The sequence below is a fragment of the Sideroxydans sp. genome (assembly GCF_054604835.1).
The window spans coordinates 170,403-359,429 of sequence record NZ_JBTSFG010000003.1; the positions used below are offsets into that span (position 1 = coordinate 170,403).

The 189,027-nt window shown below is 59.2% G+C and carries 205 protein-coding genes and 3 tRNA genes (1 of these 208 cut by a window edge); 56 read left to right on the forward strand and 152 right to left on the reverse strand.

What is annotated here, in order from left to right:
* The 4 genes in view from fliO to fliR are tightly spaced (at most 23 nt apart) and all read left to right on the forward strand, a layout consistent with a single transcriptional unit that may run on beyond the window.
* Window positions 1-244: the 3' portion of a flagellar biosynthetic protein FliO gene (gene fliO / locus ACYCZ5_RS06440; protein ID WP_461543969.1), read on the forward strand. The gene continues 206 nt to the left of window position 1, outside the view; the window shows 244 of its 450 coding nt (coding positions 207-450); the start codon falls outside the window, past its left edge; it ends in the stop codon at window positions 242-244.
* Complete coding sequence (gene fliP / locus ACYCZ5_RS06445; RefSeq protein ID WP_461543970.1) at window positions 237-1,001, forward strand: flagellar type III secretion system pore protein FliP; 765 nt, start codon at window positions 237-239, stop codon at window positions 999-1,001. Before fliO ends, fliP begins: the two co-directional genes overlap by 8 nt.
* Before the next feature lie 23 nt (window positions 1,002-1,024).
* Entirely contained in the window at window positions 1,025-1,294 is a 270-nt protein-coding gene (gene fliQ, locus ACYCZ5_RS06450; RefSeq protein ID WP_461543971.1) for a flagellar biosynthesis protein FliQ, read from the forward strand.
* Between the two features lie 4 nt (window positions 1,295-1,298).
* A complete protein-coding gene (gene fliR / locus ACYCZ5_RS06455) occupies window positions 1,299-2,105 on the forward strand; it encodes a flagellar biosynthetic protein FliR (RefSeq protein ID WP_461543972.1) in 807 nt (268 codons plus the stop codon).
* 60 nt (window positions 2,106-2,165) lie between these two features.
* Here fliR and flgL read toward each other — a convergent pair whose 3' ends face one another.
* The 11 genes from flgL to flgB form a co-directional block, all read right to left on the reverse strand.
* Window positions 2,166-3,371, reverse strand: coding sequence for a flagellar hook-associated protein FlgL (gene flgL, locus ACYCZ5_RS06460; RefSeq protein ID WP_461543973.1), 1,206 nt, complete (start codon window positions 3,369-3,371; stop codon window positions 2,166-2,168).
* A 5-nt stretch (window positions 3,372-3,376) separates the two neighbouring features.
* Entirely contained in the window at window positions 3,377-5,308 is a 1,932-nt protein-coding gene (gene flgK, locus ACYCZ5_RS06465) for a flagellar hook-associated protein FlgK (protein ID WP_461543974.1), read from the reverse strand.
* 53 nt (window positions 5,309-5,361) lie between these two features.
* Entirely contained in the window at window positions 5,362-6,168 is an 807-nt protein-coding gene (flgJ, locus tag ACYCZ5_RS06470) for a flagellar assembly peptidoglycan hydrolase FlgJ (RefSeq protein ID WP_461543975.1), read from the reverse strand.
* Between the two features lie 9 nt (window positions 6,169-6,177).
* Window positions 6,178-7,284 (reverse strand): flagellar basal body P-ring protein FlgI, encoded by a 1,107-nt coding sequence (locus ACYCZ5_RS06475; RefSeq protein WP_461543976.1) that lies wholly within the window; start codon window positions 7,282-7,284, stop codon window positions 6,178-6,180.
* A gap of 9 nt (window positions 7,285-7,293) precedes the next feature.
* Entirely contained in the window at window positions 7,294-7,938 is a 645-nt protein-coding gene (locus tag ACYCZ5_RS06480) for a flagellar basal body L-ring protein FlgH (RefSeq protein ID WP_461543977.1), read from the reverse strand.
* Between the two features lie 11 nt (window positions 7,939-7,949).
* Window positions 7,950-8,732: a flagellar basal-body rod protein FlgG gene (flgG, locus tag ACYCZ5_RS06485; RefSeq protein ID WP_461543978.1), complete on the reverse strand. Its 783-nt coding sequence runs from the start codon at window positions 8,730-8,732 to the stop codon at window positions 7,950-7,952.
* A 152-nt stretch (window positions 8,733-8,884) separates the two neighbouring features.
* On the reverse strand, window positions 8,885-9,628 hold the full coding sequence (flgF, locus tag ACYCZ5_RS06490) for a flagellar basal-body rod protein FlgF (protein WP_461543979.1): 744 nt from the start codon (window positions 9,626-9,628) through the stop codon (window positions 8,885-8,887).
* Between the two features lie 39 nt (window positions 9,629-9,667).
* The gene (gene flgE, locus ACYCZ5_RS06495; RefSeq protein WP_461543980.1) at window positions 9,668-11,107 is read right to left on the reverse strand and encodes a flagellar hook protein FlgE; all 1,440 of its coding nucleotides are present in this window, start codon (window positions 11,105-11,107) and stop codon (window positions 9,668-9,670) included.
* A 12-nt stretch (window positions 11,108-11,119) separates the two neighbouring features.
* A complete protein-coding gene (locus tag ACYCZ5_RS06500; RefSeq protein ID WP_461543981.1) occupies window positions 11,120-11,782 on the reverse strand; it encodes a flagellar hook assembly protein FlgD in 663 nt (220 codons plus the stop codon).
* Between the two features lie 11 nt (window positions 11,783-11,793).
* Complete coding sequence (gene flgC, locus ACYCZ5_RS06505; RefSeq protein WP_461543982.1) at window positions 11,794-12,198, reverse strand: flagellar basal body rod protein FlgC; 405 nt, start codon at window positions 12,196-12,198, stop codon at window positions 11,794-11,796.
* Window positions 12,199-12,209: 11 nt separating this feature from the next.
* Complete coding sequence (gene flgB, locus ACYCZ5_RS06510; protein WP_461544167.1) at window positions 12,210-12,617, reverse strand: flagellar basal body rod protein FlgB; 408 nt, start codon at window positions 12,615-12,617, stop codon at window positions 12,210-12,212.
* A gap of 142 nt (window positions 12,618-12,759) precedes the next feature.
* Between flgB and flgA the strand changes: the two genes are divergently transcribed.
* The 3 genes from flgA to ACYCZ5_RS06525 all read left to right on the forward strand — a co-directional run bounded on the left by flgA (window position 12,760) and on the right by ACYCZ5_RS06525 (window position 14,403).
* A complete protein-coding gene (flgA, locus tag ACYCZ5_RS06515) occupies window positions 12,760-13,449 on the forward strand; it encodes a flagellar basal body P-ring formation chaperone FlgA (RefSeq protein ID WP_461543983.1) in 690 nt (229 codons plus the stop codon).
* 193 nt (window positions 13,450-13,642) lie between these two features.
* On the forward strand, window positions 13,643-13,954 hold the full coding sequence (gene flgM, locus ACYCZ5_RS06520; RefSeq protein ID WP_461543984.1) for a flagellar biosynthesis anti-sigma factor FlgM: 312 nt from the start codon (window positions 13,643-13,645) through the stop codon (window positions 13,952-13,954).
* Entirely contained in the window at window positions 13,951-14,403 is a 453-nt protein-coding gene (locus ACYCZ5_RS06525) for a flagella synthesis protein FlgN (RefSeq protein WP_461543985.1), read from the forward strand. The genes flgM and ACYCZ5_RS06525 overlap by 4 nt, the downstream gene beginning before the upstream one ends.
* A 4-nt stretch (window positions 14,404-14,407) precedes the next feature.
* Here ACYCZ5_RS06525 and ACYCZ5_RS06530 read toward each other — a convergent pair whose 3' ends face one another.
* The 23 genes from ACYCZ5_RS06530 to tpiA form a co-directional block, all read right to left on the reverse strand.
* Window positions 14,408-14,749, reverse strand: a complete 342-nt coding sequence (locus ACYCZ5_RS06530) for a nucleotide pyrophosphohydrolase (protein ID WP_461543986.1) — start codon at window positions 14,747-14,749, stop codon at window positions 14,408-14,410.
* Between the two features lie 26 nt (window positions 14,750-14,775).
* Entirely contained in the window at window positions 14,776-15,588 is an 813-nt protein-coding gene (locus ACYCZ5_RS06535) for a M90 family metallopeptidase (RefSeq protein WP_461543987.1), read from the reverse strand.
* 13 nt (window positions 15,589-15,601) lie between these two features.
* Window positions 15,602-17,203 carry an adenylate/guanylate cyclase domain-containing protein gene (locus tag ACYCZ5_RS06540; RefSeq protein WP_461543988.1) on the reverse strand — a complete coding sequence of 534 codons (1,602 nt, stop codon included), beginning with the start codon at window positions 17,201-17,203 and terminating at the stop codon, window positions 15,602-15,604.
* A gap of 1 nt (window position 17,204) precedes the next feature.
* Entirely contained in the window at window positions 17,205-18,056 is an 852-nt protein-coding gene (locus ACYCZ5_RS06545; RefSeq protein WP_461543989.1) for an HDOD domain-containing protein, read from the reverse strand.
* 153 nt (window positions 18,057-18,209) lie between these two features.
* Window positions 18,210-19,412: an ammonium transporter gene (locus tag ACYCZ5_RS06550; protein ID WP_461543990.1), complete on the reverse strand. Its 1,203-nt coding sequence runs from the start codon at window positions 19,410-19,412 to the stop codon at window positions 18,210-18,212.
* Window positions 19,413-19,567: 155 nt separating this feature from the next.
* On the reverse strand, window positions 19,568-20,119 hold the full coding sequence (locus ACYCZ5_RS06555; protein ID WP_461543991.1) for an NUDIX domain-containing protein: 552 nt from the start codon (window positions 20,117-20,119) through the stop codon (window positions 19,568-19,570).
* 97 nt (window positions 20,120-20,216) lie between these two features.
* Complete coding sequence (nuoN, locus tag ACYCZ5_RS06560) at window positions 20,217-21,668, reverse strand: NADH-quinone oxidoreductase subunit NuoN (RefSeq protein WP_461543992.1); 1,452 nt, start codon at window positions 21,666-21,668, stop codon at window positions 20,217-20,219.
* Window positions 21,669-21,677: 9 nt separating this feature from the next.
* Window positions 21,678-23,159: an NADH-quinone oxidoreductase subunit M gene (locus ACYCZ5_RS06565; protein ID WP_461543993.1), complete on the reverse strand. Its 1,482-nt coding sequence runs from the start codon at window positions 23,157-23,159 to the stop codon at window positions 21,678-21,680.
* Between the two features lie 35 nt (window positions 23,160-23,194).
* A complete protein-coding gene (gene nuoL / locus ACYCZ5_RS06570) occupies window positions 23,195-25,195 on the reverse strand; it encodes an NADH-quinone oxidoreductase subunit L (protein ID WP_461544168.1) in 2,001 nt (666 codons plus the stop codon).
* A gap of 2 nt (window positions 25,196-25,197) precedes the next feature.
* Complete coding sequence (gene nuoK, locus ACYCZ5_RS06575) at window positions 25,198-25,509, reverse strand: NADH-quinone oxidoreductase subunit NuoK (protein ID WP_461543994.1); 312 nt, start codon at window positions 25,507-25,509, stop codon at window positions 25,198-25,200.
* A gap of 14 nt (window positions 25,510-25,523) precedes the next feature.
* Window positions 25,524-26,159, reverse strand: coding sequence for an NADH-quinone oxidoreductase subunit J (locus tag ACYCZ5_RS06580; protein ID WP_461543995.1), 636 nt, complete (start codon window positions 26,157-26,159; stop codon window positions 25,524-25,526).
* Between the two features lie 12 nt (window positions 26,160-26,171).
* On the reverse strand, window positions 26,172-26,660 hold the full coding sequence (gene nuoI / locus ACYCZ5_RS06585) for an NADH-quinone oxidoreductase subunit NuoI (RefSeq protein ID WP_461543996.1): 489 nt from the start codon (window positions 26,658-26,660) through the stop codon (window positions 26,172-26,174).
* Between the two features lie 17 nt (window positions 26,661-26,677).
* Window positions 26,678-27,745 carry an NADH-quinone oxidoreductase subunit NuoH gene (nuoH, locus tag ACYCZ5_RS06590; RefSeq protein WP_461543997.1) on the reverse strand — a complete coding sequence of 356 codons (1,068 nt, stop codon included), beginning with the start codon at window positions 27,743-27,745 and terminating at the stop codon, window positions 26,678-26,680.
* On the reverse strand, window positions 27,742-30,021 hold the full coding sequence (gene nuoG, locus ACYCZ5_RS06595) for an NADH-quinone oxidoreductase subunit NuoG (RefSeq protein ID WP_461543998.1): 2,280 nt from the start codon (window positions 30,019-30,021) through the stop codon (window positions 27,742-27,744). The genes nuoH and nuoG overlap by 4 nt, the downstream gene beginning before the upstream one ends.
* A gap of 22 nt (window positions 30,022-30,043) precedes the next feature.
* Entirely contained in the window at window positions 30,044-31,306 is a 1,263-nt protein-coding gene (gene nuoF, locus ACYCZ5_RS06600; RefSeq protein WP_461543999.1) for an NADH-quinone oxidoreductase subunit NuoF, read from the reverse strand.
* Entirely contained in the window at window positions 31,303-31,788 is a 486-nt protein-coding gene (gene nuoE, locus ACYCZ5_RS06605; protein WP_461544000.1) for an NADH-quinone oxidoreductase subunit NuoE, read from the reverse strand. Before nuoE ends, nuoF begins: the two co-directional genes overlap by 4 nt.
* Window positions 31,788-33,041, reverse strand: coding sequence for an NADH-quinone oxidoreductase subunit D (locus tag ACYCZ5_RS06610; protein ID WP_461544001.1), 1,254 nt, complete (start codon window positions 33,039-33,041; stop codon window positions 31,788-31,790). The genes nuoE and ACYCZ5_RS06610 overlap by 1 nt, the downstream gene beginning before the upstream one ends.
* 16 nt (window positions 33,042-33,057) lie before the next feature.
* The gene (locus ACYCZ5_RS06615) at window positions 33,058-33,687 is read right to left on the reverse strand and encodes an NADH-quinone oxidoreductase subunit C (RefSeq protein WP_461544002.1); all 630 of its coding nucleotides are present in this window, start codon (window positions 33,685-33,687) and stop codon (window positions 33,058-33,060) included.
* 1 nt (window position 33,688) lies between these two features.
* The gene (locus ACYCZ5_RS06620) at window positions 33,689-34,171 is read right to left on the reverse strand and encodes a NuoB/complex I 20 kDa subunit family protein (protein ID WP_459719877.1); all 483 of its coding nucleotides are present in this window, start codon (window positions 34,169-34,171) and stop codon (window positions 33,689-33,691) included.
* A 141-nt stretch (window positions 34,172-34,312) separates the two neighbouring features.
* On the reverse strand, window positions 34,313-34,669 hold the full coding sequence (locus ACYCZ5_RS06625) for an NADH-quinone oxidoreductase subunit A (protein WP_461544003.1): 357 nt from the start codon (window positions 34,667-34,669) through the stop codon (window positions 34,313-34,315).
* A gap of 111 nt (window positions 34,670-34,780) precedes the next feature.
* A tRNA-Leu gene (locus tag ACYCZ5_RS06630) sits at window positions 34,781-34,867 on the reverse strand.
* 15 nt (window positions 34,868-34,882) lie between these two features.
* On the reverse strand, window positions 34,883-35,221 hold the full coding sequence (gene secG, locus ACYCZ5_RS06635; RefSeq protein ID WP_461544004.1) for a preprotein translocase subunit SecG: 339 nt from the start codon (window positions 35,219-35,221) through the stop codon (window positions 34,883-34,885).
* Window positions 35,222-35,241: 20 nt separating this feature from the next.
* Window positions 35,242-35,997, reverse strand: a complete 756-nt coding sequence (tpiA, locus tag ACYCZ5_RS06640; RefSeq protein WP_461544005.1) for a triose-phosphate isomerase — start codon at window positions 35,995-35,997, stop codon at window positions 35,242-35,244.
* Between the two features lie 213 nt (window positions 35,998-36,210).
* On the opposite strand from tpiA, the gene pstS reads away from it, so the two are divergent.
* From pstS to pstB, 4 genes are all read left to right on the forward strand, one after another.
* Window positions 36,211-37,257: a phosphate ABC transporter substrate-binding protein PstS gene (pstS, locus tag ACYCZ5_RS06645; RefSeq protein WP_461544006.1), complete on the forward strand. Its 1,047-nt coding sequence runs from the start codon at window positions 36,211-36,213 to the stop codon at window positions 37,255-37,257.
* A gap of 88 nt (window positions 37,258-37,345) precedes the next feature.
* Window positions 37,346-38,311: a phosphate ABC transporter permease subunit PstC gene (gene pstC, locus ACYCZ5_RS06650; RefSeq protein ID WP_461544007.1), complete on the forward strand. Its 966-nt coding sequence runs from the start codon at window positions 37,346-37,348 to the stop codon at window positions 38,309-38,311.
* A gap of 5 nt (window positions 38,312-38,316) precedes the next feature.
* Entirely contained in the window at window positions 38,317-39,162 is an 846-nt protein-coding gene (gene pstA, locus ACYCZ5_RS06655) for a phosphate ABC transporter permease PstA (protein WP_461544008.1), read from the forward strand.
* Between the two features lie 18 nt (window positions 39,163-39,180).
* Window positions 39,181-39,954, forward strand: coding sequence for a phosphate ABC transporter ATP-binding protein PstB (pstB, locus tag ACYCZ5_RS06660; RefSeq protein WP_461544009.1), 774 nt, complete (start codon window positions 39,181-39,183; stop codon window positions 39,952-39,954).
* Between the two features lie 72 nt (window positions 39,955-40,026).
* On the opposite strand, the gene glmM is transcribed toward pstB, so the two are convergent.
* Genes glmM through rlmE form a run of 4 tightly spaced genes read right to left on the reverse strand, consistent with a single transcriptional unit; the run spans window position 40,027 to window position 44,841 of the window.
* Window positions 40,027-41,379: a phosphoglucosamine mutase gene (gene glmM, locus ACYCZ5_RS06665; protein ID WP_461544010.1), complete on the reverse strand. Its 1,353-nt coding sequence runs from the start codon at window positions 41,377-41,379 to the stop codon at window positions 40,027-40,029.
* On the reverse strand, window positions 41,372-42,205 hold the full coding sequence (folP, locus tag ACYCZ5_RS06670) for a dihydropteroate synthase (protein ID WP_461544011.1): 834 nt from the start codon (window positions 42,203-42,205) through the stop codon (window positions 41,372-41,374). The genes glmM and folP overlap by 8 nt, the downstream gene beginning before the upstream one ends.
* A gap of 59 nt (window positions 42,206-42,264) precedes the next feature.
* Window positions 42,265-44,163 (reverse strand): ATP-dependent zinc metalloprotease FtsH, encoded by a 1,899-nt coding sequence (gene ftsH, locus ACYCZ5_RS06675; RefSeq protein ID WP_461544012.1) that lies wholly within the window; start codon window positions 44,161-44,163, stop codon window positions 42,265-42,267.
* Between the two features lie 57 nt (window positions 44,164-44,220).
* Window positions 44,221-44,841 carry a 23S rRNA (uridine(2552)-2'-O)-methyltransferase RlmE gene (gene rlmE / locus ACYCZ5_RS06680; protein WP_461544013.1) on the reverse strand — a complete coding sequence of 207 codons (621 nt, stop codon included), beginning with the start codon at window positions 44,839-44,841 and terminating at the stop codon, window positions 44,221-44,223.
* Window positions 44,842-44,980: 139 nt separating this feature from the next.
* On the opposite strand from rlmE, the gene ACYCZ5_RS06685 reads away from it, so the two are divergent.
* Entirely contained in the window at window positions 44,981-45,325 is a 345-nt protein-coding gene (locus ACYCZ5_RS06685) for a YhbY family RNA-binding protein (RefSeq protein ID WP_461544014.1), read from the forward strand.
* Here the strand turns inward: ACYCZ5_RS06685 and greA are convergent.
* From greA to carA, 3 genes are read right to left on the reverse strand one after another with little or no spacing between them, the layout of a single operon-like run.
* Window positions 45,322-45,798: a transcription elongation factor GreA gene (greA, locus tag ACYCZ5_RS06690; RefSeq protein WP_461544015.1), complete on the reverse strand. Its 477-nt coding sequence runs from the start codon at window positions 45,796-45,798 to the stop codon at window positions 45,322-45,324. The genes ACYCZ5_RS06685 and greA overlap by 4 nt on opposite strands.
* A gap of 11 nt (window positions 45,799-45,809) precedes the next feature.
* Window positions 45,810-49,028, reverse strand: coding sequence for a carbamoyl-phosphate synthase large subunit (carB, locus tag ACYCZ5_RS06695; protein ID WP_461544016.1), 3,219 nt, complete (start codon window positions 49,026-49,028; stop codon window positions 45,810-45,812).
* Window positions 49,029-50,153: a glutamine-hydrolyzing carbamoyl-phosphate synthase small subunit gene (gene carA / locus ACYCZ5_RS06700; RefSeq protein WP_461544017.1), complete on the reverse strand. Its 1,125-nt coding sequence runs from the start codon at window positions 50,151-50,153 to the stop codon at window positions 49,029-49,031.
* Window positions 50,154-50,352: 199 nt separating this feature from the next.
* Here carA and ACYCZ5_RS06705 point away from each other — a divergent pair, with 199 nt between their 5' ends.
* Window positions 50,353-50,886, forward strand: a complete 534-nt coding sequence (locus ACYCZ5_RS06705; RefSeq protein ID WP_461544018.1) for a manganese efflux pump MntP — start codon at window positions 50,353-50,355, stop codon at window positions 50,884-50,886.
* 140 nt (window positions 50,887-51,026) lie between these two features.
* On the opposite strand, the gene ACYCZ5_RS06710 is transcribed toward ACYCZ5_RS06705, so the two are convergent.
* From ACYCZ5_RS06710 to ACYCZ5_RS06730, 5 genes are all read right to left on the reverse strand, one after another.
* Window positions 51,027-51,536 carry a hypothetical protein gene (locus ACYCZ5_RS06710; protein ID WP_461544019.1) on the reverse strand — a complete coding sequence of 170 codons (510 nt, stop codon included), beginning with the start codon at window positions 51,534-51,536 and terminating at the stop codon, window positions 51,027-51,029.
* A 38-nt stretch (window positions 51,537-51,574) separates the two neighbouring features.
* The gene (dapB, locus tag ACYCZ5_RS06715) at window positions 51,575-52,360 is read right to left on the reverse strand and encodes a 4-hydroxy-tetrahydrodipicolinate reductase (protein ID WP_461544020.1); all 786 of its coding nucleotides are present in this window, start codon (window positions 52,358-52,360) and stop codon (window positions 51,575-51,577) included.
* Entirely contained in the window at window positions 52,350-52,721 is a 372-nt protein-coding gene (locus ACYCZ5_RS06720; RefSeq protein WP_461544021.1) for an outer membrane protein assembly factor BamE, read from the reverse strand. Before ACYCZ5_RS06720 ends, dapB begins: the two co-directional genes overlap by 11 nt.
* A gap of 83 nt (window positions 52,722-52,804) precedes the next feature.
* Entirely contained in the window at window positions 52,805-54,466 is a 1,662-nt protein-coding gene (gene recN, locus ACYCZ5_RS06725; RefSeq protein WP_461544022.1) for a DNA repair protein RecN, read from the reverse strand.
* 10 nt (window positions 54,467-54,476) lie between these two features.
* Complete coding sequence (locus tag ACYCZ5_RS06730) at window positions 54,477-55,349, reverse strand: NAD kinase (protein ID WP_461544023.1); 873 nt, start codon at window positions 55,347-55,349, stop codon at window positions 54,477-54,479.
* A gap of 74 nt (window positions 55,350-55,423) precedes the next feature.
* Here ACYCZ5_RS06730 and hrcA point away from each other — a divergent pair, with 74 nt between their 5' ends.
* Together hrcA and hemH are read left to right on the forward strand one after the other, a co-directional pair.
* A complete protein-coding gene (hrcA, locus tag ACYCZ5_RS06735) occupies window positions 55,424-56,443 on the forward strand; it encodes a heat-inducible transcriptional repressor HrcA (RefSeq protein WP_461544024.1) in 1,020 nt (339 codons plus the stop codon).
* Window positions 56,444-56,450: 7 nt separating this feature from the next.
* Window positions 56,451-57,539 (forward strand): ferrochelatase, encoded by a 1,089-nt coding sequence (hemH, locus tag ACYCZ5_RS06740; RefSeq protein WP_461544025.1) that lies wholly within the window; start codon window positions 56,451-56,453, stop codon window positions 57,537-57,539.
* A 6-nt stretch (window positions 57,540-57,545) separates the two neighbouring features.
* Here hemH and ACYCZ5_RS06745 read toward each other — a convergent pair whose 3' ends face one another.
* The 4 genes from ACYCZ5_RS06745 to orn form a co-directional block, all read right to left on the reverse strand.
* Complete coding sequence (locus tag ACYCZ5_RS06745) at window positions 57,546-58,271, reverse strand: flagellar brake protein (RefSeq protein ID WP_461544026.1); 726 nt, start codon at window positions 58,269-58,271, stop codon at window positions 57,546-57,548.
* 41 nt (window positions 58,272-58,312) lie between these two features.
* Complete coding sequence (locus ACYCZ5_RS06750) at window positions 58,313-59,386, reverse strand: glycosyltransferase family protein (protein ID WP_461544027.1); 1,074 nt, start codon at window positions 59,384-59,386, stop codon at window positions 58,313-58,315.
* Entirely contained in the window at window positions 59,383-61,089 is a 1,707-nt protein-coding gene (locus ACYCZ5_RS06755; protein WP_461544028.1) for a diguanylate cyclase domain-containing protein, read from the reverse strand. The genes ACYCZ5_RS06750 and ACYCZ5_RS06755 overlap by 4 nt, the downstream gene beginning before the upstream one ends.
* 91 nt (window positions 61,090-61,180) lie before the next feature.
* The gene (gene orn, locus ACYCZ5_RS06760; RefSeq protein WP_461544029.1) at window positions 61,181-61,726 is read right to left on the reverse strand and encodes an oligoribonuclease; all 546 of its coding nucleotides are present in this window, start codon (window positions 61,724-61,726) and stop codon (window positions 61,181-61,183) included.
* Window positions 61,727-61,788: 62 nt separating this feature from the next.
* On the opposite strand from orn, the gene ACYCZ5_RS06765 reads away from it, so the two are divergent.
* From ACYCZ5_RS06765 to rsgA, 4 genes are read left to right on the forward strand one after another with little or no spacing between them, the layout of a single operon-like run.
* Entirely contained in the window at window positions 61,789-63,045 is a 1,257-nt protein-coding gene (locus ACYCZ5_RS06765) for a M48 family metallopeptidase (RefSeq protein WP_461544030.1), read from the forward strand.
* The gene (locus tag ACYCZ5_RS06770) at window positions 63,042-63,347 is read left to right on the forward strand and encodes a c-type cytochrome (protein ID WP_461544031.1); all 306 of its coding nucleotides are present in this window, start codon (window positions 63,042-63,044) and stop codon (window positions 63,345-63,347) included. The genes ACYCZ5_RS06765 and ACYCZ5_RS06770 overlap by 4 nt, the downstream gene beginning before the upstream one ends.
* Before the next feature lie 8 nt (window positions 63,348-63,355).
* Window positions 63,356-63,688, forward strand: coding sequence for a 4a-hydroxytetrahydrobiopterin dehydratase (locus ACYCZ5_RS06775; protein WP_461544032.1), 333 nt, complete (start codon window positions 63,356-63,358; stop codon window positions 63,686-63,688).
* Window positions 63,685-64,548, forward strand: a complete 864-nt coding sequence (gene rsgA / locus ACYCZ5_RS06780; RefSeq protein WP_461544033.1) for a ribosome small subunit-dependent GTPase A — start codon at window positions 63,685-63,687, stop codon at window positions 64,546-64,548. The genes ACYCZ5_RS06775 and rsgA overlap by 4 nt, the downstream gene beginning before the upstream one ends.
* A 167-nt stretch (window positions 64,549-64,715) precedes the next feature.
* On the opposite strand, the gene ACYCZ5_RS06785 is transcribed toward rsgA, so the two are convergent.
* From ACYCZ5_RS06785 to ACYCZ5_RS06795, 3 genes are all read right to left on the reverse strand, one after another.
* The gene (locus tag ACYCZ5_RS06785) at window positions 64,716-67,244 is read right to left on the reverse strand and encodes a S8 family peptidase (RefSeq protein ID WP_461544034.1); all 2,529 of its coding nucleotides are present in this window, start codon (window positions 67,242-67,244) and stop codon (window positions 64,716-64,718) included.
* Between the two features lie 16 nt (window positions 67,245-67,260).
* Window positions 67,261-68,262 carry an AAA family ATPase gene (locus ACYCZ5_RS06790; RefSeq protein ID WP_461544035.1) on the reverse strand — a complete coding sequence of 334 codons (1,002 nt, stop codon included), beginning with the start codon at window positions 68,260-68,262 and terminating at the stop codon, window positions 67,261-67,263.
* Window positions 68,263-68,529: 267 nt separating this feature from the next.
* On the reverse strand, window positions 68,530-69,867 hold the full coding sequence (locus ACYCZ5_RS06795; RefSeq protein WP_461544036.1) for a sigma-54 interaction domain-containing protein: 1,338 nt from the start codon (window positions 69,865-69,867) through the stop codon (window positions 68,530-68,532).
* A 287-nt stretch (window positions 69,868-70,154) separates the two neighbouring features.
* Here ACYCZ5_RS06795 and ACYCZ5_RS06800 point away from each other — a divergent pair, with 287 nt between their 5' ends.
* The 5 genes from ACYCZ5_RS06800 to ACYCZ5_RS06820 are packed head-to-tail and all read left to right on the forward strand — an operon-like array spanning window position 70,155 to window position 74,672.
* Window positions 70,155-70,409 (forward strand): YfhL family 4Fe-4S dicluster ferredoxin, encoded by a 255-nt coding sequence (locus ACYCZ5_RS06800; RefSeq protein WP_461544037.1) that lies wholly within the window; start codon window positions 70,155-70,157, stop codon window positions 70,407-70,409.
* The gene (gene ccoG, locus ACYCZ5_RS06805; RefSeq protein ID WP_461544038.1) at window positions 70,406-71,836 is read left to right on the forward strand and encodes a cytochrome c oxidase accessory protein CcoG; all 1,431 of its coding nucleotides are present in this window, start codon (window positions 70,406-70,408) and stop codon (window positions 71,834-71,836) included. Before ACYCZ5_RS06800 ends, ccoG begins: the two co-directional genes overlap by 4 nt.
* A 50-nt stretch (window positions 71,837-71,886) precedes the next feature.
* Window positions 71,887-72,432 carry a DUF302 domain-containing protein gene (locus ACYCZ5_RS06810; protein ID WP_461544039.1) on the forward strand — a complete coding sequence of 182 codons (546 nt, stop codon included), beginning with the start codon at window positions 71,887-71,889 and terminating at the stop codon, window positions 72,430-72,432.
* Window position 72,433: 1 nt separating this feature from the next.
* Window positions 72,434-74,062 carry a tetrathionate reductase family octaheme c-type cytochrome gene (locus ACYCZ5_RS06815; protein WP_461544040.1) on the forward strand — a complete coding sequence of 543 codons (1,629 nt, stop codon included), beginning with the start codon at window positions 72,434-72,436 and terminating at the stop codon, window positions 74,060-74,062.
* Between the two features lie 4 nt (window positions 74,063-74,066).
* Window positions 74,067-74,672, forward strand: coding sequence for a cytochrome b/b6 domain-containing protein (locus tag ACYCZ5_RS06820; protein ID WP_461544041.1), 606 nt, complete (start codon window positions 74,067-74,069; stop codon window positions 74,670-74,672).
* Between the two features lie 58 nt (window positions 74,673-74,730).
* Here the strand turns inward: ACYCZ5_RS06820 and ACYCZ5_RS06825 are convergent, their stop codons facing one another.
* The 9 genes from ACYCZ5_RS06825 to ACYCZ5_RS06865 form a co-directional block, all read right to left on the reverse strand.
* The gene (locus tag ACYCZ5_RS06825; RefSeq protein ID WP_461544042.1) at window positions 74,731-75,600 is read right to left on the reverse strand and encodes a TlpA family protein disulfide reductase; all 870 of its coding nucleotides are present in this window, start codon (window positions 75,598-75,600) and stop codon (window positions 74,731-74,733) included.
* A gap of 63 nt (window positions 75,601-75,663) precedes the next feature.
* Window positions 75,664-76,593: a CobD/CbiB family protein gene (locus ACYCZ5_RS06830; RefSeq protein ID WP_461544043.1), complete on the reverse strand. Its 930-nt coding sequence runs from the start codon at window positions 76,591-76,593 to the stop codon at window positions 75,664-75,666.
* 138 nt (window positions 76,594-76,731) lie between these two features.
* Window positions 76,732-77,985 carry a sulfate adenylyltransferase subunit CysN gene (gene cysN, locus ACYCZ5_RS06835; RefSeq protein WP_461544044.1) on the reverse strand — a complete coding sequence of 418 codons (1,254 nt, stop codon included), beginning with the start codon at window positions 77,983-77,985 and terminating at the stop codon, window positions 76,732-76,734.
* A gap of 1 nt (window position 77,986) precedes the next feature.
* Window positions 77,987-78,892 (reverse strand): sulfate adenylyltransferase subunit CysD, encoded by a 906-nt coding sequence (cysD, locus tag ACYCZ5_RS06840; protein WP_461544045.1) that lies wholly within the window; start codon window positions 78,890-78,892, stop codon window positions 77,987-77,989.
* A 40-nt stretch (window positions 78,893-78,932) separates the two neighbouring features.
* Complete coding sequence (locus tag ACYCZ5_RS06845) at window positions 78,933-79,736, reverse strand: phosphoadenylyl-sulfate reductase (RefSeq protein ID WP_461544046.1); 804 nt, start codon at window positions 79,734-79,736, stop codon at window positions 78,933-78,935.
* Window positions 79,736-80,248, reverse strand: coding sequence for a DUF934 domain-containing protein (locus ACYCZ5_RS06850; protein WP_461544047.1), 513 nt, complete (start codon window positions 80,246-80,248; stop codon window positions 79,736-79,738). Before ACYCZ5_RS06850 ends, ACYCZ5_RS06845 begins: the two co-directional genes overlap by 1 nt.
* Window positions 80,249-81,994 (reverse strand): nitrite/sulfite reductase, encoded by a 1,746-nt coding sequence (locus ACYCZ5_RS06855; RefSeq protein ID WP_461544048.1) that lies wholly within the window; start codon window positions 81,992-81,994, stop codon window positions 80,249-80,251.
* Entirely contained in the window at window positions 81,994-82,224 is a 231-nt protein-coding gene (locus tag ACYCZ5_RS06860) for a hypothetical protein (RefSeq protein ID WP_461544049.1), read from the reverse strand. The genes ACYCZ5_RS06855 and ACYCZ5_RS06860 overlap by 1 nt, the downstream gene beginning before the upstream one ends.
* A 19-nt stretch (window positions 82,225-82,243) precedes the next feature.
* A complete protein-coding gene (locus ACYCZ5_RS06865) occupies window positions 82,244-83,026 on the reverse strand; it encodes a sulfite exporter TauE/SafE family protein (protein WP_461544050.1) in 783 nt (260 codons plus the stop codon).
* Between the two features lie 111 nt (window positions 83,027-83,137).
* Between ACYCZ5_RS06865 and cysB the strand changes: the two genes are divergently transcribed.
* Window positions 83,138-84,064, forward strand: a complete 927-nt coding sequence (gene cysB / locus ACYCZ5_RS06870; RefSeq protein WP_461544051.1) for an HTH-type transcriptional regulator CysB — start codon at window positions 83,138-83,140, stop codon at window positions 84,062-84,064.
* A 104-nt stretch (window positions 84,065-84,168) separates the two neighbouring features.
* Here the strand turns inward: cysB and trhA are convergent, their stop codons facing one another.
* From trhA to ACYCZ5_RS06890, 4 genes are read right to left on the reverse strand one after another with little or no spacing between them, the layout of a single operon-like run.
* Window positions 84,169-84,789: a PAQR family membrane homeostasis protein TrhA gene (trhA, locus tag ACYCZ5_RS06875; RefSeq protein ID WP_461544052.1), complete on the reverse strand. Its 621-nt coding sequence runs from the start codon at window positions 84,787-84,789 to the stop codon at window positions 84,169-84,171.
* A gap of 24 nt (window positions 84,790-84,813) precedes the next feature.
* A complete protein-coding gene (locus ACYCZ5_RS06880; RefSeq protein ID WP_461544053.1) occupies window positions 84,814-85,176 on the reverse strand; it encodes a thioredoxin family protein in 363 nt (120 codons plus the stop codon).
* 21 nt (window positions 85,177-85,197) lie between these two features.
* Entirely contained in the window at window positions 85,198-86,742 is a 1,545-nt protein-coding gene (gene murJ, locus ACYCZ5_RS06885) for a murein biosynthesis integral membrane protein MurJ (RefSeq protein ID WP_461544054.1), read from the reverse strand.
* A gap of 3 nt (window positions 86,743-86,745) precedes the next feature.
* Window positions 86,746-87,153: a DUF3579 domain-containing protein gene (locus ACYCZ5_RS06890; protein WP_461544055.1), complete on the reverse strand. Its 408-nt coding sequence runs from the start codon at window positions 87,151-87,153 to the stop codon at window positions 86,746-86,748.
* Window positions 87,154-87,282: 129 nt separating this feature from the next.
* Here ACYCZ5_RS06890 and rpsT point away from each other — a divergent pair, with 129 nt between their 5' ends.
* The 17 genes from rpsT to proB all read left to right on the forward strand — a co-directional run bounded on the left by rpsT (window position 87,283) and on the right by proB (window position 99,614).
* Window positions 87,283-87,546 carry a 30S ribosomal protein S20 gene (gene rpsT, locus ACYCZ5_RS06895; protein ID WP_461544056.1) on the forward strand — a complete coding sequence of 88 codons (264 nt, stop codon included), beginning with the start codon at window positions 87,283-87,285 and terminating at the stop codon, window positions 87,544-87,546.
* Between the two features lie 104 nt (window positions 87,547-87,650).
* Complete coding sequence (locus ACYCZ5_RS06900) at window positions 87,651-88,826, forward strand: acetylornithine/succinylornithine family transaminase (protein ID WP_461544057.1); 1,176 nt, start codon at window positions 87,651-87,653, stop codon at window positions 88,824-88,826.
* 2 nt (window positions 88,827-88,828) lie between these two features.
* Window positions 88,829-89,752, forward strand: a complete 924-nt coding sequence (argF, locus tag ACYCZ5_RS06905) for an ornithine carbamoyltransferase (protein ID WP_461544058.1) — start codon at window positions 88,829-88,831, stop codon at window positions 89,750-89,752.
* A gap of 9 nt (window positions 89,753-89,761) precedes the next feature.
* Window positions 89,762-90,184, forward strand: coding sequence for a thioesterase family protein (locus ACYCZ5_RS06910; RefSeq protein ID WP_461544059.1), 423 nt, complete (start codon window positions 89,762-89,764; stop codon window positions 90,182-90,184).
* Between the two features lie 29 nt (window positions 90,185-90,213).
* Window positions 90,214-91,440, forward strand: coding sequence for an argininosuccinate synthase (locus tag ACYCZ5_RS06915; RefSeq protein ID WP_461544060.1), 1,227 nt, complete (start codon window positions 90,214-90,216; stop codon window positions 91,438-91,440).
* Window positions 91,441-91,460: 20 nt separating this feature from the next.
* Window positions 91,461-91,949, forward strand: a complete 489-nt coding sequence (locus ACYCZ5_RS06920; protein ID WP_461544061.1) for a macro domain-containing protein — start codon at window positions 91,461-91,463, stop codon at window positions 91,947-91,949.
* Window positions 91,950-91,974: 25 nt separating this feature from the next.
* Window positions 91,975-92,295 carry a pyrimidine/purine nucleoside phosphorylase gene (ppnP, locus tag ACYCZ5_RS06925; RefSeq protein WP_461544062.1) on the forward strand — a complete coding sequence of 107 codons (321 nt, stop codon included), beginning with the start codon at window positions 91,975-91,977 and terminating at the stop codon, window positions 92,293-92,295.
* Between the two features lie 80 nt (window positions 92,296-92,375).
* Window positions 92,376-92,864: a YajQ family cyclic di-GMP-binding protein gene (locus ACYCZ5_RS06930; RefSeq protein WP_461544063.1), complete on the forward strand. Its 489-nt coding sequence runs from the start codon at window positions 92,376-92,378 to the stop codon at window positions 92,862-92,864.
* 5 nt (window positions 92,865-92,869) lie between these two features.
* Window positions 92,870-93,286, forward strand: a complete 417-nt coding sequence (locus tag ACYCZ5_RS06935; protein ID WP_461544064.1) for a hypothetical protein — start codon at window positions 92,870-92,872, stop codon at window positions 93,284-93,286.
* Window positions 93,287-93,348: 62 nt separating this feature from the next.
* Window positions 93,349-93,891, forward strand: coding sequence for a DJ-1 family glyoxalase III (locus ACYCZ5_RS06940; protein WP_461544065.1), 543 nt, complete (start codon window positions 93,349-93,351; stop codon window positions 93,889-93,891).
* Window positions 93,891-94,670 carry a class I SAM-dependent methyltransferase gene (locus tag ACYCZ5_RS06945; protein WP_461544066.1) on the forward strand — a complete coding sequence of 260 codons (780 nt, stop codon included), beginning with the start codon at window positions 93,891-93,893 and terminating at the stop codon, window positions 94,668-94,670. The genes ACYCZ5_RS06940 and ACYCZ5_RS06945 overlap by 1 nt, the downstream gene beginning before the upstream one ends.
* 149 nt (window positions 94,671-94,819) lie before the next feature.
* Complete coding sequence (trxA, locus tag ACYCZ5_RS06950; protein ID WP_459719672.1) at window positions 94,820-95,146, forward strand: thioredoxin TrxA; 327 nt, start codon at window positions 94,820-94,822, stop codon at window positions 95,144-95,146.
* 161 nt (window positions 95,147-95,307) lie between these two features.
* Entirely contained in the window at window positions 95,308-96,564 is a 1,257-nt protein-coding gene (gene rho / locus ACYCZ5_RS06955; protein ID WP_461544067.1) for a transcription termination factor Rho, read from the forward strand.
* 183 nt (window positions 96,565-96,747) lie between these two features.
* Window positions 96,748-97,059, forward strand: coding sequence for a 50S ribosomal protein L21 (gene rplU, locus ACYCZ5_RS06960; protein WP_461544068.1), 312 nt, complete (start codon window positions 96,748-96,750; stop codon window positions 97,057-97,059).
* Window positions 97,060-97,074: 15 nt separating this feature from the next.
* Window positions 97,075-97,332 (forward strand): 50S ribosomal protein L27, encoded by a 258-nt coding sequence (gene rpmA / locus ACYCZ5_RS06965; RefSeq protein ID WP_461544069.1) that lies wholly within the window; start codon window positions 97,075-97,077, stop codon window positions 97,330-97,332.
* 90 nt (window positions 97,333-97,422) lie between these two features.
* Complete coding sequence (gene obgE / locus ACYCZ5_RS06970) at window positions 97,423-98,499, forward strand: GTPase ObgE (protein ID WP_461544070.1); 1,077 nt, start codon at window positions 97,423-97,425, stop codon at window positions 98,497-98,499.
* A complete protein-coding gene (proB, locus tag ACYCZ5_RS06975; RefSeq protein WP_461544071.1) occupies window positions 98,496-99,614 on the forward strand; it encodes a glutamate 5-kinase in 1,119 nt (372 codons plus the stop codon). The genes obgE and proB overlap by 4 nt, the downstream gene beginning before the upstream one ends.
* A 106-nt stretch (window positions 99,615-99,720) precedes the next feature.
* Here proB and ACYCZ5_RS06980 read toward each other — a convergent pair whose 3' ends face one another.
* The 23 genes from ACYCZ5_RS06980 to ACYCZ5_RS07090 form a co-directional block, all read right to left on the reverse strand.
* Window positions 99,721-100,608 (reverse strand): cation diffusion facilitator family transporter, encoded by an 888-nt coding sequence (locus tag ACYCZ5_RS06980; protein ID WP_461544072.1) that lies wholly within the window; start codon window positions 100,606-100,608, stop codon window positions 99,721-99,723.
* A gap of 29 nt (window positions 100,609-100,637) precedes the next feature.
* On the reverse strand, window positions 100,638-100,871 hold the full coding sequence (locus ACYCZ5_RS06985; RefSeq protein ID WP_461544073.1) for a thioredoxin family protein: 234 nt from the start codon (window positions 100,869-100,871) through the stop codon (window positions 100,638-100,640).
* 27 nt (window positions 100,872-100,898) lie between these two features.
* On the reverse strand, window positions 100,899-101,204 hold the full coding sequence (locus ACYCZ5_RS06990) for a hypothetical protein (protein WP_461544074.1): 306 nt from the start codon (window positions 101,202-101,204) through the stop codon (window positions 100,899-100,901).
* A 17-nt stretch (window positions 101,205-101,221) separates the two neighbouring features.
* A complete protein-coding gene (locus tag ACYCZ5_RS06995; RefSeq protein ID WP_461544075.1) occupies window positions 101,222-102,181 on the reverse strand; it encodes a permease in 960 nt (319 codons plus the stop codon).
* A gap of 1 nt (window position 102,182) precedes the next feature.
* On the reverse strand, window positions 102,183-103,211 hold the full coding sequence (arsB, locus tag ACYCZ5_RS07000; RefSeq protein ID WP_461544076.1) for an ACR3 family arsenite efflux transporter: 1,029 nt from the start codon (window positions 103,209-103,211) through the stop codon (window positions 102,183-102,185).
* A gap of 4 nt (window positions 103,212-103,215) precedes the next feature.
* Window positions 103,216-103,713, reverse strand: a complete 498-nt coding sequence (locus tag ACYCZ5_RS07005; RefSeq protein ID WP_461544077.1) for an arsenate reductase ArsC — start codon at window positions 103,711-103,713, stop codon at window positions 103,216-103,218.
* 17 nt (window positions 103,714-103,730) lie between these two features.
* The gene (locus ACYCZ5_RS07010) at window positions 103,731-104,045 is read right to left on the reverse strand and encodes an ArsR/SmtB family transcription factor (protein ID WP_461544169.1); all 315 of its coding nucleotides are present in this window, start codon (window positions 104,043-104,045) and stop codon (window positions 103,731-103,733) included.
* Between the two features lie 86 nt (window positions 104,046-104,131).
* On the reverse strand, window positions 104,132-107,950 hold the full coding sequence (locus ACYCZ5_RS07015) for a translocation/assembly module TamB domain-containing protein (RefSeq protein ID WP_461544078.1): 3,819 nt from the start codon (window positions 107,948-107,950) through the stop codon (window positions 104,132-104,134).
* Window positions 107,950-109,665, reverse strand: coding sequence for an autotransporter assembly complex protein TamA (locus tag ACYCZ5_RS07020; protein ID WP_461544079.1), 1,716 nt, complete (start codon window positions 109,663-109,665; stop codon window positions 107,950-107,952). The genes ACYCZ5_RS07015 and ACYCZ5_RS07020 overlap by 1 nt, the downstream gene beginning before the upstream one ends.
* Before the next feature lie 53 nt (window positions 109,666-109,718).
* Window positions 109,719-111,128, reverse strand: a complete 1,410-nt coding sequence (gene nhaD / locus ACYCZ5_RS07025) for a sodium:proton antiporter NhaD (RefSeq protein WP_461544080.1) — start codon at window positions 111,126-111,128, stop codon at window positions 109,719-109,721.
* Window positions 111,129-111,365: 237 nt separating this feature from the next.
* Window positions 111,366-112,220: a D-alanyl-D-alanine endopeptidase gene (gene pbpG, locus ACYCZ5_RS07030; protein ID WP_461544081.1), complete on the reverse strand. Its 855-nt coding sequence runs from the start codon at window positions 112,218-112,220 to the stop codon at window positions 111,366-111,368.
* 210 nt (window positions 112,221-112,430) lie between these two features.
* A complete protein-coding gene (locus tag ACYCZ5_RS07035; protein ID WP_461544082.1) occupies window positions 112,431-114,227 on the reverse strand; it encodes an ABCB family ABC transporter ATP-binding protein/permease in 1,797 nt (598 codons plus the stop codon).
* Window positions 114,228-114,286: 59 nt separating this feature from the next.
* Window positions 114,287-116,335 (reverse strand): EAL domain-containing protein, encoded by a 2,049-nt coding sequence (locus ACYCZ5_RS07040; RefSeq protein WP_461544083.1) that lies wholly within the window; start codon window positions 116,333-116,335, stop codon window positions 114,287-114,289.
* A 104-nt stretch (window positions 116,336-116,439) separates the two neighbouring features.
* Entirely contained in the window at window positions 116,440-117,597 is a 1,158-nt protein-coding gene (clsB, locus tag ACYCZ5_RS07045) for a cardiolipin synthase ClsB (protein ID WP_461544084.1), read from the reverse strand.
* Window positions 117,594-118,328 (reverse strand): endonuclease/exonuclease/phosphatase family protein, encoded by a 735-nt coding sequence (locus tag ACYCZ5_RS07050; RefSeq protein WP_461544085.1) that lies wholly within the window; start codon window positions 118,326-118,328, stop codon window positions 117,594-117,596. The genes clsB and ACYCZ5_RS07050 overlap by 4 nt, the downstream gene beginning before the upstream one ends.
* A 103-nt stretch (window positions 118,329-118,431) precedes the next feature.
* A complete protein-coding gene (gene nadA / locus ACYCZ5_RS07055) occupies window positions 118,432-119,529 on the reverse strand; it encodes a quinolinate synthase NadA (protein WP_461544086.1) in 1,098 nt (365 codons plus the stop codon).
* Entirely contained in the window at window positions 119,522-119,971 is a 450-nt protein-coding gene (gene nudB / locus ACYCZ5_RS07060) for a dihydroneopterin triphosphate diphosphatase (RefSeq protein WP_461544087.1), read from the reverse strand. Before nudB ends, nadA begins: the two co-directional genes overlap by 8 nt.
* Window positions 119,971-120,372, reverse strand: a complete 402-nt coding sequence (locus tag ACYCZ5_RS07065) for a barstar family protein (protein ID WP_461544088.1) — start codon at window positions 120,370-120,372, stop codon at window positions 119,971-119,973. The genes nudB and ACYCZ5_RS07065 overlap by 1 nt, the downstream gene beginning before the upstream one ends.
* 2 nt (window positions 120,373-120,374) lie before the next feature.
* Window positions 120,375-120,743 carry a guanyl-specific ribonuclease gene (locus ACYCZ5_RS07070; RefSeq protein ID WP_461544089.1) on the reverse strand — a complete coding sequence of 123 codons (369 nt, stop codon included), beginning with the start codon at window positions 120,741-120,743 and terminating at the stop codon, window positions 120,375-120,377.
* A 3-nt stretch (window positions 120,744-120,746) separates the two neighbouring features.
* Window positions 120,747-122,546 carry an aspartate--tRNA ligase gene (gene aspS / locus ACYCZ5_RS07075; RefSeq protein ID WP_461544090.1) on the reverse strand — a complete coding sequence of 600 codons (1,800 nt, stop codon included), beginning with the start codon at window positions 122,544-122,546 and terminating at the stop codon, window positions 120,747-120,749.
* Between the two features lie 35 nt (window positions 122,547-122,581).
* Window positions 122,582-123,199 (reverse strand): DUF502 domain-containing protein, encoded by a 618-nt coding sequence (locus tag ACYCZ5_RS07080; RefSeq protein WP_461544091.1) that lies wholly within the window; start codon window positions 123,197-123,199, stop codon window positions 122,582-122,584.
* A complete protein-coding gene (locus ACYCZ5_RS07085) occupies window positions 123,200-123,442 on the reverse strand; it encodes an FmdB family zinc ribbon protein (protein ID WP_461544092.1) in 243 nt (80 codons plus the stop codon).
* A 30-nt stretch (window positions 123,443-123,472) separates the two neighbouring features.
* On the reverse strand, window positions 123,473-124,024 hold the full coding sequence (locus tag ACYCZ5_RS07090; RefSeq protein ID WP_461544093.1) for an rRNA large subunit pseudouridine synthase E: 552 nt from the start codon (window positions 124,022-124,024) through the stop codon (window positions 123,473-123,475).
* A 30-nt stretch (window positions 124,025-124,054) separates the two neighbouring features.
* Between ACYCZ5_RS07090 and ACYCZ5_RS07095 the strand changes: the two genes are divergently transcribed.
* On the forward strand, window positions 124,055-126,277 hold the full coding sequence (locus ACYCZ5_RS07095; RefSeq protein ID WP_461544094.1) for an NADP-dependent isocitrate dehydrogenase: 2,223 nt from the start codon (window positions 124,055-124,057) through the stop codon (window positions 126,275-126,277).
* A gap of 75 nt (window positions 126,278-126,352) precedes the next feature.
* On the opposite strand, the gene ACYCZ5_RS07100 is transcribed toward ACYCZ5_RS07095, so the two are convergent.
* On the reverse strand, window positions 126,353-126,556 hold the full coding sequence (locus tag ACYCZ5_RS07100) for a cold-shock protein (protein ID WP_237248268.1): 204 nt from the start codon (window positions 126,554-126,556) through the stop codon (window positions 126,353-126,355).
* Between the two features lie 229 nt (window positions 126,557-126,785).
* Between ACYCZ5_RS07100 and clpS the strand changes: the two genes are divergently transcribed.
* The 3 genes from clpS to gluQRS are packed head-to-tail and all read left to right on the forward strand — an operon-like array spanning window position 126,786 to window position 130,272.
* Window positions 126,786-127,088: an ATP-dependent Clp protease adapter ClpS gene (gene clpS / locus ACYCZ5_RS07105; RefSeq protein ID WP_461544095.1), complete on the forward strand. Its 303-nt coding sequence runs from the start codon at window positions 126,786-126,788 to the stop codon at window positions 127,086-127,088.
* A complete protein-coding gene (gene clpA, locus ACYCZ5_RS07110) occupies window positions 127,089-129,350 on the forward strand; it encodes an ATP-dependent Clp protease ATP-binding subunit ClpA (RefSeq protein ID WP_461544096.1) in 2,262 nt (753 codons plus the stop codon).
* Entirely contained in the window at window positions 129,301-130,272 is a 972-nt protein-coding gene (gene gluQRS / locus ACYCZ5_RS07115) for a tRNA glutamyl-Q(34) synthetase GluQRS (protein ID WP_461544097.1), read from the forward strand. The genes clpA and gluQRS overlap by 50 nt, the downstream gene beginning before the upstream one ends.
* On the opposite strand, the gene ACYCZ5_RS07120 is transcribed toward gluQRS, so the two are convergent.
* From ACYCZ5_RS07120 to queA, 6 genes are all read right to left on the reverse strand, one after another.
* Window positions 130,210-130,860, reverse strand: a complete 651-nt coding sequence (locus tag ACYCZ5_RS07120) for a DedA family protein (protein WP_461544098.1) — start codon at window positions 130,858-130,860, stop codon at window positions 130,210-130,212. The two genes, gluQRS and ACYCZ5_RS07120, sit on opposite strands and share 63 nt — an antisense overlap.
* 3 nt (window positions 130,861-130,863) lie before the next feature.
* Window positions 130,864-131,793 carry a protein translocase subunit SecF gene (gene secF, locus ACYCZ5_RS07125; RefSeq protein WP_461544099.1) on the reverse strand — a complete coding sequence of 310 codons (930 nt, stop codon included), beginning with the start codon at window positions 131,791-131,793 and terminating at the stop codon, window positions 130,864-130,866.
* Between the two features lie 10 nt (window positions 131,794-131,803).
* Window positions 131,804-133,615, reverse strand: a complete 1,812-nt coding sequence (gene secD / locus ACYCZ5_RS07130) for a protein translocase subunit SecD (protein ID WP_461544100.1) — start codon at window positions 133,613-133,615, stop codon at window positions 131,804-131,806.
* Between the two features lie 23 nt (window positions 133,616-133,638).
* Window positions 133,639-133,980 carry a preprotein translocase subunit YajC gene (gene yajC / locus ACYCZ5_RS07135; RefSeq protein WP_461544101.1) on the reverse strand — a complete coding sequence of 114 codons (342 nt, stop codon included), beginning with the start codon at window positions 133,978-133,980 and terminating at the stop codon, window positions 133,639-133,641.
* A gap of 71 nt (window positions 133,981-134,051) precedes the next feature.
* Entirely contained in the window at window positions 134,052-135,170 is a 1,119-nt protein-coding gene (tgt, locus tag ACYCZ5_RS07140; protein WP_461544102.1) for a tRNA guanosine(34) transglycosylase Tgt, read from the reverse strand.
* Window positions 135,167-136,189: a tRNA preQ1(34) S-adenosylmethionine ribosyltransferase-isomerase QueA gene (gene queA, locus ACYCZ5_RS07145; RefSeq protein WP_461544103.1), complete on the reverse strand. Its 1,023-nt coding sequence runs from the start codon at window positions 136,187-136,189 to the stop codon at window positions 135,167-135,169. Before queA ends, tgt begins: the two co-directional genes overlap by 4 nt.
* A 112-nt stretch (window positions 136,190-136,301) precedes the next feature.
* On the opposite strand from queA, the gene ACYCZ5_RS07150 reads away from it, so the two are divergent.
* From ACYCZ5_RS07150 to purB, 4 genes are all read left to right on the forward strand, one after another.
* A tRNA-Leu gene (locus tag ACYCZ5_RS07150) sits at window positions 136,302-136,386 on the forward strand.
* A 51-nt stretch (window positions 136,387-136,437) separates the two neighbouring features.
* On the forward strand, window positions 136,438-136,884 hold the full coding sequence (locus tag ACYCZ5_RS07155; protein WP_461544104.1) for an NUDIX hydrolase: 447 nt from the start codon (window positions 136,438-136,440) through the stop codon (window positions 136,882-136,884).
* Window positions 136,877-137,983 (forward strand): tRNA 2-thiouridine(34) synthase MnmA, encoded by a 1,107-nt coding sequence (gene mnmA / locus ACYCZ5_RS07160; RefSeq protein WP_461544105.1) that lies wholly within the window; start codon window positions 136,877-136,879, stop codon window positions 137,981-137,983. Before ACYCZ5_RS07155 ends, mnmA begins: the two co-directional genes overlap by 8 nt.
* A gap of 31 nt (window positions 137,984-138,014) precedes the next feature.
* Window positions 138,015-139,385, forward strand: a complete 1,371-nt coding sequence (purB, locus tag ACYCZ5_RS07165) for an adenylosuccinate lyase (RefSeq protein ID WP_461544106.1) — start codon at window positions 138,015-138,017, stop codon at window positions 139,383-139,385.
* A gap of 71 nt (window positions 139,386-139,456) precedes the next feature.
* Here purB and panD read toward each other — a convergent pair whose 3' ends face one another.
* The 10 genes from panD to ACYCZ5_RS07215 form a co-directional block, all read right to left on the reverse strand.
* Window positions 139,457-139,840 (reverse strand): aspartate 1-decarboxylase, encoded by a 384-nt coding sequence (gene panD, locus ACYCZ5_RS07170; RefSeq protein ID WP_461544107.1) that lies wholly within the window; start codon window positions 139,838-139,840, stop codon window positions 139,457-139,459.
* Between the two features lie 58 nt (window positions 139,841-139,898).
* Window positions 139,899-140,726 (reverse strand): pantoate--beta-alanine ligase, encoded by an 828-nt coding sequence (panC, locus tag ACYCZ5_RS07175; protein WP_461544108.1) that lies wholly within the window; start codon window positions 140,724-140,726, stop codon window positions 139,899-139,901.
* Window positions 140,726-141,517, reverse strand: coding sequence for a 3-methyl-2-oxobutanoate hydroxymethyltransferase (panB, locus tag ACYCZ5_RS07180; protein WP_461544170.1), 792 nt, complete (start codon window positions 141,515-141,517; stop codon window positions 140,726-140,728). Before panB ends, panC begins: the two co-directional genes overlap by 1 nt.
* On the reverse strand, window positions 141,517-142,158 hold the full coding sequence (locus ACYCZ5_RS07185; RefSeq protein WP_461544109.1) for a deoxynucleoside kinase: 642 nt from the start codon (window positions 142,156-142,158) through the stop codon (window positions 141,517-141,519). Before ACYCZ5_RS07185 ends, panB begins: the two co-directional genes overlap by 1 nt.
* Window positions 142,145-142,639, reverse strand: a complete 495-nt coding sequence (gene folK / locus ACYCZ5_RS07190; protein ID WP_461544110.1) for a 2-amino-4-hydroxy-6-hydroxymethyldihydropteridine diphosphokinase — start codon at window positions 142,637-142,639, stop codon at window positions 142,145-142,147. Before folK ends, ACYCZ5_RS07185 begins: the two co-directional genes overlap by 14 nt.
* The gene (gene pcnB / locus ACYCZ5_RS07195; RefSeq protein ID WP_461544111.1) at window positions 142,639-143,985 is read right to left on the reverse strand and encodes a polynucleotide adenylyltransferase PcnB; all 1,347 of its coding nucleotides are present in this window, start codon (window positions 143,983-143,985) and stop codon (window positions 142,639-142,641) included. Before pcnB ends, folK begins: the two co-directional genes overlap by 1 nt.
* A gap of 76 nt (window positions 143,986-144,061) precedes the next feature.
* On the reverse strand, window positions 144,062-144,724 hold the full coding sequence (locus ACYCZ5_RS07200) for a histidinol-phosphatase (protein WP_461544112.1): 663 nt from the start codon (window positions 144,722-144,724) through the stop codon (window positions 144,062-144,064).
* A gap of 64 nt (window positions 144,725-144,788) precedes the next feature.
* Window positions 144,789-145,469, reverse strand: a complete 681-nt coding sequence (locus ACYCZ5_RS07205) for a hypothetical protein (RefSeq protein ID WP_461544113.1) — start codon at window positions 145,467-145,469, stop codon at window positions 144,789-144,791.
* A gap of 90 nt (window positions 145,470-145,559) precedes the next feature.
* Window positions 145,560-146,210 carry a DnaA regulatory inactivator Hda gene (gene hda, locus ACYCZ5_RS07210; protein WP_461544114.1) on the reverse strand — a complete coding sequence of 217 codons (651 nt, stop codon included), beginning with the start codon at window positions 146,208-146,210 and terminating at the stop codon, window positions 145,560-145,562.
* Complete coding sequence (locus tag ACYCZ5_RS07215; protein ID WP_461544115.1) at window positions 146,207-147,268, reverse strand: AI-2E family transporter; 1,062 nt, start codon at window positions 147,266-147,268, stop codon at window positions 146,207-146,209. The genes hda and ACYCZ5_RS07215 overlap by 4 nt, the downstream gene beginning before the upstream one ends.
* A 63-nt stretch (window positions 147,269-147,331) precedes the next feature.
* Between ACYCZ5_RS07215 and purM the strand changes: the two genes are divergently transcribed.
* The 5 genes from purM to ACYCZ5_RS07240 are packed head-to-tail and all read left to right on the forward strand — an operon-like array spanning window position 147,332 to window position 152,160.
* Complete coding sequence (purM, locus tag ACYCZ5_RS07220; protein WP_461544116.1) at window positions 147,332-148,372, forward strand: phosphoribosylformylglycinamidine cyclo-ligase; 1,041 nt, start codon at window positions 147,332-147,334, stop codon at window positions 148,370-148,372.
* Window positions 148,373-149,020: a phosphoribosylglycinamide formyltransferase gene (gene purN / locus ACYCZ5_RS07225; protein WP_461544117.1), complete on the forward strand. Its 648-nt coding sequence runs from the start codon at window positions 148,373-148,375 to the stop codon at window positions 149,018-149,020.
* Between the two features lies 1 nt (window position 149,021).
* A complete protein-coding gene (locus tag ACYCZ5_RS07230; RefSeq protein ID WP_461544118.1) occupies window positions 149,022-149,723 on the forward strand; it encodes a DUF3108 domain-containing protein in 702 nt (233 codons plus the stop codon).
* Window positions 149,720-150,838, forward strand: coding sequence for a DUF3108 domain-containing protein (locus ACYCZ5_RS07235; protein ID WP_461544119.1), 1,119 nt, complete (start codon window positions 149,720-149,722; stop codon window positions 150,836-150,838). Before ACYCZ5_RS07230 ends, ACYCZ5_RS07235 begins: the two co-directional genes overlap by 4 nt.
* A gap of 8 nt (window positions 150,839-150,846) precedes the next feature.
* Window positions 150,847-152,160: an RsmB/NOP family class I SAM-dependent RNA methyltransferase gene (locus tag ACYCZ5_RS07240; RefSeq protein WP_461544120.1), complete on the forward strand. Its 1,314-nt coding sequence runs from the start codon at window positions 150,847-150,849 to the stop codon at window positions 152,158-152,160.
* 49 nt (window positions 152,161-152,209) lie between these two features.
* Here ACYCZ5_RS07240 and ACYCZ5_RS07245 read toward each other — a convergent pair whose 3' ends face one another.
* From ACYCZ5_RS07245 to ACYCZ5_RS07260, 4 genes are read right to left on the reverse strand one after another with little or no spacing between them, the layout of a single operon-like run.
* Window positions 152,210-153,286: a calcium:cation antiporter gene (locus ACYCZ5_RS07245; protein ID WP_461544121.1), complete on the reverse strand. Its 1,077-nt coding sequence runs from the start codon at window positions 153,284-153,286 to the stop codon at window positions 152,210-152,212.
* A 10-nt stretch (window positions 153,287-153,296) separates the two neighbouring features.
* Window positions 153,297-153,863 carry a transcription elongation factor GreB gene (gene greB, locus ACYCZ5_RS07250; protein WP_461544122.1) on the reverse strand — a complete coding sequence of 189 codons (567 nt, stop codon included), beginning with the start codon at window positions 153,861-153,863 and terminating at the stop codon, window positions 153,297-153,299.
* 33 nt (window positions 153,864-153,896) lie between these two features.
* Window positions 153,897-154,364, reverse strand: a complete 468-nt coding sequence (locus ACYCZ5_RS07255) for a single-stranded DNA-binding protein (protein WP_461544123.1) — start codon at window positions 154,362-154,364, stop codon at window positions 153,897-153,899.
* A 1-nt stretch (window position 154,365) separates the two neighbouring features.
* Entirely contained in the window at window positions 154,366-155,721 is a 1,356-nt protein-coding gene (locus ACYCZ5_RS07260; protein WP_461544124.1) for an MFS transporter, read from the reverse strand.
* A 201-nt stretch (window positions 155,722-155,922) separates the two neighbouring features.
* Between ACYCZ5_RS07260 and uvrA the strand changes: the two genes are divergently transcribed.
* Window positions 155,923-158,742: an excinuclease ABC subunit UvrA gene (gene uvrA, locus ACYCZ5_RS07265; RefSeq protein WP_461544125.1), complete on the forward strand. Its 2,820-nt coding sequence runs from the start codon at window positions 155,923-155,925 to the stop codon at window positions 158,740-158,742.
* Window positions 158,743-158,829: 87 nt separating this feature from the next.
* Here the strand turns inward: uvrA and rplQ are convergent, their stop codons facing one another.
* The 42 genes from rplQ to ACYCZ5_RS07475 form a co-directional block, all read right to left on the reverse strand.
* Entirely contained in the window at window positions 158,830-159,222 is a 393-nt protein-coding gene (gene rplQ, locus ACYCZ5_RS07270) for a 50S ribosomal protein L17 (protein WP_461544126.1), read from the reverse strand.
* 45 nt (window positions 159,223-159,267) lie between these two features.
* A complete protein-coding gene (locus ACYCZ5_RS07275; protein WP_461544127.1) occupies window positions 159,268-160,242 on the reverse strand; it encodes a DNA-directed RNA polymerase subunit alpha in 975 nt (324 codons plus the stop codon).
* Between the two features lie 17 nt (window positions 160,243-160,259).
* Window positions 160,260-160,889 carry a 30S ribosomal protein S4 gene (gene rpsD, locus ACYCZ5_RS07280; protein ID WP_461544128.1) on the reverse strand — a complete coding sequence of 210 codons (630 nt, stop codon included), beginning with the start codon at window positions 160,887-160,889 and terminating at the stop codon, window positions 160,260-160,262.
* A gap of 12 nt (window positions 160,890-160,901) precedes the next feature.
* Complete coding sequence (gene rpsK / locus ACYCZ5_RS07285; protein ID WP_461544129.1) at window positions 160,902-161,291, reverse strand: 30S ribosomal protein S11; 390 nt, start codon at window positions 161,289-161,291, stop codon at window positions 160,902-160,904.
* Between the two features lie 20 nt (window positions 161,292-161,311).
* Window positions 161,312-161,677 carry a 30S ribosomal protein S13 gene (gene rpsM / locus ACYCZ5_RS07290; RefSeq protein WP_461544130.1) on the reverse strand — a complete coding sequence of 122 codons (366 nt, stop codon included), beginning with the start codon at window positions 161,675-161,677 and terminating at the stop codon, window positions 161,312-161,314.
* Between the two features lie 59 nt (window positions 161,678-161,736).
* Entirely contained in the window at window positions 161,737-161,853 is a 117-nt protein-coding gene (rpmJ, locus tag ACYCZ5_RS07295; protein ID WP_459719462.1) for a 50S ribosomal protein L36, read from the reverse strand.
* A 76-nt stretch (window positions 161,854-161,929) separates the two neighbouring features.
* A complete protein-coding gene (gene secY, locus ACYCZ5_RS07300) occupies window positions 161,930-163,225 on the reverse strand; it encodes a preprotein translocase subunit SecY (RefSeq protein ID WP_461544131.1) in 1,296 nt (431 codons plus the stop codon).
* Between the two features lie 9 nt (window positions 163,226-163,234).
* Complete coding sequence (gene rplO, locus ACYCZ5_RS07305; RefSeq protein ID WP_461544132.1) at window positions 163,235-163,669, reverse strand: 50S ribosomal protein L15; 435 nt, start codon at window positions 163,667-163,669, stop codon at window positions 163,235-163,237.
* Window positions 163,670-163,855 (reverse strand): uL30 family ribosomal protein, encoded by a 186-nt coding sequence (gene rpmD, locus ACYCZ5_RS07310; protein ID WP_459719454.1) that lies wholly within the window; start codon window positions 163,853-163,855, stop codon window positions 163,670-163,672.
* A 2-nt stretch (window positions 163,856-163,857) separates the two neighbouring features.
* Window positions 163,858-164,379 carry a 30S ribosomal protein S5 gene (rpsE, locus tag ACYCZ5_RS07315; RefSeq protein WP_461544133.1) on the reverse strand — a complete coding sequence of 174 codons (522 nt, stop codon included), beginning with the start codon at window positions 164,377-164,379 and terminating at the stop codon, window positions 163,858-163,860.
* Between the two features lie 14 nt (window positions 164,380-164,393).
* Window positions 164,394-164,747, reverse strand: a complete 354-nt coding sequence (gene rplR, locus ACYCZ5_RS07320) for a 50S ribosomal protein L18 (RefSeq protein WP_461544171.1) — start codon at window positions 164,745-164,747, stop codon at window positions 164,394-164,396.
* 14 nt (window positions 164,748-164,761) lie between these two features.
* Window positions 164,762-165,295, reverse strand: a complete 534-nt coding sequence (gene rplF, locus ACYCZ5_RS07325) for a 50S ribosomal protein L6 (RefSeq protein ID WP_461544134.1) — start codon at window positions 165,293-165,295, stop codon at window positions 164,762-164,764.
* 9 nt (window positions 165,296-165,304) lie between these two features.
* A complete protein-coding gene (rpsH, locus tag ACYCZ5_RS07330; protein ID WP_461544135.1) occupies window positions 165,305-165,700 on the reverse strand; it encodes a 30S ribosomal protein S8 in 396 nt (131 codons plus the stop codon).
* A gap of 10 nt (window positions 165,701-165,710) precedes the next feature.
* Window positions 165,711-166,016, reverse strand: a complete 306-nt coding sequence (gene rpsN / locus ACYCZ5_RS07335) for a 30S ribosomal protein S14 (protein WP_461544136.1) — start codon at window positions 166,014-166,016, stop codon at window positions 165,711-165,713.
* A 7-nt stretch (window positions 166,017-166,023) separates the two neighbouring features.
* Complete coding sequence (rplE, locus tag ACYCZ5_RS07340) at window positions 166,024-166,563, reverse strand: 50S ribosomal protein L5 (protein WP_461544137.1); 540 nt, start codon at window positions 166,561-166,563, stop codon at window positions 166,024-166,026.
* An 11-nt stretch (window positions 166,564-166,574) separates the two neighbouring features.
* Window positions 166,575-166,886, reverse strand: a complete 312-nt coding sequence (rplX, locus tag ACYCZ5_RS07345) for a 50S ribosomal protein L24 (RefSeq protein WP_461544138.1) — start codon at window positions 166,884-166,886, stop codon at window positions 166,575-166,577.
* A gap of 20 nt (window positions 166,887-166,906) precedes the next feature.
* Window positions 166,907-167,275 (reverse strand): 50S ribosomal protein L14, encoded by a 369-nt coding sequence (gene rplN, locus ACYCZ5_RS07350; protein ID WP_461544139.1) that lies wholly within the window; start codon window positions 167,273-167,275, stop codon window positions 166,907-166,909.
* Window positions 167,276-167,428: 153 nt separating this feature from the next.
* On the reverse strand, window positions 167,429-167,674 hold the full coding sequence (gene rpsQ / locus ACYCZ5_RS07355) for a 30S ribosomal protein S17 (RefSeq protein WP_461544140.1): 246 nt from the start codon (window positions 167,672-167,674) through the stop codon (window positions 167,429-167,431).
* The gene (gene rpmC / locus ACYCZ5_RS07360; protein WP_461544141.1) at window positions 167,671-167,865 is read right to left on the reverse strand and encodes a 50S ribosomal protein L29; all 195 of its coding nucleotides are present in this window, start codon (window positions 167,863-167,865) and stop codon (window positions 167,671-167,673) included. The genes rpsQ and rpmC overlap by 4 nt, the downstream gene beginning before the upstream one ends.
* A 2-nt stretch (window positions 167,866-167,867) precedes the next feature.
* Window positions 167,868-168,284: a 50S ribosomal protein L16 gene (gene rplP, locus ACYCZ5_RS07365; RefSeq protein ID WP_461544142.1), complete on the reverse strand. Its 417-nt coding sequence runs from the start codon at window positions 168,282-168,284 to the stop codon at window positions 167,868-167,870.
* Window positions 168,268-168,981 (reverse strand): 30S ribosomal protein S3, encoded by a 714-nt coding sequence (gene rpsC / locus ACYCZ5_RS07370; RefSeq protein WP_461544143.1) that lies wholly within the window; start codon window positions 168,979-168,981, stop codon window positions 168,268-168,270. Before rpsC ends, rplP begins: the two co-directional genes overlap by 17 nt.
* Window positions 168,982-168,983: 2 nt before the next feature.
* Complete coding sequence (gene rplV, locus ACYCZ5_RS07375) at window positions 168,984-169,313, reverse strand: large ribosomal subunit protein uL22 (protein ID WP_459719411.1); 330 nt, start codon at window positions 169,311-169,313, stop codon at window positions 168,984-168,986.
* A gap of 9 nt (window positions 169,314-169,322) precedes the next feature.
* Window positions 169,323-169,598: a 30S ribosomal protein S19 gene (gene rpsS / locus ACYCZ5_RS07380; RefSeq protein WP_461544144.1), complete on the reverse strand. Its 276-nt coding sequence runs from the start codon at window positions 169,596-169,598 to the stop codon at window positions 169,323-169,325.
* 13 nt (window positions 169,599-169,611) lie between these two features.
* On the reverse strand, window positions 169,612-170,439 hold the full coding sequence (rplB, locus tag ACYCZ5_RS07385; RefSeq protein WP_461544145.1) for a 50S ribosomal protein L2: 828 nt from the start codon (window positions 170,437-170,439) through the stop codon (window positions 169,612-169,614).
* Between the two features lie 3 nt (window positions 170,440-170,442).
* Window positions 170,443-170,757, reverse strand: a complete 315-nt coding sequence (rplW, locus tag ACYCZ5_RS07390) for a 50S ribosomal protein L23 (RefSeq protein WP_461544146.1) — start codon at window positions 170,755-170,757, stop codon at window positions 170,443-170,445.
* Entirely contained in the window at window positions 170,754-171,380 is a 627-nt protein-coding gene (gene rplD / locus ACYCZ5_RS07395; RefSeq protein WP_461544147.1) for a 50S ribosomal protein L4, read from the reverse strand. Before rplD ends, rplW begins: the two co-directional genes overlap by 4 nt.
* Window positions 171,380-172,024 carry a 50S ribosomal protein L3 gene (gene rplC / locus ACYCZ5_RS07400; RefSeq protein ID WP_461544148.1) on the reverse strand — a complete coding sequence of 215 codons (645 nt, stop codon included), beginning with the start codon at window positions 172,022-172,024 and terminating at the stop codon, window positions 171,380-171,382. The genes rplD and rplC overlap by 1 nt, the downstream gene beginning before the upstream one ends.
* 79 nt (window positions 172,025-172,103) lie before the next feature.
* The gene (rpsJ, locus tag ACYCZ5_RS07405; protein ID WP_407899302.1) at window positions 172,104-172,415 is read right to left on the reverse strand and encodes a 30S ribosomal protein S10; all 312 of its coding nucleotides are present in this window, start codon (window positions 172,413-172,415) and stop codon (window positions 172,104-172,106) included.
* 163 nt (window positions 172,416-172,578) lie between these two features.
* Window positions 172,579-173,769, reverse strand: a complete 1,191-nt coding sequence (gene tuf, locus ACYCZ5_RS07410) for an elongation factor Tu (RefSeq protein WP_461544149.1) — start codon at window positions 173,767-173,769, stop codon at window positions 172,579-172,581.
* Window positions 173,770-173,791: 22 nt separating this feature from the next.
* On the reverse strand, window positions 173,792-175,885 hold the full coding sequence (gene fusA, locus ACYCZ5_RS07415) for an elongation factor G (RefSeq protein ID WP_461544150.1): 2,094 nt from the start codon (window positions 175,883-175,885) through the stop codon (window positions 173,792-173,794).
* A 27-nt stretch (window positions 175,886-175,912) separates the two neighbouring features.
* A complete protein-coding gene (gene rpsG, locus ACYCZ5_RS07420) occupies window positions 175,913-176,383 on the reverse strand; it encodes a 30S ribosomal protein S7 (RefSeq protein ID WP_461544151.1) in 471 nt (156 codons plus the stop codon).
* A 26-nt stretch (window positions 176,384-176,409) separates the two neighbouring features.
* On the reverse strand, window positions 176,410-176,787 hold the full coding sequence (gene rpsL, locus ACYCZ5_RS07425; protein ID WP_459724399.1) for a 30S ribosomal protein S12: 378 nt from the start codon (window positions 176,785-176,787) through the stop codon (window positions 176,410-176,412).
* Between the two features lie 154 nt (window positions 176,788-176,941).
* Window positions 176,942-181,159, reverse strand: coding sequence for a DNA-directed RNA polymerase subunit beta' (gene rpoC / locus ACYCZ5_RS07430; RefSeq protein WP_461544152.1), 4,218 nt, complete (start codon window positions 181,157-181,159; stop codon window positions 176,942-176,944).
* A 33-nt stretch (window positions 181,160-181,192) separates the two neighbouring features.
* Window positions 181,193-185,263: a DNA-directed RNA polymerase subunit beta gene (gene rpoB, locus ACYCZ5_RS07435; RefSeq protein ID WP_461544153.1), complete on the reverse strand. Its 4,071-nt coding sequence runs from the start codon at window positions 185,261-185,263 to the stop codon at window positions 181,193-181,195.
* A gap of 231 nt (window positions 185,264-185,494) precedes the next feature.
* Window positions 185,495-185,872 carry a 50S ribosomal protein L7/L12 gene (gene rplL / locus ACYCZ5_RS07440; protein WP_461544154.1) on the reverse strand — a complete coding sequence of 126 codons (378 nt, stop codon included), beginning with the start codon at window positions 185,870-185,872 and terminating at the stop codon, window positions 185,495-185,497.
* 31 nt (window positions 185,873-185,903) lie between these two features.
* On the reverse strand, window positions 185,904-186,401 hold the full coding sequence (gene rplJ / locus ACYCZ5_RS07445; protein ID WP_461544155.1) for a 50S ribosomal protein L10: 498 nt from the start codon (window positions 186,399-186,401) through the stop codon (window positions 185,904-185,906).
* A 240-nt stretch (window positions 186,402-186,641) separates the two neighbouring features.
* A complete protein-coding gene (rplA, locus tag ACYCZ5_RS07450) occupies window positions 186,642-187,337 on the reverse strand; it encodes a 50S ribosomal protein L1 (protein WP_461544156.1) in 696 nt (231 codons plus the stop codon).
* Window positions 187,338-187,339: 2 nt separating this feature from the next.
* Window positions 187,340-187,774 (reverse strand): 50S ribosomal protein L11, encoded by a 435-nt coding sequence (rplK, locus tag ACYCZ5_RS07455; RefSeq protein WP_461544157.1) that lies wholly within the window; start codon window positions 187,772-187,774, stop codon window positions 187,340-187,342.
* Between the two features lie 88 nt (window positions 187,775-187,862).
* Entirely contained in the window at window positions 187,863-188,396 is a 534-nt protein-coding gene (nusG, locus tag ACYCZ5_RS07460) for a transcription termination/antitermination protein NusG (protein WP_461544158.1), read from the reverse strand.
* The gene (secE, locus tag ACYCZ5_RS07465; protein ID WP_461544159.1) at window positions 188,396-188,743 is read right to left on the reverse strand and encodes a preprotein translocase subunit SecE; all 348 of its coding nucleotides are present in this window, start codon (window positions 188,741-188,743) and stop codon (window positions 188,396-188,398) included. Before secE ends, nusG begins: the two co-directional genes overlap by 1 nt.
* A gap of 24 nt (window positions 188,744-188,767) precedes the next feature.
* Window positions 188,768-188,843: transfer RNA gene (locus ACYCZ5_RS07470), tRNA-Trp, on the reverse strand.
* A gap of 60 nt (window positions 188,844-188,903) precedes the next feature.
* Window positions 188,904-189,027 (reverse strand): EF-Tu C-terminal domain-related protein (locus ACYCZ5_RS07475; RefSeq protein WP_461544172.1); only part of this gene is annotated, 124 nt, incomplete at its 5' end.

The window sequence follows — 189,027 nt, forward strand, 5'->3', positions numbered from 1 at the left end:
GAGTCAGAGCGGCCTCAATGCGCTCAAGGTGGTGAGCGGTATCGCGGTCGGTCAGCGCGAACGCATCGTACTGGTCGAGGTGAACGATACCTGGCTGGTGGTCGGTGTCGCCCCCGGCCAAGTCAGCGCGCTGCACACCATGCCCAAGGGCAGCATCCCCGCAGGGGCTTCGACGAACGGTGCCGTGCCCGAAAGATCGTTCCAGAGTTGGCTCAAGCAGCACATGGAGAAGCGCAATGGCTAGCCGCTTGTCCCCGCTCGGGGCTTCCATTTTCCTGCTGCTCGCACTGAGCCTGGGCATGCCGGTCGCGCATGCGGCCGATGCGGGCATGCTGGCGATCACCAGCACGCCCGCAGCCGGCGGGGGACAGACCTACACATTGAGTTTGCAGACGCTGATCCTGATCACGTCGCTCACTTTTCTGCCGGCCATCCTGCTGATGATGACCGCGTTCACCCGCATCGTCATCGTGCTGGCCATGTTGCGCTCCGCCATCGGTACGCCGTCGTCTCCGCCGACCCAGGTCTTGATCGGCCTGTCACTGTTCCTCACTTTCTTCGTGATGTCGCCGGTGCTGGAAAAGATCTATAACGAGGCCTATCTACCCTACAGCCAGAACAAGATGAATCTGGAAACCGCCTACGAAAAAGGCAGCGCGCCGCTCAAGGAATTCATGCTGCGCCAGACACGCGAAGCCGATCTGGCCTTGTTCGTGCGCATTTCCAACAGCGAAGAACTGGAGAGCCCGGAGAACATCCCGCTGAAGATACTGGTGCCGGCCTATGTCACCAGCGAATTGAAGACCGCGTTCCAGATCGGCTTCATGATCTTCATCCCCTTCCTGATCATCGATATGGTGGTCGCGAGCGTGCTGATGTCGATGGGTATGATGATGCTGTCCCCCGCCACCATCTCGCTGCCGTTCAAGATCATGTTGTTCGTATTGGCCGACGGCTGGAACCTGCTGATCGGTTCGCTGGTACAAAGTTTCTATACCTAACTCAAGAATACAGGAGGCGTCTCATGACCCCCGAAAGCGTAATGACCATAGGCCAACAGGCCATCGAATTGACCCTGATATTGTCGGCCCCCATGTTGCTGACGGCATTGGCCATCGGTCTCGCTGTCAGCATCTTTCAGGCTGCGACGCAGATCAACGAGATGACCCTGTCGTTCATCCCCAAGGTGTTCGGCATCTTTGCCGCCCTGCTGCTCGCCGGCCACTGGATGGTCAACCTGATGCTGGAATACATCACGCGACTGTATGGCAGCATCCCCTACATCATAGGTTGACCGTGTGATCAGCTTCACCAGCGCCCAACTCACCGCCTGGATCGCCATGCTGATCTATCCCATGGCGCGGGTGCTGGCGCTGATCGCCAGTGCGCCGGTGATTGGTAACCGTCAGGTGCCGATACGGATCAAGATCGGTCTGGCGGCGATCTTCACCGTCGTCATCGCCCCCACGCTGGACTTGCAGGACCTGCCCGACCCCGCATCGGCCGAGGGCATCCTGATCCTGCTGCAGCAGATGGTCGCCGGACTGATGATGGGCTTCTCGATCCGGCTGATCTTCGCCGCCATCGAGATGGCCGGTGATATCGCCGGCATGCAGATGGGGTTGGGTTTCGCTAACTTCTTCGATCCGCAGAACTCCACTATCCGCCCTGTACTGGCGCAGTTCCTCGGCATCATCGTGGCACTGACCTTCATCTCCATGGATCTGCATCTGTACATGCTGGCCGCGTTGGGCGACAGTTTCCAGTCCTTTCCTATCGCCAACACGATACCGTCGGCCGGTGCGTTCCGCACGGCGGCCGAATGGGGTGGCAGCATCTTCGCCTATGCGTTGCAATTCTCGCTGCCGCTCATCGCGGCACTGCTGATCACCAACCTGGCACTCGGCGTCCTCACGCGCACCGCACCGCAGCTGAACATCTTCGCCGTCGGCTTCCCCATCACCATAGGCGTCGGCTTCATCGTGCTGGCGCTGTTGCTGCCGTTCCTTGCACCTTTGCTGGAATACATATTCCACCAGGCACTCGATACCGTTGCCCGCATCATGCTGCAACTCAGCGGACGCCCCGCTCCCGCCCCGCTCTGACCGCACAAAATAAAACGGCACACAGATCGCTCTGTGTGCCGCAATGAAGAGAAGGTGGGCTTAACGCAGGTAATCGAACAGCGACAGCTGCGAAACGCGGGCAAACGATTGTTGCGATGCCTGCAATGCCATCTGCTGCTTGTTCAGGTCGGTCACTGCCTGGATATAGTCCGTGTCCTGTATCTTCGACAGCGTGTTCTTGTATTGCAATCCCAGTGTTTCACCGGTGGCCTGCAGAGAATCTATCTCGCGCAGGCGGCCGCCTATGGTGGCCCGTGAGGACAGCACACTGTTCAATGCCTGGTCCAGCGAAGCCAATACCTGTTGCAGCTCTTGATTGAACTGGGCGGCAGCGAAGGCATCGCCGGGTGCCGGGGGGGCATCTGCCAGCGCGATGAAGGCATCCAGCGTATCGAACACGTTCTGATTGGCGCTGGGTTTCACATCGAAGGTGTCGCCCGATGCAGGCGCGCCGCTGATCTCGAACTGGATACCGTCGAAGGTAATCGCCTGTCCGCTGACATAGGCATTGCCGGTCGAAACCGGCGCAGCCGTAGTCAGGTTCTGCACATCGAAGGTCGTTGCACTGGTGAAGGTCACCCGATAGTTGTTGCCGTTGAACGGTGCGGTCAACGCCTGCCCCTGATCGATGATGCCGGTACCGGTGTTAGCCGTACCGGCCGATGTCTGGAACGAACCATTACCGTTACGGACACGCATGAAGATATCGGAACCGGCTTCGGTCGCGGCCATCTGGCGCGAGGCGCTCACCTGGATCTGGCGTTGCACATCATCGCCCTGATAGATCGTGCCCGCTGCCGTCGTCACAAAAGGTTTGACCTTGCCTTGGCCACCGGAGAACAAATAGTTGCCGACGCCGTCGGTGCTGTTCGCCAGACCCAACAGTTCCTGCATGCGTCCGCGCAAGGTGGTTGCGATGCCTTTCATACTGGTGGCATTGGTCATCACACCGCCCGCTTCAACGCCCAGGCCCTTCAGCTCCTGCAAGGCCGACGTGACGCCGGAAAGCACCCCTTCCGCCAGCGAGAGTGTGTTGGCAGCTGCCGTGCGGTTACTTGCAAATTGTGTGTTGGAGGCATCCGACTGATTCAGTTCGATGGCACGCGCCGCCGCTGCCGGATCGTCCGCCGGCGACAGCATGCGTTGACCAGTAGCGATCTGCAAATTGGTCCGGGCCAGATTGCTCTGCATCTGCTGCATGGCTGTCACGCCTTCACTATACAGTGTGCTGGTACTGATACGCATGATGATTAACCTCCCAGTTGCAGCAACGAATCGAACATGGATTGCGAGATCGCCATGGCCTTCGCCGCCGCCTGATATGCCTGCTGGTATTTGAGCAGATTGGCAGCCTCTTCGTCCAGATTGACCCCGGAAACGGACTGCTGCGATTTGGTCACTTGGGCCAGCATGGTGGCCTGCGCCTTGCTGGTGACTTCCAGCTCGCGCGTCTGTGTACCGACCTGCGATACCAGCTGGCTATATGCCCCCTGATAGCTGGTTGTACCGTTCACCAAGGTGTTGGTCGTTTGCAGTTGCGCCAGTTTCAGCATGTTACTGCCGTCAGTGGACGCGTTGGTGTTGGTCTTGACTGTGAATGTATCCCCAGCGACGGGCGTGCCGGTTATCTTAGTAGTCCAACCGTTGATGGTGATGTCCGCGCCACTGGTAAAGGCCTGCGCACCCGCCGGTGCACCGGTGCCACTCACCGTGTAGCTGGTTGCACTGGTAAAAGTGATGGTGATCGGCTGCTGCAGGTTGGCATTCAGCGGTAAGGTGCCCGCCAGCGACGGTTGTGCAATCGCAGCATTTCCCAGATTGGTGATGGGCGCATTGCTGCGGATCGGGTTGGCGGCAGCGATCTTGGCCGGGTCGGTGACCAACAGACCAAAATCACGCGCACCCGCGACCGTGGGACGGATCACATAGGAATCGCCAGCAACGTCCGCTACCGCACCCGGCGTCAGCTGCAGCGTGATGCCGGTGCCGGCCACGGTCTGCGCAGTCGCCAATGCGGCCGGTGTGAAAGACTGGACCGCGGCATTGGTGGTGCGGTTGAACAGGGTGTAAGCCGTGCCGTCGAACTGCAGCAGGTAATCGTCCGTGGTCAGCTTGCCTGGATCGACGATGGTCGAAGCCACGGTCGAATTGCCCACATTGGTGGTCGCGGCCGCGACCTGCGGCGTCGCGATATTGAAAAATTTTCCGCCCAAGGCACCAGCAAAATCCTGCCCCTGCTGGTGCTGGGTATTGAAGGTGTCGGCGATGCCGATGGCGATACGACCCAATGCGTTACGGGCAGGATCCAGAATGGTGTCGCGGAAGGTCAGATAGCCGCCCAGATTGCCGCCTTGCAGCGCGTCTTGCGGGATGCGGCTGACTGTGCCCTTATTGCTAACATAAGCCAATTCCAGCGTACTTGGGTCGGTTGCCGAGTTGGTGACCTGCACCGAGGAGACTTGGGTGCCGATCACCAAGGATTGGCCGTTGCCGATGAACACATCCATCGAACCGTCCACCTGCTTCACGCTGGTGACACCGATCTCCTGGCTCAGTTGCGACACCAGATAGTCGCGCTGGTCGAGCAAGTCATTGGGTAACTGTGACGGCCCGCCCTGCGCCTGTGCCTTGACGATGTTGTCGTTCAGGGCGGCGATCTGCTTGGCGTAGCTGTTGATGAGGTTGGAGCTGTTGATCATTTGCCCGTTCAGGCTGTCACGGATCTCAACCATGCGGCTGTTCAGCGTCTGCATGCGATTGTTCAGGGATTGCGCGCTGCCGATCATGGTCTGCCGCGCAGCCAGCGATTCGGGCGAATTGGCGACCGTATTGGCCGATGCGAAGAAGTCCTGCAAGGCAGTGTTCAAACCGCCGTTGGTGTCTCCCAGCAGGTTGCTCACCTGCACAGACAGATCGTACTGGGTAGACAGGTTGCTGGAGCGCATCTGAGCTGCATTCACCTGCGCACCGAGGAAGTCACTGTACTGGCGCGTGATGCCCAACACGTCTGCTCCGGAGCCAAAATAACCCTGCCCCAGATTCTGCGATATCTGGGTGCCCTGAATGACCTCCTGGCGTGAATAGCCCGGGGTGTTCGCATTGGCGATGTTATGCGTGGTCACGCTGATGCCCGCTTGGGCCACTTTCAGCGCACTGACACCGATGTTATAGACTGAAGCCATGTGATTCTCCTGACGATCCTTCGCCTAGTTTATCGGCAGGTCGCCAAAATACTTTAGGCCTTTGTGCTGATACTGCCGATCACCCCTGCCAGCTTGTCGGCATAGCGGGGATCGGTGGCATAGCCGGCTTTCTGCAGCGACTGGGCGAAGTCTACCGCATTCGTCTGTCCCAATGCACCCGCATAGCGCGGATTCTCGCTCAACAAGCGGGCATAGTCCTGAAAGGAATCCGCATAAGAATCATAGGCCCGGAAGCGTGCCACCTGCTTGCTGGCGACGCCGTCCTGATATTCGGTGGTGGTCACTTCAGCCACTTTTCCTTGCCAGCCACTACCGGCCTTGATGCCGAACAGGTTATGGCTGCTGCTGCCGTCGGCGTTCCTGATCTCGCGCTTGCCCCAGCCGCTTTCCAGCGCCGCCTGCCCCATGATGAAATCAGCCGGCACACCCGTTTTGCGGCTGGCGCGTTCGGCATGCGGCTGCATACGCTCGATGAAACCTTGCTGCGTCATGGGTTGATAGGCTGAAGTCACGGCAGACGGGGCGGGGGCGGCAGGTTGCTGGCCGCTCAACTGGCGCACCATCACATCGGCCAATCCCACACCGCGTTTGGACATCTCCTGCGCCAACTGCTGGTCCAGCATGCCGGTGAACAGCTTGGTCTGCTCGCTATCCATCATGCCGTCCTGCGGTGTCGCGTCGCGCATGCTCTTCATCATCATATTGAGAAACACCATCTCGAACTGCTGCGCGACCTTCTGCAGCGCCTGATCCGGCGCCTGTTTCGCCTGATAGCGCAGGCGGTCCAGCGCCTGGCTGTCCGCTGCGAGTCCGTTCAAACTGTCCGGTGAGAGCGCCATCGCCGTTCCCTAGATGATCTCGAGTTCCGCGCGCAAGGCACCGGCCGCCTTCATCGCCTGCAGGATGGCCAGCATGTCTTGCGGTGTGGCACCGATGGAATTCAGTGCCTTGACCACATCACCCAGCGCCACGCCGCGTTTCAGATGCAGCATATTGCCCGAGGACGCCTCGATCTTGATGTCCGCATTGCTGACCGCTGCGGTATCCCCGCCAGCCAGCGCGTTGGGCTGGCTCACGGCGTTGTCGGTGCTGATGACCACGGTCAGATTACCGTGCGCCACCGCGCATTCGCTCAGAGTGACCTGCTGATTCATCACCACCGAACCGGTGCGGGCGTTGACAATCACCTTGGCGCTACCGGCCGCCGCATCGACCGAGAGATTCTCCAGACGCGACAAGAACTGCACGCGCTCGAAACCCGGCGGGGCCGAGACCTGCACCGTGCGGGCATCCAGCGCATTGGCGATCAAGAAATCTGGCGAAACATCGCGATTGATGGTGTCGGCCATGCGTGCTGCGGTGGTGAAATCCGCCGTATTCAGTTGCAGATAGATGTAATCACCCTGCCCCAGCGCAGTCGGCACCTCGCGCTCCACCGTGGCACCGCTCGGAATGCGTCCCACGCTCAAATGATTGATCACGGTCTTGCTGCCACCCGCCGCCGCACCGGCGCCGCTCACCAGCAGACTGCCCTGCGCCATCGCATACACCTGACCGTTGGCACCTTTCAACGGCGTCATCAGCAAGGTGCCGCCGCGCAGGCTCTTGGCGTTACCGATGGACGAGACCGTGACATCGATGGTCTGGCCGGGACGCGAGAAAGCGGGCAGCGAAGCCGTCACAGTCACCGCTGCCACGTTCTTCAATTGCAGGCTGGTGCCGGGCGGCAAGGTCACGCCCATCTGCGCCAGCATGGTGATCGTGCTCTGCACGGTGAAAGGTGTCTGCGTGGTCTGGTCGCCGCTACCGTCCAGACCGACCACGAGACCGTAGCCGAGCAACTGGTTCTCACGCACACCCTGCACGCTGGCCAGATCCTTGATGCGCTCTGCCAAAGCTGCACTGGAGAATGCGGCCAGCATCACCAGAAGGATAGATACGATAAATCGTTTCATGACATTCTCCTAGAACGGCAGCACGGTAGTGAAGATGCGCGCAAACATACTGGTCACCGCCGCGCCATCCAGATTGGTCGCGCCCTTGTATTCCAGATGCACGTCGGCCACTTTGGTCGACAACACAGTGTTGCTGCCGCTGATATCGTCCGGATTGACTACACCGTAGAAGCGCACGTACTCGTCGGAATAACGGATGCTGACTTGCTTCTCGCCCGCCACACGCAGATTGCCGTTCGGTAACACTTCGGTCACGGTCGCAGTCAAAGTGCCGGTGAAGGTATTGGAACCCGATGCATCGTTCTTGATGCCGGTCTTGACACTGCTACTGCCGGACAAACCGCCGGTGATGGCCGGTGAGGTCACGGACAGACTGCCGGTATTCTCCTGCGTGACACCGGATTTGCCGGTGGCAGCCGTGGTCTCGGCGATACTGATGGTGACGACATCGCCGACACGACGGGCACGGCGATCCTCGAACAGCGGACGGTCATTCACACCGGCCTGAAAGATGGAACCATTGGCAGGCGGCGGCGCAGTACGCGCCATAGTCGGCGAGGCCGTCAACGGCTCGCGGATATTGGTACTGGGCACACAGCCGACCAGCAGCCAGCCGGCTGCCAGGACGCTGATCACACCACTCAAATTACGCATGATGCACCTCGTTAGATCTGTGACAGTTTTTGCAGCATCTGGTCGGACGTGGTGATGGCTTTGGAATTGATCTCATAGGCGCGCTGCGTCTGGATCATATTCACCAACTCTTCCACCACGTTGACGTTGGAGGTCTCGACATAGCCCTGACTCAGGGTGCCGGTGCCGTTGGTGCCCGGCACATTGGTGCTGGGCGTGCCGCTGGAAGCGGTCTCCAGATACAGGTTCTGCCCCATGCTTTCCAATCCGGCCGGATTAACGAAGGTCGCCAACTGGATACTGCCGATCTGCACCGGCGCACTCGAGCCGGCCTGCGTGACGCTGACCACGCCATCCTGTCCGATGGTGATAGAAGTCGCATTGGCGGGTATGGTCAAAGCCGGCTGCACCACAAAGCCGTTGGCAGTGACCAGTTGCCCCTGGCCGTCCGACTGCAGCGAACCGTCGCGTGTATAACCCGTCGTGCCGTCCGGCATCAATACCTGCAAGAAGCCCGCGCCCTGGATCGCCATATCCAGCTGGTTGCCGGTCTGCTGCAGATTGCCCTGGGTATGGATGCGTTCTGCCGCGATGGGGCGAACGCCGGTACCGATCTGCAGACCCGAGGGGATCTGCGTCTGCTGCGACGACTGCGCACCGGGCTGGCGCATGTTCTGGTACAGCAAGTCTTCGAACACGGCACGTGAGCGCTTGAAACCGGACGTATTGATGTTAGCTAGGTTGTTGGAGATGACGTCCATCTGGGTCTGCTGTGCTTCCAGACCGGTCTTAGATATCCACAATGAGCGAATCATGATGCGTGTCCTTTCGGTGTACTGTGCTTGCTTGCCACATTACCCCGCTGCCGACAAATGTATGCGGCGAACACATGGAGAAAACCGCGCTTATTCCCGATTTAACAGCTCGCGCGGACTATGGCCCGGCATCGGGAGATTCAAGGAGAAGATCAGCCGTTGAGCGTGAGAACGGCACTGGCTTTCTTGGCGTTCTCGTCGGCACTTTGCAGCAGCTTCATCTGCGTATCGAATTGCCGCGCCAGTGTGATCATGTTGACCATGGCTTCCACGGTATTGACGTTGCTGCCTTCCAGGCTGCCGCCGACCACGGTGACACCGGCATCAGCTTCGGCCGGGTTGCCGTCGCGTGTACGGAACAGGCCATCATCACCGCGCACCATCTGATCTTCCGGCGGATTGGTGAGTTTGAGACGTCCCACCGCGATCACGCCGTTCTTCTGGTTGGTGGTCGGCACGGTAGAGATGGTGCCGTCCTTGGCGATGGTGACTTGGGTATCGGGCGGGATGGAGAGCGGTCCGGCATCGCCCAGCACCGTCAGTCCAGTGCGAGTCTGCAACACGCCGTTGGGCGACATCTGAAAACTGCCATTGCGCGTGTAAGCCTCGTTGCCGTTGGCATCCTGCACCGCGATCCAGCCCTTGCCGTCCAACGCCACATCCAGTGCGCGCCCGGTCTGCTGCATCACGCCCGGGGTGAAGTCGGTGCCTGCTGTGGAATCGACCACGAAGACACGCGTCGGCAGACCTTCACCCTGCAAAGGCACACTGCGGAACGCATCGATGCTGGCGCGAAAGCCCGGCGTGTTGACGTTGGCCAGATTGTTCGACACCGTCGCCTGCTGATGCAGGATGTGGGTCGCCCCGGTCCCAGCGGTATAGATCAGTCTGTCCATATCATTCTCCCTCTAATACCTGGTTCCTAGATTCCGGCCTTAACGCAGGTTCACCAGCGTCTGCAGCACCTGATCCTGCGTCTTGATGGTCTGCGCATTGGCCTGATACACGCGTTGTGCGGTGATCATATTCACCAGTTCCGCGGTCAGGTCCACGTTGGAATCCTCCACCGCCGACGATTGCAACACCCCCAGACTGCTGGAACCCGGTGTGCCGACCAGCGGACCGCCGGAGGATGCCGTCTCCGCCCAGGCGTTGTTGCCCAGCGGCTGCAGTCCCTGCGGACTGGTGAAATTGGCGAGCACCACCTGAGCCAGTGCACGCGACTGACCGTTGGTATAACGACCGAGGATGGTGCCGTCTGAACTGGTGGAGAAGCCGCTCAGGCGGCCTGAGGCGAAGCCGTCCTGAGTCAGGGTGTTGACCCCGAAATTGCCCCCGAATTGCGATGTGCCTGCGAAATTGAATTTGATGGTCTGGCTGCCCGCGCTGGCCGGATTCACGACGCTCAACGTAGCTGCTGCACTGGTGGCGGTAGCAGCGGCAGATAGCGTGAACGTGTTCGCATCAACAATATTCGCGATCGTCGCCCCTGCCGGGATGCCCGGCCCACTGACTGCCGCGCCCACCAGCAAGCCCGTAGTGCTGGGGCCGGTCACAGTCGTACTGCCGTTGGTGACACCTGCCCCCACCAAGGAGATGGGCGCAGGTACCGGATCAAAGCTCGCTGAAGTCACCGGCAAGGTGGGCGAAGTCAGCGCACCGCTGGTATTGAAGACCATCGAGGTAAGCGCCGTACCGGCTGCCGGTACCTGATTACCATCCACGGTCAAATAGGCACTCCAGTTGTTGGCTGCAGTCTTGGCGAAGAACATGGAAGCCACATGACTGGAACCCTGGCTGTCGTAGACCGTCAGCGAAGTCGAACTGTTATAGGTCTGCGGGTTGTTCGGATCGAACGGCGTGATGGTCGGCAACGCCATACGTGAATCCAGATTGAGGCCGACGGCGATGTTGGCGGTCGAATTCGGCGTCAAGTCGGCAGCGACAATCTGGATTGGTACTGGCTGGGCTGCGGTGATGATGCCGTTGTTCGCCAGATAACCCGATACCTGATGGCCTTGGCTATTCACGATGTAACCGTTCTTGTCGAGCTGAAACTGGCCGTTGCGCGTATAGGAGATCGAGCCATTCTGGTCCACCATGCGAAAGAAACCCTGGCCGCTGATGGCCGTATCCATGCTGTTGGAGGTGTTGGTGATATTGCCTTGGGTGAACTGCTGCGCCACGTTGGCGATCTTCACGCCGGTACCCACTTGCACCGCGCCCGATCCGGCCAGCGATGTCGCGTAAAGGTCGGCGAACTGCGCCTGCGATTGTTTGAAGCCGATGGTGTTGGCGTTCGCCACGTTGTTGCCGATCGTATCCAGATGCTTGGCAGATGCGTTCAGGCCACTCAATCCTTGTTGAAAACTCATGACGTCCTCCCTTTACAAGATTTTTCTGATGGTATGCAGGCCGACTTCGCCCTGATCACCGATATTGACTGTGACACCGCTGCTCGACTGCGCCACGCTGTTGACCAGACCATAGGACAGCGTGGTGACGTCGCTCTTCTTGCCGCTCAGTTCCGAAACGGCCGTGAAGGTATATTTCCCATCCGCCGCCGTGCTACCGGTATCGGTCATGCCGTCCCAACTGAAATCGACGACGCCGGACTCTTGTGCGCCCAGATGAAGGGTGCGCACCATCGCGCCGGCAGCATTGGTGATCTGCACCGTGACTTTGTCTGCCGGTTGCGCCAGCTCGACACCGCCATAGGCGTTCCCGTTGGCCAGGTCCATGCCGTCGCCGTCGGTGAGCGCCACATGGCCGATCATGGAAACGGCTTGCAGGGACTGGCTGGCCAGCATGCTGCTACTGAGCGCCTGCACGGTCGAATTCAACTTGTCGATGCCGGTCACCGTGGAAAGCTGCGCCATCTGCGAAGTGACCTGCGCGTTATCCATAGGATTGAGCGGATCCTGGTTCTTCATCTGCGTGACCAGCAGTTTGAGGAAACGATCCTGCGTCGCGCCGATGTCGGTGGACGACGCGGCGAGCGAAGAAGTGGCTGAGATTCCCGACGTGCTGCTGTTTACTGAGTCAACCATGATCTATCTCCTTATTGGCCGATGGTGAGCGTCTTCATCAGCATCGACTTGGACGTGTTCAATACATCTACATTGTTCTGGTAGGACCGCGAAGCCGAGATCATGTTCACCATCTCGTCAACGGGATTCACATTGGGCATCTCCACATAGCCTTCGGCATTGGCCATCGGGTGCTTAGGATCATATTGCATGCGCATCGGCGCATTGTCTTCCACCACGGCCGACACCTTGACCCCGGCACCGACCTGTCCCGCCTGCTGCGCGGTCTCGAACACCACCTGTTTCGCCCTGTATGCCTTGCCGTCCGGGCCGGTGGTGCTGTCCGCGTTGGCCAGGTTGCTGGCCACCACGTTGAGCCGCTGCGCTTGTGCCGACATGGCGGAACCGGCGATATTGAACACATTGAACAATGACATGATCAGTCCTCCTAGTTCTGTAATGCGGCCAGCACGTCCTTGGCCTTGCCGCTGACGAAGCGCACGCTCGCCTCATAGCGCATCGCGTTGTCGGCGAACTGCGCGCGTTCCACATCCATATCCACTGTGTTGCCGTCCGCACTCGGCTGTACCGGCACGCGATACTGCACCGGCGCACCCATCACCGTCTCACCCGTGTCGTCGCCGGACAGATGCTTGGCGGCGGTCGCCTCCAGTTGCAGCGTGGCGCTCGTGCCGCCCAGCGCCCCTTTCAGCGCGCTGGAGAAATCGATGTCCCTCGCCTTGTAGTTCGGCGTATCCGCATTGGCGATGTTGGACGCGATCAGTTCCTGCCGCGCGGCGCGCAGGTTCAGCGCCACTTGATGGAACTGGAACATTTCGTCTATTCTGCCGCCCATGGTGAGCACCCTGCCTTTCCTGACTACTTTTGTGATGGCTAGCATACTAGTACCGGGGTTTTCCATCCAATCGAACGATTAAGGGTAAAAACCCGTTCTATTTCCCCCCTTCGGCCTCCCCCCAAAAGATGACAATGCAGCCATGAACAAACGGCTGGCATCTCTATTCTTACTGATCAGTTACCTGTGGGGCGGCGCGGCGCTGGCTGCGCCGCAGCAGAGCCATGCCGCCATCCGTGCCGCCGCCCTCGCCTACGCGCAGGCGCAAAGCCGTGATCTGCCGGGCGAAGTCCGTATAGAAGTCACGGCTATCGACCGCCGCCTCAAGCTTGAGCCCTGCGACAAGCTGCAAGCCTTTCTGCCCGCCGGCGCAAAACTGATCGGCAAGACCAGTATCGGAGTGCGGTGCACGACCCAGCCCGGCTGGCGCGTGTTCCTGCAAACCGACATCAAAGTCACGGCAGATCTGCTGGTCGCCAGCCGGCCGTTGGCGCAAGGCACAGTGTTGAGTGCTGCCGACCTCAGTCCGCAACGCGGCGAACTGGGCCGTCCCGGCCTCATCACCGCCCCGGAACAAGCCATCGGCAAGACCCTCAAGTTCGCCATCGGTGCCGGCCAACTGCTGCGGCAGGATATGCTGCGCGCACCGTTGCTCATCCGCCAGGGGCAGTCCGTCACCCTGCGCGCGCACGGCAACGGTTTTGTGGTCAGTCAGCAAGGTATCGCTCTGAACGATACCGAGGAAGGAGAGATGGTGCGCATCCGCACCGCCACATCCCAGGTCATCACGGCCAGGACGGTGGCCGAAGGCATGGCTGAAGTGCGACCATGACACAGTGGGGCGGAGCCCTCCGGTGCTGGAGTGGTCGCATTGCACCTCCTCCCGCAAACGGCTGGTTCCGCCAGTAACGTGTCGGAGGTGCGCCCCTGAACCGACTGAAAAATATATTTCGGAAAAATGCTAAAGTTTTTGCATTCGGCACCGATACAACAGACAATCGAACCAGAATAGTTGGAGTCCTACCATGAAGATCGACAACACCAAACCTGTCACCGGCAATCTGGGCGAAGCCACTGCCCGCACGCCTGCCGCAAAAAATGGCAGCCACAGCCCAGCCCCCGCAGGCGATCAGGGCACCAGCGTGCATCTGGGCACCTCTACCGCCCAGTTGCGCAGTCTGGAAAGCAGCGTCGCCAGCGCGCAGGTGGTAGATGCGCAGAAAGTCGCCGAGATCAAACAAGCCATCAGCGAAGGCCGCTTCCAGGTCAACGCCGGTGCGGTCGCCGACGGCCTGCTCAAGACCGTGAACGACCTTATCAGCGCGAGCCAGCGTTGAACGCAGCCGAGATAAAGACCCGATTGACCGCAGAGCGCACCGCGCTGCAGGCCTTTATCGGCCTGCTCGAACGTGAGCAACAGATCCTGCTCTCCCCCGACACCGAACCCCTGCTCGACCTCGCCAACGAAAAGACCCGCGCCGCCGAAGCGCTCACGGCACTCGTCAAGGATCGCGCGCAATATATAGCCGCCGGGCCGGGCAAGGTCGAAGCATGGCTGCGCAGCAATGCCGCCGTCGCAGTCGACGTGTGGAAAGACATCCAGAAGATGGGCACGCAAGCGCAACAGATGAACAAGACCAACGGCGAACTGATACAAGTGCGTATGCGCTACAACCAGCAGGCCGTGCAAGCCCTGCTCGGCGCGTCCGAACAGACCGCCGGACTTTACGACACAAAAGGCAAGACCAACATGCCCGGCACCGGGCGCACGCTGGGCAGCGGCTAACAGGCTAAAGCTCGTTGTACTTCTTCGCACTGCCTTTTGCTTTATGCGCGGGATACTTCTCCGCGTTCTTCGCGATCTTCTCCAGCACCACCTGCTTCACATCCAGCTTGTAATGTTCCGCCAGTAGCAAGGCATAGGCCAGCACATCGGCAAGTTCCTCGCGCACGCGCGACCCGTCCGCTTCTCCATGCGCCTTCCACAGATAACATTCCTGTAGTTCGCCCGCCTCGATGGAGAGAGCGGCCGCCAGGTCTTTTGGGTTATGGAACTGCGCCCAGTCGCGCTCGTCGCGGAAGTGGATGAGTGCCTCGGTGATCTCGGCGATGTCGCCCTTGTGTTCGCTCATATTGCGATCCTGTCGAATAGAAAGATTCAGGTACCGATGATACCGCCCGCCTGCCTCAGGCGCGCCAGCGTATCCTGCCGGTAGAACTGCACCAGTTGCCCATACACTGCCGGATATTCCGCTTGCAGCACATGCGGTGCTTCGAAGAAATACTCGGACAGCACCGCGAAACATTCCGCCGGCCCCTCCGTCGCATACGGATCGATCTGCGTCACTTCGCCGCCGTCCACGCGGCGACACAGATTATCGTAAGCCGCCAGCCACACCTCCGCCCACGCAGCCGGGTCCATCCCCGCATGCAGCGGCGGCCTGCCATTCGCCTCGCCGTTGCGCATGTCCAGTTTGTGCGCGAACTCGTGGATCACCACGTTGAAGCCCTCGCCACGACCCGACCCCTGCACATCCTGCCAGGAAAGCACCAGCGGCCCGCCCGCCATCGCCTCCCCGCTACGCGCATGGCGCACATGATGCACCACGCCCGTCTCATCCATCTGCTCGCCGTCGTACACGAACTCGCCCGGGTAGACCACCACTTCGACCCAGCCTGCGTACCAGCCCTCCTCCAGATCCAACACCGGCAGCACGGCGAACGCCGCGATGGTCGTCGCCATCGCGGCATCCATCTCCAGCCCGCCCGCGCCCGAGAACGCCTTGTCTGCCAACAGCCCCTGCGCCAGTCCGTACAAGCGCAGACGCGCCGCTTCATCCAGCCCATCGAACACCGGCAAGGCCATCGCCACCCGCCACGCTGCCTCGTCCAGCGCATACGCACCGCGTCCGCTGTCGAACAGGCTGGCCAGCAGGTCGAGCGGATTCAAACTCGTTCCGGTGTCACGCATCGCAGCTCACCGCTCATTTCGACTTGATCTCGGTCGCCGCGACATGACATACCGGCAAGCCCTGACGCTTGCCTTTGACATGAATGGTGAACAGGTCGCCGAATGCGAACTCCGGGTGGCGCGCCACATCGACCGCATCCATCAAAGTCTGGCTGATCAGGATGGCACCGGGATTGCAATTCTTTTCGATGCGCGACGCGGTGTTAACCACATCACCTATCGCCGTCCAATCCAATCTTTCCGCCGTCCCCACATTGCCGATGACGACCTCGCCCCAATGTATGCCGATGCGCAGACTGAGTGCATCCTGCCCGGCGCGTGAGCGCAGACCGTTGATATCGGCAGCATGCTTTTGCATATCGATAGCGGCGGCGATGGCATCCGCCGGATCCATGAAGATGGCCATCACGCTATCGCCCATGAACTTGTCGATATAGCCGCGATTCCGCCGCACCGAGCCGGACACGCGGCGCAAGATGGTGTTGAGTGTGTTGATGATGGATTCGCTGCTGGCGTTGCTTTCCACGAAGGAGGTAAAGCCCACGATGTCGCAGAACAGCACGGCAATCTCGCACTCCTCGTTGATCAGCTTCGACTTGCCCAACTGCACCGCTTCGCGCGCCTTCTCCTCCACCATCTGCGGCACATAGTTGCGCGTGATGTTGTGTATGCGCGCCTCGCTCAGGATGGAGCCTTCACCCAGATGGGTGGTGCCTTCGTCCAGCGACACGATCTGCCACAGCGAGTGGATGGTCGCATCCGCATCACGATAGCCGCTCACATTGAACAGCGCCGTCACGCCCTCCTCCCCGTGCAGATAGACGCGCGTACGGTAGTTCTCGAACACACCGCCCTCGCCGGTCAGCGCCAAGCCCCATATCACATCGTTATAGAAGTTGAACGGAATGGACGTACACAGGTCGGCGATGGCCGCAGCCTCGGCAGGCAGGCGCATGCTGTCCAGCATGGCGCGCGACACGGCGATGACTTCGCCCGCACTGGAGAAACGGATGAGGCCGTAGCCCAGCTTGTTGCAGATGTGCTGCATGCTACCTTGGCTGGCGGCGTCATCCAGCAGCACGCCGCTGCGTGCTGAGGCCGGATCGGGGGATGCCTGCTCCAGCGCATAGATGCAGGCAGTCGAACCTTGCACCGGCTGGGCCTGTTGCCAGCGCAAGCCCAGCGCATCGACCAGCCCCTGTGTGCCGCACTGCGAGACATCCCACGCCACGGGCACGGCGATAGACAGGATGTAGCCGCCCTGTTGCGGGAAACCGATCTGCACGTGCTGGCCGTTGTCTTTGCAGTATTGCGCGATGTTCTGCGATCCGTGCTCTCCCACCTCGGCATTGAACAATGCTTCCAGGTCTGCGGCATTGCTGCCGGTCACCATGCCGAACTCATCCTCGGCCAAACGCCTGAAAGCCTCGAAGTGCATCGCACGCACGGCCATATCTACCGCGTCATGCAGCAGCAACATGACGGGGATAGCCAGACGCGCCAGACCCAGTCTAGCTAGCGAAGGCTCAAGCTGTGCCTTCAGGCCCGGCCAGATGCCGTGCTCCAGAGAAGTCACCGAGATATTGCGGGTGGTTTGTGCGGATGTTTCAGTCATGCTAGATATTCATGCACAGCCGGTAGATCTCGGACTCTCTCAATTCGGCGATGAACTCGTCCTGCAGCAGACTATCGCATAGCGCATCGTCCAGACCGAATGCCTGCAGTCTCGCCCTTCTGACTTCGGGCGCCTCTATCTCTCTGGCACCGATGCCCGCCGACTTGAGCAATGCATTGGCCGCTATCAGGCTGGTCGATATGGCGTCGGCCCCTTCTGCATGCGACAGCTCGGCACCCATATAGGCATTGAACCGATCCGGCAAACGCCATTCCTTGACCGCCTCCGCGCCCACCTGGAAATGATCGAAGCCGAAGAATCTCTGCTCGGCCTGAGCACTGCTGCAGTTGTTCTCGAACATATACTCGAACACCCGCTGATACATGTCCGGATGTTGCGTGAACATCAGCACCTTGCCGATGTCATGCATCAGACCCGCGATGAAAGCCTCATCGCCATTTTTGTTGTCTCCCAGACTCTGACAGATACGCTGGCTGGCGATCGCGGTCAGCAACGAGTGCTGCCAGATGTGCAAACGGAAAGCCTCATGCCGGGTCTCGGAGAACAAGGAGCGGCTGAATGCCAGCAAGGCGAGCGAACGCAGCACGCTGTAGCCCAGCAGGCTGATCGCCAGCGGAATAGTGCCCACCTTGTTGCCGCGACTGTACAGCGGCGAATTGACGACTCTGAGCACCAGCGACGCCACACCCTGATCGGCGCCGATCAGGTCGTCCAGTCGCTGGAAATATTCGCTGGATTCAATATCGAGATTGATGATGTCGGAGATGACACCCGCCTGCACCGGCACACTCTTGAAGTCGATCTTGCCTCGAATCATATTCAGAAATGACACATCCAGGGTTGTTCGGACCGGGCCATTCTACCGAGTTGCGCCAAGAAGGTTAGCGGATGTGTGGCGCCTGCGTGTCCACCGCGCCGCACCAAGTGAAAACGGCACCCCAAGCGGGGTGCCGTTCATGTGAGCTTGCCACGACATACTGCGCGATCACCAACCCGATTCACGCTCCGGTGTTGCGCTGATCTTGTGGATGGATAGGTCGGCACCGTTGAACTCTTCTTCCTTGTCGAGGCGGATGCCCACCAGTTTCTTGATGACGCCATAGACCACGATGCCTCCGGCCAACGCGATGCCGATGCCCATCAGCGTGCCGATCAGTTGCGACATGAAGCTGACACCGCCCAAGCCGCCCAGCGCTTTCATTCCGAAGATGCCGGCGGCGATGCCGCCCCATGCGCCGCACAGGCCGTGCAGCGGCCACACGCCGAGCACATCGTCGATCTTCCAGCGGTTCTGCGTGAGGGTGAACATGATGACGAACAACGCGCCGGCCACGCCGCCGACGATGAGCGCGCCCATCGGGTGCATGAGGTCGGAGCCGGCACACACGGCGACCAGTCCGGCCAGCGGGCCGTTATGCACGAAGCCGGGGTCGTTCTTGCCCAGCCACAGCGCGGTGAGCGTGCCGCCGACCATGGCCATCAGCGAGTTGACCGCGACCAGGCCGCTGATGCCGGTGATGGTCTGTGCGCTCATCACGTTGAAGCCGAACCAGCCCACGGTGAGGATCCATGCGCCCAGTGCCAGGAAGGGGATGCTGGAAGGCGGGTGTGCAGAGATACGGCCTTCCTTGGTGTAACGACCGTGGCGTGCGCCGAGCAACAACACAGCAGCCAAGCCTATCCAGCCACCGACGGCATGCACCACCACGGAACCGGCGAAGTCGTGGAAGCCGGCACCGAAGCTGGCCTTCAGCCAATCCTGCACACCATAGGCACCGTTCCAGGCTATACCTTCAAAGAAGGGATAGACAAAACCGACCAGCAGGAAGGTGGCAGCCAGTTGTGGGTTGAAACGCGCGCGCTCGGCGATACCGCCGGAGACGATGGCGGGAATGGCGGCGGCAAAGGTCATCAGGAAGAAGAACTTGACCAAATCGTAGCCGTTGCGTTGCGCCAGTTCTTCCGCGCCAACAAAAAAACTCACGCCATAGGCGATGCCGTAGCCGATGAAGAAATAGGCGATGGTGGAGACGGCGAGATCGCTCAATATCTTCACCAGCGCGTTCACCTGGTTCTTCTTGCGTACCGTGCCGAGTTCCAGAAAGGCGAAACCCGCGTGCATCGCGAGCACCATGATGGCACCGAGCAGGATGAAAAGTGCATCACTACTGACCTTGAGTTCTTCCATGACATTCTCCGAAAAAGTGCGAAACGCGGTTACGCATGCAAGCACTGTGCCAGCTCACACAGCAACTGATTCATAAGTGTTTTTTATTAAATGCAACCCTAAACAAAGGATTACACACACCAATACAGTGCGCACCGCACCAAATCGATGCCTTATTACGGTGCGCACCAGCCCTCGTTTAGCACTTTTTCCAGCCAGAACAGGCCAACGATGGTTTTGCTGTCGGTGATCTTTCCCGCCCGTATCCATTCCATGGCTTCTTCCAGCGACAACTCGAACACTTCCAGAAACTCACCCTCATCCAATTTGCTGCCCTGATGGGTCAGTCCGCGCGCGATGAAGTATTCCATGCGTTCGTCGGAGTAGCCGATGCAGGGCGCGGCGGTAGTGAGGTGCGTCCACTCGCTGGCGACATAGCCGGTCTCTTCCAGCAGTTCGCGCTGCGCGGTGACGAGAATGTCTTCGCCCGCGTCGATCTTGCCCGCAGGCAATTCGATGAAATCGCAATGCCAGGGATAGCGGTGCTGCCGTTCCATCAACAGCTTGCCGTTGTCGAGTATGGCCAGCATGGCGACCGCGCCGGGATGGGTGAGATATTCGCGCGTGCTGGTGCTGCCGTCCGGCAGTTGCACATCGTCCTTCAACACCGTTAGGAATCCGCCTTCATACATCACACGGCTGTCGAGTTTCTTTTCGGTCAGGTCCATGCCTAGTCTCTCTTTCGATACGGGATAGCATCCCTAAAATGAAAACTCCCGCCGTGGCGGGAGTTTTCGTCGATCCGTTCGTCGATCCGTTCGCCGATCAGGGCAGCAGCAAGGACTGCTGCACCGAAGCCGCGCAGATCGCCATCAGCGTATTGGGCATGATGCCGAGCATCAGCACCGCCAGACCGTTGATGGAGACGAGCAGCGTGCTGTCCGGCTGCATGTAGAGCTTCTCGTGGCTTTCCGGTGCGTCGAAGTACATCAGCTTGACGACGCGCAGGTAATAGAAGGCACCGATCAGCGAGAAGATCACCGCCGCGATGACCAGCGTCAGATGACCCGCTTGCAGCGCCGCGTTCAGCACCGAGAACTTGGCGTAGAAGCCGACGGTCGGCGGTACACCCGCCATGGAGAACATCAGCAGCAGCATCATGAACGCGAGCCACGGGCTGCGCTGGTTGAGGCCCTTGAAGTCGTTCAGGTTGTCGGCCTCGAAACCCTCGCGCGACAGCAGCATGATCATGCCGAAGCCGCCCAGCGTCATCAGCACATAGATCACCGCATAGAACATGGCGGAACTGTAGCCGTCCAGCGTGCCGCTCAACACCCCCAGCAACAGGAAGCCCATGTGCGCGATGGTCGAATAGGCGAACATGCGCTTGATGTTGGTCTGCGCGATGGCGGTGATGTTACCAACACCCATCGACAACACGGCCAGCACAGCCAGCATGCCGGCCCAGTGGATCATCATCGGTTGCAGTGCCTCAACCAGGATACGCATCACAAAAGCGAAGGCGGCCAGTTTGGGCGCGGTACCGATGAACATGGTCATCGCGGTCGGCGCACCGTGGTACACGTCGGGCACCCACATGTGGAACGGCACGGCACCCAGCTTGAAAGCGAGGCCGGCGACCAGGAAGGCCAGACCGAACACCAGCAGCATGTCGTTGCCCTGCCCCGCCTTGATCACATTGGAAATGGTCTGAATATCCAGCGAACCGGTGCCGCCGTAGATCATGGACATGCCGTACAGCAGGAAGCCGGAAGCCATCGCGCCGAGGATGAAATATTTCATCGCGGACTCGCTCGCCACGGCGGAGTCGCGCTGCAAAGCGACCAGCGCATACATGCTCAGCGCCAGCACTTCCAGACCGATGTACAGCGTGACGAAGTTACTGGCCGAGATCATCACCAGCATACCCAGCGTGGAGGTCAGCGTCAGCGACAGGAGCTCACCGGTGAACAGACCGCGCACGATCAGGTAGCTGCGCGAATAGACCAGCATCATGGACACCGACAGATAGGTCAGCAGCTTGAGCACGTCGGACATCAGGTCGTCCACGAACATGCCGGTGAACAGGTGGGCGACGCCGGTGGTGTGCGTGGCGACCGTGATCAGCGAACAACCGAGCAGCGTCACCTGGGTCAGCAGATAGGTGACGGTACGTGTCTGGCTGGGCAGCAGCGAGTCGACGATCATGATGACGCAGATCATGCACAGCAGGAAGATCTCGGCGTAGGCAGGAAACAATGTGGAGATGTAACTCATAACTTCCTCTTAGATTTTGGAGCGTGCCATGTGCACCAGCAGATCGTTCACCGAAGCGTGCATGATCTCGGACAAGGGCAGCGGGTACAGACCCATCACCAGTACTGTGATCGCCAGCACTGCCATGAGCAGAATCTCGCGCGCACCGATGTCATGCAGATGGCGCACATGGTCGTTGGCGACCGCGCCGAACACCACGCGCTTGTACATCCACAGCGTGTAGGCGGCACCGAACACCAGCGTGGTGGCGGCCGCGAAGCCGTACCAGAAGTTGACCTTCACCGCGCCGAGGATGACCATGAACTCACCGACGAAACCGGAAGTGCCCGGCAGGCCGCTGTTGGCCATGGCGAACAGCATGAAGAAGGCGGCGAACACCGGCATGGTGTTGGCCACGCCGCCGTAATCCACGATCTGGCGCGAGTGCACGCGGTCGTACATCACGCCGATACACAGGAACAATGCGCCGGACACGAAACCGTGCGAGATCATTTGCAGCAACGCGCCTTCCATACCGTAGGCGTTGAAGATGAACAGGCCGAGGGTGACGAAGCCCATGTGCGAGATGGACGAGTAAGCCACCAGCTTCTTCATGTCGGACTGCGCCAAAGCGACCAGACCGATATACACCACCGCGATCAGCGACAGCGTGACCATCAGCCATGCCAGCTCATGGCTGGCGTCCGGCGCGATCGGCATGGAGAAGCGGATGAAACCGTAAGCCCCCACCTTCAGCATGATCGCGGCCAGCACCACGGAACCGCCGGTGGGCGCTTCCACGTGCGCATCCGGCAACCAGGTATGCAAGGGAAACATCGGCACCTTCACGGCGAAGGCCATGAAGAAGGCGATGAAGATCAGGATCTGCGCGGTCATGCCCAGCGGCAGTTGATGGTAGTCGAGTATCTCGAAACTGCCGGACTGGAAGTACAGATACAGCAGCGCCACCAGCATCAACAACGATCCAAGCAGGGTGTAGAGGAAGAACTTGATCGCCGCATACACGCGGTTGGGACCGCCCCACACACCGATGATGAGGAACATCGGAATCAGCATCGCTTCCCAGAACACATAGAACAGCACGGCGTCCAGCGCGGCAAACACACCGTTGATCAGTCCGGACATGATGAGGAAGCAGGCCATGTATTGCGCCACGCGTTTCTCGATCACCTTCCAGCCGGCGATCACCACGATCACGGTGAAGAAGGCGTTGAGCAGGATCAGCAGCATGGAGATGCCGTCCACACCGAGGTGGTAATGGATATTGAACTGGGTGATCCAGTTCTTCATCTCGACGAACTGCATGGCGCTGGTCATGCGGTCGAAACCGGTATACAGCGGGATGGTCACCAGCAAACCAAGCACGGCACCGACCAGCGCGATGATGCGCGCCAGCGATGCATTGCGGTCGTTGCCCGTGGCCAGCACCAGTACGCCGAAGACGATGGGCAACCAGATGACGACGCTTAACAGTGGGTATCCGAAAATCATGCTTGTTCCTTCTGTTCTTCTCTAGTGTTGCCTTATTAGAACCAGGTGCGCACGGTCAGCAACAGCGACACACCGAGGATCATCCAAAACGCGTAGTGATAGACGTAGCCGGTCTGGAATCCGCGCAGCACGCCGGAGAACATCCCCACCATCTTCGCGGAACCGTTGACGAAGAAGCCGTCGATCAGCTTCACATCACCGAACTTCCACAACGCGCGGCTCGCACCGCGTACCCCGCCGGCGAAGAACCAGTCGTTGAAACGATCGAAGTAGTATTTCTCGTCCAGCAAGGTATAGATGAAGCTGAACCGCTTCTGAATGGCGGCCGGGATGGCCGGGTTCTTCATGTAGAAGTACCACGCGCTCGCGACACCGGCCACGGCCAGCCAGAGCGGCAAGGTGGTCAGAGCATGCAGCGTCATGGCGAATGCGCCGTGGAACTCTTCGCGCAACTCATGCATGGCCGGGTGATGCTCGGCGATGAACACCGCGTCGCCGAAGTAGCCGCCGAACAGCATCGGCTCGATGGCGATGTAGCCGATCAGCACCGACGGAATAGCCAGCAGGATCAGCGGCAAGGTCACCACCCACGAAGTCTCGTGCGGCTTCTGTCCCGGCGCCAGTCCGTGATGGTGCGCGTCGTGTCCGTGGTCATCATGGCCGTGCGCTTCCTTGCCGAAGCGCTCCTCGCCGTGGAACACGAGGAAGTACATACGGAAGGAATAGAAAGCGGTGACGAATACGCCCGCGACTACGGCGAAGTAGGCGAAGTCCGAACCCGGCAGGTTGGAAAGTCCGACCGCTTCGATGATGCTGTCCTTGGAATAGAAGCCGGAGAAGAACGGCGTGCCGATCAGCGCCAGCGAACCGATCAGCGAGGTGATCCAAGTTATCGGCATGTACTTCTTCAGGCCGCCCATGTTGCGGATGTCCTGATCGTGGTGCATGGCGATGATCACGCTACCTGCGGCAAGGAACAACAGCGCTTTGAAGAAGGCGTGCGTCATCAGGTGGAACACCGCCACCGAGTAAGCCGAGGCACCCAGTGCCACCGTCATGTAGCCGAGCTGCGACAACGTGGAATACGCCACCACGCGCTTGATGTCGTTCTGGATGATGCCGAGGAAGCCCATGAACAGCGCGGTGATCGCGCCGATGATCATCACAAACGACAGTGCGGTGTCGGACAGTTCGAACAGCGGCGACATGCGCGCCACCATGAAGATACCGGCGGTCACCATGGTCGCGGCGTGGATCAGCGCGGAGATCGGCGTCGGGCCTTCCATCGAATCCGGCAGCCACACATGCAACGGGAACTGCGCGGACTTGCCCATCGCGCCGATGAACAGCAGGATGCAGATGGCGGTCAGCAGGTTCCATGTCACGCCGGGGATGGGCGCGATATCGTTGGCATAGTTCTGCGCATTGGCGAACACGGCGGCGTAGTCCAGCGTGCCGAACACCATCAGCACCAGCGCGATGCCGAGCAGGAAGCCGAAGTCTCCAACGCGGTTGACCAGAAAGGCTTTCAGGTTGGCGTAGATCGCGGTCGGCTTGGTGTACCAGAAACCGATCAGCAGATAGGACACCAGACCCACGGCCTCCCAGCCGAAGAACAGTTGCATGAAGTTGTTGGCCATCACCAGCATCAGCATGGAGAAGGTGAACAGCGAGATGTAACTGAAAAAGCGCTGGTAACCCGGATCTTCCGCCATGTAACCGATGGTGTAGATATGCACCATCAGCGATACGAAGGTCACCACCAGCATCATCATCACGGTCAGTTTGTCGATCAGGAAACCGACCTGAAAGCTGGTGTCGCCCGAGGTCAGCCAGGTGTAGACCGGGCCGTTGAATGTGTTGCCCGCCATCACGTCCTGGAAGATTGCGACCGAGGCCGCGAAGGAGACGCCGACCAGCGCGATGGTGATGCGATGCGACCAGGTGCGTCCCAGCACTTTGCCGAACAGGCCCGCCGCGATCGCGCCGACCAGCGGCGCAAGGGGAACGATCAGATACAGAGTGTGCATGTCCATCATCAACCTTTCAGGGTGCCGAGATCATCCACATCGATGGTGCGCAGATTGCGGAACAGCACCACCAGGATGGCCAGACCGATAGCCGCTTCGGCAGCCGCCACGGTGAGGATGAAGAACACGAAGATCTGTCCGTGTATGTCGTTCAGATAATGCGAGAACGCCACGAAGTTGGTGTTCACCGCCAGCAGCATCAGCTCGATGGCCATCAGCAGCACGATCAGATTCTTGCGGTTGAGGAAGATGCCCACGATGCTGATGGCGAACAGCACCGCACCCAGCACCAGAAAATGTGAAAGACCCAGACTCGTCATGACTACTCCCTCGCTTAATCGGCCGTGTGGGCTTCAGCTGCCCCGTTGACTTCGTTCTTTTTGGTGGCGGGCATGGAGATGATGCGCACGCGATCGTTACGTTTGACATTGACCTGCCAGCTCACATCCTGACGCTTGGAATCGCGGCGGCGGCGGAAGGTCAGCGCGATGGCCGCGACCATGGCCACCAGCAGCAGCACCGCAGCCAGTTCGAACGGATAGACATAATCGGTGTAGATCAGGCGCCCCAGTTCCTTGGTATTGCTGTAATCGGCAGCATGTTTGACGGCGGTCATACCGGCGGAGGCCGCCTTGTCGCCCAGCACCCACACCATCTGCACCACGATCAGTGTGGCGAGCAGCGCGCCGGCGGGCAGCCATTGCAGGAAGTCTTTGCGCAGCTTCTCGATGTTGATGTCCAGCATCATCACCACGAACAGGAACAGCACCATCACCGCACCGACATAGACCAGCACCAGCGCGATGGCGAGGAACTCGGCTTCCAGCAGCAGCCAGATGCCGGAGCTGCTGACGAAAGCCAGCACCAGAAACAGCACGGAGTGCAACGGGTTGCGTGCAGTGATCACGCGCAACGCCGAGAACACGACCGAAGCGGCGAAGAAGTAGAACAGTATGGTTTCGAAATTCATGATTTCTTTCCCTTAGCGATATTTCGCGTCGGCTGCGCGATCCTGAGCGATCTGCGCTTCGTTCGCGTCACCCACGGCCAGCAGCATATCCTTGGTGTAGTACAGATCGCCGCGGTTCTCACCGTGGTATTCGAAGATGCGCGTCTCGACGATGGCGTCGACCGGGCAGGACTCTTCGCAGAAACCGCAGAAGATGCACTTGGTCAGGTCGATGTCGTATTGCGTGGTGCGGCGCGAACCGTCCTCGCGTTCAGCCACTTCGATCTTGATGGCCAATGCCGGGCAGACCGCTTCGCACAGTTTGCATGCGATGCAGCGCTCTTCGCCGTTCGGATAGCGGCGTTGTGCATGCAGGCCGCGGAAGCGCGAACCCTGTGGCGTCTTCTCTTCCGGATATTCGACGGTGATGTGACGCGCAAAGAAATACTTGCCGGTCACCGACAGCCCCTGGAACAGTTCCAGCAGCAGGAAACGCTTGAAGAAATTGATGAGGTTTTTCATATGCTATCCCTTGTCTCTCACCATACCCACAACGACGTCTGCATCCAGGCGGCGACGACCACCACCCAGATCAGTGTCAGCGGGATGAACACTTTCCAGCCGAGACGCATCAACTGGTCATAGCGATAACGCGGGAAGGTCGCCCGCAACCACAGGAACAGGAACAGGAAGATGGACATCTTGCCCAGCATCCAGATCAGTCCCGGCACCTGGTCGGTGAATTCACCCAGCGCGCCCCAACCGTGGAAGGGGTTCAGATAGCCGCCGAGGAAGAACACCGTGGTCAGCGCCGCGATCAGGATCATGTTGGCGTATTCGGCCAGGAAGAACAGCGCGAAGCCCATGCCCGAATATTCGGTGTGGAAGCCGGCCACGATGGCGGACTCGTCTTCGGCCAGGTCGAACGGCGCGCGGTTGGTCTCCGCCACACCGGCGAGGAAGTAGACGATGAACATCGGGAACAGCGGCACCCAGTACCAGCCGAACAGACCGTAGTTACTTTGCTGTCCCTGCACGATCTCGCCCATGTTCATGCTTTGCGCCGCGAGCAGCACGCACACCAGCGCAAAGCCCATCGCTAGCTCGTAGGAAACGATCTGCGCGGCGGAGCGCAAGGCACCGAGGAAGGCGTATTTGGAATTGGAAGCCCAGCCCGCGATGATGATGCCGTACACGCCGAGCGAGGTCATCGCCAGCAGATAGAGCAGACCGGCGTTCACATTGGCCAATGTGCCCCCTTCGAAGAACGGGATCACTGCCCAAGCTGCCAGCGCTGGAGCGAGCGCCATCACCGGTGCGGCCAGGAACAGGAACTTGTTCGCGCCGGACGGGATGATGAATTCCTTCGTCAGCAACTTGATGCCGTCGGCGACGGGTTGCAACAAACCCCAATAACCCACACGGTTCGGGCCGGGACGCACTTGCATGAAGCCCAGCACCTTACGTTCCGCCAAGGTGTAGTAGGCCACACCGCCCATGATCGGCAGGATGATGGCAAGGATCTTGGCCACGGTCCACACCGGCAGCCACGCTGCGCCGAGCAGGCCTTCGCCCATCTGATGTACGGTTTGCAGCAGTTCTATCATGCTCGCTCCACTGTGATCGTTCCAAACATCGCACCCAGCGTCGCAGTCATCGGGTGACCGGCGGCCACGCGCACCACGCCCTCGGGCAAGCCATCATCAGCCGCGACTTCGAGCAGCGCACTGCCCTGCCCTTGCGCGACCTTCACCTGCGCACCGGCGGCCACGCCGAGCTTGCTCAACTCTTTGCTGTGCAGCCAGACCTTCGGTTGCGCGGCATCGCTCGTTGCCTGCAGGGACATGGCACGGCGTACGATGGCGTCGGTCGCGTAGATCGGCACATCTGCCACGCGCTGCAGACCGATTACGGCGGTAGGCTTGGATTCGATAGCGCTGACTGCATTGTTCAGCTTGGCCGCGACATCCACACCCTGCAGCGCTTCGTCACGCACAGCTTGCGAAGTCTCGTAATCGAAACCGTCGACCTTGAGCAGATTGCCCAGCACGCGTAATACCTTCCAGGCCGGACGTGCTTCGCCCAAGGGCTTCACCGCACCGTTGAAACTCTGCACACGACCTTCGCTGCTGATGAAGGTACCGGAAGTCTCGGAGTACGGCGCGATAGGCAACAGCACATCGGCGTATTCCGTCGCGCCGTGTCTGTAGGCCGACATCGCGATCACCAGATCGGCAGCCTGCATCGCGGCGATGGCCTGCTGCGCATCGGCGCAATCCAGTTCCGGTTCGACGTTGAGCAACACATAAGCTTTGCGCGGTGTAGCCAGCATGGCAGCGGCGTTCAGGCCGTTACTTGCCGGAATCGCATTCACCAGATAGCCGCCGACGCTGTTGGCAGACTCGCCGATGAAGCCGAACTTGCCCTGCGTGGCGGCTGCGATCTGCTGTGCCAATGCCTGCAGTTGTGCCGCCTGCGGATGTTGCTGCGCGAAGTTGCCGAGCAATACGGCCACACGCTCGCCACCTGCCAGACTGCCGGCGATACCGTCGGTCTGCTTGGCAGCCACGCCCAGGGCGACCTTACTCAAGGCCTCGACCAGCCCACCCGGCGCGACGATGGACTTGTTGGCAATCTTCATCAGCAGATCGTCATCGGCGGAATGGATCACGTTGAGTTGTGCACCGCGCTTCACCGCCTGACGGATACGCGCCGCGAGCAGCGGATGGTCCTTACGCAGGAAACTGCCGACGATGAGGATGCGGTCCGCCCTACCGATGTCGCTCACGGACATGCCCAGCCAGGGCGCGCCCTGCTGTTTGCCGTCGGCGGAGAAATCACTCTGACGCAGACGGAAGTCGACGTTGTCGCTGCCGATGCCGCGCAGCAGTTTCTGCAGCAGGTACATCTCTTCCAAGGTCGAATTACCGGTGGCCAGCGCACCGATCTGCTCGGCACCCGCACCACCCGCGATCTGACGCAGACCATTGGCGCAGAATTCCAGCGCGGCTTGCCAGTCCACTTCCTGCCATTGACCGCCCTGCTTGATCATCGGTTTGGTCAGACGTTGATCGCTGTTCAATCCTTCATAGGCGAAACGGTCGCGGTCAGACAGCCAGCATTCGTTGATGTCGTCGTTCTCGATGGGCAGCACGCGCAACACGCGGTTGTCCTTGGTGTGCACGGCAAGGCCGGAACCCAGACTGTCATGCGCGCTCACCGAACGGCGGCGCGACAACTCCCAGCTGCGTGCCTTGTAACGGAACGGCTTGCTGGTCAATGCGCCCACCGGACACAGATCGATCATGTTGCCGGACAGCTCGGAATCTACGGTGCCTGAGACGAAAGACATGATCTCGGCGTGTTCGCCGCGGAAAGCCTGACCCAGTTCCATCTGCCCGGCGATCTCCTGGCCGAAACGCACGCAGCGCGTGCAGTTGATGCAGCGGCTCATCTCTTCCGCCGACACCAGCGGACCGATGTCCTTGCTCAACACCATGCGCTTCTCTTCGTGATAGCGCGAATGACCATTGCCGTAGCCGACCGACATGTCCTGCAGCATGCACTCGCCGCCCTGGTCGCAGATCGGGCAATCCAGCGGGTGGTTGATGAGCAGGAACTCCATCACCCCCTTCTGGGCTTTGACCGCCTGTTCGGAATGCGTGAACACCTTCATGCCTTCGCTCACCGGCGTGGCGCAGGCGGGCAAGGGTTTCGGCGCCTTCTCCACCTGCACCAGACACATGCGGCAGTTGGCGGCGATGGATAGTTTCTTGTGATAGCAGAAGTGCGGAATGGCGATGCCGGCCTGATGGGCGGCTTCGATCACGGTGGAACCGTTTTCCGTCTGGATCTTCTTACCGTCGATTTCGATATTGATCATTGCTCACCTATTCCATTCAGCTTCACACGAGACAACGCTTGTGCTCGATGTGATATTCGAATTCCTTGCGGTAGTGCTTGAGCATGCCCTGCACCGGCCAAGCTGCTGCATCACCCAGCGCGCAAATGGTGCGGCCGGCGATGTTGTCGCAGAGTTCAAGCAACAGATCCAGGTCTTCCGGCTTGCCCTCGCCCTTTTCGATGCGATGCACGATGCGGTACAGCCAGCCCGTGCCTTCACGGCAAGGTGTGCACTGACCGCAGGACTCTTCAAAATAGAAGTAGGACAGACGCTCCAGCGCACGCACCATGCAGGTCGTGTCGTCCATCACGATCACCGCACCGGAGCCCAGATAGGAACCGGCCTTCTGCAGCGAGTCGTAGTCCATGTTGACGTCCATCATGATGTCGCCAGGCAGCACCGGCATGGAGGAACCGCCGGGGATGACCGCTTTCAGCTTGTGACCGTGACGCACACCGCCAGCCATTGCCAGCAGATCGCGGAACGGCGTGCCCATCGGCACCTCGAAGTTACCCGGATTGTTCACATGACCGGACACCGAGAACAGTTTGATACCGCCGCTGTTAGGCACGCCCAGATCGGCGAACTTCTTGCCGCCGTTGGCGATGATGTATGGAATGCTGGCGAAGGTCTCGGTGTTGTTGATGGTGGTCGGCTTGCCGTACAGACCGAAGCTGGCCGGGAACGGCGGCTTGAAGCGCGGCTGGCCCTTCTTGCCTTCGATGGATTCCAGCAAAGCGGTCTCTTCGCCGCACACGTAGGCGCCGTAGCCCATGTGGTTATGCAGGTCGAACTCGAAATCGGTGCCGAGAATGCCTTTACCCAGATAGCCCGCCTTGCGCGCATCCTCGCAAGCCTGCTCCATCGCTACGTAGGCTTCGAAGATCTCGCCATGCACATAGTTATAACCGGCTTTCACGCCCATCGCATACGCGGCGATGGCCATGCCTTCGATCAGCATGTGCGGGTTGTAGCGCAGGATGTCCCAGTCCTTGCAGGTGCCGGGCTCGCCTTCGTCCGAATTGCAGACGATGTATTTGTCGCCCTCGTAGTTCTTGGGCATGAAGCTCCACTTGAGGCCGGTGGGGAAGCCCGCACCGCCGCGTCCGCGCAGATTGGATGCCTTCACCTCGGAGATGATCAGGTCGGGCGACATCTTCTCGGTCAGTACCTTGCGCAGCGCCTGATATCCGCCTGCCTTCAAATAGTTGTCGAGATTCGCCAGGCCGTCCGCGGCAGTGGCGAGGATGATGGGCTTGCTCATGCCTTGCCTCCTTCCAGATCGGCCAGGATGCCGTCGATCTTTGCCGGCGTCAGCTTGCCGCACATCTTCTTGTTGTTCACGTTCAGCAGGGGCGCATCGACACAGGCACCCATACATTCGCCTTCGCGCAAGCCGAACTTTCCGTCCGGCGTGACTTCGTTCATCTTGATGCCGAGCTTCTGCTCCAGATAGGCCACCGTATCGCCCGCACCGCACAGCGTGCACGACAGGTTGGTGCACACGGTCAGCGTGTGCTTGCCCATCGGCTTGAGGTTGTACATGTGATAGAAGGTCGCCACTTCGTAGACTGCCATCTGCGGCATACCCAGATAGACGGCAACGTCGGCCATGTCTTCCGGGGCGATCCAGCCCTTCTCGTCCTGCACGAAACGCAAGGCGGCCATCACGGCGGACTGGCGCTGATCGGCGGGGTATTTGGTCAGCTCTTTGTCGATGAGCGTCGTGATCTGTTGCGACAACATCAGCGGTCTACCTCCCCGAAAACAATATCCTGCGTACCGATGATGGCCACCACGTCGGCGATCATGTGGCCGCGTGTCATCTCATCCAGACTGGACAGGTGTGTGAAGCCCGGCGCGCGGATCTTCATGCGATATGGCTTGTTGGCACCGTCCGATGCCAGATAGATGCCGAACTCACCCTTGGGATGCTCGACTGCCGAATACACCTCGCCGGCCGGAACATGCATACCTTCCGTGAAGAACTTGAAGTGGTGGATCAGTTCTTCCATGTTCTGTTTCATCGCTTCGCGCTTGGGAGGTGCGTATTTCAGATCGTCGGCCATGACCGGGCCGGGGTTCTTGCGCAGCCAGTCGATACACTGACGAATGATGCGCAAGGACTGGCGCATCTCTTCCACGCGCACCAGATAACGGTCGTAGCAATCGCCCTCGACACCCACCGGGATGTCGAAGTCCATCTTGTCATACACCTCGTAAGGCTGCTTCTTGCGCAGGTCCCAGGCGATACCCGAGCCACGCAGCATCGGGCCGGTGAAACCCAGCGCCATGGCGCGCTCCGGTGTGACGACGCCGATACCGACGGTACGCTGTTTCCAGATACGGTTGTCGGTGAGCAGCGTCTCGAACTCGTCGATGTGCTTGGGGAAACGAACGGTGAAGTCTTCGATGAAGTCGAGCAGCGAACCCTGACGGTTCTCGTTCATGCGCTTCACATCGGCCGCGTTGTGGATCTTGCTCTCTTTATAGTGAGGCATGACTTCCGGCAGGTCGCGATACACACCGCCCGGACGATAGTAAGCAGCGTGCAGACGCGCACCGGCCACTGCCTCGTAGGCGTCCACCAGATCTTCACGGTCGCGGAACGCGTAGAAGAACATGGTCATCGCGCCGAGGTCGATACCCACCGCGCCCAGCCAAAGCAGGTGGTTCAGGATGCGGGTGATCTCGTCGTACATGACGCGGATGTATTGCGCGCGGATCGGCACTTCGATGCCGGCCAGTTTCTCCACCGCCATCACATAAGCGTGTTCGTTGCACATCGGCGACACGTAATCCAGACGGTCCATGTAGGGCATGGCCTGCAGGAAGGTCTTGTGCTCGGCCAGCTTCTCGGTGCCGCGATGCAGCAGACCGATGTGCGGGTCGGCACGCTCGACCACTTCGCCGTCCAGCTCCAGCACCAGACGCAAAACGCCGTGGGCTGCCGGGTGTTGCGGCCCGAAGTTCAGGGTGTAATTTTTTATCTCAGCCATTACCGTCTCTCTGCCTTTAGTTTCGACCGTACTGCTCTTCGCGCATGGTGCGCGGCGTGATCTCGCGCGGCTCTATCGACACCGGCTCATACACCACACGGCGCTGATCGGCGTCATAGCGCATCTCCACGGTACCGGAGAGCGGGAAGTCCTTGCGGAACGGATTACCGACAAAGCCATAGTCGGTGAGGATACGGCGCAGATCGGGATGGCCCTTGAAGATGATGCCGTACAGGTCGAACGCTTCGCGCTCGTACCAGTTCGCCACCGGCCACACGCCGATCACGGAATCCATCATCGGCATCGCATCGTCCTCGGCGAACACGCGCACGCGCAATCTGATGTTGTGGGTGATGGAAAGCAGATGGTAGATCGAGGCGAATCGCGGACCATCGTGCGGCTGGTCGGCCAGATAGCGGCCGTCCTCGCACGTCTCACTGCCCCAGGTGGAGTAATCGATGCCGCACAGGTCGATTAGCTCCTCGAAACGCAGGTCGGCATCGTCGCGCAGACGTGTGAACACGCCGATCATGTCGGCGGCCTTGATCACCAGCGTCAACTCGCCCAAGCGCTCCTGCAGACTCACCACTTTTGAACCGAAAGCTTCGGTCAGATTGGATTTCAATATATTGAGGTCGGTAGCCATATCAGCCTCGCGCGATGGTGTTGGTGCGCTTGATCTTGTTCTGCAACTGGATCACGCCGTACAGCAGCGCTTCAGCCGTCGGCGGACAGCCGGGAACATAGATATCGACGGGAACGATGCGGTCACAACCGCGCACCACGGAATAGGAATAGTGATAGTAGCCGCCGCCGTTGGCACATGAGCCCATGGAGATCACCCAGCGCGGCTCGGCCATCTGGTCGTATACCTTGCGCAGCGCGGGGGCCATCTTGTTGCACAGCGTGCCCGCCACGATCATCACGTCGGACTGGCGCGGGCTGGGACGGAAAGCACCGGCCCCGAAACGGTCCAGGTCATAACGCGGCAATGCGGCGTGCATCATCTCCACGGCACAACATGCCAGACCGAAGGTCATCGGCCACAGGGAACCGGTACGCGCGTAATTGATGATGGTATCGGCGGTGGTGGTGATCACGCCTTTTTCCAGAATTCCTTCAATGCCCATATGCTCCCCTCTTCATCGTGCACGACAACGCCATCCGGCGGTCGCGCATTCATGTATTAGTACTTTCGCTGGCGTGCCGCAGTCCTGCTCACTCGCTTGAATCTGCGGCATGCGTGGAAGATCACATCCACGACAGAGCCCCTACTCCCACTCCAGCGCGCCCTTCATCCATTCGTAAACGAAGCCAACTACAAGAATGGCCAGAAAGACCATCATGGAAACAAAACCGAAGGTACCGATCTCCTTCAGAACGATCGCCCAGGGAAACAGGAACGCGATCTCGAGATCGAACAGGATGAATAGGATGGCGACAAGATAGAAGCGCACATCGAATTTCATGCGCGCGTCTTCGAATGCTTCGAAACCGCATTCGTATGGAGACAGTTTTTTTTCGTCAGGACGGTTCGGGCCGACAATGATGCCGAGAACCAGGGGTGCGATACCCATTACCAAAGCGATGCCGATAAATAACAGTACCGGAAAATAATTTTCCAACATGCTTGAGTCTCCTCCCTCTGTGAACCCGCAATATAGCGGAGTGCAAAGCAATGCTCTAGTTTTATATTTCGGCCTTTCGCTGAATCAGCCTGGCTCTTCTTTTATATTGTCTGGTGCGGGGCATGGGACTCGAACCCACACGTCCTTTCGGACACAGCCACCTCAAGGCTGCGCGTCTACCAATTCCGCCAACTCCGCATTACTACTTGAAAATTATCGCGGGATTTCCTTCGCCTTGGAATCAGGCGCGCCAGCCGCTGCCGGCGCATCCACTTGCAGTGTATTCACATCCACACGATCCATCACGCCGGTTTGCTTCTCAGGCTGCGCATACATGGCAGTCAGCGTCAGGCTGGTGATGAAAAAGACGGTCGCGGCCACTGCCGTGCTGCGGCTCAGAAAGTTGGCAGAGCCGCTGGAGCCGAACAGGCCACCCGCCGAGCCGGTGCCGAAAGCGGCTCCCATATCGGCGCCTTTGCCGTGCTGGATCAGCACCAGACCGACCAACACCACCGCAGTTACCACATGTACCACCCAAACCAATGTTTCCACAATCGACTCCAGCTTCTAGATTATTGTTGCGCAGCGCTACAGATCGCCACGAATTCTTCCGCCACCAATGACGCGCCACCGATCAGACCGCCGTCGATATCCGGCATACCCATCAATTCTGCCGCATTGCCCGGCTTCATGCTGCCGCCATACAGGATACGCAGCCCTTGTGCCACTTCCGCATCCAGTTGCGCCACGCGCTGACGGATGAAGGCATGCACCGCTTGTGCCTGCTCCGGTGTCGCGGTCTTGCCTGTGCCGATCGCCCAGACCGGCTCGTAGGCGATGACGGCCTTCGCCAATGCCTGCGCACCGACATGATTCAGTATCACTTCCAGCTGACGTCCCACCACCTGCTCGGTCACGCCGCTCTCGCGCTCATCCAGTGTCTCGCCGACGCAGAAGATCGGCGTCAGGCCGAACTTGATCGCCGTATCAAACTTGGCAGCCGCGATGTCATTACTCTCATGGAACAGGGCGCGACGCTCGCTGTGGCCGATGATGACGTAACGACATCCGAAATCCACCAGCATGCCCGGCGCCACCGCACCGGTGAATGCACCTTTTTCATGCTGACTCAGATTCTGCGCCCCCCAAGCCACATTGCTGCCTTGCAGCATGGACTGGGCCTGGGCCATATACGGGTAAGGCACGCACACACCATAATCTGCGGCACCCAGTGCTTTCACACCCGCCAACACGCCCTCCAGCAAGGCCTTGTTGCTTGCCAGATCGCCGTGCATCTTCCAGTTTCCAACCACTAATTTGCGTCGCATCAGACTATTCTTCCGACGTTTTAAGGTCGGCGATAGTAACGGCGAAACGAACTTCGGTCAATCAGCGCAACTTGACCTCAACCAAGCCCCAAATCTTCCTTTGCTCATGCCAGCCAGAATGGCTTGTGTAATAATCGTGTAACAATTCGCACATAGGATGCATCCCGCTGACAAAAGTCGAGCACAACGATCAATCCTTCGGAGAATCTTGAAATGAGCAAACTGAATCGAATCTTGAGCGGGCTCGGCCTGTCCTTGACCCTGCTGGGTGCCACCGTAGCCCATGCCGGCAACATCACCGGCGCCGGCGCCACTTTCCCCTACCCCGTTTACGCCAAGTGGGCTGAAGCCTACAAGAACAATACCGGCGTGGGCATGAACTATCAATCCATCGGTTCCGGCGGCGGCATCAAGCAGATCAAAGCCAAGACCGTGGACTTTGGCGCTACCGACGCCCCGATGAACGCCAACGAACTGGGCATGCTGGGCCTGACACAATTCCCGACCGTGATCGGCGGTGTCGTCCCGGTCATCAACGTTGAAGGCGTATCCCCCGGCCAACTGAAGCTGTCCAGCAACACCCTGGTCGACATCTTCATGGGCAAGATCACCAAGTGGAACGACCCCAAGATCGCCGCCGACAACAAAGGCCTGAACCTGCCAGAACAAGCCATCACCGTGGTACACCGCGCTGACGGTTCCGGCACCACCCACATCTTCACCTCCTATCTGGCTGCAGTCAGCACAGCATGGATGCGCGAAGTCGGCGCCAACAAGGCCGTGAAGTGGCCGGTGGGTACGGGCGGCAAGGGTAACGAGGGTGTTGCTTCCTATGTTCAGCGCATCAAGGGCGCCATCGGCTACGTTGAATATGCTTACGCACTGCAGAACAATATGTCCTACGCGCAACTGAAGAACCGTGACGGCAACTTCGTCTCTCCGACTGCCGAAAGCTTCAAGGCCGCCGCCGGCAATGCCAAGTGGAAAGCTTCGGAAGGCTTCGCGGAGATCCTGGTGAATCAACCGGGCGCAGACAGCTGGCCTATCGCCGGCGCGACATTCATTCTGATTTACAAGAATCAGGACAATGCCGCCACTGCTGCTGAAGTGCTGAAGTTCTTCGACTGGGCTTACAGCCAGGGCGACAAGATGGCTGCCGATCTGCACTACGTGCCGCTGCCAGCCAATGTCACCGCTATGATCCGCAAGTCCTGGAAAGACCAGATCACCGACGGCCACGGCAAGGCGATCTGGAAGTAAGCAAAGCCTGAGTGCGCCGAACAGCGCGCTCAAGTTATAATTCGGGGGGCGCTATGCCCCCCAATTTCACTCAAGAACTATTACACAAATGAAATCGACGCTCTTGCACCAAGCCCGGCTCAAGCAACAGATATGGCTGGACATGTTGTTCCGTGGCCTGACCCGGCTATCGGCTTTCGGGGTGCTGGCGCTCTTGCTCGCGATCATTGCCTCGCTGGTGATCGGCAGCATGCCTGCCATAGAGGCGTTCGGTTTTCACTTTCTCGTCAATGATGAATGGAATCCGGTCACCGATGAATACGGTGCACTGGTCCCCATCGTAGGCACATTGGTTACCTCCGGTATCGCCCTGCTGATCGCCATTCCGGTCAGCTTCGGTATCGCCATATTCCTGACCGAGCTGTCGCCGCGCGTGTTGCGCCGGCCGCTCGGCATCGCCGTTGAATTGCTGGCGGGCATTCCCAGCATCATCTACGGCATGTGGGGCCTGTTCGTGTTCGCGCCATTGTTCGCCGATCACTTCGAGCCCTGGATCAACGACCACATCGGCACCCTGCCGATGCTCGGACCGTTCTTCGCCGGCCCGCCGATGGGCATCGGCATCCTGACCGCCGGCATCATCCTCGCCATCATGGTGATCCCCTTCATCGCATCGGTCATGCGCGACGTATTCGAAGTCGTGCCGCCCATGCTGAAGGAATCCGCCTACGGCGTCGGTGCCACGACCTGGGAAGTGGTGATGAAGATCGTGCTGCCCTTCACGCGCATCGGCGTGGTCGGCGGCATCATGCTCGGGCTGGGACGCGCCCTGGGCGAGACCATGGCCGTCACTTTCGTCATCGGCAATGCGCATGAACTGAGCAAATCGCTATTGATGCCAGGCAACAGCATCTCCTCGGCTCTGGCCAACGAGTTCACCGAAGCGGTCGGCGAGCTGTATACCTCGGCGCTGATCGAGCTGGGCCTGATCCTTTTCTTCATCACTTTCGTCGTCCTGTCACTCGCGCGCCTGATGCTGCACAAGCTGGGCAAAGGCGAGGGCCAGACCACCTGAACGCCATGCTGACACTCTATACCCGCCGTCGCATCATCAACGTCACCGGCCTGCTGGTCTCCATGCTGGCCATGGCCTTCGGCCTATTCTGGCTGTGCTGGATCCTGATCACCTTGCTCAGCCACGGCCTGACCGCGCTCACCCCCGCCGTCTTCTCGCAGATGACGCCGCCCCCCGGCAGTACCGGCGGTCTGCTGAACGCGATCGCCGGCACGCTGATGATGAGCCTGCTCGGCACGCTGATAGGCACGCCCATCGGCATCCTCGCCGGCACTTATCTGGCCGAATTCGGCCAGCGTGGCTGGCTGGCGCCGATCACCCGCTTCATCAATGACATCCTGCTGTCCGCGCCTTCCATCGTGATCGGCCTGTTCGTGTACGAGGTGTATGTCATCCGCGTCGGTCACTTCTCCGGCTGGGCGGGCGCTTTGGCACTTGCCATCATCGTCATCCCTATCGTGATCCGCACCACCGAGAACATGCTGCGCCTGATCCCCAACACCCTGCGCGAGGCCGCCTCCGCACTGGGTGCGCCGCAATGGAAGATCGTCAGCTTCGTCACCCTGCGCGCGGCACGCGCAGGCATCATCACCGGCGTGATGCTGGCCATCGCCCGCATCAGCGGCGAGACCGCCCCGCTGCTGTTCACCGCGCTTAACAACCAGTTCTGGAGCGCTGACATGAACAGCCCGCTGGCCAACTTGCCGGTGGTGATCTTCCAGTTCGCCATGAGCCCCTACGAAGACTGGCAGCATCTCGCATGGGCCGGCGCACTGCTGATCACCATCAGCGTACTCACGCTCAACATCCTGGCGCGCATCCTGTTCCGCCAAAGTGCAACCACACATTGATATCGGGAATCACTACTCATGAACGCTGAAACAGTCAACACGCCCAAGGTCACCGTACGCGACCTCAACTTCTTCTACGGCAACTACCGCGCACTCAAGGACATCAACCTCGACATCGCGGAAAAGATGGTGACCGCCTTCATCGGGCCGTCCGGCTGCGGCAAATCGACGCTGTTGCGCACGTTCAACCGCATGTACCAGCTCTACCCGAAACAGAAGGCCACCGGCCAGATCATGCTGGACGGCAGCAACGTGCTCGACCCCAAGCAGGACCTCAACATGCTGCGCGCCAAGGTCGGCATGGTGTTCCAGAAGCCGACACCGTTCCCGATGTCCATCTATGACAACATCGCCTTCGGCGTAAAACTGTACGAGAACCTGAGCCGCAACGAGATGGATGATCGTGTCGAATGGGCCTTGAAGAAAGCCGCACTGTGGGGCGAGGTCAGCGACAAACTGAAACAGAGCGGAACCAGCCTGTCCGGCGGCCAACAGCAACGCCTGTGCATTGCCCGCGCCATCGCGGTCAAACCGCAAGTGCTGTTGCTGGACGAACCAACCTCCGCGCTCGACCCGATCTCCACCGCGCACATCGAAAAACTGATCGATGAGCTAAAGAAGGATTTCACCATCGTCATCGTGACGCACAACATGCAACAGGCTGCACGCATCTCGGATTTCACCGCCTATATGTACCTGGGCGACCTGATCGAGTTCGGAGACACCAGTACGGTGTTTACCAATCCAAAACGGAAAGAAACTGAGGATTACATCACCGGTCGCTTCGGCTAGCCATCCCGAACGCACCAACAAGAACGCCGAGCGATGCTCGGCGTTCTTCATTTCAGACCGACAAGTACAAGACTAGGCTGCGGCAGCTTTGACCGCCTCCGCGATTTTCTCCGCGCACAGCTTCACCTTCACCCCGTCCTCGCCCTCCACCATCACGCGCAGCAATGGCTCGGTACCCGACGGACGCAGCAACACGCGCCCCTTGCCGTCCAGCATGATCTCGGCCGTCTCCACAGCATGTTTCACCTTGGCATGGTTCGAGAGGTCTTCTTTCTTGGCCATCTTCACATTGATCAACACTTGCGGATACATGTGCAGGTCACCTGCCGCTTCAGCCAGCGTCTGCTTCTTCATGCGCAAGGCATGCAACACCTGCAGGGCGGAGACGATGCCGTCCCCGGTGCTGTGCTTGTCCAGACAGATGATGTGTCCGGAGTTCTCTCCGCCCAGCTGCCAGCCCTGCTGCTGCAGCATCTCCATCACATAGCGGTCGCCCACCTTGGCGCGCATGAACGGGATACCCAGATGCTGCATGGCATGCTCGAAGGCGAGATTGGTCATCAGGGTGCCGACCACGCCGCCCTTCATCGTGCCTTCGGCATGATGCTGCCTAGCGATGACATACAGCAGCTGATCCCCGTCGTATAACTTGCCCGATGCATCGACCATAACCAGCCGGTCGCCGTCGCCGTCCAGCGCGATGCCGATATCCGCCTTGTGTTCGACCACGGCCTTCTGCAGGTTCTGCGGTTTGGTCGCGCCATAACCATCATTGATGTTCAAGCCGTTAGGCTCCGCACCGATCGCGATGACTTCCGCCCCCAGTTCGTGGAACACGTGGCGCGCAATGTGATAGGTCGCACCATGCGCGCAATCCACCACGATCCTCATGCCGCGCAGGTCCATCTCGTTGGGGAAGGTGCTCTTGCAGAATTCGATGTAGCGTCCGACCGCATCGTCGAGGCGCTTGGCTTTGCCCAATGCGTCCGACGCATTGGTCTGCATCGGTTCGTCCAGTGCCGCTTCGATGGCATGTTCGACTTCGTCGGGCAGCTTGGTGCCGTTGCCGGAGAAGAACTTGATGCCGTTATCTTCAAAAGGATTGTGCGAAGCCGAGATGACCACCCCCGCCTGCAAGCGCAGCGCGCGCGTCAGATAGGCCACGGCGGGGGTCGGCACAGGACCGGCCAGATACACATCGATACCCGCCGCGATCAAACCGGCTTCCAGCGCGGATTCCAGCATATAGCCGGAGATGCGCGTGTCCTTGCCGATCAGCACCGCCGGACGTTCACCGCGCGAGTGCTCCGCCTTGGCCAGCACCTTGCCGGCCGCATAACCCAGATGCATCACGAACTGCGGTGTGATGGGATGCTCGCCCACTTTGCCGCGCACACCATCAGTTCCGAAATATTTTCTACTCATATCGATCCCCGTTCACTGCATTCAATATCTTCAAGGCATCCACCGTCTCGCGCACATCGTGCACGCGCACGATGGCCGCCCCGCGTTGCACCGCCAGCACCGCCGCCGCCACGCTGGCAGCCAGACGTTCCCCGACCTCGCGTCCGGTGATCGCACCCAGCATGGATTTGCGCGACAGGCCAGCCAGCACCGGCATACCAAGCTTTGTAAATGCTTCCAATTCGCGCAGCAGGGCGAGATTATGCGCCAGCGACTTGCCGAAACCAAAACCGGGATCGATGACGATACGATCCCGGCCGACCCCCGCCGCCGCCACGGCGGCTATCCGCTGCCGCATAAAGTCTGCGACTTCAAGGACGACATCGTCATAGCTCGGGTGCTGTTGCATCGACTGCGGGGTACCCTGCTTGTGCATCAAGCAGACTGCCGCATCGCTCGCCGCCACAGCCTGTATCGCCCCCTCCGCCTGCAAGGCATTCACGTCATTGACCATCGTTGCGCCCGCCTTGATCGCTGCACGCATCACGGCCGGCTTCCAGGTATCGATGGAGATCGGCACCGCGATGCCGCGCAACCCCTCGATGACCGGCAACACCCGATCCAGCTCCTCCTGTTCGCCCACCTCGGCAGCGCCGGGGCGTGTGGATTCACCGCCGATATCAAGCATATCGGCGCCGTCTTCTATCAGTTGCCGCGCATGATCGATGGCATTGGAGAATGATACATAGCGGCCGCCGTCAGAAAATGAATCCGGCGTGACATTGACGATGCCCATCACTTTCGGACAGGACAGGTCGAGTTTGAATGCGCCGCAAAGAAGTTGCATCGGGATATTCGGAAGGAAAAGAAAGAGAGGCTAGTCGACTAGCCTCTCTGAACACTGTTTCAGGTCTCTTGCGCCGGTTCGCCGGTTGCCGGCGCTGTCGGCTTCTCGTCCGCGGGCGGTTCAACGGGTGGCGTCACCGTGGCGGGCTTGGGCGGACGCGGCGGATTGCCGGCCATGATGTCGTTGATCTGATCCGCGTCGATGGTCTCCCATTCCAGCAAGGCCTTGGCCATCGCCTCCATCTTGTCGCGATTCTCCTCGATCAGTTTGCGCGCCAGCGCATATTGCTCGTCGAGGATACGGCGTATCTCGGCATCGACCTTCTGCATGCTGGCCTCGGAGATGTTCTTGTGTGTGGTCACCGAACGGCCGAGGAACACCTCTCCCTCGTTCTCGCCGTACACCATGGTGCCCAGCGCATCGGACATGCCCCACTGCGTCACCATCTTGCGCGCCATGTCGGTGGCGCGCTCGAAATCGTTGGAAGCGCCGGTCGTCATCTGGTTCATGAATATCTCTTCCGCGATGCGCCCGCCGAACAACACGGCGATAGTGGACAGGATGCGTATCTTGTCCATGCTGTAACGGTCTTCGGATGGCAACTGCATGGTCAGACCCAACGCACGGCCGCGCGGGATGATGGTGACCTTGTGTACCGGATCGGTCTTGGGCATCAACTTGGCGACCAGTGCATGGCCGGACTCGTGATAGGCCGTGTTGCGACGCTCTTCTTCCGGCATCACCATGGACTTGCGTTCCGCGCCCATGAATATCTTGTCCTTGGCTGCTTCGAAATCGTCCATCTCGACGAAACGCTTGCCACGGCGCGCCGCGAACAGTGCCGCCTCGTTCACCAGATTGGCCAGGTCGGCACCGGACATGCCCGGTGTACCGCGCGCCAGGATGTCTGCCTTCACGTCTTCCGCGCACGGCACTTTGCGCATGTGCACTTTCAGGATCTGCTCGCGACCGCGGATGTCCGGCAACGGCACCACCACTTGGCGGTCGAAACGACCGGGGCGCAACAAGGCCGCATCCAGCACGTCGGGGCGGTTGGTCGCGGCGATCACGATCACACCCGACGCCCCCTCGAAACCGTCCATCTCCACCAGCAGCGCATTCAGCGTCTGCTCGCGCTCATCGTTGCCGCCGCCCAAGCCCGCACCGCGCTGACGACCGACAGCGTCGATCTCGTCGATGAAGATGATGCAGGGCGACTGTTTCTTGGCCTGCTCGAACATATCGCGCACACGCGCCGCACCGACACCGACGAACATCTCGACGAAATCGGAACCGGAGATGGAGAAGAACGGCACCTTGGCTTCGCCCGCGATGGCTTTGGCCAACAGCGTCTTGCCGGTACCGGGACTACCCACCATCAGCACGCCGCGCGGGATGCGCCCGCCCAGGTTCTGGAATTTGCCCGGATCGCGCAGGAAATCCACCAGTTCCGAAACCTCTTCCTTGGCCTCATCGCAACCGGCCACATCAGCGAAGGTCACGCGCTCCTTGGAATCATCCAGCATGCGTGCCTTGCTCTTGCCGAACGAGAACGCGCCGCCGCCCTTGCCGCCCTGCATCTGGCGCATGAAGAACACCCACACGCCGATCAGCAGCAGCATGGGGAACCATGAGATGAACACCTGAGTGAAGAACCCTTGCTCCTCGTCCGGTTTGGCTTCCACTTTCACGCCATACTTCAGCAGGTCGGAAACCAGCCAGATGTCGCTGGGGGCAAAACTGGTGATGCGTTTACCGTCGGGCGTGACCGCTTTAAGCGTGCGACCTTCGATGGTGACTTTCTCGATCTGGCCCGAACGGACAGCCTCAAGGAACTGTGAATAATCCAGTTGCACCTGCGCCGTCTGCATCTGGCGCGCGTTGAACTGGTTGAAGACGGTCATCAGCACCATGGCGACGACCATCCAGATCCCTATACTTTTGAACAGATTATTCACACTTGCTCCTCAGATATGAGCGAAAAACGAAAGCGCATTAGACTACGGAAGTACCGATTACTCAAGCTTTCCCAAGCCCACCAAATACTGTTCGTTGCTGCGGTCACGAGATGCCTTGGGCTTGCGCGCGACCACTTTGGTGAAGTGGGTACGCATTGATTTCATATATTCCTCGAACCCGGCACCCTGAAACACCTTGGCCACGAACGAACCGCCGGGGGCGAGATGGGTGACAGCGAAATCGAGCGCCAGTTCCGCCAGATACATGGCGCGCGCCTGATCAGCCATCACTACACCGCTGATATTGGGGGCCATATCCGAGATTACAAGGCCGATAGGCCGGCCGCCCAATCTTTCTTCCAATTGCGCCAACACACTTTCCTCGCGGAAATCGCCCTGTATGAACTCGACGCGCGGCAAAGGCGATAGCGGCAAAAGGTCCAGCGCGATGATGCGGCCGTGTTCGCCCATCTTCTTCGCCACCACTTGGCACCAGCTGCCCGGCGCTGCCCCCAGGTCCACCACCACCATGCCCGGCTTGATCAGATTGTCGCGCTCGTCCAGTTCCAGCAGCTTGTAAGCGGCGCGCGCGCGATAGCCGTCCTTCTGCGCCATTTGCACATAGGGATCGTTCACATGCTCGCGCATCCATTGTTTGCTGGATTTTGATGCTTTCATAGATTCTGGCCTGATAAGAGGGTCATAAGCGGATCAGCGCACAACGAACACCCGACAACTGGTTGATACCATAGGAATCCGTAATTTCTGCGGACATGCCTCCGTTTTGCTAGAATGCGCGCCCTATCTGGAGCAACACATGTTAAATCTCTCTGTATCCCAGCGCCTCGCCCTCAAAGGCCGCGCCCATGCCCTTAACCCAGTCGTGATGATCGGCAATGCCGGTTTGACGCCAGCCGTGCTGGACGAGATCGAGCGCAGCCTGAAAAGCCACGATCTGCTGAAGATCAAGGTGATGAGCGACGATCGTGAAGCCCGCGAAGCGATGCTGCAAGAGATCTGCACCACTTTGAAGGCCGGACCGGTGCAGCATATCGGCAAGACGCTGGTGGTCTATCGACCACTGGAGACGCCCATCGCCAAGCCCCCCAAGCGCCGCAAGGGCAAGCCGCTCACCAAGAAGCAGCTCGCCAGCCGCAGTTAAAGATACTGTACTTCAACGACTTCGTATTCACGCACCCCGCCCGGGGCCTGCACTTCAGCGATATCACCTTCCACCTTGCCGATCAGCGCACGCGCGATCGGTGAGCTGATGGATATCTTGCGGTGTTTGATGTCCGCTTCGTCCTCACCCACGATCTGGTAAGTCACCACGTCGCCGTTGCTGACGTCTTCCATCACCACGGTGGTGCCGAACACCACGCGACCATCGGTACTCAAGGTCTTGGGGTCGATGACCTGCGCGCTGCCCAGCTTGAACTCCAGCTCGACGATGCGGCCTTCAACGAAGGATTGACGCTCCTTGGCGGCCTCGTATTCCGCGTTCTCGGACAAGTCGCCCTGCGCACGCGCTTCGGAGATAGCATTGATCACCGAAGGACGTTCCACTGTCTTCAAACGGTGCAACTCTTGACGCAATAGCTCGGCGCCGACGACAGTCAATGGGACTTTGCTCATAAAACTCTTCCTTAGTTGAAACGACGATGCAAAGACTGCACGTCGTAGACCTGCAACTCGGCAAGATGCTGCATACCGATACAAGCAGCGCGGGCGCCAGCCAGCGTAGTGTAGTAAGTGACACGGCCTTGCAACGCCGCATGACGGATGGAATAGGAATCGCGCATCACCGACGGGCGACTGTCCACCGTATTGATGATCAGACTGATCTCGCCATTCTTGATCATGTCGAGGATGTGCGGGCGACCTTCCGCGACCTTGTTCACGATAGCGACTTCTACACCTGCCGCAGCGATGGCCGCAGCCGTGCCGCGTGTCGCCACGACCGTAAAGCCCAGCCCGACCAACGACCGAGCAACTTCAACCGCGCCCGCCTTGTCTTCCTCGCGCACGCTGACGAACACCCGACCGCTCTTGGGCAACTTCACACTGGCGGCGAGTTGCGATTTGACGAAGGCCTCCGCGAAGGTATCGCCCACGCCCATCACCTCGCCGGTGGATTTCATCTCCGGCCCGAGGATCACATCCACGCCGGGGAACTTGATGAACGGGAACACCGCTTCCTTCACCGAAAAATACGGCGGGATGACCTCCTTGGTGACGCCCTGCTGCGCCAGCGACTGGCCGGCCATGCAACGCGCCGCCACCTTGGCCAGCGGCACACCGGTCGCCTTGGATACATACGGCACGGTACGCGATGCGCGCGGGTTCACTTCCAGCACATACACGGTCTCGCCCTGGATGGCGAACTGCACGTTCATCAGGCCGACCACGTTCAATTCCTTCGCCATCGCCACGGTCTGGCGGCGCAGCTCGTCCTGCATCGCAACGGACAGCGAATACGGTGGCAGCGAACAGGCAGAGTCGCCCGAGTGCACGCCCGCCTGCTCGATGTGTTCCATGATGCCGCCGATGATGACCTGCTTGCCGTCGGACACCGCATCCACATCCACCTCGATCGCGTCATTGAGGAAGCGGTCGAGCAGGATGGGCATGCGCTCCGGCCAGGTCTTGCCCAGCTCTTCGGCATCGCGCATGTAACGCTCCAGATCGTTCTGCGCATGGATGATCTCCATACCGCGACCGCCCAGCACGTTGGAAGGACGCATCACCAGCGGGTAGCCGATCTCGGTCGCCCCGGCGACCGCATCGGCCACATTGCTCGCAGTACGGTTCGGTGGCTGTTTCAAATCGAGCTTGCGCAACATGGCCTGGAAACGTGCACGGTCTTCCGCGCAGTCGATCATGTCCACCGAAGTGCCGATGATGGGCACGCCGTTCTTGGCCAGACCGTGCGCCAGCTTCAGCGGCGTCTGCCCGCCGTACTGCACGATCACACCGACCGGCTTTTCAACAGCAACCACTTCCAACACGTCTTCAAGCGTCAGCGGCTCGAAGTACAAACGATCCGAAGTGTCGTAGTCGGTGGAGACGGTCTCAGGATTGCAGTTGACCATGATGGTCTCGTAACCGTCCTCGCGCATCGCCAGCGCGGCATGCACGCAGCAATAGTCGAACTCGATACCTTGACCGATGCGGTTCGGTCCGCCGCCCAGCACCATGATCTTCTTGTTGTTGGTCGGCTGCGATTCGCACTCTTCCTCATAGGTCGAGTACATGTAAGCGGTATTGGTGGAGAACTCGGCAGCGCAGGTATCTACGCGCTTGAACACCGGACGCACGTTCAAGGCATGGCGATAGGCGCGCACCGATTCGTCGTCGATACCCAGCAGGGATGCCATGCGCGCATCCGCGAAACCGCTGCGCTTCAAAGTGCGCAATTGATCCGCGCTGATGCTTTCCAGCGTGCGGCCTGTCAGCTCGCGTTCCTGACGGATGATGTCTTCGATCTGCACCAGGAACCACGGGTCGATCTTGCTGACGTTGAACACCTCTTCCACGCTCATGCCGAGACGGAAGGCATCGCCCACCGCCCAGATGCGGTCCGGACCGGGATTTCCGAGTTCGGCGCAGATCGCGTCACGGTCGTCGTACTTGCTGTCCAGTCCATGCACGCCCACTTCCAGACCGCGCAGCGCTTTCTGGAACGATTCCTGGAAAGTGCGGCCGATGGCCATCACCTCGCCCACCGATTTCATCTGCGTGGTCAGGCGGTCGTTGGCTTGCGGGAATTTCTCGAAAGCGAAACGCGGGATCTTGGTCACCACGTAGTCGATGGTCGGCTCGAACGAGGCCGGGGTCGCGCCGCCGGTGATGTCGTTCTTCAACTCGTCCAATGTGTAGCCGACAGCCAGCTTGGCCGCGACCTTGGCGATGGGGAAGCCGGTGGCCTTGGAAGCCAGCGCCGAGGAACGCGACACGCGCGGGTTCATCTCGATCACCACCATGCGCCCGTCTTGCGGGTTGATGGAGAACTGCACGTTGGAGCCGCCGGTCTCCACACCGATCTCGCGCAGCACAGCCAGCGAGGCATCGCGCAGGATCTGGTATTCCTTGTCGGTCAGTGTCTGCGCCGGTGCGACGGTAATGGAGTCGCCGGTATGCACGCCCATCGGATCCAGATTCTCGATGGAGCAGATGATGATGCAGTTGTCGTTGCGGTCGCGCACGACTTCCATCTCGTATTCTTTCCAACCGAGCAGCGATTCTTCGATCAGCAGCTCTTTGGTCGGCGACGCTTCCAGACCACGCTCGCAGATCTCCATGAACTCTTCGCGGTTGTAAGCGATACCGCCGCCGCTGCCGCCCATGGTGAACGACGGGCGGATGATGGTCGGGAAACCCATCACCTGTTGCACTTGCAGCGCCTCTTCCATGCTGTGCGCGATAGCGGAACGGGCCGAGGCCAACCCGATGCGTGTCATCGCCTGCTTGAACTTCTCGCGGTCTTCCGCCATGTCGATGGCTTCGCGCGACGCACCGATCATCTCGACGTTGTACTTCTCCAGCACGCCGTGCTTGGCCAGATCGAGCGCGCAGTTCAGCGCGGTCTGTCCACCCATGGTCGGCAGGATCGCATCCGGCTTTTCCTTGGCGATGATCTTTTCCACCATCTGCCAGGTGATCGGCTCGATGTAGGTGGCGTCGGCCATGTTCGGATCGGTCATGATGGTGGCCGGATTCGAGTTCACCAGGATGACGCGGTAGCCTTCTTCGCGCAGCGCCTTGCAGGCCTGTGCACCGGAATAGTCGAACTCGCACGCCTGCCCGATGACGATGGGGCCTGCGCCGATGATCAGGATAGATTTGATGTCAGTACGCTTAGCCATTTACTTCCCACCCATCATCGCAACGAAGCGATCGAACAATACGTCTACGTCATGCGGCCCGGGACTCGCCTCGGGGTGACCCTGGAAACAGAACGCCGGCTTGTCGGCCAACTCGAAACCTTGCAGCGTGCCGTCGAATAGCGAGATGTGCGTGACGCGCGCGTTCGCCGGCAGCGTAGTCGCATCCACAGCGAAGCCGTGGTTCTGGCTGGTGATCATCACGCGTTTGGTTGCCGTGTCCTGCACCGGATGGTTAGCGCCGCGATGGCCGAACTTCATCTTCACGGTTTTTGCGCCGCAGGCCAGACCCATGATCTGGTGACCCAGACAGATGCCGTACATCGGCATACCGACTTCAAGAAATCTCTTCGCGGCGGCGATGGCGTAATCGCAAGGCTCCGGATCGCCGGGGCCATTGGACAGGAACACGCCATCCGGCTTCATCTTCAATACTTCTTCAGCGCTCGTCTTCGCCGGCACCACGGTGATCCTGCAGCCGCGCGCCGCCAGCATGCGCAGGATGTTGCGCTTCACGCCGAAGTCGTAAGCCACCACGTGGAATTTGGATTCGGTCGCATCGCTGTAGCCTTCACCCAGTTTCCACTCGCGCTGCGTCCATTCGTAAGGCTTGTCGCAAGTCACCACTTGCGCCAGATCCATACCGGCCAGACCGGCGAAACCCTTGGCCGCTTTCAGCGCCGCGTCGACGTCGTCGCCCGAGGCGATACAACCGTTCTGCGCGCCCTTGCTGCGCAGGATGCGCGTCAGCTTGCGCGTGTCGATACCGGCGATAGCGACCACATTGTTGGCTTTGAGATATTCCGGCAGCGATTGCGTCGCGCGGAAATTGCTCACTGTCATGGACAAGTCGCGGATGATGAGACCGCTGGCGAACACCCGGCTCGACTCCACGTCTTCCGGATTGCAACCGACGTTGCCGATATGCGGATAAGTCAGGGTGACGATCTGGCTGCAATAGGAAGGATCGGTGAGGATCTCCTGATAGCCGGTCATCGAAGTGTTGAACACCACCTCGCCGACGCTGCTGCCATCTGCCCCGATAGAAATGCCGCGAAATACCGTTCCATCGGCTAGGACTAGGATGGCTGGTTTCGTCTGCGACACGTGTAACTCCTTGATTGGCTGGCGTTCAGCACGCCCGAGCTGGATTGCGGGCGTACCTATAAAGAAGCGGGACGAACCCTATGTTCATCCCGCTCATTTGCGGGGCGCATTATAGCCGAAGAGCGATGCCGTATCAAATTCAGCCTGCTTCCCCCCTATAATCCGCCGCCTTTACCACCGCACACCGGAGCCTCGCATCATGCTGGAAGTCATCATCCTCGCCATCGCCCTCAGCATGGACGCCTTCGCCGTCTCCATCGGCCTCGGCTCCAAGGGCAATACCAAAGGACTGGGATTGAAAGCCGGACTCTATTTCGGCACGTTTCAGGCACTCATGCCCTTCATCGGCTATCTGGGCGGCAAAGGCGTACTAGGCTGGGTGGAGGATTACGCACACTGGATCGCCTTCGGCCTGCTGGCGCTGATTGGCGGCAAGATGATCTACGAAAGCCTGCACGAAGGCATAGAAGAAGACATCGCCACCCTCACCCACCGCATGATGCTGCTGCTCGCCATCGCCACCAGCATCGACGCCATGGCCGCCGGATTCAGCCTGACACTGCTGGAGGTGAATGCCTACTTAGCCTGCGCCATCATCGGCGTGACGACTTTTGCATTAAGTTGGATCGGGGTGCGTATCGGCGAGAAAAGCGGTACTTGGCTGGAGAGCAAGGCGGAGATGTTTGGTGGGGTGGTGTTGATCTTGATCGGGGTGAAGATGTTGGTGATGTAATTGCCGTAGGGCGCAATAACCAACGGGCATTGCGCCGCATGGAATCAAAATCAAAACCGTCGGGGGTTGCCCGACGGTTTTGAATTGGATTGATGGGTATCACGGCGCTCTCGCTCCCGAAGGAGCAACACATCCTGCGCTTACTTACCTTGCTTCTCCCTAATATCAGAGATGGCCTTTTTTTGAATCCATTCTCGAGATACACCTTTGCCAACTACAAAGTCCTCCAATTCTTTGGCAATGAGCTTTTGTAGCTGCGTAGCCTCATTCACGAACTTATGAAGTCGATCAATCAGCTCATTTCTGCGGGTATTAATATATAAATCATCAGCATTCTGATTCATTGACCTGTGCACAAGCCAATCGCGCTCATCTTTAAACTTTTCAAGCGCAACCAACAGCTCTGCGCTCAATACTTCCTTTTCCTTGGCAATACGTATCGACGTACCAAGAGTGTTTCGTCTGTGCTTAGCAAGAATTGCTTCCCCAGCCTCAGGAGCCACTGAACCAGGCTCCTTAATTTCAACCTTTAAAGTAATGAAAGTATTAAGAGCGTTCTCTACATGCTGGAGATGCCATATTCCTGCCCCAATCCCCATGAAGAAGACTTGCAACTCATCTTCGTTGATAAGGCGACGTTCTTGATTCATCGTTATCTATTCAAACGCCTAGACATCAGAGGCACTTCCTACTTCAACCCCAGCACATCCTGCATGTCATACATCCCCGCCTGATTAGCCTTCAGGAACCGCGCCGCGCGCAGCGCGCCGATCGCGAACGTCGCACGACTGCTGGCCTTATGCGTGATCTCGATACGTTCGCCTGTACCCGCAAAAAGCACGGTGTGGTCGCCGACGATGTCGCCGCCGCGCACGGTGGCGAAGCCGATGGTTGAGGGATCACGTTCGCCGGTGACGCCTTCGCGTCCGTACACGGCGCATTTTTCCAGATCACGACCCAGTGTGCGGGCGACGACTTCGCCCATGCCGAGTGCAGTACCGGAGGGAGCGTCTACTTTATGGCGATGGTGCGCTTCGATGATCTCGATGTCGTAGCCTTCGCTGAGCACGCGCGAGGCGGTTTCCAGCAGTTTGAACACAAGGTTCACGCCCACGCTCATGTTCGGTGCGAACACGATGCCGATGTCTTGCGCAGCGGCACCGAGCGCGGCTTTCTGCTGCGCGTTGAGGCCGGTGGTGCCGATGACCATGCCGACACCGAGTTTGCGGCAGATCTCCAGATGCTGCATGGTGCCTTCGGGGCGGGTGAAATCGATCAAAGCATCCGCGCCTTGCAGTGCAGTCTCGATGTCGTCGGTGATCTTGATGCCAGCGGCAACGGTGTTGCCGATGAAGGTGCTGCCGGTGTGTTCCAGCGCGGCGTGCAGTTGCAGGTCGTCGGCTTGCGCCACACAGTCCAGCAACACTTTACCCATGCGTCCGCCGCTGCCGGCGATGGCGACTTTAATCTTCATTCTTAATCTCCTGAATGGGAACGGCAGACGGCAACAGCGGCGTGGCGTCGTCGATGCGTGTCAGCACGCCGTTCTCGAAATACAGCGTCAGACGCTGGTCCGCTTCCACCTTGCCCTGTTTCTCCAGACGATACAGATAATCCCAGCGGCCGGCATGGTAGGTGTCGGCGATCAGCGGTGCGCCGAGCACAGCTTTCACCTGCGCTTCGCTCATGCCGAGCTTGATGCGCGCGCGCATGTCCTGCGTGATGAGGTTGCCCTGACGGATCTCGATTTTGTGCGGCGTGAAGGTCGGCAGGTAGTTGGAGAAGTTGCTGCACGATGCGAGCAACAATGAGATCGGGATCAGGACGATGCGCATGGATGTGGTTCGGGTCGGGTACTTGAGAACAGGCGGCATGATACCGCAAGTCACGCCCTCCCCCCAGCCCCGACAGGAACCGGTTATGCAGCCGCGCCCAGCATCTCGGCGGCGTGCTTGCGTGTGGTGTCGGTGATGGTCGCGCCGCCCAGCATGCGCGCGATCTCGTCGATGCGCCGCGGTGCATCCAGCACCTGGATGCTGCTCAAGGTCTTGCCGCCGTGCGCTTCCTTGCTCACTTGCCACTGGTGGTCTGCCTGCGCCGCCACTTGCGGCAGATGGGTGACGCACAGCACCTGATGACGCTGGCCGAGTTTTTTTAGCAGACTACCGACGATCTCGGCCACGCGTCCGCCGATGCCGCTGTCCACTTCGTCGAAGATCAGCGTGGGCACACTGGCGGCACGGCTGGCCGCTACCTGGATGGCGAGACTGATGCGCGACAGTTCGCCGCCGGAAGCGACTTTGGCCAGACTGCGCAAGGGCGAGCCGGGGTTGGCAGACACTTGCAGTTCCACGCTTTCCAGACCGTGCGCGTTGCCTTCCGCCAGCGGCAACAAAGCCACAGCAAACTGCCCGCCCTGCATCGCCAGCGTCTGCATGGCGGCGGTGATCTCGTCGGACAGGGCTTGCGCCGCTTTGCCGCGCGCGGCACTCAATTTCTTAGCAGCCGCCAAATAACTCTGCTGCGCGGCTTCGTCCTGTTTGGCGAGCACGTCCAGATCGGCGCTACCGCCCAGTTCTTCCAAACGTTGCGCGAACTCTTGCAGTTTCTGCGGCAGTTGCTCGGGCTTCACGCGATATTTGCGCGCGGCTTCCATCACATCCGCGATGCGCTGTTCCTGCTGGCGCATGCGTTCGGGATCGGCATCCAGTCGTTCCTGATAATGGCGCAGCGCATACACCGCTTCCTGCAATTCGTTCTGTGCGCTCTCCAGCATGGTGAGCGTGTCCTGCAGACCGGCGTCGAACTCCAGCCCGGCGCGCATGCGCGATGTCAGCGCATTGAGTTGCGCGAGGCAAGCGGTATCCGATTCGCTCAGCACATCGACACCGAACTGCGCGGTCTCGATCAGACTCGCGGCATGCGACAGGCGCGCATGCTCGGCCTGCAATTCATACCACTCCGTTTCGCCGAAGTTCAATGTCTCCAGTTCGTTCTGCTGGAACGCGAGCAGCTCACGTTCGGCGGCGACGGACTCAGCATTCTGTTCCAGTTGCACACGGCGGCGGTGGATGGCCTGCCATGCTTTCCATGCGGCGGCGACAGCGTCGGCCTGTTCGGTCAAGCCGGCCTGACTGTCCAGCAGCTCGCGCTGCGCGTCGGCGCGCAACAGCGACTGGTGCGCATGCTGGCCGTGGATGTCGAGCAGCATCGCGCCGGCTTCGCGCATCTGCTGCTGGGTGGCGCTGCCGCCGTTGATGAAGCCGCGCGAACGACCGCCCGCATCCAGTGTGCGTCGCAGCAGACATATCCCGTCGTCGCCTTCCAGTTCCTGTTCGCGCAGCCAGGCTTGCAGTTGCGGCAAGTCGGCGATATCGAATTCGGCGCTGATGTCTGCCTTGTCGCAACCGGCCCGCACCATTGCGCTGTCGGCGCGCTCGCCCAGCGCCAGCGACAATGCGTCGATGAGGATGGACTTGCCCGCGCCGGTCTCGCCGGTGAGCGCGGTGAAGCCGGATGAGAAGTCGAGTTCGAGCGTGTCGACGATGACGAAGTCGCGGATGATCAGGTGTTTCAGCATGTTCTTTTTATTAGAGTGTCTGCGTCCAAAGCAACTTCTCGCGCAGCGTGTGATAGTAGCTGTGGCCTTCGGGGTGCAGCAGCAGCACCGGCTGGTGATAGCGCGACACTATTACCTTGTCGTGCAGCTGCAGATCGACATGCGAATGGCTGTCGTAACGCACATGGATGTCGCCGTTGCGGTGCATCAACAGTTCCATCACGGAAGAGCCTTTCACCACCAGCGGGCGGTTGCTCAGCGAGTGCGGACACACCGGCACCAGTTCCAGCACGTCCAGCGAAGGATGCAGGATGGGTCCGCCGGACGACAACGCGTAGGCGGTGGAGCCCGTGGGGGTGGAGATGATCAGACCGTCGGCGCGCTGGTTGTACAGATACTCGCCGTCGATGCGCACTTCGAATTCGACCATGCTGCTGACGTTGCTGCGGTGCACCACCACCTCATTGAAGGCCAGCCCGTGGAATACCTCGCGCTTGTCGCGCACCACGGCGGCCTGCAACAGCAGCCGCTCCTCGGAGACGTATTTCCCCTTCAGCATGGCCGACAGGGTCTTTTTCATCGTCTCCAGAGACAGATCGGTGAGGAAGCCGATGCGCCCCTGATTGACGCCGATCAGCGGGATGTGATGCGGCGCCAGCGTGCGGGCGATATTGAGCAGGGTGCCGTCGCCGCCCAGCACCACCGCCAGATCGATCTCCAGCCCCATCTCCTCCAAAGGCAGCGACCGGAACGGCGAATCCTTGGCGTTCTCTGCCGTCAGACTGTCGATTACCACCTCATAGCCCTGTGCGGCGAGGAATTCCGCCAGCGAAAGGACAGGCACGACGATCTCCGGTGTCTTGTATTTGCCGATGATCGCGATGGTTTTGAAGGGGGTGCTCATGGGGCGCGATTAAACCACATCGGTGATGACATGAACATGCGCCCTCCCGCATGCCCCCTGCTAGAATGACCGCCATGCTCAACGATCGCGCACAGATACTGCTGAAGACCCTGGTGGAACGCTATGTAAGTGACGGCCAACCCGTGGGTTCGCGCGCTTTGCAGCAGTTCTCCGGGCTGGAAGTCAGCCCGGCCACCATCCGCAATGTGATGGCCGATCTGGAATCCATCGGACTGGTCGCCAGCCCGCACACTTCGGCCGGACGCATCCCCACCGAGCTCGGCTATCGCATGTTCATCGACCGGCTAATGGTGGTGCAGCCGCTGTCCGAGTCGCGCGTGCTGCAACTGGAAAGCCAGTTGCAGCCGAACAACCCGTCGCGCCTGCTGGCGCAGGCCTCCAATCTGCTGTCCGAGCTGACCCACTTCGCGGGCGTGGTCGCCACGCCCAAGCGCAGCGCGATCAAAGTGCGCCAGATTGAATTCCTGCGCCTGTCCGAGAAGCGCGTACTGCTGATCATCGTGATGCCGGACGGCGAGGTGGAGAACCGTGTGCTGGTGACGCCCAAGGATTACAGCCAGTCGCAGCTGACCGAGGCGGGCAACTTCCTCAGCCAGCATTACGCCGACCTGGCGTTCGGCGACATCCACCAGCGCATGCAAAGCGAGCTGCGCCAACTGCAGCACGACATGACCGCGCTGATGAGCGCGGCGATGGCGGCCAGCGACGAAGCCGTGGCGCGCAAGAGCGAGGATTACGTGATCAGCGGCGAACGCAAGCTGCTGCACGTGAACGACCTCTCCACCAACATGGAACAGTTGCGCAAACTGTTCAACGTGTTCGAACAGAAGACCGAGCTGCTGCATCTGCTGGATGCAGGACGGCACGCGCAGGGCGTGCACATCTTCGTCGGCAACGAATCCGGATTGGCGGGGCTGGACGAATGCAGCGTGGTCAGCGCCCCCTACACGGCAGACGGCCAGATCGTCGGCACGCTGGCCGTGGTCGGCCCGAAGCGCATGAACTACGAACGCGTGGTGCCCATCGTGGACATCACCGCCAAGCTATTGAGCAACGCGCTCTCACAACATTGAGATCGACATGAGTTATCAGACAGAACCCCGCTTTGAACATGGCACGCCCGAAAAGACCGGCATCCTGCTGATCAACCTCGGCACGCCCGATGCGCCGACCGCGCAGGCCGTGCGCCCTTACCTCAAGGAATTCCTCGGCGATCCGCGCGTGGTGGAGATCCCGCGCCTGATCTGGTGGCTGATCCTGAACGGCATCATCCTCAATGTGCGCCCGAAGAAGTCCGCCGCCAAGTACGCCTCCATCTGGCTCAAGGAAGGTTCGCCGCTGCGCGTGTACACCGAGAAGCAAGCCGTATTGCTGCAAGGCTATCTGAGTCAGCGCACCCAGGCCCCGTTCGCGGTCGAGTACGCCATGCGCTATGGCCAACCGTCCATCCCGGCGGCGCTGCGCAAGCTGAAAGCACAGAACTGCCAACGCATCCTGGTCGTGCCCATGTATCCTCAATACGCGGCCAGCACCACGGCCACGGCAACCGACATCGTGTTCCGCGAATTGCAGCAGATGCGCAACACACCTGCCATCCGCACCATCAAGCATTTCCACGACGATGCGGGTTACATCAATGCACTCGCCGCCAGCATCAACGAATACTGGATGAAGAACGGGCGGCCCGAGAAGTTACTGATGAGTTTCCACGGCCTGCCCAAATACACGCTGGAGAAAGGCGACCCGTATCACTGCGAGTGCCTGAAGACCGGACGCCTGCTAGCCGAGGCACTCGGCCTCGGGAAAGAGCAATACGCTGTCACTTTCCAGTCGCGTTTCGGCAAAGCCGAATGGATACAACCCTACACCAGCGCCACACTCAAACAATGGGGCGCAGAAAAGCTCAAACGCGTGGATGTGGTGTGTCCCGGTTTCGTGGCGGATTGTCTGGAGACGCTGGAAGAGATCGCCATGGAAGGCAAAGAAGAGTTCCAGCATGCGGGCGGCGGTGACTATCACTACATCCCCTGCCTCAATGCACGCGACGACTGGATGCATGCACTGACCGATCTGGTGATGGACAATCTGCAAGGCTGGCTGATCACGCCGGATGCGGCAGAGCTGGAACGCTCTCGGACAATCGCCCAAGCAAAGGGCGCGTCCCGCTAAGACACGTCAGACCGGGGTGATTCGCTCCGCTTCGAGCTGGATCATGTAGCGCTGGATCACATTGCTCACGCCGCGGCTCAAGCCGACGAATTCCATGCCGATGCGATGGATCTGCTCGCCGCTCTTGGTCGAAGTCGACTGCCAGATGCCGCACACGCGCAGGCTCATGGGCACCCGTCCGATCTCGGGAAAATCGATACTGCAACCTTCCAGTGTCGCCCCCTGCACAAAGATGTCATTGGCTGGGCCGCGATAGGTGACGCCGATACCGCCCGCGCTCATATCGACCAGCGCAACCTCCAGTATCTCGTCCTCTCCCGTCGGTATCCGGCACATCAGCGCATTACTGCCCTGCGGCGTGTACAGGCGAAAATATTCGCGGCGCTGGATGCGCTCGATCACGGACGGCACATGCAATGAGAAAGCCAAGCCGTCCCTGGCGGTGACCAGTTGCAGATGAGTGGAATGCCAGCGCACCTTGATCTCGGACTGCGTCTCGAACGACACCAGCTTGCTATCGGTGATCCGCTGGTTGACCGCGTCGTCCGAGCTCACATCGATACACACGAACTTGCGGTCACCGCTGACATACAGCACGGTGGTCACCAGTGCGTCACCTTCGTGCGTCGTCAGGTTGAGCAATACTCGGTGTTTGGCCAGTTCGTTCAGAACGTGCACGATCTCCACATGATTGTGGATGGCGAACTGCGGATTTATCTCGTGGTGCGTCATGAAGCGGATTCGGTGCGTGGATTTATATTTAGTGATCTGGCTCAGGGCAGCATTTTACACAGAGTCTCGACGACCTCTAGCGCCCCGTTGTTTTGGGGTGATGCCGGTCGCGAACCGGCCCATATCGCCTCCAGCGTGTCGCCCATCATGCCAACCCGCAATCGGCCGGCATCGACCTCGATCGCGACACCATTCCGCTGCAGCCAATCCACCAGCCAGGGCGCTTCGGGCCAATCGCCACGCGGCACATACATGACCGGCACGCCAGCACAGGCCGCTTCGGCAAAAGTGCCATAACCCGGCTTGGTCAATATCGCATCGCAAGAAGCCAGTACATCCCGAAAATCCAAATCCAGCGATTCAATAGACGATACATCATCGCGTTGCACACCCCATGACTCGGGAACCAGCCAGCGCACGCCAGGGATACCCGGCCAGCTTTCCATAGCCAAACGATATGAGATGCCGCCCATCGCCACTAGCACCAGCTTGTCTCGTGCGGATGCCCCGCAGCGCTCGCGTACCAGATGGCGATGCGGTTCGCCGACTTGGGCAACGCAGGACAGCTCGCGCGTGTTGCGCAGATCGCTCATCGGCATGGCCGGACTGAGTTTCAGGAAAACTTCGGCACTGTTGTATGCAGCCAGCATCTGCGCATGGATGGCCGCTGCCTCGTCATCTTTCTGTGCATAGTGCCTGTAGATGTCGGCCCAGTTGAGACAACACATCGCCACGGCAGGGATGTCCGCGACCTTGGCGGCGGCTAGTGAAAGGTAGGGCACATTCGCCAGCAACAGATCGGGCTGCAGCGCGCGCATCTCCTCCGCTGCCGTCTCCACCTTTTGCGCCCAATCGGCATGATAGTCGCGATAGGCCGCCAGACTGCGCGGCACATCCACGCGGACGGCATCGAACATTGCCATGCCGAAATCCAGCGCGATGTGATGGTGCTCGAACGGAACGTGGATGCGTTGCTTGAGGTATTCAATGGGGGCGTGCGAACGCACGGTGATGCGCAGTTCTGGCCGACGTTGCGCCAACAGGTTCAGCACCGGCGCCGTCTGGGCGATGTGGCCGTAACCGTGGGCGGAGATATCGACCAGCAAGTGCCTCAATTGTCTTCGTGCTCGTAAAGCTTGAAGTTGTTGCGGCCGCTCTCCTTAGCCAGATACATCGCTCGGTCGGCGCACTTGATCAGCGACTGTTCGTCGTCCGCGTCGTCCGGGTACATGGCCGCACCGATGCTAAAACTGACCGTGCGCGACACGTCGCCGAGCAGATGCGGCCGCGACATCGTATCCATGATCTTGTCCGCGATACGGGTCAGCTCGATGTTCGAGTCGATCTCTTCGATCAGGATGAGGAACTCGTCGCCGCCCTGGCGGCAGATGGTGTCCGAAGCGCGCACGCTCTCACGCAGCCGTTCCGCCACAGACTGCAGCAACTGGTCTCCCGCCAGATGGCCGAGCGTGTCGTTGACCTCCTTGAACTTGTCCAGATCGAGGAACATCAGGCCGACCTTGTATTTGTTGCGATCCGCCAGCAGCAAAGCGCGGCGCAGGCGGTCACCGAACAACGCGCGGTTGGGTAGTTTGGTCAGGGAATCGTAGTGCGCCAGGAACTCGATGCGTTGTTCGGCCTCCTTGCGTTTGGTGATGTCGGAGAAGGACGAGATGAAGTTGATGACCTCGCCCTTGGGGTTCTTCACCGCCGCGATGGACAGCCACTCCGGATAGATCTCGCCGTTCTTGCGCCGGTTCCATATCTCCCCCGACCACTTGCCTGCGATCTCTATCGTCCCCCACATCAGCGCATAGAACTCATGCGTCTGCTTTCCGGAACTGAGTATCTTTGGGTTTTTGCCCAGTACTTCCGCTGCCGAATATTGGGTGATGTGCTCAAAAGCAGGATTGACCGTCAGGATGTTGCGCTTTTCATCGGTGATGAGGATCGCCTCGCCGCTGTTCTCGAACATCTTGGCGAACAGTTGCAACCGGTCTGTTGCCTGTTCCAGATTCTGAACCAGCAGATTGAAGCTCTTCGCCATCTCACCGATGTCGGGATTGGTCGCATCGACCTCGGCGCGGCGCGACAGATCCATGTCACGCTGGATCTCGGCCATCGCCTGCTGCAGCTTCTTCACCGGGCGAGTGATGTTGCGCACGATCACATGGCGCACGAACAGGGTGATCAGCACCAGCAACAACAATTGCACCGCCAGGTGGCCGATCCACAACCTGTCCTTGATATCCTCCAAACGGTGCTGTGCGGCCGACAGATCGATCACCACGCTGGCCGCGCCGTTCACTCCGCCCTGCCGCGTGTGGTGACAGGAAAGGCAGTTGGTGCCACGGAAATTCTCGCTGGCAATAAAGGGCATCACCACGCGCATCAGCGGCCGCCCGTCGTCGCCCTGTATGCGCCGAAACAACAGTTCGCCGGTCGCCAGCACCTGACGGTCCATCTCGTCACGCGGCTGCTCTTCCGGCAGGCCGGGGCCGTATTGTTCGACCACCGCCTGACCGCGGATCATGCGCACTTCGACGATGCCCCGCGACTTGGCCATCTTCTCCACGAACAGGCGCCGGTTATCCGGGTTGGATATCTCCCCGGTCAGCATCATCATGTTCATGCCATTGATAAGGCCGTCCGCCGCCTCTTCGGCGCGCGACTCGGCCGAGCGCTCGATCTGCATCTCGAACTGGCCGACCACCCATTCCATCAGAACGAAGAAGAGGATGAGCAAAGCCCCCTGGATCAGGATGTGCAGTTTTTCCTGCACACCGATCGCACGCCAAATCTTTCTCACAGCCTGCATGGAGCCCCCTCCTGGTGATGCGCCGCACCTATGGCACGCTTAACGGTCCGTTCGTCCCACATGCCGGACCAAGGACGTATTCAACGCCACCTTATAATTTTATGAAATGCTCGCGGTAGTGCTTCATCTCTTCAATGGATTCATAGATATCGGCCAGCGCTTCATGCTTGCCGTGCTTCTTGATGCCGCTGGCCACTTCCGGCTTCCAGCGCCGCGCCAGTTCCTTGAGCGTACTCACGTCCAGATTGCGGTAGTGGAAGTAGTCTTCCAGCTTGGGCATCCAGCGTGCCATGAAACGTCGATCCTGACAGATGGAATTGCCGCACATGGGCGAGGTGCGTGCCGGCACGTGCTCCTGCAGGAAGGCCAGCATCTGCGCTTCCACCGCCGCCTCGTCCAACGTCGATGCCTTGACTTTGTCGATCAGGCCGGATTTCCCGTGCGTGGATTTGTTCCAGTTGTCCATTCCGTCCAGCACCAGATCGGACTGGTGCACCACCAGCGTCGGCGCTTCGGCGACTGTATTCAGATCGCCGTCGGTGACCACCATGGCGATCTCGATGATGCGGTCCGTGTCGGGGAAAAGACCGGTCATCTCCATGTCCAGCCAGACGAGATTGTTCTGATTTTGTGCCATAATCCACCGCAGATTTGTTATTGAAATTGCGGCGATTGTCGCACAGCCCGGCCTTCCTATCCATGCTCCCCAGTCAATTCTCCGCCATCTTCGTTTCACTGTTGCTGACCAATGTCGTCGTCAAGGCATGGCTGGCATGGCGGCAACTCGACCATGTCGCTTCGCACCGTGCCGAAGTGCCGCCCGCCTTCCGCGAACAAATCGGCATCGCCGCCCATCACAAGGCCGCCGATTACACCCGCACACTGGTGCGCTTCGGCCTGCTCGGCGTGCTGTTCGATGCCGCACTGCTGCTGATCTTCACGGTAGGCGGCGGCATCCAGACCCTGCACGAGCTGATCGCGCCGCTGTTCGACAGCCAACTGTTGTCGGGTGCACTGCTCATCGTCGCGGTATTGATGCTGCAATCGCTGCTGGAAACGCCGCTGGACCTGTACCGCACCTTCAACATCGAGGCCCGCTTCGGTTTCAACAAGATGACGCTCAAGCTCTACCTCAGCGACATGCTCAAGCAATTGCTGCTCGGTGCCGCACTCGGCCTGCCGCTGCTGTTCGCCGTGTTGTGGCTGATGGACGGCATGGGGGAGTACTGGTGGCTGTATGTGTGGAGCGTATGGGTGGTGTTCAACCTGTTCCTGCTATTCATCTACCCCAGCTACATCGCGCCGCTGTTCAACAAGTTCGAACCACTGACAGATGAAGAGACCAAAACGCGCATCGAAGCGCTGCTGCACCGCTGCGGCTTCTCGGCCAGCGGCCTGTTCGTGATGGACGGCAGCAAGCGCAGCACGCACGGCAACGCGTACTTCACCGGCTTCGGCAAGACCAAACGCATCGTGTTCTTCGACACCCTGCTGCAGCGCCTCACACCGAGCGAGATGGACGCTGTGCTGGCGCACGAACTCGGCCACTTCAAGCGCCGCCATGTGTTGCAGCGCATCGTCGTCACCTTCGCCATCAGCCTCGCCTTCCTGTGGGGACTGGCGCAGCTGATGCAGACCGAATGGTTCTACGCCGGGCTGGGCGTTGCCACGCAATCGACCGCCACCGCCCTGCTGCTGTTCTTCATGGCATTACCGGTGTTCACCTTCATCCTGCACCCGCTCACCTCGTTCTGGTCGCGCAAGCATGAATATGAAGCCGATGCCTACGCCGCCGCGCAGACCGACGCCAAAGACCTCGTGAGCGCACTGGTCAAACTGTATCAGGACAACGCCAAGACCCTGACACCCGATCCGGTGTACGCTGCGTTCTACGAATCGCATCCGCCCGCGCCGATGCGCATCGCCCACCTGCAAAAACTGGGAGCCGCCAAATGAAAAAGACACTTTTCCTGATCATGTTCCTCTCGCTGAATGCACAAGCGACACCGTTCGCCAACGGCGATGCCAAGCGCGGTGAGAATCTGTTCAAGAAGTACGAATGCAGCAGCTGCCACGAAGCGCGCATTGGCGGCGACGGCAGCGCCATCTTCACTCGCGCGGACCGCACCGTGCGTTCGGCGGATAACCTCATCGTACAGATGGAGCGCTGCTCCGGCGCCATAGGCAAGCAGCTCACCGCACAGGAGAAACAAGACCTCGCGGCATGGCTGAACCAGCGCTACTACCACTTCAAGTGAGGTTCGATATGACAAGCGACCTACTGCACCAGCACTGCCAAGCCTGCAAAACGGGCGATTCCGCGCTGAGCGCGAACGAGGTTGCTGAATTGCTCGAACGGCTGGACGGCTGGGCACTCAACGGGCTACGCATCAGCAAGACTTACGCGTTCAAGGACTATTACCAGACCATCGCCTTCGTCAACGCGATCGCCTGGATGACGCATCGCGAAGACCATCACCCCGACCTGCAAGTCGGCTACAACCACTGCACGGTGGAATATTCCACGCACTCGGTCGGCGGTCTGTCCACAAACGATTTCATCTGCGCCGCGAAAGTCGACGCGCTGTACCAATCTTGAGCGCAAGTTTGCACGGACGCATCATCGCCGCATACGGCAGACACTATCTGGCCGAGACGCCGGAAGGCGAAGTCGTCGAATGCGTACCGCGCGGCAAGAAGAGCGATATCGCCTGCGGCGACATGATCGAATTCCAGCGCACCGGCACCGATCAGGGCGTGGTCGAACGCATCTCGCCGCGCAGCAGCCTGCTCTACCGTTCCGACGCGTACAAACAGAAACTCATCGCCGCCAACGTCACGCAACTCATCATCGTCGTCGCCAGCGAACCTTCGTTCAACGACGAACTGCTGGCGCGCTGCCTGCTCGCCGGACACGAACAGCATCTGGAAATGCTCATCGTGCTGAACAAGAGCGACCTGCCGCAAGTCGCCGCCGCGCGCGCGCAACTCGCGCCGTACGCAAAGATCGGTTATCGCATGCTGGAGCTCTCGGCCAAACAGAACGTAGAGCCGCTGCTCCCCTACCTGCAAGGACACATCAGCGTGCTGGTCGGACAATCCGGCATGGGCAAATCCACGCTCATCAACGCGCTCATCCCCGAAGCACAAGCCGCCACCCGCGAGATCTCCACCGTGCTCGATTCCGGCAAACACACCACCACCCATGCCCGACTGTATCACCTCAACAAAGACAGCGACCTGATCGACTGCCCCGGTGTGCAACTGTTCGGCCTGCACCACCTCGACTTCGCCACACTGGAACGCAACTTCCCCGAATTCCTCCCCTATCTCGGCGAATGCCGCTTCGCCAATTGCAGCCACTCGCACGAACCGGACTGCGCGATACTCAAAGCGACGGACGCAGGCATCATCGATAGAAGAAGGCTGCAACTGTTCCAGCAGATCGCTGGGCACTGAGCTGCTGCGCTAATTGATCACGGATGTTTGCTTGGGCTGCATATCGGCCTTAGCGGGCACTTGGATATTCAGTCTGAATGTCGGTTTGCCAGCGCTGATCAGCCACCTACCACAAATCATCTTCAAGTAGCTTGAGCACCCGATAGACCATCACAAATTTTGTTCGATCAGGTATTCACAGCAACGGGCACAGCAACTTGCGCTGCCACCTGTTGAGCGATTGGAGTGTAAAGGTCAATATCTGTCTCGGGTGTGCGGATGGAAACGATGAGGCTGTAACGGGCAGGCAGGTCGTAGCGCTCTTGTGCTTGACGGGTGCGCCACCAACCTTTGGCCGGGTAGACGGCGATGAAACCACGGCTAGCCAAATCAGCTGCCGTACCTCGCCAAATATCTTGATGGAGCGAGCCACGGTGCCGTTGTTGACCACCTAATGTCCACGCAGGGTCTTTAGAATTAATCGCGTCGTCATCATCGTGTGCAGCTGCAGCGTTGATGCGTGCAACAAAATCTTCAGTGGTGGCATCTAGTGGGCGCTGCACGTCAAAGCGGAGCCGGTGCGATGGGTAATGAAACTTGGACGATGTGCCTCGTGCTGATGGGTTCGGCTCTATGAAATAGGACAGCGTGATTCGAAGCTCAACTTGGGTATTTGGCGGCAAAGCATGAAGCTGTTCCTTCGGCCACGGCAGCGAGTGTAGATTCATGTCACGACTCTTGTCGCCCTTCTGGTATGGATGCATTTCGTCTTCAACAATGAGAGTGAGTGAATTGCCTGCGCTCCACAGCGCTCGGTCAAGGTCGGGCACACCCCATCCGCAATGCCGAATAAGATTCACGAAGTCCATTTTGGTGTGTGTCTTGTGAGTTGGTAGGTAAGCAGTTCGCATGGCATCTGTCCATTCAGCGGAATGGACAATAAGGGCGCGAATGGTCTCGGAACGGAGTGCTGGGTAAGCAGCCATAAGTTGCGCCGCCATGCGAGCTCCTAAGGCGGATGCTGCGCTGGTGGCATTGGTGGTTGTAAACAAACGTTCATTGGGCAGATTGTTTGTCGTCAGCAGTTGCAAGCTGGTAATGCCCGCTGAACTAATCGCGTCTTTGCCTACATTCCCACCTTCAAAAACCACATCAGGCTTCAATGGCCACACTGAATCCCAAGCTGCTGAAGTGGTTGTATAAGGACTCAATCCCCCTGCATCGGCAATAGGCTTGTAATCTTGTGCGTCAGCTTCGGAGATGAGAACTTTGACAGTGTAAGCCCCAACCGTAATGGCATTCCAAGCCTGAGCTGGGTCGCGAATCTGGCTTGTTGTGAGGCTGGCAGGATAGGTGCTCCAAGCCTGTTCGTTAGTCGTGTTCCCTGCGGAAAGTACAAACAAGCGCGGTGACTCCCCATTGAAATCGTAGTCTGAAGCAAGCTTATCGACCGTGGCCGACCATGCTGATGGCCTGCCGCGATCTCTGCCGTCATCCGATGTCACTGCCGAGGTGAACACGCGCGGACGATTTGGTGCCGCAATTTCTGGTCGACTGACTGCCTCAGCAAACAGGTAGCCGTGCTGTTTTGCATCACCTTGATTCGCGCCTTGTTCGGGAGTGAGCTTTGCCGATTCCAGCCGATGCGTTAACAACACGGGATCATTGGTGGACAGAGTTTGAGATAGGTCGCCAAAGACGGCAAGGCCGGCAAGACCAGTTCCATGATTGGCTGTGTCGTTGGTGCCCCAACCCGGATTCACCGTATGCAGATCGTTTTCATCTATCAGTGGAGCAAGCAATGGGTGCGCCCGGTTAACACCAGAGTCCAGCAGACAAACACGAGGAGTCGAATCGGCATCAGGTGGCAGCGTCAGCCTACCCAGAGTTTCATCGACCCACTCTTGCTGCTCGGGTGGTGCCATCTCGTGAAAGAACTCTGCTGTCTCCTTTGCGCGACGCAATTCTGCCACGCAGTTCAATGTCATAACGGACTGTGAGAATTGCTGCTGCGATCCGTACATGATTACCACGGTACGTTCCGGAAAGTTGATTTGATGTTCGCTGACCTTGCATTCGGCCAATGCAGCCAATTTTCGGAAGTCCGCGACTACGTCATTGCGCCGCCCTCGAACTGGCAACCAGACCTCCCACCAGAATGGCTCAGCCATGTCCTCCGGAAGTAAATTGGGCTCGTCCGTCCAGAGAGCTTTTATTTCAGCGCTACGTATCGACGCGATGGCGTTGAGCAACGTGCCGTGGTCGATGAGGCCATCATTCTTATTTGTCTTTGCTTCCAGGTACTCGGCAACGTACTTCTCGAAGTGCTCCAGTTTTCCATCCGGCACAAAGACGTTAGCCACAGTACTGTTGCCGTCTGTTCTAACGCTCAGGACTTCAATCTGTTTGGTCGGGTCTCTGCCGCGCTCCGAACCAAGACTTTCAAAGGCAAGAGTGACATCTGGCAAACCAACAAACTGGATCTGCAAACCAAGACCACTTTCAAGTCCTTGCTCTGTTTGCACCTCGACTGCCTGCTTGGCGATAGGAATAAGCGAGTGCAGCTGCGCTTGAAGCATTGAGCCGTGCATGGCTCGATCCAGCGGGGGCACATCAGGTCCTCCCCCTCCACCGGCGGAAGGAGCGGTGAAGGACTGTGCCTTGGAGGTATTGGTTAATACAAGATGCGGGCGCTTATCGTGAGTTTGGTCCGCCATGGTTGCCGTACGCTAATTACTTGGCGCCTGCCTTGGCACTGATGAGGCGGCGTTCGTCTAACGCACACCCCAGCAAGGCTCGCTGCACTTTGGGTTGGTCATGCATGATCGCTTCTTTGATCGATTCGTCCACGGCACGGCAAATTTCGGCGTAACTCAAACCCGCCGCCTGCTCTGACAATCCGTCCTTTTTAAAGGGCTTAGGAGCGAATGAGCCCAGTCGTGAACGAATCAACTCAAGTGCCTGCACAGGCGTAGGCAAGTGGTATTCCAGCACGTCATCGAAACGCCGGAACAGTGCGTAGTCAAGAACTTCGGGATGATTGGTTGCTGCGATGATTAAGCTGTTGGACTGGTCGTGCTCAATCATCTGCAAAAAGCTGTTTAGTACGCGGCGGATTTCGCCCACGTCATTAGCCATCCCTCGCTGAGAGCCTATGGCATCAAACTCATCAAAGAAGTAGACGCCGCGCAGATCAGTCATAGCATCAAAGACCTGACGCAGCTTGGATGCCGTCTCGCCCATGAACTTGGTGATTAAAGAATCAAGACGAACTGAGAACAACGGGATGCCCAACTCTCCCGCTAAAACTGAAGCCGTCATCGTTTTACCCGTTCCCGGAGGACCTACCAAGAGCAGTTTACGACGCGGAGATAGTCCATGTTCCCTAATGCGTGCCAGCATGCGCTGTTCTTTGATGATGCGTTGTAATTGGCTGGAGGCTGTCTCGTCCAACACCATATCGCCGAGCCGATTCGCCGGATGTGTGACAGTTAGCAGGTTCGCAAGCTCACCTCGCGGTTTGGCGGCACTGCCAATGGCTACCAATTTTCCAGATGCGTCTTGCCCGAGCCGCGTCTTACCCGCATCAATCATGTCACGTAATTCTTCGGCCAGTTTCCCATGCCCCAACTTCGCCTCATGCGCAGCCATCTGCATCGCGACGGAATAGAAATGACCGTCGTCGCGACTGATGTGTGATTTGATGAGCGCTTTAAGTTGTTCTGAGCTAGCCACGATGTGTTGTATTCCAATAGCGGCACTGTACGGGTCCGTATTTTCGCACAGTACCTTGGTAACTGGAATTTAATCTAAAGGAATAGAAAACCAACCTGTATCTCCCTGATTGCTGGACAGTCTCCTCATTCGGTCATAGCTGACACAAGCCAAAATGGCCGAAGCGTCCGCTCAGGCCGAAAAACAGAAGCCCTAACTCCCCCGACTCTCACAACCCTCCACTTGAGCGAATCAAAAAGTGATCGCCACAACTACATAGGTTGCGATTCAGTCCGCCGCCTCTCCCGCCCCCCTGAGCTTGCGATACAAAGTCCGCTCGCTGACGCCCAGATGCCGAGCCAACGTTTTGCGGTCGCCGGGGAATTGCGCGGCCGCCCAATTCAGATAGCGCTTCTCCAGACTGGCCAGCGGTGCGATCTCCGTCAGTGGTTGGCCCTGCGGCAGGGTGGGCTGCGCGCCCGGCATGCTTTCCAAATTGAGGTGTTGCGGTAGCAGGGTGTTGCCGTCCAGCATGATCAAGGCGCGCTCCAGTATGTTGCGCAGTTCGCGCACATTGCCGGGGTAGTCGTGTTGCATCAGCAATGCCATCGCCTCCGCGCCGATGCTGACTTTTTTGCCGGGCGACAGTTGCGACAGCAGTGATTCCGCCAGCATGGGCAGGTCTTCGCGGCGCTCGCGCAGGGGCGGCAGTGCGATAGGGAAGACGTTGATGCGGAAGTACAGGTCCTGACGGAAGGTGCCTTCTCGCACCATCTGCGCCAGATCGCGGTGGGTCGCGGCGACCAGACGGAAGTCGGCGCGCAACGGCTCAACGCCGCCGATGCGGCGATAGGTGCCCGCCTCCATCAGGCGCAACAGTTTGACCTGTAGCGACAGCGGGATGTCGCCCACTTCGTCGAGGAACAGCGTGCCGCCGCGCACGGCTTCCACCAGCCCGATCTTGCGGCCGACCGCGCCGGTGAACGCGCCTTTCTCGTAGCCGAACATCTCGCTCTCGAACAATGTCTCGGTCAGCCCCGAACATTCCAGCGCGACGAACGGCGCGGCCGCGCGCGGACTCATGTCGTGGATGGCGTGGGCGACCAGTTCCTTGCCGGTGCCGGACTCGCCCAGCAGCAGCACCGAGCTCTCGTGCGCCGCCACGCGCTTGGCCAGTTCCAGCATGCGGTTGAACGGGCGCGAGAAGCCCACCATCTTGCGCCCGTCTCCCGCTTCGCGCTCCTGACGCAGAAAGTGCATGGTCTCCATGTAGTAGCGCGTTCCGCCGCGCGCATTTTTGACCGGCACCATCTCCACTTCGACATGCTCGCGCCCGGCCGAGGTGTGATGCACATGCAGCACGCGGCTGGGTTCGCCGCTGGCCATGGTTTCGCGCAAGGGGCAGTTCTCCCCGGCCTGGTCGCAGGGTTTGTCGTAGTGATGGGAGAGCTGGTAGCAGTAGCGCCCCTCGACCTGTTTACCCGCGCCGAATTCCTGACGGTAGGCCGCATTGGCCGCGACGATGCGGTACTGCGCGTCGAGCAATATCTTCGGTTCGGGGAAGCTGTTCAGCAGCTGCAACGTTTCTGCAGAGATCTTCGCTTTCATGTCATTTGAGGCAGTCATGGCAGGCATGCTATGCCATATACGGCACGTCAGGCAAGCAAGCATTCCTTCATTGCGCCCGCCAATAACCCGTATCCACATGAAGTCATTGATGATTATCCGATAACCACGCAAGTGGCACGGCGATTGCATTGTTGCTCACGCCGGCCTGCAGTATTCCCCTGTGCTGCGGGCACTCCCTGACCGGACGGTCTCGTCCGGCGGCCCTGACCTGTGGCGCGGTGCGCCACAGGATTTTTTTGGCCGGAACAACGGGCGGCAATGGACAAGAAATCGAGGAGCGAAAGATGGCACTGATGATCACCGAGGAATGTATCAACTGCGATGTGTGCGAACCGGAATGCCCGAATGGCGCGCTCACCCAGGGTGACGATATCTACATCGTCGATCCCTCTCTATGCACCGAATGCGTGGGCCATTACGCCTCGCCGCAATGCATCGAAGTCTGCCCCGTCGATTGCATCGTGCAGGACCCCGCGCACGTAGAGAGTCGCGATCAATTGCAGACCAAGTTCGAGAGCTTGCTGGGTAGCACAGCATGAACGACCTCAGCGAACAGAAACAGATGGGCGAGGTCACCACCCTCTATCACGACCTCAAGACTTGGGAGTTGAACCCAGGCGACCAGACCACCCATGCCAAGCGCATGCCCGGTTTCTTCCGTACGCTGAAGAACTACACGCAATGGGGCTTGTGGCTGCCGTTCTTCCTGCTGCCCTATCTGCGTTGGAACGGCCAGCAGGCCATCCTGTTCGACATCCAAAACCGCCAGTTCCGCTGCTACAACATCACAGTGTTGCCGCAGGACATCTGGATGCTGTCGCTGGTGTTGCTGATCGCGGCGATGACGCTGTTCGCGGTGACTTCGATTGCCTCGCGCGTGTGGTGCGGCTACTTCTGTTTCCAGACCGCGTGGACCGACTGGTTCACCTGGCTGGAAGAGAAGATCGAGGGCAATCCGGCGGCACGGCGCAAGCTGGACGACGCACCATGGAGTCTGGACAAACTCAAAAAGAAGGTCGTCAAACATGCGCTGTGGTTATTGATCGCGCTGCTGACCGGCATCAGTTATTCCATCTGGTTCGTCGACGCTTACGCCTACTGGGACGACCTGTTGCACTTCAATCTGCCCACGGTCGGCTGGGTGGTGCTGGTGCTGTTCATCGCGGGCACTTACATCCTCGCCGGTCTGATGCGCGAGCAAACCTGCTTCTGGCTTTGCCCTTACGCCCGCTTGCAGGGTGTGATGACAGATGCGCAAACCATCCTGCCCGCTTACGACACCACACGTGGCGAACCGCGCGGCAAGCTGCGCCGTAACGGTGAAGTCGTCGCGCCGCAGGGAGATTGCATCGACTGCTTCCAGTGCGTGCAAGTGTGCCCGACCGGCGTGGATATCCGCGAAGGCCAGCAGTTCGGCTGCATCACCTGCGGCCTGTGCATCGACGCATGCGATGCGGTGATGGACAAGATCGACAAGCCGCGCGGCCTGATCCGCTATGCCTCGCTGGATGAGTTGTCCGGCAAGCCGGTCAAACCGCTATACAAGCACCCGCGCACGCTGGTCTATCTGGCCATCATCCTGCTCGCCATCGGCGGCATCGTGTACGGCCTGACCCATCTGGGCGCCATGACGCTGAAAGTGCTACCGGAACGGCAACCATTGTTCGTGCAGATGAGCGACGGATCGATCCAGAACAAATACGCCTTCAAGGTGCTCAACAAGACCGGCCAGGACTTGCATGTAAAAGTCAGCGCCGAGAGCGACATCGCCGGACTGGTACTCATCGATGCCGAGCGCCAGCCGCTGACACATCAGCGTCGCGGCACCACCTTCACCGTTTTCGTCAAAGCCCCCGGCTACAACATCACACAAGCCGTGACACCGATCAGGTTCCGTGTGGAAGGCGTGGAAGACCCTAGCGTCTTCGCCGAGTACACGAGCAAGTTCAACGCGCCCGCGCGTTGAGATATCAAGCCAGCAGATTCAAAAAAACGTTCACTAAGGAGGAAGGCAACATGCTGAAGGTCGTCACAGGTTTTCTCGTCGGAATGGCAATTGCCGCTCTGCTCATCTACAAACTCGCGGCGGGCATGATGTTCCGCGAAGTGCCCAGCCAGTTCGGCATGGAAGAGACGGTCGCCCGCATCCAGCAGAACGTGCTGCACGCCGGCAACGGCTGGTCGCTGTCCGGTCTGCGCAACGCGGCCAAACCGATCGAGATGAGCGGCGGCAACGTGCTGCCGGTGATGATGATCGAAGCGTGCAGCACGAACTACTCCGCGCCCATCCTCAAAGACGACTCGCTGCGTTTCCTCTCCAACCTGATGCCGTGCAAAATCTCGGTGTACAAGAAGAGCGACGGCAAGACCTACATCGGCCTGATGAATGCCGAACTGATCGGCGGCCTGTTCGGCAGCAAGGTGGGCGACATCATGGCGAAAGTCGCAGCGGATCAGGCGAAGTTCATCCAGTTCGACGCCAGCCAGCCCGCACCCGCGATGATCAAGAACGCGCCCGCTGCCAGTGGCGGCTCCGGCGCTGCTGCAGACGGTGGTTGCTGATATGCGCGCCCCTCAGTTCATGATGCCGAGCCAGTTCAAATTCGTGCTGCCGCTGCTGGCCGCAATCGCCCTGCTGGCAGCGTCGACCGCGCAGGCGGCCAACGCGAAGCTGGAGCAGATAATCGCGCCAGCTCCACATTCCACCGCAGACCACAGCAAGTTCAAGGAACTGAACCGCGAATTCAAGAACGGCCCGGAGGTGACGAAAGCTTGTCTGACCTGCCACACCGAAGCGGCCAAGCAGGTGCAACACACCAAGCACTGGACCTGGGAATCGACCGACCCCAAGACCGGCAAAGTGCGCGGCAAGAAGAACATCATCAACAACTATTGCACCTCGCCTGTCTCCAACGAGAACGACTGCATGGCTTGTCATGCGGGCTACGGTTGGAAAGACGACAAGTTCGATTTCAAGGCCGAACAGAATGTCGACTGTCTGATCTGCCACGACCAGACCGGCACCTATCGAAAGCTACCCGGCTTCGCAGGTCACCCCGTGTACAAGCGTGTGGAGTTCCCGCACGGCTCGGGCAAGTTCGTCGAGGCGGTCAACCTGAAGAAGGTGGCGCAAAGCATCGGCATGCCCACGCGCAGCAACTGCGGTTCCTGCCACTTCTTCGGCGCGGGCGGCAACGGCGCGAAACACGGTGACCTGGACAGCTCGCTGCAGCACCCCGGCAAATATCTGGATGTGCACATGGACGAGAAAGGTTTGAATTTCTCCTGCACGACCTGCCACGCCACCTCGCATCATGAAGTGTCCGGCAGCCGCTACGACACGGCAGCGGCGGTCAAAGGGCCGGCCCACATCCGTGGCAAGCAGGATGCGTCGCCCGCGTCGTGCCAGTCCTGTCACAGCAACAAACCGCACCACGAAGCCATGCTTAACCAGCACACCGACAAGCTGGCCTGCCAGACCTGCCACATCCCGGAATACGCGCGCAACCAGATCGGCACCGAATCGAGTTGGGACTGGTCGCTCGCCACGCAAATGGGGCCGGACGGCAAGCCGATGGCATACAAGGACAGCGCCGGACGCCGCGCCTTCGATTCCAAGAAGGGTGCATGGGAATGGGACTCCTACGTCATGCCGGAATATCGCTGGTACAACGGCTATTCCGACTACAAGGTGATCGGCGACAAGATCGACCCGAGCAAGACCGTGCACATCAACGAAGTGGGCGGCAGCCCCAACGATCCAGACTCGCGCATCTGGCCGGTCAAAGTGCATCGCGGCAAGCAGCCCTACGACAAGGTGAACAACTACCTCACCGTGCAGCACACCGCAGGCGAGGACCACACCGCGCTATGGCACAACTATGACTGGCAAAAGGCGATCGCTGCCGGCATGAAAGCAGCCAAGTTGCCCTACAGCGGTGAGTTCGGTTTCGTCGACACCGCGATGACCTGGCCGATCACCCACATGGTCGCGCCGAAAGGTGACGCACTCAGCTGCTCACAGTGCCACAGCAAGAACGGACGCCTTAAAGACATCGAAGGCGTGTACATGCCGGCGCGCGACAGCAACCGCTGGCTCGATCTGATCGGCTGGACACTGGTCGTGCTGACACTGTTCGGCGTGCTGATGCACGGCGCGCTACGCATCTATTCCAGCAGGAAGAAAGGATAAGCAAATGAACACCGCGAACCGCATCTATTTGTACAACCGCTATGAACGCTTCTGGCACTGGTCGCAGGCGCTGCTGGTCATCTCGATGCTGATCACCGGCTTCGAGGTGCACGGCAGCTTCGACCTGTTCGGTTTCGAGCAGGCGGTGAACCTGCACACCCTCAGCGCGTGGACCCTGTTGACACTATGGGCCTTCACCATCTTCTGGCAGTTCACCACCGGCGAATGGAAGCAATACATCCCGACGCTGAAGAAAGTGGACGCCATGCTGCGCTATTACGCCTTCGGCATCTTCCGCCATGCGCCCAACCCGTTCCAGAAGACTGCGGACAAGAAACACAACCCGCTGCAGCGTCTTGCTTACCTCGCGTTGCTGTCGATGCTGTCACCGATCATCTGGGGCTCGGGCCTGCTCTACTTGTTCTATGCAAGCTGGGCCAGTCTGGGCGTGGCGGGATATTTGAGTCTGGAAGTGGTGGCACTGGTGCACACGGCGGGCGCGTTCCTGATGCTGGTGTTCTTCATCGCCCACGTCTACCTCACCACCACCGGCCACACACCGACCGCGCACATCAAGACGATGATCACCGGCTGGGAAGAGGCGGACTAATAGAAGAAGTATTCCGACTGTGTTCGATCATCACCCGCGCAAGCAGGTGATGATCGAATCACTTTCCGGAGTGCTTCGCCACGTCGCGCAGCAAAGGCAGGTAGTCCATCCAGTGCGTAAGCGGGCCGTGATTGGCGAACACCACGATGCCGTGTTTATCGAGCACATAGGTGGTGGGGAATACGGGCGCGATATAGCGGTCATGCACGGTCTTGCCGTCAGCTAGCGACAATTTATCCGAACTCGAATCCTGCGCGCCCGAGTCATAGAAAGACATGCGCAGTTTCTGCTGTTGCAGCCAGCGCTGCGCAACCGGATAACTTTCGCGCACTTGCAGCATCACCAGACGGATGTCGGAAGACTTGTCGAGTGCCCGCTGCAGTCGCTGCAACTCCGGCATCTCGTGCCGGCAGGGCGGACACCATGATCCCCAGAAATGCAGCACCACCACCTTGCCGCGCAGCGCACCAAGGCTTAATTTTTTGCCCGAGGCATCAGTAAAAGCCAAATCATAGAAACGCTGCCCCAGCTCGTTGCCTGGCGCTGCGCGATCTGCCGCAGCACGCTGCAGATACGGCCCCCACGACTGCGTCCACGCCCGTGCGTCGAACACCACCTTGTCATCCACGGCATAGAGCTGGCAAGAGCGGCCACTGTCGTTCTCGCAAAGTTGCAGCGCATCTTCGGCAACAGTATCCGCCGCACTCCCCTCGCCCATCCAGAACCACGTTCCGCCCGGCGCGATGGCAAAAGCACGATGCTTCTTCGCCGCGAGGAACGCGCGATAACCATCCTGCCCGGCGCGGTCCAGATGCGGAACCGCCTCGACATCCCGCACATCCGCCGCATGACTCCCCAGCGGGAACAACAGCACGAGCGCCAGACAGCTTGCGCAAAGCGATTCAAAGTAGGGGTTTCTACGTCTCAATATCTCTCCCATGATCGACTCCGACCCACTAGAAGTCTCGAGGATCAACTTACTTCAGGAAGCTCAACCGAGCAGATGCGCACCGGTCAGCAGCAACAGCATCAATAGCCAGAACACCAGCGTGCGCCACACCAGTCCGATAGCGCTTTGCATGTGTTCGGTATCGACTTCTTCACCGCTACCCAGATCGGGGCGGTAGACGGGTTGGTCGTCCAGCACCATGGTCTGTCCGAGCTTGATGCCAAGCGCGCCGGCACCGCTGGCCAGCACGATGCCTTCATCCGGCTCGGGCCATTCCGCGGCCTGGGTGCGCCAACTGTAGATGGTGTCCTCGAAATTACCGACGATGGCGAAGCTGCCGGCGGTAAGGCGTATCGGCAGCCATTCGAGTAGACGGCACATCTGCTGCGCGAAAGCACCGAAATCGCCGCCAGCTTCCTGATCCTTCCAGCGCGCGCTAAAGAATGTCGCCAGACGATACAGCATCGCGCCGACCGGCCCCATGCCCAGCATCATGAAGATGACGAACCAGACGATGACACCGAACACATGGCGGTGCGAGGCCAGCAGCGCCTGTTCGATGGTGAGCCGCGCGACTTCCTGCGGGTTGAGTTCGTTGCATGACTTGCCTGTCCATTCGCTGAGCAGCGCGCGCGCCTGATCCAGATCGTTATCCTGCAAGGCGAGATTGATGTCGGTGAAGTAATGGCTGAACTGGCGAAAACCCATGGTGAGGTAAAGCACCAGTACGCTGAATGCCCAGCCGAATACGGCATGTTTGGATAGCAGGATGCAATACACCGCCCAGATCAGCAGCAGCGGCAACAGTACTGCGAGCAACCATGCGATACGACCATGCGAGCGTTCGCCCGCGTCGAAACGGTCACTGAAATACTGTGCATAGTCGCCCAGCCATGTGAGCAGATACTTGCGCGACGACAGCGGATGGAGCTGTTCCAGCAACAGGGCGGCGATCAGTGACAGCAGGCTCATGGCTCAGATAGGGCATCCGTATCGAATGTGGGCAAAGATACCACAGCCATGGCTAGAGTTGGGCTGCCTGAAAACACGAAAAAGGCCTGATCCGACTGCTCGAATCAGGCCTGCAAGGGAAGCAACTGCGGAGTTTGGCTACGCGATCATGCCAGCAGCTACGGTGTTGTTGCTGGCCTCGTCGATGACGATGAAGCTGCCGGTGGAACGATCGATGTCGTAGCTATCGAACACCAGCGGCGACTGGATCTTGATTGCCACGCGCGCGATGTCGTTCATGTTCAGTTTTTCGACGGCATGCTGTTCCAGCGTATTCACATCCACACGGTAGTCGAGGCGCGAGAACAGGCACTTCGCCGTGCGCGTGGTGTGCTTGACCAGATACTTGCGATTCTTGTCCAGCGGCGCTTCCGCCAGCCAGCACAGCGTGGCTTCGAATTCCTTCTCCACCTTGGGCGGATGCGCGCTTGTCTTGACGAACATGTCGCCGCGCGAGATGTCGATCTCGTCGTTCAATGTGATCGTCACCGATTGCGGCGCGAACGCGGTGGCGAGATTGCCGTCATAGGTGACGATCTCTTTCACCGTGGTAGTGCGCCCGGAGGGCAGGATGGTGATCTCGTCGCCCACCGACACTTCGCCCGCTTCGATACGTCCAGCGAAACCTCTGAAGTCGTGATGCTCGTTGGTCTGCGGGCGGCACACCCACTGCACAGGGAAGCGGAAGTCGCTGGTGTTCACATCATGGTCGATCTCGACCTCTTCCAGGAATTCCAGCAACGCCGGTCCTTTATACCAGCCCAGATTCTCGCCACGATCAACCACCATGTCGCCGTTCAGAGCGGACAGCGGGATGCAGTGCACATCATGCAGATCGAGTTGCGCGGCGAAAGCCTTGTACTCGCTCACGATCTCTTCGAAGCGCGCCTGCGAGTAATCCACCATGTCCATCTTGTTCACGGCCAGCACCACGTGCGGCACGTTGAGCAGGCTGGCCAGATAGGAATGGCGCTTGGTCTGCGTCAGCACCCCCTTGCGCGCATCGATCAGAATGATGGCGAGGTTGGCACTGGATGCCGCGGTCACCATGTTGCGCGTGTACTGCTCATGCCCGGGCGTGTCGCCGATGATGAACTTGCGCTTGGGCGTGGCGAAATAGCGGTAAGCCACGTCGATGGTGATGCCCTGCTCGCGCTCGGCCTGCAAGCCGTCGGTGAGCAGCGACAGGTCGACCGCGGCCATGCCGCGCTTCTCGCTGGTCTTGGAGATGGCCGAGAACTGGTCCTCGAAGATGGACTTCGAGTCGTGCAGCAGGCGACCGATCAAAGTGCTCTTGCCGTCGTCAACGGAACCGGCGGTGATGAAACGCAACAATTGTGTGTTCGTATCCATTTTAGAAATACCCTTCTTTTTTTCTCAGTTCCATGGAAGCATCGGAGGTCTGGTCGTCCATGCGTGTCGCGCCGCGTTCGGTGATGCGTGTGGTGGCTGTCTCGGCGATGATCTCGTCCACCGTGCGCGCGGTCGATTCCACCGGCGCGGTACAGGTCATGTCGCCCACGGTGCGGAAGCGCACGGTGGCGACTTCCACTTTTTCGCCAGGCGCGGGCTGCACCAGATGCGACACCGGGATCACGTTGCCGCCGCGACGGATCACTTCGCGTTCGTGTGCGAAGTAGATTGGCGGGATATAAAGATTCTCGCGCCCGATGTATTCCCAGATATCCATCTCGGTCCAGTTGCTGATCGGGAACACACGGATGTTCTCGCCCGCGTTCACGCGCGTGTTATAGGTGTCCCACAGTTCCGGGCGCTGATTTTTCGGGTCCCATTGTCCGAACTCGTCGCGGAAGGAGAAGATACGTTCCTTGGCGCGCGCCTTTTCTTCGTCGCGACGTGCACCGCCCAGGCAAGCATCGAAACCGAACTCCGCGATGGTCTCCAGCAACGTCACCGACTGGTACGGGTTGCGCGGCTTGCTCTCATCCTTGATGACGATGCTGCCGCGCTTGATGGAGTCCTCCAGCGAACGCACGATGAGACGCTCACCCAGATCGCTCGCCAGTTTGTCGCGGCACTCGATCACTTCCGGAAAATTGTGCTCGGTATCGATGTGCACCAACGGAAAGGGGAACTTCGCCGGACGGAACGCCTTCTCCGCCAGACGCAGCATCACGATGGAATCCTTGCCGCCGGAGAACAGTAGCGCTGGGTTTTTGCACTCGGCTGCGACCTCGCGCATGATGTGGATGGATTCGCTCTCCAGTGCGTCCAGATGGGTGAAGGTGTGTTTCGTCATATTTTTCTCTACCAGTTTCATGATGTTTCTCTATTCGTGATCAAGCGGTTTCGATCTGTTTCACGCCGGGCCGGGCAGCGATTTCGATGATGCGTGCGCGACTGGCTTGCAACGAGGTGCTACTCACTGCCTGCACGCCGCTGCCGTGCGCGACCTTGTTGCGCTGCCCGACATGCAATCCGCACTCCTTGCTCTCGGGATCCTCCCACCACCAGCGTCCGGCGCGGATATCTTCTCCTGGCGTGACGGAACGTGTGCACGGCGCGCAACCGAGGCTGGGGTAGAACTGATCGTGCAGCTTGTTGTAAGGCACATCGTTCTGGCGGATGTAGGCCCACACGTCCTTGTTGCTCCACTCCAGCAGCGGGTTGAATTTCTGCAGGCCGTTGTCCGCATCGAAACTCGATACTTCCAGCGTGCCGCGCGTCACGGCCTGGTCACGGCGCATACCTGTGATCCACGCACCCTTGTCTTTCAGGGCTCGGCGTAATGGCTCCACCTTGCGTGCAAAGCAGCAGCCTTTGCGGTTCTCGACGCTGTCGTAGAAGCCGTTGATGCCGTGCTGCGAAACATACGCCTCGACCAGTTCGCTGTTTGGGAAGTAGACGGCAAGCGGCACGTCGTAACGCTGGCGCACTTCCTGGATCAGGTCGTAGGTCTCTTTCGGCAGGCGGCCGGTATCCAGACTGAACATGGCGATGTCAGGTGCATGCTTGGCGATGAGGTCGGTCAGTACCATGTCTTCCGCACCCAGACTGTTGGCGAACACGACCGGCGTGAACTCACTGGCAGCCTGCTTCAGCACGGCCACGGTTGCATCTATCTTTTGTTGTAGATCACTCATCATGCGACTCCTCTTGCTACGCGATTGAACAATGGCGTTTCGATATCCACCGACGCCTGATATTTCACTGAGAACGTTTCGAAACTCGACAGCGCCCGCTGCATATTCTGGTCCGCGCGCATGGCGAAACTGTCAAAGCCCACGCGCTTCATATAGAACAACTGGTCCTGCAACACATCGCCCATGGCGCGCAGTTCACCGCGATAGCCATATTGCTTGCGCAAGCGGTACGCCAGCGTGTAGCCGCGACCGTCTGTGTATTTATGGATATCGATGGCGATCAGCGGGAAGCGGTTCACGTCATCCGGAATGTCCTCTGCGCGCTCCAGCCCGCCCAGCCACAGGCCCAACTCCTTGCGTGCACGCAGGGTTTCCCATTGGCAGTTCCACACCGGCAGCGGTACCAGATGATCGCCTTGAGGTACCACGATGCTGTCGGCCGCTTCGCCTTCGTGCAGACGCAACACCTGCCAACTGTCGTTCACCACTTGCTTGTCTTTGATGATTTCCATTTAAAACCTCGGCGAAAAATAGGGCAGCTCGTAAGGCACAGCGGCCTGCAATGCTTCGTAGTCCGGCAACAACAGCTTCGCGTCTTCCACTATCTGTTCGGCATAGACGAAGGTCTTGAACGGCTCGTGGCCGATGCGCTGCAGCGTGTCTATGAAACGCTCGCCGTCGAATCGCTCATTCACATACACATGCAGAAGACGGGCAATCACCGTGGGGATCTGCGCGAACGAGAACGAGCGACCGATGATCTTGCCGATGATTGCCGGCGTGCCTGGATTGCCGCCGATAGTCACCTGGTACCACTCCTCGCCAGACTTATCCACGCCGAGGATGCCGATATGCGCCACATGGTGGTGGCCGCAGGCGTTCACGCAACCCGAGATGTTCAGGTCGATGTCGCCAATGTCGTGCAGATAGTCGTAATCCTCGAAACGCACGGCGATGGCTTTGGCCAGCGAGATGGAACGCGCGTTGGCCAGCGTGCAGAAATCCGCTCCGGGGCAGCAGACGATGTCGGTCAGCAGGCCGATGTTGGGCGTCGCCAGACCGGCCGCTTTCGCTTCCTGCCACAACGCGTACAGGTCGGACTGTTTCACGTCGGCCAGCACCAGATTCTGCAAGTGAGAGACGCGCAGTTCGCCGAAGCTGTAGTGGTCGGCCAGCGCCGCCGCCACGTCGAGCTGGTCGGCGCTGATGTCGCCGGGCGCCCGGCCGGGATGCTTGAGCGACAGCCACACGGCGGCGTAGCCATCCACCTTGTGCGCGGTGACGTTGCGCTGCACCCAGTTGGCGAATGCCTTGTCGTCGCGCTGCGCTGCTTCGAAGGAGGCGTCGATCTGCGGCAAGATTTCATAGGCGGGTGCCGTGAACGCTGCGCTCACGCGCGCCACTTCGGCTTCGGTCAATGTCGAAGGGCCGTCCTTGTGCAACTGCCATTCCGTTTCCACCTGACGGCGGAATTCCCCGATACCGATGGCCTGCACCAAAATCTTGATGCGCGCCTTGTACAGATTGTCGCGGCGGCCGAATTCGTTATACACACGCACGATGGCTTCCATATAGGTCAGCAGATGCTGCCAGGGCAGGAAGGCGACCAGCTCCTGACCGATGATGGGCGTGCGTCCCAGGCCGCCACCGACCAGGATGCGGAATCCCAATTCGCCCTGCGCGTTCTTCACCACTTGTACGCCGACGTCGTTGATCTCGATCGCGGCACGATCCTCGCTCGCACCGCTGACCGACACCTTGAACTTGCGCGGCAGGAAGGCGAACTCCGGATGGAAGGTGCTCCACTGGCGCAATATCTCGGCGAACGGGCGCGGGTCGATGAGTTCGTCGCGCGCCACACCTGCTAACTCGTCCGAAGTAATGCTGCGGATGCAACTGCCCGAAGTCTGGTTGGCATGCATCTCAACCTCGGCCAGCTCGGCCAGGATCTTGGGTGTGTCTTCCAGCTTGAGCCAGTTGAACTGGATGTTCTGGCGCGTACTCAAATGGCCGTAACCCCGGTCGTAGGTGCGCGCGATGTGTGCCAGTTGGTGCACTTGTGCGCTGCTTGCCAAACCATAGGGGATGGCGATACGCATCATGTAACCGTGCACCTGCATGTAGATTCCGTTCTGCAAACGCAGCACACGAAAATCGTCTTCCTTCAGCTCGCCGGACAGGCGGCGACGCACCTGGTCGCTGTATTGCGCGACGCGCTCGGCGGTCAGCTGGTGATCGAATTTGTCATAGCGGTACATCACTGTGCCTCGTCTGAATAATGTTTGGAAACCGGCAGCTTCAGCGCGGCTTCCAGCGGGAACTTCGCACCGAAGGCGAGGATGTGCGCCACGTCGTCGTCCTCGTCATGGCGCAGGGCCTGACCGATATACGCATGCTCGCCACTCTGGCCGACCACCACACCGACGCGTCCGCCGCAGGCGTTGAACCAGCTCACTTGCTTGGGTTTATTGGGGGCGTTCTTGCTCATGTCTTTTCCTTCACTCGAATCAATTCAAAGCCAGTCGTGTGCCGATGAGCAGCAGCATCACCGCCAATATCGGGCGCAATACTTTTTCCGGCACTTTTGCGGACAGGTGGCTGCCGATGTAGATGCCCGGCAGGGAGCCCAGCAGCAGACTGCCCAGCAACACGAAGTCCACCGTACCCAAGGTCATGTGACCCAGACCTGCCACGGCGGTCAGCGGCACGGCATGGGCGATATCGGTGCCCACCACTTTCACAGTGGTCAGGCGCGGGTAGAGGAACAACAAGGCGACCGTGCCCAGCACACCGGCACCGATGGAGGAGATGGTGACCAGCACGCCGACGATGGCACCGGTGACGATGGTGGCGGCCGGCAGATGACGGTGATGAAGTTCAGCCACTGTGCCGTCCTCACGCTGCGCCAGCTTCTGGATGCGGTCTTTGAACAACAGCGCGGCGGCGGTCAGCAACAGGGCGACACTGAGCACGCCGGTCACCAAACCTGTGAGCGACTTCTCATCCAAGCCCAGCAACTTGAAAGCGAGAATGGTGAGTAGCGCGGCGGGCAGACTGCCCAGACTGAGCAGGCCGACGATCTTCCATTCCACCGTGCCGTTGCGGCCATGCACCCAGCCGCCCAGCGCCTTGGTGATAGAGGCATACAGCAGGTCGGTACCGACAGCTGTTGCAGGTGACACGCCGAAGAACAGCACCAGCAACGGTGTCATCAGCGAACCGCCACCGACGCCGGTCACCCCGACGATCAGCCCGACCAGAAAACCCGAGATTGTGTACAACCAGTCCATTGCCCCATACCGTGTTCATTCAAGATGGAGCGCATTCTAGGTGCGCAGCCTTATATCGTTAAATACTTTTATGTTAGTATCTTATAACCCAATAACATATAAGAACCTGCCATGAACCTGCAGCAATTGCGTTACTTGAACGAGATCGTGCGTTGCGAGCTGAACATCTCGGATGCGGCCAGCGCGCTGTACACCTCTCAACCCGGCGTGAGCAAACAGATCAAATTGCTGGAAGAAGAACTCGGCATCGACATCTTTGTGCGCAACGGCAAGCGCGTCGTTGCCATCACCGATCCGGGCAAAGCGGTGCTGGAGATCGCCCGGCGCGTACTGCACGAGACGGACAACCTGAGACAGGTGGGGCAGGAATTCAAACGACAAGACAGCGGCTCGCTCACCATCGCCACCACCCACACACAGGCGCGCTATGCGCTGCCGCAGGTGGTCAAGGCATTCACGCAGACCTACCCCGAGGTCAAACTCGGCCTGCATCAGGGCAGCCCAACGCAGATCGCCGAACAGGTATTGAGCGGCGAGGTCGACATCGGCATCGCCACTGAGAGTCTGGCACTTTACGACGAGCTAGTGACCCTACCCTGCTATGAATGGCATCACTGCGTGGTCGTGCCGCCCAAACACCCGCTGCTGGATGAGAAGCGCCTGACGCTGAAGAAGCTGGCGCAATATCCCATCATCACTTATGACTTCGCCTTCACCGGCCGCAACAAGATCAACCAGGCGTTCAGCGAAGCAGGCCTGGAACCCAACATCGCACTCACCGCCATCGATGCCGACGTGATCAAGACCTATGTCGAACTCGGACTGGGGGTCGGCATCGTGGCGCAGATGGCCTTCATCCCGGATCGCGACCGCCATCTGCGCATGATCGATGCCGGCCATCTGTTCCAGCCCAGCACCACGCGCATCGCCATCCGCCAGAACCAGTACCTGCGCGGCTTCGGCTACCATTTCATCGAACTGTTCGCACCACACCTGACGCGCGATGTGATCGCACAGGCACTGCACCAGAAGAGCTAGGTGTTTACCGATGGATGAGCAGCTTCCTGCAAACGCAGCTGCTGCACCCCGCTCAACAGATCAAACTGTGGCGGCAATGCAGGAAATATCAACGACAGATAGACTCAGGCGATATAGAGCAGGATCGCGCAGTAGTGCAGGGCACTACCGGCCAGCACGAACAGATGCCAGATGCCGTGACCGTGTTTGAAGCGTTGATCGTAGAGATAGAACAGGATGCCGACGGTGTAGGCAACACCGCCCGCCAGCAGCCAGGAGAATCCCGCCCAAGACAAAGCGGATACCAGCGGTTTGACGGCGACCAGCGCGACCCAGCCCATGAGGATGTAGATCACCATCGACACCCAGCGCGCCTTGCCGGCCCGCCACAGTTCCTGGAATATCCCCAGCAACGCCAGCCCCCACACCACCCCGAACAGCGACCATCCCCACGGTCCGCGCAGACTGACCAAGGCGAACGGCGTGTAACTGCCGGCGATCAACAGGTAGATGGAGTTGTGATCCAGCTTGCGCAGGATCAGCTTGAACTTCCCCTTGCGCGCGTTGTGATACAGCGTGGAAGAGCTATACAACAGCACCAGCGTCGCGCCATAGATGGAAAAACTGACGACCTTCCACGCATCGCCGCTGAGCGCGCCCAGCACGATGAGCACCACCCCGCCGATCAGTGCAAGGATCGCACCGACCAGATGGCTAATGGTATTGAACCGCTCACCGCGCTCCATCGCGCTTTAATGCCGGCAGCCTCATCACTGGCCGAGTGAACCGGCTTGATGACGCTCAATCACGCTGTCGATGAACTTGCGCAGGAAGCCCTCGGTCTGCGAACTGTGGAAGCGGTCGATCTCGACGCCGTGACTGTAGGCGATAACGGTCGGAAAACCGCGCACCTTGTGCTTGCCGGCGATGCGCATGTTCTCGTCGGCATCGACCACACCCAGATAGAACTTGCCATCGTAGTCGAACACCATCTTATGCAGCAGCGGTGCCAGCACCTTGCACGGCGCGCACCATTCCGCGCTGATGTCCATCAACACCGGCAGTTCGTGCGAACGCGTCACCACCAGCTCTTCGAAGCTGTCTTCTTCCACGTTATATGAATAGTCGCTCACTACTTGCTCTCCTTACTCAAATCAATTCGCGCCGCGTTTGTAAAAGTCGCGCGGGCGGAATCCCAACACGATCAGCACGACGAAATACACCGTCGCACCGCCCACTACCAATGCAGTCAGATGCAGGATGCGCGCCCAGCCTTGCGCTTGCAGCCAGTGCGCTTCGCTGCCCATGCCGAACCACAGGCTCACGGCCAATGCGGTCACGGCCAGTAGCAGCTTGAGCATGAACTTGAGCCAGCCCGGCTCCGGCTGGTAGATGCCGCGCTTGCGCAGGAAATAGAACAGGATGGCGGAGTTGAGACAGGCGGCCAGACCGATGGACAGGGCAAGGCCCGCATGCGCCAGATCGAGGCCGAACACGAACCATACGTTCATCGCCTGAGTGGCCAGCAAAGTGACGATGCCGATCTTGACCGGGGTTCTAATGTCCTGTTTGGCATAGAAACCGGGGGCCAATATCTTCACCAGGATCAAACCGAGCAAGCCGATGCTGTATCCGACCAAGGCGTCGCGCGACATCATCACATCGTGCGCGCTGAATTCACCATGCTGAAAGAAGGTCGCCAGCAGCGGCGTGGCGATCATGCCCAGTGCCAGCGCGGCAGGCAGCGCCAGCAGCAAGGTCAGGCGCAAGCCCCAGTCCAGCAGCTTCGAGTATTCCGCCACGTTGCCATCGGCATGACAACGCGACAGCGACGGCAACAGGATAGTGCCCAAGGCCACGCCCAGCAGGCCGGTGGGGAATTCCATCAAACGATCGGCGTAGTACAACCATGACACGCTGCCCGCCACCAGGAAGGAAGCGAAGATTGTGTTGAGGATGAGGCTGATCTGCGCGATGGAGACACCGAACACCGCCGGCCCCATCTGTTTGATGACACGCCACATGCCTGCATCCTTCAGGCTGAAGCGGATACGCGGCAGCATGCCGATCTTCTTCAGGAACGGCAGTTGGAAGCCCAACTGCACGATGCCCGCCACGAACACCGCCCAGGCCAGTGCAAGGATGGGTGGGTCGAAATACGGTGCCGCCCACAACGCGCCGCCGATGAAGCACACGTTGAGCAGGATGGGGGCGAAGGCCGGCACCCAGAACTTGTTATAGGTATTGAGGATGCCCGCCGCCACGGCGACCAGCGAGATGAAGAAGATGTAAGGCGAGGTGATGCGCAGCAATTGCACGGTCAAGTCGAATTTCTGCGGGTCGCTGGCGAAACCGGGGGCACTTATATATACGAGGACGGGCGCGGCAATGATGCCGACCAGTGTCACCACGAACAGGATCAATGCCAGCATGGTGGTCACGTGGTCGACCAGCAGCTTGGTCTCCTCCTCGCCGCGCCGACTTTTGTATTCGCCGAAAATAGGCACAAAGGCCTGCGAGAACGCGCCTTCCGCAAACAGGCGGCGCAGCAGATTGGGCAGTTTGAAGGCGACAAAGAAGGCATCCGTCGCCGCGCCCGCACCGAACACCCGCGCGATCAGCACATCGCGCACGAAAGCCAGGATGCGCGAGACCAGCGTGAGGCTGCTGATCGCGGCGAGTGCCTTCAGCAGGTTCATGCCTTACCAGCCATTCTTCTTGGGATCTCTGCGTTCCATGCCGAGCGTCGGGAACAAACCGGTCTCGCCCGCATCGGCGCGATTGCGCCCGGCCCGCACCTGCAGTTCGTTGCTGACGATGAACTGGCGCACCTGCTCAAAACCTTTGGGGTCGGCAGTTTCCAGCGAGAAGCGCACCACCACGGAAGAAACTCCCTGAATCGTGGCCGGATGGACATAAGAGGAATAGACGGTGCGGCCATCCTTGCCAGTCGTCGACAACATGTCGCTCAGACGCTCGTTCCAGTTGGATGGACGGAACGTGACGCCTTCCTTATTGACGCCCTGAATCACGAATTCGGCCAGTTCGGGTACTCGTTTGATCTTTTCCAGCAATTTGGGTCGCTTCCGTGCGAATATGACGGCGCGCATTGTAGCACCGCCCCCGACACCCCACTTCCCACGGGCTTGCGGGCGGGCAAAACAATATCTTGCAAAAGACCGGGGCCGTACCTATAATGCGCGCCTTTTTACGCAAGCCGAATCCCTAGGAGTCATAACATGGCCAACACTGCACAAGCGAGAAAACGCGCACGCCAAGCTGAGAAACAGCACACACACAACACGACATTGCGCTCCGAGATGCGCACTGCCATCAAGAAAGTGATCAAAGCCGTCGCCGCTGGCGACAAGGCTGCGGCGCAGGCTGTTTACCAAGCTTCCACCAGCGTGGTCGACTCCATCGCCGACAAGAAGATCATCCACAAGAACAAGGCAGCCCGCCATAAGAGCCGCCTGTCCGCTGCCATCAAGGCAATGGCCTGATCTATCGCAGATAAGTTCTGCGACCAATCAAGGCCGACAGCGCTGTCGGCCTTTTTTGTTTATAGTTCCAGCATCAGAGAAGCAACAAGACCAGAAAGCTTGTCATGTCACATTTGATGAACACCTATGCACGGCAACCCGTCGCCTTCACCCACGGTGAAGGCGTATGGCTCTTCGACAGCAACGGCAAGCGCTATCTGGATGCGCTGTCCGGCATCGCCGTCAACACCTTGGGCCACGCCCATCCCGAATTCACTGCGGCGCTTTCGGCACAGATCGGCAAGCTGATCCACGTCTCCAACGTCTACCAGATCCCCGAGCAGGAACGCATCGCCGACAAGCTTTGCGAACTGTCCGGCATGCAGGAAGCCTTCCTGTGCAACTCCGGCTGCGAGGCGAACGAAGCCGCCATCAAGCTGGCGCGCATGTATGGCCACAGCAAGGGCATCGACATCCCCAATATCATCGTGATGGAGAAATCCTTCCACGGACGCACACTGGCGACACTCTCCGCCACCGGCAACCGAAAGGTGCAGGCCGGTTTCGAACCGCTGGTGAAAGGCTTCGTGCGCGTGCCGTACGACGATCTCACCGCCGTCGAGCAGGTCGCCGCCAATAATCCCGACGTCGTCGCCATCCTGGTTGAACCGATCCAGGGCGAAGGCGGCATCCGCATCCCGGACGCGGCTTATCTGCAGGGCCTGCGCAAGATCTGCGACGCCAACGGCTGGCTGCTGATGCTGGACGAAGTGCAAAGCGGCATCGGCCGCACCGGCAAATGGTTCGCCCACCAGCACACCGGCATCACACCGGACGTGATGACGCTGGCCAAAGGCCTGGGCTCGGGCGTGCCGGTGGGCGCCTGCCTGACAGCAGGCAAGGCGACCGGCACGTTCAAACCGGGTAACCACGGTTCCACCTTCGGCGGCAACCCACTGGCCTGCACCGCCGCACTGACCACGCTGACCATCATGGAAAAGCAGAACCTGCCAGCCCATGCCGCCACACTGGGCGCATGGATCCAGCAGCAGTTGCAAGCGCGGCTGGGAAGCGTGAAAGGTGTGGTCGCCGTGCGCGGATCGGGCCTGATGATCGGCATCGAACTGAACAAACCCTGCGGCGAACTGGTCGGCAAGGCGCTGGAAAGCGGCCTGCTCATCAACGTCACGGCCGACAGCGTGGTGCGTCTGCTACCGTCGCTGGTCTACACCCAGACCGAAGCGCAACAACTGGTGGACATGCTGTGTCCGCTGATCGAATCGTTGCTGATGCAGGAGTAGTCATGAGCGAGCTCAAGCACTTCCTGCAATTCAAGGATCTCACCCGCGAAGAGTTCGAATACCTGTTCGAGCGCACCCGCATCATCAAGGAACGCTTCAAGGGCTATCAAAAATACTGGCCGCTTGAAGACCGCACACTGGTGATGATCTTTGAGAAGGCCAGCACGCGCACACGCCTGTCGTTCGAGGCAGGCATGCACCAGCTCGGCGGCTCGGCCATCTATCTGAACACGCGCGACTCGCAACTCGGCCGCGGTGAACCGGTGGAGGATGCTGGCCAGGTCATCTCGCGCATGAGCGACATCGTGATGATCCGCACTTTCGAGCAGGACATCATCGAACGCTTCGCGCGCAACTCGCGCGTGCCGGTGATCAACGGTCTGACCAACGAATACCACCCCTGCCAGATTCTGGCCGACATCTACACCTACATCGAACATCGCGGCTCGATCAAGGGCAAGACCGTGGCGTGGATCGGCGACTCCAACAATATGTGCAACACCTGGTTACAGGCGGCCGAGATCCTCGATTTCAACGTACACGTCTCCACCCCGCCGGGCTACGAAGTAGAACCCGAGCGTGCAGGCCTGTACGGCACCGAGCATTACGAAGAGTTTTCTGATCCGATGGAAGCCGCCAGCGGCGCCGACCTGGTCACCACCGACGTGTGGACATCGATGGGCTTCGAGGCCGAGAACGAAGAACGCATGCGCGACTTTGCCGATTGGCAGGTTGACGGAGACATGATGCGCGTCGCAGCCAAAGACGCGATCTTCATGCACTGCCTGCCCGCCCACCGTGGCGAGGAAGTGAGCGCGGAAGTCATCGACGGTTCGCAATCCGTGGTATGGGACGAAGCAGAGAATCGCCTGCACGTGCAAAAGGCACTGATGGAATACCTGTTGTTGGGGAAACTCGACAAATAAGGTGGCACCGTGAAAGACACCCTGAAGCCCGGCATTCGTTACGAACACCGCTTCGTCATTCCGCCGACGAAGACGGTTCCCGCGCTTTACCCCGAATCACCAGAATTTCAGGCCATGCCGGAGGTGTTCGCTACCGGCTTCATGGTCGGCTTCCTCGAATGGGCATGCATCATGTGCCTCATGCCGCATTTGGACTGGCCGACCGAACAATCGCTGGGCACCCACATCAACGTCAGCCACGAGGCGGCAACACCACCGGGGCTTGAAGTCACCGCCACCGTCGAACTGACAGCCGTGGAGGGCAGACGTCTCACTTTCGCCGTTTCGGCGCATGACGGCGTGGATCTGATCGCACGCGGCACACACGAACGCTTCGTGATCGACAGGATGCGCTTCGATGACAAGTTGCAAAGCAAACGCAAAGATACTTAAACAAATCAACCAACATTGACAGGAACATCATGAGCGACATCAAAAAAGCAGTACTGGCCTATTCTGGCGGCCTCGACACCTCGGTCATCCTCAAGTGGCTGCAAGATACTTACCAGTGTGAAGTGGTCACCTTCACCGCCGACCTCGGTCAGGGCGAAGAGCTGGAACCGGCACGCCAGAAAGCGTTGAAATTCGGCATCCCGGCAGAGAACATCTTCATCGACGACCTGCGCGAAGAATTCGTGCGCGATTTCGTGTTCCCGATGTTCCGCGCCAACACCGTGTACGAGGGCGAATACCTGCTGGGTACTTCCATCGCGCGCCCGCTGATCGCCAAGCGCCTGATCGAGATCGCCGACATGACCGGCGCGCAAGCCATCTCGCACGGCGCGACCGGCAAGGGCAACGACCAGGTGCGTTTCGAACTGGGTGCCTATGCGCTGAACCCGAACATCCAGATCATCGCGCCGTGGCGCGAGTGGGACTTGCTAAGCCGCGAGAAGCTGATGGCCTATGCCGAGAAGCACGGTATCCCGGTCGACATGAAGCACAAGCAGGGCGGCTCGCCCTACTCCATGGACGCCAACCTGCTGCACATCTCCTACGAAGGCCGCCATCTGGAAGACCCGGCCGCCGAGGCGGAAGAGAGCATGTGGCGCTGGACCTTGTCGCCGGAGAAAGCCCCGGATGCGGCCGAATATCTGGACATCGAATTCGAGCATGGCGACATCGTGGCGCTGAACGGTACCCCCATGACGCCCGCAGAGGTTTTGCGCAATCTGAACACACTGGGCGGCAAGCACGGCATCGGCCGTCTCGATCTGGTCGAGAACCGCTACGTCGGCATGAAGTCGCGCGGCTGCTACGAGACCCCCGGCGGCACCATCATGCTGAAGGCGCACCGCGCCATTGAGTCCATCACCCTGGACCGCGAAGTCGCCCACCTGAAGGACGACCTGATGCCGCGCTACGCCAGCATGATCTATAACGGTTACTGGTGGGCACCGGAGCGCATCGCCCTGCAGAAGCTGATCGACCACACCCAACAGTCCGTCAACGGCTGGGTACGCGTGAAGCTGTACAAGGGCAACGTGATCGTGGTCGGCCGCGATTCCAAGACCGACTCGCTGTTCGATTCGAGCATTGCCACTTTCGAAGACGACAAGGGTGCCTACGACCAGAAGGATGCAGGCGGCTTCATCAAGCTGAACGCGCTGCGCATGCGCATCGCGGCGAACCTGCAGAAGAGGAAGTAAATCACAGCAAAGGGGGCGTCATGCTGTACGAACTGACCGGAGACATATTGCTGAGCGAGGCCCGTGCCATCGTGCACGGCGTCGCACCCAACGACGATTTCCATCAAGGTCTGGCTCTGCAATTGCGTGAACGCATGCCGGCCTTGTACAAGGATTTTCGCCATTATTGCCAGACCCAGCACCCAAAGTCCGGCAGTAAGTGGGTGTGGATGAGTGCCGATGGCCGTTTCATCGTCAACCTATTCACCCAGGACGGCGCCTATGCGCACGGCAGCAAACCAGGCCACGCCTCCCTTTCGCACGTCAACCATGCGCTGCATGCCCTGCGCGGATTCGCTCAGAAAGAGAAGTTGACCAGCATGGCACTGCCCCGCCTCGCTTGCGGTGTGGGCGGTCTGGACTGGGATGACGTGAGGCCTCTGATCGAGAACCAGCTCGGCGACCTCGACATCACCGTCTATCTGTATGTGAATTATCAACAAGGCATCAAAGCCAACGAACCCAAGTAGTCATCAACAGAAAAAGGAATCCAGCATGTCGGACAATTTCGATAACGTCAGCGTCGGTAAAAAATCCAACGTATTCTTCGACGGCAAGTGTGTATCGCACTCGGTGTTTTTCCCGGACGGTTCGCGCAAGACGGTGGGCGTAGTGCTGCCCAACAGCCAGCTCACCTTTAACGTCGGCGTGCCGGAACTGATGGAGATCACCGCAGGCGAATGCTCAGTGAAGATCGCCGGAGAGTCCGCGTTCAAGACATACACCGCAGGCAGCAGCTTCAAAGTGGCCGAGAACAGCAGCTTCGACATCCATACCGGCGCGGATGCTGTCGATTACGTTTGCAGTTTTGGTTGATACCAACCTGAAGGTAAGTTTCCGCCGCAACACACCGCGTTGCGGCGTGTTGTGGTTAAGTTAACTATTAAGGAATAACCATGCCATCTTTCGATATCGTTTCCGAAGTAGAGAAGACCGAAGTCAAGAACGCGGTCGAGCAGACCAACAAGGAAGTCGGCACGCGTTTCGACTTCAAAGGTAGCGACGCGCACGTGGAGCAGGCGGAACTGGTGCTGACAGTGCATGCCGATACCGAATTCCAGATGAATCAGGTTCAGGACATCCTGAACGGCAAGCTGACCAAGCGCGGCGTGGACATCAAGTGCCTCGATATCAGCGACAAGATCGAGAAGGTCAGCGGTAACAAAGTCAAGCGCGCCTGCACCGTCAAGGTCGGCGTGGAGATCGAACTGGCGAAGAAGATCGTCAAACTGATCAAGGACAGCAAACAGAAGGTGCAGGCCAGCATCCAAGGCGACACCGTGCGCGTGACCGGCAAGAACCGCGACGATCTGCAGGCCGCTATCGCCTTCATCAAGAAATCCATCACCGACTTCCCGCTGCAATACCAGAACTTCCGCGACTGATCGTCATGTCGAACAGCATCGACGCGTACATAGAGTTCTCGTTCAAGGGCGAGGATTACGAATTTCATTCCACGCTCGATCTGGACCAGCAACTGGAGCGACATATGTCGCTCGAATCCATGCACCACGTGCTGGCAGTGGAACACGGCATCGACACCTACTCCTATCTGTTCGAAGTGATGCAGGTAGCGGATATCCAGTATGACAATCCGCAAGGCCGCGCCGTGGAATATCTCCACGACGGCGAGTTCGATTTCGAGGCCTACGCCGAAGAGAACACGACCGACGCCCTGCTCGCCCCGCTGCAGGCAATCGCCTTGCGCGAGATGGGCGTTGAGGATCTGGAACAGCAACCGAACCTCAAGCAAGCGCTGCTGCGCGCTTATCGTCTGGGCCTGGAGCAGAACAGCCACAAGCGCTGACTCTGTTGCGGCGCTTTTGAGTGGCGCACCAACTTGCGGCAGCATCTCAACGGAGGACTAGCATGCATTCAGTATTGGTTCTATTCGCCAACGGCAGTGAAGAACTGGAAACCGTTTCCATCGTCAACATCCTGCGCCGCGCAGGCGTGAACGTGACACTGGCCGGGCTGGAAGCCGGTCCTTTGCGCGGCAGCCGCCTGACCGTATTGCTGCCCGATACCACGCTGGATGCAGTCCTGACACAGCACTACGACATGCTGGTGCTACCCGGCGGGCAGCCCGGCACCAATAATCTCAAAGCCGATGCACGGGTACTGAAGCTGGCCAAGGACATGTATGGCGACGGGCGCTACGTCTGCGCCATCTGTGCCGCGCCCTCGGTGCTCGCCACTGCGGGGCTGCTCGACGGCAAGCAAGCCACCAGTTTTCCCGGTGCACTCGATCCCTTTCCGCAAGTACGACGCCAGCCACAGGCCGTCGTCGAAGACGGAAAACTGATCACTTCGCGCGGCCCGGGCACCGCGATGGATTTCGCGCTGACACTGGTCGATCGCCTGTGCGGCCACGCAAAACGTGTGGAAGTGGAAGCCGGACTGGTGCGCTGATGCCCGACACCCGTATTCAGGCGCGGCGGATGCGCAAACTGCCGCCGGTCATTCTTGCCTTGCTGCTGCAACTCGCGGCTTTCCTGCTGGTGACATTCTCCGTTCGCCTGTTCGCGCTTGTTCTATCGCCCTTCATCTTCGCGATGACTTGCGGTGTACTTGCGACGGCGTTCAGTCATCTGGCCAAGCAAGCACGCTGGTGGCTGCCCATCCAGTTGCTGTTCGTGCCCGCACTGGTGATCACGCTCAATACGAACATACCGCCCGTCGTTTTCCTGCTCGCCTTCCTGCTCATGCTGTTGCTGTACTGGAGCACCTTCCGCACGCAGGTACCGCTCTACCTTTCCAGTAATAAAGTGTGGCAGGCACTGGAGACACAGCTGCCTGTCGACCAACCGTTCGATTTCATCGATCTGGGCTCCGGTATCGGCGGTGTATTGACGCATCTTTCGCGCACCCATCCGCAAGGGACGTTCCACGGCGTTGAAACAGCCCCCCTGCCATTTGCATGGAGCTGGTTGCGCATCAAGCTCGGCGGCTATCGCAACTGCCATGTGTACTGGCGCAGTCTGTGGGATTGCGACCTGGCCAGATATGACGTGGCATTCGCCTATCTGTCGCCCGTGCCGATGGCTGCGCTTTGGGAAAAAGTGCAGAACGAGATGAAGCCGGACAGTCTGTTCATCAGCAACACCTTTTCTGTCGCCGATCATCAGCCACATAGAATCCTGAAAACCGACGACTTGCATCACTCTGAACTCTATGTATGGCGCAAATGAATCGCTTTATATCAGGCGCTTACGAAGCACTCGGCAAAACGCTTCCCAAGCCGGAATTTTTTCGCTAGGATGCCTCCCGTCCAAGTTGCACTTCAAAGCGCCATAGCGCGCCCAGACATAAAACCCCTTCAATAACGACGAGAAAAAACATGAGCGAGCACATCCGTTACATTACCGACGACACATTCACCGCTGAAGTTCTGCAATCTCCGTTGCCAGTATTGGTGGACTACTGGGCTGAATGGTGCGGCCCCTGCCGCATGATCGCCCCCATCCTGGACGAAGTCTCCCAGGAATATGCAGGCCGACTGAACGTCGCCAAACTGAACGTGGACGAGAACCAGCAGACACCCCAGAAATACGGCGTACGCGGTATCCCCACCCTGATGCTGTTCAAAAACGGCAACATCGAAGCCACCAAGGTCGGCGCACTGTCCAAGTCGCAATTGACAGCGTTCATTGACAGCCACATCTAAACACTTTAGTCTCCCGCCCGCACTTGCCTGTTTCGTCCTGAAACACTGATACAAAACCAAGAAAAGACAGACACGGCAACTCGGCGCGGGAACATCCGCAACCTGTAATCCACCTCCTGCAAGACTCCTACAACTTTGCGTTCAATCGCAACATCCTGATCATGCATCTATCCGATATCAAGACCAAACACATTACCGAACTGGTGGAAATGGCAGTTACCAACCAGATCGACAACGCCAACCGTATGCGCAAGCAGGACCTGATCTTCGCATTGCTGAAGAACCAGGCCAAGAAAGGCGAAAGCATCTTCGGCGAAGGCACGCTGGAAGTGCTGCCGGACGGCTTCGGTTTTCTGCGCTCGCCGGACACCTCCTACCTGGCCGGCCCTGACGACATCTACGTCAGCCCCAGCCAAGTACGACGCTTCAATCTGCATACCGGCGATTCCATCGAAGGCGAGATCCGCACGCCCAAGGAAGGCGAGCGTTATGTGGCACTGGTCAAGGTAGACAAGGTCAACGGTGAACCGCCGGAGAACGCCAAGAACAAGATCCTGTTCGAGAACCTGACGCCGCTGTTCCCGACGAAACAGATGTGTCTGGAGCGCGACATCCGCGCCGAAGAGAATATGACCGGGCGCATCATCGACATCGTCGCCCCCATCGGCAAAGGCCAGCGCGGTTTGCTGGTGGCTTCGCCCAAGTCCGGCAAGACAGTGATGCTGCAACATATCGCCCACTCGATCTCGGCCAACAATCCGGATGCGACATTGATCGTGCTGCTCATCGACGAGCGCCCTGAAGAAGTGACCGAGATGAGCCGCACCGTGCGCGGCGAAGTGGTCGCCTCCACCTTCGACGAACCGGCCACCCGTCACGTGCAAGTCGCCGAGATGGTGCTGGAAAAAGCCAAACGTCTGGTCGAGCACAAGAAGGACGTGGTCATCCTGCTCGACTCCATCACCCGTCTGGCGCGCGCTTACAACACCGTGATCCCCTCTTCCGGCAAGGTATTGACCGGGGGTGTGGATGCCAACGCGCTACAGCGCCCCAAACGCTTCTTCGGTGCGGCACGCAACATCGAGGAAGGCGGTTCGCTGACCATCATCGCCACGGCACTGGTCGACACCGGCAGCCGCATGGACGATGTGATCTACGAGGAATTCAAGGGCACCGGCAATATGGAGATCCATCTGGATCGCCGCATGGCCGAGAAGCGCATCTATCCGGCCATCAACGTCAACCGCTCCGGCACCCGCAAGGAAGAATTGCTGATCAAGCCCGAGTTGCTGCAGCGCATCTGGCTGCTGCGCAAGCTGATCTACCCCATGGACGAGCTGGAAGCCATGGAATTCCTGCTGGACAAGGTCAAAGCGACCAAGAACAACGCGGAATTCTTTGATTCCATGAAGCGTTGATCCACTAAAGAAAAGGTTTTGACGCGAAAGGCGATTTGGGTATAATGCGCGCCTTTCGGAAAAACCGTAGTTATCAGTGAAGGCTAACCTTCAGGTTATGCCGCAACTAAAAACCGCAGTTATTCAGTGGAGGCTAACCCTCTGGTTATGCCGTAACTAAAAACCGCATCAAGCGAGGTAGTCATGTACGCAGTTATCAAAACCGGTGGCAAGCAGTACCGTGTTGTCCAAGGTGAAACACTCAAGATCGAAACCGTTGCCGGTGATGTCGGCGGCGAAATCGTGCTGGACAAAGTGCTGGCAGTCGGCGACGGCGAAGGCATCAAGATCGGCAAGCCGATGCTGGAGGGCGCCACAGTCAAGGCGACCATCATCTCCAACGGTCGTCACGACAAAGTGACCATCTTCAAGATGCGTCGCCGTAAGCACTACCAGAAGCACCAGGGACATCGTCAGAACTACACCGAGATCCGCATCGACGGCATCTCCGCTTAATAAAGGAGCTATAACATGGCATCGAAAAAAGGCGGCGGCAGTACCAGTAACGGCCGCGACTCGCACTCGAAACGACTCGGCGTAAAACGCTACGGCGGCGAACTGATCAGCGCGGGCAGCATCATCATCCGTCAGCGCGGCACTCAAGTTCACGCAGGCGACAACGTCGGCATGGGCAAGGACCACACCCTGTTCGCAAAGGCTACCGGTACCGTGCAATTTGCGGTCAAGGGCGCCCTGAAGCGCAAGACAGTCAGCATCGTTCCCGCATAATCCCGGCGAACAGCTAGAATGAGCCCTATCGCAAGATAGGGCTTTTTTATTTGCCCTCCGGCAACCCAGAACGAACAGCGCAGGACACACATGAAATTCATCGACGAATCGAAGATCGAAGTGATCGCAGGCAACGGCGGCAACGGTGCGGCCAGCTTTCGTCGCGAGAAATACATCGCCAAGGGCGGCCCAGACGGCGGCGACGGCGGGCGCGGCGGCAGTGTGATCGCGGTTGCGGATCGCAACATCAACACGCTGGTGGACTATCGTTTCGCGCGCATGCACCGTGCCAAGAATGGCGAATCGGGACGCGGCGCCGACTGTTACGGCAAGGGCGCGGACGACATCATCCTGCGCATGCCGGTCGGCACCGTCATCACCGACATCAACACCGGCCAGGTCATTGCCGACCTGGCGCTCGACGGCGAGCGCACCATACTCGCCCAAGGCGGCGCGGGCGGGCTCGGCAACCTGCATTTCAAATCCAGCACCAACCGCTCTCCGCGCCAATGCACGCCCGGCGAAGAAGGCGAGCGGCGCGAGCTGCAACTGGAACTGAAGGTGCTGGCCGACGTCGGCCTGTTGGGCATGCCCAATGCCGGCAAATCCACCTTCATCCGTTCCGTGTCTGCGGCTCGCCCGAAAGTGGCGGACTACCCGTTCACCACCCTGCATCCGAATCTCGGTGTGGTGCGCGTCTCCGAAGAGAAAAGCTTCGTGATCGCCGACATCCCCGGCCTGATCGAGGGCGCGGCCGAAGGGGCCGGGCTGGGTCATCAGTTCCTGCGCCATCTGGCGCGCACGCGCCTGCTGCTGCATCTGGTGGACATCGCACCGCTGCACGAGGGCACCGACCCTGTACAGGAGGCGCACGCCATCCTCAACGAACTGCGCAAATACGACGAAACGCTGTACGACAAACCGCGCTGGCTGGTACTGAACAAGCTCGATCTGCTGGAGGACAAGGAAGCGACCGTGCGTGCCTTCCTCGACGAATTCGGCGAGGACACGCGCTGGTTCGCCATCTCCGCCATCAATGGCGAGGGTTGCAAGGAGCTGACTTACGCCATCATGGAACATCTGAACGAAGTGGCGCGCGCCGAACAGGATGCGGTCACCGAGAGCGCACAGGAAACCGAGATCGATATCCACGACCCACTGGTATGAGAAACGTACTCACCCAAGCCAAACGTATCGTCGTAAAAGTCGGCAGCAGTCTGGTCACCAACAGCGGTGCCGGGCTGGATCTGGACGCATTGAACAATTGGGCCAAGCAGATTGCCGCACTACGCGCGAGCGGCTGTGAAGTCGTGCTGGTCTCTTCCGGCGCCATCGCCGAGGGCATGCAGCGTCTGGGTTGGAAGCAACGTCCCAGCGCCGTGCACGAATTGCAGGCAGCTGCAGCTGTTGGCCAGATGGGCTTGGTGCAAGCCTACGAAAGCTGTTTCCGCCAGCATGGTTTGCATGCAGCACAAGTGCTGCTCACCCATGCCGACCTGGCCGACCGCGAGCGCTATCTGAATGCCCGCTCGACCCTGCGCAGCCTGCTCAATCTGCGCGTCATCCCCATCATCAACGAAAACGACACCGTGGTCACCGACGAGATCAAATTCGGCGACAACGACACGCTGGGCGCACTGGTGGCCAATCTTATCGAGGCCGATGCGCTGATCATCCTCACCGATCAGACGGGTCTGTACACCGCCGATCCGCGCAAGGATGTGAACGCCACGCTCATCAGTGAAGCACTGGCCGGCAAACCGGAACTGGAAGCCATGGCCGGCGGTGCAGGCAGCCATATCGGACGCGGCGGCATGATCACCAAGATACTGGCCGCCAAACGCGCGGCACGCAGCGGCGCGCATACCGTCATCGCATCGGGACATGAGACGGATGTGCTGCCGCGCCTGTTGCAAGGCGAATCCATAGGCACCCTGCTCACCGCCAGTGCGCTGGCGCTGGATGCGCGCAAGCAATGGCTGGCGGATCACCTGCAAGTTAGCGGCAAGGTCATGCTGGATGCCGGTGCGGTGCGCGCCCTGTGCCAGGACAAAAAGAGTCTGCTGCCTATCGGCGTCACCGGCATCGGAGGCAACTTCCCGCGCGGCGCGGTGGTCGCCATCCTCGACGGCGACGGCAACGACATCGCCCGCGGCCTGGTGAACTACAGCGCCGACGAAGCGCGCCTCATCGCCAAAAAAGCCAGCAGCGAGATCGAAAAGATATTGGGCTATGTGGACGAGCCGGAGTTAATTCACAGGGACAATCTCGTTCTGCTGTAACACAGCAGAACGAGATTGCGGTGTAGGCTAACTTGCGCAGCAAGTTAAGTCGCAGAGCGACGGCCGAAGCCACAATCTGGTCTTGCTGTAACGGCAGCCACCAACATCACGCGTGATGTGACAAGACGCACGACTCGTTGTCAGCCTCGATCTGTATCGTGGCATGTTCGATGCCGAATCGCTCGTGCAATACCTCCGTCACGCTACACAGAAACGCATCCCCGGCATGTCCCTGCGGCATGACCAAGTGCGCAGTCAGCGCGACTTCCGAAGTGCTCATCGCCCACACATGCAGGTCGTGCACAGCCGTGACACCCGGCAATCCGGACAGATAACCCCGCACTTGCTCCAATTCGACCGATAAGGGCACACCGTCCAGCGACAGGTGCAGTGCTTGTCGCAATAAACCCCAAGTACCCAGCAGGATCACCAGCGCGATGAGCAGGCTGATGAACGGATCGAGCCAGTACCAGCCCGTCCACAGGAACAGTACGCCCGCAGCCACCACGCCGACCGAGACCAGCGCGTCCGCAGCCATGTGCAGGAACGCTCCGCGCAGATTCAGATCATGATGATCGCCGGACATGAACAGCCACGCGGTCACGCCGTTAACCAGCACCCCGATCGCAGCGACGACGATGACCGTCATCCCCTGCATCTCGACCGGGTGCGCGAATCGGTCGAATGCTTCCCATGCGATAGCGCCGACGGCGACCAGCAGGAGCAGCGCGTTGAACAGCGCCGCCATGATGGTGGCGCGACCGAAGCCATAGGTGTGACTACGACTCGGACGCAGGCGTGCCAGATAGTAACCGCCCCAGGCCAGCAGCAGCCCCAGCACATCGCTCAAGTTGTGACCGGCATCGGACAACAGTGCCAGAGAATCCGCCATCCAGCCGTAGAACGCCTCGACCAGCACGAACAACACATTGAGTGCGATGCCTATCGCAAAGGCACGATCGTAATTCGCGGCATGGGCGTGCGAGTGGCTCATATCTGCTTTCATTGGCGCAGCACTGCGCTCTATTCCAGCCAGCCTTCTATCTTGCGGCGATCCGGCACCCCACCCGCATGCACCACCTTGCCATCAATGACCACGCCCGGCGTGGACATGACGCCATAGCCCATGATGGCCGCGATGTCTTCCACTTTTTCCAGCACCACCTCCAGCCCTTTCGCCTTGGCGACCTCGTCGATCAGTTTCAGTGTGGCCTTGCAATTGGCACAGCCTGTGCCGAGTACCTTGATGTTCTTCATGTCACGCTCCTCCTGTAGTGCCAATAACTAACAGCATGACTGACCGGATGCGGTCGGGCTGCAACATGCAGCTTGCTCCGGCAGCGCCTTGGCGGGCGTTGTATCGCCCAGGCGCTCGGTCAGTGCCAGATCGAAACTGGCATCGAGCTTCTGCGCAGCCTCGTCACGGATATGGCGCGCGATCTCGATCACGGTCTCGATATGCTGCCGCGGCACACCATATTGCTTGAGCCGGTCGATCTTGCACAGCCCCTGCTTGGGATGGTTGGATGCGATATCCGCCGCCAGCGACACCAGCGCGACGATGGAAGGATGCAATTCAGACTCATTCATTTTCATACTCCTGTTATTCACAATCCGGCGGCAAGGCTGTTGAACAGCATGCCAGTCACCACAAATGCCGTCGCCAGATAAGCGGCAAAGATAGCCAGCAGGGGCCACTTCACCACCTTGCGCAGGATCAGCATCTCCGGGAACGAAAGCGCAACCACGGCCATCATGAACGCCAGCACCGTGCCCAGCGGCACGCCCTTCTGCAGCAACACCTCGGCGACCGGGATGATGCCGACTGCATCCGAATACAGCGGCACGCCCACCAGCACAGCAGCGATGACCGAAAGCAGGCCGCCATCACCCGCAATGCCCACGATGAATTCCTTCGGCACATAACCGTGCATCAGCGCACCGACACCCACGCCGATCAGCACATATTTCCAGATACGGCCGACGATCTCCTTGACCTGTGCCCAAGCATACTCATGACGCAACTTGAGTGTCATCACTTCCGCCTCAAGTGCCGCATCACCCATCTTGATCTGCCACACGTATTCTTCCACCCAGCGCTCCGGCTTGAAACGTTCCAGCACGAAGCCGCCGATCAACGCCACGCTCAATCCGCTGACCACATAGATCAGCGTCATCTTCCAGCCGATAACGGTGGCCAACACGACGATCGCCACTTCATTCACCATCGGACTGGCTATCAGAAAAGACAGCGTGACGCCCAAAGGGATACCCGCCTCGACGAAGCCGATGAACAGTGGCACCGAAGAACAGGAGCAGAACGGCGTGACCGCGCCCAGCCCGACTGCCATGAAACGCGAGCTGACATTGCCCCGCTTGCGGATGAATTCGCGCACCCGTTCCGGCTTGAGCAGCGCACGCAGCAGCCCCATCACATAGATGACCAGCGTGAGCAGCACCATGATCTTGCTCACATCCATCACGAAGAAATGCGCGGCATCGCCGAGCTGGCTGCCACGCATGCCTGCCATGTCATAGACCAGCCAGTCAGCCATCAGCTCGAACATATCAGTGTTTTCCTGACACTTCGTACCACCCCTGGCTGCGCTTCACCAGATACACCACCGACAACATCACCGGCACCTCGATCAGCACACCGACCACGGTGGCCAGCGCCGCACCGGACTGGAATCCGAACAGGCTGATGGCGGCCGCGACGGCCAGCTCGAAGAAGTTGCTGGCACCGATCAGCGCCGAGGGGCCGGCTACACAATGCGCCTCACCCGCACGCTTGTTCAACCAGTAAGCCAACGCGGAGTTGAAGTACACCTGGATGGTGATCGGCACGGCAAGCATGGCGATGATCAGCGGCTGCTCGACGATGGCCTCTCCCTGGAATGCGAACAGCAGCACCAGCGTCAGCAACAAGGCCGAGATGGATAACGGACCCAGCGCCTCCAGCGTGCGCTGCAACGCGGCTTCACCGCGCGCCAGCAGCCACTTGCGCCACAGTTGTGCCAGCACCACCGGGATAACGATGTAAAGCAGCACCGAAGTGAGCAAGGTGTCCCACGGCACGATGATGGACGAGATGCCCAGCAGCAGCGCCACCAGCGGCGCGAAGGCGAAGATCATGATGGTGTCATTGAGCGCGACCTGCGACAGCGTGAACAACGGCTCGCCGTTCACCAGCCGGCTCCACACGAACACCATCGCCGTGCAGGGTGCGGCGGCCAGCAGGATCAGACCGGCGATGTAACTATCAAGCTGTTCCGCGGGCAGATACGGTGCGAACAGATGACGGATAAACAGCCAGCCGAGCAAGGCCATCGAGAACGGTTTGACAGCCCAGTTCACGAACAGGGTGACGCCGATGCCGCGCCAGTGCTTCTTCACCTCGTTCAACGCGCCAAAATCGATGCGTAGCAGCATGGGGATGATCATCACCCAGATCAGCAGACCGACCGGGATGTTGACCTTGGCGATCTCCAGCCCGCCCAGCCACTGGAACGGCGCGGGCATGAACTGCCCCAGCAGCACGCCGATCACGATGCACAGGAAGACCCATACGGTCAGGTAACGCTCGAAGATGCTCATACCATCAGTCCTTGCTGCGCCCGATCTCGTTCATCTTCTCTTTGAGGGTCAGCTTGTCCAGCTTGTCGATGGGTAGGCTCAGGAACAACTGGATACGGCGCGTCAATTGGTCGGCCGCTTTGTTGAAGGCCGCGCGGCGCGCTTCGTCGCCTTCGACATGCGCCGGGTCGGGGATGCCCCAGTGCGCGGTCATCGGCGAACCGTACCAGACCGGACAGACTTCGCCCGCCGCGTTGTCGCACACGGTGAACACGAAATCGAACTCCGGCGCGCCGGGGGCGGAGAACTCGTCCCAGCTTTTGCTGCGCAAGCCTTCGGTGCTGAAGTCATTGGCCTGCATCCATTCCAGCGCACCCGGATTGACCTGACCTGCTGGTTTGCTGCCCGCGCTGTAGGCCTTGAAGCGACCTTTGCCGAGTTTGTTGAACAACACTTCACCCAGGATGCTGCGGGCGGAATTGCCGGTGCACAACACCAATACGTTGTAAGTCTTTTCGCTCATTTTCATTTCCTTTGTGTTTAACATGTTTTGTCGCCGATGCCGCAATCCGCGCCACCGCAACAATTCTCGGTCAGGTAATCCACCATGCCGTTCATCACCGAGAAGTTCGCCGCGTAATACACGAACCTTCCTTCCTGCCTGCTTTCCACCAACCCGGCGTGGCTCAGTGTCTTGAAATGGAAAGACAGCGTCGCCGGTGACACCTTCAGCTTCTGCGCGATCTGCCCGGCGGCCATCCCTTCCGGCCCGACACTCACCAACAAGCGGAAGATCGCCAGCCGTCTGGTCTGCGCCAGCGCCGCCAAAGCCTCAACTACTTTTGCGGGTTTCATCATTATTCATTTCCATTGTTAAAGGATTATTAAAACTTTGGCGCGATTTGAACAGAGGCGGCCGGATAAATCAAGTCCGCGCCTGCTCAGTAGAAACGGAAGGAATAGAACAGATCGATCGCGTCCTCGGTACCGGTGCGAGTAATGAGTGTGATACGCGGTGTAAGGGTATAGCTGAACTTGGTCAGCCCGCCGACATCGGACAAACCCTGCTCGTAACTGAGGTAGGCTCGGGACGACAGCCGTTTGCCGACGGTGAACACTTGACTCTGCAGAGCATCGCCCGTCTCGCTCTGCCGCAATGACAATTCATCCACACCCAGACTGCGTCCCAGCTGGCCGACCGACTGGCCGCCCAGCAGGTTGCCTGCCGCCGCGAGCAGCAGGGAGGAATCGATACTGCCGCTTTCCGGCACACGGCCGAGCACGATCCAGGACAGCTTCTCAGCATCCGGCACGGCAGGCGTGGAAACCAGCCTGAAGACCGGGTGGCGTGCAGTGCCTGTCACCTCCAGGCCGGCCTCGACACTGAGTCCTTTGCGCAGCGCGAGGATATTCAAACCCGGATCATCCGGCGGCCCCTGGAAGTTCACCATACCCCGTTCAACCGTCAGCCTCTGACCGTAGGCATTGAACACGCCATCCTGCGTGGCGATGATGCCGGTGGCCTGCATGGGTGAGCCCGCCTCGCCTTGCAAACGCAACTGCCCACTGAGTCGCGATTCCAATCCCGCCGTGCGCACATAGAAATGCTCGCCCAGATCGAAACCCGCATCGATGTCGTAGGCCAGCGCGTCTTTTTCACGTTCGGACTGCCCGCTGAGCTTCACATCATCCGACCAGCGCGGCTTGCCTGTTTCGATCTGCGCCAACAATCCCGCATCGGCGCGGATATCGCCGCGCAAACTCAGGGTGCGACTGGCGTAACCGACATGTCCCTCGCCGGAGACGATCAACCAACGGTCAGCGCGTTGCGCCAGCGGCAGCGACTGCGCGCGAACCTGCAGATCGCTATCGCTCCCTTCCAGATCGATGCGTCCGCTTGCACTCAACTTACCGGCAGCACCCGGTAATCTGTATTCGTCCAGCAACTTGTCGTCGGGCTTGGGCAGATACGGCGCGACGAATTCCAGTTTCTCGATCTGCACATCGTTCACATCCAAACGGGCGCGCAAGCTGCCTTGCTCCAGATTCACGCCCTGATCCAACAAGGCCACGCGCAAACCATCTCCCTGCACACTACCTTGCAGACGCGGCACACCAAAGGTGCCGCGCAGATCCGCATCCAGCGTTAAGCTACCGCCGCTTTGCAGGTTCTCGTGCAACACCGGACCGATCCAGGTCAGATCCTCGCCATGCAATGACACACGACCGGCCAGCGGCGCGTCGTTCAGCACGGTCCAGCGCCCTTCCCGCAGCGACAACGGCAGTTTGACCTGCGCCGCCACATCACCCAGACGCGTTCCACTCGCATCCAACTGCAGCGACAACACATCCTGCACGACGCCGATCGCCAGACTCAGCTCGTTCAATCCCAACTTCTGCCCGCTTTGCGCATCGACCATCAGGTCGCCGCTCTCACGCTTGATATTGGCGTGTCCTTGCCAGTGCGTATCCGAAGTGATATCCCAGTCGCCGCCGAAGCGCAGCGTGTCGAAGGCAGATGATGACGGCGTGAGCTGGTGCAGATTCACTGCCCGCACGCGCAGTCCACTGAAACGCCCTGCACTGTGCCAACTTTGCTGCGCCCACTGCGTGTCCTGCAAGGTGACTTCTCCACCACCGAGCGCGAAGCGTGCTGTGCCCAACTGCACCTTGCCCGGCGCAAGGGACAGTTTCGTCGGCGCTTGCAAATGCAGCGGCAAGACACCATCCGCTTTCAGCGCATCCAGATTGCCCAGCCATTGCCATGCTGCATCCGTCTCGGCCAAGCCGCCGCTGCTTTCAAAATGCCAACGTCCCAGCGCTTGCTCGTTGCTGGTCAGATCGGCGGTGCCCTGCAAGGTGTGTTGCGCACGACTCCCGTCAACTTCCACACGCAACGCCGTCATGCCCATGCCGCTTTTGCTACGCACCCCGGAGGCAGTCAGTTGCAATGCCAGCATCTGCTTGTCGTATCGTCCACCCGCATCGATCTGTTCGATACTGCCGCTATCAGGCAATGCCAGATTGATGCCGCCCAGTGTGAAATTGATGGTTGGTTCCGCCAGACTGCCGAGCAGTTCGGCCTGACCGGACAATTGCCCCTGCATCGCCCCGCCCAGTTGCTCCAGTTTTGGCGCATCCAGCATCAACCTGAAATAGTCCGCTGCCGTGCCATAGGCCAGCTCGGCATTGAGCGTGTTGTCGCCGATGCGCAGTTCGATCTCGCCATCCGCCTTTTGCTTGCCGCTGAAATGTAGCTGCCCGCTGCCGTCGATGCCGTAGCGCGAGAAACGGCTCTGCTCCAATTCAAAATCGAGCGCCACCTCAGGTTCCGGCATCAAACTGCCCGAGGCATGCAGCACGGCATTCAGATCGGTCGGCGCACTGTCGATGAAATCGCTCAGATCCAGCCTGCGCAGACGGCTGTCGAAGCGGAACGAGTGCACGCGATCCAGCTTCAGCTCACCCTCCCCGACCAGTTCGGTATCCCCCCTTGCGAAGCGCAAGGCATGCAAGGTGATGATCTCGCCGCGCCTATGCAAACTGCCGTCGATGATGAATCCACCGTCGGCAAGATCCACGCGCGCCTGCTGTTCACTGCCGGTGCTGCCCAACGCGATCTCGCCTTGCAAATCCAATTGCGGTGCGCGGCTGTCGACGGCGCGCGGATCGAAACTACTCACCTGCAGTCGCATCGCCCCCTGCCCCGACTGCGGACGCCAATCCAGTTCGCCGCTCACACGACCGGTGTTGCCGATACGCGCTTGCACATCGTAAAGTTGCCAGTAACGCTCCGACCAACGCAGGCGCGCTTGCAGGCTTCGCAGTGGCAAGCCTGCTTTATCCAGCGGGGCGTATTGCTTATTCTCGATAGACAATGAACCTTCGAGTTGTTCCTGCTTGGTGCCGCGCAATTCGAGCCGGCCACTGAGTCGCGCCGGCGGTGCTTCCGCGTCCAGCCAACTTGTTGCCAGACCTTTGAAATCGATTCGAGCATGCGCCAACGGCACACCGGCCAGCGGCAATAGCTGCGCACTCCCTTGCAGTTCCATGCCCTCGCCGTTGCCGTTCAGCAGCACATCCAGATGCTGCAGATCACCCGCGATCTCGACTTGGTAGCTTGCGTTCATCGGCACTTTGGTTTGCAGTGAGGCGGTCGCCTGCACCGCATAGGGCATTTGCGGCGCGATGCTTGCGGTGGCGACTAGGTCGCCATAAGCAGTACGTGCACTCACCACCTGCAAACGATGGCCGCTCCGGTCCGCACTGAAACGCGCCTGCACAGTGTCAGCCTGAATATCCGGCGGGCCATCTTCGCTGCTCGCCACACGCACGGCGACGACATCCATCTGATCCACTTTGATATCCAGCGGCAGGACCAGGCTGGCGGGCAATGTCGCCGCCTGATCCGATGGCAAGCTGAGCACATCCACATCTTTCACCTGCAGTTGCAGAACATGCAATTCACCGCGCAGCAAAGCGGCCGGTCGCCATTGCACTTCCACATCACTCAAGGAGACGCGCCAACCTTCTCCGCGCAGCACTACATGCCGCATACCGAAGTTCTTCAGGAGCGTGCCGTGCTCCCCATCGATCTCCAGCATATCGCCGCTGTACTGTTGCACGGCGCTGCTGACCCAGATCAATCCGGATCGCGTGCCCAGCATCCAACTCCCCGCGACAGAGAGCAGCGCCGGCGGCGTGAACACCGCCAACCACAGCAACTGACGCAACGAAGGCGTGAGGCGTTTGATGACCATCAGAACGCCACCGCGATCGCGAAGTGTATGCGCGTGCCCGGCTCACCCTGTCCGCGCGCCGCATCCAACGCCAGCGGGCCGACTGGACTGCGCCAGCGCGCACCGAAGCCGTGACCGCGATACCACTGCAAAGTCGGCGCGGTATCCGCTGCAGCGCCGGCGTCGACGAACATCGCCGCCCCCCAGTTGCCAAACCAGTGGGTGTATTCGGCGCTCAGCGTACTCATCGCCCGTCCGCCCACCACCGCGCCGCCTTCCTGGAAACCGATGCTCTGATAGGCGAATCCGCGCACGGTCTGCGTGCCGCCGACGCGGAACAGGTATTCCTGCGGGATACCGAGGCGCGATTTGGAAGCGGTATAGCCCGCCTCGGCACGCAGGGTCAGCACATCCTGCGCAGTCAGCGGGAACCAGGACTGATGACGCGCATAGCTGCGCACAAAATCCTGATCCGAAGCGAACGACTTGCTGGCACTGCCGATCCTGATCTCGGTCAACTCGCCTTCCGTCGGGGCCAATGGGTCATCCACCATACGCCGATACCAGTGCCAATCGAGCACCAGCGCCTGGTCGGTCTCGTTGATACCGCCGGTCGGCAGGCGACGTTCCTGCTGCCAGTTGAGGCTGATACCGGTCTCGATACCAAACAGGTTGCGTGTGCGCGTGACGCCAAACTTGTCGCGCCGTGTGACCAGTTCCTGGATGTCGGTGCGCTCGCCGCTGGCGCGCCACAGCAATCGGTATCCCAACGGATTGGGCGGTGTGTCGAGCGCCAGAGCGATATTCTGCCGATTCTGCTCCACCACGGCGGCACTACTCAGCGTCCAGGCCTGATCAAGGAAGTTGTAGCTCTGGTAATTCAATTCATTGCGCACACCGTGGTTGGTGCTGTAACCGATACCGACCGAGACCTTGCGCGACTTCGCTTCCACCACTTGCACCTGCACCGGCGCAGTGCGCACCGTCTGCGCGCCGTTTTCGCCTGCTTTGGCGGTATCGAGATTCACGATGATGGAGCTGAATTGCGGCAGCTTCTGCAGCCGCGTCTGGAATTCCAGCAGCAGGCTGCGCCGATAAGGCTGGCCGGGTTTGAAGGTGGCATGGCGTTCGATCAGTAACGGTTCGTAGCGCTCCAGTCCGCGCACTTGCAGCGCACCGAACAGATAACGCGGCCCTGAATCGATCACCACACGCAGACTCGCCACCGCGCGCTCGACATCGACTTCGGCCGCGCTGCTCACCATGCGCGCGGCGGCATAATCTTCACTGGCCACACTTGCCAGCAACTCTGTCTTGGCGCGATCCCATGCCTCGGAGCGGAAAGGTTGCCCGACCTGCAACGGCCAAGCATTGCGGATCCGTTGTGCACGCGCTGCGGCGCTCTGCGGCAGATCACCCAGCAACTCGATGTCCAGTCGCACGACCGTGGTGCGTTTGCCGGGCAACACCTGCAGATCCAAGACACCGGCCTTGTTCACCGAACGCAAACTCACTTGGGCGGAAAAGTAACCTTCCGTCGCCAGCAGTTCCGGGATCTCGCGCTGGGCGCGACGCACGAACACACCGCGCTCGGATTCGGATGCCAGCAATGCTTCGGGCAGTTTGAAATGTTGCTTCAGCAATGGACGCAGTTCATCCGGCACATCGATGACGGCAGCCGGCATACCGCTGGCGGCAAACAACGGTGTCCCCCATGCAACGATGAGCAGTGTCATCAGCCATCGTCGCCAAGCCGGCTGTCGCCGGCACAAGGGAGACTCACATTCCATCAGAACAGGGCGTGATTGAAAGCGAGATGCGTGGCGATACTGCCTGCATAACCCAGCGCGATCACCGGCGTCCACTTGAGGTGGGCGAAGAAGGTATAGACGCCGCGCGCCTGTCCCATCAGCGCGACACCCGCCGCGGAGCCGATGGACAGCAGCGAACCGCCCACGCCGGCAGTCAGCGTGACCAGCAGCCACTGGCCGATGGACATGTCAGGCTGCATGGTGAGCACGGCAAACATGACCGGGATGTTGTCCACCACGGCAGAGATCACACCCACAGCGATGTTGGCATTGGTCGCGCCCCATGAGCCGTACATCACTTCCGAGATCATGGCGAGATAGCCGATGAAACCCAGGCCGCCCACGCACATCACCACGCCGTAGAAGAAGAACAAGGTATCCCATTCGCTGCGCGCCACCTCACGATAGATGTCGAACGCGGCGGGGCTGCCGATCTCGCTGACTTCCTTCTGCGCGCGGCCACTGGTGGTTTTGCGAAGGTAAAAAGCGTAGAACTTGAGCACACCCATACCGGTCAGCATGCCAATCACCGGCGGCAGACTCAGCATACTGTGGAAGCTCACCGCCAGCGCGATGGTGAACAGGAACAACAGTGCGATAGGGATCGCGCCGCGTTTCATCTCGATCATCTTTCCGCCGCCCTCCGGCTTGCCGCTGGCGAGGAACAGGTGCATGACGATGGCGGGAATCAGCCAGTTGATCAGCGACGGCAGGAACAGGTTGAAGAAGGTCCAGAAACCGATCTGGCCGTTACTGGCCATGATGTTCTTCTGCCACACCATTAGCGTGGTGATGTCGCCGAACGGTGAGAACGCGCCGCCCGCATTGGCCGCGACAACCACGTTGATCAGCGCCAGCACCACAAATTTCGGATTGTCCTTGCCAACCGCCGTCACCACCGCGCCCATCAGCAGGGCAGTGGTCAGATTGTCCGCCACCGCCGAGATGAAGAATGCCAGCACACCGGTCACCCAGAACAACATGCGATAGCTGAAACCCTTGCGGATCAGCCAAGAGCGCAGCGCCTCGAACACGTTACGTTCATCCATGGCATTGATGTAGGTCATCGCTACGATCAGGAACAGCATCAGTTCGGCATATTCCTCAAGGTTATGGCGCAGGGCAGCCTCCACCACATGCGGGATGTCGTGTCCCTGGTAATACCAGGCGATCAATCCCCAGATGATGCCCGCCGCCAGCATCACCGGCTTGGACTTGCGCAGATGCGTAAACTCTTCCGCCATCACCGCCAGATAAGCGACGAAGAACAACAGCAAGGCTGTGATCCCCACCCAGTGTCCGGTCAGATCAAGGCGCATGCCTTCTCCGGAAGCGTAGGCGAATAGCGGGGTGAGTGTGAGAGCAAACAAGGCAAGCAGGCGATTCATGGGATTCCTCCGGCGATATGCTGGCAACAAAATTTTGGACGCGGAATTGTACCTTACGCGCGCCTTCTTATCGCAGCACGGGGGCGTAGAATGACGCTCGTATCCTGCTGAAAGTCACGACATGTTCATCGAGCTGCTCATACTCGCAATCGTGGTCGCCGTGGTGGTATTGGCGCTGCGACCGCCGCGCAAATAAAAAGGGCCGCAACAGCGGCCCCTTTCCGGATAATCCTGCGGCTAGCGCATCCTGCTTTGGCGTGAAACCCGAGTGGGTCGTTCCATCCAGCTCTTGATGCGGTTGGCGTCGCCGACACGGGTGTTCTTGCCCCATGAATCCAGCAACACGATCACGGTCGGGCGCTCCGACAGCTTGGCCTGCATCACCAGACAACGTCCCGCCTCGCTGATATAGCCGGTCTTGGACAGGCCGATCTCCCAGTTGCGACTGCGCACCAGAGGATTGGTGTTGCCGAAGCGCAGTGACTGGCGCGCGTTGATCTGCACCACATGTCTGGCCTGGGTCGATGCACGCTGGATATGCTCATAGCGCTGTGCCGCCAGCACCATCTTCACCAGATCCCTGGCGGTGGAAACGTTCTCGCTGTGCAGACCGACCGGCCCTTGGAAGTGGGTATCGTCCATCCCCAACTCACGCGCCTTGGCATTCATCATCGCCACCAGCACCGGTGTACCGCCGGGATAAGTGCGAGCCAATGCCGCTGCGGCGCGGTTCTCGGAAGCCATCAGCGCCAGCGTCAACAGATCGCCACGGGATAGCGTAAGGCCATCCTTCAGGCGCGACTTGGTGCCTTTCAGACGGTCCCGATCTTCGCGGGTGATAGTGATGGGTTCGTCCAGCGGGAGATGCGCATCCAGAATGACCATGGCCGTCATCAACTTGGTGATGGACGCGATAGGCACTACCGTATTGACGTTCTTGCTGTAGACCGGCTCGCCGGTCTGCTCGTCATAGATCATGGCGATGGCCGAGCCCAACTGTGGCAGCTTGCCGTAGTTCGCACGCTCAATACCCGCCGCCTGCGCGGTGAACGCGGAGGTCGCAAACAAAGCTGAGATCAGGAATATACGCATTTACATCCTCTTGATACCTTACAAGACGGGGCGCAGGATAACCCAATTGTCCCTGTCGACAAGCCGGTCTGTTGCGTATCCACCAAACATGACTACCCGGACTTGGCCCGCACCCACAGATTCTTTGCATTTTGGCGGCAATTGAACGGTGGAAGCCGGCAATTGGCATAGCTATCCACTCATCGGCCCGGTCTTGCCGCTGGTCGCCCGCTATTCCTTACGCGCTTCCTGCTGCTGCAAAGCCCACATCTGCGCATAGATGCCCTGCTGTGCCAGCAGCTCACGGTGTGTACCGCGCTCGACGATGACGCCTTTATCCATCACCAGTATCTGCTCGGCATCCACCACGGTGGACAAGCGATGGGCGATGATCAGCGTGGTGCGTTCGCGCGCGATCAGGCGCATCTCATCCTGTATGGCTCGTTCGGACTTGGAATCCAGCGCCGACGTCGCCTCGTCGAAGATCAGGATGGCCGGATCCTTCAACATGGCGCGCGCGATGGCGACGCGCTGCTTCTCACCGCCGGACAGTTTCAGGCCGCGCTCGCCCACCATGGTGTCGTAGCCCAGCGGTAGCGATTCAATGAAATGATGGATATGCGCCGACTGGGCGGCACGCAACACCTCTTCGCGTGTCGCGTCGGGACGACCGTAGGCGATGTTGTAATAGATGGTGTCATTGAACAGCACGGTGTCCTGCGGCACGATGCCGATGGCGGCGCGCAGGCTGGCCTGCGTCACGCTGCGGATGTCCTGCCCGTCGATCACCACCGCGCCGCTATCCACATCATAGAAACGGAACAGCAGGCGCGACAGTGTGGACTTCCCCGCCCCGCTCGCGCCCACCACAGCCACGGTATGGCCGGCCGGCACATCGAAGCTGACACCGTGCAATATCTGCCGCGTCGGATCATAGGAAAAGGTAACGTCTTCGAAGCGCACGGCGCCGTGTTCCAACTTCAAGGGCGGCGCATCCGGCGCATCTTCCACTTCGCGGTTCACATCCAGCAGCCGGAACATCTTCTCCATGTCGGCCAGCGCGTTCTTGATCTCGCGGTAGACGAAACCGAGGAAATGCAGCGGCATATAAAGTTGCAGCATGAACACGTTGACCAGTACCAGATCGCCGATAGTCATCTTGCCGGCCACCACTTCCTGCGCCGCCAGCAGCATCAGCAGGGTGACGCCGATGGCGATGATGATGCTCTGCCCGGCGTTCAGCGTGGCCAGCGAAGTCTGGTTGCGCACCGCCGACACTTCCCAGGTCTTCATCTGCTCGTCGTAGCGCGCGACCTCGAACTTCTCGTTGCCGAAATACTTCACCGTCTCGTAGTTGATCAGGCTGTCAATGGCGCGCGTGTTGGCCTTGGAATCCATGTCGTTCATGGTGCGGCGGAACACCATGCGCCATTCGGTGACCACCAGCGTGAACACGATGTAGGCGGCCAGCGTGACGAAGGTGATGATGGCGAACAGCGGGTCGTATTTCACGAACAGGATGGCCGCCACCAGCCCGATCTCCAGCAACGTCGGCAGGATATTGAACAGCAGGAAGGTGAGCAGGAAGCTGATGCCGCGCGTGCCGCGCTCGATGTCGCGCGATACGCCGCCGGTCTGGCGCTCCAGATGGAAGCGCAGGCTCAAACTGTGCAGATGCTCGAACACCTGCGAGGCCACACGGCGGATGGCGCGCTGCGTCACCTTGGCGAACAGCGCATCGCGCAACTCGCCGAACAAAGTGGACAGCAGACGCAGCAAACCGTAGCCGACGATCAGCATCACCGGCACAGCCAGCATGGCCTGCGGCTTACCCATTTCGTCCACGATCTCCTTCAACGCCAGCGGCACGACCACGTTGGCCAACTTGGAGGCGACCAGCAGCATGACGACGAAAGCGACCCGCCATTTGAATTCCAGCAGATAAGGCAGGAGACTCTTGATCACCGTCCAGTCGGTGCGTGTGGGCATGCCGGAGGAGGGGGAATGGTGGGAACTGGCGTGGCGCATCGGGCGAACCATGAATGAGGACGGGCTGCATTATAGCCGCAGCCCCCCAGCCGCGATGCTCAGTCCGGTGCGGCCGGTCGCCCGAAGTAGTAGCCCTGCGCGCTGTCCACGCCGATCTCGGCCAGCATCCGCGCGGTCTCCTCGTCCTCTACGAACTCGGCGATGGTCTTCAGGCCGAACTCGTGCGCCATGCTGTTGATGTGCTCCACCATGATGCGGTCGCGCGGGTCGTTGACGATCTGCTGCACGAAGCTGCCCTCGATCTTCACGTAATCGACCGGCAAGTATTTCAGGTACATGAAGGATGAGAAGCCGCTGCCGAAATCGTCCAGCGCGATCTTGATGCCGGTCCCTTTCAGCTCCTCGATCACCGCGCGCACCTGCGACAGATTGGGCAGCGCCTCACGCTCGGTCAGTTCCAGCACGATCAGCTCGCACGGCATGCCCGCCTCGCGCGCGATCGCCGGGATGGCGCGCACCCATTCGATATCGTTGAAGCTGCGCGGAAACAGGTTGAAGAAGAGCTTCACATCCGGATGCTTGCGGCTGACCTTGGCATAGTGGGCCAGTCCCTTGCGGAACACGACACTGTCCATCTCCTGCGCCATGCCCAGCTTCTCCGCCACCTCTACGAACTCGCCGGCCGGCACGATCACCTCGCCGTCACGGATGCGCGCCAACACTTCGTACGCCTTGATGGAACCGTCGCGCAGATTGACGATGGGCTGCAGATGGGCCTCCACCCGATTTTCGCGCAACGCGGCGCGCAGGAACTCGCCCTGGCGGAACACGTTCATCATGCTGCGGTCTTCTTCACTCTCGGCCGTCATCACCTGGTTCTTGCCGCGCGATTTGGCCTTGTACAGCACCACGTCCATGGCCGAATAGATCTCACCCTCGGTCAGTCCATCCTCCGGATAACTGACCAGACTGAAACTGGCGGTGCAGCGCACTTTGCCGACCGGCAGTTCGAACTCCTTGTCCTGCAGCGACTGCAGCAGCTTGTTCGCCACCTGCATGCCCTTCGCCAGTTCGGTCTCGGGCAGCAGGATGGCGAACTCGTCGCCGCCCAGCCGCGCCAGCACGTCGCCTTTGCGCAGACACCCAGAGAGCAGCATGGACAACTCCTTCAGCACCAGATCGCCGACCGGATGCCCGAAGGTGTCGTTGATGTACTTGAAGTTATCCAGATCGACCATCATCAGCGAGAAGCTGCGCTGATGGCGCGCGGAACGGATGATCTCGTAATGCAGGAAGTCCTCGAACTTGCGCCGGTTGTACAGATCGGTCAGCGGGTCGTGGGTGGACAGCTCCTCCAGCCTGACGTTGTATTCGTGTACCGTCTTCAGCAGACTGTTGAAATACTCCGCCAGACTCTGCAGCTCCAGCAGGGGGATGTCGTACTTCACGCGCCGCGTCAGGTCCATGTCGACCGATATCTCGCGCATCACGTTGACCAGCTTGGCGATGGGCAGCACAAAGAGGTAACGCAGTTTGAAATACAGCACGAGGAACACGAAACCGATGATGGCGAGGGTATAGACCAGCATGGAATTGAGCACGCTGCTGAACGACACCTTGAGGTTCTTCACCGGATAGCCGATGTCGATCACGCCATGAACCGCGCCGACGTGCGACTGCGTGTGGCAGCCCAGACATTCTTCCGTCGCCTGCAAGGGGTAGAGATAGCGGATCTCGTCCGCATTCGGGAACAGCAAGGTCTCCTGCCCGTCGCCCAGCGCCTTGCGCAGCGGCGCATCGGCAGCCACCACTTCCGCCTCCTGCGGCATCGCGCCGAACTGGCGGGCCACCACCTCGCCTCGGTACACGCGTATCCTCAGATCGGGGAACTGGCGGTTCAGGCGCTCGATGGCTTCATTGATATCCTGCTTGCTCCAGCCCTTGCGCATGGCGGAATACAGACTCTGGAACACCAGTTGCGACGTCTGCCGCGCATCCTCCCGCGCCAGATCGTGCACCGCCCGGTCGCGGATCGCGCCGGACAGGCTGAAGATCAGCACGAACGCCAGCACCATCGCGAACACCGACAATATGCCCAGCAGTCGCCCCAACGACATGTGCCGGATCAATCCGAACAAATATGCCACGCTCCCTCCCCCTTTTTTTCGGAATACCCTTATTTTTTTCCGGGCGGAATACTAACCCGAGTCGGAAAGCGGATGTCGCGAATTTTCGCTAGGGGAGTGTTGCCTCAGTGTCTTTGCCGCACAAGAACACCGACCAGCAGACGGATCGCACCGTAGCTCAGGCGCGACAGGAAGATGGATACGGGATGGCTGGGCGGCCTGAGCACGGCGCGCGCATGGAACTGCACCGCGTGCATCACACTGTCGCGCAGGCACGTCGCAAATGCCGCATCGCGCACGGCCAGATTGGCCTCACGCGCCAACAGCATGCTGAACGGATCGAGGTTGGCAGATCCCAGCGTGGCCCAGGCGCCGTCCACCACGCAAGCCTTGGCGTGCAGGTAACTGTCGCTGTACTCATGGATCTCGACACCGGCCTTCAGCATCTGACCGTACAAAGCCTGCGTCGCGTAATGCTGGAAACGGTATTCCACCCTGCCCTGCAACAGCAGCACCACGCGCACCCCGCGCTCCGCCGCCCGCTTCAATGCGCGGCGCATAGCGCGTCCCGGCAGGAAGTAAGCATGTGCCAACACGATCTCGTGACGGGCATGATTGATGGCACGCAGGTAGGCCGCCTCGATCTCGTGCCGGTGGCGCACGTTGTCGCGCAGTAGCAGGGACGCACCGCGCGCTTTTTCCGTCTCCCCGCGACTGCGAAGCTGCACGCGCAAGCGTCCGATGCGCTTGCGCAGACTTGCCCAGCGCACGCTGGACCACAGATGACGCATCGCCTCCTGCACGTCATGCGTCAGCGCACCCTGCACCCGCACCGCATAATCCAGCCGCGGCGCATCGAAATCTTCCGCATACGGGATGTCGTTGATGATGTTGATGCCGCCGACGTATGCGATCTCACTGTCGATCACGGCCAGCTTGCGGTGCATGCGACGCAGACGGTAGCGGCGCATGCGGAAGAAACCGCGCTCGCGGCGGAACCACAACACCTCCACCCCGGCGTTGCGCATCTCTTCCACCCACGCCTCGGGCAGACCGGCCGAACCGAAACCATCCAGCAACAGCCGCACTGCGACCTGGCGCTGGGCGGCATGCTGCAGGGCCTGCGACACCAGCCTGCCCGTCTCGTCAGCCGCGAAGATATACGTCTCCAGATGCACCGAATGCTGCGCCGCGTCGATATCGGCGCAAAGCGCAGGAAAGAACTCCGCGCCGTTCTGCAACAGCCTAAGTCGATTCGAACCTACCTGGAAGCTGCTGCTCATCGTCTTATCAAATTCGCAGAAAGTGCCGCATGGTCGGACTTGCGCCGACCGCCGTGAATATCGCACCCCACCACATCGAAACCGCGCGCATAGATACGATCCAGCTTGAACAGCGGGAAAGCCGCCGGGAAACTGCGCGCAGGAAAACCGCAACTGAGGTGGAACACATCCTGCACACCCAGGCCTTCGGTCAAACCGCGCGTGAGCTCATTGCGCCAATCGTTGAAATCCCCCGCGATGAGCAGCGCAGAATCTGCCGGCACTTCCGTCTGCGCATGTTCGATCAGCGACTGCATCTGCTGCCGCCGTCCGCGCGCGAACAGGCCGAAATGTGTGCAGAAGCAATGCACGGACTGCCCCTTCACATCGATCTCGCAATGCAGCAGACCACGCTGCTCGTAGCGGTGCGCCGAGACATCGCGATTGCTCGTCTGCACGATAGGAAAACGACTCAGGATGGCGTTGCCATGATGCCCCCGCTCATACACCGCGTTCATGCCGTAAGCCTGATGCGCCCAGAACTCATCCGCCAGAAACTCATGCTGCGGCCCCGCAGGATAAGTCCCGTGCCGCAGCGCATGGTGCGTATGCTCCCCCTGCACCTCCTGCAAGAACACGATGTCCGCATTCAACGCGCGCAACTGCTCGCGCAAATCGTGCAGCACCACCCGCCGGTTGAACAGCGAAAAACCTTTGTGGATGTTGTAGGTGGCGACCTTGAGATGGGGCATGGCTGCATTCTACCCAATCGGGAAGACGGGTTGCGTGCAGGTTGTTAGACAGTATGGTTGGTGGGATTAGAGGCCGCTTCTGGCCGATAGCGGAAGCCCGCCATTAAGCATTCCCGATCCCTTTCGTCGGCAGATCGATCTGCTTCGCAAAGTCCAACATGCGTTTGATGGGTTGCACCGCGCGCGGGATGATGGCGGGATCGACGTGGATCTCGTTGTGACCTTTTTCCAGCACTTCGGCCAGATTCTGCAGACCGTTCATCGACATCCACGGGCAGTGGCTGCAGCTGGTGCAGGTGGCACCGTGGCCGGCGGTGGGTGCTTCGAGGAAGGTCTTTTCGGGGCACAGGGTGCGCATCTTGTGCAGGATGCCGTTGTCGGTGGCGACGATGAATTCTTTCGCTGTTGAACTCTGTGCAGCTTTGATGAGTTGCGTGGTGGAACCGACCACGTCGGCCTGCTGCACCACGGCGCGCGGCGATTCGGGATGCACCAGCACCAGCGCGCCGGGATGCTGCGCTTTCAGCTCCTGCAGTTCGCGGGCCTTGTATTCGTCGTGCACGATGCAGGAACCTTGCCAGAGCAGCATGTCGGCGCCGGTCTGTTCCTGCACATAGCCGCCGAGGTGACGATCCGGCGCCCACAGTATCTTCTGGCCTTGCTCCTTCAGATGTTTCACCACCGGCAGCGCGATTGAGCTTGTCACCATCCAGTCGGCGCGCGCTTTCACGGCGGCGCTGGTGTTGGCATAGACCACCACGACGCGGTCGGGATGCGCGTCGCAGAACGCGGCGAATTCGTCGGCGGGGCAGCCGAGATCGAGCGAGCACTCCGCATCGAGATCGGGCATCAGCACGCGTTTTTCGGGGTTGAGTATCTTGGCAGTCTCGCCCATGAAACGCACACCTGCCACCACGATGGTCTTGGCCGGATGCTGGTGGCCGAAGTTGGCCATATCGAGCGAGTCGGACACGATGCCGCCGGTCGCCTCTGCCAGATCTTGCAGATCGGGATGCACATAGTAGTGCGCGACCAGCACGGCATCCTGCTCCTTCAACATACGCTTGATGCGGGCGATAAGTTCGGCTTTCTCGGCGAGTTCTGGTTCGCGTGGTTTCTTCGCCCAGGCATGCGCGGTGCTACAACCGGTCTGCGTCTGGTCGGGGTGTTCGTAAGCGATGGATATCTGCTGTTCAGCCATGCTGCACTTTCTCTGGTAATTGCAATATCGCCGCGCGGTTGCTGGGCGAGAACACTTTATCCGCCGCCTCCTGCCAGGGCAACCACTGCAAGTTCAGGTGTTCGCGCGGCGAGAGTTGGACGGGGAGTTGCTGCGGAAGTTGCAGGCCGAACACGTGTTCGGTGTTACGCGTGACGCCGGGCGGATAGCGGTGACGCCAGTGCGGGTAGATCTCGTAGTCGTTCTGGTGTTGCCAGTCGGTCAGTTGAAACTTTGCGGCATCGATGCCCGTCTCTTCAAGGACTTCGCGCAGTGCGGTTTCGCGCAGCGACTCTTCGCCATCGCGACTGCCGGTGACCGATTGCCAATAGCCGGGATGGTCGGCACGTTCCAATAGCAGGACTTCCAGCGCAGCGGTGTAGATGACGACGAGTACGGAGATGGGTTGCTTGCTTGCCGGCATCACGCGATGAAGACCCAGAACGGCTTGCCCGCCGCTCTCCAGCAGCTCACTGCGTCGTTGAAGATGTCCGTGACGATGGCGTGATCCGCGACTGTCAGGCCCAGCGTCTCGTCTGCATTCAGCAGCAACAACACATAGCCTTTGTCATCCCCACCCAGCCAGGAAAGGTCGCACACGGCATCTGACAAGGCATCGAAGTTATGACCGAACCAGTCCGGTGCTTGTATGGCATGCGCGATGGTGGCGAGGAATTCGCCCTTGCTGTGCACGTTGGCCAAGTCGAGTTCGAAGCTGCGCAGCTCCGACAACAACACATTGCCGCGCAACACCTCGACCGGACAACTCAGACGGTAGACACCGGCTTCACCCAGATCCTGCAAACGTTCACACAAGTCGCTCATGCTCACTCCTTGATGCGTTTGAAACTGCGGTAGTGGTCGGCGCTGTAATAGCATTCAGGAACGATGCCGCACACGATGCGACGCGCACCGCGATGGCTGACGCCCGGCGTACTCACTGTGTACTCGCGGTAATAACCGGTCTGTTGCGGCGGCAGGATGCGTTCGCGATTCTTGAAAGTGATGCCGTCACGCGCATAAGGGAACGGGCCGCCGCGCTGAATGCGTTGCAGCGTGTCGCGCGCCTCCGGCGGCAGTTGCGCGACGGAGACGACCGCGAGCGGATGCGGCGGCTGATCGCTTGCCTGCGCAAACGGCAGGCACAGCAGCAGGGCGATCAGCAGCCCCCAGCCAGCCTGTGCCGCGCGGCGCATCGTTTATTCCTTGCTGACTTCCACGGTGGTCTGCACTTGCTGGCGCAGACGGATGTGCAATTCGCGCAACTGCTTCTCGTCCACGGCAGATGGTGCCTGCGTCAACAGGCATTGCGCGCGTTGCGTCTTGGGGAAGGCAATCACGTCACGGATGGATTCTGCACCGGTCATCATGGTGACGATACGGTCCAGACCGAAGGCCAGACCGCCGTGCGGCGGCGCGCCATATTGCAGCGCATCGAGCAGGAAGCCGAACTTGAGCTGGGCTTCTTCCGCGCCGATGTTGAGTGCGCGGAACACCTGGCTCTGCACGGCTTCCTTGTGGATACGCACCGAGCCGCCGCCGATCTCCCAACCGTTGAGCGCGAGGTCATAGGCTTTTGCCAGACACTTGCCCGGATCGGTTTCGAGGAATTGCAGATGCTCGTCCTTGGGGGCGGTGAACGGATGGTGACAGGCGTTCCAGCGACCGGCTTCGTCGTCGTATTCGAACATGGGGAAGTCCACCACCCAGATCGGCTCCCACGCCTTGCCGTTGGTGTGACCCTTCTCGTGACCGATCTTGCTGCGCAATGCGCCCAGCGCATCGTTGACGATCTTGGTCTTGTCCGCGCCGAAGAAGATGATGTCGCCGTTTTGCGCACCGGTGCGTTCGATGATGGTCTTCAGCGCCGCTTCGTTCAGGTTCTTGACGATGGGGGACTGCAGGCCGGTCTCGTTCAACTGGGTGACGTCGTTGACCTTGATGTAGGCCAGACCCTTGGCACCGTAGATGCCGACGAATTTGGTGTATTCGTCGATCTCGCCGCGCGTGAATGCGCCGCCGTTCGGCACGCGCAACGCGCCCACACGGCCGCCGGAATTCGCCACACCGCTGAACACCTTGAACGCGACATCTTTCACCGCGTCGGTGACTTCGGTGATCTCCAGCGTCACGCGCATGTCCGGCTTGTCGGAGCCGAAACGCGCCATCGCCTCGGCGTAGCCGATGCGCGGGAACGGATTGGGCAGATTGACGCTGAGCACTTCCTTGAACACGACACGGATCATCTCTTCCATCATCGTCATGATCTGCTCTTCAGACATGAAGGATGTCTCGATATCGACCTGGGTAAATTCGGGCTGGCGGTCGGCGCGCAGGTCTTCGTCGCGGAAGCATTTGGTGAGCTGGTAGTAACGGTCGAAGCCGGCCACCATCAGCATTTGCTTGAACAGTTGCGGCGACTGCGGCAGCGCGAAAAAGTCGCCGGCATGCACACGCGACGGCACCAGATAGTCACGCGCGCCTTCCGGTGTGGATTTGGTCAGCATCGGCGTTTCGATGTCGATGAAGCCGTTGTCGTCGAGGAAGCGGCGGAACGCGCGCGCGGTCTTGTAGCGCAGCATCATGTTCTTCTGCATCTGCGGACGGCGCAGATCGATCACGCGATGGGTCAGACGCACGTTCTCGGACAGGTTCTCGTCGTCGATCTGGAACGGTGGCGTGACCGAGATGTTCAGCACTTCGATCTCTTGGCACAGCACTTCGATCTCGCCGCTGTACATGTTCTTGTTCTCGGTGCCTTCGGGACGGCGGCGCACACGGCCGGTGATCTTGAGCACGAATTCGTTGCGCACGGATTCGGCGATGGCGAACATGTCGGCACGGTCAGGATCGCACACCACTTGAGAGATGCCTTCGCGGTCGCGCAGGTCGATGAAGATCACCCCGCCGTGGTCGCGGCGGCGATGCGCCCAGCCGCACAGGGTGACGGTCTGACCGAGTTGGTTAACGTTGAGTTGTCCGGAATAATGAGTTCGCATGATAGGGATACAGATAGGAAAGGTGCTGAAAGGACTTAATTGGAAGCGGCAAGCTGGGCAGCGTTCTCGGGAGTGGTGACCACGCCCATGGAAACGATGGCCTTAAAAGCCGCATCCACGCTGATGTCGAGTTCGATGGTCTCGGACTTCTTCACATAGAAATAAAAACCGTTGACCGGGCTGGGCGTGGTCGGCACGAACACACCCACATAGTCTTCGCCATGCAACTTGCGCGTCACCTCGGCGGGCACGTTGGTCTGAAAGGCCAGCGACCACGCCTGTGCATGCGGATAACGCACCAGCAGCACCTTGCGGAAGGAATTGCCGCTACCGGAAAGCAGTGTGTCGCTGACCTGTTTGACGCTGTTGTAGATCGCATTCACGAACGGGATGCGGCGCAACAACCCCTCCCACCAGTCCAGCAACTGCTGGCCGAACACGTTGCGCACCAGCAAACCCGTGAGCAGCACGGTACCCACCGTCAGGATCACTCCCAAACCGGGAATATGGATACCAAGCAGGTTGTCCGGATGCCAAACCTCCGGCAACAGCAACAACGACTGGTCAAGGATTCCTATGATGAAGCTGAGCACCCACAGGGTGATCACCAGCGGCACCAGGACCAGCAGACCGGTCAGCAGATATTTCTTCACTTAGTGGGTACCCGCGGCCGGACAGGATGCGCAGCCCGAAGGCTCGCACGCCGGTGCCGGCTTGTTCTTGAAATCGGTCACGTAATAGCCGTTGCCCTTGAGCTGAAAGCCTGCGGCCGTCAGCTGCTTGGAAAAGGTCTCCTGACCGCACTCCGGGCAAGTCGTCAGCACCGGGTCGCTGACCTTCTGCATCACGTCCTTCTGCACTCCGCAGCTACTGCAACGATAGTCGTAGATAGGCATGGTTTTCTCCTGCAAATCGAAAGGCGCGCATTATACATTAGCCGCCTGCTGCTCGCGCCATTCGCCGCAGGGCAGTCCATCCAGCGTCCAGTCACCGATGCGGTAGCGGATCAGGCGCAATGTAGGGAGGCCGACCGCCGCTGTCATGCGCCGCACCTGGCGATTGCGGCCTTCACGTATGGTGAGCGATATCCAGCTGGTCGGTATGGCTTTACGGAAGCGTACTGGCGGGTCGCGCAGCCATAGTCCGGCCGGCTCCACCATCGCTTGCGCCTCGGCGGGCAAAGTCAGGCCATCCTTGAGCTGCACACCCCGCCGCAGCTTCTGCAGGGATGTTTCATCAGGCATGCCTTCCACTTGCACCCAATAGGTCTTGGCCAGCTTGTGCTTGGGGTCGGTGATGCGATGCTGCAACGGCCCGTCGTCGGTCAGCAACAGCAAGCCTTCGCTATCGGTATCCAGTCTGCCGGCGGGATATACGTCGGGAACGGCGATATAATCCGCCAGCGTCGGATGCAGTCCGTCCTTGCTGAACTGGCAGATCACACCGTAGGGTTTGTTGAACAACAGGATACGACTCATCTCAATCTTTCCAATATTCCGGACACCAACATGACAACCGCAAAGATCATCTACACCCTGACCGATGAAGCGCCGCGACTGGCGACCTACTCATTGCTTCCCATCATACAGGCCTTCACCAAGGCGGCTGGCGTCACCGTGGAAACACGCGACATCTCGCTGGCCGCGCGCATCCTCGCGAACTTTCCGGACAAGCTGACCGAAGCACAAAAGATCTCGGACCAACTGACCGAGTTGGGCGAGCTGACATTGAAGCCTGAAGCCAACATCATCAAGCTGCCGAACATCAGCGCATCCATCCCGCAGTTGAAGGCGGCGATCAAGGAACTGCAATCCAAAGGCTACAAGGTCCCCGACTTTCCGGACGAACCGAAGAACGATGCCGAGAAAGAGATCAAGGCACGCTACGGCAAGGTGTTGGGCAGTGCGGTGAATCCGGTATTGCGCGAAGGCAACTCCGACCGTCGCGCCGCTGCCTCGGTCAAGCAATACGCCCGCAAACATCCGCACCGCATGGGCAAGTGGGAGAAGACCTCCAGTACCCGCGTGGCGCACATGACCAGCGGCGATTTCTACGGCAGCGAGAAGTCGGTGACAGTGCCGGAGGCGACTACCACGCGCATCGAGTTCGTGGGCAAAGACGGCAAGGTCAGCGTACTCAAGGACAAGCTCGCGCTCAAAGCGGGCGAGATCATCGACGCCGCCGTGATGAGTCGCAATGCACTGCGCAAGTTCTACGCCGAGAACATCGAAGCTGCGAAGAAAGAAGATGTGCTGCTGTCGCTGCATTTGAAAGCCACCATGATGAAGGTGTCCGACCCCATCATGTTCGGCCACGCCGTGTCCGTGTTTTTCCAGAAGGTGTTCGACAAGCACGGTGCGCAACTCAAGGAGATGGGCGTCAACGTCAACAACGGTTTCGGCGACATGGAGGCCAAGGTGCTGGCATTGCCGGCAGCCAAGCGCGCCAAACTGGTTGCGGACATCTCCGATTGCTTCCGCAACGGCCCCGCGCTGGCGATGGTGAATTCCGACAAAGGCATCACCAACCTGCATGTCCCCAGCGACATCATCATCGACGCCTCGATGCCGCCGATGATCCGCGATGGCGGCAAGATGTGGGGCGCAGACGGCAAAGCCTACGACACGCTGGCAATGATCCCCGACCGCTGCTACGCGAGCATCTATGTCGCCACGGTCGAAGATTGCAAAAAGAACGGCGCGCTCGATCCGTCCACCATGGGCTCGGTACCCAACGTCGGCCTGATGGCGCAGAAGGCGGAAGAGTACGGCTCGCACGACAAGACCTTCGAGATGACCGGTGACGGCGTGGTGCGCGTCGTCGACGCATCCGGCAAGGTATTGCTGGAACAGAAGGTCGAACAGGGCGACATCTTCCGCGCCTGCCAGACCAAGGATGCGCCGATACAGGATTGGGTGAAACTCGCCGTCACGCGTGCGCGCCTGAGCAAGACCCCCGCCATCTTCTGGCTGGACAAGGATCGTGGACACGATGCGCAGATCATCGCCAAGGTGCAAAAGTACCTCAAGGATCACGACACCAGCGGACTGGACATCAGCATCATGGAACCGGCCGATGCCTGCCGTGCCACACTGGCGCGCGCCCGCAAGGGGCTGGACACCATCTCGGTCACCGGCAACGTGTTGCGCGACTATCTCACCGACCTGTTCCCCATCCTGGAACTGAACACCAGCGCCAAGATGCTCTCCATCGTGCCGCTGATGAACGGTGGCGGCATGTTCGAGACCGGCGCCGGCGGCTCCGCCCCCAAACACGTGCAGCAGTTCCAGCAGGAGAATTGCCTGCGCTGGGACTCGCTGGGCGAGTTTCTTGCGCTGGGCGTGTCACTGGAACATCTGGCGCAGACCTTCAACAACCCAAAGGCACAAGTGCTGGCGGATACGTTGGACCAGGCCACCGGCAAGGTGCTAGACAACAATAGATCCCCTGCTCGCAAAGTGGGTGAGGTCGACAATCGCGGCAGTCACTTCTACCTTGCTTTGTACTGGGCGCAGGCGCTGGCAGCCCAGAGCAAGGACAAGGAGATTCAGGCGCGCTTCGCATCGCTCGCCCAGGCATTGACCGACAACGAAACCAGAATCGCCAAAGAACTGCTGGCGGTACAGGGCAAGCCGGTCGATATGGGCGGCTACTATCTGGCCGATTTCGACAAGACTTCGAGTGCGATGCGCCCAAGCACAACGTTCAATGCGGCGTTAAAAGCCATCTGATCTGCGCGTTCCGCGCAAACAAAAAGCCCGACGTTCTCACGTCGGGCTTTTTTACGGCAACAAAAAAACCGCTAATTAGGCGGCTTGGATGTTGGAGGCTTGCTTACCCTTCGGGCCTTGCACGACTTCGAAAGACACTTTCTGACCTTCTTTGAGAGACTTGAAGCCGCTCATGTTGATCGCGGAGAAGTGCGCGAACAGGTCTTCGCTGCCGTCATCGGGAGTAATGAAACCGAAACCCTTTGCGTCGTTGAACCATTTAACAGTACCGTTTGCCATGCTTTGCTTCCTTACAAAAAATGCGGGTGGATTCCCGCCAACTGTTTAAATCCAAGACCGCACGTGGCAAAACCAGTACTGCAGATACTTTGATTCAAACACCTGCGCGCTTTTTAACCCAGCTTTTGGCGTAGCGTCAAGTGCTTATTTTATTTATTTACGCAACAGGCTTGAAAAACCCCCGCTAATCGTCAAATATACAGACGAACGCAATGCGACAATGATCTCGATGGCAACCAGGCAAGAGAACGTCCAATTACTGGAACGCAGCAAGACCAAACCACCGAAGATGTACAAGGTGATCTTGCTGAACGATGACTACACCACCATGGAGTTCGTCATCGAGGTACTGCAAGCTTTTTTTTCGATGAGCATGGAACAGGCAACGCAAACCATGCTCAAAGTGCACAATGAGGGTTCTGCGGTATGCGGCCTGTATCCCAGGGACATCGCGGAAACCAAGGTGCAGCAAGTAGTCGGATATGCGATACAGCGTGGGCATCCCCTGAAATGCCGTATGGAGGAAAATTAAATGATCGCCCAAGAATTGGAAGTCAGCCTGCACCTCGCCTTTGTCGAGGCCCGTCAGAAGCGCCACGAATTCATCACCGTGGAGCATCTGCTGCTGGCGATGCTGGATAACCCATCCGCAGCGCATGTGTTGCGCGCCTGCGGCGCAGACTTGGAAGAGTTGCGCAGCGTGCTATCCCAACATATCGAATCCCACACTCCCATCGTGCCCGGCACCGGCGAGGTCGACACACAGCCGACCGTCGGCTTCCAGCGCGTGATCCAGCGTGCGATCCTGCACGTGCAGTCCACCAACAAGAAAGAAGTGACCGGCGCCAACATCCTCGTCGCCTTGTTCGGCGAGAAGGAATCGCATGCCGTCTATTTCCTCAACCAGCGTGCCATCACCCGTCTCGACGTGGTGAACTACATCGCACACGGCATCAACAAGACCGCCGAAGCACAGCCTTCCACGCATCGAACAGAAGGTGAATCCGAAAACGATGCGCCTCAACAGGGCGACAGCGCACTGGCGAACTACACGCAGGACCTCAACGCCTACGCGCTGGAAGGCAAGATCGATCCGCTGATCGGACGTGCGCTGGAGCTGGAGCGCGTGATCCAGACCCTGTGCCGCCGCCGCAAGAACAATCCGCTGTTGGTGGGCGAAGCCGGTGTCGGCAAGACCGCCATCGCCGAAGGCTTGGCGCGCCGCATCGTGGAAGGTGAAGTGCCCGACATCCTCAAGGACGCGCAGGTCTATGCATTGGACATGGGCTCTCTGCTGGCCGGCACCAAGTATCGCGGCGATTTCGAGCAGCGCCTGAAAGCCGTGTTGAAAGAATTGAAAGACGCACCCAACGCCGTGCTGTTCATCGACGAGATCCACACCCTGATCGGTGCGGGCGCAGCCTCGGGTGGCACCATGGACGCCTCCAACCTGCTCAAGCCCGCGCTCTCCAGCGGCGCGCTGAAGTGCATAGGCGCGACCACCTATCAGGAATATCGTGGCATCTTCGACAAGGATTCCGCGTTGTCGCGCCGCTTCCAGAAGGTCGACGTGCCGGAGCCTTCGGTAGAACAGACCATCGAGATTCTGAAAGGCTTGAAGTCGCGCTTTGAAGACCACCACAGCATCAAGTACAGCGCCGCTGCCATCACCAGCGCCGCAGAGCTGTCTTCGCGCTTCATCAACGACCGTCACCTGCCGGACAAGGCCATCGACGTGCTGGACGAGGCCGGCGCCGCACAGCGCATCCTGCCCAAGTCCAAACAGAAGAAGACCGTCGGCAAGCACGAGATCGAGGAGATCATCGCCAAGATTGCGCGCATCCCGACCCGCACCGTGTCGCACGACGACCGCAATGCGCTGAAGAATCTGGATCGCGACCTGAAAGCCACCGTGTTCGGCCAGGACAAGGCCATCGACGCCCTGGCGCGCGCCATCAAGATGTCGCGTAGCGGCCTCGGCAATCCGCAGAAACCCATCGGCAGTTTCCTGTTCTCCGGTCCCACCGGTGTCGGCAAGACCGAAGTAGCGCGTCAGCTCGCCTACAGCATGGGCATGCCCATCCACCGCTTCGACATGTCCGAATACATGGAACGTCATGCTGTGTCACGTCTGATCGGCGCACCGCCGGGCTATGTGGGTTTCGAACAAGGTGGTCTGCTCACCGAAGCCATCAGCAAGCAACCGCATAGCGTGCTGCTGCTGGACGAGATCGAGAAGGCGCACCCGGACATCTTCAACATCCTGCTGCAGGTGATGGATCACGGCACACTGACCGACAACAACGGCCGCAAATCCGACTTCCGCAACGTGGTCATCATCATGACCACCAACGCGGGCGCGGAAGCCTTGAACAAGGTGCAGATCGGCTTCACCAAGAGCGCGTCCGCAGGCGACGAGATGGGCGACATCAAACGACTGTTCACCCCCGAGTTCCGTAACCGTCTGGACGCCATCGTCTCCTTCGCAGCGCTGGACAAGAGCGTCATCCTGCGCGTGGTGGACAAGTTCCTCATGCAACTGGACGAACAACTGCACGAGAAGAAAGTGGACGCGATCTTCACCGACGCGCTCAAGGACTATCTCGCCGACAACGGCTTCGATCCGCTGATGGGCGCACGCCCGATGGCACGCCTGATCCAGGACACCATCCGTTCCGCACTGGCCGACGAACTGCTGTTCGGCAAGCTGGCGAACGGCGGCAAGGTCACAGTCGACGTGAAGGATGGCAAGGTGGCGCTGGACTTCGAGGAAGAAGAAGCTGTCCCTGCATAAGTCGCAATACCGGGGGCGCTTCGCCCCCTCCCCCACCGGACCGCTGCACTTCGGCTCACTCGTCGCCGCCGTCGGCAGCTTTCTCGACGCAAAACATCATCACGGTATCTGGCTTATACGCATGGAAGACCTGGACACGCCGCGCTGTGCGCCGGGTGCCGCAGATGACATCCTGCGCACGCTGGATGCCTTCGGGCTGCATTCCGACGAGCCGGTCATCTATCAGAGTCAACGTACGGCGGCGTATGACGAGGCGCTGCAGCGCTTACAGGACCTCCGCACGGCCTACCCGTGCTGTTGCACACGCAAGGAGATCTCCGATTCGGCGTTGCATGGTATCGAGGGACCGGTCTATCCGGGAACTTGTCGCGCCGGCATTCCGGCTGGGCGCGAAGGTCGGGCGTGGCGGGCACGAACGGATGACACAGCACTGACGTTCGACGATGCGCTACAAGGCAGCATCACCCAACACCTGGAAAGCGAGATCGGCGACTTCGTGGTGAAGCGCGCTGATGGCTTGTTCGCCTATCAGCTCGCCGTGGTAGTAGATGACGCGTTCCAGCAGATCAGCAACGTCGTGCGCGGCGCCGACTTGCTCAATTCCACGGCCCGCCAGATCCATCTGCAAAACCTGCTCGGCCTGCCCACTCCGCACTATATGCATCTACCCGTTGCAGTGAACGCGGCAGGCGAGAAGCTGAGCAAGCAGACGCTGGCCCAAGCGGTGGATAGCACCCGGCCTGTCCATGCGCTGTGGCATGCGCTTGCCTTCCTGCAGCAGCAACCGCCGCAGGCCATGCAAGATGAGCGTCTGGATACGGTGTGGGAGTGGGCGCGCCGGAACTGGCACGCCGAGCGACTAGTCGGCTGTCGCGCCCTGCCGGCGATGGCGGATGAACTGGATCATCGCGGGAACGAATGAGATGAAGACGATGACCAGGATCATCAGTGTGAGATTGTTCTTGATGACCGGAATGTTGCCGAAGAAGTAACCCGCCAGCGTCAGGCTGCCGATCCATGACACACCGCCGATGATGCTGAACATCACGTATTGACGATAGTCCATAGTGCCGATACCGGCCACGAACGGCGCAAAGGTACGCAGGATGGGCAGGAAGCGCGCGAAGATCACCGTCTTGCCGCCATGTCTCTCATAGAAGGCATGTGTCTTTTCCAGATGCTCATGCTTGATGAAGCGGGGACCGGCACGCTCCAGCAACCTCAAACCCAGCAAACGGCCGATCCAATAGTTGGTGTTGTCGCCCATGAAAGCGGCAAGGATCAGCAGCGGCATCGCCACTTCCAGCTGCAGCGAACCCATGCCGCACAAGGCCCCGATCACGAACAGCAACGAATCACCCGGCAGGAAGGGCGCGATCACCAGACCGGTCTCGGCGAAGATGATCGCGAACAGGATGGCATAGACCCACACGCCGTAGTCCTGCACCAAGGCGAGCAGATGCGTGTCGAGGTGCAGGACGATATCGAGAAACGTAGCGAAGATTTCCATCTTTTACGGCAGCACTTCTTCGGATTCGGATTTTTCCGGTTTGATGAAGTCTTCGCGACAAACACCGAACATGAGCAGCAAGGGGCTGGCGACCAGCACCGAAGAATAGATGCTGAACATGATGCCGATGGTCAGCGCCAGCGCGAAGAAATGCAGCGTCTCGCCGCCCAGCAACAGCATGGCCAGCACCATCAACTGTGTTGAGCCATGGGTGATGATGGTGCGTGACATGGTACGCGTGATGGCGTTGTCGATGATCTCGGCGACTTCGGTCTTGCGCATCTTGCGGAAGTTCTCGCGGATACGATCGAACACCACCACCGACTCGTTCACCGAGTAGCCCAGCACGGCCAGCACGGCCGCTAGCACCGAGAGCGAGAACTCCCACTGAAAGAAAGCGAAGAAGCCCAGGATGATGACCACGTCATGCAGGTTGGCGATGATGGCGGCCAGACCGAACTTCCATTCGAAACGCAGCCACAGGTAACCGACGATACCCAGTGAGACCAGCAACAGTGCCATCGCACCGTCCTCGACCAGATCCTTGCCGACCTGCGGGCCGACGAACTCGACACGGCGCAACTCTACTTCCGCGTTCGCACGCAGGGCAGCCAATACCTGCTCGGACAAGTTCGCCCCCATCTTGTTGGACTTGAGGGGCACCTGGATCAGCACATCGTGCGTGGTGCCGAAGTGCTGCACCAGCGCATCTGCCAGTCCGATCTCCGCCAGCTCCTCGCGCACCTTGTTGGTGTCGCTGGGTTGGGCGTAGTGGACTTCGATCACCGTGCCGCCGGTGAAGTCCACGCCGAAGTTCAGCCCCTTGGTGGCAAGGAAGAACACTGCCAGCAGGAAAGTCACCAGCGAGATGGTCGTGGTGAGCTTGCCATAGCTCATGAAGGGGATGTCTTTTTTGATGCGGAAGAATTCCATGTTTTTCCCCTTAGCCGATGGCGACTTTGTTCAAACGCGCCTTGCGGCCGTAGATCAGATTGACGATCGCGCGCGACACCATGACACCGCTGAACATCGAAGTCAGGATACCCAAGCACAACACCACCGCGAAACCCTTGATCGGGCCGGAGCCGAACATGAACAGCGCCACACCCGCGATCAGGGTGGTGATGTTGGAGTCGATGATGGTGGCGAACGCATTCTCGTAACCGGTGCTGATCGCCATCTGTGGCGGCACACCATTACGCAACTCTTCGCGGATGCGCTCGTTGATCAGCACGTTGGCATCGATCGCCATACCCAGTGTCAAAGCGATACCGGCCATACCCGGCAAGGTCAGTGTCGCTTGCATCATGGACAGCAGCGCGATCAGCAGCAGCAGGTTGGCACCCAGCGCCAGCACCGAGATGGTGCCGAACATCAGGTAGTAGGCGATCATGAACACCGCCACCATGATGAAACCGATCTTGGTTGAATCGAAACCGCGCTCGATGTTGTCCGCGCCCAGACTGGGGCCGACCGTGCGCTCTTCGATGATCTCCATCGGTGCGGCCAGTGCGCCGGCACGCAACAGCAAGGCGATGTTCTGCGCTTCAGTGGTGTCCATCTGGCCGCTGATCTGCACACGCCCGCCGCCGATCTCTTCGCGGATCACCGGCGCGGTGACCACTTCGCCACGCCCCTTCTCGAACAGGATGATCGCCATGCGCTTGCCCACGTTCTCGCGTGTCGCTTCCTTGAACTTGCGCGCGCCCACCGCATCCAGATTGATGTGCACAGCCGGTTCGTTGTTGCGGCTGTCGAAGCCCGGTTGGGCGTCGTTGATGCGCTCGCCGGTGAGGATCACACTCTTCTTCACCACCAATGCCGTGCCGTCGCGCTCTTTGAATATCTCGGTACCGAACGGTGCCGCACCACTCGCGCCGATCTGGCGATCATCGTCCACCAGACGCACTTCCAGTGTGGCGGTGCGGCCCAGGATGTCCTTGGCGCGAGCCGTGTCCTGCACGCCGGGCAACTGCACCACCACGCGATCCGCACCTTGTTGCTGGATGACCGGCTCGGCCACGCCCAACTCGTTCACGCGATTGCGCAGGGTGACCAGGTTCTGTTGCAGTGCAGAATCTTGCAAGCGCAGCTTCTCTTGCTGTTTCAGCGTCGCCTGCAACAGATAGTCACGCCCGGCATCCTTGTTATCGAACTGCAGCCCGCCAAAGCGTTGCTTGAGTTCCGCCTCGCCCTTGCTGCGGGCATCCGCATCGCGGAACTTGACGACGACAACATCCCCATCAAGGCTTACACCGGAGTAAGGAATACGTGCTTCACGCAGCGTGCTGCGGATGTCGCTGGAAGATGATTCCAGCGCCTTGTCCAGCGCCGCCTTCATATCCACCTGCATCAGGAAGTGCACACCACCGCGCAAGTCCAGACCCAGATACATGGGCAAGGCGTTCATGTCGGTGAGCCAAGCGGGAGAACGGGATAGCAGATTCAGCGCCACCACGTAGTCTTCGCCCAGCCGCGCATGCAGCACATCCTTGGCCTTGAGTTGGCTGTCGGTATCCGAGAAACGCGCCTTGACGCTGCCAGCGTCCAGCGAGATGACTTCCGGGGCCAGTTGAGCGTCGCGCAACACCTGCTCCACTGTTGCCAGCAGTTGCGTATCCGCCTTCAGGTGGCTGCGCAAGGGCATGACCTGCACCGCCGGCGATTCTCCGTAAAAATTCGGCAAGGTATAGATGAATCCGGTCACCAGCACGACCAGGATCAACAGGTTCTTCCACAGCGGATAACGGTTCATTGCAATACCTTGCTTAGTGGGAATTACAGGGACTTGATCGAGCCTTTGGGCAGGACAGTCTGGACGGCGGGCTTCTGCACTTGCACTTCAACACCGGCAGCGATCTCTACAATCACGATCTCATCGCCGACCTTGGTGACCTTGCCCAGCACACCGCCGATGGTCACGACCTCATCACCCTTTTGCAGCGCGGCCACAAGCGCGGCATGTTCTTTGGCGCGTTTCTGTTGCGGACGCAGGATAAGGAAGTAGAACACCGCCAGCAGGGCGACCAGCGGCAGGAATTCCATAAAACCGCCGCCTTGCGGGGCTGCCGCGCCTTCCGCGTAAGCATTGCCGATGAACAGTTCGCTGATCGAAGTCATTTATTACTCTCCAGTTGTTGGTTGGGTGACTAAAAAGAAGGCGCGCATTCTAGCACGGAAGGCATGACGGTTCAGTTACCGGGCAAGGCCCCGCCACCGGCCCGCGCAGCATGGAACTCGGCCATGAACGCATCATATCGACCGGCCTCGATGGCGGCGCGGATGCCCTGCATCAACTCCTGATAATAATGCAGGTTATGGATGGTGTTCAGGCGCGCCCCCAATATCTCGCCCAAGCGGTGCAGGTGATGCAGATAGGCACGGCTGAAGTTCTGGCAGGTGTAGCACGTGCACTGCGGATCGAGCGAGCGAGTATCCAGTCGGTGCGTGGCGTTCTTGATGCGCACATCGCCATTGCGCGTGAACAGATGGCCGTTGCGCGCGTTGCGCGTCGGCATCACGCAGTCGAACATGTCCACGCCGTTCGCCACCGCCTCTACCAGATCCTCCGGTGTGCCGACGCCCATCAGATAACGCGGCTTGTCCTGCGGCAGTTGCGGCGCGGTGTGGCGCAGGATACGCAGCATATCTTCCTTGGGCTCGCCCACCGACAGGCCGCCGATGGCAAAGCCGTCGAAGCCGATCTCTTTCAAACCCGCCAGCGATTCGTCGCGCAAATGCTCGTGCATGCCGCCCTGCACGATGCCGAACAAGGCGTTCGGATTGCCTTCGTGTGCTTTCTTGGAGCGCTTGGCCCAGTCCAGCGACAGACGCATCGACACGCCCGCCACCTGCTCGTCGGCAGGATAGGGGGTGCATTCGTCGAAGATCATCACGATATCGGAGTTCAACACCTTCTGGATGCGCATCGATTCTTCCGGCGACAAAAAGCATTTATCGCCATTCACCGGCGAACGGAACTCCACCCCGCCGCCGGTGATCTTGCGCAACTCGCCGAGACTGAACACCTGGAAGCCGCCCGAGTCGGTGAGGATAGGACCATCCCAGCCCATGAACTTGTGCAGACCGCCATGCGCCGCGATGACCTCCAGCCCGGGACGCAACCACAGGTGGAAGGTGTTGCCGAGCACGATATGCGCATCGATGTCCTTCAGCTCCTGCGGCGACATCGCCTTGACGGTGCCGTAGGTGCCGACCGGCATGAAAGCGGGCGTTTCCACCTTGCCGTGTGCCAGTTCCAGGGTACCCCGACGCGCTGCACCGGAAGTGTTGTGTAATGTGAATTTCATGACTCTCTCTCGATCAGCATCGCATCCCCGTAACTGAAGAAACGATATTCCTGTTGTACCGCATGCTGGTAGGCCTGTAGCAATCTTTCCATACCACCGAATGCACACACCAGCATCAGCAAGGTGGAACGAGGAAGATGGAAATTGGTGAGCAGCACATCGATCACCTTGAAGCGGTAACCGGGCGTGATGAAGATACGCGTCTCGCCCGAACCAGCTTGCAATTCGCCGCTCATCGCGGCGCTCTCCAGCGCGCGCAGACTGGTGGTGCCGACCGACACTACGCGCCCGCCGCTCGCTTTTGCTTGGTTAATGGCATCCACTGTCGCTTGCGGCACGGTGTAGCGCTCGCTGTGCATGACATGGTCGGCGACATTATCGGCGCGCACAGGCTGAAAGGTACCCGCGCCCACATGCAAAGTGACATAGGCGATGTTGACGCCCTTGGCACGCAAACTATCCAGCATCGCTTCATCGAAATGCAAACCTGCCGTCGGTGCCGCCACGGCGCCCTGCTCGCGCGCAAACACGGTCTGGTAGCGCTCATCGTCTTCTTCGCCTGCGGCATGAGTGATGTAGGGCGGCAACGGCAACTTTCCGTAGCGCTCCAGAATCTCCTCTACCGGTGCTTCACCCGCAAAACGCAGATGGAAGAACTCACCCTCGCGCCCCAGCACCTCGACTGTCACCGCATCGGCAACGAGGAAGGTGCTGCCTGTCTTGGGTGTCTTGCTGGCGCGCACCTTGGCCAGCACTTCGTGCGCGCCCAGCACACGTTCCACCATCACCTCGACTTGGCCGCCGGTCGCTTTTTGCCCAAACAGGCGCGCCTTCAGCACACGCGTATCGTTCAGCACCAGCAAGTCACCCGACCGCAGGAACTGCGGCAGATCAGCGAACAAGCGATCCTCCAGACCTGCCGCGCCGACACGCAACAGGCGGCTGCCGCCGCGTTGTGCGGGCGGATGTTGGGCGATCAAGTGCTCGGGAAGGTCGAAATCGAAGTCGTCGGTGCGCATGCCAAAAGCAGGGGAGAAAACCGGGCTGCGCATTGTAGTTGATGACGCGGGGCGTTTCATGGATAATTCGCGCCCTTCCGCGTGGGTTTGGCTGCGCGAGAGTAATGCCCTTGCCGGGGTGATGGAACTGGTAGACGTGCCGGACTCAAAATCCGGTGCCGCAAGGCGTGCGGGTTCGAGTCCCGCCCCCGGCACCAACACTGTAAGGCAGACCTCGTCTGCCTTAATCTTTTTCTGAGGTCACGCTCATGATCTGGAAACCCCACGCCACTGTCGCCGCCGTTCTTGAACAGGATGGACGCTTCCTGCTAGTCGAGGAAGAAACCGAGCAAGGTATCCGTTTCAACCAGCCCGCCGGTCACTGGGAACCGAACGAGACGCTGGCCGCCGGCGCGGTACGCGAAGTGCTGGAAGAATCTGCCTACGACTTCGAACCTGAATATCTGATCGGCGTGTACCGCTGGCATTCGGACAAATCCAATGTCACCTATCTGCGTTTCGCCTTCGGCGGCAAGCTGCTCAAGCACCATCCAGAACGCGATCTCGACAAAGGCATCCTGCGCGCGGTGTGGATGACGCTGGACGAGATCCGCGCCACGCAGGATCGTCATCGCAGTCCGCTGATATTGCGCTGCGTGGAAGACTATCTCGCAGGCAAGCGCTATCCGCTCGATCTCATCACACACTATGAGTAAAGGTTGCGTCGTCGTCGGCATGTCCGGCGGCGTGGATTCCTCTGTCACCGCACTCCTGCTCAAAGAACAGGGTTATGAGGTCATCGGCCTGTTCATGAAGAACTGGGAGGACGATGACGACAGTGAATATTGTTCCTCGCGCCAGGACCTGATCGACGCGGTGGCGGTGGCGGACACCATCGGCATCCCCATCGAAGCGGTGAACTTCGCCAAGGAATATAAAGACCGCGTGTTCAGCTATTTCCTGCGCGAATATGAAGCGGGACGCACACCGAATCCGGACATCCTGTGCAATTCCGAGATCAAGTTCAAAGCCTTCCTCGATCATGCGCTGCGCCTGGGTGCAGACAAGATCGCCACCGGGCATTACGCCGGCGTACGCGAACAGGATGGTTTGTTCCAGTTACTCAAGGCCGCCGATGCCAGCAAGGACCAGAGCTACTTCCTGCACCGCCTGAACCAGCAACAATTGTCCAAAGCGATGTTCCCGTTGAACCATATCGCCAAGAGCAAAGTGCGCGAGATCGCGCACCAGCACGGACTATCCAACGCCGCCAAGAAGGACAGCACCGGCATCTGCTTCATCGGCGAGCGCCCGTTCCGAGAATTCCTCAGCCGCTACCTGCCGACCAAACCCGGCGACATGACCACCCCGGAAGGCAAGGTGATGGGACAGCACATGGGCTTGTCGTTCTACACCTACGGTCAGCGTCAGGGCTTGGGCATAGGCGGCGGCAAGGAAAGTAGCGGCGAGCCATGGTTCGTCGCCGGCAAGGACATGGCGAACAACCGCCTGATCGTGGTGCAGGGCCACGACCACCCGCTATTGCTGAATCCCGAACTGGACGCACTCGACATGCACTGGATCAGCGGCGCGCCCCCCGATACGACGCGCGCCTATGCCGCCAAGACACGTTATCGCCAAGAGGATGCCGCCTGCCGCATCGCGCCGTCCGGTGACAACGGCGTACACTTCACCTTTGACGAAGCACAGTGGGCTGTCACTCCGGGGCAATCGGTCGTCGTCTACGACGGCGATGTCTGTCTGGGTGGGGGCATCATAGACACCTCCACGGAAAACCCCGGCCATACGCGTTAAAATAGCGCGGTCATTATTGAAAGCAAAACTCATGTCACTCTCCGCACTCACCGCCCTTTCCCCGCTCGATGGCCGCTATGCCGGCAAGGTCGACGCACTGCGCAACCACTTCAGCGAGTACGGCCTGATCCGTTTCCGCGTGCTGATCGAGATCGAATGGCTGAAGGCTTTGAGCGCGGAGGAGCACATCCACGAGCTGCCGCCATTCTCGGTCGCCACCATCGCCCGCCTGGATCAGCTTGCAGTAGGGTTCAGCGAGGCGGATGCGGAAGAGATCAAAGCCATCGAGCGCACCACCAACCATGACGTGAAGGCGATCGAATACTGGCTGCGCGAAAAACTGGGCGGCGATGCCGAAACCAAAGATGCCCTGGAGTTCATCCACTTCGCCTGCACCTCGGAAGACATCAACAACCTGTCGCATGCGCTGATGCTGAGCCATGCGCGCAAGGAAGTGATGCTGCCCGCGCTGCAGTCCGTGATCAACAAACTGACCGCACTCGCCCACCAGCATGCAGATGTACCCATGCTGTGCCGCACCCACGGCCAGACCGCCACCCCCAGCACACTGGGCAAGGAGATGGCGAACGTGGTGTACCGCCTGCGCCGCGCTTACCAGCGCATCGCATCGGTCGAGATCTTGGGCAAGATCAACGGCGCAGTGGGCAACTACAACGCGCACCTGTCGGCCTATCCCGACATCGACTGGGAACACTTCGCCAAGCGTTTCGTCGAGGCGCGCGGCATCACGTTCAACCCCTACACCATCCAGATCGAGCCGCACGATTGCATGGCCGAACTATATGACGCGTTCGCCCGCGCCAACACCATCCTGATCGACCTCAATCGCGACATCTGGGGCTATATTTCGCTCGGCTTCTTCAAACAGAAAGTGGTCGCGGGCGAAGTGGGCTCTTCCACTATGCCGCACAAGGTCAACCCCATCGACTTCGAAAATTCGGAAGGCAATCTCGGCCTTGCCAACGCGCTGCTGAAACACTTGTCCGAGAAACTGCCGATCTCGCGCTGGCAGCGCGACCTGACTGATTCCACGGTGCTGCGCAACATGGGCGTGGCCATGGGCTACACCCTGCTCGCCTACGAATCCTGCCTGAAGGGATTGAACAAACTGGAAGCCAATCCGCAACGTCTGGCGGACGACCTGAATAACAGCTGGGAAGTGTTGGCCGAGCCGATCCAGACCGTGATGCGCCGTTACAACATCGAGAACGCCTACGACAAGTTGAAAGAACTCACGCGCGGCAAGGGCGGCATCAACCGCGAGAGTCTGGCCGCGTTCATCCAGACCCTAGGCATCCCGGAAAGCGAGAAACAGCGTCTGCAGGAATTGAGCCCCGAGACTTACATCGGCAAGGCGGCCGAACTGGCGAAACGCATCTAAGCTGGTTTCCAGCTGCTGCACAAACGACAAGCCCCGCAGATGCGGGGCTTGTCGTTTCAGGCTACCGAAGTTCAGGCCGCCGCCTGGATAGGGATGTTTACGCGCTGTCCAATGATGTTGTTGTGCTCGTCAAAATAGACCAGCGCCGGATGGTATTTCTGCAGTTCCAGTTCCGAATAGCTGGCGAAGGTCGCGATGATGACGATATCGCCGACATTGGCCTTATGCGCTGCCGCGCCGTTCACAGAGATGGTGCGCGAGCCGCGCTCGGCGCGAATGGCATAGGTGGTAAAACGCTCGCCGTTGGTGACGTTCCAGATATCGATCTGCTGATATTCGCGGATACCGCTGGCATCCAGAAAATTCTCGTCGATGGCGCACGAACCCTCGTAATGCAGCTCGGCCTGCGTCACGCGCGCACGATGCAATTTGGCTTGAAGCATGGTTCGTTGCATGGTTACCTCCTATCAGCCCCTGTCTGTCGCAGGGTCGCGCATTATAAACGCCTGAGCCTCAAAGACAAACCTCAAGGTTATCGATCAGGCGGGTGACTCCCAGACGGGCGGCGGCAAGCACGACCAGTTGGCGCTCGCTCACTTGCGGTTTCCCCAGCCCATGCTGGCTGCGGATGGACACATACTCCACCCCCCAGCCGCGCTTGGCAAGCGCCGCCTCGGCCACCTTCTCCAAGACATCGAAATCCCGCTCGCCATTCGCGAGCGACTCCGACACTTTATTCAACGTTAGGTGCAGTTGCGCGGCTTCGGTTCGCTCAGCTTCCGTCAAATACTGGTTGCGCGAACTTAATGCCAAGCCATCCACGGCACGCACCGTTTCACCGCCGACGATGGCGACCGGCAGATTGAACTGCGTCACCATCTGGCGAATGATCGCCAGTTGCTGATAATCCTTCTTGCCGAACAGGGCGACCTGCGGTTGCACCAGATTGAGCAGTTTGAGCACCACGGTCGCCATGCCACGGAAATGTCCCGGCCGCTGCACGCCACACAACTCGCTCGCGATGCGAGGCAACTCGATGTAGAAGCTCTGCTGTTCCGGATACATCTCGTCCACTGCGGGTGCGAAGACCACATCTGCCAAACCCTGCAGCTTCGCGCAATCCGCCTCAAGCGTACGCGGATACTTGTCGAAATCCTCGTTCGGCCCGAATTGCAAAGGATTGACGAAGATACTCACCACGACGCAGCTGCCTTGCTGACGCGCCTGTTCCACCAGCGCGACATGGCCTGCATGCAGATTGCCCATGGTGGGCACGAAGGCGATGGCGTTTTCTTGCGCCAGTCTTGCGCGCAGTTCGACAACGGAATGGATGACTTGCATCAGAAGCAATGTTCCTTAGCGGGGAAGGTACCCGCCTTCACTTCGGCGACATAGCGCGCCACGGCATCGGCGATGGAAGCTGCACCTGGCATGAAGTCCTTTACGAAGCGTGCTTTCTTGCCGGGATACACGCCCAGCATATCGTGCAACACCAGCACCTGGCCGGAGCAGTCCGCGCCCGCACCGATACCTATGGTAGGAATGGAAAGTTGTTTGGTGACATCAGCCCCCAGCACTGCGGGGATCGCTTCCAGCACCAGCATGGCGGCTCCAGCCTTCTGTAGCGCCAGCGCGTCTTTCTTCAGCTTCTTTGCCGCCGCGTCTTCCCTGCCCTGCACCTTGTAGCCGCCGAGCTGATGCACCGACTGCGGCGTGAGGCCTATATGTCCGCACACCGGGATGCCGCGCGAGGTGAGGAAAACGACCGTCTCGGCCATCTCGGCACCGCCTTCGAGCTTGACCATCTCGGCACCGGCCTGCATCAGTTGCACCGCATGCCCGAAGGTCTCGCGCGCGGAGAACTGCGAAGTACCGAACGGCATGTCGGCGATGACGAAAGCGCGCTGCGCGCCGCTGACCACGCAGGCTGTGTGATAGGCCATCTGCTCGATGGTGACCGGCAGCGTGCTTTCGCGCCCCTGTATCACCATGCCCAGCGAATCACCGACCAGCAACACATCAACGCCGTTGTTCTCCAGCAGCGTGGCAAAGCTGGCGTCGTAACAAGTCAGCACGGCGATCTTCTCGCCGCGCGCATGCATCGCCTGCAATTTGCTCAAGGTCGTTCGCATCATTCCGCCACGTTGAAATATTCGCGCTGCCCGCGCATCCGGCCGATTCGCTCCAGCAGCAACTTGAAGTCGGCATCATTATCCGCGAAATTGAGTTTTTCGCTATTCACCACCAGCACAGGCGCTTCCTCGTAGTGGTGGAAGAATTCGCCATAGCTGTCTGCGAGTTTGGTCAGGTAGTCGTCCTGGATAGTGCGTTCATGACGATGGCCGCGCCGGCGCACGCGCGAGATCAGCGCCTCGGTCGAAGCCTGCAGATAGATCACCAGATCCGGTGTCGGCGCTTGCGGAGCAAGACGCTGGTAGATGGTTTGGTACAGCTGGTACTCGTCCTCGCTCAGGTTCAGACGCGCGAACAGTTCGTCTTTCTCGAACAGGTAATCGGACACCGTGCGGCTCTGGAACATATCCATCTGGTTCAGATCACGCACTTCGTTGATGCGCTGGAACAGGAAGAACAGTTGCGTCTGCAGCGCGTAGCGTTCGGCATCTTCGTAGAAGCGTGCCAGGAAAGGATTCTCCTGCGGTTTTTCCAGCAGGGTCCGCGCGTCGCTGTGCTCCGCCAAGCGCTTGGCCAGACTGGTCTTGCCCACACCGATGGGACCTTCGACCACGATGTAGCGATATTTACTTAAAGTCATGTTGCAAACGTTCCAGTTGCTGTCCTGCACATCCCGTCATCGCCTCTTCCGCAGCGCCCACACCGGGGATGATGCAATCCGGCGCGATCTCCAGCAATGGCTGCAGCACGAACGCGCGCAGATGCATCTGCGGATGCGGCACGGTCAGGCCGTGTTCGTGGTGCACCAGATCGTCATACATCAACACATCCAAGTCCAGTGTGCGCGGCGCATTCTGGAACTCGCGCGTACGCCCGCATTCCAGTTCCAGCGCCAGCAAGGCATCCAGCAAGGCGCGCGGCGCGAGTCCGGTCTCCACTTGCGCCACGGCATTGATGAAGTCCGGCTGGTCCAGATAGCCCACGGGCGCGCTGCGATACAGCGACGACGTTTTCAGCAGACGTGTCTGCGGCAAATCATCGAGTGCCGCCAATGCCCTTCTTACTTGTGCGGCAGGTTCTGCAAGATTACTGCCCAATCCTATGAATGCAGTATGACTCATCAATCGATTGGCAATTCCGCCTGACCGGCAGCCTTGGGCTTGCGATTGCGGCGACGTTTTTTCTTCGGATCGGCACTGTCCGACAGCAGCATCTCGGCGCGACGGTCTTCATTCGTATGCTGGAACTCTTCCCACCACGTACCGAGCTCATTGTCGGCTTCTCCGCTCTCGCAGCGCAGCAACAGGAAATCATACGCCGCGCGGAAGCGCGGCAACGCCAGCAAGCGGAACGGACGCTGACCTCCGCGCTGCTCGAAGCGCGGCTGCAGCAACCATATCTCCTTCATCACCGTATCGTAGCGGCGCGGGATCGCGAGTTTGGCGCGCTGCCGCTCCAGCACTTCATCCATCGCGTCATGCAGGGCACCGATGGGCTTTTCGCCTGCCGCCTGTTTGGCGTTCCAAACGGTCAGCACTTCATGCCACAGCAAAGCTGCGAACAGGAAAGCGGGGGAGGTGGGCTTCTCATCGGCGATGCGCTGGTCGGTGTTCTGCAACGCGGCCATCACGAACTTCTCGCCCATGGGTTGTTCCAGGATCACATCCAGCATCGGCAACATGCCGTGATGCAGGTGCATGGCGCGCAGCTTCTTGATGCATGCCAGCGCGTGACCGGACAGCAGCAGCTTGAGCATCTCATCGAACAAACGCGCCTCCGGCACGTTGCTCAACAGATCCTTCATCTTGGCGATGGGCGCGGCGGTGGCCGGATCCAGTTTCATGCCCAGCTTGGCCGACAGGCGCACCGCACGCAGCATGCGCACCGGATCTTCGCGGTAACGGACCTCAGGATCGCCGATCATGCGCAGCGTGTTGGCGCGAATATCTGCATAGCCGTTGTGGTAGTCGAATATCTCTTGCGAACTCGGGTCGTAGAACAATCCGTTGGCAGTGAAATCGCGCCGTTCCGCATCCTGCTCCTGATCGCCGAACTCGTTGTCGCGCAGGATCCGGCCGTGTGCATCGGTCTGCGCATCCTCCGCCTCGATGGCGCGTCGGAAAGTGGAGACCTCGACCGTCTCGTCACCGAAGATCACATGCACCAGACGGAAGCGGCGGCCGATGATACGCGCGCGGCGGAACACGCGCTTCACCTCTTCTGGCGTGGCATCGGTGGCGACATCGAAGTCTTTGGGATGACGGTCCAACAGCAGGTCGCGCACCGCACCGCCCACCACATAGGCCTGAAAGCCTGCGGCCTGCAGACCATCGGTCACGCGCCGCGCCGCGTAGCTGATACCTTCGCGTTCGACCTTGTGTTGTTCGAACGGGATCACATGCGCCTTGCTCGCTTTCGCGATCGGGCGGGATCTACCGAATACCTTCTTGAATAGTCTTTTTATCATGGAGTCGTCAGGATACGCTGCCGCCACTAGCGGCGCGACAATGGGCGCGGATTATAGCACCCGCGCCGGCAGCCTCTTAACGCAGGGAAATGACAGGCCAACCACGGGCTTCTGCATGCGCCCGCAAAGTCGCATCCGGGTCGACTGCGACTGGGCGTTTCACTTTGGACAGCAAGGGCAGATCGTTCAGAGAATCGCTGTAGAAACAGCTCTGCTCGAAGCTATCCCAATCCCAGCCGCGCTCGCCCAGCCACTGCTCCATGCGCGCGACCTTGCCCTCGCGGAAGCTGGGCACGCCCGCCACAGCACCAGTGAATTCACCATCCTTCTGCTCGGGGTCGGTGGCGATCAGATGTTCGATGCCGAACTCGCGCACGATGGGAGCGGTGACGAAACTGTTGGTGGCGGTGATCACCACGCACACATCGCCAGCGGCCAGATGCTTCTTCACCAGCTCGCGCGCCTTGTCACCCATCATCGGACGCACCTTGATACGCATGAATTCTTCATGCCATTCATCCAGCACCTTGCGCGCATGGCGCGACAAGGGCTTCAACTGGAAATCGAGGAACTCGTGGATATCCAGCGTGCCTGCTTTGTACTGTTCATAGAACGCCAGGTTCTTCGCCTCGAACAGTTCGCGATCGAGCACCCCCTGCTCGATCAGGAACTGCGACCACTCGAAATCGCTGTCGCCACTCAACAGGGTATTGTCCAGATCGAATAAAGCCAGATTCACATGCTCTCCTTGATGAAAAAGGCCTGCATCGCTGCAGGCCTCGTGCGTCCAGTTTGCTGGCGCTTTAGAACGTGTAGCCGATACCGACCGAGATGACTGGATAGTATTTGAAACTGCTCAGATCGCTGTTTAGTTGTTTTTGAGCATCTGCATCCAGCGCGGCCGTGGTCGTCGAAACACCCCCTGCCGTCCAAGTCCCTCGCGAATTCACTGAGGCACTGGGAGAGCCCTGGAACAGAATACCTATGTCGGTGCTGAAAGAAAAACCCTGCTTCTTGGGTTGACCGCTCCAGCCGATGCCCAGATAAGGTGAAACCTTATTGAAACCGACTGATGTATTCACACCACATCCTCCGGCGGAAGCACAAGTAAATGTTGTGCCCGATGCATCATAGGTCGAACCACTTGCAACGGTACCTGCCAACTCAAGCTTGTTGCTATTAAAGATCACCCCTCCAGTCAGATGCGTTACGCCACTCCATGGACGCCAGTCGACCAATGCAGTTACGCTGGACAGCTTCAGGTCGCCCGAGAAAGTCACTCCGCCTGAGTTTTCGTTAGCGCTGAATTTGAAAGTGTTGTATCCGAGTCGAGCGGTATAACGCTCGGTCATTGGCATGGCAAGCTCCAAGCCGCCTCCGAGCGTCGATACATGCGCATCCAATTTCATCATGCCGTCTGCTGCGTAAGCCTGCATAGGAAGTGTCGCCAGAACCAGTGCTGCCAGTGTCGCTTTTTTCAACATCGTGAAGCCCCCTTATTGTTTGAAAGAAAGTTAGTAATCGTAGCTTGCAAAGCCGCCGCCCCGCGCCAGCCCGGCAAGATTGTGCCAAATTCAGCTTTGGCCCGCCATCACTTCTTTCAGGAGTGGCACCGAAGCGACACGCTTCAAACGCAGGCAATGTTCATCCAGTGCATCCAGCACCCGCAACAGCGATGGCAGATCGCGCCGACCGTGTCGCAACAGGTAGTGGGTGACTTCGTGCGGCAGTTCGAAGCCGCGCGCGCCAGCATGCTGGCGCAAGGCTTCGGCCTTTTCCTCGTCGCTGAGCGCGTGCACCTGATACACCAGCCCCCAGCCGAGGCGTGTACGCAGATCGTCACGCAATCCAAGATGGACGGGGGCTTGCGTGCCACTCACCAGCAACAAGCCGCCCTGCTCGCGCATACGGTTATAGAGCTCGAACAGGGCGATCTGCGCTGCGTCGTCCAGTGCTTCGGCGTCATCGACCGCCACCACGCCGGCCTCCTCGGGCACGGCACGTTCCGCGTAATGCGCACCCTGCGCTGCCGCTTGCGCCACCATCGCTTGCAGCAAATGGCTCTTGCCACTACCCTTCTCGCCCCACAGATACACGGCACGCACCTCTGCCGCGCCGGCAGCAGCCTGCCGCAAGGCAGCAAGCAATTCGACATTGCGACCGGCAACGAAGTTATCCAGCGTCGGCACCCATTCCGGCGCGATGCCCAGCAGCATCTGGCTCATGGTTTGAGATACATCGTGCTGGAAAGATATTGTTCACGCAGATGGCGCAGCACGACCAGCAATACCGCTGCCAGCGGCAATGCCAGCAAAAGGCCAAAGAAACCGAACAACTGGCCAAAAGCGAGCAAGGCGAAGATCACCGCCAGCGGATGCAGGCCGATGCGCTCGCCCACCAGCCAGGGGGTAATGACCATACCTTCCAGCAATTGACCCGCGCCGAACACCGCCCACACCACCAGCAGATCGCTGCCGAAACCGAATTGCATCAAGGCTGCCAGCGTCGCCAGTAACAGCCCCAGCACCATGCCCAGATAAGGTATGAACACCAACATACCGGCCACGATGCCGATGGGCAGTGCAAACTCCAGCCCCACCAACCACAGGACGACCACATAGAACCCGCTCATCAACAGCATCACCGCAATCTGCCCGCGCAGGAACTCGGCCAGCACTTGGTCAGCTTCACCAGCAAGCTGGCGGATCTGCGTGTGCCAATGACGCGGCAACAAGCCATCCACGCGCGCCAGCAGATCGTCCCAGTCGCGCAGCAGATAGAACATCACCACCGGGATCAACAACAGATTGGCGAACAAGGCCAGCAAGGCGCTGCCGCTATCGCCCAGCCAGGGCAGCAGCACGCCCGAGGCCAGCCCGCCGGCCCGTTGCCAGTGGTCGACCAGCAACAGCTTCAGCGCGGCATTGTCCCATTCCAACTCCACCCCGAACCATTGCTGCAAGGTCGGCAGCAGATGCACCCGGGCGGCGTCCAGCCATTGCGGTATTCGCTGAACCAGCAGGGACGATTCCTGCTGCAGCAATGGCAGCATGATCAGCAGTAGCGCCAGTCCCAGCAGCAGCGCGCCCAGCATCACCAGCAACACCGCCAGCGCACGAGGCAACTTCCAAACACACATACGCCCCACCAGCGGATCGAACACGTAGGCGAGGATGGCCGCCGCCACGAACGGGGCGAGGATAGGGGCCAGCAGATAGAGCAGCGCGAATGCGGCGGCTGTCAAGGCTAGCCACTGCATGGCAACAGAGCGGGAGACGGTCATTTCGGGTAAAATCCGCGACGAAAAACGTGCTGCACTTTACCTGCCAGAAAGCGAGAACTCAACTTGAGCCAGAATTCCCCCCTCTCCTACCGCGATGCCGGTGTCGATATCGATGCCGGCGACCAACTGGTCGAGAACATCAAACCCTATGCCAAGCGCACCATGCGCCCCGAAGTGCTGTCCGGTATCGGCGGCTTCGGCGGACTGGTCGAGATCTCCAAGAAATTCAAGGAGCCGGTGCTGGTGTCCGGCACCGACGGTGTCGGCACCAAGCTCAAGCTGGCGTTCGAGCTGAACCGCCATGACACGGTCGGCATCGATCTGGTCGCGATGAGCGTCAACGACATCCTGGTGCAGGGTGCCGAACCGCTGTTCTTCCTCGACTACTTCGCCTGCGGCAAGCTGGACGTTCCCAGCGCGACCGAAGTCATCAAGGGCATCGCCAAAGGCTGTGAGGATTCGGGCTGCGCACTGATCGGAGGCGAGACCGCCGAGATGCCTGGCATGTATCCGGAAGGCGAGTACGATCTGGCCGGTTTCGCGGTCGGCGTGGTCGAAAAATCCAAGATCATTACCGGCGAGACCATCCAGCCAGGCGATGTGGTGCTGGGTCTGGCCTCCAACGGTGCGCACTCCAACGGCTATTCGCTGGTGCGCAAGATCATCGCCCGCAGCAAACCCGACATGAACGCCAAGTTCGACGGCGAACGCTCGCTGGCCGATTGCATCATGGCCCCGACACGCCTGTACGTGAAGCCTCTGCTGAGCCTGATGCAAAGCATCACCATCAAAGGCATGGCGCACATCACCGGCGGCGGCATCACCGAGAACGTACCGCGCGTACTGCCCGCCAATGTGGTCGCAGACATCGACAGCAAGACCTGGCTGATGCCGAAACTGTTCGAATGGTTGCGCGAAGGCGGCAACGTCGAAGCGCAAGAGATGTTCCGCACCTTCAACTGCGGCATCGGCATGGTGGTGATCGTTGCCGCCGCCGACGCGGACACTGCGATCAAGCAATTGCAGGCGGCAGGCGAGACCGTATCGCGCATCGGCACTATCCGTGCCCGCGCTGGCGACGAGCATCAGACGCAAGTCAAATAAATGCCCGCACAGAAGAACATCGTCATCCTCATCTCCGGCCGCGGCAGCAACATGGAAGCGTTGCTGCGTGCCAAGCTGCCCTGCCGCATCTCCGCCGTGATCAGCAACAAGGCCGACGCGCAGGGGCTGGAGATTGCCCGCGCAAATGGCATCGATACGGCAGTGGTGTCGCATCGCGACTATACCGACCGTGAAGCATTCGATGCGGCACTGGCGCAGGAGATCGACCGTTACCAGCCGGACTTCATCATATTGGCCGGCTTCATGCGCATCCTCACCGACGGTTTCGTGCATCGCTACACGGGCCGCATGATCAACATCCACCCTTCGCTGCTGCCTGCCTACACCGGCGTGGACACGCATGCGCGCGCGCTGCAGGACGGCGTGAAGATCCACGGTTGCTCGGTGCACTTCGTCACGCCTGCACTGGATGGCGGCCCCATCATCATCCAGGCCGCCGTGCCGGTGCTGCATGACGATACACCGCAGACTCTGTCGGCACGTGTGCTGCACGAAGAGCACCGCATCTTCCCGCAGGCGGTGCGCTGGTTATGCCGCGATCAGGCACGACTCGATGCAGACGGCCGTGTTTCCGTCGACCGTATGGAGCAACTCGGCAGCACACTGATCTCGCCGGGGCTGGACTGAGATGCGCGCCCTGCTCGTTCTGTTCATCGCCAGCCTTTCGCTCAGCCTGCAAGCGGAACCGTTGCCGCTGCGGATCGAAGCGAGTTATGACATCCTCAAGCAGGGCATCAAGCTGGCCGAGGTCAACGAGGTATTCGAACGCAAGGATGATCGCTACCGCATCGTCAGTGTGACCAAACCGGTCGGCCTGCTGGCGCTGTTCCAGCCCGAGACCATCGTGTTGACCAGCGAAGGTGAGATCGGCGAGACGGGACTGCTGCCTCGACACTTTACCCATCGCCGCACCCGCAACACCGAGAAGAACAGCAGTGCAGATTTTGATTGGGAACGCAGCGAATTGACATTGAGTGGCCAGAGCGGCATCCAGCTGCTCGCGCTGCGACCCTATACACAAGACCGCTTGAGCATCATGTATCAATTCGTCATTCAACCGCCGTATGGCCGCCTTGAATTCCGCTTCGACATGACCAACGGCCAAAAAGTCGAAGCGTACCGCTATCAGTTGAATCCGGCCCAGACCGTACAAGTGCCATTCGGCAACCTGCGCAGCTATTACCTCTATACGCCGCCGCAAAAGACCAAATGGAAGTCCGAGATCTGGCTTGCCATCGATCACGGTTTCGTCCCATGCAAAGTGGTCGTAACTGAAGACGATGGTGCGCAACTGACACAAGTCCTGCGCACACTGAACATGGTGCCGTGAACTTCGCAGCCTTGTCGCCCGTCCGGCAGCGTCTCGCTATCGCCCTGGCAGTCTCCCTCGCGATCCATGCCCTGCTGATGTGGCTACCGCCTATCCAGTTACCTGAAGCGGAACCCGATCTGCCGCCCTTGATCGCAAAACTGGTGCCGCTGCCGCAGGTGCGTACGGCAAGCAAGCGTCCCGCCACGCCTCGCCCCAAACCCGCTGCAACGCCTACCGATACGCTGGCCGCAGCAGCCAGCGCGGTAGCCGCTGCTTCCAGTGTGGCCGCCACTCCAGAACCCGCGTTGCCAGCCAGCCAAGTCGCCGTAACCTCTCCCGCCTCCGCCGTCGCGGCAAGCGATACGCCCACGCCCGCCAGTCAGGTCGCGGCGGCCACACCAGAGATGGCTGCCTCCGCTGTGGCCGCTGCTTCTGCGCCTGCCATAGCCCCTGTGATCGCAGAAGCAGCACCGTCCCCGCGCCCCGCGCTGCCCAAACATGCCTTCCTGAAATTCCAGGTGCGTATCGGCAAGAACGGTATGGCGGTAGGCGAAGCGCGGCATGAATTACAGATCGCGGATGGCCGTTACGAACTCATTGCGACCACGCGCACAGTCGGCTTGGCACGACTGGTGAAATCCTACAAACTGATCCAGACCAGCAGTGGCGAAACCGACGGCACCGTGTTGCATCCGCAGCAGTACAGCGAGGACAAGGAAAACGACGGCGAACAGCGCAAGGACAGCGTCAGGCTCGACTATGCTGCGCAGCAGATCTCCTTCTCCTCCGGTCACCAGATACCACTCAAGGAATCCACACAAGACATCCTGAGCATCCTCTACCAGTTCCCTCCCTTGCCAGAGACAGGCGATGTATTGCCCATCGCCATCACCAACGGACGCGACTGGGAGAAATACAAGTTCGAGATCGTTACCAATAAAGAACTGATCACACCGCTGGGCAAGCTGCACACGGTACACTTCCGCAAATTGCATCCGCCCGGCAAGGAAGGGCTGGAGATATGGTTCGCGCAGGAATATCGTCTATTGCCGGTCAAACTGCGCCACATAGATCGCGACGGCAGCATCTCCGGCGAGGCAATCATCACAGACATCCGCATAGCGGAGGAATAGGAAACAGCATGCTACTCACAGAATATCGTCTCGACCTCACCATCCAGGCAGTGCGCGCCGCACTGAAGATGGAGCACCCGGCAGATGCCGTGCTGCGCAACTTCTTCCAGACCGAGCGCATCGGCTCCAACGAACGCAAACTGGTGGCGGAAACACTGTTCGGCGTATTGCGCCATCGCATGTTGCTTGAATACGGCAGCACCATGGAAGAAAAAGGTATCGCCTCGGCCCGCCGCATGGCGCTTGGCTACTGGGTACGTTTCGGTGGTTACAACCTGCGCGAACTGAAGCCTTTGCTCAAGGTGAAAGAAGAAGAATGGCTGGTCAAAGTCAAAAGCATCGACACCACAACCTTGCCACTCTCCATCCAGGCCGAACTGCCGGAGTGGATCGTGGAAAAACTGCGCGCGTATCGCAGCGACGACGAAATCCTGACGCTCGGCCAGTCCATGCAACAGTCCGCCCCGCTCGACCTGCGCGTCAATTCGCAATTGGCCAACCGCAACGAAGTGCTGCAATCGCTGCAAGCCGAAGGCTACGAAGCCACGGCCACACCGTTCTCGCCCTACGGCATCCGTCTTAAATACAAACCGGCGCTGAACAAACACGCGCTGTTCCTCTCCGGAAAATTCGAAGTGCAGGACGAGGGCAGCCAACTGCTCGGTTTGATGCTGGCACCGAAGCGCAACGATATGGTGGTGGATTTCTGCGCCGGTGCGGGCGGCAAGACCCTGATGCTGGGTGCGCTGATGAATTCGCAGGGTCGTTTGTATGCGTGGGACGTGTCGGAGAAACGCCTGACCAATCTCAAGCCGCGTTTGAAACGCTCCGGCCTGTCCAACGTGCAACCGCAACTCATTGCGCACGAGAACGACCAGAAGATCAAACGACTCGCCGGCAAGATCGACCGCGTGCTGGTGGATGCGCCGTGCAGCGGGCTGGGCACCCTGCGCCGCAACCCCGACCTGAAGTTCCGCCAGTCGGTGCAGAGTGTGGAGGAGTTGAAAGAGAAGCAACGCGCCATTCTGGATTCGGCCGCGCGCCTGCTGAAGAAAGGCGGCAGGCTGGTGTATGCGACTTGCAGCGTGTTGCAGGAAGAGAACCAGGACATCGTCAGCGCATTCCTGACCGCACATCCCGATTTCACATTGCTGCCGGCCAGCGAAGTGCTGAAGCAGCACCACATCGACCTGGCTATGGGCGACTACCTGCAACTCACCCCGCAGCAGCACAACACCGACGGTTTCTTCGCCGCCGTGCTGGAACGCACGGGTCAGCCTGCAGACATCGCCACCGAGGACGCAGAAGAAGAGGTCGCGTAACGATACTGGGTGCCGCGACTTTCATCACGGCGCCCTGAACATCCCTGCCTTACATCAAGCCCATCGTCACCAGAGCGATGAATGCGGCGAACAGCGCGAAGTGACTGATGCCCTCGATGGCATTGGTCTCGCCGTCGTGCAAGTTGTTCATCACCGTCAGGAAGGTCAGCAACAGCAGACCGCCCTGCACCGGCGTCAGTGCCATCACGATGCGCTCTCCGGTGAACAGGGCGATTGCCTCGATCACCGGCAACGTCAGCAGCACGGTCGCCAGCGACGCTCCCAGCGCGATATTGACCGTTGTCTGCATGCGATTGTTCTGCGCCGCACGCAGAGCGGTAAGGATCTCCGGACTGGCCGAGATCAGTGCCACCAGCACCGCAGGGATCGCCTTGGGCAGACTGCTTCCGGCCAGCCCCGCATCCAGCAACACCGATAATACTTCGGACAGTAAACCGACCAGCACGATAGCGCCCAGCATGATGCCCACATGCAGCGCATTCGGGCTGTGCACCGTGTCGTGCGCCTCTTCCTCGGTCACCGACGAATATTCGAAGAAGGTGCGGTGTTCCACCGTCTGCAGGCGCAGGAATGCCGCATACATCACCGACATGGTGAGCACCGAGAAGATTGAATAGACCTGCCATTGCTCGTCCGGCACGAAATCCGGGATGAACATACCGATGCCGATGGCGACCAGCAGCATGGCGACGAAGGAATTGGCCGAGGAGATGTTGTACTTGGTCTGCCCGTGCTTCAGTCCGCCAACGATGGCGGCCAGACCGAGAATGCCGTTGATATCGAACATCACGGCCGCGAACACCGTGTCGCGTGCCAGCGTGGGATTCGGTACCCCTTGCAGCAGCACGACCAGTATCACCACCTCCACCGACACGGCTGCCAGTGTGAGGATCAGCGTGCCATAGGGTTCGCCAAAGCGCACCGCCAATACCTCGGCATGGTGCGCGATGCGGAAGGCGACGCCGATGATAGCGGCCAGGATCACGCCCAGCAGGCCCCACAGCATGAAGCCGCCGTGTTCGACCGCGCCGTGCTCCAGCGCAAAGCCAACACCGAGCACAAGAAGCGCAACGGCGATGGGATATTCTGATTTGATGTTTTTCATATGCGTTCTTTCAGTTGAAATCAATTTCGCGGTATTCCACTCTCACCACCACCAACTCTTCCACTCCGTCCGGCAGGGGCAGCATCAGCACGTCGTCCTCGCGCGCCTTCAGCAGCACGCGCGCCAGCGGTGACACCCAGCTGACATGGCCTTTGCTGGCGTTCGCCTCGTCTATGCCGACGATGCTGTAAGTGCGCTCCTGACCGTCTTCGTGGCACACCGTTACCGAGGCGCCGAAGAACACTTGCTCGCAGCCCTTGCGCTGCGCCGGATCGACGACCTCCGAGTTTTCCATGCGTTTGGCGAGGAAGCGCAGGCGGCGGTCGATCTCGCGCAAGCGCCTCTTGCCGTAGATGTAATCGCCGTTCTCGGAACGGTCGCCGTTGCCCGCCGCCCACGAGACGGTCTGCACGACAGATGGACGCTCCACGTCCAACAGATGCATGTACTCATCCTTGAGGCGGCGGTAACCCGCCGGGGTCATGTAGTTCTTGGTTCCTGCGGGGAGTGCGGGCAACGACACCGCATCGTCGTCATCATCGTCGGTGTCGTTCTCGCGGGTGAAAGCTTTGCTCACGGGTGTTGCTTGAAGTGTTTCTAAACGTACCCCTTAAAACGGGATATCGTCGTCGAAGTTGTCGAAGTTGCCCTTCGCCGCAGGTGCTGCAGCGGGACGTGCCGCCGGCGCACTGCGTGCCGGTGCGGAAGAACCGCCGTCGTCCATCACTTCGAAGCTGCCACCGCCGCCGGCCTTGCCGCCCAGCATCTTCATCTCGTTCACCACGATCTCGGTGGTGTAACGGTCCTTGCCTTCCTTGTCCTGCCACTTGCGGGTCTGGATGCGGCCTTCGACATATATCTGCGAACCCTTCTTCAGATATTCACCGGCGATCTCGGCCAGACGGCGATAGAACACCAGGTTGTGCCATTCGGTGCGTTCCTGCTTCTCGCCGCTCTTGTCTTTATAGTTCTCGGAAGTCGCCAGTGTGACGTTGGTCACTGCTTCGCCGCTAGTCATATAACGGGTCTCCGGGTCTTTACCCAGACGGCCCACCAGAATTGCTTTATTCACTGACATCTCATGCTCCCTTCACTAATTGTTCTATCGCGTCTTCGTCGAATCCGCCCATTTCCACTTTGATGCAGGCGATCTGCTCGCTCGCCACCACCAGCACCTCGCGTACGCCGCGCAATTGTGCCAGAGACAGGCGCAATGTGCTCGCCGCCGCATCATCCATCTCGGGCAGGTGATACATCTTCGTCATCAGAGGCTCCGGCGCTCGCATGCCGGATGCCACCACCAACCACACCAGCAGCATCGCCACCGCGAAGATCAGCACCGCATTGCCACCGTACAGCTGCATCAACAAACCACCCATGGCCGAACCGAAGAACGCGCCCAGGAACTGTACGCTGCTGAATACGCCCATCGCCGTGCCCTTGGACGCCAGCGGCGCGATCTTGCTGACGATGGAGGGCTGCGTCGCTTCCAGCACGTTGAAGGCGGTGAAGAACACCAGCAACGTGAGCGCCATGCCCCACAGACTATCCTGCAGGAACAGGATGCCCAGTTGCGCGAGCGCCGCCAGACCGATGGCCACCATGAACACCTGCTTCAGTTTTGCTTTCTTCTCCGCGATGATGATGGGCGGCACCATCAGCACGAAAGCGATCAGCATCACCGGCAGATACACCTGCCACTGATGCGTCGCATCCAGCCCGTTAGCGCGCAGGATGAACGGCACCTGCATGAACACCGACATCAGGATCGCGTGCAAAGTGAACACGCCGAAGTCCATGCGTAGCAGGTCGGCGTTGTGCAACACTTCCTTCAGCTTGCTGGTGTTCGCCTCGGTATCGGAATGGAAACGTGTGATGCGCGGCTGCGGGATGTACCACAACACCATCGCGATGGACACGAAGGCCAGCACGCCGGTCAGCTCGAACATGCCCGACATGCCGATGGACTTGTACAGCAACGGCGACAAAACCATCGACAGCGAGAACGTCACGCCGATGGTCATGCCTATCATCGCCATCGCCTTGGTGCGATGCTCCTCGCGCGTCAGGTCTGCCGTCAGCGCCATCACCGCGGCATTGATCGCTCCTGCGCCCTGGATCACGCGTCCGGCGATGATCCAGTAGATATCGTCCGCCGAGGCAGCGATGAAACTGCCCGCCGCGAACAGCAACAAACCGATGATGATAATGGGCTTGCGCCCGTAACGGTCCGACAACCAACCCGCCGGGATCTGCAGGATCGCCTGCGTCAAGCCATACGCCCCCAGCGCCACCCCGATCAGGAAATGGCTCTCCCCGCCCGGCAACTCTTCGGCATACAAAGCGAAGATGGGCAGGATGATGAACAGGCCCAGCATGCGCAGGCCATAGATGCTCGCGAGGCCGATACTGGCACGGCGCTCGAACGGGGTCATTGCGGAATCTGAAGCGGACATGAAGCTGAAAATCGGGGTTTCGGAAGGGGCGTATGTTAACAGGTCTGGCTATACGCCTGATAGCCAACCCACTCCCATCCCTGTCGCCGCAATCCCCACTTTCCATCCGGACACTGCTGTTGGGTAAGCTCCCGTTTTCGCGTATATTGGCAGGTCGTTTTTATTGGTCCTCTGCCTCACATGGAATACATCAAGATACGCGGTGCACGCACCCACAATCTCAAGAACATCAGCCTCGATCTGCCCCGCAATCAACTGGTGGTGATCACCGGCCTTTCCGGCTCTGGCAAGTCCTCGCTCGCGTTCGATACGCTGTATGCCGAGGGGCAGCGGCGCTATGTGGAATCGCTTTCGGCATATGCACGCCAGTTCCTGCAGTTGATGGAAAAACCCGACGTCGATCTGATCGAGGGGCTTTCGCCTGCCATCGCCATCGAGCAGAAGGCGACCTCACACAACCCGCGCTCGACGGTGGGTACGGTGACCGAGATCCACGATTACCTGCGTCTGCTGTTTGCGCGTGCGGGCGATCCGCATTGCCCGCAGCATGACATCGTGTTGCAGGCCCAGTCGGTCGGGCAGATGGTGGACTCGGTGCTGGCATTGCCGGAAGGCACCAAGGTGATGATCCTGTCGCCTGTGGTGGTGGGACGCAAGGGTGAGCAGCTGGATCTGTTCGACGAGCTGCGTGCGCAGGGTTTTGTGCGGCTGCGTGTGAACGGCAAGGTGTGCGAGATGGACAACCTGCCCAAGCTGGCGAAGAACTCCAAGCACACCATCGAGATCGTGGTGGATAGATTGAAAGTGACCGCTGACATCAAACAACGGCTGGCGGAGTCGTTTGAAACCGCATTGCGCCACGCGGACGGTCGCGCACTGGCGGTGGAGATGGATTCCGGCAAGGAACACCTGTTCTCAGCCAAGTTCGCCTGCCCGATCTGCAACTATTCTCTGCAGGAGTTGGAGCCGCGTCTGTTCTCGTTCAACAGTCCGATGGGCGCTTGCCCGAAGTGCGACGGCTTGGGCGTGATCTCGTTCTTCGATCCGGCACGCATCGTGGCCTTCCCCAATCTATCGCTCTCTGGCGGCGCAATCAAAGGCTGGGATCGACGCAATCAGTTCTATTTCCAGATGCTGGATAGTCTGGCCAAACATTACGATTTCGATCTGGAACAGTCTTTCGAGAGCCTGCCCGAGAAGACCCAGACGGTGGTGCTGTACGGCAGCGGCAACGACGAGATAGCCTTCACCTACCTGAACGAGCGCGGCAAGAAGATACTGCGCGAGCATCCGTTCGAGGGCATCGTGAACAACCTGGAGCGTCGTTACAAAGAGACTGAGTCGCCCACGGTACGCGAGGAACTAGCGAAATTCCTGAACAGCTGTGCATGCACCGAATGCAAAGGTACGCGTCTGCGCGAAGAAGCTCGTCATGTGCGCGTGGCTGATCGCACCATCTTTGATTTGAGTGCGTTGCCGCTGAAGCAGGCACTGACTTTCTTCAGCAACGTACAGCTGCCGGGCAACAAGCAGGCCATCGCCGAGAAGATCGTGCAGGAGATCGCCAGCCGCCTGACCTTCCTGAACAACGTGGGTCTCGAATATCTTTCACTGGAACGTTCTGCCGAGACGCTCTCCGGCGGCGAGGCGCAGCGCATCCGCTTGGCATCGCAGATCGGTTCGGGCTTGACCGGCGTGATGTATGTGCTAGATGAGCCTTCCATCGGTTTGCACCAGCGCGACAATGACCGCTTGCTGGATACATTGAAGCGTCTGCGCGATATGGGCAACAGCGTGATCGTGGTGGAGCATGACGAGGACGCGATACGCACCGCCGACTATGTGGTGGATATGGGGCCGGGCGCGGGCGAACACGGCGGCATGGTGGTGGCACAAGGCACGGCAGAGGAAGTGATCGCCAACCCGAGTTCGCTGACCGGCGATTACCTGTCCGGCCGCAAGACCATCAAGCCACCCAAGACCTATCGCAAGCCCGATCCCGAGCGCAGGCTGAAGATCATCGGCGCGTCGGGCAACAACCTGAAAGATGTGACCCTGGATCTGCCAGTCGGATTACTGACCTGTGTGGCAGGCGTGTCCGGATCGGGCAAATCCACACTCATCAACGACACCTTGTACAACGCCGTGGCACAACACCTGTACGGCAGCAATGCCGTACCCGCGCCGCATCGCGAGATCGAGGGATTGGAGTTCTTCGACAAGGTGATCAGTGTGGATCAGTCACCCATCGGGCGCACGCCGCGCTCTAATCCTGCGACCTACACTGGGTTGTTCACACCGATACGTGACCTGTTCTCCGGCGTGCCGACCTCGCGCGAGCGCGGTTACGGGCCGGGACGTTTCTCGTTCAACGTGAAGGGCGGACGCTGCGAGTCGTGCCAAGGCGACGGCGTGATCAAGGTTGAGATGCACTTTTTGCCGGATGTGTATGTGCCGTGCGATGTGTGCCACGGCCAGCGCTACAACCGCGAGACGCTGGAAGTGCTGTACAAGGGACAGAACATCCATCAGGTGTTGGAGATGACAGTGGAGCACGCGCATGCGTTCTTCAATGCTGTGCCGGTGATCAAACGCAAGCTGCAGACATTGCTGGATGTCGGGTTGGGTTACATCACGCTCGGACAGAGTGCGACCACGCTTTCAGGCGGCGAAGCACAACGTGTGAAACTCTCGCTGGAACTGTCCAAGCGCGATACAGGCCGCACGCTCTACATCCTCGACGAGCCGACCACAGGCCTGCATTTCCATGATATCGATATGCTGCTGAAGGTAATCCACACTTTGCGCGACCAGGGTAATACGCTGGTGATCATCGAGCACAATCTGGACGTAATCAAGACTGCTGACTGGGTGATCGACATGGGGCCGGAGGGCGGCGAAGGCGGCGGGCGCATCGTGTCGCAGGGTTCGCCCAAGGACATCGCGGCGGACAATGACAGTGTGACCGGGCCTTACCTGAAGAAGCTATTGGGCAAGTGATGAACGGCGACCGGCGATACCGGTCGCTAGCCAAGAAATGAAAAAGGCCGGGATGATCCCGGCCTTTTCTATGGCGTGTAGCTAAACTTACTCGCCAGCTACTTCCACTGCTTCTGCTGCTGTCGGACGATCCACCAGTTCGATCAGTGCCATAGGAGCATTGTCGCCCTTGCGGAAACCGAACTTCAGGATGCGCGAGTAGCCGCCGTTGCGTGTTGCATAGCGCGGGCCGAGTTCGTCGAACAACTTGGTGACCATCTCGCGGTCACGCAGACGGGCGAACGCCAGACGACGATTGGCCAAGCTTGGGTTCTTGCCCAGCGTCAGGATAGGCTCTGCCACACGGCGCAGTTCCTTGGCCTTCGGCAAGGTGGTCTTGATCGCTTCGTGACGCAGCAACGAAACGGTCATATTGCGCAACATAGCCAGACGGTGGCTGCTGGTGCGGTTGAGTTTTCTAAGTCCTAAACGGTGACGCATGATTTTCCTCTCTTGCTTTCTGACCCGGTGTCTACCGGGCGAGCTTTATTTCTCGGCCACTGCCGTCCAGTTTTCCAGCTTGATACCCAGCGACAAGTCGTGTTCGGCCAGCACTTGCTTGATCTCGTTAAGAGACTTGCGGCCCAGATTCGGGGTGCGCAGCAGGTCGGCTTCGGTGTACTGGATCAGGTCGCCGATGTAATGGATGCTCTGTGCCTTCAAACAGTTCGAAGAGCGCGGAGTCAGTTCCAGATCATCGACCGGACGCAGCAGCATCGGATCAACCTTCGGTGCAGCGGGCTTCTCGACCGGAGCCGGTGTGCCTTCCAGTGCTGCGAACACGGAGAACTGCTCAACCAGGATACGCGCTGCGTAACGGATGGCTTCTTCCGGATCGATGGCACTGTTGGTCTCGATGTCAAAGATCAGCTTGTCCAAGTCGGTACGCTGCTCGACGCGAGCGCTCTCGACTGCATAGCTGACGCGCGAGATCGGGCTGAACGAAGCATCCAGGGCGATGTGGCCCACCGGACGTGTCGCCGCACCCGGCTGCTGACGCGAGATAGCGGAAACATAACCGCGACCTTGCTCGATCTTGATCTCCATGTCCAACTTACCGCCTGCCGTGAGGTGGGCGATGACATGGTTGGGGTTGATCACTTCGGTGTCGGCATCGACTTCGATGTCGGCAGCAGTGACCACGCCGGCGCCGGACTTCTTCAGTTGCAGTGTGGCCTCAGGCGCACCGTGCAGCTTCAGAACCAGCCCCTTCAGGTTCAACAGGATCTCGACCACGTCTTCCTGCACGCCGTCGATCGGGGAGTATTCGTGCAGCACACCGGCGATCTTCACTTCTGTCACGGCATAGCCGGGCATGGAAGACAGCAGGATGCGACGCAGGGCATTGCCCAGCGTATGGCCGTAGCCGCGCTCGAACGGCTCCATCACAACACGCGCCTGGGTGGCGGAGATGTTCTGGACGTCGATGATGCGAGGCTTCAACAGATTATTTGTAGGCATATGCGACTCCGCGTTGATTACTTGGAATACAACTCGACAATGAGGTGCTCATTGATGGTTGCAGGCAATTCGGTACGCTGCGGAACAGCCTTGAAGGTGCCCTTGAATGCCTTGGCATCCACGTCCAGCCATTCCGGGAAACCGCGCTGCGCTGCCGCGTCCAGAGATGCCTTCAGACGCAGTTGTGCGCGAGACTTCTCGTTGACTTCGACCACATCACCCGGCTTAACGATGTAAGAGGGGATGTTCACACGCTTGCCGTTGACCAGAATGCTGTTGTGACGCACGGTCTGACGTGCTTCAGCACGAGAACCGCCGAAGCCCATACGATAGGCGACGTTGTCCAAACGGGATTCCAGCAGTTGCAACAGGTTCTCGCCGGTAATGCCCTTGGCGGTCGTTGCACGCTTGTAGATCAGACGGAACTGGCCTTCCAGGATCCCGTAGATACGACGTACCTTCTGCTTTTCACGCAGCTGGCCACCGTACTCGGACATGCGCTGGTTACGGCGCTGACCGTGCTGACCGGGAGGATACGCACGACGCTCGACCGCGCACTTGTCGGTAAAACACTTCTCTGCCTTCAGAAACAGCTTCTCGCCTTCGCGACGGCACTTACGGCACTTTGCATCAAGATTTCTAGCCAAGATCGATACTCCTTAAATACGACGCTTCTTCGGAGGACGGCAACCGTTGTGCGGTACCGGCGTGATATCCGAAATGCTGGTGATTTTGAAACCGGCGGCGTTCAACGCACGCACAGCGGATTCGCGACCCGGGCCTGGACCCTTGATGCGCACTTCCAGATTCTTCACACCACACTCGACTGCAGACTTGCCAACGACTTCGGCAGCGATCTGTGCAGCGAATGGCGTGCTCTTGCGAGAACCCTTGAAGCCCTGCGCGCCACTTGTAGACCATGCCAGTGTGTTGCCCTGACGGTCCGTGATGGTCACGATGGTGTTGTTGAAGGAAGCGTGAACGTGCGCGATGCCTTCAGCTACGTTCTTCTTTACTTTTTTACGCACTTTCGTGCTGGTCTTAGCCATGTCTGCTGTCCTCTACTTAATTACTTTTTCGCGCCAGCGATGGATTTACGCGGACCTTTACGGGTGCGTGCATTGGTGCGGGTACGCTGACCACGGCTCGGCAAGCCGCGACGATGACGCAAACCACGGTAGCAGCCCATATCCATCAGGCGCTTGATATTCATGGTGACTTCACGACGCAGGTCACCCTCAACGGTGAACTTGGCGACTTCATCGCGCAGCTTTTCCATTTCGGAATCGCTGATGTCTTTCATCTTGGAAGAAGTCAACACGCCTGCTGCAGCACAAATCTGCTGCGCACGTGTGCGTCCGATGCCATAAATGGCGGTCAACGCAATCACTGCGTGTTGATGGTTTGGAATGTTTACACCGGCAATACGAGCCATGCAGCTACCCTATCGTTCAAAAGTTGCGAATTCTAACATCCAGCGGCGATTGTACTCAATCAACCCTGGCGCTGTTTGTGGCGAGGATCGCTGCTGCAGATCACACGGACCACACGGTTGCGACGCACGATCTTGCAATTGCGGCACATTTTCTTTACGGATGCTTGGACTTTCATTTGTTTCTCCTTGCTTCTTCAATTCAAAGCCATGTACTTGGCATATAGCTAAAGTATCCAGCGATGCTTCTACCGTTTAACCGGCTTTAAAATTAGCCTTCTTCAACAGGCTTTCATATTGGTGGGTCATCAAGTAAGACTGAACTTGCGCCATGAAATCCATAGTCACCACAACCAGGATCAAGAGCGACGTACCACCGAAATAGAACGGCACATTCCACTTGACCACCAAAAACTCGGGCAGCAGACAAACCAGCGTGATGTACACCGCACCCACCATGGTCAGACGCAGCATGATCTTTTCGATATAGCGCGCAGTCTGGTCACCCGGACGTATCCCCGGAAGGAAAGCACCGCTTTTCTTCAAATTGTCAGCGGTCTCTTTTGGACTGAACACCAGCGCGGTGTAAAAGAAGCAAAAGAAGATGATCGCAGCTGCATAGAACATCACATAGATCGGCTGTCCGGGAGCCAGCTTGTCGCTCACATCCTTCAACCAGGTCATGCTGCTACCACTGCCGAACCAACCCGCCAAAGTCGCCGGGAACAGGATGATGCTGGAAGCGAAGATCGGCGGGATCACGCCGGCCATATTCAGCTTCAGCGGCAGATGCGAGCTCTGGCCACCCATGATCTTGTTACCCACCTGACGTTTGGCATAGTTCACCAACACCTTGCGCTGACCGCGCTCCACGAACACCACCAGTGCCGTGACGGCGATGGCACCAAAGAACAGCGCCAAAACCAGCGGCACGGAGAACGCTCCGGTGCGTGCCATTTCCAGAGTGTTGCCGATCGCACTAGGCAGACCTGCCGCAATACCCGCGAAGATGATCAGCGAGATACCGTTACCCAAACCGCGCTCGGTGATCTGCTCACCCAGCCACATCAGGAACATCGTGCCGGTAACCAGGGTCACCACCGTCGTCATCTGGAACATCATGCCCGGCTCGAGCACCAGATCCTTCTGCGACTGCAACATCACAGCGATACCGAATGACTGGAACAAAGCCAACACCAGCGTACCGTAACGCGTGTACTGGGTGATCTTGCGGCGTCCAGCTTCGCCTTCCTTTTTCAACTGCTCCAAGTGCGGCACTGCGATCGATGCCAACTGCATGATGATCGATGCAGAGATGTACGGCATGATGCCCAGCGCCAAAATAGTGAAGCGTTCGAGCGCACCACCCGAGAACATGTTGAACATGCCAAGGATGCCACCTTGTTGTTGCTTGAACAGATCGGCCAAAACGTTCGGGTCGATACCCGGCACTGGAATATGCGCACCGATACGGTACACCACCAATGCCCCAAGCAAGAACCAAAGGCGCTTGCTCAGATCACCGTATTTATTCTTGGCTACAGCTTTCACAGACGATCCTTATTCTGCGACGCTGCCACCGGCAGCTTCAACAGCGGCGCGAGCGCCTTTGGTCAGCAGCAAACCCTGCAGCTTGACTGCACGAGTGAGCTCACCAGCAAGAATCACCTTCGCTCCCAGCGCAGTTGCAGCAACCACACCAGCCTGCTTCAAAGCCAACAGATCGATTGTGTCGACGGGCATCTTCTCCAAGTCAGACAAGCGAACTTGCGCTGTATCGTTACGAGTCAGAGAAACGAAACCGCGCTTAGGCAAGCGACGCTGCAAAGGCATCTGACCGCCTTCAAAGCCCACTTTGTGGAAACCGCCAGCACGTGACTTTTGACCCTTGTGACCACGACCGGCGGTCTTTCCCAGGCCGGAGCCGATACCACGACCAACACGACGCTTGTAATGCTTGGCGCCATCGGCAGGTTTAATTTGATTGAGTTCCATTTATGCCTCGCACTTGACCAGGTAGAACACCTTGTTAATCATGCCGCGTACTGCCGGGGTGTCTTCCAGAACAACCGTGTGGTTGATTCGGCGCAGACCCAGACCGCGAATGGTGTCGCGATGCGACTGCTTAGTTCCGATCAGGCCTTTGACCTGCGTAACCTTCAATGTTTTTTCTTTAGCCATGATTACCCCGCGATCTCTTCGACGCTCTTACCACGCTTGGCCGCAATCTCGGCCGGAGAATTCAGCGCCTGCAGACCATTCAATGTTGCACGAACGACGTTGTACGGATTGTTGGAGCCAAGACACTTGGCCAGAACGTTGCGAACACCGACCGCCTCGAACACAGCGCGCATCGCGCCACCGGCAATAATTCCGGTACCTTCGGAAGCAGGAAGCATAACGACCTTGGCGGCGCCATGACGACCGATCACTGCGTGATGCAACGTGCCATCCTTCAGATTGACCTTGACCAGCTTGCGACGACATTCTTCCATCGCCTTCTGCACAGCCACCGGCACTTCCTTGGATTTGCCCTTACCCATGCCGACGCGACCATCGCCGTCACCCACTACTGTGAGCGCCGCGAAACCCATGATACGACCACCCTTCACCACCTTGGTGACGCGGTTCACATGGATCATCTTTTCGATGAGGCCGTCACCTTTGTCTTCGGGCTGCTGATTCTTACCTTGTGCTTTAGCCATGATTCACCTCGATCTTAGAACTGCAAGCCATTTTCGCGCGCCGCTTCTGCCAGCGCTTTGATGCGACCATGGTACTTGTTGCCGGAACGGTCAAACGCAACAGCAGTAACGCCTGCGCTCTTGGCTTTTTCAGCGATACGCTTGCCGACTACCGCCGCCGCAGCTGCATTGCCGCCGTTACCCACGCTCTTGCGCACTTCTGCTTCCAGCGTGGAAGCACTAGCCAGAATCTGGCCACCATCAGCCGAGATCACTTGCGCATAGATGTGCAGATTGGTGCGATGGACTGCCAGACGCACAGCCTTCTGTTCAGCGATTCTTGCGCGGGTTTTACGTGACCTGCGTTGACGCGATTCATTCTTATTCAACATATCAACCTCGATTATTTCTTCTTGGTTTCTTTGAGGAGCACCACTTCGTCTGCGTAACGCACGCCCTTGCCCTTGTAAGGCTCAGGTTCACGATAAGCGCGGATCTCGGCGGCAACCTGACCAACTTGCTGCTTGTCTGCTCCGGTCAGCACGATCTCGGTCTGACTGGGTGTCACGACCTTCACACCTTGCGGCATCTTGTGCGCGACAGGATGAGAGAATCCAAGTGACAGATTCAGCGTATCGCCAGCAGCTTGTGCACGATAACCGACGCCCACCAGGGTCAGCTTGCGCTCGAAACCCTTGCTCACACCATTCATCATGTTTGCCAACAGGGCGCGTATCGTGCCGGACATCGCATTGGCCTGGGCAGATTCACCGACAGCCTTGCAAAGCAACTGATCGCCTTCGCGCACCACGGTAACTTCGCCCTTAAGAACTTGCGTAAGTGAACCCAACGGGCCCTTTACGGAGATCTTGTCTGCAGCCAGGGTGACTTCCACACCGGCCGGCACCACAACTGGATTCTTACCAACTCTAGACATATCCCCCCCTTACGCCACGATGCACAGCACTTCGCCGCCGATACCGTTGGCACGTGCTTTGTGGTCTGTCATCAAGCCCTTGGACGTGGACACGATCGCGATACCCATACCGTTCATCACGTGAGGGATATCTTCGCTGCCCTTGTACACACGCAGGCCGGGACGGCTCACGCGCTGGATCTTTTCGATCACAGGACGATCAGCGTAATACTTCAAACCGATTTCCAGCATCGGCTTGCCGTCGTTTTCCATGACTTTGAAGCCATCGACATAGCCTTCATCCTGCAGAACCTTGGCGATTGCAGCCTTGATCTTGGATGATGGCATTGCCACGATTGTTTTTTCCGCCATTTGCGCGTTACGAATACGCGTCAACATATCGGCGATAGGATCACTCATGCTCATAAATTCACCCTTACCAGCTTGCCTTGACTACACCAGGGATCTCGCCGCGCATTGCGTATTCACGCAATTTGATGCGGCCCAGACCGAACTTGCTGAAGGTGCCACGTGGGCGACCAGTCAGCGCGCAACGATTACGCAAACGCACCGGGCTGGAATCACGAGGCAGCGCCTGCAGTTTTTGACGAGCAGCAAAACGCTCTTCATCGCTCAGCGACATATTTGTCGCGATTGCCAACAGCTCGGCACGCTTCCCAGCGAATTTCTTCACTGCGTCGCGGCGTTTCTGTTCGCGGTTAATCAAAGCTGTTTTAGCCATATCACCCTCAGTTCTTCAATGGGAATTTGAAAGCCATCAGAAGCGCACGCGCTTCTTCGTCGGTCTTCGCAGTCGTTGTGATCGTGATGTTCATGCCACGCAGAGCGTCGATCTTGTCGTACTCGATCTCCGGGAAGATGATCTGCTCTTTGATACCCATGTTGTAATTGCCACGGCCATCAAAAGACTTGCCCGAAATACCACGGAAGTCGCGAATACGAGGAATCGCAACTGTAACCAGGCGATCCATGAATTCGAACATGCGTTCGCGGCGCAGCGTTACTTTGCAGCCGACCGGATAGTTCTCGCGGATCTTGAAACCGGCGATGGATTTCTTGGACTTGGTCACGACAGGCTTCTGGCCTGCAATCTTGGTCATGTCGCTAACCGCGTGATCCATCACCTTCTTGTCGGCAACCGCTTCGCCCACACCCATATTCAGGGTGATCTTCTCGATGCGCGGCACTTCCATGACAGACTTGTAGCCGAACTGCTTCATCAGCTGCGGCGCCACGGTCTCTTTATAGAACTGATTAAAACGAGCCATGCTCATACCCCTTATGCAATCACTTCGCCGCTGGACTTGAAGATGCGCACTTTGCGCCCGTCTTCCAGCTGCTTGATACCAACACGATCCGCCTTTTTGGTAGCCGCATTAAAGATGGCCACATTGGAGATGTGCATCGGCTTCTCGATCTCGACGATACCGCCCGAGGTCCCTTTCATGGGATTCGGCTTCTGGTGCTTCTTGACCTTGTTGATGCCCGACACCACCACGTAGTCATCAGCCACCTTCATAACGCTACCGCGATTGCCCTTATCCTTGCCGGCGATCACGATCACATCATCATCTTTTTTAATCTTGCGCATGATTTTTCCTTATCCTTCCCTTACAGCACTTCAGGCGCCAGGGAAACGATCTTCATGAACTTCTCGTTACGCAATTCACGCGTAACCGGCCCGAAGATGCGTGTGCCGATCGGCTCCAGCTTGTTGTTCAGCAGAACTGCAGCGTTGCCATCGAACTTGATCAGAGAGCCGTCAGTGCGACGAACACCCTTGGCTGTGCGAACGACCACTGCACTGTAGACTTCGCCTTTTTTGACGCGCGAACGCGGCGCAGCATCCTTGATGCTGACCTTGATCACATCGCCCACGCCGGCATAACGACGCTTGGAACCACCCAACACCTTGATGCACATAACCGAGCGTGCGCCAGTGTTGTCAGCCACATTCAAAACAGACTGCATTTGTATCATTTTTTAATCTCCAACTTATTCCGCCTGCGGCGGCTAGTTTTGGAACCCGTTCGGGTTAGGCCGCCGCAAGCGACGGTGAAACGAAGCCGCGCATTCTAGTCAGACTTGCGCCTTTGCGCAAGCATAATTTTCAATTACGCAACCGCGGACTCATCAATCAGCCTTGGCAACACGCCATGTCTTGGTCTTGGACATAGGGCGCATCTCCTCGATAGTCACCATATCGCCCTCATTGCAAGCATTGTTCTCGTCATGAGCGTGGTATTTCTTGGAGACGCGAACGACCTTGCCCAGCACAGGGTGCTTCACCTTGCGCTCAACCAGGACCGTGACGGTCTTGTCCATTTTGTTGCTGACGACTGTGCCGGTCAGGGCGCGTTTCAGATTAGCTGCACTCATTGCTGCACACCTTTTTCTGTCAATACGGTTTTCACACGCGCGATGTCACGGCGCACCTTTTTCAACTGGCTGGTATTGCTCAGTTGCTGTGTTGCAAGTTGCATGCGCAGGCCGAACTGCGCCTTGCTCAAAGACATCAGCTCTTCATGCAACTCGGCAACGGATTTGCTCTTCAGTTCACTAGCATTCATGATCACGCTCCTACCTGTCTGACAACGAAAGTCGTCTCAAGCGGCAGCTTTGCTGATGCCAGCTTGAACGCTTCACGCGCCAATGTTTCTGCCACACCGTCCATCTCGTACAGCATCTTGCCCGGCTGGATCTCGGCTACGTAGTACTCCGGATTTCCTTTACCGTTACCCATACGCACTTCTGCAGGCTTCTTGGAGATCGGCTTGTCCGGGAATACGCGGATCCAGATACGACCACCACGCTTGATGTGACGCGTCATGGCACGACGGGCTGCTTCGATCTGACGAGCAGTCAGACGGCCGCGGCCCACGGCCTTAAGACCGAACTCGCCGAAACTCACCTTGTTGCCGCGCGTTGCGATGCCGGTGTTACGGCCTTTCTGCTCCTTGCGGTACTTTCTTCTAGCTGGCTGTAGCATGTTTTGCTCCCGACTTTCTTACTTTCTTTTCTGGCTCGGCAACAGCGGGAGCAGCGACTTCCTGCTGACCAGTCTGGTCACCCTTGTATACCCACACCTTGACGCCGATGATGCCGTAGGTTGTCTTCGCTTCGGCAAAGCCGTAGTCGATATCGGCACGCAGTGTGTGCAATGGCACACGGCCTTCGCGATACCACTCGGTACGCGCGATCTCGATACCATTCAGACGGCCTGCACTCATGATCTTGATGCCCTGAGCACCCAGACGCATAGCGTTTTGCATGGCACGCTTCATGGCGCGACGGAACATGATGCGTTTCTCGAGCTGCTGAGTGATGGACTCGGCGATCAACTGCGCGTCCACTTCCGGCTTGCGAACTTCCTCGATATTCAAACCAACATCAGGCAGACCCATGCGCTTGCGCAATTCGACGCGCAATTTTTCGATGTCTTCGCCCTTCTTGCCGATCACCACACCAGGACGAGCCGTGTAGATAGTGATCTTGGCGTTCTTGGCAGGACGCTCGATGATGATTCTGGAGACGCCGGCACCAGCCAGCTTCTTCTTCAGATAATCACGCACTTCGATGTCTTTATGCAGCAGATCAGCGAAGTTCTTGCTGTTGGAATACCACTTGGACGACCAGTTCTTAGTGACACTCAAGCGGAAACCAATCGGATGAATTTTCTGACCCATGCTTAGCTCCCGACGGTGATCGTAATGTGGCAAGTCTGCTTCTCGATGCTTGTTCCACGGCCTTTGGCGCGGGGAATCATGCGCTTGAGGGAAGCACCTTTGTCCACGTAGATGGTAGAAACCTTCAATTCATCGATGTCCGCGCCGTCGTTATGCTCGGCATTGGCGATCGCTGAATCCAGCGCCTTCTTGATGATGGCGCCGCCCTTTTTTGGGCTGAAAGTCAAAATGTTCAAGGCTTGCGCGACAGGCAGACCACGAATCTGGTCAGCGACCAGACGCGCCTTCTGCGCCGACAAACGTACACCCCGGATGACTGCTGTTGTACTCATCATCTCTCCTTATTTCTTCGCTTTTTTGTCAGCGACGTGGCCCTTGAAGGTACGCGTCAGCGAAAATTCGCCCAGCTTGTGACCAACCATGTTCTCGGAGATATATACCGGAACATGCGCCTTGCCGTTGTGAACGGCGATCGTGAGACCGACGAACTCGGGCAACACCGTCGAGCGGCGGGACCAGGTCTTGACCGGGCGCTTGTCATTGGTTGCGCGGACCGTCTCGACCTTCTTAATCAGGTGCAGATCGACGAAAGGACCTTTTTTAATTGAACGTGCCATTCTGATTTACCCCTTAAGCCTTGAAGCGACGACGCACGATCATATTCGTAGTGCGCTTGTTGCTGCGTGTACGGTAGCCCTTAGCCGGCGTGCCCCATGGGCTGACCGGATGACGACCCGCAGCAGTCTTGCCTTCACCACCACCGTGCGGGTGGTCGACCGGGTTCATCACCACGCCGCGAACCGTCGGACGAATACCGCGCCAGCGATTTGCACCGGCCTTGCCGATGGAACGCAGGCTATGCTCGGAGTTGCCCACTTCGCCCAATGTCGCTTTGCAGTCGATGTGGACCTTGCGGATCTCACCGGAGCGCAGGCGCAACTGCGCATAGCTACCTTCACGGGCCAGCAGTTGCACTGCCGCGCCGGCGGAGCGCGCCAATTGCGCACCCTTGCCCGGCAGCATCTCGATCGCGTGTATGGTCGAGCCCACCGGGATATTGCGCAACGGCAGCGCATTACCCGCTTTGATCGGGGCTTCAGATCCGCTGATCAGTTCGGCACCAGCAGAGATACCCTTGGGAGCGATGATGTAACGACGCTCGCCATCCGCGTACAGCAGCAGCGCCAAATGCGCAGTGCGGTTCGGATCGTATTCCAGACGTTCAACTTTGGCCGGAATGCCATCCTTGTTACGCTTGAAGTCAACCAAACGATAATGCTTCTTGTGTCCACCACCCATGTGACGGGTAGTGATATGACCATTGTTGTTACGACCTGCGGTACGCGTCTTCTTTTCCAGCAAGGCTGCAACAGGCTTACCCTTGTGCAATTCCTTGTTGACCACACGCACTACCGAACGTGTACCAGGCGATGTAGGTTTGAGTTTAATCAGTGCCATGTTTTACCCCTGCTCACTTGCGGCAAAGTTGATCTCCTGACCGGCAGCCAGACAAACATAGGCTTTCTTCCAGTCTTTGCGGCTGCCCATGAATCGGCCAAAGCGCTTTTGCTTGCCCTTCACATTGCTGATCTGCACGCTATCAACGGTCACATTGAACAACTTCTCGACTGCCGCCTTGACTTCAGGCTTGGTGGCGTCGGAAGCCACACGGAAAATGACCTGCTCGTTCTTCTCTGCAACGAACGTGGCCTTTTCAGAGATCTGCGGCGCCAGCAGAATGTGCAACAGACGCTCTTCGATGTTCTTGGTCGTCATGCCAGCATCTCCTCAATTTTGGCGATCGCACTGCGCGTAACCAGCACGTTCGGGAAACGAACCAGACTGACTGGGTCGGCCTGATGCACTTCAACCACCAGCACGTTAGGCAGGTTGCGCGAAGCCAGATACATATTTTCGTCGATGTTGTCAGTGATGATCATGACGCGAGCATCTTTCAGCCCCATGTCATTGATCTTCGCTGCCAGCAGCTTGGTCTTGGGTGCGTCGACGGACAGTGCATCCAACACGCTCAGACGGCCTTCGCTGACCAACTTCGAGAAGATCGACGCCAAACCGGCGCGATACATCTTGCGGTTGATCTTGTGCGAATAGTTCTGATCGGGCTGATTCGGGAAAATCTTACCACCACCGCGCCACAACGGGCTGGAGGCACGACCGGCACGGGCACGACCCGTACCTTTTTGCGCGAATGGCTTGTGCGTAGACTTTGCGATCTCGCTACGACCCTTTTGCTTGCTGTTTGCAGAGCGGGCGTTCGCCTGATATGCAACCACCAATTGGTGAACTAGCGCTTCGTTGTACTCGCGACCGAACAGGTCGTCAGAAGCATTCATGCTCTTGCCGGCCTTGCCGTTTTCGTTGATAACCTTGAGTTCCATTATGCCCCCGCCTTCACTGCCGGGCGTACGATCACATCGCCGCCTGGCGCGCCCGGAACGGCACCGCGCACCAGCAACAACTGGCGCTCGGCATCGATACGAACGATCTGGAGATTTTGAACAGTGCGCTGCACGTCACCGAGGTGACCGGTCATGCGCTTACCAGGGAACACGCGACCGGGATCCTGCGCCATACCGATAGAACCCGGTACGTTGTGCGACTTGGAGTTACCGTGCGTTGCGCGACCGGACTTGAAGTGATGGCGCTTGATGGTACCGGCATAACCTTTACCGATAGTCACGCCCGTCACATCAACCTTCTGGCCGACCTGGAACAGATCGATACCCACGCTACCGCCGACCGTCAGGCTGGCAAGTTGCTCGGGCGATGCTGTGAATTCTTTAAGGATGCTACCCGCCTCAACGCCCGCCTTGGCGAAATGCCCGGCAGCCGCCTTGGTCACGCGGCTGGCGCGGCGCGTACCGAACGCGACCTGCACAGCACTGTAACCATCAGTGGGAGCGGTTTTGATCTGGGTGACACGATTATTGGACACGTCCAGCACAGTCACCGGCAACGATGAACCATCGTCGGTGAAAATGCGGGTCATGCCAATCTTGCGACCGACAAGTCCTAAGCTCATTTTATTTCCTTTTATTAAGGGGCTGACTTCAATTGGTCAGCCGATTCAACTACCAATACTGCTACTGCAAATACTGCGATTACTGCAACTTGATCTCAACATCCACGCCAGCCGGCAGATCCAGCTTCATCAGCGCATCCACAGTCTTGTCTGTAGGGTCGATGATGTCCATCAGGCGCAGATGGGTACGAATCTCGAATTGATCGCGCGAAGTCTTATTCACGTGCGGGGAACGCAGCACGTCGAAGCGCTCGATCTTGGTCGGCAACGGAACCGGGCCTTTTACCACAGCGCCTGTGCGCTTGGCCGTGTCCACGATCTGCAGGGCAGATTGGTCGATCAGACGATAGTCGAACGCCTTCAGGCGAATGCGAATTTTTTGACTTTGCATAATCTTCTCTTGCATCTATGCGGCATAGCCGCTGGTTTAAAGAACGAAATTCGCGTGGACCTACCACGCGAGGGCGCGCATTGTATGCTTACTCGATACTCTTTGCAACAGAACAATGGAACGTGCGGTCACGCACGTTCCATTGTTCTTGTTTCTTAGCCTATTACTCGAGAACCTTGGCAACCACACCGGCGCCGACGGTACGACCGCCTTCGCGGATCGCGAAGCGCAGACCTTCTTCCATCGCGATCGGGTTGATCAGGTTCACTGTGATCGATACGTTGTCACCAGGCATCACCATCTCGGTGCCGGCCGGCAGTTCAACCGCGCCAGTCACGTCAGTCGTACGGAAGTAGAACTGCGGACGGTAGCCTTGGAAGAACGGGGTGTGACGACCACCTTCGTCTTTGCCCAGCACGTAGATCTCGGCTGTGAACTTGGTGTGCGGGGTGATGGAACCGGGCTTGGCCAACACTTGACCGCGCTCGACTTCTTCACGCTTGGTGCCGCGCAGCAGCACGCCGACGTTGTCGCCTGCCTGCCCCTGGTCCAGCAGCTTGCGGAACATCTCCACGCCGGTGCAGGTGGTCTTCAGTGTGGGCTTGATACCGACGATCTCGATCTCTTCGCCGACCTTGATGATGCCGCGCTCGATACGACCAGTCACAACGGTACCGCGACCGGAGATGGAGAACACGTCTTCCACTGGCATCAGGAAGGCGCCGTCGATGGCGCGCTCGGGTGTCGGGATGTAGGAGTCCAGTGCGGCGGCCAGCTTGAGGATGGCGCCTTCGCCCAGTTCGCCTGCATCGCCTTCGACAGCCAGCTTGGCGCTGCCGTGGATGATCGGTGTGTCGTCGCCCGGGAAGTCGTACTTGGAGAGCAGTTCGCGGATCTCCATTTCAACCAGTTCCAGCAGTTCTGCGTCGTCAACCATGTCGCATTTGTTCATGAACACGATGATGTACGGCACGCCAACTTGACGGGCCAGCAGGATGTGCTCGCGAGTCTGGGGCATAGGGCCGTCAGCTGCAGAGACGACCAGGATCGCGCCGTCCATCTGGGCTGCGCCGGTGATCATGTTCTTAACGTAGTCGGCGTGGCCCGGGCAGTCAACGTGTGCGTAGTGACGGGTCGCTGTCTCGTATTCGACGTGGGCGGTGTTGATGGTGATGCCGCGTGCCTTTTCTTCAGGCGCTGCATCGATCTGGTCGTAGCCTTTGGCTTCGCCGCCGAATTTCTTCGACAACACTGTCGTGATCGCCGCTGTCAGCGTGGTCTTGCCGTGGTCAACGTGGCCGATCGTGCCGACGTTTACGTGCGGTTTGGTACGTTCAAATTTGCTCTTTGCCATGATATTTCTTCCTTAATCTAAATTATTTCTTATTCATGATCGCTTCGGCGACATTCTTCGGCGCTTCAGCATAGTGTTTGAATTCCATGGTGTAAGTCGCACGACCTTGGGTCGCAGAGCGCAGCGCGGTTGAATAACCGAACATCTCAGCCAGCGGTACTTCCGCCTTGACCGACTTGCCACCACCAGCCATGTCATCCATACCTTGCACCATGCCGCGACGAGAGGACAAGTCACCCATCACAGTACCGGTGTAGTCTTCCGGCGTTTCCACTTCGACAGACATCATCGGCTCGAGCAGAACAGGATTTGCCTTGCGCATACCGTCCTTGAACGCCATGGACGCAGCCATCTTGAACGCATTTTCATTCGAGTCCACATCATGGTAAGAACCGTCGAACAAAGTAACCTTAACGTCTTCGATCGGATAGCCAGCCAACACACCGTTCGGCAGAGTCTCGCGCAGACCCTTTTCAACAGCAGGGATGAACTCGCGCGGCACGGTACCACCCTTGATGCCATCAACGAATTCAAAGCCCTTGCCGATTTCGTTCGGCTCCATCTTGATCCACACGTGACCGTACTGACCGCGGCCACCCGTCTGCTTGGCATACTTGCCTTCGACTTCAACAGTCTTCTTGATCGCCTCACGATAAGCCACTTGAGGTGCGCCCACGTTTGCCTCAACGCCGAACTCGCGCTTCATACGATCGACCAGAATCTCGAGGTGCAACTCGCCCATACCAGACATGATGGTCTGGCCGGATTCTTCGTCGGTACGAACACGGAAGGAAGGATCTTCTGCCGCCAGACGGCCCAGCGCGATACCCATCTTCTCTTGGTCGGCCTTGGTCTTCGGCTCAACAGCAACGTGGATCACCGGATCAGGGAATACCATGCGCACCAAAATAATTGGCTTCGCTGTACTACACAGAGTCTCGCCGGTAGTCACTTCTTTCAAGCCGATACAAGCAGCGATGTCGCCAGCCAGAATCTCATCCACTTCCTGACGCTCGTTCGCATGCATCTGCACGATACGGCCAATACGCTCCTTCTTACCGCGCACGGAGTTGTACACCGTGTCGCCTTTTTTCAGCACACCGGAATAAACGCGCACGAAAGTCAGTTGTCCCACAAACGGGTCAGTCATCAGCTTGAATGCCAGCGCCGAGAAGCTCTCTTCATCATCCGCCCTGCGTGTCAGCGGCTCGCCTTCTTCAGACTCGCCTTCCACATCGGGAATATCAGAAGGTGACGGCATGAACTGAATAACCGCATCCAGCATACGCTGCACGCCCTTGTTCTTGAACGCACTACCACACATCATCGGCTGAATCTCACACGCGATGGTTCGGATGCGCAAACCGGCCACGATCTCATCTTCTGTCAGATCGCCATTTTCCAGATAGTTGTTCATCAACTCTTCTGAAGCCTCGGCAGCCGACTCAACCATCTTGCTGCGCCACTCAGCAGCCACATCAACCAGATCGGCAGGAATGTCGCGGTAGTCGAACGTCATACCCTGAGACGCCTCATCCCAGTAGATAGCGCGCATCTTGATCAGATCGACCACACCCTCGAACTTCTCTTCAGCACCGATAGGCACCACGATCGGCACAGGATTCGCTCTCAGGCGAGTACCCATCTGCTCGACGACTTTGAAAAAGTTCGCACCGGAGCGGTCCATCTTATTGACGAAGGCCAAGCGCGGCACCTTGTACTTGTTGGCTTGGCGCCAAACAGTCTCAGACTGAGGCTGCACACCACCCACCGCACAATACACCATGCACGCACCATCCAACACACGCATGGAACGCTCAACTTCAATGGTGAAGTCCACGTGTCCCGGCGTATCGATGATGTTGAAGCGATGCTCCTGGAACTGATTCTCCATACCCTTCCAGAAACAAGTCGTCGCTGCGGAAGTGATGGTGATACCACGCTCCTGCTCCTGCTCCATCCAGTCCATGGTGGCAGCACCATCGTGCACTTCACCTATCTTGTGACTCACACCTGTATAGAACAGGATGCGCTCGGTCGTCGTTGTCTTGCCCGCATCGATATGCGCGCTGATGCCAATATTGCGATAACGGCTAATGGGTGTTTTACGTGCCACGATGATTACCTGACTATGTACTTTTGATTAGAAACGGAAATGCGAGAATGCCTTGTTGGCATCTGCCATACGGTGCACTTCCTCGCGCTTCTTGACCGCGCCGCCACGACCTTCGGACGCATCGATCAGCTCGCCAGCCAGACGCAGGTCCATGGACTTCTCGCCGCGCTTGCGGGCGAAATCCTTCAACCAGCGCATCGCCAACGCCACTCGACGGGAAGGACGCACCTCGACCGGAACCTGGTAGTTCGCACCACCCACACGGCGGCTCTTGACTTCCACCTGCGGCTTGGCATTGTTCAGCGCCAGATTGAACACCTCGATCGGGTCCTTGCCGCTCTTTTTGCTGACCTGCTCCAGCGCACCGTACAGGATGCGCTCGGCAACCGACTTCTTGCCGGCAGTCATCAGCACGTTAACGAACTTGGACAAATCCTGATTGCCGAACTTTGGATCCGGCAGGATTTCGCGTTTGGGGACTTCTCTACGTCTTGGCATTTCGATACCTCAGATAACTTGTTGAATTAGGCCTTCTTCGGACGCTTGGCGCCGTACTTGGAACGGGACTGCTTACGATCCTTGACGCCTGCCGTATCCAGGCTGCCGCGCACCATGTGGTAACGCACACCCGGCAAGTCCTTGACACGACCGCCGCGCAGCAGAACCACGCTGTGCTCTTGCAGGTTGTGGCCTTCACCGCCGATGTAAGAAATGACTTCGAAGCCGTTGACCAGACGAACTTTTGCCACCTTACGCAAGGCGGAGTTCGGCTTTTTCGGAGTCGTTGTATATACGCGCGTGCAAACGCCGCGTTTTTGCGGGCTGCCGGCAAGCGCAGGCACCTTGCTCTTGACGATTTCCGTGGTCCGGGGCTTGCGCACTAACTGGTTGATGGTTGGCATTGTTTATCTTCGCTTCCTGAAAACTTTTGGTTATTAAATCGATACTTACCTAATTAACTGAGCCGCAAGACAGGGCGCGTGCCCCACACAACAGAATCGCGCGGACCAAAAAGACCGCGCATTCTATTGATGTAACACCCGCCTGTCAAGGAAACTACACCCCTTCCTGGGCTTCGGCTCCGCTTTCCAGCGCTTCCAGACCCGCACCTTCCGCGATGTCCAGACCAAGGCGCTGCTTGCGGCGCGTGTTGTGATAGGCTAGACCCGTACCTGCCGGGATCAGGCGTCCCACGATCACGTTCTCCTTCAGACCGCGCAACTCGTCCTTTTTGCCCATGATGGCCGCTTCGGTCAACACACGCGTGGTTTCCTGGAAGGAAGCTGCGGAGATGAAGGAATCGGTAGACAGCGAGGCCTTGGTGATACCCAGCAACATGTAGTTGAAGCTTGCTGTCTGCTTGCCCAACTCTGTCACACGCTCGTTCTCGTTCAGCAGTTCTGCGCGCTCGACTTGCTCGTTCAGGATGAAGTTGGTCTCGCCTGCATCGACGATCTGCACACGACGCAGCATCTGACGCACGATCACCTCGATGTGCTTGTCGTTGATCTTCACGCCCTGCAGACGGTACACGTCCTGCACTTCGTCGGTGATGTAACGTGCCAGCGCCTCGATACCCAGCAAACGCAGGATGTCGTGCGGATCGGCCGGGCCGTCCACGATCATCTCGCCCTGGTTCACCACTTGACCGTCGTGCACCAGCACGTGCTTCTCTTTCGGGATCAGGAACTCGTGCGCAACGCCGTCCGTATCGGTGATGACCAGACGCTGCTTGCCCTTGGTCTCCTTGCCGAACGACGCAGTGCCGGTGACTTCGGCCAACATGCCGGCATCCTTCGGCGAACGCGCCTCGAACAGCTCGGCCACACGCGGCAGACCACCGGTGATGTCGCGGGTCTTGGAAGACTCTTGCGGAATACGGGCCAATACATCACCCACACCCACATGCTGACCGTCTTCCACCGTGATGATGGAGCCGATCTGGAACGCGACCGAGATAGCTGTATCAGTACCGGCGATCTTGATCTCATTGCCCGCGTCATCCAGCAGACGCACCAGCGGACGGCCGCCTTTGGTCGAAGTGGAACGCTTCGGATCGATAACGACCAATGTGGACAGGCCTGTCACTTCGTCGATCTGTTTGGCGACGGTAGAACCTTCTTCCACGTTTTCGAAACGCACCTGACCGGCGTATTCCGTGATCACCGGACGGGTGTGCGGATCCCAGCTTGCCAGTATTGAACCGGCCTTCAAGGTCTCGCCTTCGCGCGCCGCCAGGTTGGCACCGTAAGGCACCTTGTGGCGTTCGCGCTCGCGTCCGTGCTCGTCGGTCACCATCACCTCACCGGAACGCGCCACCACCACCAGACCGCCGCTAGCGGTGGTCACGGTACGCATGTTATCGCTGTACTTGATGATACCGCTGGATTTGCTCTCGACCTGGCTGGCCACCACGGTACGCGATGCCGCACCACCGATGTGGAAGGTACGCATCGTCAACTGGGTACCCGGCTCACCGATGGACTGCGCGGCAATCACGCCGACTGCCTCGCCCACGTTGATCAGGCCGCCACGACCCAGGTCGCGGCCGTAACACTTGGCACACAGACCGTAACGGGTCTCGCAGGTCAGCGGCGTGCGCACGCGCACCTCGTCGATACCCAGTGTCTCGATCTGCTCGACCATGTCTTCGTCCAACAGGGTGTTGGCTTCGAACAGTGTCGCACCCGTTTCGGGATTGACCACATCGGCGGCGATCACGCGACCGAGGATACGCTCGCGCAAGGCCTCGATCACTTCACCGCCCTCGACCAGCGCCTTCATGGAGCGGCCGTTCTCAGTACCGCAATCATCTTCGATCACCACCAGATCCTGCGTTACGTCCACCAGGCGGCGTGTCAGGTAACCGGAGTTAGCAGTCTTCAACGCGGTGTCGGCCAGACCCTTACGGGCACCGTGCGTCGAGATGAAGTACTGCAGCATGTTCAGACCTTCGCGGAAGTTCGCGGTGATCGGCGTCTCGATGATGGAGCCGTCCGGCTTCGCCATCAGGCCACGCATACCGGACAACTGACGGATCTGCGCAGCGGAACCACGCGCACCGGAGTCGGCCATCATGTAGATGGAGTTGAACGACTCCTGCGTCACCACATTACCCTTCTTGTCGGTGACTGCTTCGCCGGTGGCACGGTCCAGCACAGGCTCGACACCCAACTGGTCCATCATGGCCTTGGCGACCTGGTCACCGGTACGGCCCCAGATGTCCACTACCTTGTTGTAGCGCTCGCCCTGTGTCACCAGACCCGAGGTGTACTGAGTATGGATCTCGTGCACTTCCTTCTCGGCTGCGCCGATCAGTGCGTTCTTCTGTTGCGGCACCAGCATGTCATCCACACAGATGGAGATACCGGCGCGTGTCGCATACGCGAAACCGGTGTACATCAGCTGGTCGGCCATGATCACAGTGTCGCGCAGACCGCAACGGCGGAAGCTGACGTTGATCAGGCGCGAGATCTCTTTCTTCTTCAGCGCCTTGTTCACGAAACTGAACGGCAGGTTAGCCGGCAGCAATTCGGACAGGATGGCACGACCGACAGTGGTCTCGTAACGCGTGAACTTGTCTTCTTTCTCACCCGCCTCGTTGCTCACCACTTCCTTGATGCGCACCTGCACCTTTGCTTGCAGATCGACATGACCGGAACGATAGGCACGCAATACTTCGGACACGTCCGCCAGTATCGCGCCTTCGCCCAACGCGCCGACCTTCTCGCGCGTCATGTAGTACAGACCCAGCACGATATCCTGTGACGGCACGATGATCGGCTCGCCGTTGGCGGGCGACAGCACGTTGTTGGAAGCCAGCATCAGTGTGCGCGCTTCCATCTGCGCTTCCAGCGACAGCGGCACGTGAACGGCCATCTGGTCACCGTCGAAGTCGGCGTTGAACGCGGTACAAACCAGCGGATGCAGCTGGATGGCCTTGCCTTCGATCAGGATAGGCTCGAAAGCCTGGATACCCAGACGGTGCAGCGTAGGCGCGCGGTTCAGCATCACCGGATGTTCGCGGATGACTTCTTCCAGGATGTCCCACACGATAGGCTCTTCCGCCTCGACCATGCGCTTGCCGGCCTTGATGGTGGTAGCCAGGCCCATTTTTTCCAGGCGCTCAAAGATGAATGGCTTGAACAGTTCCAGCGCCATCTTCTTGGGCAGACCGCACTGATGCAGTTTCAGTTGCGGGCCCACCACGATCACGGAACGACCGGAGTAGTCCACGCGCTTACCCAGCAAGTTCTGACGGAAACGACCGCCCTTACCCTTGATCATGTCAGCCAGAGACTTCAGCGGACGCTTGTTGGCACCGGTCATCGCTTTGCCGCGACGTCCGTTGTCCAGCAGGGAGTCGACTGACTCCTGCAGCATGCGCTTCTCGTTGCGCACGATGATGTCCGGCGCCTTCAGTTCCAGCAGGCGGCGCAGACGGTTGTTACGGTTGATGACGCGACGATACAGGTCGTTCAGATCAGAAGTCGCAAAACGACCACCGTCCAGCGGCACCAGCGGACGCAGTTCCGGCGGCAACACCGGCAGCACTTCCATCACCATCCATTCCGGCTTGATACCGGATTGCAGGAACGCCTCCAGCACTTTCAGGCGCTTGGCGTATTTCTTGATCTTGGTCTCGGAACCGGTGGCTTCCAATTCGGCACGGATCTTCTCCACTTCCGACGGCACGTCCAGCGCACGCAGCAGCGCGCGCACACCTTCCGCGCCCATCACCGCCTGGAACTCGTCGCCGTATTCCTCGATCTTGGCGATGTAGTCGTCCTCGGTCAGCAACTGGCCGCGGTTCAGCGGCGTCATGCCTGGCTCGGTCACCACGAAGGCTTCGAAATACAGCACGCGTTCGATGTCACGCAGTGTCATATCCAGAACCATACCCAGACGGGATGGCAGTGACTTCAGAAACCAGATGTGTGCAACCGGCGAAGCCAGTTCGATGTGGCCCATGCGCTCGCGACGCACCTTGGACAGGGTGACTTCAACGCCGCACTTCTCGCAGATCACACCGCGATGCTTGAGGCGCTTGTACTTGCCGCACAGGCACTCGTAGTCCTTCACCGGGCCGAAGATCTTGGCGCAGAACAGACCATCGCGCTCCGGCTTGAAGGTACGGTAGTTGATGGTTTCCGGCTTCTTCACTTCGCCGTATGACCAGGAGCGAATCTTCTCGGGAGAAGCCAGACCGATCTTGATCGCGTCGAACTCTTCCTTTTGCGTGACTTGCTTGAACAGATCCAAAATTGATTTCATGTGGTAGCTCCTTGTTTTCTATTCGCAGCGGTCTTAATGACGTTCCAGATCGATATCGATACCGAGGGAGCGGATCTCCTTGGTCAACACGTTGAACGACTCGGGCATGCCCGCATCGATCTTGTGGTCGCCCTTGACGATGTTCTCGTAGACCTTGGTACGTCCGTTCACGTCATCGGACTTCACGGTCAACATCTCTTGCAGGATGTAGGCCGCGCCGTAAGCTTCCAGTGCCCAGACTTCCATCTCACCGAAGCGCTGACCGCCGAACTGCGCCTTACCACCCAGCGGCTGTTGTGTGACCAGCGAGTACGGGCCGGTGGAACGCGCGTGCATCTTGTCGTCGACCAGGTGATGCAGCTTCAGCACGTGCATGTAACCGACGGTGACCTTGCGGTCGAATGCGTCGCCGGTGCGTCCGTCATACAACTGGATCTGACCGGAGATCGGCAAGTCGGCCAAGGCCAACAACTCCTTGATCTCCTCTTCGCTGGCACCGTCGAACACCGGCGTCGCGAACGGCACACCTGCACGCAGGTTGCGGCACAGCTCGACCACTTCGTCGTCGGTCAGCGCGGCGACTTCATCGCCCTGCTCGCCCTTGTAGATCTTGCCGATGAACTTGCGCAGATCGGCGACCTTGGCCTGCTGCTCCAGCATGACCGCGATCTTCTTGCCCAGACCCTTGGCGGCCCAGCCCAGGTGAACTTCCAGCACCTGACCGATGTTCATACGCGACGGCACGCCCAGCGGGTTCAGCACGATATCGACCGGCGTACCGTCGGCCATGTGCGGCATGTCTTCCACCGGCACGATGCGCGAAACCACACCCTTGTTACCGTGACGACCGGCCATCTTGTCACCAGGCTGCAGACGACGCTTCACAGCCACGTACACCTTGACCATTTTCTGCACGCCGGCTTGCAACTCATCACCTTGTGTCAGTTTTTTCTTCTTCAGCTCGAATGCGGCGTCGAATTCGACACGCTTCTGTGCCAGACCTTCTTTCATCTGCTCCATCTGCGATGCGACGGCTTCGTCTGCAACGCGGATGTCGAACCAATGATGATGCTCAACGCTGGTCAAGTATTCCTTGTTCAGCTTGGTACCCTTGGCCAGCTTCTTTGGACCGCCGTTGGCAACCTTGTTGTGCAACAGTTTTTCCAAACGGGCGAACACGTCACCTTCAACGATGCGCATCTGGTCTGCCAGATCCTTCTTGTAACGCTCCAGCTGATCGTCGATGATCTGCTGGGCACGTTTGTCGCGTTGCAGACCTTCGCGAGTGAACACTTGCACGTCGATCACAGTACCGGTCATGCCGGCCTTCACGCGCAGCGACGTATCCTTCACGTCAGATGCTTTCTCGCCGAAGATCGCGCGCAGCAGCTTCTCTTCCGGTGTCAGTTGAGTCTCGCCCTTCGGTGTGACCTTACCGACCAGCACGTCACCCACGCCGACTTCAGCACCGATGTGCACGATGCCGGACTCGTCCAGACGGCCCAGTTGTGCTTCGGACAGGTTGGGGATGTCGCGCGTGATCTCTTCGGTACCCAGCTTGGTATCGCGAGCCATCACGGTCAGTTCTTCGATGTGCACGGAAGTGAAGCGGTCTTCTGCCACCACGCGCTCGGAGATCATGATTGAGTCTTCGTAGTTGTAGCCGTTCCACGGCATGAACGCGATCATCATGTTCTGGCCCAGCGCCAGTTCGCCCATGTCGGTCGAAGCACCGTCGGCCACCACGTCACCGCGGGCGATCACATCGCCCACGCGCACCAGCGGACGCTGGTTGATGTTGGTGTTCTGGTTGGAGCGGGTGTACTTGGTCAGGTTGTAGATGTCCACACCGACTTCGCCGGCTGTTGTCTCATCGTCATTGACGCGCACCACGATACGACCGGAGTCCACGTAGTCCACGCGACCACCGCGCCATGCTTGCACGGCAGTACCGGAGTCGACCGCAACAGTGCGCTCGATGCCGGTACCGACCAGCGCCTTCTCTGCGCGCAGCACAGGCACCGCCTGACGTTGCATGTTGGCACCCATCAAAGCACGGTTCGCGTCGTCGTGTTCCAGGAACGGGATCAGCGAAGCCGCAACGGACACCACCTGCGCCGGTGCCACGTCCATGTACTCGATGTTCTCCGGCTCGGCCAGCACGAATTCGTTGTGCTGACGGGCAGACACGATGTCATTAGTGAAGTGGCCCTTCTTGTCCAGCTCCGCATTCGCCTGGGCGATGGTGAACTTGCCTTCTTCAATGGCGGACAGATAATCCACATCATCCAGCGCACGACCTTTAGCCACCTTGCGATAAGGTGTCTCGATGAAGCCGTATTCATTGGTGCGTGCGTACAGCGCCAGCGAGTTGATCAGGCCGATGTTCGGACCTTCCGGTGTCTCGATAGGGCACACGCGACCGTAGTGGGTCGGGTGCACGTCGCGCACTTCGAAGCCCGCGCGTTCGCGCGTCAGACCGCCAGGTCCCAATGCGGAGATACGACGCTTGTGCGTCACTTCCGCCAGCGGGTTGGTCTGGTCCATGAACTGCGACAACTGGGAAGAACCGAAAAACTCCTTCACTGCAGCCGAGATCGGCTTGGCGTTGATCAGATCGTGCGGCATCAGGTTGTCGGCTTCCGCTTGACCCAGACGCTCCTTCACTGCGCGCTCGACGCGTGCCAGTCCGACGCGGAACTGGTTCTCAGCCAGCTCGCCCACGGCGCGCACACGACGGTTACCCAAGTGGTCGATGTCGTCGATCTCGCCGCGGCCGTTGCGCAGTTCGACCAAGATCTTGACCACGTCCACGATATCTTCGTTGGACAGCGTGGAGGCGCCGGTCAGTTCTTCGCGGCCGACGCGGCGATTGAACTTCATACGACCGACGACCGACAGGTCGTAGCGTTCTTCATTGAAGAACAGGCCATTGAACAGACCTTCCACTGCATCCTCAGTGGGCGGCTCGCCGGGACGCATCATGCGATAGATCGCCACGCGCGCAGACCACTGATCGGTGGTCTCATCGGCACGCAGCGTCTGCGAGATGTAAGCACCCTGATCCAGCTCGTTGGTGTACAGAGTCTGGATCTTGGTAATACCCGCCTGGCTCAATGTCTCCAGCAGCGTTTCGGTGATCTCGTCGTTGGCATTGGCGATGATCTCGCCACTTTCTGTGTCAACCACGCTATGTGCCAGTACGCGGCCAATCAGGAAATCGGTGCCCACGAACAGTTTGTCGATGCCAGCTTCCTGCATCTCGCGGATATGGCGCACGGTGATGCGCTTGTCCTGCGCGACGATCAGCTTGCCGCCCTTGCCTTCGATGTCAAAACGGGCGATCTCGCCGCGCAGACGCTCGGGCACCACTTCGAATTGAATACCCTTTTTGCCAAAATGGAACGTGTCGAACTGGAAGAACGCCGACAGGATCTCTTCCGGCGTATAGCCGATAGACTTGAGCAGGATAGTCACCGGCATCTTGCGGCGACGGTCGATACGGAAATAGGCGAAGTCCTTGGCGTCGAACTCGAAGTCCAACCAGGAGCCGCGGTAAGGGATCACGCGAGCGGAGAACAACAGCTTGCCGGAGGAATGGGTCTTGCCGCGGTCATGCTCAAAGAACACGCCGGGAGAACGGTGCAGCTGCGACACGATGACGCGCTCGGTACCGTTGATCACGAAAGAACCAGTGTTGGTCATCAATGGGATCTCGCCCATATAGACTTCCTGCTCTTTCACTTCTTTAACTGTCGGCTTTGAAGCTTCCTTGTCCAGAATGGTCAGGCGCACACGCGCACGCAAGGGAGAAGCATAGGTCAGACCGCGCTGTTGGCACTCGCGCACATCGAACGGCGGCATGCCCAGCTGATAGCTGACGAAGTCCAGACGTGCGAACTTGTTGTGGCTTTCGATCGGGAAGATGGAGTTGAAAGCGGCTTGCAGGCCTTCGTTCTTGCGCGCTTCGGGAGCGGCCCAAGCTTGCAGGAAAGCGCTATACGACTCCAACTGGGTGGAAAGGAGGAAGGGCACCGGCAAAGCGCCTTTGCGTTTTGCAAAACTCTTACGTATGCGTTTTTTTTCGGTGAAAGAGTAGCTCATATAATCTCCACGACAGTTGGACAACTAGGTTTGCGAACTCGCGCCCGATGGCGCAAGCCTGATGCAATTTTCAAATACCTCCCGGATTTTCCGGGAGACAGTTGAAGACAGGGGGTAAAGAGCGGTGTTTTGCCCACTAGCCGCTGGCTTCAAGCCGGTTATTTCTGTTTCGCTTTCAGAAGCGGCAAAAGGCTGACGGCAGTACCGTCAGCCTTTCACACAACGCAATGCTTACTTGACTTCAGCAGTTGCGCCAGCTTCGATCAGCTGCTTGGCGACCGCATCAGCGTCCGCCTTGCTTACGCCTTCCTTGATCACTTTGGGAGCGCCGTCGACCAGATCCTTGGCTTCTTTCAAGCCCAGGCCGGTGATGGTGCGCACAACCTTGATCACGTTGACCTTGGATTCACCAGCGCCGGTCAGGGTCACAGTGAACTCGGTCTGCTCGGCGGCGGCTGCACCACCGGCGGCAGCGCCACCAGCAGCAGGAGCAGCCATTGCAGCAGCGGACACGCCAAACTTCTCTTCAACGGCCTTTACCAGCTCGTTCAGTTCCAGTACGGACATGCCGTCCAGTGCTGCCAAAAATGCGTCTTTATCAAATGCCATGTTGTTCTTCCTAATTTGAGTGATTGATTGATTAAGCAGCAGCGCCGGCCTTCTTTTCGGACAGGGCATTCAAAACGATTGCCATGCTCGTGATCGGCGACTTCATGACGCCCAACAACTGCGCCAACAGCACTTCCTTGCTCGGTATGCTTGCCAACGCAGCAACTGCAGCCGCATCCAACACCTTACCGTTGTAAGCACCGGCCTTGATGACCAACTTGCTGTTCGTCCTGGCGAATTCGTGCACCACCTTCGCAGCAGCGACCGCATCGGAACTGATGCTGTACACCAACGGACCGACCAAAGTATCGGCCAGACCTTCGAAGGGAGTGCCCTGTACTGCACGACGCACCAGTGTGTTCTTCAACACATGGAAATACACCCCGTTGTTACGTGCATTCGCACGCAAGGTGGTGATTTCAGCAACTGGGATGCCGCGGTACTCTGCCACGACGATGGTCTGAGCCTGCGCCACTTGTGCGCTGACTTCTGCGACCACTGCCTGCTTTTCTTGCAGATTAAGAGCCAAAGTCTTTCTCCATCTTGTTTCGGGTAAACCCGAGTTAACGACCGCGTCCTCAAGTCAGGAGAATCAAACAACCATTCCTGCTCGCGGGCACACCATCTGCGTGGGTTGACGAGACTTCCGTCGATTAAGTCTAGAGCCGACTGCGCCTTCGACACCTACGGTCTTTGATGCTGCCAGCCACGCCAGCAGTCCAAAGAGCAAATGACGCCGGGGTTTCCCCCGACATCAGATTCAAATCACTTACGCAGCCAGACTGGCCTGCTCGATACGGATACCAACGCCCATGGTGCTGGAGACCGCCACCTTCTTCAGGTAGATACCTTTGGAAGAAGCCGGTTTGGCCTTGTTCAGCGCATCGATCAGGGCCAGCATGTTCTCCTTTAGCGCTTCAGGCGCAAAGGATGCACGACCGATGGTGCACTGGATGATGCCGTTCTTGTCGGTACGGTATTGCACCTGGCCAGCCTTGGCGTTCTTCACCGCGCCTGCAACATCAGGCGTTACGGTGCCGACCTTGGGGTTAGGCATCAAACCGCGCGGACCGAGGATCTGACCCAACGCGCCGACGATACGCATCGCATCCGGAGAGGCGATGACCACGTCGAAATCCATCTTGCCAGCCTTGATGCTCTCGGCCAGATCGTCGAAACCGACGATGTCTGCACCAGCAGCCTTGGCTTCTTCAGCCTTGGCACCTTGTGCGAACACTGCCACGCGCATGGTCTTGCCGGTGCCCTTGGGCAGCACGACAGAACCACGAACCAGCTGGTCGGATTTCTTGGCATCGATGCCCAGATTCACTGCCACGTCAATGGACTCATCGAACTTGGCCTTGGCGGTCTGCTTGACCAGCGCCAGCGCTTCTTCCAATGGATACAGCTTGGTGCGATCCACTTGCGCGGCGAGTGCCTGATAACGTTTGGAAACTTTTGCCATGATTATTTCACCCCTTCCACAGTGATGCCCATGCTGCGCGCGCTACCGGCGATGGTGCGCACTGCCGCATCCAGATCAGCCGCTGTCAGGTCGGGCTGCTTGGTCTTGGCGATGTCTTCAGCCTGTTGACGGGTCAGATTACCGACCTTGGTGGTGTGCGGCACTGCACTACCCTTCTGGATGCCGGCGGCCTTCTTGATCAGAATGGTCGCAGGCGGTGTCTTCATCACGAAGGTGAAGCTCTTGTCCGCATAGGCAGTGATCACGCAAGGGATCGGCAGGCCGGGCTCGACGCCCTGGGTCTGCGCGTTGAACGCCTTGCAGAATTCCATGATGTTCAGGCCGCGCTGACCGAGAGCGGGTCCGATGGGAGGACTGGGATTGGCCTTACCGGCCGGTACTTGCAGCTTGATATAGCCGACGATTTTCTTTGCCACGTTGCTACTCCTTTTCAGTGGGTTAAACGCATATCGCTACTACACCGATACGCTCCCCGTTACACAGGCCGGAAATTCCGGCGCTCGATCAGGCTTTTTCGACTTGCCCGAAATTCAGCTCGACCGGCGTGGACCGGCCAAAAATTGTTACTGCGACACGCAGCTTGCTCTTGTCGTAATTCACGTCTTCCACCATGCCATTGAAGTCCGTGAACGGACCTTCCTTGACACGCACCGACTCGCCCACCTCGAACAGCACCTTGGGACGCGGCTTTTCCACGCCCGCCTGCATCTGTTCCATGATGGTGTCGACTTCTTTTTGCGAGATCGGGGAAGGCTTCATGGCACTGCCGCCGAGGAAACCGGTCACCTTGGGCAGGCTCTTCACCAGATGCCAGGTGTCGTCGGTCATTTCCATCTCGACCAGCATATAGCCCGGGAAGAACTTGCGCTCACTGATGCTTTTCTGGCCGGACTTCAGCTCGACCACTTCTTCCACCGGAACCAGCACCTGGCCGAACATATCCTGCATGCCAGTGCGCTCGATACGCTCCAGCAGCGCGCGCTGCACACTCTTCTCGAATTGCGAATAGGTGTGTACTACATACCAACGCTTGGCCATCAATCCCCCCGTCCCATCAATTTGTTGACGACCATCAGCAGACTTGCATCCACCGCCCACAGGAACAGCGCCATGACGATAGCGAACAAGATCACCACACCGGTGGTCTGCATGGTCTCTTTACGTGTCGGCCATACCACGCGCTTGGCCTCGGCAACAGAATCCCCCGCAAAGCCGAAGAAACGCTTGCCCTGCGACGAAGTCCAGAAGACCCCGGCCGCAGCCAATACGCCGAACAACACCGAGGCGACGCGCAGCACTGCCGCAGCATCACCCAATGCGTAAAAGCCGACCACCCCTGCTGCGATGAACAGGAAAGCGACCAGCAACTTGATTTTGTCAGCCATTTACGTCCGTTCTACTTTTTTAACTGGCAGGCCAGGAGGGTCTCGAACCCCCAACCCTCGGTTTTGGAGACCGATACTCTACCAATTGAGCTACTGGCCTATTTAAACCCTACAAACGACAAGGGCGGAGCGACGAATCGCCCCGCCAGAATCGCAGCTATTACTCGAGAACCTTGGCAACCACACCGGCGCCGACGGTACGACCGCCTTCGCGGATCGCGAAGCGCAGACCTTCTTCCATCGCGATCGGGTTGATCAGGTTCACTGTGATCGATACGTTGTCA

Excerpts from the sequence above, each read along its gene's own strand:
- flgL (WP_461543973.1), bottom strand. The coding sequence starts at position 3,371 with ATGCGTATCAGTACCAGCACACTGTATAGTGAAGGCGTGACAGCCATG.
- folP (WP_461544011.1), bottom strand. The coding sequence starts at position 42,205 with ATGCAACTTCTTTGCGGCGCATTCAAACTCGACCTGTCCTGTCCGAAA.
- rplX (WP_461544138.1), bottom strand. The coding sequence starts at position 166,886 with ATGCGCAAGATTAAAAAAGATGATGATGTGATCGTGATCGCCGGCAAG.
- flgE (WP_461543980.1), bottom strand. The coding sequence starts at position 11,107 with ATGAGTTTTCAACAAGGATTGAGTGGCCTGAACGCATCTGCCAAGCAT.
- ACYCZ5_RS06865 (WP_461544050.1), bottom strand. The coding sequence starts at position 83,026 with ATGGACTGGTTGTACACAATCTCGGGTTTTCTGGTCGGGCTGATCGTC.
- arsB (WP_461544076.1), bottom strand. The coding sequence starts at position 103,211 with ATGAGCATCTTCGAGCGTTACCTGACCGTATGGGTCTTCCTGTGCATC.
- rplL (WP_461544154.1), bottom strand. The coding sequence starts at position 185,872 with ATGGCATTTGATAAAGACGCATTTTTGGCAGCACTGGACGGCATGTCC.
- ACYCZ5_RS06945 (WP_461544066.1), top strand. The coding sequence starts at position 93,891 with ATGCCCGACACCCGTATTCAGGCGCGGCGGATGCGCAAACTGCCGCCG.
- flgK (WP_461543974.1), bottom strand. The coding sequence starts at position 5,308 with ATGGCTTCAGTCTATAACATCGGTGTCAGTGCGCTGAAAGTGGCCCAA.
- rplW (WP_461544146.1), bottom strand. The coding sequence starts at position 170,757 with ATGACGACCAAGAACATCGAAGAGCGTCTGTTGCACATTCTGCTGGCG.
- ACYCZ5_RS06900 (WP_461544057.1), top strand. The coding sequence starts at position 87,651 with ATGTCACATTTGATGAACACCTATGCACGGCAACCCGTCGCCTTCACC.
- fliP (WP_461543970.1), top strand. The coding sequence starts at position 237 with ATGGCTAGCCGCTTGTCCCCGCTCGGGGCTTCCATTTTCCTGCTGCTC.
- ACYCZ5_RS06565 (WP_461543993.1), bottom strand. The coding sequence starts at position 23,159 with ATGATTTTCGGATACCCACTGTTAAGCGTCGTCATCTGGTTGCCCATC.
- rpoB (WP_461544153.1), bottom strand. The coding sequence starts at position 185,263 with ATGAGCTACTCTTTCACCGAAAAAAAACGCATACGTAAGAGTTTTGCA.
- ACYCZ5_RS07015 (WP_461544078.1), bottom strand. The coding sequence starts at position 107,950 with ATGGTCATCAAACGCCTCACGCCTTCGTTGCGTCAGTTGCTGTGGTTG.
- ACYCZ5_RS06755 (WP_461544028.1), bottom strand. The coding sequence starts at position 61,089 with ATGCAGGCTGTGAGAAAGATTTGGCGTGCGATCGGTGTGCAGGAAAAA.
- rpsH (WP_461544135.1), bottom strand. The coding sequence starts at position 165,700 with ATGAGCATGAGTGATCCTATCGCCGATATGTTGACGCGTATTCGTAAC.
- ACYCZ5_RS07095 (WP_461544094.1), top strand. The coding sequence starts at position 124,055 with ATGACAACCGCAAAGATCATCTACACCCTGACCGATGAAGCGCCGCGA.
- pstB (WP_461544009.1), top strand. The coding sequence starts at position 39,181 with ATGAACGCTGAAACAGTCAACACGCCCAAGGTCACCGTACGCGACCTC.
- gluQRS (WP_461544097.1), top strand. The coding sequence starts at position 129,301 with ATGGCAAGGTGGCGCTGGACTTCGAGGAAGAAGAAGCTGTCCCTGCAT.
- hda (WP_461544114.1), bottom strand. The coding sequence starts at position 146,210 with ATGAGCCAGATGCTGCTGGGCATCGCGCCGGAATGGGTGCCGACGCTG.
- ACYCZ5_RS06930 (WP_461544063.1), top strand. The coding sequence starts at position 92,376 with ATGCCATCTTTCGATATCGTTTCCGAAGTAGAGAAGACCGAAGTCAAG.
- ACYCZ5_RS06770 (WP_461544031.1), top strand. The coding sequence starts at position 63,042 with ATGAAAAAGACACTTTTCCTGATCATGTTCCTCTCGCTGAATGCACAA.
- ACYCZ5_RS07020 (WP_461544079.1), bottom strand. The coding sequence starts at position 109,665 with ATGACACTGCTCATCGTTGCATGGGGGACACCGTTGTTTGCCGCCAGC.
- flgB (WP_461544167.1), bottom strand. The coding sequence starts at position 12,617 with ATGGGCGGCAGAATAGACGAAATGTTCCAGTTCCATCAAGTGGCGCTG.
- cysN (WP_461544044.1), bottom strand. The coding sequence starts at position 77,985 with ATGGATACGAACACACAATTGTTGCGTTTCATCACCGCCGGTTCCGTT.
- secE (WP_461544159.1), bottom strand. The coding sequence starts at position 188,743 with ATGGCTGACAAAATCAAGTTGCTGGTCGCTTTCCTGTTCATCGCAGCA.
- ACYCZ5_RS06730 (WP_461544023.1), bottom strand. The coding sequence starts at position 55,349 with ATGAGCACCCCCTTCAAAACCATCGCGATCATCGGCAAATACAAGACA.
- folK (WP_461544110.1), bottom strand. The coding sequence starts at position 142,639 with ATGAGTCATACTGCATTCATAGGATTGGGCAGTAATCTTGCAGAACCT.
- ACYCZ5_RS07215 (WP_461544115.1), bottom strand. The coding sequence starts at position 147,268 with ATGACCGTCTCCCGCTCTGTTGCCATGCAGTGGCTAGCCTTGACAGCC.
- rpmD (WP_459719454.1), bottom strand. The coding sequence starts at position 163,855 with ATGGCTAAAGAAAAAACATTGAAGGTTACGCAGGTCAAAGGCCTGATC.
- ACYCZ5_RS06775 (WP_461544032.1), top strand. The coding sequence starts at position 63,356 with ATGACAAGCGACCTACTGCACCAGCACTGCCAAGCCTGCAAAACGGGC.
- ACYCZ5_RS07065 (WP_461544088.1), bottom strand. The coding sequence starts at position 120,372 with ATGAGCGACTTGTGTGAACGTTTGCAGGATCTGGGTGAAGCCGGTGTC.
- tuf (WP_461544149.1), bottom strand. The coding sequence starts at position 173,769 with ATGGCAAAGAGCAAATTTGAACGTACCAAACCGCACGTAAACGTCGGC.
- nudB (WP_461544087.1), bottom strand. The coding sequence starts at position 119,971 with ATGCCGGCAAGCAAGCAACCCATCTCCGTACTCGTCGTCATCTACACC.
- rplP (WP_461544142.1), bottom strand. The coding sequence starts at position 168,284 with ATGCTACAGCCAGCTAGAAGAAAGTACCGCAAGGAGCAGAAAGGCCGT.
- ACYCZ5_RS06990 (WP_461544074.1), bottom strand. The coding sequence starts at position 101,204 with ATGAATGAGTCTGAATTGCATCCTTCCATCGTCGCGCTGGTGTCGCTG.
- ACYCZ5_RS07035 (WP_461544082.1), bottom strand. The coding sequence starts at position 114,227 with ATGCGCCACGCCAGTTCCCACCATTCCCCCTCCTCCGGCATGCCCACA.
- ACYCZ5_RS06765 (WP_461544030.1), top strand. The coding sequence starts at position 61,789 with ATGCTCCCCAGTCAATTCTCCGCCATCTTCGTTTCACTGTTGCTGACC.
- rpsE (WP_461544133.1), bottom strand. The coding sequence starts at position 164,379 with ATGGCTAAAGCACAAGGTAAGAATCAGCAGCCCGAAGACAAAGGTGAC.
- ACYCZ5_RS07230 (WP_461544118.1), top strand. The coding sequence starts at position 149,022 with ATGCGCGCCCTGCTCGTTCTGTTCATCGCCAGCCTTTCGCTCAGCCTG.
- cysB (WP_461544051.1), top strand. The coding sequence starts at position 83,138 with ATGAACCTGCAGCAATTGCGTTACTTGAACGAGATCGTGCGTTGCGAG.
- nusG (WP_461544158.1), bottom strand. The coding sequence starts at position 188,396 with ATGGCCAAGCGTTGGTATGTAGTACACACCTATTCGCAATTCGAGAAG.
- tpiA (WP_461544005.1), bottom strand. The coding sequence starts at position 35,997 with ATGCGACGCAAATTAGTGGTTGGAAACTGGAAGATGCACGGCGATCTG.
- ACYCZ5_RS06540 (WP_461543988.1), bottom strand. The coding sequence starts at position 17,203 with ATGACTGAAACATCCGCACAAACCACCCGCAATATCTCGGTGACTTCT.
- uvrA (WP_461544125.1), top strand. The coding sequence starts at position 155,923 with ATGGAATACATCAAGATACGCGGTGCACGCACCCACAATCTCAAGAAC.
- aspS (WP_461544090.1), bottom strand. The coding sequence starts at position 122,546 with ATGCGAACTCATTATTCCGGACAACTCAACGTTAACCAACTCGGTCAG.
- ACYCZ5_RS06815 (WP_461544040.1), top strand. The coding sequence starts at position 72,434 with ATGCGCGCCCCTCAGTTCATGATGCCGAGCCAGTTCAAATTCGTGCTG.
- dapB (WP_461544020.1), bottom strand. The coding sequence starts at position 52,360 with ATGAAGATTAAAGTCGCCATCGCCGGCAGCGGCGGACGCATGGGTAAA.
- ACYCZ5_RS07070 (WP_461544089.1), bottom strand. The coding sequence starts at position 120,743 with ATGCGCCGCGCGGCACAGGCTGGCTGGGGGCTGCTGATCGCCCTGCTG.
- flgA (WP_461543983.1), top strand. The coding sequence starts at position 12,760 with ATGAACAAACGGCTGGCATCTCTATTCTTACTGATCAGTTACCTGTGG.
- rho (WP_461544067.1), top strand. The coding sequence starts at position 95,308 with ATGCATCTATCCGATATCAAGACCAAACACATTACCGAACTGGTGGAA.
- nadA (WP_461544086.1), bottom strand. The coding sequence starts at position 119,529 with ATGGCTGAACAGCAGATATCCATCGCTTACGAACACCCCGACCAGACG.
- ACYCZ5_RS06685 (WP_461544014.1), top strand. The coding sequence starts at position 44,981 with ATGTTAAATCTCTCTGTATCCCAGCGCCTCGCCCTCAAAGGCCGCGCC.
- nuoE (WP_461544000.1), bottom strand. The coding sequence starts at position 31,788 with ATGTTGTCGCAACAGATCACGACGCTCATCGACAAAGAGCTGACCAAA.
- ACYCZ5_RS06580 (WP_461543995.1), bottom strand. The coding sequence starts at position 26,159 with ATGAATTTCGAAACCATACTGTTCTACTTCTTCGCCGCTTCGGTCGTG.
- ACYCZ5_RS06845 (WP_461544046.1), bottom strand. The coding sequence starts at position 79,736 with ATGAGTGATCTACAACAAAAGATAGATGCAACCGTGGCCGTGCTGAAG.
- rplD (WP_461544147.1), bottom strand. The coding sequence starts at position 171,380 with ATGGAACTCAAGGTTATCAACGAAAACGGCAAGGCCGGCAAGAGCATG.
- ACYCZ5_RS07255 (WP_461544123.1), bottom strand. The coding sequence starts at position 154,364 with ATGTCAGTGAATAAAGCAATTCTGGTGGGCCGTCTGGGTAAAGACCCG.
- rpsC (WP_461544143.1), bottom strand. The coding sequence starts at position 168,981 with ATGGGTCAGAAAATTCATCCGATTGGTTTCCGCTTGAGTGTCACTAAG.
- rplN (WP_461544139.1), bottom strand. The coding sequence starts at position 167,275 with ATGATACAAATGCAGTCTGTTTTGAATGTGGCTGACAACACTGGCGCA.
- rpsM (WP_461544130.1), bottom strand. The coding sequence starts at position 161,677 with ATGGCTCGTATTGCCGGTGTAAACATTCCAAACCATCAACACGCAGTG.
- nuoL (WP_461544168.1), bottom strand. The coding sequence starts at position 25,195 with ATGGACATGCACACTCTGTATCTGATCGTTCCCCTTGCGCCGCTGGTC.
- ACYCZ5_RS06920 (WP_461544061.1), top strand. The coding sequence starts at position 91,461 with ATGCTGTACGAACTGACCGGAGACATATTGCTGAGCGAGGCCCGTGCC.
- purN (WP_461544117.1), top strand. The coding sequence starts at position 148,373 with ATGCCCGCACAGAAGAACATCGTCATCCTCATCTCCGGCCGCGGCAGC.
- ACYCZ5_RS06980 (WP_461544072.1), bottom strand. The coding sequence starts at position 100,608 with ATGAGCCACTCGCACGCCCATGCCGCGAATTACGATCGTGCCTTTGCG.
- ACYCZ5_RS06820 (WP_461544041.1), top strand. The coding sequence starts at position 74,067 with ATGAACACCGCGAACCGCATCTATTTGTACAACCGCTATGAACGCTTC.
- ACYCZ5_RS06500 (WP_461543981.1), bottom strand. The coding sequence starts at position 11,782 with ATGGTTGACTCAGTAAACAGCAGCACGTCGGGAATCTCAGCCACTTCT.
- ACYCZ5_RS07155 (WP_461544104.1), top strand. The coding sequence starts at position 136,438 with ATGATCTGGAAACCCCACGCCACTGTCGCCGCCGTTCTTGAACAGGAT.
- cysD (WP_461544045.1), bottom strand. The coding sequence starts at position 78,892 with ATGACGAAACACACCTTCACCCATCTGGACGCACTGGAGAGCGAATCC.
- rpsL (WP_459724399.1), bottom strand. The coding sequence starts at position 176,787 with ATGCCAACCATCAACCAGTTAGTGCGCAAGCCCCGGACCACGGAAATC.
- ppnP (WP_461544062.1), top strand. The coding sequence starts at position 91,975 with ATGTCGGACAATTTCGATAACGTCAGCGTCGGTAAAAAATCCAACGTA.
- proB (WP_461544071.1), top strand. The coding sequence starts at position 98,496 with ATGAGAAACGTACTCACCCAAGCCAAACGTATCGTCGTAAAAGTCGGC.
- hrcA (WP_461544024.1), top strand. The coding sequence starts at position 55,424 with ATGCTCAACGATCGCGCACAGATACTGCTGAAGACCCTGGTGGAACGC.
- ACYCZ5_RS06625 (WP_461544003.1), bottom strand. The coding sequence starts at position 34,669 with ATGTTGGAAAATTATTTTCCGGTACTGTTATTTATCGGCATCGCTTTG.
- panD (WP_461544107.1), bottom strand. The coding sequence starts at position 139,840 with ATGCAACGAACCATGCTTCAAGCCAAATTGCATCGTGCGCGCGTGACG.
- ACYCZ5_RS06610 (WP_461544001.1), bottom strand. The coding sequence starts at position 33,041 with ATGGCTGAGATAAAAAATTACACCCTGAACTTCGGGCCGCAACACCCG.
- yajC (WP_461544101.1), bottom strand. The coding sequence starts at position 133,980 with ATGACTTCGATCAGCGAACTGTTCATCGGCAATGCTTACGCGGAAGGC.
- flgC (WP_461543982.1), bottom strand. The coding sequence starts at position 12,198 with ATGTCATTGTTCAATGTGTTCAATATCGCCGGTTCCGCCATGTCGGCA.
- nuoH (WP_461543997.1), bottom strand. The coding sequence starts at position 27,745 with ATGATAGAACTGCTGCAAACCGTACATCAGATGGGCGAAGGCCTGCTC.
- clpS (WP_461544095.1), top strand. The coding sequence starts at position 126,786 with ATGGCAACCAGGCAAGAGAACGTCCAATTACTGGAACGCAGCAAGACC.
- ACYCZ5_RS06800 (WP_461544037.1), top strand. The coding sequence starts at position 70,155 with ATGGCACTGATGATCACCGAGGAATGTATCAACTGCGATGTGTGCGAA.
- purB (WP_461544106.1), top strand. The coding sequence starts at position 138,015 with ATGTCACTCTCCGCACTCACCGCCCTTTCCCCGCTCGATGGCCGCTAT.
- rpmC (WP_461544141.1), bottom strand. The coding sequence starts at position 167,865 with ATGAATGCTAGTGAACTGAAGAGCAAATCCGTTGCCGAGTTGCATGAA.
- ccoG (WP_461544038.1), top strand. The coding sequence starts at position 70,406 with ATGAACGACCTCAGCGAACAGAAACAGATGGGCGAGGTCACCACCCTC.
- ACYCZ5_RS06915 (WP_461544060.1), top strand. The coding sequence starts at position 90,214 with ATGAGCGACATCAAAAAAGCAGTACTGGCCTATTCTGGCGGCCTCGAC.
- nuoI (WP_461543996.1), bottom strand. The coding sequence starts at position 26,660 with ATGAAAAACCTCATCAATTTCTTCAAGCGTTTCCTGCTGCTGGAACTG.
- ACYCZ5_RS07090 (WP_461544093.1), bottom strand. The coding sequence starts at position 124,024 with ATGAGTCGTATCCTGTTGTTCAACAAACCCTACGGTGTGATCTGCCAG.
- ACYCZ5_RS06985 (WP_461544073.1), bottom strand. The coding sequence starts at position 100,871 with ATGAAGAACATCAAGGTACTCGGCACAGGCTGTGCCAATTGCAAGGCC.
- obgE (WP_461544070.1), top strand. The coding sequence starts at position 97,423 with ATGAAATTCATCGACGAATCGAAGATCGAAGTGATCGCAGGCAACGGC.
- ACYCZ5_RS06475 (WP_461543976.1), bottom strand. The coding sequence starts at position 7,284 with ATGAAACGATTTATCGTATCTATCCTTCTGGTGATGCTGGCCGCATTC.
- ACYCZ5_RS06850 (WP_461544047.1), bottom strand. The coding sequence starts at position 80,248 with ATGGAAATCATCAAAGACAAGCAAGTGGTGAACGACAGTTGGCAGGTG.
- secF (WP_461544099.1), bottom strand. The coding sequence starts at position 131,793 with ATGGAATTCTTCCGCATCAAAAAAGACATCCCCTTCATGAGCTATGGC.
- trhA (WP_461544052.1), bottom strand. The coding sequence starts at position 84,789 with ATGGAGCGCGGTGAGCGGTTCAATACCATTAGCCATCTGGTCGGTGCG.
- pcnB (WP_461544111.1), bottom strand. The coding sequence starts at position 143,985 with ATGATAAAAAGACTATTCAAGAAGGTATTCGGTAGATCCCGCCCGATC.
- ACYCZ5_RS07100 (WP_237248268.1), bottom strand. The coding sequence starts at position 126,556 with ATGGCAAACGGTACTGTTAAATGGTTCAACGACGCAAAGGGTTTCGGT.
- rpmJ (WP_459719462.1), bottom strand. The coding sequence starts at position 161,853 with ATGAAAGTCCAAGCATCCGTAAAGAAAATGTGCCGCAATTGCAAGATC.
- rpoC (WP_461544152.1), bottom strand. The coding sequence starts at position 181,159 with ATGAAATCAATTTTGGATCTGTTCAAGCAAGTCACGCAAAAGGAAGAG.
- ACYCZ5_RS06530 (WP_461543986.1), bottom strand. The coding sequence starts at position 14,749 with ATGAGCGAACACAAGGGCGACATCGCCGAGATCACCGAGGCACTCATC.
- rpsN (WP_461544136.1), bottom strand. The coding sequence starts at position 166,016 with ATGGCTAAAACAGCTTTGATTAACCGCGAACAGAAACGCCGCGACGCA.
- mnmA (WP_461544105.1), top strand. The coding sequence starts at position 136,877 with ATGAGTAAAGGTTGCGTCGTCGTCGGCATGTCCGGCGGCGTGGATTCC.
- rplV (WP_459719411.1), bottom strand. The coding sequence starts at position 169,313 with ATGAGTACAACAGCAGTCATCCGGGGTGTACGTTTGTCGGCGCAGAAG.
- rplQ (WP_461544126.1), bottom strand. The coding sequence starts at position 159,222 with ATGCGTCACCGTTTAGGACTTAGAAAACTCAACCGCACCAGCAGCCAC.
- ACYCZ5_RS06745 (WP_461544026.1), bottom strand. The coding sequence starts at position 58,271 with ATGACGCACCACGAGATAAATCCGCAGTTCGCCATCCACAATCATGTG.
- rplC (WP_461544148.1), bottom strand. The coding sequence starts at position 172,024 with ATGAGCTTAGGACTTGTCGGTCGCAAGATTGGCATGACCCGCATTTTC.
- ACYCZ5_RS06860 (WP_461544049.1), bottom strand. The coding sequence starts at position 82,224 with ATGAGCAAGAACGCCCCCAATAAACCCAAGCAAGTGAGCTGGTTCAAC.
- clsB (WP_461544084.1), bottom strand. The coding sequence starts at position 117,597 with ATGAGCAGCAGCTTCCAGGTAGGTTCGAATCGACTTAGGCTGTTGCAG.
- argF (WP_461544058.1), top strand. The coding sequence starts at position 88,829 with ATGAGCGAGCTCAAGCACTTCCTGCAATTCAAGGATCTCACCCGCGAA.
- ACYCZ5_RS06935 (WP_461544064.1), top strand. The coding sequence starts at position 92,870 with ATGTCGAACAGCATCGACGCGTACATAGAGTTCTCGTTCAAGGGCGAG.
- nuoG (WP_461543998.1), bottom strand. The coding sequence starts at position 30,021 with ATGATCAATATCGAAATCGACGGTAAGAAGATCCAGACGGAAAACGGT.
- ACYCZ5_RS06620 (WP_459719877.1), bottom strand. The coding sequence starts at position 34,171 with ATGGGCATTGAAGGAATTCTGGAAAAAGGCGTGATCACCACCACCGCC.
- nuoF (WP_461543999.1), bottom strand. The coding sequence starts at position 31,306 with ATGAGCAAGCCCATCATCCTCGCCACTGCCGCGGACGGCCTGGCGAAT.
- pstC (WP_461544007.1), top strand. The coding sequence starts at position 37,346 with ATGAAATCGACGCTCTTGCACCAAGCCCGGCTCAAGCAACAGATATGG.
- nuoK (WP_461543994.1), bottom strand. The coding sequence starts at position 25,509 with ATGACGAGTCTGGGTCTTTCACATTTTCTGGTGCTGGGTGCGGTGCTG.
- flgG (WP_461543978.1), bottom strand. The coding sequence starts at position 8,732 with ATGATTCGCTCATTGTGGATATCTAAGACCGGTCTGGAAGCACAGCAG.
- glmM (WP_461544010.1), bottom strand. The coding sequence starts at position 41,379 with ATGAGTAGAAAATATTTCGGAACTGATGGTGTGCGCGGCAAAGTGGGC.
- rpsJ (WP_407899302.1), bottom strand. The coding sequence starts at position 172,415 with ATGCAAAGTCAAAAAATTCGCATTCGCCTGAAGGCGTTCGACTATCGT.
- rplU (WP_461544068.1), top strand. The coding sequence starts at position 96,748 with ATGTACGCAGTTATCAAAACCGGTGGCAAGCAGTACCGTGTTGTCCAA.
- recN (WP_461544022.1), bottom strand. The coding sequence starts at position 54,466 with ATGCTGAAACACCTGATCATCCGCGACTTCGTCATCGTCGACACGCTC.
- rplA (WP_461544156.1), bottom strand. The coding sequence starts at position 187,337 with ATGGCAAAAGTTTCCAAACGTTATCAGGCACTCGCCGCGCAAGTGGAT.
- rplB (WP_461544145.1), bottom strand. The coding sequence starts at position 170,439 with ATGGCACTGATTAAACTCAAACCTACATCGCCTGGTACACGTTCGGTA.
- ACYCZ5_RS07275 (WP_461544127.1), bottom strand. The coding sequence starts at position 160,242 with ATGCCTACAAATAATCTGTTGAAGCCTCGCATCATCGACGTCCAGAAC.
- orn (WP_461544029.1), bottom strand. The coding sequence starts at position 61,726 with ATGGCACAAAATCAGAACAATCTCGTCTGGCTGGACATGGAGATGACC.
- carB (WP_461544016.1), bottom strand. The coding sequence starts at position 49,028 with ATGGCTAAGCGTACTGACATCAAATCTATCCTGATCATCGGCGCAGGC.
- flgF (WP_461543979.1), bottom strand. The coding sequence starts at position 9,628 with ATGGACAGACTGATCTATACCGCTGGGACCGGGGCGACCCACATCCTG.
- pbpG (WP_461544081.1), bottom strand. The coding sequence starts at position 112,220 with ATGCGTATATTCCTGATCTCAGCTTTGTTTGCGACCTCCGCGTTCACC.
- nhaD (WP_461544080.1), bottom strand. The coding sequence starts at position 111,128 with ATGAATCGCCTGCTTGCCTTGTTTGCTCTCACACTCACCCCGCTATTC.
- ACYCZ5_RS07205 (WP_461544113.1), bottom strand. The coding sequence starts at position 145,469 with ATGTTGAAAAAAGCGACACTGGCAGCACTGGTTCTGGCGACACTTCCT.
- ACYCZ5_RS07240 (WP_461544120.1), top strand. The coding sequence starts at position 150,847 with ATGCTACTCACAGAATATCGTCTCGACCTCACCATCCAGGCAGTGCGC.
- nuoN (WP_461543992.1), bottom strand. The coding sequence starts at position 21,668 with ATGAGTTACATCTCCACATTGTTTCCTGCCTACGCCGAGATCTTCCTG.
- rplO (WP_461544132.1), bottom strand. The coding sequence starts at position 163,669 with ATGGAACTCAATCAAATTAAACCTGCCGATGGCGCCAAGCATTACAAG.
- queA (WP_461544103.1), bottom strand. The coding sequence starts at position 136,189 with ATGCGCACCGACGACTTCGATTTCGACCTTCCCGAGCACTTGATCGCC.
- ACYCZ5_RS06710 (WP_461544019.1), bottom strand. The coding sequence starts at position 51,536 with ATGAATCAAGAACGTCGCCTTATCAACGAAGATGAGTTGCAAGTCTTC.
- ACYCZ5_RS06855 (WP_461544048.1), bottom strand. The coding sequence starts at position 81,994 with ATGTACCGCTATGACAAATTCGATCACCAGCTGACCGCCGAGCGCGTC.
- ACYCZ5_RS06615 (WP_461544002.1), bottom strand. The coding sequence starts at position 33,687 with ATGGCTACCGACCTCAATATATTGAAATCCAATCTGACCGAAGCTTTC.
- hemH (WP_461544025.1), top strand. The coding sequence starts at position 56,451 with ATGAGTTATCAGACAGAACCCCGCTTTGAACATGGCACGCCCGAAAAG.
- ACYCZ5_RS07085 (WP_461544092.1), bottom strand. The coding sequence starts at position 123,442 with ATGCCTATCTACGACTATCGTTGCAGTAGCTGCGGAGTGCAGAAGGAC.
- ACYCZ5_RS07260 (WP_461544124.1), bottom strand. The coding sequence starts at position 155,721 with ATGACCCCGTTCGAGCGCCGTGCCAGTATCGGCCTCGCGAGCATCTAT.
- trxA (WP_459719672.1), top strand. The coding sequence starts at position 94,820 with ATGAGCGAGCACATCCGTTACATTACCGACGACACATTCACCGCTGAA.
- ACYCZ5_RS06830 (WP_461544043.1), bottom strand. The coding sequence starts at position 76,593 with ATGAGCCTGCTGTCACTGATCGCCGCCCTGTTGCTGGAACAGCTCCAT.
- fliQ (WP_461543971.1), top strand. The coding sequence starts at position 1,025 with ATGACCCCCGAAAGCGTAATGACCATAGGCCAACAGGCCATCGAATTG.
- rpsS (WP_461544144.1), bottom strand. The coding sequence starts at position 169,598 with ATGGCACGTTCAATTAAAAAAGGTCCTTTCGTCGATCTGCACCTGATT.
- flgJ (WP_461543975.1), bottom strand. The coding sequence starts at position 6,168 with ATGGCGCTCTCACCGGACAGTTTGAACGGACTCGCAGCGGACAGCCAG.
- ACYCZ5_RS06705 (WP_461544018.1), top strand. The coding sequence starts at position 50,353 with ATGCTGGAAGTCATCATCCTCGCCATCGCCCTCAGCATGGACGCCTTC.
- pstS (WP_461544006.1), top strand. The coding sequence starts at position 36,211 with ATGAGCAAACTGAATCGAATCTTGAGCGGGCTCGGCCTGTCCTTGACC.
- ACYCZ5_RS07050 (WP_461544085.1), bottom strand. The coding sequence starts at position 118,328 with ATGCCCCATCTCAAGGTCGCCACCTACAACATCCACAAAGGTTTTTCG.
- ACYCZ5_RS06810 (WP_461544039.1), top strand. The coding sequence starts at position 71,887 with ATGCTGAAGGTCGTCACAGGTTTTCTCGTCGGAATGGCAATTGCCGCT.
- rpsQ (WP_461544140.1), bottom strand. The coding sequence starts at position 167,674 with ATGAGTGCAGCTAATCTGAAACGCGCCCTGACCGGCACAGTCGTCAGC.
- ACYCZ5_RS06890 (WP_461544055.1), bottom strand. The coding sequence starts at position 87,153 with ATGCGCGCCGTCATATTCGCACGGAAGCGACCCAAATTGCTGGAAAAG.
- secD (WP_461544100.1), bottom strand. The coding sequence starts at position 133,615 with ATGAACCGTTATCCGCTGTGGAAGAACCTGTTGATCCTGGTCGTGCTG.
- murJ (WP_461544054.1), bottom strand. The coding sequence starts at position 86,742 with ATGAACCTGCTGAAGGCACTCGCCGCGATCAGCAGCCTCACGCTGGTC.
- rplE (WP_461544137.1), bottom strand. The coding sequence starts at position 166,563 with ATGGCTCGTTTTAATCAGTTCTATAAAGAGACCGTGGCGCCGCAGCTG.
- ACYCZ5_RS07120 (WP_461544098.1), bottom strand. The coding sequence starts at position 130,860 with ATGGAAATCTTCGCTACGTTTCTCGATATCGTCCTGCACCTCGACACG.
- ACYCZ5_RS06550 (WP_461543990.1), bottom strand. The coding sequence starts at position 19,412 with ATGGAAGAACTCAAGGTCAGTAGTGATGCACTTTTCATCCTGCTCGGT.
- rpsT (WP_461544056.1), top strand. The coding sequence starts at position 87,283 with ATGGCCAACACTGCACAAGCGAGAAAACGCGCACGCCAAGCTGAGAAA.
- rpsK (WP_461544129.1), bottom strand. The coding sequence starts at position 161,291 with ATGGCTAAGACCAGCACGAAAGTGCGTAAAAAAGTAAAGAAGAACGTA.
- ACYCZ5_RS06555 (WP_461543991.1), bottom strand. The coding sequence starts at position 20,119 with ATGGACCTGACCGAAAAGAAACTCGACAGCCGTGTGATGTATGAAGGC.
- ACYCZ5_RS06785 (WP_461544034.1), bottom strand. The coding sequence starts at position 67,244 with ATGGCGGACCAAACTCACGATAAGCGCCCGCATCTTGTATTAACCAAT.
- ACYCZ5_RS06480 (WP_461543977.1), bottom strand. The coding sequence starts at position 7,938 with ATGCGTAATTTGAGTGGTGTGATCAGCGTCCTGGCAGCCGGCTGGCTG.
- ACYCZ5_RS06795 (WP_461544036.1), bottom strand. The coding sequence starts at position 69,867 with ATGACTGCCTCAAATGACATGAAAGCGAAGATCTCTGCAGAAACGTTG.
- panC (WP_461544108.1), bottom strand. The coding sequence starts at position 140,726 with ATGCAAGTCATCCATTCCGTTGTCGAACTGCGCGCAAGACTGGCGCAA.
- ACYCZ5_RS07185 (WP_461544109.1), bottom strand. The coding sequence starts at position 142,158 with ATGACTTTAAGTAAATATCGCTACATCGTGGTCGAAGGTCCCATCGGT.
- flgM (WP_461543984.1), top strand. The coding sequence starts at position 13,643 with ATGAAGATCGACAACACCAAACCTGTCACCGGCAATCTGGGCGAAGCC.
- tgt (WP_461544102.1), bottom strand. The coding sequence starts at position 135,170 with ATGAAATTCACATTACACAACACTTCCGGTGCAGCGCGTCGGGGTACC.
- rlmE (WP_461544013.1), bottom strand. The coding sequence starts at position 44,841 with ATGAAAGCATCAAAATCCAGCAAACAATGGATGCGCGAGCATGTGAAC.
- ACYCZ5_RS06720 (WP_461544021.1), bottom strand. The coding sequence starts at position 52,721 with ATGCGCATCGTCCTGATCCCGATCTCATTGTTGCTCGCATCGTGCAGC.
- greA (WP_461544015.1), bottom strand. The coding sequence starts at position 45,798 with ATGAGCAAAGTCCCATTGACTGTCGTCGGCGCCGAGCTATTGCGTCAA.
- ACYCZ5_RS07005 (WP_461544077.1), bottom strand. The coding sequence starts at position 103,713 with ATGAGCGAAAAGACTTACAACGTATTGGTGTTGTGCACCGGCAATTCC.
- ACYCZ5_RS06535 (WP_461543987.1), bottom strand. The coding sequence starts at position 15,588 with ATGCGTGACACCGGAACGAGTTTGAATCCGCTCGACCTGCTGGCCAGC.
- rplF (WP_461544134.1), bottom strand. The coding sequence starts at position 165,295 with ATGTCTAGAGTTGGTAAGAATCCAGTTGTGGTGCCGGCCGGTGTGGAA.
- ACYCZ5_RS06940 (WP_461544065.1), top strand. The coding sequence starts at position 93,349 with ATGCATTCAGTATTGGTTCTATTCGCCAACGGCAGTGAAGAACTGGAA.
- clpA (WP_461544096.1), top strand. The coding sequence starts at position 127,089 with ATGATCGCCCAAGAATTGGAAGTCAGCCTGCACCTCGCCTTTGTCGAG.
- rpsG (WP_461544151.1), bottom strand. The coding sequence starts at position 176,383 with ATGCCAAGACGTAGAGAAGTCCCCAAACGCGAAATCCTGCCGGATCCA.
- ACYCZ5_RS06995 (WP_461544075.1), bottom strand. The coding sequence starts at position 102,181 with ATGTTCGAGCTGATGGCTGACTGGCTGGTCTATGACATGGCAGGCATG.
- ACYCZ5_RS07245 (WP_461544121.1), bottom strand. The coding sequence starts at position 153,286 with ATGAAAAACATCAAATCAGAATATCCCATCGCCGTTGCGCTTCTTGTG.
- pstA (WP_461544008.1), top strand. The coding sequence starts at position 38,317 with ATGCTGACACTCTATACCCGCCGTCGCATCATCAACGTCACCGGCCTG.
- panB (WP_461544170.1), bottom strand. The coding sequence starts at position 141,517 with ATGCGAACGACCTTGAGCAAATTGCAGGCGATGCATGCGCGCGGCGAG.
- rpmA (WP_461544069.1), top strand. The coding sequence starts at position 97,075 with ATGGCATCGAAAAAAGGCGGCGGCAGTACCAGTAACGGCCGCGACTCG.
- ACYCZ5_RS07010 (WP_461544169.1), bottom strand. The coding sequence starts at position 104,045 with ATGAAACCCGCAAAAGTAGTTGAGGCTTTGGCGGCGCTGGCGCAGACC.